We start from the raw sequence: 230,686 nt of genomic DNA, 5'->3' as shown, positions 1-230,686 counted from the left end.
CACGACGTTGATCTTGATAATGGAAATGCGCCTCTTAAATCCGTTATCGACGATGCTGCTGATCTGGTCGCGAAAAACGCAATTTTTACTCAACATCCAGATTGTATTGCTCACCTGCATACTCCACCGTTGATGCCAGCGATTGCGGCAGAGGCAATGATTGCGGCTTTGAACCAGTCGATGGACTCATGGGATCAAGCTTCATCAGCGACTTATGTTGAACAGAAAGTTGTGAACTGGCTATGCGATAAATATGAGTTAGGTGAAAAAGCGGACGGTATCTTCACGAGCGGCGGCACGCAAAGTAACCAAATGGGTTTGATGCTTGCGCGAGATTGGATTGCTGACAAACTCAGTGCACACTCAATTCAAAAGCTTGGCCTTCCTGAATACGCAGACAAGCTACGTATTGTATGTTCGAAAAAATCCCACTTCACGGTTCAAAAATCAGCGTCTTGGATGGGATTGGGTGAAAAAGCGGTCATGACCGTCGATGCTAATGCCGATGGAACGATGGATGTCACTAAGTTAGACGAAGTTCTCAATCAGGCCAAAGCAGAAGGTTTAATCCCATTTGCCATTGTTGGCACAGCGGGTACAACGGATCACGGTGCTATTGATGACTTAGACTTTATCGCCGATATGGCAGCGAAACATGACATGTGGATGCACGTCGACGGTGCATACGGTGGAGCTCTGATTCTAAGTAGCCAAAAAACACGTCTGAAAGGTTGTGAGCGTGCACATTCCATCAGCGTAGACTTCCATAAGCTGTTTTACCAAACCATCAGTTGTGGTGCGCTATTGGTAAACGACAAGTCTAACTTTAAATTCCTGCTTCACCATGCAGACTACTTGAACCGCGAACACGACGAACTACCGAACTTGGTGGATAAGTCTATTGCGACAACTAAGCGTTTTGATGCGCTCAAAGTGTTTATGACGATGCAAAGCGTAGGGCCAAAAGCACTAGGCGATATGTATGATCATTTGCTTGAACAGACGCTTGAAGTGGCGGACATGATTCGAGATAACAAACACTTTGAGTTGTTGGCTGAACCATCACTATCTACGGTTCTGTTCCGAGCGACACATGAATCAGCGGATCTTGATGAACTGAACAAAACGTTGCGCTTAGAAGCGTTAACACGCGGTATCGCGGTATTGGGTGAAACCATTGTCGACGATAAAACTGCATTGAAATTTACGATTTTGAACCCGTGTCTGACGACGGCGGACTTTGAATCTTTGCTCTCAAAAATCAATACGCTAGCGGCAGAGCTAGTTTAACAAAGGTAACGGAAAACTATGGCAATTCTACAGATTGGTGCAGGCGGCGTTGGCTGGGTAGTTGCACATAAAGCAGCACAAAACAACGACGTTCTGGGTGATATCACAATCGCATCACGTACCGTAGGTAAGTGTGAGAAAATCATCGAATCGATTCAGAAGAAAAACAATCTGAAAGATTCAACTAAGAAATTAGAAGCGCGAGCGGTAAACGCGGACGACGTAGATTCTTTAGTTGCTTTAATTAAAGAAGTACAACCTGACTTAGTGATCAACGCAGGTCCTCCTTGGGTGAACATGTCTATTATGGAAGCATGTTACCAAGCTAAAGTGTCATACCTTGATACATCTGTTGCGGTTGACTTGTGCTCTGAAGGCCAACAAGTACCTCAAGCTTACGATTGGCAGTGGGGCTACCGTGAGAAGTTTGAAGAAGCGGGCATTACAGGTATTCTTGGTGCTGGTTTCGATCCGGGCGTAGTATCGGTGTTTGCCGCATACGCAGTGAAGCATCTGTTCGATGAAATCGATACTATCGACGTAATGGATGTAAACGCAGGCGACCACGGTAAGAAGTTCGCAACTAACTTTGATCCAGAAACGAACATGCTTGAGATTCAAGGCGATTCGTTCTACTGGGAAAACGGCGAGTGGAAACAAGTACCTTGTCACTCACGTATGCTTGAGTTCGAATTCCCGAATTGTGGCTCACACAAAGTGTACTCAATGGCGCACGACGAAGTTCGATCTATGCAAGAGTTCATCCCGGCGAAACGCATCGAATTCTGGATGGGCTTTGGTGACCGTTACCTAAACTACTTCAATGTGATGCGCGACATCGGTCTACTCAGCCCAGATCCACTAACGCTTCACGACGGTACGGTTGTTCAACCTTTGCACGTGCTAAAAGCACTACTACCAGATCCAACATCTCTCGCACCAGGCTACACTGGCCTAACGTGTATCGGTACTTGGGTTCAAGGTAAAAAAGATGGTAAAGAGCGCAGTGTATTTATTTACAACAACGCTGATCACGAAGTCGCATACGAAGATGTTGAACACCAAGCTATCTCATACACCACTGGCGTACCTGCGATCACTGCTGCTTTGCAGTTCTTCCGTGGCAAATGGGCAGACAAAGGCGTGTTCAACATGGAGCAGCTAGATCCTGACCCATTCCTAGAAACCATGCCATCTATTGGTCTAGATTGGCATGTTCAAGAACTGGAGCCAGGACAACCTGTTATCCATAAATTGAAGTAAGAATTTAGCGACTCTTATTTGTACGTTTAAGCCGATGCACTTGCGTCGGCTTTGTTCGATTTTATAGTGTCTTTGCTAAGGCGAAGGGACGTAAGGTATCAAAATGCAACAAAACGAACTAAAAACGCCATACTTCATGATCAATGAAGACAAGCTGATTGAGAATCTAGAGAAAGCAAAACAGCTAAAAGACATCTCTGGTGTGAAGCTTGTATTAGCACTGAAGTGCTTCTCAACATGGGGTGTATTCGACATCATCAAGCCTTACCTAGACGGAACAACAAGTTCTGGCCCGTTTGAAGTGAAGCTTGGCTACGAAACGTTCGGTGGTGAGACACACGCATACAGTGTGGGTTACAGCGAAGATGACGTTCGCGATGTGGCGGACATCTGTGACAAGATGATCTTTAACTCTCAGTCACAGCTAGCGGCTTATCGTCATATTGTCGAAGGTAAAGCATCGATTGGCTTGCGCCTAAACCCAGGTGTGAGCTATGCAGGGCAAGACTTAGCAAACCCAGCGCGTCAATTCTCTCGTCTTGGGGTTCAGGCTGATCACATCAAACCGGAAATTTTTGATGGTATTGATGGCGTAATGTTCCACATGAACTGTGAGAACAAAGACGTAGATGCGTTTATCGGCTTACTCGATGCTATTTCAGATCAGTTTGGCGAGTACCTAGATAAGCTGGACTGGGTGAGCATGGGCGGCGGCGTGTTCTTCACATGGCCGGGGTACGATATCGAGAAGTTGGGGTTAGCACTTAAAGCGTTCTCAGAGAAACACGGCGTACAAATGTATTTAGAGCCGGGTGAAGCGATAATTACTAAGACCACTGATCTCGTTGTAACAGTGGTTGATATTGTAGAGAACGTAAAGAAGACGGCGATTGTCGATTCGGCCACAGAAGCTCACCGCTTAGATACGTTGATCTACAATGAGCCAGCGTCAATCCTTGAAGCATCTGAAAATGGTGAACATGAGTATGTGATCGGCTCGTGCTCTTGTTTGGCTGGTGACCAGTTCTGCGTGGCGAACTTCGAACAGCCTCTAGAGATAGGACAGCGTCTGCATATTCTAGATAGTGCCGGTTACACCATGGTGAAACTAAACTGGTTTAACGGTCTACGTATGCCGTCGGTCTACTGTGAACGCTCGAATGGTGACATTCAAAAACTGAATGAATTTGACTACTCTGATTTCAAACGTTCACTGTCTCAGTGGTCAGTGAAATAAAACGTATTGAGTATTAGAACGACAAAGAGCAGCTGAATTGCTGCTCTTTTTATTGGGGAAGCGTTAAAGGTATGCAGTTAGCTTTCTACAATTACACGAGTGTCTTCACTCAGAGATTCTAACTCATTGGCTATGTCTTCAATTTCTAGCTCGCTAGGTAGTTTTATCGCCATTTTAGCGCTGAATAAGCTAGAGCTTACCCCTCCGCCTCCAGCAATGAATACACGCTGACAATCCATATCTAAAATTGAGATACCTTGATTATCGAGAACGTGAGTAATTTCATTCACAATACCCGCTCTATCGTTGGCATCTAAACGAAGTTGGAAGATAGTCTCTTCACGATATGAATGAGGTTCAGAGTCGACGAACCTAACAACAAGAGTCTGACAAGAAGAGAACGCCTGTTTAACGATGTCGGCATTTTCTCTTGGAAGCTCTACTTTGATGACACCTGCAACTTGGTCTTCGATAAAGTTTACTTTGCTGATCAGCCATTTCCCGCCGTTTTCGTGTGTGATTGCAGCGAGCTCTTTAATCGTGGCGGGTGACGCTTGTCCGACAAAATTAACAATAAATACGGTGTTCATAATGTCCCCTCCTGGAATCAAGGTTTGGACGCAGTACGAATAAACGTGCTACTTAAGTTATTGGAATAAATCCTTTTATTTAGTGTAGGTGCTAAGGGCAGGTAATGTTTGATGAAAGTCAATTTTTAACACTAATTCGTGATGGAAATAATTAAAATAATGTTCAGAGCACAAAAAAGCAGCCATCGTAAGGCTGCTTTTTACCGAGTATCAACTTAGGATTAGAACGTTACTTTTAACTCGACACCATAAAATTGACTGTCATAGTTTGCGCCTGCGTCCATGGCGAATTTTGCAACATCTTGGTTTCCAAACCAAGGTGATGAATTGAATTGTAGTTCTGCACTACCGCCCCATGCATCAGTTACCCAATAATGAATATGTCCAACAGGGTTTAAGAAGAAGAGCGAAACATCACCTGCGGTTTCAGAGCCCATAACTTCGCCGCCGTTGGCAATAATGTCTTGCTCAGCCGTTAACATCATTTCACCAACAACAGCACCAAAGAATGGTGTGATAAAAATATCCTGCCAAGATGGTACTTCTGCGAACGCCTCCACGCCATACTCCCAAAAGAACGTCGACATAGTTGCGGAGTACAAAAACGACTGAAATTCATTATAGCCAGCGTGACGTGCTGCCGTGTAGTAAACGCCGCCAAAATATGGGTGCATGATGTAGTTGAGGACATGTTCATCGCGATCCCAAACGGGGCCGTCAGAGACATTATCTTTCCACTTTTGCCCCAACTTACTCATGTCTCGGTCTTCTTCGTCCCATTTGGTGATACTTTCTGGAAGAAAAGTCATCATGCCTACGGTCGCGATACTGAGACCTAGAATGGTGTAGGTTTGACCCATCAGGTAATCCCAGTCTTTATCTTGAGGGATGATGAGATGTTTAGGCTGAAGCCCTGCGTCAAGGTTTAGCGAATCATCATTATTCTGTTCATACATAACACCGCGATTTTGAGCCTCGAAGGTGTACAGAGTCGTCGTTTCGCAGTAACCTGACAAGCAATCAGGTGTGTAAGAAAACTCTGTATGACGGTTTAGGTCATAGCGACTTGCGTGTGCAAGCGCTGACGAAGCCAAGCAAAGGCCTGTTAGAGTCGTCTTGAGCATGGATGATTTTGACACAAAGGTCTCCGAGTTAATGGTGTATGTTCGGGCTCGTAATTATCCCTCAAAACATCAATCATTTAAACACTTGACCCTTATTTAGTCCCAACAAACCTCGGCGAGATTTGTCCAAATAAAAAGAAAAATAAGCGCTATAACGAAAATAGGATTGTGCTTACGTTCAGGAGTCAGTTGTGAAAATAGCAATGCTTAGTACTGGTGAGGAAGTCCTCCACGGTGATATTGTTGATACTAATGCGGCATGGTTGTCTAGCCTGTTTTATCAACATGGATTTGGCTTAACAAAGCGCTCAACGGTTGGTGATAGCCTATCGAGTTTGGTTGAAGAGTTTTTAATGCTCAGCTTTAACAACGATGTGGTTATTGTTAATGGTGGTTTAGGCCCTACAACGGATGACATGAGTGCTGCCGCCGCCGCGAGAGCCGCCGATTGTAAACTGGTGCTATTCAAAGAGTGGTTGCAGCATCTAGAAAGTTTGTATGCTCGACGTGGCATCCCTATGCCGGACAGTAATTTAAAGCAAGCAATGCTGCCAGAAACGGCAGGGATATTGGACAACCCGATAGGCACTGCTTGCGGTTTCAAAATGCTGATTAATGATGCCATTTTTTATTTCACACCGGGTGTACCAAGTGAATTTAAGCTCATGGCAGAGACGCAAATTCTTCCCGATCTGAGAAGAGTGTTTCCCGATGTTCAAGGTTCATGTTGTAGTCGAATCTACACGTTTGGTCTATCTGAATCCGGTATTTCAGATAAGCTAGATCAGCTAAAACTTCCTCAAGGCTATGAGCTAGGGTATCGCTCTTACTTGCCTTTTATTGAAGTGAAACTTTTTGGTCCTTCAGATCAGCTTGAACAGCGTTTGAAACTCGTACAGATAATTAATAAACACCTTGAGAGTAATACCGTTAGTATTGATTTACCTATGGTTGAAAATGTCGGCCAGTTGTTGGTCGATAAAGGACTAACAGTGTCGACCTCCGAAAAAAGTAGCGGAGGATACTTAACGTACTGGCTAAACGGTGATGAAAACGCTGAAAAGCAACTAGGGCATGGTTGGATACTACCGAGCCTGACTCAAGCGATGGCCAACAGCGGAGATCCATTAGCAGAAACGTTTGCTCTGGCTGGTGCTACGCGAGAGAAGTGTGGGACGGATTTATCACTCGTTACTGGCCATATTGAAGAGGGTTTTTTTTCCGTCGCTTTATCGACACCGTCAGGCGAGTGGGGAGCGTTATATAAACTCTCGAAAAAGTATCAGCGCAGTGATCAAGTTAAAGTGATCAGCACGGCAGCTCTAGACTTGTTGCGTCGCTACCTAGAACGTAAACCGATGTTTGCGCATTATGCATTTTTAGAGAAAGTTAAAGAGATGCACCTCCCGAGCAGTGCTTTATAACCAAAGCTCTATACAGTAGTCTGAGAGACAAAACACAGAGACAAAAAAGCCAAGGTGATTGCCTTGGCTTTTGCATTTTATACCGTCGAGTCAACGTTATGCGCGCTGCTTTTCTTTCATCGCGTAGTTAACGCCGCTAAGTGACAAATCTGATTTTGCTTTACAGATACAAGGTAATATTTCATCACTTTGTGTGTAAGCCATGGCAAAACCAACATACTCCACTTCACCAGACTCCAATTTGCAGCGACAGGCGCCGCAGTGCCCATCACGGCAGTTGTATTCTGGTAATAGGCCAGCTTGCTCCATTGTTTCCAAAATCGTATTGGAAGGGTTGGATTCAATGCTGATCAGTTTGTTGATTTTGAGTGTTGCCATTACAGCTCGAATCCTTCGAAGTCATCTGCGCGAACTTCATTGTCAATTTGACCCACAAGGTAAGAAGAGATTTCTGCTTCTTGAGGCGCAACTTGAACGTTATCTGAAGACAACCAAGCGTTAATCCATGGAATTGGGTTGGTTGTTGCTTCTGGATACGCTGCTGGTAGACCTACCGCTTGCATACGAATATTTGTGATGTATTCAACGTATTGGCTTAGGATGTCTTTGTTTAGACCGATCATAGAGCCATCTTTGAATAGATACTCTGCCCACTCTTTTTCTTGCTCAGCCGCTTCTTTGAATAGGTCAAAACAGTCCTGTTTTGCCTCTTCTGCGATTTGCATGAAAGTGAAGTCATCTTGACCGTTACGTAGCAGGTTGATCATGTGCTGCGTGCCGTTTAAGTGAAGTGCTTCGTCACGAGCGATCAGCTTGATGATTTTCGCGTTACCTTCCATTAGTTCGCGTTCTGCGAAAGCGAAAGAACATGCGAAACTTACGTAAAAACGAATGGCTTCTAATGCGTTAACAGACATCAGACAGATGTACAGCTTCTTCTTAAGATCGTACAGACTAACCTTAACCGTTTCACCGTTAAGGACATGCTCACCTTCACCGTAGCGATGGTAATCATTCGTCGCTTGAATCAAATCGTCGTAGTAGTGCGCGATGTCTTTTGCACGCTTCAGAATGTGCTCGTTCTCAACGATATCATCAAACACTACAGCAGGGTCGTTCACGATGTTACGAATAATGTGTGTGTAAGAACGAGAGTGAATCGTTTCAGAGAAAGACCAAGTCTCAATCCAAGTCTCTAGTTCTGGCAGAGACACAAGCGGCAGCAGTGCCACGTTAGGGCTGCGGCCTTGGATAGAGTCAAGAAGCGTTTGGTACTTCAAGTTAGAGATGAAGATGTGCTTCTCGTGATCTGGCAGTTTGTTGTAATCGATACGGTCGCTAGATACGTCTACTTCTTCTGGACGCCAGAAGAAAGAAAGTTGTTTCTCGATAAGTTTTTCGAAAATCTCAAACTTTTGTTGGTCGTAACGTGCAACGTTTACTGATTGACCTAGGAACATTGGTTCCTTCAATTGGTCATTCTTTTTTTGGTTAAAAGTACTGTAAGCCATAATGCCTCAATTCCTTTTAAACCTCCCCGTAAGGGGGAGGTTATCGATAGTCTGTCTTTACGGGTTCGCTAGGTACGGGAAGATTAAATCTTACAACCGCCGCCAGCACAATCGTCATCTTGTGGTTGAACAGCGTCTTTCTGTTCATCTTTCGCGCCATCACGAGTGTTGTGGTAGTAAAGCGTTTTCACACCAAACTTATACGCTGTTAGCAGGTCTTGAAGTAGTTTCTTCATTGGAACCTTGCCAGTCTCGTAACGTGACGGGTCGTAGTTAGTATTAGCAGAGATAGCTTGGTCAACAAACTTCTGCATAATACCCACAAGGTGTAGATAACCGTCGTTCGAACCGATATTCCAAAGCAGTTCATAGCTGTCTTTAAGTTCTGTGAACTCTGGTACAACTTGCTTCAGGATACCGTCTTTCGAAGCTTTTACTGAAACGTAACCACGTGGTGGCTCAATACCGTTAGTTGCGTTTGAAATCTGAGAAGAAGTCTCAGAAGGCATTAGCGCAGTCAGTGTTGAGTTACGTAGGCCGTGCTCCATAATTTCTTTACGTAGGCTGTCCCAGTCGTAGTGCAGCGCTTCGTCACAAATTAGGTCGATATCTTTCTTATACGTATCAATCGGCAGTAAGCCTTTCGCGTAGTTCGTCTCGTCGAATGAAGGGCACTTACCTTGTTCTTTCGCCAGTGCTACAGATGCTTTCAATAGGTAGTACTGCATTGCTTCGAACGTACGGTGAGTTAGGCCGTTCGCGCTACCGTCAGAGTATTTCACGCCATTCTTCGCTAAGTAGTAAGCAAAGTTAATCACACCAACACCTAGCGTACGACGGTTCATAGTCGATTTGTATGCCGCTGGTAGAGGGTAATCTTGGTAATCAAGCAGTGCATCTAACGCACGAACAACAAGATCGGATAGCTCTTCGAAATCATCTAGAGACTTGATAGCACCTAAGTTGAATGCAGAAAGCGTACACAGTGCGATCTCGCCTGAGTCATCTTCAACGTTAGTTAATGGTTTCGTTGGTAGTGCGATTTCTAAACATAGGTTCGACTGACGAACTGGAGCAACTTCAGAATCAAATGGGCTGTGAGTATTACAGTGGTCCACGTTCTGGATGTAGATACGACCCGTTGATGCACGCTCTTGCATTAGCAGAGTGAACATTTCAATCGCTTTAACCGTTTCTTTCTTGATTGAAGGATCGTTCTCGTACTTCACGTATAGACGCTCAAACTCTTCTTGGTTTTCGAAGAATGCGTCGTACAGACCAGGTACATCAGATGGTGAGAATAGCGTAATATTGCCGCCTTCAACTAAACGTTGGTACATCAGTTTGTTTAACTGAACACCGTAGTCCATGTGACGAACACGGTTTTCTTCAACACCACGGTTGTTCTTAAGTACCATTAGTGAGCGTGCTTCACCGTGCCACATTGGGTAGAACACAGTAGCTGCGCCACCACGTACACCACCTTGTGAACAACATTTTACTGCTGTTTGGAAGTACTTGTAGAACGGAATACAACCAGTGTGGAATGCTTCACCACCGCGAATCTCTGAGCCTAATGCACGGATACGACCTGCGTTGATACCAATACCAGCGCGCTGAGATACGTAACGAACAATTGAGCTTGCTGTTGCGTTAATAGAATCAAGACTATCGCCACACTCGATCAGAACACATGAGCTGAACTGGCGAGTAGGGGTACGCACGCCAGACATAATTGGCGTAGGTAGAGAAATCTTAAATGTCGATGTCGCATCGTAGAAACGTTTGATGTAATCAAGACGCGTCGCTTTTGGATATTTCGCAAATAAGCACGCTGCTACAAGGATGTATAAGAACTGAGCACTTTCGTAAATTTGGCCCGTAACACGGTTCTGTACGAAGTACTTACCCTCTAGCTGCTTAACTGCCGCGTATGAGAAGTTTAGGTCGCGTTTATGGTCGAGGTACGCATCAAGTTCGTCGAGTTCTGCTTTTGTGTAGTCTTCTAGAATATGTTGATCGTACTTACCCATATCGACGAGGCGAGACACGTGATCATAAAGCGTTGGTGGCTCGTATTGGCCATACGCTTTTTTACGCAGATGGAATACCGCTAGGCGAGCAGCTAGGTATTGGTAATCCGGAGTCTCTTCAGAGATCAGGTCTGCCGCAGACTTGATGATTGTCTCGTGAATATCTGTCGTTGTGATGCCGTCGTAAAACTGGATGTGAGCGCGAAGTTCTACTTGAGAAACCGAAACATTATCTAGACCTTCTGCAGCCCAAGTGATAACGCGATGGATTTTATCCAGATCGATACTTTCTTTACGGCCATCACGCTTGGTGACGGTAAGTTGTTGGTTCATTCTGCTTTATTTCCCTAAGAAAACTGATAAAAGCCGTATTTTTGTTTGTTTATGTGCAATATGAGTAAAGCTTGCGGCGGCTTTGTGATCAAAGTCTATCTATATATTGTCGCTTAAACACAACATATAGGGGTTCATTTGTTTGCGGGTTACAAGATAGTGCTATTACACTGATTTATCAAGGTACAGATCGGGGATGACTTGTGGATAACTGACAAAATGAAAAAAATCAGTAAGTGAACACTAACCGATGAGAAAAGGGCAGACTTGAATGGTTAAAAGTACGGTTTCGAGATCGGTTTAGAAATAACCGCATGCAAAAATATTTTCCTTGATCTTTGGCCGTTTTTATCTACGAAAAATGGCTTGGTCAAAATGGAATCTAGAGCACGAATTTTAGCCATAAAAAGACAAAAAAAGCGGCAACTTTGTGCTACCGCTTCCGATTCATTTTCTTTAAAAAATGTCAATCACAAAACTCATTTTTTAACTTAATAGCGTTCAGTATTTTTTAGTATGAACGATGTAGTTTACATCTACATTACGACCGAGTTTGTAGCTATCATTTAGAAGGTTGTAATGAAGCCCAGTAATGCCCATTTCCGTCAGGTCAGTTTGGTCTATCATCTTCATCATTTCGGCTGGCTTGATAAACTTATCGTGCTCATGAGTGCCTTCAGGAACAATCTTAAGAAGCTTCTCAGCACCGACAATAGCAAATAAGTACGACTTAATGTTTCGGTTCAAAGTTGAGAAAAACACGTGACCACCGGGTTTGACTAGCGCAGCACAAGAGCGGATAACGGAGAGAGGATCTGGAACGTGTTCAAGCATCTCCATACAAGTCACGACATCGTAAGTTCCTGCGTTTTCTATAGCGTGGTCTTCTATTGTGCTCTGAATGTAGGTCAGTTGAGTACCTGTTTCTAATGCATGTAGTCGCGCGACTTCTAATGGTTCTTTACCCATATCAAGTCCAGTCACAATAGCGCCTTCTTTTGCCATGCTTTCAGCAAGAATGCCACCACCACAGCCGACATCAAGTGCGCGCTTGCCAAACAAGCCATTTGCTTTTTCAAGTACATAGTTCAAACGAAGTGGGTTAATTTGATGAAGCGGCTTAAACTCGCCTTCTAAATCCCACCATCGAGAAGCCATGTCCTCGAATTTCTTAATTTCACTTGGGTCGACGTTTTGTGCTTTAGTCATAATTGGTTTTATTGCATTCAATCTGAGTCCTTTAGAGGGCGCCAGTATACTCCAACGTTTTACACCCAAACAACCTCGATGTGCTTAGTTAAGGGACAATGACAGAGTTCACTGGCGCGGCAATCGAGACAGGTGCCTGTAATTTGTAAAGCGCTAACTATTGTTTTTGGTTCATCCTTGAACTGGTGCCAGTGATAATAACTCTAAAACCTGCATTTTCGCGTTGTGTGGTTAAAGGAATTTACCTCGCTTTTCCGCGTAAAGGGTCCGATTTTGCTCAATGTTGACCGAAATATAACCACTAATCAGAAAGATATGGGATGAGTGTGCAAATTCTCGACATTTGATTCATAACCAAGCTCACAACCTGATAAAAGGAGAGGGAAAGTGATGCCGAAGTGATGAATTGTGTGTTATATTTTTGCACCTTACACGTATCGTAATTACGATCAGATAATAGAGGGATAATGGCTCTATGAGCGATTTAGCTAAAGAGATCACGCCCGTAAACATTGAAGATGAGCTTAGAGGTTCATACCTAGACTATGCGATGTCAGTCATCGTGGGTCGTGCTCTTCCAGATGTGCGTGATGGCCTAAAACCAGTACACCGCCGCGTTTTATTCGCGATGAACGTACTAGGCAACGATTGGAACAAACCATATAAAAAATCAGCCCGTGTTGTCGGCGACGTAATCGGTAAATACCACCCACATGGTGATAGTGCTGTGTACGACACAATCGTACGTATGGCTCAGCCGTTCTCGCTTCGTTACATGCTGGTCGATGGTCAAGGTAACTTTGGCTCGATCGATGGCGACTCTGCTGCGGCAATGCGTTACACCGAAGTTCGAATGGCAAAAATTGCCCATGAACTATTGGCTGACCTAGACAAAGAAACCGTAGACTACGTACCAAACTACGACGGTACTGAGCAGATCCCAGCGGTTCTTCCAACTAAAATTCCAAACCTATTGGTTAACGGTGCTTCTGGTATCGCAGTAGGTATGGCAACCAACATCCCGCCTCATAACCTTGGCGAAGTGATTGATGGCTGTCTTGCATACATCAATAATGAAGAAATCACTATTGATGAACTAATGGATTACATTCCTGGTCCTGATTTCCCAACGGCGGCGCTTATCAGCGGTCGTAAAGGCATTGTAGACGCGTACAAAACAGGTCGTGGCAAAATCTACATGCGTTCGAAAGCGGACATCGAAGTGGAGAAGAATGGTAAAGAGACCATTATCGTCACTGAAATTCCTTACCAGGTGAACAAAGCTCGCTTGATCGAAAAGATCGCTGAGCTAGTTAAAGATAAGAAAGTAGAAGGTATCAGTGCACTGCGCGACGAGTCAGATAAAGACGGTATGCGCATTGTTATTGAGTGTAAGCGCGATGCTGTGGGCGAAGTAGTTCTAAACAACCTTTACGCTCAGACTCAGCTGCAAACCACTTTCGGTATCAACATGGTGGCCCTAAACAATGGCCAGCCACAGCTATTCAACCTAAAAGATATGTTGAAGTGCTTTGTTGATCACCGTCGTGAAGTTGTGACACGTCGTACTATCTTCGAACTGCGTAAAGCGCGTGAACGTGCTCATATCCTTGAAGGTTTAGCTCTAGCGCTTGCTAACATTGATGAAATCATTGAGCTTATCCGTAAGGCACCTACACCGGCTGAAGCAAAAGCGGGTCTTATCGCTCGTGGTTGGGATTTAGGCAACGTTTCAGCAATGCTAGAGCGTGCTGGTACAGATGCTGCGCGCCCTGAATGGCTAGAGCCTGAATATGGTATTCGTGATGGTCAGTACTTCCTGACTGAGCAACAAGCACAAGCTATCCTAGATCTACGTTTACATAAACTAACAGGTCTAGAACACGAGAAGATTCTTGGCGAATACAAAACACTTCTAGAAGAAATCGCTGAACTCATGCATATCCTTGCGAGCACTGAGCGTTTGATGGAAGTGATCCGTGAAGAACTTGAAGCGGTTCGTGACGGCTTTGGTGACGCTCGTCGTACAGAAATCACAGCTGCGAGCCATGATATTGACATGGAAGAGCTGATCGCACGTGAAGACGTTGTGGTTACTCTATCTCACGGTGGTTACGTTAAGTACCAAGTACTGAGCGACTACGAGTCACAGCGCCGTGGTGGTAAAGGTAAGAGTGCGACTAAGATGAAAGATGAAGACCATATCGAGCGTCTTCTAGTGGCGAATACCCACGATAACATCTTGTGTTTCTCTACTCGTGGTAAAACATACCGCCTGAAAGTTTACCAATTGCCTCTAGCGAGCCGTACTGCGCGTGGTAAGCCAATCGTAAACATCCTTCCACTCGAAGAAGGTGAGCGCATTACCGCGATTCTACGTGTTGATGAATTCTCTGAAGACAAATTCATCTTCATGGCAACAGGTGACGGTACGGTTAAGAAAACGCCGTTGAACCAGTTTGCAAACGTACGTTCAAACGGCCTAATCGCTGTGAACCTACGTGAAGACGATTCGTTAATCGGTGTGGATATCACTAACGGCGAAAATGAAATCATGCTGTTCTCTAAAGCGGGTAAAGTGGTTCGCTTTAAAGAAGCAGAAGAGATTCCAGTACTTGATAAAAATGGTAAACCAGTTCTTGATGAGAATGGTCAGCCAGAGATCAAGTTTAAAGGTGTTCGTCCTATGGGTCGTACCGCCTCTGGTGTTCGTGGTATGAAACTGGCTGAAAATGACCAAGTTGTATCACTTATTGTTCCTTCGCACGAAGGCGACATCCTAACGGTTACAGAAAACGGTTATGGTAAACGCACAGCACTTAGCGAGTACCCGACAAAAGGTCGTGGCACTCAAGGTGTAGTTTCTATCAAAGTTTCTGAGCGAAATGGCCCGGTAGTTGGTGCTATCCAGGTTGTTGAAGGTGATGAAATGATGATGATCACCGACGCTGGCACGTTAGTACGTACTCGTGTGGGTGAAGTTAGCCAAGTTGGTCGTAACACACAAGGTGTAACGCTTATCCGTACTGCGGAAGATGAATCAGTTGTTGGTTTGCAACGTATTGAAGAAGTTGATGATGAAGAGCTGCCTGCTGATGAAGATGCAGAAGCGTTAGAGTCAACAGACGAAAATACGCAGCAAGACGCTTCAGAAGCTCCAGCTGCTGATGATGCAGAGGAAGGTAACGAAGAGTAATCTTACACCGTTATCTTGATATGAAAAGCCGAGCCTTAGTTGCTCGGCTTTTTTGTATCTGTATCAACGCATTTAAAGTAAGAAATGCGTACACTGACGTTATCTTTGTTTACAGGACGTGTTATGTCTGTTTGGTTTTTCGCTGCCATCACTCTGATGGGGTTGTTTATCGTACTCTTATCACTGAGTGCATCAAAAGCTAAACCTACTCAATGGTTTGGCTTTTGCCTGTTAGTACTTGTCGTGACGAGTGCCAGTTTCTTATTGCTGCATCAAACTCCGCCTAAACCAATACAAGCGGAAATGTCACGAATGATGACTGCTCGTGACATCATGAAAGAGATTCAAGACCAGTTGCGTGAAGATCCGAACAACGCTGAATTGTGGTTCCAACTCGGGCAGGGCTACCTGCTAGAGGGGGAATTTGATGGCGCGCTGATTTGTTTTGATTACGCGATCCAGCTGACTGAGCCAGTCAGTGCCACGCAACTTGCCGCAAAAGCGACGACCTTGTACTACATTCACCAGCAATCAATGACGCAAGAAGTTAGCTTGCTTTTGGAGCAAGCTTTGCAGATAGAACCGCACAATGAAGCCGCTTTGTCTTTGATCGCAAATGATCATTTTCTGTCATTCCGATTTCAGGAAGCGATTGATGCCTGGGTACTATTATTAGATTCTAATGATCCAAATTTAGATAGGGTGCAAATCATTAACTCTATTAACAAAGCAAAAGAGCTGTTGTAAGCGTACAATTTAATAAGCAGTAGAGGGAAAGGTGGGCAACGAATGAAAAATAAGGCACTAAGCATATTGGTTTTGCTGTGCGGCTCTGTATTAGCGGGTTGTAGCTCTTCCGATCATTCTGGTTCTTCCTCTTCGGTTTATTATTCTTCAGGTTATTACGATCCGTGGTGGTACGATCATGACGACTACTGGATTTATTACTATCCGGGTTGTTGCGACAACGACGACGAATACAAAGAGAAACTGGAAGAGTGGTGGAATGGTTTAGATGAAGACCAACAGCAATCCATCAAAGACAAAGTCGAGGATTGGAAGGACGATGATATGTCCGCCAATATCGATAACATGAAACGCCAACTCGACGATCATTGGCAATCATTGCCTGACGAGCAAAAGCAAGAGATTCAAACCAAATGGGAGAATCGTCCGGAGCGTATTGAGCCAGCGGCTTTACAAGACAAAGCGGTAAAAGAAAAGGTTCAACAAAGAAAAGCATTACCGGAAACGAAGATCCAACGCCCAGTTGCTCGTCCAAATGTGCAGATGCCTAAAGCACGTCCAAATATTCAACCGAGACCTAGGCTTCCTCGTCGCTAGTACATTCGATTTTCACTCTCGATAGAATCGGGGATGAAGAAATAAAGATAACAAAGAAACAAAAAAAGGGGCGTTCAGTACGCCCCTTGTTGTATCTATAGATTAATCTCTGCTTGTTAGATTAATACGTGGCTTCGCGTTCAGCGGCTGCTTTATCCCATTCTGGCGCTACTGTTTCTAGGAAGTGTTTCTTGTCTGCGTTCATCTTATCCATATCCATGCCCAGTGCTTGTTGTGCTTTCGCTTTGGTAGAGATATCTGGAATTTGAACAGGGTCAGTGATGCCTTTGGCTGCTAGTAAACGAACCAACTTGGTACGAGCGTCAGCGGCGCGATCAACTGCAGTACCTAGTACTTCAAGCGCTACCTCAGGAGCATGCATGTGAACACCGTGAGAAGCAATCGCGTAGTCCCAACGCCATTGTGCATGGCGAATATCTTGTAGGATAGGCTCCATTTCTGCTTCTGTTGCACCTGCTTTCCACGCTGCGCCTGCTTCAAAGTGTGCCGCTACGATTTGCTTCTCGGCGGTTAGCTTCATGTTCAGTACTTGCACTTTGCGAGTCGAGACGATGCCTTGTAGCTGCTCTTTAGTTTGGGTATGGCATTGCGCACAGGTGTCTTCAAAACGATCAAATGGGTTACCCACTTTGTGGTCTGTGTACACCGTACCGTCTTCTTTGGTCACTTTAGGCATGTGGCAGTCCACACACACCACTTTGTTTTTACCATGAATACCCGCTCTCCAAGTTTCGAAACCTGGGTGTTGTGCTTTTAGCATCGGCGCTTTAGATACGGCATGCGTCCAATCTTTGAAATTCAACGCGTCGTAGTATTTCTCCATGTCATTAACGGTGGTGCCCATATCCCATGGGAATTTAACCGCTTTAGTTGGGCCGGTGAAGTAGTATTCAACGTGACATTGAGCGCAGACCGATGCTTGCTTATCTAGGCGAGACTGTTCATCAAAGTTTTTACCGATAGTATCAAAAGCACGCTCGACGTATGGGCGAGTCAGTGCCAGCGCGGGTTCGCCTTTCTTGAAGGCTTCAGAGCCCGTGTTGTGGCAATCGGAACAACCGATAGGGTTGACGATTTCTGAGCCTAAGCGTGCCCATTTACCTTCGAAATAACCGTCTTCACCACGTTCACCAATCACGCGAGCAACGTCTGGGCTTTTACAGCTCCAGCACGCCATCGGCATAGGCCCGGATTTTTCATCAGTCGGTGCGCCGGTACGTAAGGTTTGGCGAACATCATCAAGTGCGTAAAAGTGGCCGCGCGCTTTGTTGTAGTCTTTAGCAAAACCATAACCTGCCCACAGGATAACCATGTTTGGGTCTTCACTTAGAGCATCTTCAATGTGCTCACTTTCGGATGTTGCTTTCCAAGAATGGTATTGATCAGGGTGGTTCTGTTCAAAGACATCGTTACGAGGATCGATAAAATCCTTCTCTTCTGCCGCTAACGGAGCGCCAACCAAAAATAATTGGCTGGCGAATAAGGTCGCAACCGCAATAGGTGCGCTCATCCAGTGTTTTATGCTCACAGTGTTATCTCCATATTCGTTTTTATTAGCAGCGTTGTGAGGAGCTATTCCAAATAAGAACTGGAGATCTACGATTAATAATATTGCTTAATTGGACAGATGAAATAGTGAGTGATTCTTGTCTTGTTTTAGATCAATTTACACCAGTGATCTCAGTCATGTTTGAATTTATATACCCCTAAAGTGGTAGTTGTTAAGTCGTTGTTCTACAATGCTTTGGGTTTTTAACCTTTTTTAAAATAGGGTGATTTAGTTCGCTTTTTGAGCAGGTGTTTCTACCCCTTATGAATAATAGAGGTATTATAAATATAGGTTTAGCGTTGTGGCTTTCCGAAATAAGAATTGATGTCATTTGAAGATCTAAAAAATATCTTCAGAGGAAATTAATTGTCGCTCAAATAAATAATTGAGAATAGTTATCAATTATTATCGAGCTAAGGAAAGAACAATATGGGCAATATAAAATTGACCATAGAGACAATGCTGAAACTTCTCTTCGTCTTTGCCATCTATGGTTTCTCCATCGCCGCCCATGCGACTTCTTCAGAGCCGATTGAAGGTGCTCAAGCTGAGCGTCATCAAGTCGAGTTGATCCGTGACCGAGACTACAAGTGTCTGCAATGTCATAAGGATGCAAAAGAGACTCTGAACCTATCGCATGATTCGCAAGCGTTATTGAGTCAAGGGAAGCAACTTAATTGCACCAATTGCCATAGCAACATTGGTCCCGACCATCGTGAAGGTGCGCCTGATGTGATTAAGTTTTCTGCAGCGCAATCGAAAGAAGTACACGACAAAGTGTTCCTTGATCCAAGCATGATTCTTAAAGCTAACAGCCAATGTGTGGATTGCCACGCACCGACACAGCTGAGAGAAAGCCACTGGACGCACGATGTGCACGCCAAAAACCTCACTTGTTCAAATTGCCACGATGTACACGCAGCGAAAACCAAAGCGTTGTCGTACGACAGAAAACAACTGATCAAGCAGTGTGTGGATTGTCACTCTGAATTTGCCGTCGAACCTGAACTTGCCAAAGAAGAGGAGAGATAGCATGAAATGTTCGAGAAGAAACTTTTTAGCCGGCAGCGGCGCGTTGATTTTAACTACAGGCGTTGCAGGCACTTCCGTTGTTAGCTCCTCTCTCTATGCCAGCAACAGTGAACAAGCGAAACGCATGGGTATGGTTCATGATGAAAATGCCTGTATTGGCTGTACCGCTTGTACCGATGCTTGTCGCGAAGTAAATAAAGTCCCTGAAGGCGTAACGCGACTTAAAATTCATCGCAGTGAACCGATTGGCGAATTTCCAGATGTGGAATACCAGTTTACTCGCGAATCCTGTCAGCACTGTGATAACCCACCATGTGTGTACGTTTGTCCAACAGGCGCTGCATACAAAGATGAAGCGACCGGCATCGTGGATGTGCACAAAGAGAAATGTGTCGGATGTGGTTATTGCCTTGCCGCTTGCCCTTACCAAGTGCGCTTCTTTAATCCAGTCGATCACTCTGCGGATAAATGTAACTTCTGCCGTGATACCAACCTAGCGCAAGGTAAACAGCCAGCTTGCGTGGAATCTTGCCCAACAAAAGCACTCATCTTTGGTGATTTGAATGACCCAACTAGCGAGGTGAGCAAAGCTATCGAAAGCCATGTTGTCTATCGCGATAAATCGCATTTAGGTACGCAACCTAAACTGTACAAAATTCCGCATAGCAAAGGGGAGGTGTCATCATGAACGGCTTCGAAAGTGCATTCCACTTTGACTCGTTAGTCTGGGATTGGATCATCGCGATTTACTTATTCCTTGCTGGGATGTCAGCAGGTGCGGTGATGATTTCTATCTATTTAAAACGCAAAGTGATTGAAGGTGATCCCGCAAAAAACGGCATCATGAAAGCGATGGCTTGGCTCGCACCATTTGGCATCATTGCTGGGTTGGTAATTTTGATTTTCCATTTAACCAAGCCTTTAGAGTTTTGGAAGATCATGATCTACTACAACCCAACGTCTGTGATGTCGATGGGCGTGATCTTGTTCCAAGTGTACATGCTAGTGCTGTTTGTTTGGATTGGCGTTATCTTCCGCCATCAAATCATCAGCTTCTGTGAAGGGAAGTTACCAAGCAAACTGCTGGATTTTGCCGATGGCATTTTGATTAAGGCGGGGAAAGCCAACAACGCAATTGAATTGTTCTTGGGCTTCTTAGCCATCGTGCTTGCAGCGTACACTGGCTTTCTATTGTCTGCATTGAAGACTTACCCAATGCTAAACAATCCAGTACTGCCAATCTTGTTCCTGTTCTCTAGTTTGTCCTCGGGTGCAGCGGCATGCTTGATGTTCGGCATCTTGGTGTTTAAAGAGTCGACCAGCAGCCCAAGTGTGTCTTGGGTGCACGGATTTGAACGCCCAGTAGTGTTGTTTGAGTTGTTTGTCTTAGTGACATTCTTTACTGGACTGATCTTCAGCGGTGGTCAGAACGAAGTCGCGGCTTGGAATGCTATTTCGAGTGGATTCTGGGCTCAATGGTTCTGGGTTGGCGTAGTGTTCATCGGCATGATTACGCCTTTGACTCTCAATTGGTTAACGCCTTCAGAAGTGCGCCACAAAGGCAGTTACGTTTTTGTGGTCACGACGTTGAGCTTGGTTGGCGTACTTATGCTGCGTACTTTCATTCTCTATGCCGGTCAAATGACCGTAGTGTAAGGGGGATAAATGGAAGCTGAGCTAGGGTTCTTCTTACTGATATTGGTGGCTGTAACATCGACTTGTGCATCGTTGCTGCATTGGCTACGTCTTGCTATGGGTAAGAAGGCGACATTGCCGCATCAAGTCGCGATGACCCACATCATTAGCTTAGCTTCCATCATTTGTTTAGCACTTCTGATCGTCTGCTTCGTGCAAGACAACTTCGCGTTGGAATATGTTGTTACGCATTCCAACAGTCAACTTCCCGTGGCGTTCAAAATTGCTGCCGCTTGGGGTGGGCACCAAGGCTCCATGTTGTTTTGGGTCGTCACCCTAAGTTTATGGGCGTCATTTATTGCATTTAAGTCACCGCTCAACGCCAAATATACTTGTGACTGTCTAGGAATCATGAACGTTCTGATTGGGACGTTTGCATGGTTCACGTTAAGGACCTCTAACCCGTTCGAATATGCCCAATTATTGGCTTCGGGAGGGCGAGATCTAAATCCAATGTTGCAAGACGTTGGGCTTATCATTCATCCACCATTGCTTTATCTCGGTTATGTTGGTTACGCAGCAATATTAGCTTTTGCATTAGCAGCGCTATTGGGTAAACAACGGATGAGCGATTGGTATGTGGTCGCTCGTAGCGCAGCGTTTTTTGCGTGGGGAACGCTTACGTTGGGTATCTTGGTGGGATCATGGTGGGCGTACAATGAATTAGGGTGGGGCGGCTGGTGGTTTTGGGACCCTGTGGAGAACGCTTCTTTACTGCCTTGGCTTACGGGTACCGCTTTATTGCACAGCGGTGTTGTCGCAACACGTAACAGAGGCGCAATTTGGAGCACCTATGCACTGGCGTTTGCTACGTTCAGCATAAGCATTTTAGGGACATTCGTGGTGCGCTCTGGCGTGCTGACTTCAGTGCACGCTTTTGCGGTGGACCCAACTAAAGGTTTGGTGCTGATTGGTGTATTGAGCTTGCTTGTCATTATCACTTTTGGCGTACTGATTTTGCGAGGAGAACAACTCCCTCGTTTCAAACTTCAATCTCTAGCGAGCCGAGCTTACACTGCTTATATCGCCAAAGGGCTGCTGGTTATTGCGACTGCCATCGTTTTTCTTGGCACTTTTTATCCGATGGTTTATCAACTGCTCGGTTTAGGAAACATTTCAGTTGGCGCACCTTATTTTAATAGTCTGATCTTCCCATTAAGCATACTGGCTCTGATTGCCTTAGCTTTCATGCCGCTGCTGAAATGGACAAAAGGCACAGTGCCGAGTGTAAGCGCTGATATTGCGATCAGTATTGCGTTATCTCTTGTCTCTGGGATCGGGTTTATCTTCTTAGTGCACGCACTGCATTTCGAAGTATTGCTAACCATAATATTGGCTACTTGGGTGATTGTGGCGCATCTCGTTATGCTGTTTCGTTGTTCCAATAAGCGCAAACTCATGCCAATCGTGATGGCACATATCGGTTTTGCGCTGGCGGTGAGTGGAGCTGTATTCAACAGTCACTACTCATATGAACATAATTTACGTGTCGAACCCGGCAGTTCTCAACAAAGGGCGGGGATCACTATCGATTATCATGGTATCGAATGGCTGGTGGGGCCAAACTACACCGCTGAACAAGGACAGATCACCTTGCACTTGGAAGATGGCCGCATGTTCAATTTCAACCCGCAAAAGCGCCATTACCCTGTGCGAGTGATGAATATGACCGAGCCTGCGATTCGTTCACTATGGCATGGCGATTATTACGTGACATTGGGTGACAAAGTCGACACTCATGCTTATGCGATTAAAGTTCAGTACCGAGCAGGTATTTGGTGGATATGGTCTGGTGGGTTATTAGCTGTGTTTGGTGCGCTGTTAACCGGCCTAAAGAAAAAGAGAGAGGCTATCAATGCGATCGAGAAATACGCTTAAACTCGCAGGTCTCGTTTTGGCTGTTGCCGTGTTTACTGTAGTAACTGCGATGGCCTTGTCTGAGCGACCGCATGTTGAATTGTCCCCACAACGAAATTTAGAGACACCTAATTTTCGCTCTACTTCTCTGATCTCTGATGACATGGTTTCTGAGCAGTTGTTCAAAAGCGACGGATATAAATTATTGAATGTTTGGGCATCTTGGTGCGGAGTGTGCAAACGAGAGCATGAAGAATTATTGCAGTTAGCAGAACTCGGTGTGCCTATTATTGGGCTGAATTATAGAGATCAAAAACAAGCCGCTCGTGAATATTTGAGCTCTAAACGAAATCCATATATTGAAGTAATTAGTGACCCTAATGGAAAGCTCGCTGTGGAGCTAGGTGTTATCGGAACGCCGGAAACTTACTTGATTGATCCAAATGGTCGTATATTGATCAAATATCGTGGAGAGCTAACGGCAGATAAATGGAACGATATATTTTCAGGATACTTGAATGTTTCGATTTAATAATCTTCTCCTCACTTTCATCCTATTTATACTATTTTCTCCTTTCACGAGAAGTGCGGATATAGAACAGAATGTTGATCTGTTTGAATTTCATTCCGTTGAAGTGCAACAGCGTGCAACCTCGTTAGCCAAGGCATTACGCTGCCCGCAGTGTCAAAACCAAAACCTTGTCGAGTCTAATGCACAAGCGGCTAAAGACCTGAGGTTGAAAGTGTATACGATGGCCAATGAAGGCAGCTCAGATCAAGAAATAAAGGACTATCTAGTTGCTCGTTATGGGAATATTGTTCTGTACCAACCACCATTAAATTATTCCACGGCGCTGTTGTGGATCTTTCCTGTGCTATTTTTGATCTTTTTTGTCTTATATTCGATCCGAATGGTGAAGCGTAATTAATGTGACCGTTATTCCACTATTAAAAATAAATTGTGCACTTAACAAGCAGAATGTTATCATTTTTCCGAATTTGTGAAGTTTCCAGTATAAAGAAAATAAAAATTTTGAGCTGGATAAGTAATAAAAGAACGAAATAGGTGCACGCAGTGGATTCAGTTATATTACAACTTAAAAAAGACTTCTATTCGCAGATTCGTGCATTGCAATCACCGAACCTGCCTCAAGTTACTTCAACGCTCGCCGTGTTGACCGACGAGGAAATCCAAGAACTCGAAGCAGTTTGGATTGAACTCGCCGTTTGGAAGCGCAGTCAGACCCATTAAAAGATAGACCAAACGACCTTCTTGAAACCCCAGACAAAATTTGTCTGGGGTTTTTTATTGTAGTTTTTTTAAATTGTTATAATATAACAATTGTTCAGTTGGAGAGTGTTTCTCTTTTGCTGTCTTGAGTGGATAACTGCCCTCAATTGTGATCTCTATATTGCAAAATGCGGTATCAGTCCCCATAGTTGAAGAGCAACGAGTAAATCCCATGAATGCAATAACGAAAACGCATCAAGCGCATCAAGCAATAAATCGAGTGAGTATAGATATGGCGGAAGTACGTGCCAGAGTAGATTTTAAAGTCGGGGCAAAAAGTAACATTGATGCCGAAATTCTGTCTTTCCATGGTCTGAAGACAGACAAAGAGCATGTTGCTATTATCTTTAAACAAGCGGACCAAACTCAGGACATGCCTTTAGTTCGTATGCACTCTGAGTGTTTGACAGGCGATGTGTTTCACTCTTCACGCTGTGACTGTGGTGAGCAACTAGAAGAGACGATCAATCGCATGGGCGAGTCCGGTGGTATCATCTTGTATCTCCGTCAGGAAGGTCGTGGTATTGGTTTGTACAATAAGATCGATGCATACCGCTTACAAAGCCAAGGCATGAACACGTACGAAGCTAACAACCATTTGGGCTTTGATGATGACCTGCGTGATTTCACAGAAGCAGCACAAATGCTAGAAGCTTTAGGCGTGAATAAGATCCGCCTCGTGACGAACAACCCTAAGAAAATTCGTGAGTTATCTGAGTACGGAATTGAAATTGGCGAGGTTGTCAATACCTCTGCACATATCAAAGATGGCAACGAAAATTATCTGAAGGCAAAAGTCTCTCACGGAAAACATGACCTAAAGGTTTAATCCTAAAGATAAAACTGACAATAAAGCCTGTGAAAAACCTCATTTTTATGAGGTTTTTTTGTATCTGGAGTTGCAAATAAATTGTAAATTTGTATTATCTCGAGACTAAAGTGCAAATAAGAATAATTAGCACTACCAATACGATAATTGAAAAGCTCAACAAGGATGCTTCAGATGAATGCAAAAAAAGTTTTAGTCCAATCTATTGCTGCATCACTCCTCATTGCCAGTGGTTCTACCGTTGCTGCCACAGTAACTAAACAACAAGTAGTCGAACATTACGCAGACGTTGCCCATGCTGTGTTTGCTGATTCAGTAACAACAGCGAAAGCGCTTGACGTAAAAATCGACGAATTTCTACAATCACCATCAGCGAAAAAGCTTGAAGAAGTAAAACAAGCTTGGCTCGATTCTCGCGTTCCTTACCAACAGTCTGAAGTTTTCCGTTTTGGTAACGCGATTGTTGACGATTGGGAAGGTCAGTTAAACGCATGGCCACTTGATGAAGGTCTGATCGACTACGTAGCGGCTGATTACCAATACGAATTGGGTAACGAAGGCGCGGCTGCAAACATCATCGCAAACACTAGCTTACAGATTGGTGCTTCTAAACTGGACGTTTCAAAGATTACGCCAGAATTACTAGCAGATTTAAACGAAGTAGGTGGTTCTGAGGCAAACGTTGCGTCAGGTTACCACGCGATTGAATTCTTGCTTTGGGGTCAAGACCTAAACGGCACTAACGCAGGCGCAGGTCAACGCGCTTACACTGATTTCGTTGTGGGTTCTGAGTGTACGAATGGCCATTGTGATCGTCGTGGAGAGTACCTAAAAGCAGCCGCTGATCTACTGGTTCAAGACCTTGAGTGGATGGAAAAGCAGTGGTCTGCTGAAGTAAAAGGTAACTACCGTGAAGAGCTACTGAACGACTCAGCGGACAATGGTCTTCGTAAGATGCTATTCGGCATGGGTTCTCTTTCTCTAGGTGAGCTAGCGGGCGAGCGCATGAAGGTGGCACTAGAAGCGAACTCAACTGAAGACGAGCACGATTGTTTCTCAGACAACACGCACAACTCTCACTACTACAATGAGCAAGGCATCTACAACGTTTACACAGGTACATACAAAGGTGTAAACGGCAAAGAGCTATCTGGTCCAAGTATCGCTGACCTTGTTGCTCAAAAAGACAAGAAAGCAGCGACCGAAATTCAAAAGCAGTTTGATACAACACGTAGCCAAGTTGGTGAGCTAGTGACTTCTGCAGAGAAGAACAACCAGCACTTTGACCAACTTATTGCAGCGGGTAACGCACAAGGCAACGCGCTAGTAAACGACACCATCATGTCGTTGGTAGCACAAACCGGTGCGATTGAGCGCGCGGCAAGCATTGTCGGCATCGACAGCCTAAGCCCTGATACTGCTGACCACGAGTTTTAATAAGAAAACCATAATAAATAAGGGCTCTTTGTGAGCCCTTTTGACGTTTGAGCTCGTTGTTATCACCCTTGTTGTCTATGTAGAGCAATGATATGAAGCCATACCTAATTTCTGCGCTAGCCGCGATCCTTTCTTCTTCTGCCATGGCTTATGATGTTAAGTCTGGTGGCAAAACCAGTGTTAAAAAAGACGGCGCGAATGCCTATTCTCTTCCTGCTGCTAACTTGCCAATGAGCAAACGCCTCGATTTTAGCGTCGGTAACAGCTTTTTCCGCAACCCTTGGGTACAAGCGCCAGCGTCAACAGACGCTCGTGATGGCCTAGGTCCGCTTTTTAACACCAATGGTTGTCAGAACTGTCACATCAAAGACGGTCGTGGTCATCCGCCAGAGAAAGATGATTTACATGCCGTGTCTATGTTAGTGCGCTTAAGCATTCCTGCGATGACGCCAGAACAAAAGAAAGCCTACATCAAAGACGGTGGCATACCTGAGCCGACTTATGGTGGTCAGCTTCAAGATTTCGCTCTGCAAGATCAAACGCCAGAAGGCAAAATCGAAATCACTTACACCGATGTCCCAGTGAAATTTAAAGACGGTACGACGGTGACGCTAAGAAAACCTCATTTGAACATTACCGATCTGGGTTACGGCGATATGCACCCTGATACCGAGTTCTCAGCACGCGTGGCACCGCCAATGATCGGCCTTGGTTTGTTAGAGAGTATTCCCGACGAAACGCTACTTGCTTGGGCTGATGAACAAGATGCCGACAAAGACGGTATCTCAGGCAAAGTAAATAAAGTGTGGGATATTGAGAGGGACAATTTCTCGATTGGTCGTTTTGGCTGGAAAGCAGGACAACCGACGCTAATGCAGCAAAATGCAGCAGCATTTAATGGTGATGTGGGTCTTACGAGCCATTTATTCCCAAATGAAAACTGTACCTCGAAACAAAGCATTTGTGACGACATGCCAAATGGCGGCAAACCAGAAGTGAGTGAAAATATTCTCGATTTCGTAGAGTTTTACAGCCAGCACTTAGCTGTACCTATTCGCCGTAATGTCAATGACCCTAACGTGAAACTTGGTCAGCAAATCTTTGCTGCGTCTGGCTGTGAAAGCTGCCACAAGACCAGTGTTAAAACGGCGAAACGACCAGAGTTACCAGCGCTTTCTGAGCAGCTTATCCACCCATACACCGACATGCTTTTGCATGACATGGGTGAAGGCTTAGCCGATAACCGTCCGGAATATCAAGCAAACGGCCGCGAGTGGCGAACAGCACCGCTATGGGGCATTGGTTATACCGAAGAAGTAAACGGACACACTTACTTTCTACATGATGGCCGCGCTCGTAACCTGATGGAAGCGGTGTTGTGGCACGGCGGCGAAGCTGAAACGGCGAAACAAAACGTCTTAGCACTGAACAAAAAAGAACGTGACGCATTGATTGCGTTTCTGAATTCTCTATAAGGAAGCAACCATGAAAAAAACACTATTAGTGAGTGCGATTGCCGCAACGTTAAGTTTGGTTGGTTGCCAATCGACCATCGTTTCGAGCTCTGCCAAGCCTGAGAGTACAAGTCATATTTCTCAAAGCGTGTACGAGGTCGAGTTTCAATCAGCTCAGACGTTTTTAGCGCAAACCACAGAACTTGAACAACGCTTCGCAGATTACTGCGCATCAGAGTCGAAAGATGATGCACAAGTAAAACAGCAGTGGCATCAAACGATGCTTGCGTGGATGGCATTACAAGGTCAAGAACGTGGCCCTGCTACGGCGCTGGAGCAAAGCTGGAATGTTCAGTTTTGGCCAGATAAAAAGAACACTACTGGTCGTAAAATGTCTGTATTGACGAAATCTGACCAAGCTTGGAGTGCAGAAGATATCTCCACCCAAAGTGTCACCGTGCAAGGTTTAGGGGCTCTGGAATGGCTGCTTTACGATAAAGCGTCGACCTTATCTAGCAACAGCAATACCTGTGTGACAGGCGTAGCGATTGCAGAAAACCTCGATAACAAAGCGCAGATCATCGCGGATTCTTGGGCAGAGAACCCTTGGAAATCGCTAGAGATGACGGAGTGGGAGTCTGAGTACATTTCACTGCTCTCGAATCAGCTTGAATACAGCATGAAGAAGTTGAGCCGACCGCTAGCGAAGATTGGTAAGCCTCGCCCGTATTTCTCAGAGTCATGGCGTTCAGAAACTTCGCTTTCAAACCTAAAAGCCAACCTTCAAGGGATGGAAGCGTTGTACTTTGCTAACGGAAATGGTTTAGATGCGCTACTTAGAGAGCAAGGCCATGCAGATCTCGCAGACCGTGTTGTTCATCAGTTTGAAATGGCGTTAGAAACTTGGCCAGAAGATAAGAGCTTGTTTGCTGCACTACAAACAAAAGAAGGCTATCGCATGGTGCTCTCTCAATACAATAAGCTAGAGCAATTGAAGTACCTGATTCACGAAGAAGTGGCGATCGAGCTTGGCGTAGTTATAGGATTTAATGCAACCGATGGTGACTGATCAAACCCGCCGAACCTTGCTGAAAGCCGCTCTATTCGGGGCGGCTATACCTATGATGCCATTTGGTTGTGCTTCAACAAGCTCACGTGAACCTGCGTTGATCGGCTGTTCTATCATTGGTCGAGATAAATTCGCAGCGGTGGTGGCGGATGAGCATGGTATGCCGCTATCTTCATTGCCGATTCCTGAGCGTGGTCACGGTGTAGCAACCAACCAACAAGGCCACGCCGTAGTTTTTGGTCGTCGACCTGGTACTTTCTTCATGGTGTTTGATTATCGCTCAGAGCAGATGATCAAACTGCAACTAGCAACGCCAAATCGTCATTTTTACGGACATGGTGTTTACTCCCATGACGGCACATTACTATTTGCCACAGAAGGGGAGAGGGGGACAAGCCGTGGGATCATTGGTGTTTATGATGTGCAGAAGCAATATCAAAAGATCGATGAGTTAACGGGTTTTGGTCTTGGTCCTCATGAAGTGATCATGATGCCTGATGGCGCATTAGCGATTGGCGTCGGTGGCGTACACACCAACGGTCGTGAACCTCTCAATCTTGATAGCATGAGACCTAGCCTGAGTTACCTTTCACAGGAAGGGGAGCTATTGGATCAAGTGTCTTTACCGGATCATAAGTTGAGTATTCGCCACTTAGCCCATGATGGTGCGGAAACCGTGCTTTGTGGTCAGCAATATCGTGGTGAGCCGGACGAGTATCCAGCCTTGATCGCCATGCACACGCGTGGTGGTGAAATGCAAGATCTTCAAGCTGAGCCTGAAGAGTGGGCGCGTTTCAATCATTACGTTGCGAGTATTGCAGCAACCGATGAATGGATCTTAGCCACTTCGCCTCCGGGCAGTTGTTATGGTATATGGTCTAAATCTACTGGCAAATTGGTAGAGCTAAGTGCGTTACCAGACGCTTCTGGTGTTGTGGTCTATGGCGATGAGTTCCGAGTCAGCTCTGGTGCGGGAAAAGTGGTAGAGCAAAAGCCCGAAGCGTCAAAAAGTACCTTCGCAAGCGGAGTACAATGGGACAACCATTGGTCGAGAATTATCTAGAAAGATCATTGAGTAATTACTTATAGAGGGTTTTGTTGTCGTTTTCGGCATCAGATTCTTAATTTTAAACCTGCAAGTTGTGAGATATTTGCCATACTTTTTATTATGGCAAGTAGCGCAAGGATCATTTCAGTGTTTGCTAGGGTTTTAATCATGACGGCACTTCTGGTGCCGTTTTGCAGCTTTTCCACCGTCGTTTCTCTCGAAGCTTCAGCGCAAGTCGAGCAAGAGGGAGCGGTACAAAAGCTGTCTGTAGAAAAAATGATCCATTATCCAGAGGTGATTGATCAACTGTATCAAAGCACCAATTACCGTTTGAACTGGGAAAATGAAAGTGATATTGAGCAGTTTCTTTTTCAAGTAAACCTGGTTGCTCTTGCGGATGTCACCGACGAATTCGAAAATCAACTTCACCGGATAAACCAAGTAAGGTGGCAGGGAGATAATCTCGACTTCGATTTAGTGATGACAGACTCACTCTTGATGTACCTTAGTTATCTTGAGCAACTCCCCGAAGAAGGGATTAATTGGCTATTTACAGACAAAGCCCATGTTACGTTACCCGCTCCTAGCATCGATACTTTATCGATTTTGAGTAATGAGATTACGGTTGGCAAACTTGGTCAGTTTTTGGCAAGTCTCCGGTCTCCATTACAAACAGATGATGCTTTCTACTCCGCCTATTCTTCGCTATCGGAACATTCTCAGTACCAATATCCTGCCTATCAACAAACTGGGCTAGCACGTGTTGGCGATATATTAGAAAACAGACCCCTATTGATTGAGCGAATGGAGATAGTAGGCGTAGATGTTTCTTACTTGGATTTAGTCACTGAAGAATATGACGAACAATTAGAGCTTGCGATAAAAGAGTTCCAGCGTATTCATGGTTTGAAAGAAGATGGCGTTATCGGCCCGAATACCATTCGATGGATCAACTTTTCTCCTCAAGAGCGATTGCATCTGTTGGCGTTGAATTCTGAGCGTTCAAGAATTTGGTCGAAAGAAAGGGATAATGTTGTCTTTGTTAACGTGCCTGGATACGAAGTCACGTATTGGCATGACGGTCAACCCTTGTTTGAGTCTAAAGTTGTGGTAGGGAGAGCATCAAGAAAAACGCCCATCATGTCGGTAGCACTGGATTCAGTTATTCTCAACCCAACTTGGAACGTGCCTTGGACTATCATGGTTAAAGACATTATTCCTAAAGTAAAACGTAATCCGATGTATTTGATTAACCATAACATTCAAATCATTCGGTCTTGGACTTCGAACGAAATTATTGACCCTACAACCATCAATTGGGCAACGGTGAATCCGAGAACATTTCCTTATCGTATGCGACAGGCGTCGGGCTTACAAAATGCACTGGGATTGTACAAGTTCAATATGCCTAACCCACAAGCTATTTATTTGCATGACACGCCAAGTAAGAACTTGTTTGAACAGGACAGACGCGCATTCAGCTCAGGATGTGTTCGTGTAGAACATGCAGACCAGTTAGCAGAACTTCTGTTCAAAACTCAGGGGTTGGAAGAACGTTTAGCGAAAAAGCGAGAAAGTTCTCGTCGGTCTAACACGTCAGTTCCTTTGGGAGAGCGCATTCAAGTACACATCATTTATCAAACAGCATGGTTGGAAGAGGGAACGCTTTACTACCGTGATGATATCTATAAGTACGATCACCGCAGTTGAAATCTTTAAGGAAAATTTACAAAACGAAGAATTCTCTTTTCGTTCAATAATTAAGCAATAATTACTGCATCTGAAAATCAAGATGGAGCGTTTTATGCATTTGACGTGACAAATGTGTTTGGTTAATGTCCACGACTTGTCTAGTTGTTGAGCACTGTATTTTGAAATGGTAAGTCGTAACTTTTCCCGCCGAGATTTCCTTAAAATGACCGCTGGTGGTGTGGTGTTGGCGTCTGCCCTGCCATCATTTTCTTGGGCTTCACTCCCTGACGAGCCACGTGCGCTGGCGATGAACAATCTTAATACTGGAGAGATCCTCGAAACATGCTATTTCGATGGAAAACGATACATTAATGATGAACTTCAAAGGCTGAATGAGTTTTGTCGAGACCATCGACGAAATGAGGTTCATCCCATGGATAGACGCTTGTTCGATCAAATAAGTCAAATTCAAAAGTTAATTGGTACAGAAGCAGAGGTGATCGTCATTTCAGGTTACCGTTCTCCTGCCACTAACGCCTCGCTGCGCAACGGGTCTTCTCGTGTAGCGAAAAAGAGCATGCACATGGAAGGAAAGGCCATTGATTTCCGTTTAGATGGCGTGAAGCTTTCAACGGTTCGTGATGCTGCATTAAGCCTAAAAGCCGGTGGCGTGGGTTATTATCCAGGTAGTAACTTTGTTCATATCGATACGGGTGCTGTTCGTTCCTGGTAGTGCCAGTTGAGACAAGGTTTCTAGTCTCAGAACGTCGTCGATTACCCACAGTTCAAAGCTTGAAGTCGCTAGGCCTTAGTGTCATAGTTGCGGCAGTTTTCACGCAAATTTATTCGGTATAGGTTATCTATGGCTCTGAAATACCAAGTTGTTCCAGTAACATCTTTCTCTCAAAACTGTTCTATTGTCTGGTGTGACGAAACCATGAAAGGTATTGTGGTTGACCCAGGCGGCGATGAAAAGCAGCTCGCTATGCTTATCAAAGAGCTGGGTGTTGACGTGGTAAACCTAGTGCTAACACACGGTCACTTGGACCACGTAGGTGGCACGGAGCCGCTGTCTGCACTGCTTGGCGGTACAGAGATTGTTGGCCCTCACAAGGCAGATAACTTCTGGTTGCAAGGTTTGGAAGGTCAGAGCCAAATGTTTGGTTTCCCGCTGACAGAAGCGTTTGAACCGCACCAATGGCTAAATGAGGGTGACACTGTCACTTTTGGTAATCAAGTGCTGAATGTATTCCACACACCTGGTCATACACCTGGTCACGTTGTGCTTTACAGTGAAGAAGCGCGTTTAGCGTTTGTGGGTGACGTTTTGTTTAACGGTAGCATTGGTCGAACTGACTTCCCACAAGGTGATTTCAATACGTTGATTAGTTCTATCAAAGAGAAATTGTGGCCTTTAGGCAATGATGTCACGTTTGTCCCTGGTCACGGCCCTCAATCGACTTTCGGTCATGAGCGTAAAACTAACCCGTTCGTTGCTGACGAGATGCCGCTTTACTAAAAGTGCGTGTACTAAGCATTATTCTGGCTCGGCGGCAGCTAAGTATCGCCGAGTCAGTCCCACAAAATCCTCAGCCTCACGATCTAGATCACTTGCTGATATAAATAGATCATAGCCATAAAAGCCTCTCTGATACTTCATCCGGTTGGCGAGCATCGCTAACAAACCTTTGTACTCAATCCCATTTCTGTTTATATACGGTTTAGGGTCAAGCACCATATCCTCAAACTTATCTTCACACTGATTTTGTTTTGCGCCTAAGTAAAGCAGTGCTCGCTGGCTGAGGAGAATTTCTGTCGCTATACGAGGGCAGATTGAATTTAAGTAGGGTGAGTAGTGTTTTAGACGAATACCGATCCAAGGTAGCGGTTGGTGCCACCCTTCCTGTTGGTAGCTACAAATACCGATTGACTCAATATTTCGCCATCTGACGACCCAACCTCCTTTAAAAAGGTGTTGCTGAAAGTGAGAAGCTGTCAGCGTAAAAGTGACTTGGCTTTTCTTAATCATCAAGATGGCGAAACCAACGATTGCAGACATCAAAATGACCGACAACATGGCTTGCTTCCATCCCGGAGAAATGGCAACCAAAAACAAAGTGATGAGTGCAACGAGCAACAAAAGTATTCTGTTGATAGGGGAGTCGGGTTTGAAATGTGAATTTGTTAGGTGCAGCGTTTCCATGCTTATAACCTCATCGAATACTTGTTCAAAAATGAGTGGGCAGTTTTATGTGCATTGATTTGCATTTAAAATAAAACAAACCTCTGTTTTTATACCCAGTATTCAATAAATCCGTTCATAAAATATCTGATTAAATAGTAGACGTTCTATGCTTTGAGCGCATTTTTCATCGCGTTTCGCCGCTAAAACCTACAAATTGCTTGTGAATTTTGGTATAAAACGCGCTTCAAATTTTCATCCCTGCTGAGATGCAGTGAACTGGAGAAATATTCAATGAGACTTGCTCATAAGCGTAAAGTGCAGATGAAACTGCAAAAACGCATTAAAGCGACAGTAGCAAACTTAGCTGCAGCACCTAAAGCAGTGAAGCCTGTTGCGGAAAAAGCAGTAGCACCTTCTGTTGCTGAAAAAGCTGTTGCGGAGAAAGTAGTAGCTGATAAAAAAGTAGCTGCAGTGAAAACAGTTGATGTTGCCCTTACTCCTAAGCAACAACAAGTATTAGACATCGTTATGGCGAATGCTGAAGGTATTAACCCTAAAGGCATCGGTCTAGCTGCAGGTCAAGAAGATACTAAAGCGGCATCATGGGCTACTGGCGCACTAAAGAAGCTTCTTGAAGAAAACCTAGTTCAAAAAGAGCAGTTAGCAGGTAATAAAGTTATCTACAAAGCAGTTTAATTACCGCTACCGTTCTAGATTGAATACCTCGGCCGATGCCGAGGTATTTTTTTATATTGGTATTGGAAATAATGCATTAAGTACTGACTTTAACACTACCAATAAGTGGTTTGTCACATTTTCTTAAATACTATGTAAATTTTTTGGCAGAAAAATACGTAAGTATTGTCTTTTATTTTTATTCATAGATAAAAATATAATTTATTGATTTTGCTATTATTAGTCTTTTGTCATGACGGTTTTCCTACGTACTTGTACGTAATACCTTAGGCTAATGCCTTATTGATGAATTACTCGCTTCCGTGTTCATGCCCATTTCGCATTAGACAACATTGTTACATCTTTTATACCGAATACAGCCAATCCTAATGAAATGGATGACAACAATAACCTTGGTGATAAAGGACGTGAACGATGAGTCTAATCCAAAAATCTTTAAAACGAGTGCTCAAAACAACCGCTGTCGCTGCCGCGATGGCACTCGCAGCGACTTCTGTAAACGCTGCTGAAAAAGTCTATCGTTTAAAGCTTGCTGAAACTTGGGGGCCTAATTTCCCAATTTTTGGTGATACCACAAAAAACATGGCCAAAATGGCGGAAGAGATGTCCAACGGACGTTTGCAAATCCGCATTGATTCCGCAAACAAGCATAAAGCGCCTTTTGGGGTGTTTGATATGGTTAAGTCGGGTCAGTATGACATGGGTCACTCAGCGTCTTATTACTGGAAGGGTAAGGTTCCAAACACACTTTACTTCACTTCTATGCCCTTCGGTATGTTGCCAACTGAGCAGTATGCATGGTTTTACTACGGCGGTGGTATGGAGCTGATGGAAAAAGTGTACTCTCCACATAACTTGATGTCTTTCCCTGGCGGTAATACCGATACTCAGATGGGCGGGTGGTTCCAAAAAGAGATCAAGTCCGTCGAGGACTTACAGGGTTTGAAAATGCGTATCCCAGGGTTTGCTGGTGAGATTTTGGCTGAGTTAGGTGCCAAGCCAACGAATATCGCCCCTGGTGAGCTATATACTTCTCTAGAGCGTCGCACAATTGATGCCTTGGAATGGGTTGGTCCATCGCTGGATCTACGTATGGGCTTCCACAAAATCGCGCCTTACTACTACACAGGTTGGCATGAGCCAGCGACTGAGCTTCAGTTCCTCGTTAACAAGCGTACCTGGAATCGTCTACCTGATGATCTAAAAGCGATTTTGCAAGTAGCCATGAAAACGGCCGCTTACGATATGTACACGCAATCGAAACACGAAAGCGGCAAAAACTGGGCATCTATTAAGTCTGAATACCCAAATGTTGAAGTAAAAGATTTCCCACCTGAAGTCGTAGCTGCGTTGCGAGAAGCAAACGATCGTTTGTTGAAAGAACATGCAGAAAAAGATGCTTTGGCGAAAGAGATTCAAGAGTCGCAAGCGAACTATATGAATCAAGTTCGACCATGGTCAGATATTTCGCACCGAGCGTACTTAAACAGTCAAGCTCAACAATAACGTTATGAAGCAGGCGATGCCAAGAGGTTTAGCCTGCTATCGAAGCCCAAGAAAACTTCATAATGAATGCTCCGCACCATAGCGGAGCGCATCTAAACGTTCCACGGAGTTCGGAATGAGAAGTCTTATTTATATTGAGCGATTATTTAACCGCTTTAGCGATTTTCTCGGATGGTTATCCAGCATCCTGTTTATTTTGTTGTTAGCAAACGTTGTGTACGACGTTGTCATGCGTTACGTGTTTAATGATGTGTCTATCGCATTCCAAGAAATGGAATGGCATCTATTCTCTGCCGTGTTCTTGCTTGGTGTGCCTTACGCAATTAAGTCCGGTGGCCATGTTCGCGTCGACATTTTTTATGAACGCTTATCTTACAAAGCACAATCCATCATCGACATCATAGGCACACTATTTTTCTTATTCCCTTTTTGCCTACTGGTAGCTTGGTTTGGTATTGATTTCGCCAAGGAGAGTTACGCGTTAGGCGAGACGTCTGGTGACCCAGGTGGCTTACCATATCGTTGGATTATCAAAGCGATGATTCCGCTGTCATTTTTCTTTATGGCGGTGAGTGGTATTGGATTGTTACTTCATTCAATCAACAAAATTGTCAACCCTCATCTCATCTATGCCGGTAATAACGGTAAGTCGTAAAAGGAAGTCATTATGATCGGTATAGTGATGTTTTTTGTTGCGCTCTTTGCGCTTCTATTGGGATTTCCCGTTGCCTTTACTTTTGGTGGTATCGCGCTGATTTTTGGTGTTTGGGCTGAAGGCATCGAGATGTTTGCTTTTATGCCATATCGAATTCAGTCCATTATGGAAAATACGGTGCTAATGGCCGTACCGCTGTTCGTTTTTATGGGGCTAGTGCTACAGAAAACGAAGCTTGCTGAACAGCTACTAGAATCAATGGGGCGTTTGTTCGGTGGCGTTCGCGGTGGTATCGCTATTTCTACCGTGTTAGTTGGCGCATTGCTTGCAGCTTCAACGGGTGTGGTAGGCGCATCAGTTGTTGCGATGGGCTTAATATCTCTTCCTGTGATGCTCAAGTACAATTACGACAAAGGTTTAGCGTGTGGGACTATTTGTGCGTCTGGCACGTTGGGCCAAATTATCCCACCTTCTATCGTGTTGATCTTGTTGGGTGATGTACTTGGCGTACCGGTAGGGGACCTATTTCAAGCTGCGATCTGGCCCGGTATTACACTTGTTGGCGCCTATGTGATCTACATTCTCATCTACGCGAAGTTGAACCCTCAAGCCGCACAGGCGATAGAGCGCGATGAGTCGATCAGTCGTAAACAAGAAGTGCTCGCCGCACTGAAAGCTGTATTGCCACCTTTAGCATTGATCATCGTGGTATTGGGCTCCATCTTTGCAGGGATTGCAACACCAACAGAGTCAGCGGCACTGGGTGGTGCAGGTGCGATTATTTTATCGCTATTGTATAAGCAGTTTAGTTGGTCGATGATTTATGATGCATCAAAAGAGACAGTTAAAGTAACCGCAATGGTCTTTGCGATCTTACTTGGTGCGACCGCCTTCTCAATGGCATTTACCTACACTGGTGGTGATTATTTAGTTGAAGAGTGGATGTTAGAACTGCCGGGTGAAAAGTGGGGATTCCTTATTATTACCATGGTGGTGATTCTGATTTTAGGTTTCTTTATCGACTTCGTTGAAATCTGTTTTATCATCGTGCCAATTATTGCGCCAGTCGCTGAATTGATGGGCATTAATATGACGTGGTTTGCGATTCTTATTGCGATGAACTTGCAGACGTCGTTCCTCACACCGCCATTTGGCTTTAGTTTGTTCTATCTAAAAGGTGTCGCTCCAGCAGGGGTTACTACGCGTGATATCTACAAAGGTGTGATGCCGTTCATCGCGATTCAGATTGTTGTGTTGGCGTCTTTGCTGTTTTTCCCAGGTTTTTACGGTATGAGTTAATCACTCGATAATAAAGAGATTTTGTGAACTGAGAGTTTTTACCTTTTGAGACAAGTTGTTAAGCTGTTAATTATGTCTATGCAGACACAATCGATTCGTTTGTACTGCTAAGATAGTAAGCTGTAAAGGCAGCGTTTCATGGAGGGAAGGGATGCCTCTCAAAGCAAAGTTAATTCTGCTGACACTGATACCCGTGGTATTGGTGTCAGCGAGTATCAGCTGGATCTCTATCTATCAAACCAAGACCCTTGGCAAAAGGGAGGTAGAGATCTTTCATCAAAACCTGATCCAATCAAAAGAAGCGGCGCTGAAAGATACGGTCGACGTCGCTTTTGACTCCATTTCTTACATCTACAACGATCCGACTTTAGAAGAGAGTGTTGCCAAAACGCGTGTGAAAGCGATTTTAAATCGTTTGAGTTATGGGTCGGACGGCTATTTTTTTGCTTATGATAAATATGGTACCAACCTTGTACACCCAGTTCTTCCGGAGCTTGTCGGGGAAAACTTACTCTATCTTGAAGACGAAAATGGCGATCGCTTAATCGAAGCTTTATTGTATCAAGCGCAATCCGGTGGTGGATTTCATCAGTACCTGTGGCAAAAGCCATCTACGGGTGAAGTCGTCCCTAAGCTTAGTTACGCTGCATGGCTCGATAAGTGGGAATGGATGATAGGGACTGGGCTGTATATTGAGGATGTCAGCCGAGAAGTCGCCAATATGCGCGCGGCAGTGAACAAAAATATCGAAACGACATTTTTCTCAGTCGTCGTGATCTTAGCGGTGACCGTTGCTGTAATCATTGTTCTCACTTTGGCGATCAATCTGCACGAGCATCGCCTCGCTGATAAGAACCTGAAAGAATTGGCACATAAAACCGTGATGTTCCAAGAAGATGAGAAAAAGCATTTAGCGCGAGAACTGCATGATGGAATCAATCAGTTGTTAGTCTCCAGTAAATGTCATTTAGACTTAATGAGTCATAGACTGGAAGACGAAAAACTCAAATCCCACTTAGATAAATCACAACGATCGCTCGTCACCGCGATAAATGAGGTGCGGCATATTTCTCATCAGCTCCGTCCAAGCGCCCTCGATGATATCGGTTTAGAAGCAGCACTGACGACCTTGCTACAGGACTTTCATTCCCATTCCGGGATTGATATCGAGAGCAATTTCGATACTCAGCAGCATAAACTGACTTCGGAAGTCGCAACGACGCTATATCGCGTCGCTCAGGAGTCTTTGAATAACATTGAAAAACATGCGCGAGCGAAAAAAGTAACGGTTACTTTGCAAAAAATGGGCAATATGCTGCAATTACTCATACGTGATGATGGCGTTGGATTTGTGGTTAACCAAGCAGTGCACCAACAAGGGATTGGGTTAAGGAACATGCAAGAGCGTGTAGAGTTCATCGGTGGTGAATTTGAGCTAATGAGTGAGCTTGGCTTGGGAACAGAGATTACCGTGCTGCTTAATTTGGATGAAATAGTTTATGGATAAACCGATTAGTGTAGTGATTGTCGATGATCATCAAGTGGTATTGGATGGCTTCATGGCTCGTTTGGAGTTAGAGCCTGACATCGAAGTGGTGGGCACAGCAAGTAATGGCTTGGAAGCGATAGAGGTCGCAAAGCACTTGCAACCGGACGTCATATTGATGGATATCAGCATGCCAATAATGAACGGTATTGAAGCGACTGGTGTGATTAAAGAAGCGCGTCCAGAGAGCAAAATACTTATGTTGACCATGCACGATAATCGCGAATACATCATGAAGGTCATGCAAGCTGGTGCCGTAGGATATATGCTCAAGGAAATCTCGGCCGAGAAAATGGTGCAAGCAATAAAAACGGTGAACCAAGGCTCGACGTATTTCTGTGAATCCGTCACACAAACACTCTTTACCCAAGAAGTGGTGCCTGCCACGCAAAAAACGAATCCTCTCAGCCGCAGGGAAGAAGCGGTACTTAAATTAGTTGCTCAAGGAAACAGCAGCAAGAAAATCGCCACTTTACTCAATATTAGTTATCGAACGGTAGAGACGCATCGCCATAACATTAAGCACAAGTTGGACTTACATTCGACGGCAGAGTTAGCAAAATATGCGTTTGAAACTGGGTTGACTGAGTAGGAGAGTAGTGCCCGCAAAAAGCGAGCACGTGGGAGCGAAACTAATCGGCTTTGGTAATGCTACCAAGCTCTAGCATTGGAGCAACATCGATGTCCTCTGCATTCATCATCGTCGAGATGCGTTGAACGGAAGATAGTAGAAGGGATTGCTCCCATTCTTCCAATTTTTGGAATCGATTAATGAAGTGCTCTTGCAGCGGCGTTGGTGCTTGTTTTAAGGCTTCTTGGCCCTTGCTCGTAAGTACAGCATGCACTTTACGCTTGTCTTGAACACTGCGCTGACGCTCAACAAACTGGCCTCGTTCTAGTCTATCTAGAATGGTCGTTGCGGTCGCTTGGCTCATGTTAGTGTGGCTAGACAACTGTTTAATCGTCACGTTATCTAAGTCATTGATAGCGCGCATCAAAATCAACTGTGGAGCAGTCAATCCAGACTCTTTGCTCAGCTTTTTAGAATGTAAATCAATAGCGCGGATGATCTGACGAATCGAGACCAATACTTCTTCGTACTTTTCCAATTTATTCATCCAGTCTGTAGGGAACATTTATCGAGGCGACACTAACTTAAATGCGCCCTTATTTAAAGGGGGGAAATCAAAAATTACCTCTACAATTTTACGCCGTGTCCTCAATACCATTTTGTCGCGCCTTTTCGACAAAATAAGAAGAGCTAAAATTATTATAGCAATAAATGTTTGTGGTCTAACTGTTGTAGTAGTGATTTGTTCTATCAAAGGCCGTAACCACACAGTGAAAAGTAAGTTATTGGATTTTTTAATAGCAAAAAGATAGACAAAAACGTGTCAAATGATAGGATCTTGCGCTTTCACGGAATGCAAAACGTATCGTGTTCGAAAGATTTTTTTGTTTGGTACGTAAAAACACTACAAAAATAGAGAGGAACGATGACAAAGGGTATAGATAAGTACAGTATCGATAGTACCGACTATACGGTAGGTCAGGACAACGTTCAAAAATGGGGTTTTGATGTTCATAACCCAGTTTTTGGTATTAGTGCAGGTTTAATTGCGCTGTTTCTTGTCGCTGCATTAGTTCTAGATGCACATACCGCAAAGACGGCACTTGATGGGCTGAAGTGGAAAATTATTGGTTCATTCGATTGGTTGTTCATTATTGCAGGTAACATTTTCGTTATTTTCTGTTTGGCGCTTATCGTCTCACCAATGGGTAAGATCCGACTAGGTGGTAAAGACGCTGTTGCCGATTACTCGTTTATGTCATGGCTTGCAATGCTATTTGCAGCTGGTATGGGTATCGGTTTAATGTTCTGGAGTGTTGCAGAACCTGTCGCTTACTTCACCGGTTGGTATGAAACGCCACTTGGTGTTGAGGCAAATACACCAGAAGCCGCGAGATTGGCACTGGGTGCAACGATGTTCCACTGGGGCCTTCACCCATGGGCAATTTACGGTGTTGTAGCACTTTCTTTAGCATTCTTTGCCTACAACAAAGGTTTACCGCTATCTATGCGTTCGATCTTCTACCCACTTCTGGGTGATCGTGCATGGGGTTGGGCTGGCCACATTGTGGACATTCTGGCTGTGCTTGCGACTTTATTTGGTCTTGCTACATCCCTAGGTCTAGGTGCGCAGCAAGCAGCAAGTGGTATTCATCACGTATTTGGTGTTGAGCCAGGCCTAGGTCTGCAAATCGTCGTTATTACCGTGGTGACTTTACTTGCTGTTGTTTCAGTCGTACGCGGCATCGATGGTGGTGTTAAAGTCATTAGTAACATCAACATGGTTGTGGCGTTCTTGCTACTTCTCCTTGTTGGTCTTATCGGTTGGGCGGCGAGCCTAGGTTCGATTCCAACCACACTTATGGCATATGTAGAGAATATCATCCCACTAAGTAACCCGTTTGGTCGTACGGACGAAGCTTGGTTCCAAGGCTGGACAGTGTTCTACTGGGCTTGGTGGATTTCATGGTCGCCATTCGTAGGCATGTTCATCGCGCGTGTTTCTCGTGGTCGTACCGTTCGCGAGTTCATCACAGCAGTTCTACTGGTTCCAACTGCGGTTACCGTTGTTTGGATGTCTGTATTTGGTGGTCTGGCGATCGAGCAAGTTGTTGATAAAGTAGGTGAGCTGGGCACAAATGGCTTGACTGACGTATCACTTGCTATGTTCCAAATGTTTGATGTTCTTCCATTTGGTAGCATGCTTTCTATCATCGCTGTTGTTCTGGTACTTGTGTTCTTCATTACGTCTTCTGACTCTGGTTCACTTGTTATCGACAGTATCACGGCAGGTGGTAAAGTCGATGCTCCTGTACTTCAACGTGTCTTCTGGGCATTCATGGAAGGTGCAATTGCGGTTGCTCTGCTATGGATTGGTGGCTCCGAGGCGGTTCAAGCTCTTCAGGCCGGTGCCATTTCTACAGCATTGCCATTTACCTTCATTCTGCTTGCAATGTGTGTGAGCTTATTGATGGGTATGCGAACTGAGCGTCAGTAATTCGGCATTTTATAAAACCGTCTGACTAACAATTAATCAAAAGGCCAGCGATTTGCTGGCTTTTTTTGTGCGGTTTTTATGACGCTCGAGACAAAAAAATGACACATGAAAGTTCATATTTTACAAAGAGTTAATGTGCTATTTTGTTTTTTAAAAATTAGTGAATAGTCGTAAAAAAGTGTGTAATATTCATGCACCTTAACTGTTCTCCCAACTCAAAAAACTATAAATATGAAATTATCATTAAAACAAAAGCTTATAGGCGCAAGCCTTTCTGCTGTTGTTGTGATGGCAACAGCACTTACTTGGTTGTCGGCTGGTCAATTATTTGATCAGACTCGTTCAGGTGTCTATTCACGTGCGCAAAGTCTTAGTACTACTGCGTCAGAGGGAATTTCTGATTGGGTCAATATCCGTAAAGATATTGCCACTGCGTTCAACGACTACTCGACCGAGCAAGACGTTGTTCCTTTCCTACAACAAGCTCGCAAGGCTGGTGGCTTCGATGACATCTTCCTTGGTACACCAAACGGTGATATGTACCGCTCTCATCCGGAGCGTAACCGTGCTGATTATGACCCTCGCACACGTCCTTGGTACAAGGATGCTGATGCCGCGGGTAAGCAAATCATTACAGCCGCATATCAAGACGCAATCACGAATGCACTACTTGTGACCATTGCTGAGCCAGTAATGAAAAATGGTCAGTTTGTTGGTGTTGTTGGTGCGGACGTACTGATCGATCAGCTTATAAGCGATGTAATTAACTTAGATGCAGGTGAAAACGCGCATGCGATGCTAATCGACATGAATGAAGGCACCTTCTTAGCGCATCCAGATAAAAGCTTGACGCTTAAGCCTATCACCAGTGTTCTAAAAGATTTTTCAGAAGAGGCAATTGAGCGTGCCGCCGATGAAGGTCGTATCGAAGATACGGTAATCAAAGGAAAAGAGAAGCTTTACTACTTCAATAAAGTTCCTGGTACGCATTGGATGTTTGCGATTGAAATGGATCGCGCAACAGAAGAAGCAGGTCATGCGGTATTGCTACGAGATCTATTGTTCACTGCTGTGGCGATCACGATTGTGGTTATTCTTGCAGTTTCTTGGCTAGTTGGTTTCTTGTTCCGTGACTTGAACCGCGTATCAAATGCACTGGAAGAAATTGCATCTGGCGAAGGTGACTTAACGCAACGCCTAGAACCACGCAGTGATGATGAAGTAGGTAAACTGGCGGAAAACTTCAACCGTTTTGTTGGCAACATGCACACAATGGTTACTAAGCTTAGCCACGTATCTTCTGCGCTTTCAGAGCAAGCACGCACGACAGCACAGCAAGCTGAGGAGCGTAGTCAGCGTATCTCTTACCAGCAAGATGAAATCAACATGGTGGCGACGGCTGTGAATGAAATGGCAGCAGCGACACAAGAAATTGCAGGTAATGCTGATAGCACGGCAAGTAACTCAGAAGAAGCGGTTCAAGCTTGTTCACATGGTTCTAGCCAAGTAACTCAAACGCAAGGTTCTATTCAGAACTTAGCGCAAGAAGTTCAAGTTGCTACTGATGTGATTCAAGAGCTAGAAGCACACGGAAATAGCATCAATACGATTCTATCAACGATTCAAGGCATTGCAGAGCAAACGAACCTACTTGCACTTAACGCGGCGATCGAAGCGGCACGTGCAGGTGAGCAAGGCCGTGGTTTTGCTGTGGTTGCAGATGAAGTCCGCGTATTGAGCCAACGTACTCATGCTTCAACGCAAGAGATTCAAGAAACTATCGAGATGCTACAAGGCACAACAGCCAAAGCGGTCGGTATTATGGGTGACAGTCGTCGTCTAGCTGATACCAGTGTTGATGATGCCAATGCGGCTGCAGCGAGCTTGACGCAAATCCACACTGCTGTTGAGCGTATCAGTGATATGGCAACGCAGATTGCTTCAGCAGCAGAAGAGCAAGCATCGGTAACCACTGAGATCACTCGTAACACTGAAGGTATTCGTGATGTGTCTAACGAGCTGTCAGTCGAAGCTCATCAAGCAGCAGAACAAGCTGCTCACCTGTCTGAGCTATCACACGAACTTGAACAAGAGATTCAACGCTTTAAGCTGTAATCTTGTCTCAACCTAAGTAAAAAAAGGAGCCATCTGGCTCCTTTTTTGATCGCTATTAAGCGTGAAGTATATTACAGCCAGAACTCACTGATGGGTTGCTCTTCACTGTAATGATGGGCGATTTGCGCTTGCAGTAGCTCTGCGGTAGCAATTGCATCGGTTAATGCATGGTGAGGCGTATAGTCTGGCAGCCCATAACGGCGTCGAGATTGCGCTAGCCGAACCGATTCTGGTTTTTTCCCTTTTAAACGCTCCCAGAGAGAGCCTGAACGTTTCTGTTGAATCGTTTCTTCAAGGTGCAGCGTATCTAAAACAGGAAACTCAATACCTTCCCCTAAACGGCTTTTGAGCGCTTTATCCAGAAACTCTCTCTCGATACGACGGTAATGAACAACAATGATTTTCCCGCTTAAGCATGGTAGCAGCTCGCTTAAGATATCGCCTAAGTCAGGCGCATCGATCAATTCGCTGTGAGTAATACCGTGTATAATGACTGAGTCTTCATCGAGTGCACGCTGTGGACGTACCTTCCAATGACGCGAGTTACGTAGGAAAATTCGCTTCAGGTTAAACGGCACCAAACCAATAGTAATGATGTCATGTTTTTCAGGATTCAAACCCGTCGTTTCGAAATCTAACGCCACGAACTCCACCTCAGATAACGGTGTTTCTGGAGCAGGCGGCTTGTTGCTATAGAACGCAATTAAATTCTCATCCTTCGCCATCTCCAGCTTTTGTTCAAACTTCGTTGGCCACTGAATGGTTGGCTTCTGAAAGAGCTTTTTAATCATGCTAAACCTCACTTAAAGCTCTTGTTCGCTTGGTAGCGGAACTTAAGGAAATTTTGACCATTGCTTAGGATCTGGAATGCATCCTTTAGGTTGCGACGTTCAAACTCAGAGAGGTTTTCCGGTTCGATATTGTTATCAGGCTCAATGCCTAGTTCCACATCCGTCGCTTGGTGACGAATACGTACCATGGAAATAAATTCTAACGCGTCTTTTAAGTCTTGTGCTCGACCTTTTGGCAAAATGCCAGCATCAATAATATCGTCAAGACGCTCAAACGAGTTCTGTGCACGTGAACCAACCGCCAGAGAGTGAACGCGAATCAAGTCGACCAGAGGAGCAGTACCGCGACGTTTGAGGTTGATGGAGTTGTTGTGTCTGCCATCTTTTTCCATCACGAAGTCTTTAAAGAAGCCCAGAGGTGGTGTTCTGTTTAGTGCGTTACGAGCCAAACACGCTAAGAAGCGGTTGTTCTTTCGAGCGCGACGAACAATAAAGCTAGTTAACTGTTCTGCCCATTTTAAGCGGCCATAGACGCCATCCAAGTCGAAAAAGATGGAGGCGTTGAGTAGTGCTTTCGGGTTCGGGTTATCAATCCAGTCAGCAAAACACTCTTCCCACTCTGAACGAGTCATGCGCCATAGTGGGTTGGTTGCCATAATATCGCCTGTGCAATATTTGTAGCCACAGGCATCTAACCCATCGCTGACGTATTTTGCTAGGGCTTCGAAGTATTTACCATGTTTCTCTTCTTGATAAGTCTCATCTAGAATGATGGCGTTATCTTGGTCAGTTACCAACAGTTGCTCATCTCGCCCCATTGAGCCAAGTGCAAGGAAACAATAAGGAATTGGCGGTGGGCCAAGCTCTTCTTCTGCCATTTCTAGCAGACGCTGTTTGAAGCTTCGGCCAATGACCGACATCGCGCTACCCACCATGTGAGAGTTGGCATCTTCATTGACCAGACGCACGAAGCTGCTTTTCACTTCTTCGGCAACAACGGCTAAATCTTCGATAGTCTGTTGTTGGAAAATACTACTCACCAGCAACAACGAATTCTGAGATTCATAACGAACAATGTCGGTTGTTTCGATAATACCGATTGGTAATTGGTTTTTTACCACTGGTAGGTGATGTACGTTGTAACGCAGCATCGTTAACATTGCTTCATAGATGTAAGCGTTGTGGTCAAGAGACATGACCTCCGTGGTCATCACACTGGACACATCGTCCTGTGGGGACAAACCTTCAGCTAACACACGGGTACACAAATCACGGTCAGTAATGATACCAAGTACTGGGGACTGTGGATCGTCTTCGTCACGAACGAAATCTGGGTCGACGATAAGTAAAGCCGATACGTTGTCATTCGCCATTTGCTGCGCGGCTTGCTGGATTGTCTGACCACGATCAATCGTATGAGCATCGCCAGTCAGCAAGGTTTTCACTTTCGACGTCGTCAGGTCATTGGCGTCTTTGTTTTCTGAAATGGCTTGGCGTAAACGAGCGCTATTTTCAACTTCAACAAAATCCGCAAAGGAATCAAAGTTATCGTAAATTTCTTGGAAAATGTCACCAGGAATACAGTAGAGCAGGGTATCCTCAATGGCTTTTACCGGAAAGCGGACTTTGTTATTGGTGAGCATGCCCATCTGGCCAAATAGGTCACCTTCGTCAAGGCGGTTATACAGCTCACCTTTGCGTCGATAAACTTCAACAACACCGCTTCGCACCACGTATAAATCTTGGATATAGTCTCCAAAATGGATGATGGGGGTATCTTCTCGGTAGTACGAGATTTCGACACTCTCTGTCACCTTGTTTAGTGTTTCTTCAGGGAGTTCATTGAACGGGGGATACTTGGCGAGAAAGTTGTAAATCTCGAGAAGTTCTGCATCCATTGAAGGCGCCTTTTAGTTCGCAAATAATAAAGTAATCTTAACTTAGTTTTAAAACAGAGTCTTATCTGAACCGAGATTTTCGTGCTCAGTCATAAGATTCTGACATATCGCACGATAAGGGAGCTTCATTTTTACTACTATATGGTCACCTCAATTGAAAAAGACGTCGTCGATATGTTTTCTTCGTGATGACTGATTAGATCTTTGGCTGTTTCAGATCGTTATCACGTCTTTAGATTAAGCTATTCTTCTTGAGCCAAGTAGCTCAGGCGATGGAATACAGTGTTTAGATAATTCTCATGAAAGGAAGTCGAATGATGAGAAATTTATTGCTTGTTTCTTTAGCTGCTTTGCCGGCGATATCAAGCGCAGCGGTCATGGACCAAGCAGAAAAATTTGGGTACGAACACATTCATTTGGATGTTGGTGCCGGAACGACAAACGAAGAATGGTTAGATAACTCTAATGCGACCACAGTTGGACTCGGTGGTAACTATTTGTTTACTGAGAACTGGTTGTTTAATGTTGATTACTCAGCGCAGTTTTTCCATCCGGATGATTTTACTCTTCGCATTGACCGCCTTTTGTTTGGTGGTGGTTACCGTTATGGAGTTACAGAGCAATTCGATATCTACGGGATATATGGAATAGGCGCAATCAAAGCGAAAGCGACGGACGACAAAACGGATAATACGTTGTCTTCCGATAGCGAATTGATTCAAGCTGTAACTGTTGGGGTGAATTACTTGCTCAGTGAAAAGCTTATTGCGACAGCTGAAGTGGAGTTGAACCGTAGTGATATCGTTGATGAGAACAATTTTAAGATCGGTCTTAACTACCAATGGCATAAAGTCATCGGCACTGGTCTTTTTTATCAGTTTAGAGATACTGATTACAGCGGTGAAAGCTCAGATTACGTCAATGAAGTAGGGCTGAGTTTGAAGTTTGTCTACTAGATCGGACGGGTTCGTTTTTGGCGTTAAGTTAAAACAAAAAAGGTCAGCTTATGCTGACCTTTCCTTTTAATAAAGTATGCGACAGTCGATTATAAAACCGCTGCAATGCCTTTACATAGAGGGCCCATATTTGACTTCGTCATACCAGCAACACTGATTCGGCCAGAACCGACAATGTAAATACCGAACTCTTCTTTAAGGCGGTTAACTTGCTCTTTAGAAAGACCAGAGAAAGAGAACATACCATTTTGACGTTCGATGAAACTAAAGTCTGCGTCCACACCCTCTGCTTTTAGTGTCGCTACAAACAGTTCACGCATTTCTTGAATGCGGTCACGCATTTCTGCTACTTCAGCTTCCCATTCCGCACGCATTTCGGTGTTGCCAAGAATGTGAGTCACGACAGCGCTGCCGTGTGCAGGTGGGTTAGAGTAGATAGAGCGAATAATGGCTTTAACTTGAGAAAAAGCGGTTGTTGCGACTTCTTCTGACTCAGCTACTAACGTGAAGGCACCTACGCGTTCATTGTATAGGCCAAAGTTTTTCGAGAAAGAGCTCGCGACTAGGATTTCTTTGTTGTATTTAGCAAAAGTACGAAGACCTGCAGCATCTTCTTCCACACCTTTAGCAAAGCCTTGGTAGGCGAAGTCGAACAGAGGAAGCAATTTCTTCTCTGCGACAAGTTTCGCCAATGTTTCCCATTCTTCAGCCGTAGGATCGATCCCTGTAGGGTTGTGACAGCAGCCGTGTAGAAGCACGATGTCGCCTTCAGATGCAGATTGCAGATCATTTAGCATCGCATCGAAGTCTTTGTCTTTTGTTTCAGCATTGTAGTAGCTGTATTGTGCCGTTTCGATACCAGCAGCAGTAAATACGCCGTTGTGGTTCGCCCATGTTGGGTTGCTGATCCAGATCTTTACATCGCCTAGTTGACGTTTAATAAACTCGCCGGCAACACGTAGTGCACCAGTACCACCCGGAGCTTGAGCTGTTTTAGCGCGTTTTTCGTTTACAATTTCTGCATCAGAGCCGAAAAGCAGTTTTTGCACTGCAATGCCGTACTCTGCTGTGCCTTCGATGGTTAGGTAAGATTTGGTTTTTTCAGTTTCAACAAGTGCTGCTTCAGCTTTCTTTACTGTCGCAAGAACGGGAGTTTCGCCTTGCTCGTTTTTGTAAATACCTACGCCAAGGTTAATTTTTTCTGCGCGAGCATCTTTTTTAAACTCTTCAGTAAGGCCAAGAATAGGGTCAGCCGGAGCGGCAACTACTTTTTCAAACATAATCTTCATCCATGTTAATCGAAGGGGTGTGCTAACATTTATACCTTTCAGCAATATTGGTTACAACCGTTACTGAAAAGAAAACCTAAAAAAGTTGCGATTTGAAACAGAATTCTAACATAACTAAAGTTTTTGCCATGAAAACGTTTGGTAGGCACAGAGTTTGAAGGGCATTTATGCCATGGTTGGAGAAGTTTTGCACACATCCCAATCGTTTCAATTCAGTGCTTTGCGTTAACGCGTTTATAGTTGTCTAGTGAGGATTTTTTGAGACAAAAAACGCCCCACCAAAGGTGGAGCGTTTACTGTTAGAAGTATGGATATCGGTTGGGGTTATTTCTTCAGATTGATTTCCGACTCAACCGCATTGGTTTCGATGTCAGGGTTAGAAGAAAGTTTTTCAGTCGCCCAGTCGTTCATATGCTTTAAGATCGCTTTTAATGCGTGCTTTTCGGTTGGTACTTCTGTCTTTTCAACTTCAAGTTTTTGCTTCGGATGCGTACCCGTCGCATCTTCTGCAACGTGTAACCAATCTGGATGCCAGTAATAAGGTTGGCCGGAAGGAGAGCTCCAAGAATGTACGCCGTTGGATTCACCTTTGTATTTAATATCTTCTTCGTTGTATTTCGCCATTATTGTTTTCTCTCATAATCCATGAGTTGAGGTGTGCATCACCATTACTATTTAAATGTAACAGATGTAATGAAAATTAATGTGATAACAATCGACTTATTTTGCCCTTTGAACGCTATAGAAGATGCGTACTTCTCATTCAGAAGAATTTACTATTTGGCAGGTTTTAGCTTTATTTGTGTTTAAAGCATACAACGATGGATTCGCCTACCTAATGCTATTCTTGAACGGTGATAGAGCCTAAACTACTCGTCATTCAAGTGTTTGAGAATCGCCGCTTTTGCATGCTCTTCTGTCGCTGTTTCCCCATCAGGGACTTCAAGATCAGCCTTTTTGTGTTCACCCAAAGCATCTTCAGCGATATGCAGCCAATCAGGATGCCAATAATAAGGGGTGGTACTGCCAGGATGGTCCCAACTGTGTACACCTTTATGTTTTCCGCGATACGAGAGATCGTCCATTGTAAAAACTTTCATCGCTTCCTCCTGATTTAAAGACAGTAGCTCGAAGTGAGTTTAACGCACTCAGTCCAACGTAAAACCTTGGCTTTTAGGTATTGCAAAGATGTGAGGCAATATGTGTGTAACGGTCAAAGTATGGGACATAAACGCTCACTTCGTGGCTGAAATATCTATTGATAAACTTGATAAATTACGTTGCTAAATTGAATACTCCCATATCAGAATGCTGGCGCGAAGTATGCTATGGTGCGGCTGTAAGTGAAATGAGGGAAACATGAACCGATACCGTCAACTGGCTGAGCTGTTCAAAACGCAGATTCAGCAAAATACATGGAGAGCAGGGGAAAAGCTGCCATCAGTGCGTGTAACAAGCCGAAACCATTCTGTCAGCGCAGGTACGGTATTACAAGCTTATCAGCTGCTCGAAGCACAAGGTTGGGTCGCAGCGAAACCTCAGTCTGGATACTTTGTGACTGCGGAGTTGGACCGCTTCGAACCGAGTTCTCCAGCCACTTCCGTTTATCGCTCCAGCATCAACGATGAACTTTACGACTACCTCAAAAATCAGGCCTCACCGAATGCGGTGAAGTTTGGCTCCGCGTTTCCAGACCCTGCATTGTTCCCATTAGAAGCGCTAAACCGCAACCTAGCCAGCTCAGGCAGGAAAATGGGGGCAGAGACGTTATTGGATAACTTGCCGCCGGGCTGTGAGTCTCTACGCCGTTTGATTGCTCAACGGTACATCCAACAAGGTATGGTGTTTACCCATGATGATATTGTCGTTACTTCTGGCGCATTAGAAGCGTTGAATTTGAGCCTTCAGGCCGTGACCCAGCCTGGAGATACTGTTGTAGTTGAATCACCGACGTTTTATGGCGCACTTCAAGCGATTGAACGTTTAGGTCTAAAGGCGATAGAAATAACGGTGGATCCGTTAACTGGACATTCAGTGGATCAAATTGAAGCGACTTTTACCGACAATGATGTTCGCGCATGTTGGTTAATGACTAACTTTCACAATCCAACAGGAACCTTATTAAGTGATGGGCAGAAGCAGCGTATCGTCGAACTGGCTGACAAATACGATGTGTACTTGATCGAAGATGATGTGTATTCAGAGCTTTATTTTTCTGAAAAAAAGCCAAGCTCACTTAAAGCTTTTGATACACAAGAGCGCGTATTGCATTGTGGATCATTTTCAAAAAGCCTTTGCCCTGGCTATAGGCTGGGCTGGGTGGTAAACAAACGCTTCAATGCGCAACTTCAAAAGCTGCAACTTATCTCGACGTTGTCAGGCAGTGCACCAATCCAGCAGGGTATCGCGCATTACTTGCAAAACGATAGTTATGATAGCCATCTTAGAAAACTGCGAAAGAATCTTGAGCAGCGGCAATTGGCGTTTATTGAACTGGTTGATAAGTACTTTCCCCAATCGATTCGTTACACGCAACCGGAAGGCGGCTATTTTCTTTGGATAGAACTGCCGAAAACAAAGTGCGGAAAAGCGATTTATCAAAAGTTATTGGAAGCGAACATCACTGTAGCATTTGGTCAGTTGTTTTCTGTCGCTCCAAATTATGAGAACTACCTGAGGCTTAATACATCGTTACCTGTAAATGATGAATTAGAACAAGCCGTGAAGACGGTCGGAGAATTACTTCATTAGCCAACTGTTTACCTGTTTTTTGCTCAAACTGTATCAGTGGACGATACCGAAGCTGTGTTTCAATCATGGGCAGACAACCATTTAGGTTAGGAGCCGGAATGAAAAAGCAGTTGGTAAAGCATGAACTTAGGTTGATGGGTGTTGCTATTTTTAGCGCATTTTTGTTGGTGTTTGCACACTTGATATTGGCGAAATCTTTTTCTCATATGGTTTGGACGGAATACACTGCTGCCGTTATCCCATTTGTGATGTTTGGCTTGTGTGTGGTTGGAGTAAAATACGCAGCGCGAGCAGATGAGGATGACGACGAAGATAACAACTAGAGTGCATACACCGGTTGCTAGAAAATCATTCGTACAAAATAAAAGACCTCCACATGGGAGGTCTTTTTAATTCAATATCACTAAAAAGTGATTAGAAGTTCGCAGAGCGAGGAGTACGTGGGAATGGGATCACGTCACGAACGTTGCCCATACCAGTTACGTAAGATACTAGGCGCTCGAAGCCTAGACCGAAGCCTGCGTGTGGCACTGTACCGTATTTACGTAGGTCGCGGTACCAGCTCATATGTTCAGGATCGATACCCACTTCACGCATACGTGCATCTAGAATGTCTAGGCGCTCTTCACGCTGAGAACCACCGATGATTTCGCCGATGCCCGGTGCTAGAACGTCCATCGCTGCAACTGTTTTACCGTCATCGTTAGCACGCATGTAGAATGCTTTGATGTCTTTCGGGTAGTTCTTAACGATTACAGGTGCTTTGAAGTGTTCTTCAGCAAGGAAACGCTCGTGCTCAGAAGACATATCGATACCCCATTCAACTGGGAATTCGAACTCACGACCTGAATCAAGAAGGATCTGGATTGCGTCAGTGTAGTCAACCTGCGCGAAGTCAGAAGAAACGAACTGCTCTAGACGAGTGATTGCTTCTTTGTCGATGCGTTGAGCGAAGAACTCAAGGTCATCACGACACTCTGCAAGCACCGCTTTAAACACGTACTTGAGCATGTCTTCAGCCAGTTTCGCTACATCATCCAGTTCTGCGAACGCAACTTCAGGCTCAACCATCCAGAATTCTGCTAGGTGGCGGCTTGTGTTTGAGTTTTCAGCACGGAAAGTAGGGCCGAAAGTGTAAACTTTGCTTAGCGCACAAGCGTAAGCTTCTGCGTTTAGCTGACCAGATACGGTTAGGAACGTCTCTTTACCGAAGAAGTCTTCGTTGTAGTCCACTTTACCAGCGTCAGTGCGAGGAAGGTTTTCCATGTCTAGCGTAGATACGCGGAACATTTCACCAGCGCCTTCAGCATCTGAAGCCGTGATCAACGGCGCAGATACCCAGAAGTAACCTTGCTCGTGGTAGAAGCGGTGGATTGCTTGAGATAGGCAGTTACGTACACGTGCTACTGCACCGATTACGTTTGTGCGCGGACGTAGGTGCGCAACTTCACGTAGGTACTCGATTGAGTGACGAGTTTTTGCCATTGGGTAAGTTTCAGCATCTTCAACCCAACCAACCACTTTAACGTCAGTGGCAGCAAGTTCGAAGTCTTGACCCTTTGCAGGAGATTCAACAATCTTACCAGTTACTTCAACAGAGCAGCCAGTCGTTAGCTTTAATACTTCGTCTTCGTAATTATTAAGATTATTTGGGACCACGGCCTGAATCGGGTCGAAACAAGAGCCGTCATATATGGCAAGGAAAGAGATTCCAGCTTTGGAATCACGACGTGAACGGATCCAGCCACGAACAGTCACTTCGCTGTCTACTGCTAGCTGACCTTTCAATACGTCTGATACAGGCGCGTAAGTCATGTTTTCAATATTCTCCATTGAGGTAAAAATTCAACTCAACGCTTACTTAAAGTACTTGTCTAATAACATTTTTGTTCAAAAAACAAGCTAAGCGCTGAGTTGGGTAGCATTTTACAGATTCAACGAGACATATTACCTGTCAATTCGCTCGCATCAACCTTTATATTCGTTTTGATGGGGAGAATCTCTCTATTTATTCACTCTTTTGTGCTCTGAAAGTGTGAATTGGTTTAGTAATTGCTCTAAACGTTCGGATAGATGCTCTAAATCAACACTAATATCACGCGTGTGCGATGCTGATTGCGATGTGTCGTTAGCATGCAGTGTGATCACATCTATTTTAGATTGAATATGCTGACTTACATCAGATGTGGTTTGCGTCTGGTTTTGGATATCTTCTGCATGCCTGAGAACTTGGCGCATCTCGTCAACAACGTTATGCATTGTGGCTGATAGTGCCTCGACATCGACAGAGCGTTGATGAGCAAACTGGCAGACGGTATCAACAGAAGTTAATGACTCTTCACTTCCTTGCTGGAATTGAGAAATGATATGTTCAATATTACCAGTGGCTTCAGCCGTCCTAGAAGCCAGGTTACGCACTTCTTCCGCGACGACCGCAAAACCGCGTCCTTGCTCTCCGGCACGGGCGGCTTCAATAGCAGCATTCAACGCGAGCAGGTTGGTTTGTTCTGCAATACCCTTAATAACCACAAGAATGGACGACACTTCTTCGGTTCTTTGGTTTAGAGAGCTGATTTTTTCCCGTACGGTATCAATGTTACTTACTAGTTGTTTGATGTCTTCACTTACATTGTGTGCTTGGCTTGCACTATGAGTGGCGACATCAACGGTGTGATTGACCAAAACAGTAGCATTATTAGTCGAGTCCTCAACCGCAGTTTGTTGCTGCAACATATCGGTGATATTAATTTGTACTTCGTTGGTCTCTAGCTGTTGGTTATTGGCCGCTTTATCTGTGGACTGCGCGACAGCAGTTAGTTTACTCGCGGAGTCGGCAAGTGAGTGAGAGGTGTCTTGCACACGTTCTAAGCTTTCGGAGACCGTATCCATGAATGAATTGATTGAAGTAGAAAGTTGGCCCACTTCATCCTGTTGGTGATGCATAAGTCGTTGAGATAGATCTTTGCTATGGCTCACATTCGACATGAATTTCGACGTTCTTTGAATTGGTCGTACAATGATTTTCTGAATCAAACTCATCGTTATGATGAAGCCCACAAATGCGATTACGGCCATTATTCCCATCGCAAACATTGCCTGTTTACTGATCATTGAATTGACGTGGTTCATGTTGTATTCCAAGCGAATCGCGCCCAACACTTCTCCTGCTGGTGCAACGTGGCAAGAAACGCAGTTGGTGCCACGGTAATTTTCGCTCGATTTCATTGGTAGTGCGACTACTAACCCTTTGCCCCAATCGGCTGAGATTGGTTCAATCACCAGTTCACCATTCAACGCTCGTTGATCAATATCATCGACAGGCTGCTGGTTTTGTTGCCCAGGTCCGTAAAGTTTGGTCACAGTATCAGCTCGCAACACGCGAACTGCTTCAATGCCTTCTTGGGTCAGGGCCTTTTGACGTAAGGTTTCTTTTTGCGACATGGTGCCCGTAAGCATCATCATATTTAGGCTATCGAAATAATTGCTAGCCTTATCATGGAGTTGTTCACTAAGAACATCATTGATTAAGGTTTTTTGTTGATGGTATTGGTAAGCCGTAGAGGCAGCTAGAACGCAGCTGAAGACAGCAATTAACGCCAGTAAGAGCTTAAAAGTGATAGTTGAGCGCATAAATTTATAAGTGTAATTGGAACGAACTGCACAATATTAATGTGCACAAATGCGCACTGCGAACAACGAAATGAATGATTGTGACCCCACACATGTTGGGGATATGTAATTGTGATGTGAGTGCTGTGTAATCAAATGTTTGGCGCGTGACAGAAATACGGCGCTCTGGTGTGAGTGATAGCAAAGAGGCCAGGAACCAGCGGAAGTTTTTGCTACGCTTGTATGGGGTAACGCTTGTCTCTTGGCAGCGAATTCCTTAGTATTGCCTGTCTTTTTAAAGCCTGAGAATCAAGATGAAAACAGAATTATACAAAGAGTTTATGTTCGAAGCAGCACACCATTTGCCACACGTACCAGAAGGTCACAAGTGTGGTCGTTTGCACGGACACTCTTTCCTTGTTCGTCTTTATGTAGAAGGTGAAGTTGATCCACATACAGGTTGGGTAGTGGATTTTGCAGAGATCAAAGCTGCATTTAAACCAATTTACAATCGCTTAGACCATTACTACCTAAACGACATTGAAGGGTTAGAGAACCCGACTAGCGAAGTATTAGCAAAATGGATTTGGCAGCAGCTTAAGCCAAGCTTACCACTGCTAAGTAAAGTAGAAATCAAAGAAACGTGCACAGCGGGTTGTATTTACAAAGGCGAATAAGTCACTTTCTATTGAGCATTAAACAAAGGCAAGCGAGAAGCTTGCCTTTGTTGTATCTGAATGCCCCAATTTTGATTATGCTTCGCCTGCTAGCTTAATGGGTGTCGTAGAATCCATTCTTTTTCATTATCACCCAATGTTGTTTCCTCTGTATTAATGAATCCGCACGCATCAAAAAAACTGATAGCGTATTGCTGACTTTGTGGGACAGTGGCGCAAAGAGAGGTGCTTTTAGGGTTAATGGTATACGCATAAAGGAACAGTTTACGCAATGCCTCACTCCCAACCCCTTGACGTTGGAAACGTTGATCAATCATCAAGTATTTAAGCTCCAGTTCGTATCGTTTAGCAAACGGCGCATGTTGGGAGAAACCTTTATCGATAACAAGGTAGCCTACTAATAGATCATCAGAATAAATCGTAAAGAACGCCTCTGACTTACTACGTTTTTGATAAGCCATTTCAAACGGTGTAAAAAATCCTTTTTGCTCTTCTTGCACATCCAATTGCATCAAACTTGAAAAATCTTTCAGTTTGGTGGGTTTAATCGCAATCATCGCTCAATCACAAATTGGCGGCATACCTTTATGCCACCACGAGTTTTTATAGAGTATTAGATCTATTTTAAGTAACTAACCGAGTGAAGAAAAGCTAGCAATGAAGAGGGTAATAATAACCTTGGTGAATGTATGCGCCCAATGTTGTGAGTAAGTGAGCACTGTCTGCGGTTTCTACGCCTTCAACAATGACCGTGCAGCGATACGTATTACCCATAGCAATTAACTGACGCAAGGTTTCTATCTTTTTATCATCAGTTTTTAGGCCAATAACAAATTCTCGGTCGATTTTGAGATAGTCCGGATTCAGCTTGCTGATAAGCGCCACATTATTATTGCCGGTGCCAAAGTCATCAATACTGATTTTACAATCCAGAGCTTTTAATTTCGCGACATTGCCATAAATCTCAGAGGTATAGTACATCGATGCATTTTCTGTGATTTCGATTGTCAGCAAACGGCAATCCCGATTAGATAGCTCTCTATATAGGATTGAAAAGTTACGCCCTCGCAGCAAAGAAGGACAAACGTTAATGCTGATAGGGATGGGCAACGCTTTTTGTTTGGTGTAGATGGAATCAATCACCAGTAAGGTATGAGTTAGCAGCAATCCATTGCGGATCAGTGTTTCAATAAACCGTTGCGTATTTTTTACCTTAAACCGGGAGAGGGCTTCGTAGTGCACAATCTTTTGTGCCGAAGTGTTATAAATCGGTTCCAGTTTTATTTTGAATTGTCGAATTGCGCACAAGTAAGCCATAAAGGCTTGTAGGGAGCGGTGACGCAGTATAATGAGAAAAAGTAAGCTCAGTAGAATGATACTTTGAAACGGTCCAGAGATGTAATACACCTCTTTATAGCCACTATTCTTTACGTGATAATTGAAAAAGCGTTCATTGGTGTTACCAATCTCTAACGATGTTCCGGTATTCGTTGATAGCTTCATACCGGAAAGAAAAAAACGTGAAATATGATTTTCAACATTGTCGGATAAGTTAATGTTTTTAACACGAACCAAAACAGTTGCATTATTTAAGTCAAATGATTGGGTAGTGTAATTGCTATTGTTACTCCACTCTTCAAACGCTTTTTTGCTGACAGGGACAACGGTTTCTGGAGTGACTAAGCATCGAATACTGAAACGATCTAGCATCATGCTCGATTCCACCAACTTCACATTATCAAATAGTGACTTCAGTTCGCTTTCATTAGCAAAGCAACTCCTGCGGGAAAGATTCTCTGCAATTTCGAAGGCGTTATCCAGATAATTATGTTTAACGATGCTGTTTATCGCGTAGTAACAGATAGCAAAGAAAATGATCGCAGTGATCAACACAACCCACATCGCTTCTGAATAGATCTTTTTATTACGCAGGCAAATACGAAGTGCTTTGCGAAGACTATTGGTTGTGTATTGATTGATCTTCTGTTGATGTTCGATGCCATTCTGGTGGTTGTTTTGCATAGTAAAAGGGATGAAGTATCCGGTCCGGTGAATGTTTTCGATAATGTTTTTGTTAGTGGTTAAGTGTTCTTCCGTGAGCTTGCGAAATTTCTTTCTTAGAGCGGCCACCGCGTTTTTAAAGCCATTTTCAGGCAGTGTCATTTTGTATTGTTGAGTGATTTTGCTTTCTATTAACCGCTGACTAATCGGCGTATTTAAACTGCCGTATTTGGCGATAGTTGACAGAATGGCGTACTCATTTGGGTTGACAGGAATGGAGTGGTGGAGTGACTGATTGAGCTCTAAAGATATTTCGTTTTCGGACAAGCAAACGCAGATTTGGTTTCCAATTTCAAACCTAATCATGTGTTGATGTGCTCCAAGTTTAATTTTTGGCTACGTTATCAATAAAGCTAGGGAAGAGATGTGATTTTTTACTGAGATATCCATAATATTTGGATATATTCAACGTTTTAGGTTTTTTTTACTTGTCCTGATAACGCATTCTCCTGGGTTTTTGGGGTATAAAAAAACCCGAGCATAAACTCGGGTTTTGATTGGTATTCAGAAAGGCGTGTTAGCAAATCACTTTGATTGCTAGACCACCTTGAGATGTTTCGCGGTATTTCGCGTTCATGTCTTTACCTGTTTCTAGCATGGTTTCGATAACCTTATCTAGAGAAACAGTTGGAGCTGAAGAGCGGCGTAGTGCCATGCGAGTAGAGTTGATTGCTTTTACTGCCGCAATACCGTTACGCTCGATACATGGAACCTGAACCTGACCTGCAACTGGGTCACACGTTAGACCTAAGTTGTGCTCCATTGCGATTTCTGCTGCCATACATACTTGCTCTGGGCTACCACCCATAAGCTCAGCAAGGCCTGCTGCTGCCATAGAACATGCCACGCCAACTTCACCCTGACAGCCAACCTCTGCACCAGAGATAGACGCGTTGCGCTTGTAAAGACCACCGATTGCGCCAGAAGCTGCAAAGTAACGGATGTAATCTTTTTCAGTCACAGTTTGGATGAACTTATCGTAGTAAGCCAGTACCGCAGGGATGATGCCACACGCACCGTTAGTTGGTGCTGTGACAACGCGGCCACCTGCTGCGTTCTCTTCGTTTACTGCGAAAGCAAACATGTTTACCCAATCAACAACAGACATTGGGTCGTTTGTCGTCTTTTCTGAAGTAAGTAGCTGCTGGCGAAGTGCTGCTGCACGGCGAGGCACACGCAGTGGACCAGGCAAAATACCTTCTTCATTCATACCGCGATCCATACACTCGCGCATTGTGCGCCAGATGTTCGCGAAATAAGTACGAGTTTCTTCATCTGAATGAAGCGCATGCTCATTCTTCATGGTTAGTGCGCTGATGGACAATCCACTTTCGTGGCATTGGTTAACCAGTTCCTCTGCCGTTGTAAACGGGTAAGGTACTTTTACTGGGTTTTCAGCTTCTTTACCGAAATTTTCTTCATCAACGATGAAACCACCGCCGATAGAGTAGTAAGTTTTTGAGTACGCCTTTTCGTCATCAATCCAAGCGTGGATCTGCATGCCGTTTTCGTGTAGCTCTAGGTTTGTTTTGTGGAAGTTCATTCCACCTTCACGTGGGAACGATACTGTGTGACAGTGCATGCCAACAGGAAGGCGTTCAGTTTCTTCTACACGAGCGATAAAGCCCGGGATAGAATCGATATCAACTTTCTCAGGAGTGTTGCCTGCAAGACCCATGATGATAGCAATATCTGTGTGGTGACCTTTCCCTGTCAGTGATAGTGATCCATAAACGTCAACGGTGATTTTAGTGATGTCGCGCAGTTTTCCCATTGCACGAAGATCATCAATAAACTCTTTACCCGCTTTCATTGGGCCTACAGTGTGTGAGCTTGAAGGTCCAACACCGATTTTATAGATATCAAAAACACTAATCATATCGATTACCTCAGAAGAAAGCCTCCCAAGGGGAGTTGGGAGGCTTAATTTTATCGTTATATTTTTGGATTAATCATACTGCACTGGGCAGAGATGATTAAAGAGCGCCGTAGATTACAGAACTAATTGCAGCAAGACCACAGATTGCTGTGAAAATTTGCACAGGTGCTGAAGTTTTGTACTTAGCCATCGCAGGAACTTTTTGCATTGCGAAGATTGGCATCAAGAATAGGATTGCGGCAATCATCGGTGCACCCATTGTTTCAATCATACCTAGGATGCTTGGGTTAACGATAGCAACGATCCAAGTTGTGATTACAATGAAGATTAGAGACATCTTCTCGATCTTGCTTACTGGTGATTTTGAACGAGATTTCACTAGACCAACTAGACCTTCGTGCGCACCTAAGAAGTGGCCAAAGTAGCTAGAGGTGATCGCTGCGAAAGCAACCAATGGACCCATGTAAGAGATCAGTGGAGATTCATGCACGTTTGCTAGGTAAGAGAGAACAGAGATGTTTTGCTCTTGCGCCGTTGCTAGTTGCTCTGGAGACAGAGAAAGTACAACAGAGAAAACGAAGAACATAACAAAGCCCATCAGCATCATTGCTGCGCCACCGGTGATAGCGTCAGTTTTCTTAACTGCGTCATCACCGTATACACGACGTTGCTCTTTAGAGAACTGAGAAATGATTGGGCTGTGGTTGAAAGAGAACACAATAACAGGGATTGCTAGCCATACGATAGCAGGCATTGCACCCCAGTCAGGCGACACTTCCATCATTGAAGTGTTCCAACCAGGAATTAGGTATACAGACAGTGCTAGTAGGATGAACACGAGAGGGTAAACCATTGCTGAAGTTGCTTTCAGCATAAGCTCTTTACCGAATACTACGCCTGCTGTCATTGCAGCAATAAGTGCACCAGAAAGTAGCCAGCGAGGAATAGATTCCATGCCCATTTGGTTAACTAGGAAAGAGTCAACTGTGTTTGTGATACCAACACCGTAGATAAGTACGATTGGGTAGATAGCGAAGAAGTAAGCGAACGTAATAAGGTTTGCGCCAGTCTTACCAAAGTGCTCTTCTACTGTGTCGGTGATGTCCGCTTCAGGGTTTTTCGCAGAAAGAACGAAACGAGCTAAAGATTTGTGTGCGAACCAAGTCATTGGTGCTGCGATTAGGGCTAGGATTACTAATGGCCAAAAGCCACCTGCACCTGCTTTAATAGGAAGGAACAGTACACCTGCACCTACTGCCGTACCAAAAAGGGACAGACACCAGGTAAAGTCTTTGTAAGAAAACTTACTAGACGATTGTGCGGTAGAAACCGCAGAAGTAGTTGTATTCATTTTTTAGTTACTCATTTTGGGAACAGGAAATAAGTCGGGAGTAATTTTGCAAGATTTTACACTAGGAAAATTAGATCTAAATCATTTATTGCTTACGCTTATTGAATGATATGTCAAAAACCTGCTTTTTATCACGAAAATGATGTGCTACTCGTGATTTCTGCTAATGAGTAAAATTAGAAAAACTTATCAATAGGGCTGTTTGTATAAATTTATTTCACCGCAAGCGTTTGCGGTGAAAATGGAAAATTAATCTAATGTGAATGAATGTTTATGAAGCAACGTTTTATTAATATTGATGCGCATAATGATCGCGCCTATAAAAGCACCGATATCAACAACTGTTTAATGTGAAATAATATGTTTTTGCATTGATTCGATAATTTGTGCCGTCATGCCCCAGATGAAATGCTGTCTATATGGAATAGCAAATACACGATGACTGCTTCTTTTTAGGTCAAATTTGGTGCTATACAATTTTTTGGGGTTCAGAATATGGTTGGCAGGAACCTCAAAAACTGACTCTACTTCATTTGGGTCAATATGCGTTTTATATTCCGGAGAAACAAAAGCCAAAAAAGGTGTCACATTAAATTGACTAATCGTTGGTAGTGTAGGCAGTTGACCAAACACATGAATATGCTCATCTTCTATCCCAACTTCTTCTTTGGTTTCCCTTAAAGCGGTATTCACGAGCTGAATATCTTCCTGCTCATATTTGCCACCGGGAAAGCTGATTTGACCCGGATGATGGCGTAAGTGGGCTGCACGCTTAGTCAGAATGACTTGTAACCCGTCATCGCGTTCCACAAAACCGATTAAGACTGCCGCATCTCTCAGGGACTTTTCTTTCATCCATTTCAGTCGTGCAAGGGACTCTTTGTGGTAGCCCGTTGGAAGCCGAAATTGAAAGTTCTGTAGTAAATGAGTTTTGTCGATAACCAAACTGAGTCCTTATTTATCGTGCCTAACCATTATTTATTATACTCAAAGACGGCAAAGCGTATGGCGTTATCGTTACTGGTTACCAAATAAAACATTCGCATTAAAACACTCGCCAGCACTTTCCCTCTTTGTGTCGTGTGTCTCACTCTACTTGAACATATTAATTTGAAACTTATAAGGTTATACACCATTCTTTATTTTAGGACGTCACTATAGGGCAAGTATTGGCCAATGAAAGGGATTATTTTCACCGAGTTCATGGAGTTAGTGGAAGAGAAATTCGGTCTTGATGTGTTAGACCAAGTTCTCGATCTTTCTAACGATGAAGGTGTTTACACCGCTGTTGGTAGTTACGATCACAAAGACTTAGTTAAGTTGATCGTGAATCTCAGTAAAGTATCTGGTGTTCCCCCCGAGCAACTGCAAGAGGTGTTTGGAGAGTGCGTCTTTTTGAATTTACTTCGCTCTATTCCTAGTCACGCCAGTTTGCAACAGTGTGAAACGACGTTTCAATTTGTTCGCCATGTTGAAGATTTTATTCATGTCGAAGTTAAGAAGCTCTATCCTGATGCTAACCCTCCGCAATTTGATTTCATTAGTGAAAACCAATCCCAATTGGTATTTGACTACCACAGCGCAAGATGTATGTCTCACGTATGCTTAGGATTGATAAAAGGTTGTGCTGCACATTTTGGTGAGGTAGTTCATATCAAACATCAAAACCAGTCAGAAGATGGTAGCAAAGTACGTTTTTGGTTAGAGGCTCAATAAGAACGATATGACGGGAAGTTCCTCATTAGAAAGGAAACTCAAACGAGAAGTTGCATCAAGAAAAGCAGCTGAGCAGCTGTTGGAACAGAAAAGCTTAGAGTTATATGAATCCAACCAGCAACTCAGTGTTGCATTGAAAAAGCTAGAGCTGAAATCTAAAAAGGATCTTCGTAAGTTTGAGTTTGAAGAGCAAATTGATGCCACGTTGATTAAGTTCGGTCGTACTTTTTTATCGAGCACGTTCGATGAAGCAATGATAGCGAGCTTTATTGAGCAGCTCACTTCTAACTCGATCATTTCTGCGGCTTACTTGTTTCTTGACGCTACAAAGCTGAGCTCATTGCGTCGTCATCACTTTGGTCACTTACAGCTTCGTCATAACAACGAGATTTTAACCTCTCCTAATTGGCAGGGAGAGAATTTGCATTTGCCAGTTATCATTGATGGGGAAACGGTTGGGGAGTTGATTTTCTCTGTGTTGCAAGATCAAATCGATAAGTCTTTTATTTCCAAACAGATGGAGCTCGTGTCTGACTTAGTTCATGGTGTTATTGGTCGACACTTAAGTTTAGAGCGAGAGGTCGAGCTGAGAAAGCGGGCTGAGGAATCAGAAAAAGCGACGAAGGAGTTTGTCGCCATGATTAACCATGAGCTGCGAACTCCTCTCAATGGCGTATTGGGTAGTGCGGAGTTATTGAGTCGAACCCAATTAGAAGAAGAGCAACGTCAATACTTGAGCAATTTGACTCAATCAGGGGACTTATTGAGAGTGATCATTAATGATCTTCTTGATTTCAGTAAGATGAATGCCGGTATGATGGAAATCATACATAAAGTTTTTGCCTGGGAGGAGCTTGAAAAAGCCATCATGGGTGTATTTGCAGCTAAGGCTGCTGAAAAACGCATCCATTTCTCTATCGACAAAAAGCTGGGGATTCCAGAATTTTTAGTCGGTGACTTAGAGCGCATTACACAAATTTTGGTTAACTTGGTGGGAAACGCGATTAAGTTTACTCACTTGGGTGGCGTCGTGTTACGGGTGGAATGGCTTAACGGCACGGCTTATTTTGAGGTTGAAGACACTGGTATTGGCATCCCAATAAAAGCACAGCCGTCACTATTTGATCCATTTGTCCAAGTTGATCGCTCAGCGAAACGCAGCTTTGAAGGCTCAGGTTTAGGTCTCGCGATTTGTAAAAATCTCGTGGATTTGATGCAAGGTCAAATTAGCTTTGAGAGTGAAGAGCGCAAAGGGACAACTTTTAAAGTTGCTATTCCTCTTGAGGAAGGGCAATCACAAGGCACAGCAGAGGGGGAATTGGTCACCATAGAGCGAAGCGATTTAGCAGGACGCTCAATATTAGTGGTTGATGACATCAGAATGAATCAAGTCATTGTTACTCAAATGCTGAAAAAACTCGACATTACACCTGATTTAAAAGCCAACGGCAAAGAAGCATTAGAAGCGGTGAAAAGTAAAGACTACGAACTGATATTCATGGACTGCCGAATGCCTGAAATGGATGGTTATGAGGCGACGATGTATCTGAGAGAGCGTGGCTTTACTCATCCTATTATTGCATTAACCGCTGGCACTACCATCGAAGAGCGTCAAAAGTGTATTGATTCAGGCATGGACGACATCCTCACTAAGCCGTACACCGCAACCGATATTGAACAGATTATGTGTAAGTGGCTTGAGCAGTAGACGCTTCCTTTTAAAAAAGAATTTTTGTTGGCCAACGGCTAAAAGCTAAAGTACATGCAAATAAAATACACAGAAAAACGCACCACACTGGATAATGCCGATCATTTAACGATGTTTTTTGGGTCATTCTAGCGAGCCTTGGCGAGACTAAGAATCTAGTAGCAGCACGATGAGCGGGTAATGAAACAAATTTGACCACAAAGTGCTCGAATAGAAGAACCTGTATCACGCTCTTTCGTCGCTGTGCAGGGTGATGAGATACAGAAATATGCCACTCGCTGTTAAATGAGCGGCATTACCGTTCTGGAGGCGTTTTAGATTGTTTTCGTCAATAGCATTAAAGCGACGTTGTCCACGGTTGAAATCTACGATTGCAGCGCTGGCAAAATCTTTGAAAGCTTATCCAACGTTTCTTGATACTCAGAGGCGCAATCGCTATCTGCCACGACGCCGCCGCCAGCCCAAGCGTAAAGTTTGTTTTTTTCCGCTACAAGAGTTCGGATAGTAATGCTGGTGTCCATACGACCATGGCGTGAAATGTAGCCAATACTGCCGCAATACGCGCTGCGTCGATGCGGCTCCAGTTCTTCAATGATCTGCATTGCGCGAACTTTAGGTGCGCCCGTAATTGAACCGCCTGGAAAACACGCTCGCAGCAAATCCGCAGGAGCGTATTGTTCATCCAAATTTGCACGAATGGTGCTCACCAAATGATGCACGGCAGGGAAGCTTTCAATATCGAACAACTTTGGCACGTGAACGCTACCCGGTGATGCAACTCGACCAATATCATTACGCAGCAAATCGACAATCATCAGGTTTTCTGCCTGATCTTTTTCCGCTGTCTGCAAGTCATGGGCATTAGCGTTATCTTTCTTTGGATCTTCGCTGCGTGGGCGAGTACCTTTGATTGGTTTTGTTTCAATGACGCGATCTTTGAGCTCTAAAAAGCGCTCTGGAGAGATACTCAAAATCGAAGACTCAGGCATACGGATAAACGCTGAGAATGGCGCTTGGTTGGCGGACTCCAATTTCAGATACGCTTGCCACTCGCTGCCTTGATACGGTGCGTTAAAGCGCTGCGCCAAATTGATCTGATAACAGTCACCGCTCAACAAGTATTCTTGCACCTTGTCAAAGCGAGTGGCGTAGCTCTCTTTCGTCATGTTTGACTGCCAATCACCAGACAAAGCGAAGTCAACGGTTTGTTCTGCTTTTTGCTCGTTTAACCATTGCCAAGCTTGCTCGATGTTCTGACCGACTAAGCATGCTTTTTTTAGCTGGTGGTCAACAACAACGGCCCATTCATACAGACCTACCGCCATATCCGGCGTGTTGAGGTCCTTTTCTGCCACTTCTGGCATCGTTTCTACGCGGCGACCTAAATCGTAACTGAAGTAACCGAGCGCACCGCCGACAAAAGGCAGATCCAATTCTTTATTTAACTCTACGTGAGGAAGCCACTGTTCTTGCAACTGATGAAGCAGCGCAAATGGGTCATCTTGAGTTGAATAGGCATTCGATGGCGTTTCAACTTGTGTGTTGTCGGCAGTGGTTTCTAACGTTGCAATTGGGTTGGCGACCAACACATCGAAGCGGCTATCGATATGCGTTTCTGATGCAGAACGCAGCAACATCGCCCAAGGCTGGTGTTGAATGCGAGAAAAAAGGTGAAGAGCAAACTCTGGTGCGTATTCCAGCGCTTTAAAATCAATGAATTGATTGTCCATGTTGTTCATTTGTGTAATTTGTGACAAAGAGATCGTTCACTGCATGGCATGTCATGGGCAGCAAGAGTATCATATTCCTCTGTATAGCCAAACTCCCTCTATTCATAGGGTTTTGAGATGGTTTACAAGTAGGCAACTTCAGCATTTCGTGTGTCGATATCAGCCGTTCGACAATTGTTTATAAAAAACGAAGCTCAAAAGAGCAATAAGCTCAACAAACACGATTGAAGCCAAGCCAATAATGGAAGCATAACTATAACGAGGCATGTAATGACGGTAATACGCAAGCAGGATGTGATCAGCAGTGTCGCTGATGCGCTACAGTATATTTCTTACTACCACCCGCTAGACTTTGTTCAAGCTCTTGAAAAAGCCTATCACCGCGAAGAGAGCCAAGCCGCTAAAGACGCGATAGCTCAGATCTTAATTAACTCCCGAATGTCCGCAGAAGGTCACCGTCCAATTTGTCAGGATACTGGTATTGTGACGTGTTTCGTCAACATCGGTATGGGCGTGCAATGGGATTCGACCGACATGACGGTTCAGCAGATGGTAGATGAAGGTGTTCGACAAGCGTACACGAACCCTGATAACCCGTTGCGTGCGTCAGTACTTATGGACCCTGCTGGTAAACGTATTAATACCAAAGACAACACGCCTGCCGTCGTACATATCAACATGGTTCCGGGCGATAAAGTTGAAATTCAGATCGCTGCGAAGGGCGGCGGTAGCGAAAACAAAACTAAGATGGTGATGCTAAACCCATCTGACGATATTGCTGAGTGGGTAGAAAAAACGCTACCAACAATGGGGGCTGGCTGGTGTCCTCCTGGCATGCTTGGCATTGGTATCGGCGGTACGGCTGAAAAAGCAGCGGTATTGGCAAAAGAATCTCTAATGGAACACATCGATATTCAAGAGCTTATTGACCGTGGCCCACAAAACGCAGAAGAAGAGCTTCGTTTGGATATCTTCAATCGCGTGAACAAACTTGGTATCGGTGCGCAAGGTCTTGGCGGTTTGACGACTGTTGTCGACGTTAAAATCAAAACTGCGCCAACGCACGCGGCTTCTAAGCCTGTTTGTTTGATCCCGAACTGTGCGGCGACTCGTCACGTACACTTCACGCTTGATGGTAGCGGCCCAGCAGAGCTAACACCACCTAAACTAAAAGATTGGCCAGATATCACTTGGGAAGCGGGCGAAAATACGCGTCGCGTAAACTTAGACACAATTACTAAAGAAGAAGTACAAGAGTGGAAGACAGGCGAAACGGTTCTTCTATCAGGTAAAATTCTGACTGGTCGTGATGCTGCGCATAAACGTATTCAAGGCATGCTAGATAACGGTGAAGGTCTACCTGAAGGCGTAGATCTAAACGGTAAGTTCATTTACTACGTAGGCCCTGTCGATGCAGTTGGTGATGAAGTCGTTGGTCCTGCTGGCCCAACAACATCTACGCGTATGGATAAATTCACCGACATGATGCTAGAAAAGGCCGGCATCATGGGCATGATCGGTAAAGCTGAGCGTGGCCCTGCAACGGTTGAATCTATCAAGAATCACAAAGCGGTTTACCTAATGGCTGTAGGTGGCGCTGCATACTTGGTGGCGAAAGCGATCAAGAAAGCTCGCGTTGTCGCATTTGAAGATTTAGGTATGGAAGCGATTTACGAATTTGAAGTTGAAGATATGCCAGTAACAGTGGCTGTCGACTCAAATGGTGTTAACGCGCACCAAATTGGTCCAGACACTTGGAAAGTGAAAATTCAAGAGATGGAAGCATAAGGCAAAGGGCAATCTTGCTGCGTCTCAGTAGAGAGAATGTGACAAGGTGCTGATTTACCTAGCAAACAATTGACAAAAGTGCAGCGAAACCTGCACTTTTTGTCTATATAATTAAGGATATAAACCTTTAGGCATAGCAATCAAACGTTATGCGAACAATAATTAGGAGACGGCATGCCTCGTTTTATTCAGATTCTACAAATTATTCTTGCTGTAGTGATAGGTGGCTTTGTTGGCTATGACTTGATTCTTCACGGTATCAGCATCTTTGATGAAAAGTACGTGACCATCACATGTGTGTTGTGGTTGATTTTAGAAATCGCTCTATTTGTTATCTATAAGTTGATCGAAGACGACTAGGCTTAAAGAAAGCGGGTTCCTGTTTAACATAGTAATCAGCGCATATAGAGTTACTAATGCTGTAGATTAAGTAAGCCTCTGAACCACTCAGGGGCTTTTCTTTTTTAACACAGCATTAAGCCGGATGTTTTGTTCATCTTTTATTAAGGTATATAAAGTTAAACTCATAGAATTCGGGATAGAACAGTATTCATAGCTCGAAATTCGAAGTCGCTGACAACGTTGTTTTAAAGTGGAGTAAGATAAAGAAGCGTAATGAAGAGAATAAAGAAAGAAGTTAATGACTTTATCAACAGAGGTATGGACTCTAATGTTCGAATTGCTGTCACCGGACTTTCTCGTGCCGGTAAGACGGCATTCATCACGTCATTAGTGAATCAGCTTCTTCATACTGCAACCCATGACAATTTGCCTCTTTTGACTGCGGCTAGAGATAAGCGCCTTATTGGGGCGAAGCGTGAGCCTCAATCGAATATGATGGTGCCACGCTTTGCTTACGATGAGGCGATGAGCCAAATTCATGCCACTCCACCTAAGTGGCCAGTACCGACACGTGATGTGAGTGAGATTCGCTTAGCGCTCAAGTACAAACCAAATAAAACTACGAAAAAGCTGTTGAGTAAAACCGCAATTTTAAATGTTGATATTATCGACTATCCAGGAGAGTGGTTGCTCGACCTGCCTTTATTGGACATGGACTTTGCAACGTGGTCGCAAACTCAGTTTGATGCACTTAAAGGCCAGCGTGGCGATTTAGCCAAAGCTTGGCTTTCTGAACTGGAGAAAGTGGATCTCTTTGCAGAAGTGAATGAGAAACTACTTGAGAAAGTTGCACACATATACACAGAGTACCTTCATTCTTGTAAAGACGCTGGCCTTCATTGGGTTCAGCCTGGCCGCTTTGTATTACCTGGTGAGCTAGCAGGCGCGCCGGTGCTACAGTTTTTTCCGTGTCGTGCTGATTCGGAAAGCAAAGCGCCCAAGGGCAGTAACTTAGCGATGCTAGAAGCCCGTTTTCAGGAATACCAACAGAAAGTAGTGAAAGCGTTTTATAAGCATCATTTTGCGACCTTCGATCGCCAGATTGTACTGGTGGATTGTTTGCAGCCTCTCAATGCTGGTGATGAAGCGTTTTACGACATGCGCCAAGCGCTAGAACAGATCATGCATAGCTTCCGTTATGGTCGTAGTAGCTTTTTGCGTCGTTTGTTCTCACCAAAAATCGACAAAGTGTTGTTTGCTGCTACAAAAGCGGATCATATCACGCCCGATCAGCACCCAAATTTGGTGTCTCTGCTCCAACAAATGGTGCATCCAGCATGGCAAACGGCAGCCTACGAGAATATTGAGATGAGCTGCATGAGTATCGCTTCCATCCAAGCAACCACGACGGGGTTTATTTCCTCTGGAGATAAGACCATCCCGGCGTTACAAGGAACAACATTGGGTGGTGAGCCGATGACTATGTTTCCCGGAGAGGTGCCGAAAAAGCTACCAAATGCAGCTTATTGGCAAAATAACGGGTTTGATTTTACGTCGTTTCGTCCGATGCCCTCACCGAATGATGAGCCAGTGAAGCACATACGCTTAGACAAAGCACTGGATTACCTGATTGGAGATAAATTGAAATGAGTGAGTTGAAGCAAAAACAAGTTTTCTCTGAAAAGGTAATGGAAAAAGATCAGCAATCGAATCAACCAGAGTTGACGGCGCAGCAAACATTCGGCGAAAAAGAAACATTTGTACCTGTTGAAGTTAAAGAAGCGCACCAGGAGACCGAACAGGAATTGCAACTCGAGCATGTCATTCGTCCAAAATCGGGCAGAAAATGGCTCGCGACTGGCGCATTTGCAACTTTTGCTGGTTTGGTTGGCTGGCAAGCGGTGGACTCGGTTATAACCGCAATTCAGGCTTCTGATTGGCTGGCCTTAAGCTGGACGGGGTTTATTGCTGCGATCGCTTCGCTTGGTTTAGGAGCTATGGGTAAAGAGCTTTGGAAACTGCGAAAACTACGAAATCATTTTAGTGTTCAAGAAGAAGCAGAAGCACTTGTTAATAGTGAGAGCGTTGGGAAAGGGAAAGACTTTTGCGAAACCGTAGCAGAACAAAGTGGTGTGATGGCAGAGAACCCGGGCTTTGATCGTTGGCAGAACAGTATTAACCCTGCTCATAGTGACGCTGAAATTCTTGATATGTATGACTCTATGGTGGTGAGCCAACAAGACAAGTTGGCAACGAAAATCGTATCACAGCACGCAACCGAGTGTGCGGCCCTAGTCGCCGTGAGCCCTCTGGCTGCCGCTGATATGTTGCTGGTGGCGTGGCGAAATTTCAAAATGATCGACAACCTCTCCAAAGTATATGGGGTAGAGCTAGGTTATGCCTCTCGCATCAAGTTACTAAGAGCGGTATTTGTCAATATGGCGGCGGCTGGAGCCAGTGAGCTCGCTATTGATGCCAGTATGGATTTGATGTCGATGGATCTTGCTGGCAAAGTTTCTGCTCGTGCAGGGCAGGGACTAGGTGTTGGTATTCTAACGGCACGTTTGGGCTTGAAAGCGATGACCTTATTGCGTCCACTACCCTGGTATCCTGACCGTCAGGTTAAGTTGGGCACCATACGCAAGGCAGTGGCGGCGAAAGTTGCATCAATTACGATGAAACCGTAACGAATATCAACTTTGATGGATAGGATTGCTTGACGCCATTCCAAGCATGATAGAAACTACTGTCAACTTTTCCTGACAGTTGTGAATTGGGATATTTTAAGTGCGTCTTGAAGTCTTATGTGAAGATCGACTCGGCTTGACCCGAGAACTGCTCGATATTTTAGCGTCTAAAAGCATCGACTTACGTGGTATCGAAATCGATATTAGCGGTATTATCTATTTGAATTGCCCGGATATTGATTTTGATACGTTTAGTGAGCTGATGGCTGAAATCCGCCGTATTCCGGGGGTGAAAGACGTACGTAAAATCCAGTTTATGCCGATGGAGCGCCACAATACGGAGCTGCTCTCGTTAGTTGATAACTTGCCCGATCCGGTTTTTGCCATTGATCTTAAAGGTGCCGTAGACATGGCGAACATGTCTGCACTTTCATTGCTTGGCCTTCACAAGCAAGAAGTGATTGGTACTCAAATCGGTGCTTTGTTACCAAGTGTTCGTTTCTCTCGTTGGTCTGAAGGTGTTAATGGTCGAACGCGGGAAAACCTTGTGATTGATGGCTTGGACTATGTTCTAGAGTTGATGCCCGTTTATATCCGAGACGAAGCGCAAAACTCGACTCTAGCGAGTACTCTAATGACGATTCGCTCTAGTCAGCAAGTTGCCAGAATTGAAGAAGCACTACCGCTGCATAATCCTCTGGGTTTTGAGCACTTTGTTGGTATATCGAACCGTCATAAAGCACTAATGAACCAAGCTAAGAAGCTGTCTGTGCTTGACCAACCATTGTTGATTGAGGGCGAAACGGGGACTGGTAAAGAAATGCTTGCTAAAGCTTGCCATAGCCGTTCTAGCCGCGCGAGCAAGCCATTCCTAGTTTTGAGTTGTGCTTCGATGCCTGACGATGTAGCAGAAACTGAACTTTTTGGTCATGCGCCGGGTTCATTCAATCATGAACAAGGCCACAAAGGCATCTTTGAGCAAGCAAATGGCGGGACGGTATTTCTTGATGAAATCGGTGAAATGAGCTCGCATCTTCAAATCAAGCTGTTACGTTTTCTACAAGATGGTAATTTCCGTCGTGTCGGTGCAGAAGATGAGATGCATGTCGATGTTCGTATCATCGCTTCAACAAAACATAACCTTGCCGAGCTTTCTGAAGCAGGAATGTTCCGTGAAGATTTGTATTATCGTCTCAACGTACTTACGCTCAGCATTCCTCCGTTACGTAAGCGCTCAAACGACGTTGCACCATTGCTTGAGTTGTTCGTGGCGAAACATGCTCAACAGCTTGGGATTGATAAGCCAGAGTTTGATGATGGTCTAGTTGATGCCCTTGCAAATTATCAGTGGCCAGGAAACATGCGCCAGCTGGATAACATGGTTCTTCGAGCGCTCACGGAAATGGATGGTGGTATACTAAACGCGGATCACTTCAATTTACCTCAGCCTCAGTCAGTCGGCGCTGGTAGTGCAACGCTTAACATCGACGGTTCTTTGGATGAGATCATGCGTGATTATGAATCTCAAGTTCTGGAACGTTTGTATCAGTCATTCCCATCAAGCCGCAAGCTTGCTAAGCGCTTAAATGTATCGCATACCTCAATCGCTAATAAACTGCGTGATTATGGTATCCGTAAGAATTAATCGAATTGAACGAAAAGACGGAATTAATCATTTGTAATGGAAGATAACAGCTCATCTATCGCCGTTCATAAGTTGGACGGTGACTTGCTTCTTCGTACCGCTGAAATCGGTGACGCAGATATGATTGCCGAATATTTTCAAGCGAACCGAGAATACCTGAAACCGTTTGAACCGAAACGTGAAGAGGCTTTTTTCTCAGTGAACGGTTGGTTGCAAAAGCTTATCAAGCTCAATGAGCTGCATCGAATGGGATTGGGGTATTATTGCCTTTTAGTCAGAGCCTCTTCGGGTGAAATGCTAGGTACGATATCCTTTAGTAGTTTGAGTCGTTTTCCTTTTTATTCTTGTAACGTCGGATATTCTCTCGCTGAAAAAGCGCAAGGGCATGGTTATATGCGTCGTGGATTAACCATGGCTTGCGACTACATGTTTAACGTTCAGAAACTGCATCGTATTCAAGCTGGCTACATGCCTCACAATAAACGCAGTGAAGCTGTGCTAGAGCATGTAGGTTTCAACCGAGAAGGGTATGCAAAAGATTACCTTTTGATTAATGGTGAGTGGCAAGACCACGTTCTAACGTCGCTTATTAATCCGAATTGGCAGCCAGAAGGGCGATAGTATGGAACGATTGGAAAAGCAGTTAGCACTTGTAATCGAGCTCGATAAACTCAAAAGCATTTTGCGCCGAACTCGAGTTAAAAGTGCTGAAGGGCGCCTCGAAAATAGTGGTGAGCATAGTTGGCATGTCGCACTGATGGCAATATTGATGGAAGAGCATGCGAATGCACCTGTTGATATTTGCCGAGTGATGAAAATGTTATTGATACATGACGTAGTAGAGATCGACGCGGGCGATACCTTTGTTTATGATACTGCTGCGTCTCAAGAGCAAGCAGAAAAAGAAATTAGAGCTGCAGAGCGCTTGTTTGGTATGTTACCCAGCGATCAGGAGCAAGAGCTATTGGCGCTTTGGCATGAATTTGAAGCCGCGCAGACCGATGATGCTAAGTATGCAAAAGCACTCGATCGGTTAATTCCAATGCTCTTGAACTACCATAATAATGGTCAGAGTTGGAAGGAACATGGTGTCTCACGCGAACAAGCACTTACCATTAATAAACGAATTGAATTTGGCTCTGTTACCTTATGGGACAAAGCGAAAGAGTTGATTGAAGAAGCCACAGAGAAAGGTTGGCTGAAATCGTAATAAAGGAGACTGAATGTCTTATTTGCCTTTGGATGAATACCAAAGAAAATGGATTTTTACGCATCAGTCGATGCCTGTGCCAGAAGAAGATTTGGCTTTTATTAAGCCGATGAGCCAAGCCCGTTCAGCACAATTTTGGAAAGAAAATATCAGTGCTCAAAGCCCTGATATGGATAGACTTAGTTCCCAAGACTGGCCAATGAATGAGGCGAATTGGTCTGAAACTGTGGATTGGATGGCTGCCTGGGAGTCGGATGATCCTGACATGCTAGCGGAAGTTGAGGCACATATCGATTGGCAAGACGATGTGACCGTTTACTTTTGCTACGAGAAGTACAATGTCATCGAAACGAAATGGTCTATTTTTAAAAAGCACTGGAAGAACTTTCTCTTTTATGACGATGGTCCGATACTAATAGGACGTCGCCGTTCACAAGCACTTTGGTTTGATTCAAAAGGCAATGTGAAACTCGGTGTTCGTCAATAACGAGTTATAAAGCAAAGCCACCTTTCGAGGTGGCTTTGTTTTTCTAAAGGCTGGATAATGGACTCAACACACCGCCAGCCCCGCGCTCGATAACGTGAGTATAGATTTGCGTGGTTTTCACATCAGTATGCCCTAATTGTTCCTGAACAGTTCTAATGTCTGCGCCAGATTCCAATAAGTGCGTGGCAAAACTGTGTCTTAGTGTGTGGCAAGTTACAGTTTTCTCAATGCTTGCGTCGCTTGCCGCGCGCTTTACTGCTCTTTGTATTGCGCTTTCATTGATATGATGCCTTCTGAGTTCACCAGTGTCTCGATCTGCGCTTAACTTTGTTGATGGAAACAAAAAGTGCCAGTTAAAATCTAGCTCCGCTTTTGGGTATTTACGTCGTAAACCTTCAGAGATGTATACGCCCGCATAACCAGGCATGTGCCTATCTTTAAAGTAATAGTTTCTTGCTAAATTAACTTGAGCTTTGAGTGGTTCATGCAGTTCTTTGGCTAATGTGACTGTACGATTTTTACCTCCTTTTCCTTGCCAAACGCGAACTGCACCATAATCATAATCGATGTCTTGAACTCTTAAGCGTAAACATTCCATAACTCGAAGCCCTGAGCCGTAAAGCAGCTGAATATGGAGTCTATACCTCGGGTCGATATGCTGAACGAATCTTCGGATCTCCTCCCTGGTTAATACAACGGGAAGTTTCTTTTCGGTCAAGGATTTCTGAAATCTCATATCAAGTGATAGTGGGGTTTTGAAATAATCACGATATAAAAATGATATTGAGTTCAGCGCCAAAGCTTGCGTTTTTACCGCAACTTTTTCTTCTACCGCTAAGTAACTCAGAAATTGAATGACATCATCTTCTGCTAGTGTTGATGGGTGTGCAAGCTGGTGAAAAGTGATAAAGCGTTTTATCCAAAATAGATAACTTTCGATAGTTTTATTCGCATAATGACGCGTAAGCATGTGTTCTTTTACACTAAGTAAAAACTGACTTTTCATGATAAATTAACCTGTTTATTTATACAGTTCTGTTAATGTATCACCACTTTTGAAATTAGCGTGCTGTGCGCCGACTAATTGCGCGCGCTACCACACATATTCATACTGTTTTTCTATTTGTTTCATACATATAAGTGCTACGATTGATAGCGCTTTTGATAAGAAAGAAGGCGGTAGCCTGCCATAAAAACGGCAAATCGCCGTATAGAGAGCGTTAGGTAAATGGAGGAACAATGAGTTCGAGGGTAATTGAAGTTGTAGACTATCGACCTTCATGGGCCAATGAATTTAGCGATGAAAAGGTGTTGCTAGAATCGGCCTTGAATTCAGCTAATGTAGTGGCAATTCATCACATTGGTAGTACTTCAGTCAAAGGTCTTTGTGCGAAACCAATCATCGATATTCTTGTTGAAGTGAAATCACTAGAAGAATTGGATAAGAACAATAATCTGATGGAGTCGCTTGGGTATGAAGTTAAAGGTGAATTTGGTATAGCAGGTAGGCGTTATTTTCAAAAAGGTGGCATACAAAGAAGTCACCAAGTACATGCTTTTTTAGTTGGGTCTCCAGAAGCAAATAGGCATATTGCATTTCGTGACTACTTGATTCAATTTCCAGAAATAGCGTTGCATTATGGTAATTTGAAGCGAGAAGGTGCTTCAATTTGTAACAACGATATTGGTGTATATTGCAATCATAAAGACAGTTTTATAAAGGAGCATGAGGCAAACGCACTACGCTGGAAATTTACCTAACAAGGCGTTTAAGACGGATTCCCAACGCTTAGCATTTTTGGTTTGCTTCAGCTTTATTGTTTACGGCACAATACTTTAGCTGTAGTGGTCTGCGTTGCTCACCACTTAACGCGGCGTTATGGCGCAGGGCAAATTCAGCTAAGGGAACTAGATGAGTGATAAAGTTAAAGTAGCTTTACAGTGGCTCAAAGAGATCTTGGATGCAGAGGTTGTAGAGTATCAAATAGTAGGTGGATTAGCGGCAACTATTCATGGTGGAAGTCGGGAAATCGCAGATATAGATCTTTATATTCGAAACTCAGACGCAGACAAAGTGCTATCGCATGTAGCAAAATACATATCCAAACCGTTAACTCATTATGCCGAATATGGTTGGGATCTAGAGTATTTCCAATTGGTTTACCAAAATCAAAAAATTGAAATCGGTTTGTCTGAACATACTAAGATACAATCACGTCAAGATGGCTCTTGGCACCAGCTTGAAATCTACTTTTCAGAGTCAGTTATTAAAGATTATCAAGGTATCGAGTTGCCAGTTATCCCAGTTCATCGTTTAGTCGAGTACAAGCGGATATTGGGCAGGGAAGTAGACCAAATTGACATACAAGAGCTAACGTTGAGTGTAGCGCCATAACAAACAATTTAAGAGTGATTCAGCACGCGTGGCATTTTTGGTATGCGGTGGTTTCTGTGTTGAAGTACCATGCAGCAGCATAGGTATTGCGTGCTTCACACCTTAATTGGGCGTTAGGCATCAAGGAGTCGTTGTGAAAGTTGGTGATATAAATATTGGTGAGTTAAAGCCAATCCCAGAACCGGAGTTATGTGACGAAAAGGAAGTTTTTGCCTTTTTTGGGTTAGCTTCGTTCAATGCACAGTGCGCTGAAAAAGCCCTAGTAAACTTCGCGATGGGTTATAAAGTCGTCGACAATTCAGCACTGAATCAAGAAGAGTGGTTAGAAATATATAATGGGTTAAATTCCCATACATTTGGTCGTCTATTGGGACAAGTTAAGAAGAAAGTTGATCTACCTTATGAGTTAGTAACACACCTTGAAGCTACTCTGAAAAAGCGTAACTGGCTAGCACACGATTTCTTTTACGATTATGCAATGCATATGTCAGATACTGATGGTCGCAAAGAAATGATCACTGAACTCCAGAACTTGATACACATTTTCCAAGTTGCTGATCACGCGGTAGAAAAACTGAGTTTGAAAGTGTGGGAAACAATGGGGATTACCGAAGATTGGCTACAAAATGAAGTTGCAACTCAACTTAAAGAGTACCATTCGGGAAAAGATGCCTAACAAACTGTTTAAGAGTGATTCGCAACGCGTGGCATTTTCACTATGCGTTGGCTTTAGTGTTTAAGGTGGTATGCGGCGGCATCGGTATTGCGTTGCTCACACCTTAACAGGGCGTTATGTAGCAAGGAGGATAGATATGCTTAAGTTCATGAATAAAAAGGCTTATGTTCAGTCAGTGGCTAAAGATGTAGCTCCTAAGCTGTGTGCTAAATTTGGGAAAAAGAACACCTATTCGTTTCATGAGATTAGTTGGGTATTGAACCAGATTAATCGCAGCAATGACCGATTCTATAAGTCAGTTTCTTATGGCATGTTGCTGCCATACAGTAAAGAGTTGGCTTTGGAACTACATGAAGATCTAGGCGACTTATTGGATTTTCAAAAGTCTGTTGGAAAGATCCTATTTAACGTATCTGAAGTCCCATCATTTGAAAGCTACTTACTATATGCAGAAGTAAATGTAGAACCTAATAGTAAAGTGACGAATACCAGTCTAGATAGTTCTGGTGGTATAAACCTTTTTGATTTGGGTAATGGCGAATAGCTACATAACAATCTGTTTAAGAGTGATTCGCAACGCTTGGCATTTTTACTATGCGTTGCGTTTAGTGTTTAAGGTGGTATGCGGCGGCATCGGTATTGCGTTGCTCACACCTTAACAGGGCGTTATACCGCAAAGGAGAAATCAATGATAAAGCAAATAAGCGGGACAGATCAGTCGCTCTTATCTCTATCAAAAACAAGCTTCTCCGAGCTACGAAAAATCTATCGCCCCACTTCCGAAACTCAAAGAAACCAAGCTAGTTCAACAAATGAGTGGACTTGTTTGGGATATTATTTGGATCACCAGCTAGTGGGTCTTATAAAGGTTAAGTTGTCTGGCAAGACGCTTAATTTAAGTACACTTGCTGTTATGCCTGAATGTCGTAAAAAAGGAGTAGCTCGAAGCTTAATTTTAGAAGCAGAGCGTATGTTCTCAAATGCATGCTTGCTCTCAGTTTGGTGCGTTGAGCAAACTGGTAATGTAGAGATCTTTGAGGCACTAGGTTTCAAGGTTGCGGAGCGTATTGAGTCAGATATTTTTGAATTGGCTGACATTTCAAATGTTAAAGCAATAGAAGTTCGTCTGGAGCGGCAGGCAGCGGTATAACAAAGCGTTTAAGGCGGATTCACAACGCTTGGCGCTCTCAGTTCTAGTTGAGTTTAGTGTTTAAGGTACAATGGTTTAGGTTTGGTGGTCTGCGTTGCTCACCACTTAACGCGGCGTTATATGTAGAGGGAATTATGAGTTTTTTCGAAAGACATTCAAATGTGATTCAATGGATTTCTGGTCTTGGTTTACCCATTGCAATCGTAATATCTAGTTGGTTTGTATCAACATCGGTTGAAAAAACCAAGGTAGACTCTGATTATGTTAGGTTAGCAGTAGGTATTTTAAGTAACGACTTAGCTGATGATGAAAATAAAATATCAGCTTTCAGCGGTATTTCACGCGAAAGAAAAGCAATGAGGCAGTGGGCGATCCGAGTGCTAGATGCTAAGTCACCAGTGAAATTCACGGAAGACGAAAAGAAAGCATTTGTTGCTACCGGAATTGATACCAGCGTATTATTTTCAACGATGTCATCTGATTCACAATTATTAAAAAGATTCAGAGAGAAACTCATGGAAGATAGGAATAAAAATGGTGTTGCTGAAGATAGCAAAGAAAGTGTGAATAACGGAAACAATAAATAGAGCTGAAGTGAAAAACATATAACAAACTGTTTAAGAGTGATTCGCAACGCGTGGCATTTTTACTATGCGTTGCGTTTAGTGTTTAAGGTGGTATGCGGCGGCTTCGGTATTGCGTTGCTCACACCTTAACAGGGCGTTATAAGGTTCTAGATTATGTCGAAAACTGTCATAGAGTTCCTAGAGAATATTGATATTGTCGATTTCTCTAAAAAATACAATGATTGGCTTATCTCAGAGTTGAGCGAGCCTGTTGCTGACTTGGCAAAACAAGGTTGGACGATTCCTGCATTTATAAATTGGTTGGGTATTACTAGCTATGAACCATTAAAAAGCGATCAAAAACTACTAATAGAGTCGTGGGAAAATAGTTATAACCAAAATGCCGAAAGTCTCCTTGAGGACATACTTGATGATTGCCCTGAGCAATGGAAAGACCTAATGCATGAATGCATCAGTTATTCGCAGCGGTCAGTACCCAGTTCTTAAGACGTTGAATAGGATCAAGCATCTCGCTCTGTACCTTCATGACCTCTTCAAGTGGTAGTAGCGTTAGATCTTCAACACTTTGCTCTGGCCTTTGGCTCTTGGCAACATCGTAACTTTTATATTCAAAGCCGTACGCGTTGCTTTGCATGATGGCACGCTGAAAGTGCTCACCTGCGATTGCAGCATCGCCTTTTGATTGCTGTAAAATTCCCACCGACATGGCACCCGCACCTTGCCCCATGAGTGTCACGTTTTGCGGATTGCCGCCGAATGCATCTATGTTTTGTTGAACCCATTCAAGCGCGTGTTTTTGATCGCCTAGGCCAAAGTTACCGCCCTCAGGGTTGTCCAAACCATCGATCCAAACACTGCCTAGCAAGCCCAAACGATAGTTAAAAGTAACTGCAATAAACGGGTTACCATCGTCAGCACCTTGTGCAACCACCATATCACCATGAATCAGCGGTTCTGAGCCCGCGCCGTATTCAAAGTCTCCACCGTGAATAAAGACATAAACTGGCAAATCTGCGTACGCTTCTGTCCCGGCAGGTCGCCAAATGTTTAGGTTCAAACAATTTTCTGATTGCGTTTGTGTCGTGGTTTTTAATTGCGGACACGCATCACCGAACTGAGTCGCATCAACATCGCCTTCAAGTGGGACCGCAATGCTGTGCTGAAAGCGGTCTGCTTGCGCAAACTGGATACCTTTGAACGCCTCTACCGCTGCCAGTTTTTCATCCGCATCAAGAGGCGTGATGACAAGGGACTCTTTGGTCGCTTGAATGGTTGCATCGCCAATTTCCAAAGCGATTTGCTCTGGTGGTAAGGGTTGTAGTGGCTTCGGGCCGTTAGGAACGCTAGGTTTACCAGAGTCATCACTGCAAGCTGCTAAGGCAAGAGTGATGGTAATGGCTAAAGTTGAGCGATTGAGTAAAGTCATTGTTATGTCCAAAAGTCATTTGGTGCGTACACCGAAAATGTTAAACGGCATCTAACAAGCGACGTCCTGACGCTTTGGCATTAATCCGTGAATGGTTGGATGGCTTGTTGTATTGATGGCTCAAATGGTAGGACATCGGCGACAGTTTCAGTAATCGCCTTTGTAGGATGCAGTCCTACCATCGTCTAGGGGCGGGCTCTTTATGAGAGCTAGAAACGGTAACCAAGATTTAAGGTTACTGACTCTCGAGTTTCCCCTTTGTTATAGAGAAAGGTCAGGTTGTAGTTTTTGCCGATTTGCTTATTGAAACCAGTCAAAAACGCCCATTGATTAAGATCTACACCAATGTCGTAATCGAATTCGATATCACCACTTTTTACATGCCCGTCCATTCGAGCGTCCAGTCCTTGATATTCTGCTCCGACAAAAAACTGCGTGCGATAATCGACAAGTTGATAACCCAACATCGGCTGTACAGTAACAATACCATCGCCCCAATCATCTAAGCCCTTTAAGCGAGTTTGCGAATAGGTACCAGTGACAGAAGCAAAGAATTCTTTATAGCCAACCGAAAGGGTTGTACCTATACCACGAAGGTCATATTCCAAATGCAGCGGCACGTCTAGGCGTCCGCGACTACAAAGTGCAGATAAACCATCGCAAAACTTATCACCTAATCCTGGCAGTTTATCGTTCAGCTTATCTTTTATGTACTGGCCACCTTCACCCGTGTAGGCGGCATCAACATTGGCATCGACATTAACTTTTCCGATGTAACCAAATACATTCCAAAATGGCAGGATGTTTACATCGCCACGAAGCGTCATGCTCTCAGCACTCACGATGCCGACACTGTCTTCTGGATCAAACAGTTCATTAAGGCCGATGCCTTCAATCGTGAAATCATTAAATGGAATATTCATATCTTGATTTCGATACGCTAGCGACACACCAAACGGCAGAGGCAAATCGATACCTTGACGACGAACCATATCACCCATTAAAGGAAAAACTCGGTCTAGCTTAACACTGGCTTCTTGCATGCGTGGATCAGAGACCTCATTCAAGCGTTTTTCGTCTAGTACTTGCACGCCAAGCTTATCTTCATAAATCGCTACCGGTTTTACGCTGCTCATCATTTCGAGGGGTTTATTTTTCTTTGAACCAACTATCTTGGTGTTTTTACTGGCAATCGCAATTTTGCCTGACGCTAACTTCTGGAAGAGGATCTCTTGATCGTAAGAATCCACTTGGTAGTTGTGATGTGTGAACGGTTTATCGTTGGTAATGACCATACGTTTCGGTTCACCATTAACCAACTCAATATCAACGCTTAAAAAGCGAAAGTAGGCGATATCTTGAGGAAGACCGTATTTTGAGTAATTAAAACTGATGATCACATTACCATTCTGATCCTCTTTGGCTCTTACTGATGACGGATCAAAACTCTCCGCGTAGTTTCGAAGGCGGTATTCTGTTCGTGTGAAAGCTTCGATCTCATCAAGTACTTTTTCATTTTCATCGAGTTGTTCAGGGTTGTACTTGATACGCAGATCAATGTTGCCTTTGTTATCGGTGTTCTTAACCAAGTAGACGGACGAATCGCGAACGCTATCACCGATTTTAACACTTCGGTGGGCATGCTCTACCAAATGCTCGCCTTGAACTAGAGAGCTGATGGCCAGTTTTGGTAAATCATGACTGATACCGTATTTGTCGAACAGCGCTCGGCCTTGCTCGATTACTTCGTTGTAGGTCGTCGTCTCTTCAGCGGCGAAGCCAAAAGTGGGGGTAGTAAGCATTAGTGCGCTCGCGAGCACAGTAAGAGAAGACGTCTTGCCGGCGCGTAATTCAAAAAAACTCATGACAGTTTCCACTCTGAATAGTCTCAAACCTTCGAGACTCAGACAGTTAATGTGTCACTGAACTTCTTGTTCAGTTAGATAGATATGTTTGCTGTGATTGACGTTGTGAATGCATGGTTTTCGATTACATTTCGTAAATCAATGAGAGGATTTTATGGTGGGTAGAGAAATCCCGTTAATCGCTTTTGATGGATACTATCCTCGCTTTATGGGTTACGAAGGAATAATGGCTAGCTCACAAACAAACAGCCCCGCATAGCAGAAGCAATGCAGGGCTTTAGTTTCAAGAACGGAGGTGACGCTTAGACCGTAACGCGAACACGAAACAGATCAGTAAACAACTTGGCAATCATCAAAATGATCATAATGTTTACCAGCATCAGCAAGGGCGTTTCAATTCGATAAGCTGGGGTTAAATTGAGCGCTCCTGATGTCAAGACAACCAATAAGTTAATACCTAGAATTCTATGTACCATCAGTTTTGGTGTGGAAAAGACTTTCCAAATTACGATGATGTTGATGAAGTAGAATAGCCCAAGCTGCCAAAGCTCGGTCATCATTGGCATTATGAAAATGTATTGCAATAGAATCACCGTGCCAGTACCTATCACCCCAAAAAATGCATCTTTAATAATGCTTGGTGGCATAGTAGGAACGATTGAAGAGAACACGCCTGCTAGCATCGGAAAAATGAAACCTCCGGGTACGGGCAGATAAATCCAGATCAACAAAGAAGTGATGAACATGGAGACACCTTGCAGTACCTTTCTGCCGTCTTCATTCAAATGCTGGATAAACGTTCGATGCTCGTGATGCCAAACTGTGTTTTTCTCTCTTTGCATGACACAAGCAACGTGACCGATGAGAGACGTACTTGGATTTTTAATATCAAAGCTTTGAAGTTGCTGCGTTAGCGTTGGCCAATCGATCTCACGACTTTGCGATTTATCTGCTTGTTCTAGCAATCGGTCTTGGATTTGTGCCATCTCATTTAAACGCGCACGCCATAGCTGACGATGTTCTTTCAAGTGGTAGCTGCCAGTAAGTGGTAAGCCGACCAGTTGGAACAACTTTTCTATGTTGGCGCTGTTGGTCTCAAGAGCTTCAATATCTATATCATTGGGCGATTTCATAGCGTTAAGCATCGCCTCTCTGCTGGCCTCAAAACGTTGAATGAAGTTTTGTTCTGTACTGACTGGCCAAACTAATCGGTACACAACAGAAAACGTGATCACACCAAGAATCGTCTCTTGCATGCGAAGAACAGCGAAGTGGAACGTTGCTTGACTATCAAATCCTCCCATACATGCGATGATGGAGCACACAGCAAAGCCGATAGAGAACACATAACCATACTTTTCGTCGCTCGACATAAAAATGCACGCACCTAAAAACAAGGTGAAGAAGGTGAGAAACAAAAAGCGATCTTGAGAAAATGTCGTGATGAGGAAAAAGGCATAACCGATGCCAAGGAGGGTTCCTAATAAGCGATTATGACCTTTGTTTATTGAGTGAGCGAAGCTTTCATTTAATGCCATTACCGCGACTGCGATCGCTGCCCAATACGGTTTCTCCCATTGAAACCATAAGGCAAGGCAGATCGCGATAACGATAGACAGCGCAGCTTTGATTGCTTCTTTGGTTGAGGCATTAAACATACATTCCACCGCATTATTGTTTGATGATTTTGATAGAGGCCGTCATACCAACACGTAGTTGAAAATCTTTCGGTAAGTGATCTAATTTAACTTTAATTGGAATGCGTTGAGCTAAGCGTATCCACTGAAAGTTAGGGTTCACATTGGGCAAAAGATCGTTACCAGTACTACCATCTTGTTTCGCAATGCCGTAGCCAATGCTTTTGATTTTTCCTTCCAACACAGCTTCATTGTGCATCATTAAGGTCACGTAGGCTTTATCTTGTGGATCAACGCCAACTAAATCCGTTTCTTTGAAATATCCTTCGATCCAAAAGCTGTCTTCATCAATCAAAGCCACGACTGGGGAGTTAGCGACGACTTGAGAGCCGACACGTAAGTTCAAATTAGTGATATAACCATTCGTTGGCGCATAAACTTTTGTGTAATCAAGGTTTAGCTTGGCTTCTTCAACATTGGCTTTCGCGAGTTCTACGTTGGCAACGGCTGTCTCCACCGCATTGTCTAGGTTATTCAATGTCAGTACAGGTACAGCGCCAGGTGTGCGCTTTTCTAACTTAAGTGCTCGCTGCTCTTCATTTTTGGCCTTTGCTAGTAATGCAATGGCTTGCTTTTGAGCTGCTAGCGCTTTGTGGTACGCCGCTTTATAGATGCTTGGGTCAATCTCAAACAGCAAATCGCCTTGTTTCACTTGCGAATTGTCTTCGACGTAGACTTGGATGATTTGTCCTGTTACGCGGGGGGTTATAGAAACGATGTGCGCGCTAACTTGGCCATCTCTAGTCCAAGGGTTGTCAGAGTATGATTGGTAGTAGCTGAAAATCACGGTGCCAGCGGAACACAGTAATAGCAGTGTGATGAGATAACGTTTTATCACGGAATTTGCCTCAAAATATGGTAATGAATCGACCAATAACGCCAGTAAAAATCACAATTAGGCTTAGCTCAGCGAGCGCAGGAAATGCAACGTATTTGTGGAGTCCCAGTTTTGTTGCAACGGTTCCAACCAAAATGGTGAGCATGTAAGCCAATGCAATAACCAGCAACAAGGGAGGGAAGTAAACTTCGCCCCACACAAGTTCATGTGGCATTGAGTTCATGGTGTTTTTCTCTATTAACTTGATGAATGTAAAGATAAGGCAAGTGATGGCATCAGTGATAATCGCTTTTGTAGGATCTAATCCATCAAGAGAAAGGTGTTATGCGCTATATAGAGGGAATAGCGCAACAAAGTAGCTTTTTGGACAGTGAAAATAAAAATAAATTTATTTTCCAATTTATTTGATGTTCATTTCAGACCACTAAGTTATTAAATTTTCGACAATTATTGTTCAATGTTTGCGTTTGAATATGCGAAGTGATGGTTTCATCCTTCAAATGGGATTACGAGTTGTGAGGTTTTGTTTCTAATATTCGCTTCGAAGCAAACGAGATGCTTTTTAAATTAAATAATCCAACAAATATGAGTGACAGATTATTCGTTAGATTATTTGAGTTTTATATTTATTAGTAAGAGTAAAATTGTCATGGAAATTATTTCTAACCTTTTTGACATGGCACCATTTGTTGCTCTCTTTATTACGCTCTCTCTCGGTTATATGGTAGGTAAAATTACCATTGGTCGATTTGTTCTTGGCGGTGTTGCGGGAACATTATTAATGGGTGTAATTATTGGGCAATTTGGTGTTCATATTGATCCCGGCGTAAAAAGCATTTTCTTTGCGCTCTTTATTTACGCAGTAGGGTATCAAGGTGGTGCGCAGTTCTTTAAAGCATTGAACTTTAGAACCATCAACATTCTACTTTCTGCTGTAGTGATGACGGTTTCTGGCCTGCTTTGTGTACTAGCAGCAGCTTGGATGTTTGATCTAGACAGAGGTACGGCAGCAGGCCTTGCAGCTGGTGGTTTGACTCAATCGGCAATCATCGGTACAGCGGGTGATGCGATCGCACGTCTTGGTGGTGTGACAGAAGAAGCGAAGCACCTAATGCAGACCAACGTCGCAGTAGGCTACGCGGTTACGTACATCTTTGGTTCGCTTGGTCCAATTCTGATGGTGACATGGGTATTCCCAACACTGATGAAGTGGGATATCCGAGCAGAAGCGATTGCGCTAGAAGAGAAAAATTCAAATGGTAAGCGTGATTTAGTGCCGGGTGAGTTCAACGCTATCACAGCGCTGGTTACACGAGCATTTAAAGTGAGCAAAGATGGTGGGCTAGCAGGCAAAACCTTAGCTCAGTTAAACCAACACGCTCTAGCTGCTTGTATTGAATTGATTTAACGTGATGGCAAAGTGCTAGAAGTGGACAAATTCACAGCACTGAAAGAAGGGGATGTCATTGTTGTAACTGGTCGTCGTAATGCGGTACATAAGCTGCAAGATGGTTTGGCTGACAACGAGATTGCACTTCCAGAAGGCTATGAAGTTATTGAAGAAAACCGTCAACTGATCGCAGACAACCGCAAACTGATTGGTAAGTCGCTGCAAGAGATTAAAGAGGCTTCGAACCAAGGCTCTATGCGCGGTATTTATGTGACAGACTATATTCGTGAAGGCAACTCAATTGAAATGACGCCGGATCTTGTGGTGAAGAAAAACGACGTCATCCAGCTTACAGGTACCGCAAAAGATATCAATCGCGTTGAGAAAAACATTGGTCAGCGAATGGGCTCAGCAAACGTGACTGACTTAATCGTGCTTGGTATGGGCATGGTGGTGGGCCTATTAATTGGTCTAATCAGTTTTAAGATTGCTGGTATTCCCGTCACTATCGGTTCTGGTGCAGGTTGTTTGATCTCAGGTTTGATCGTCGGTTGGTTGCGTAGCCGCAATCCGCATGTTGCTCAGTTTCCTGTGGGTGCCGCGAACTTTATTCGAGATTTCGGTTTGGCAGCATTTGTAGGCATTGTTGGCCTTGAGGCTGGGCCTCAAGCGGTCGACACCATCAAAGAACACGGTATGTCTCTGTTGTTCCTTGGCATGGGTGTAACGATTATCCCTCAGATTATTTCGTTCTTCTTCTCATATTTTGTATTGAAGATTAAGAACCCGGTTGAAGCACTTGGCTGTGTGACAGGTGGACGAAGTGCGAACCCAGCATTCGCGGCTTTAATGGAAAAAACAGGTAACGCAACGCCAGTATTCTCATTCACTGTGACTTATGCAGTCGCCAATGTCCTGCTTACCCTATGGGGTCCAATTATTGTCGGCATTATTACTTTAAACGCAGGCATGTAATTTAAATAAATTCGAACACGCTTATCGCCTAATTAAATAGGCGGTAGGGGAAGTATTATCCAAATTTTACTAAATAATAGATTCAGGTAAATATTATGACTACGCAAAACACAACAATTGATTTTTCAAAATTTGCAGATTTAAGCCCATTTGAATTAAAAGATAAACTAATTGAAGTGGCACAAACTGTTCCTGACCGCGCGTTATTAGATGCAGGTCGTGGTAACCCTAATTTTCTTGCGACACTACCACGTAAAGCGTTCATTCGTTTGGGTGAGTTCGCAATATTGGAAGCCGAGCGCACTTATTCATACCTAGATGGTGGTTTCGGTGGCATTCCAGATGGTGTGGGCATTGTTGAACGCTTCGATACGTTTGCAAGCAAGAATAAACAAGACCAAGGCGTACAGTTCTTGGAAAAGTCGCTGAGCTACGCAAAAGACCGTTTGGGTCTAGAGAAACAAGCATTCTTGAATGAACTGGTTAACGCATACCTTGCATGTAACTACCCAGTGCCACCACGTATGTTGACGAACATCGAAACCGTTGTGAAGCAATACATTGCAGAAGAGATGTACGGCCCAATGCCAATGACAACAGACTTCGATCTGTTTGCAACGGAAGGCGGTACGGCGTCTATGACGTACACCTTCCAAACTATGTTCAACAACGGTCTATTGAAGAAAGGTGACAAGGTTGCGCTAATCACTCCAATCTTTACGCCTTACCTAGAGATTCCAGAACTGAGTGAATACGAACTGGAAATCGTTGAACTACGTCTGGATGAGACAACATGGCAACTGCCGATGTCTGAAATCGAAAAGCTTGCAGATACAGGCATCAAACTGCTTTGTGTTGTTAACCCGGCAAACCCAGCGTCTGTGAAGTTCTCGGATGAGACTCTGGATAACCTATCAAATTTTGTGAACAACGAACGTAGCGACCTGTTCATTGTGACTGACGATGTATACGGCACATTTGCGGACGACTTTGTCTCACTGTTTGCAAAACTGCCATACAACACGCTTTGTGTGTATTCGTTCTCTAAGTACTTCGGTGCAACAGGCTGGCGTTTAGGCTCGATTGCGATTCAACACAACAACGTGTTTGACGATGCAATGCGTAGCCTTCCTGAAGTGCGTCAACTTGAGTTGGACGATCGTTACAAAACGCTGACTCCGGAACCTCGTGAGATCAAGTTTATTGACCGTATCGTTGCCGACAGCCGTAGCGTAGCGCTTAACCACACAGCAGGTTTGTCGCTTCCTCAACAAGTTCAAATGGCGCTGTTCTCATTGAATTGTCTGATGGACTCAGAGAAAAACTACAAAGAAGCATGTAAACGCATCATTCGCGAGCGTTACAAAACTCTGTACAAAAACATGGGTGTAGAAATTGAAGAAAACAAAGATCGTGTGGACTACTACACACTGCTTGAGCTCGACACTCTGGGCGGCAAATTGTACGGACCAGCATTCGTTGAATGGTTCAAAGCGAGCGAGAAGGGCAAAGACTTCCTGTTCCGCCTTGCACATGAAACCGGCGTTATCCTACTTCCAGGCCAAGGCTTCGATGTAGTGCATGCATCAGTTCGAGTTTCGCTAGCAAACCTTACTCACCACGAATACGAGCTTATCGGTCGTGCAACACGCAAAGTGTTGGATGAGTACTTTGCTGAATTCAAAGGCTAATGAATCCAGCCTGATTAAGAATAAGCCTCGGCGTTGTCGAGGCTATTCCGACCAAATAAGCACAGTGCGCGGCATTGTGTTTATTTAGTCGCCAAGCTAACAAACTTCCCTATTAAGAGTGACTTATGAAAAGCATTATTTCTATTCAATCTCATGTGGTTTATGGCCACGCCGGAAACAGTTCTGCAGTCTTCCCAATGCAGAGAATGGGCCTCGAAGTATGGCCAATTCACACGGTTCAGTTTTCAAATCACACTCAGTACCAGCAAGGTTGGACTGGACAGAAGTTTGGGGCAGATGAAATTCATTCTCTAATGAGAGGCTTAGATAACATTGAGAAGTTAGGCGAATGTGGCGCGATACTGTCCGGTTATCAAGGCAGCGCAGAGCAATGTCGAGCGGTGGCCGAAGCGGTAAGTTTAGTCAAATCGCGTAACCACAGCGCGCTTTATGTGTGTGACCCAGTTATGGGTGATCCAGACAAAGGTTGCATTGTGGCAGACGGTGTCAAAGAAGCGATAAGCCATAGCTTGTTGCCCATCGCTGATGTGATTGTTCCTAACCAGTTTGAACTGAGCGAGTTAACAGGTGTGAAAATTGACTCTCTTTATGATGCGGTCACTGCATGTAAAAAAGCCCTAGAGCTGGGACCGAAAATGGTATTGGTGAAACACCTGCATGCACTAACAGATGACGCCTTCAGTATGATTTTAGCCACGCCGAAAGCAAGCTATTTGGCCCAACGCCCTAGTGTTGAATTTGCTATGCAGCCAGTCGGTGTCGGTGATTTGATTTCTGCGATTTTTACTTCTTGTTTGGTGAAGAAGATGTCTCCTGTCGCAGCCTTTCGTCATACACATAACGCCGTTTACGGTGTATTGGAGATCACCAAAGGCTATGGCACATAGGAGCTACAGACGATCAATGCCCAATACGAATTTGTCGAACCGACGCATGAGTTCAACGTCGTGAAAATTGCTTAGCGCAGTACCTAATTAACGGAGAAGCGTAAAGTTAGCATATAGAAACTTGGCATAATTGCTTTGATGGATAGCATCCTACAATCGCGATTATGGGGTTTAGCCGTGCCTAGCTATAGTAACTCCACACAACGAAACGGACTTCATTTTGACCCAATTAACTTCAAACTGAGTCTCTGGTCATACGCCAGAGAACATTAAATGAGACTGATTATGAATCGTTTAATTTCCTCTGGTGTGACGGTTGCACTTTCGCTGTTGATGGTAGCTTGTAGTTCACCTCATACGCTGGATGTTCGTGTTTCTCAAAGCAACTATAAAGATGTCGAGATCGCGAGTTCGACACCAAATGAGCCACTTCGAATGTGGGCCAATGAAGCGCCGGATTTTCTCTACTCAGCGCACAATCAAACCACACCGATCAAAGTAGAGGGTGACCAGCTCAATATTTTGGCCTTATCGGGTGGTGGCGTAAACGGCGCATACGGGGCCGGCGTTTTGATGGGGCTACAGGAAAAGGGGGAGCTAAAAGATTATGCCATCATTACTGGAGTCAGTGCTGGTGCCCTAATCGCTCCTTTTGTTTTCATTGGCGGTGATGCGATGCCAAAGATGAAAGAAGTCATGCTCAACATCAATGATAAGAATATTTTGGGTAAGAAGAACTTCTTAAATACCCTGTTTAAGGACGCGTTTACCGATGGTGAGAACCTCTATGATTTCATCGCAGACGCTTACCCTGAGCCCATGATCGAGGCGATGGCGCAGCAACACCGCAATGGTAAACGCCTCTTTATTGGCAGTACCCATTTTGATTCAGGCGAACTGGTGATTTGGAATATTGGTGCGATTGCGAACAGTGATTTAGCGGACAAATCTGAACTGATTTACAAGGTGCTTGCTGCGAGCGCATCGATCCCTGGTGTTTTCCCTCCACAATTTATCGATGTTGAACATGATGGAGAAACTCTTGAGGAGTTACACGTAGATGGTGGTCTCGCAGCGCAGGTGTTCTTTAATCCGTCTAACTTCAACTATCAACAAATCTCAGATGCTTTGGGGTTAGAAAAAGCGCCTCAGTTGGATGTGATTCGCAATGGTGCGTTAAAAGCGCCGTATCGTCCACTAAAAGACAAAGGTTTGGACTTGGTATCGAAAAGTGTCTCAAACCTTACGCTAGCGCAAACTCGTGGTGATCTCTATCGAATGAAATACATCAGTGAAATCAACGATATCGAGATGCAGTTTACCTACATTGATCAAGATTTTAGATACGCCAAAGTAACGAAAGATATGTTCGATCACCGCTACTTGCTGACGATTTACGAATATGGATTCAAAAAAGCCACCCAAGGGCAACTTTGGGTAACTGAACTCCCTTAATACAGGAAAACGATACAATGAAAAAAGCCGTTCTTACACTCATGATGCTTACCGCTTCCGCGACTGCATTCGCCCAAAGTGGAGCCCATCTTGACCAGCAAAAAGTGGATAGTGATATGCAGCAACTGTCTGCAATCAAAGAAGAAGGTGCAGCCTTTATCATGATTGACGAGAACTCGAGTTACGTGGCGGTCGAGTTCGTGGGAAAGTGGGAAGAGATCAACAACTATGTGTCACACAAAGAAGCGAAAAAACGTAAATTGGAAAAAGTGAACAAGCAGTTCGTGTACTCTCAGGTCGGTGAAACGTTGGAGTCACTTGAGCAAAAAGTCGTTGACCACATTTACGCTGATCAACCTAAATATTTCAGTGTCGATGTCTACCGTGATTACTATGGTGACTCAGGAGAATTCAACTATTTAGCTCGTGTCGTTGAGTACAACTAAGTGAGAGAAAACCTACTGAAGCTAGTAGGTTTTTTTGTGTCGTCGAGAAGGAATTCAAACGCAGATTGTTTCCGTTACCAAGTAGCAATTCTACGATCTTGTGGTAATTTAATTAGATAACTCTAAAAAGTAAGCACAACCTATGAATTTTAGTTTTGAACAACTTCTCGCGTTCGTAACCGTTTATGAACAGCTTTCGTTTAGTAAGGCGGCGGTCAAACTCAATAAGCACCGAACCACAATAGGGCAGGTGATTACCAATCTTGAAGATCAACTGGCGGTCAACCTGTTTGAGCGAGTGGGGCGCTCGGTAGAACCGACAGAAGATGGTCATCTTCTTTACCACTATGCTAAGCAAACCATCGAACAAGCACGTACTTTCGATAAAGTCGCATTAAGTCTGGCTTACGGTGGGTTAGAGAATGTTAGTATCGCCTATTCAAGCGCTATACCACACCGTTTTCTCGTATTGCTTCGTATTCAATTAGCGGCAGATTTTCCGATGATGCGAGTTAACTTTCTTGTTCGTAATCGCAACGAAATTAAAGAGGGTTTACAGAATGGTGAGTATCAATTCGGTATTGTCAATGTGCATGATAGTCGAGCAATACATAGTCTGGATGCGACGTTTTTAGGTCATTTTGAATTTGTTCCTTTCGTCCAGAAAGGTGGTGAACTCGCTTCTATGGCACCAGATCGAGTATTGACAGCCTTGAGGAATAGTAAACAATTTGTACTGCGGTCTCTTATTGAAGAGGGAATGGGCGAAAAAGTCATCGTAAGTTCGAACCATGAAGAGGTCGACCAATTGGCCCTTGTAGTGAAAATGGTTGAAGCAGGTTTAGGATGGGCGATTCTCCCCAGAACGTTTGCCCATTCGGAGTTTTCTAATAATCATATAGAGCCAGTGGAAGCTTCTGAATTATTGGAAGGTTTTAAGTTTGGTTTTGGCCTATGGTGCCAACCCTCTAAGCAAGTCGGTGATGTAAAAAATTCAATCATGAAGGTCGTTACAGAATACCGAGAGAAAATAATCCGTGATATGACTTAGCGGCGACATGTATCCTGCTCATCCCTATCAACAACAAGACTCAATGTGAGTCTTGTTTTTTTGTGTCTGAAAAACGTTATCGTTCTAGCGAAGAGCTAATGTCTATTGGAAGGATATAACCCTCTATATGAGAGTATGGAGTCCATAGTTTTTGGCTTAATCTAACCTCGCTCAATGGGTAAGCCCAGAGCAAAAAGTGTTTTTACCATATGTCCGCTGCAAGGACGCAGATTTTCAGCCGGGTTTAGTTACCCGGCTTTTTTTATAGTAATAAAAAATGTCAGCTGTCACCCCAAGCTCTCTGTTACAACTGGCTTGTTACTTCGCTTAGCAATCCAGTACGCAACGCTACCCCAAAGCACGGTGAGTGCCCAAAGCGCCGTCCAATGTGGAGCGACTTGTTGCCAGGTTGCCCCCATTTGGTTTAGCGCTAAGAAAGCTTTTATCGCCCAAGTGCTTGGGCTTAAATCAGCAATCCATAATAAGGGAGTAGGTATGGCTTCAATTGGCCAAATAAAACCAGCCAAGAAAATGAGCGGCATAGAGCTCACTAAGACGACTAAGGTGACAAGTTCACGCCGAGGTAATAAGTAACCTAGCCAGAAGCCTAGTCCGCAACAACCTAAAAAGAACGGGAACAACATAGCCAGCAATTCGCCCGCATTGGCGATATGGTTTACGTTTAAACGTTCGAAGCTAAAACCAAAATAATAGGCGCCGAGTAAATAATAAATTGCCACAAATACTAACGTTCTCACAAGCAGCAGCGATCCCGTTGATACTTGTGACCAATAGCCACGACCATGACGCTGTGTTCCCGTTTGTAATCCAACCGCCATGATCAACGTTTGTTGTAAAATCAGAACAAATACTGCCGGCACTACGTATTCGATGTAACCCATGGTTGGGTTGAACGTTGGTTTCATATTAAGCTTAATAGCAGAGTAATTATGGCTAGCCATACTCATGGGCACACCATCTATCACCATTTTACTGACTTTCACTTGGGCCCCTAATGTGCCTCCAGCTTGGGCCAATCCTTCTACCACGGTTCCGTACACGAGAAAATACGAGGCGTCCGCAGCGTAGACCAGAGTCGGGCTTTTACCTAGCATTAGGTCTTTGTAAAAGTGTTCTGGTATGACTAAAAAACCGGCGATCTCTCGTTGTAAAAATGCTTGCTTTGCATCGGCAATCGTATGAAGTCGAGTGACTACGTTGACTTGCGGAGTGGCATCAACCATACGTTCTAGCTTTAAACTCGTCTGACTACCATCTAGATTAACAATCGCGATTGGTTGTTCACGAGGCGTTTGTTGTGCATAAGGCAAAGGGTATAAAAACGAGTAAAATACGACACCACCAAACACGGTCAACGTAACGACTGGATTGGTTAGAACGGCCTTAAGTTCCGCTTTAATCAGTTGCCACAATGTCATACCGCCTCCTTCGCTTGGCGTGTTGATGAAGCTGTTCGATGTTTACCCATCAAGGCTGCGGTAATGAGCAGGGGCACAACGTAACCAATCATAGGCCATAGCGAGCTTAAAGATTGTGCGGCCGATGCTCCATAGCTTGCTTGACTCACTTGTACTTCAATGTAATGGGTAATCGGCAATAATGAACGCCATGCATAAGCGAGCGTGTTCATGTCAGAAACTGGGAATGTAATTCCCATGAACGCGAAGCTTGGAGCCGTAAATGCGCCAGCAAAACTCATCGCACGTGCAGGATCCATCGACAAGAAGAAGAACAACGCTCCCATAATGATACAGGCGATAACCGTCGCCAATTGTGCTAATAGCATAACCACAAAACTGCCTTCCATTGGCCAATCAAGCACGGAATAAAACCAGTACAAGAACAACGCACCTTGCGCCATAAAGACCGGAATGTACTGACTTAATAGGGTAGTGAGCCTGGCGTATGGCTTTTCGCCCAAAAATGCAAAGCTATTCTTTCCACCATAAATGCGAAAGTGCGCGGCAAGAATCAAAATAGTGCTTACTACAATACATATTTGCCAAATGGCTGGCACGATAGCCGTTACCAAAAATTGTGCGTAGTTATTGTTACGGTTAAATAATGCGGTTATTTGTGTCGACACGGGTACAGCCTGTCCAGCCGCTGCTAACGTTGTGGTGTTACCCTTAGCCAAGTTGCCCATTACTTCAACCTGAGCGTCGAAATAGCCTTGTGCTTGCGCAACGGCAGAGTTGATCAGTTTCGCTACCAAAATGTACTGACTGTTGTAAAAGACAGAAAGTTGAGGTTGGCGGTGCTGGAGAATATTTTGGTCGAACTTAGATGGGATGACCGCGTAAGCGTAGATATCGCCTTCAATCATCGCATTTTTTGCTTCGCTTGCACTGGCGTAATGATAGTTAACAGCCAGACTCGACGACGCATCCAAAGATTGAATGAGCTTTCGAGAAAGTTGGGAATGTTGTAGATCAACCACACCGATTGGCAGATCCCGGGCAATGCCCGCAGAGAACACTCCCCAAATCATCAGCGCGAGCAAAATCGGTATCCAAGTAAGGCACGAAAGCAACCACTTGTCTCGTCGTAAGATATGCCGCTGTGAAATCTTAATCGTCATAGCATTAACCTAGTGGTTGTGATTAAAGTTCAACGACAACACTCATTCCCATACGCAGTTCAGGTTCGGGTTGAGCTGGACGAGCTTCTACTTCAAAGGTACGAAGATCAAAACCTTGAGAAGCATCGGTTGCTCTCCACGTTGCAAAGTCACCCATAACGGCAACATGCGTTACTTTGAACTCAACATTTTTGTTTAAGGCAGGCAAATAGGCATCAAAGGTTGCTCCTTTTTTAAAGTGTTGAAGGTAATCTTCACGCACATTAAGTGTCGCCCAGGCATCTTCTGTATCTATCACAGTAACAACCGGGAAGCCCTGAGGTGCTAATTCACCACTTTGAAGTAGAACTTGAGAGACTTCGCCGTCAAACCAGCTGTAGATCTGAGTATCTTTCGCGTACGCTTCTACTTCGGCTACGGCACCTGATGCCATGCGCGCTTTTTCCGCCGCAGCCACTTTGGTTTCACTTCTAGCGCCTTCTTTTGCCATTTCGTACATTTGAAACGCGGCACTTTCTGTGTATTTCGCTGCTTGCCACTGAGTTAAAGCTTCATCGCGTTTTTGTTCTGCAACCACGCCATCGTTATAAAGGTTATTCACACGATTGTAGGTTTTTTCCATTAAATTCGCAGCGGCTTTGGCTTTCATCCACTGATCTTTTGCTGCTTGGATTTGTTGCTCACGTGCGCCTTTCTCAGCTTCTTGAGCTAAGGCGTCCGCCGCTTTTTCACCTGCTTTTGCTTGTTCTAACTTCGCTTCAATTTCAGGACTATGAAGGGTAAAAATAAGCTGACCTTTCTCTACATCGTCGCCTTTACGTACCATGACCTCATCAATACGCCCTGGGACTTTTGAGGAAATGCTGTATTGCTGGGCTTCAATTAATCCCTGTAAGCGGATCGGTTCCGGTTGATAGGCTTGGTAAAATTGATACCCAACCCAAGAGGCAACACCCAAAGCACAAAGTGAGAGTAAAACGGGTTTTAGTGATTTAGCTGCCATGATTTATTTCACCTCTTTGGATGTTGAAGCAGGGATATAAGCGGTATTTTGATATTGTTCGAAGCTGTTCATTTCACTGCTCAATGCGAGTAGCTTGGTTAAAGATATTAAATAGCGGAAACGCGCCGCCGAACGTTGTGTTTCTATACTCGCGACATAAAGTTGTGCATCCACAACATCCAGAGAAGACGACAGACCCTGAGTAAATGCTTTTTCACGCAAGCGCAGGTTTTCGTTAGCGAGTTCAATGCTAGATGCGAGCCCTTGTACTTCATCAATGGCTTGCTGAGCCTCCAAGTATGTCTTTTGAACTAACAGCGATAAGTCTTGTTTGGCTTGGGACTTTAATGAGTCGACCTGCGAGACGACGCTTTGAGCGGCTTTGACTTTTTCGCTTCGCCCTGATGATTCAATCAGTGGAATGCTGACACCAACACCAACTAACCAGTCTGGCTTCATTTGGCTTGCGAGAGAATCGTCTTCATACAAGCTGTAGTCGCCGTAAAGATAAACTTCAGGGTAGTATTTCCCTTTTTCTGCTTTGATTAAGCTAGAGGCTTGTTTGTGTTTAGCGCTCAGAAGTTCTAACCCCGGATAGGTAAGCAACGTTTGATCGACAAAAGCGCTAAGAGGGGGAAGACTGTCGTTGATAAACAAAGATTCAGCGGGCTCTACGGCGTCATCTTGTGCGAGTAATTTACCTAATGCAGCCTGAGCGATACTCAAATCGCTGGCAGCTTTACGTGTTTCTACAGATGCTTTATCTAAAGAAGCCTCGGCTTGCAGGCGCTCAACGTGCGCGATTTGTCCTTGCTCTTCAAGCTTAATGGCAAAATCTCGATGCTTTTTTAGCCCTGCTTCAACCGCTTGCCGCGTTGTGAGTACTTCCTTTGCCAGTACGACAGAAAAGTAGTACTTCGATAAATCTTCAAAACGCGCTTGTTGTTCCATTAGAAGCTGACTTTTCGCCTCATCCGTTTTGCCTTCTGCTGCTGATTGAGCCGCAGAAATTCGACCACCAGTAAAAATTGGCCAAATGGCACGAATAGACGAAGAGAAAATATCGCGCTCGGTTATGGTCGAAGTGGTATTAGCTAAGGCACCAAAAATAGGCTGAAAAGCAGGAGGTACGTTAATGTGTGCTCCTGTGCTGTCTAGGATCTGTTTTCCCGACAGCGTGATATCGGTATCTAAACGCGTGTAATTCGCGCCAATGGTAACTTGAGGTAAGTTGAGATTGCTGGTGGCACTCTCTTGGTATTGGTAGTTCTCGACGTTTGAGCGTTGAGCTTTAAGAGAATAGTTGTTTTCTAGCAATAGCTGCCATGCGGTATCAAAAGTGATCGGTGCCGCATGACAGGCAAGGGAAATCGAGCTGCTGAGTAAGCCCAGTATCCAAAACTTTCCTGTTTTTTTCATAATGGCTGCTTTGTCGTAGAGTATTAGCTCTAATATAAAGGATTCGTAACTGCGTGTTAAGTAGGAGGGAAAATTGGGCAGTAGTTTGCGCCCAGTTATATTTGTGCTGGGCGCGGGAGATGTTACAAATTTATTTCGTATATGGACAGTGAAACTCCGCTCTCCACTCGAGCTGACGAGAACCTCGCATCGTATTCAATAGATCTTTTCCACTCATTTGAGGGAACGATAACAGGACTTTGAGATCAGAAGTACCGCCTCCGTTTTTTTCATAAGCCCTGACGTGTGTAAATGTTGAATACATATTCTCTGACAGCATCGCCTTATTCAGGCATATTCCAAAGGTATCGCGTTCCATGTTTGGTGTTCCTTCTAACTATAAATGCACCTCTGTTTATAGTTTTCCAGTTTTCAGATGGTGTCTAAGTGTTTGTCATGTAGTCAGTATTTGTGTTTTGTTTTATTTTTGTCCAAACCACTGACATCAATGTTGAGCTTTTAATAGACTTCCAGCTTCACTGCTTTCAAACCGAAACTCTCATTGGTTTCGTTGATTAAAAATTATACGTTGTAAAGTCTAAAAACGCCTCAAAAACCGCTAAAATCGATGTGATCGCGATCATGATTTTAAGGGCAATTTATGTATGGAATTGAGTATCAGAGAGGAATGCTAAATTTGGTGAATGGTTGTAATTTTATGTTTCAGCTCGTCGATTAATTAACCGTAAACTCTGCGGTTTGTTTGCCTTCCTCACAGATTTATCACCGCGACAACGTCATGCTGTTAACTGAGTGTTAACGTTACGCTCAAGAGTGAATCACAAGGATGTATCAATGAGTTGGAAAACCATCAGCTTTCGTAAGCGGATGCTCATTATCATGACGCTATCGGGGTTGATAGAGCTGTTATTGCTTGTCGCCGCGGGGTTCACTTATCTCAAAATCAATCAAGAGCAAGAAATGGGAGAAAAAGCACTGGGTGTTGCCCGTTTTTTAGCGAACTCAGCGGTTGTTCGTGAAATGATCGAAACCCAAAACCCCCAGCCATACCAACTTCGCTTTAGAGAATTAACCGAAGCCATAGGTGCTGCATTCATCGTTATTGGCGACCATAAGGGAGTACGCTTAATCCACCCTGTTGATGAGCGGTTGGGCAAGCCAATGAGAGGTGGCGACAATCGTCGAGCGCTAGAACGGGGATTGTCTTATGTTTCGACGGCACAGGGCTCGTTAGGTTATTCAGTTCGTGGTAAAGCTGCGATTTTTGACGAGCAAGGGAGCATCATTGGTGTGGTTTCGGTTGGCTATTTGCTCGACCGACTGCAAGACCGCATCGAACCATTTTTGGCCTTTTTGATTTTAATGGTCATCGTAGTTGTCGTCGCTAATGCCATTGTATCCAATTATGCGTCGAGAAAGTTTCAGCGCGCCATTTTAGGCTTTGAGCCTGAAGAGATAGGGCGGTTGTACGGCGAATTAGAAGTGACGATGAGCACCATCAAAGAGGGCGTGTTAAGCATTGATGCCCAAGGGATACTTCGCTCGATAAATCGTAGTGCCTGCCAGATTCTCGGTATTGATAGAGAATCAGCGCTCAATAAACCTTTGACTGATACGCTGCGTGATAGCGATCTATATACAGTGTTAGAAAGCGGGCAGGAAGATCATGATATTGAAATATTCCTTAATCATAAGCGCCTGATTGCAAATCGCTCTCCAATTTATGTTGATGGAAAAATCGTGGGGGCGGTATCGAGTTTCCGTTTAAGGGATGAAATCAATGATCTAACCGAGCAGCTATCACAAACCAAGGAATATGCAGATTTGTTACGTTCGCAGACCCATGAGCATCGCAATAAGCTCAACACCATTAGTGGGCTAGTACAAATGGGTGAACTTGATGCGGTGCAAAAGTTAATTGGACAAGAAACCGCACACTATCAAGCAATGATTGAGTTTTTAAGAGATACCGTTAAGGACCCGCTAATTGCAGGTATGTTGCTTGGAAAAACTGAACGTGCTCGCGAGTTAGGCTTACAACTGGTGGTTGAGGAAGGCAGTCGTCTGGAGCCCCTGCCTGAGTGGCTAAATTCGGAAGACCTTGTCACAATTTTGGGTAATTTGATTGATAACGCTTTCGATGCCACGTTAACTTCAATTCGCGATGAATCAAATGTTGCGTCAGAACGCAGAAACATTGATGTGTCCGTTAGCGATTACGGAAATGAAGTGATACTTGAGGTGATAGATCATGGTTGTGGCCTCCCAAAAACAATGGATCCACAAACATTATTTACAAAAGGCGTTTCAACGAAATCTCGTCAAAATCGAGGTGTTGGGTTGCACCTTGTCAATCAGCTTGCTACTCGATATCACGGCCATGTTGAGATGATACCCAATACAAATTATGGGACAAGAATAACGGTGTACTTACCCAAGGAAGAACAATTATGAGTATGGCGACTCGCGTAATGATCATTGAAGATGATCTGGCTATTGCTGAGCTGCACCACAAATACTTAAGCCAACTGACAGGTTTGGAAGTGGTCGGAATTGCGACCACGAGAATGGAAGCGGAAATGCAACTCGACATTCTTAAGCCAGATTTACTATTGATGGATGTCTATCTTCCCGATGGCACAGGGCTTGAGATACTAAATACACTGCGTGCAAGTAACCAAACGTGTGATGTCATTTTGATTACAGCCGCAAGGGATGTCGATACGTTACAACAGGCGATGAGGGGTGGCGTTGTCGATTACCTGTTAAAACCAGTGATGTTTCCACGTTTAGATGCCGCACTGAAAAAGTATGTGTCCCAACGCCAACAACTAGACATCGTAGAGAGTTTGGATCAGAACCTCGTTGATAAAATGCTGCAGTCTCACGCCAATCAAGACAACTTGCCGAACCGATTACCAAAAGGGATTGATGGTGTAACCCTAGACAAGATCAGAGAGTTGTTCCCAAATGGCAGTGCGCTGACCGCTGATGAGGCAGGTGAAAAAATCGGAGTGAGCCGAACAACGGCGAGGCGCTATTTGGAGTATCTGATCAGCACTGGTGAACTAGAGGCTGATTTAAACTATGGGTCGGTAGGTAGGCCAGAAAGGTGCTATAAAAAAGTGACGCGGTAGCGTTTATATTGATGCTCTATGCAAAATAAAAAGCGATGGCTTATTGTAGAAACCATCGCTTTACAAATTACTGCTGTTCCGCTCTAAGAGGTTAGAAGTTGTATTCTAACTTCGCTTCGATAGAGCGCTCAGCGCCAAACCAACAGTTATTTTTGTCGTAACAAGAATAGTATTCTTTATCGAATAGATTGCTTGCAGAAAGCGTGACGCTAGCCCCTTTCATTGATTCAGATACCGTTGAGAAATCGTAACTTGCTGCTAAATCAAACAAGGTGTAGTCCGGTACGTTTTGACTATTCTGTGCATCAATTTGTGCTTCTCCGACATAGCGAACGCCAGCACTGGTACGAAGGCCTGAAAGATTTCCTTCAAAGAAGTAATTGGCCCATAGAGAGGCCGTTTGCTCAGGTACCCAAACCGGCGTTTTACCTTCTTGGTTGTAATAACTGTCCTCGGTAATCTCCATATCGGTATATGTATAGCCTAGAGTGAAATCAGCTTGTGCTGTGGCTTGCCATTTTGCCTCAAGTTCAATACCTTGTGATACCACTTCGCCCGCTTGATAGTTCGGTGCATATGGATTATTCGGATCGGTCAAGATCGCGTTTTTCTTCGTAATATGGAAGAGTGCTAAGTTACCTGAGATATCACCAGATAATGGGGCGTATTTAAAGCCTAACTCCCATTGATGACCGGTTGATGGCTCAAATGCTTTACCAGAAGAGTCGGCACCCGCAATTGGCTCAAAACTTTCCGAGTAAGTAAGATATGGCGAGAGACCAAAGTCTAGCTCATACAAACCACCGACTCGGAAAGATACGTTGGTATCGTCTAACTCTTCCTTGCTGTTGGATACTGCTCCTAGATAATCGCTAACGGCGTCTGTATTTGAATCGTATTTATCCCAACGAAGACCTGCAATCATTACAAGTTGGTCGTAACGAACTTGATCTTGGAAATAAACGCCAATCTGCTTCGTTTTGATATCTAAGTTTTGTTTGTATTGGAAATTCAGTGCATTACGATCAATGCTGTTGTGGTCAGGATTAAAAATGTCCTGAGTTAGCGAATACCCAAGCGTGTCTTTGTATTTTACATCTGAATCTAGATACTGATAATCAAGCCCGAACAATAAGTTATGTTCAAAATTTCCTGTTTTAACGTAGCCAGATAGTTGGTTGTCAATCACAAAGGATTTGGATTTTTCATCGGTTAAATAGGCATTTCGACCAACGGTACGGTTATCCGCTTCAAGTGCACCGTTATATGTGTTTTCCTGATAGGCATCGGCGGTCATGTAGCGGGCATTCTGTAGAAATTGCCAATTGTTGTTAAAGTCGTGTTGGACTTTGTAACCCATCATCAGAACTTCGCGTTCGTAAGTGTTCCAGTCCTCATCCCCTAAATAAGTGCTTGGTGACATCGAGCCAAGTGGGTTTTTAATCACTGAGCCAGACGCAGGCACAGTCGTGTAGATACCTGCTGATGGATCATTTTGATAGTAAACATTCACGTTCACTAATGTGCTTTCTGTCGCTTGCCAATTGAAAGATGGGGCGAGTACGTAACGTTCATCTTCAGACGTATCGGCTTGACCATCTCGCTGTTTTGCCAGGCCGACGATACGGTAATCAACATTAGAATCACCAACTTGTCCTGTGGTGTCGAACGTCAGTTCTTTTAGGCTGTTAGTCCCTGTACTAATCGAGACAGAGTGCGAGGGTGTTGACTGAGGCGCCTTGGCGATAATGTTGACCATACCTCCTGGTGGAATATTGCCGTAAAGAACAGACGTTGGCCCTTTAAAAACCTCGATTTGCTCAAGAGCAACGGAATCGACCTGCGGTTGAAGGTTCCAACCGTTGTACAGCAAAGGAAGACCATCATAAAAGTTGGTGTAGTTAATAAAACCACGAATATTGAATAGGTCAAGTCGGGAAACGGCACCGCCACGCAATTCTGTATTTACGCCAGGTGCATAACGCAATGCTTCGCTCACCGAGTTTACGCCGCGCAGGTCCATGTCATCTTTAGTGATTACCGTGATCGCTTGCGGTGTTTCCTCCGGTTCTAAAACGGTTTTAGTTGCGGTGTTTCGGTATGTTTCTCCTAGCACCGTAATCGTTTCGTGTTGGGATGTGCTCTCAGTTGCATTGGCGTGGCCAGCGAGCAATGCGGATACAACAATAGCAACCGCTGAACGATGAAATCGAATCGGACTTTCCATATTTATAAATTCCACTACTTTTTCTATTTATTGATAATGATTGTTATTTGTATTCTATATTCAAAGAAATAGGAAAAGTTAACAATTTGGTGCAAAACACTAATCTTTGGAACTTATTCTTCTGTTCTTAGGTTTTAAAGATAGCGCGTCGTTTGGCTCTACAGGAATCCAATACTGCATTTGTGCTTGTTCGCTATCAACATCATAACCTTCTGGATAAAGCTCTAACTCATAACCATCGATAGCATGATAATTAGAGTAGGGTAGCCAATGTAAAATAAACCATTCCAGCGTTGAGGCGAGCTCTGATGCTTTGCCTATGTGTGTAATGACGGCGTAGGTTTGCTCAGGAACAGCCAAGAGGTCTAACCCCGAGTTGGAAGAGTTCGTTGATCTTGGTGCGTTTGCTGTTGGACTGCACTCATAACCTGCCCAATACTCAAGTTGTTGGTTGTTTGAATACGCTTGCGTCACATCAATCACGCCAAAGTAACTACTTTCCGAATTATTAAGGTTTTCAGATGAATAAAGACGTGACCAAAGTGACGGTACTTTGGATTGGAAATCGGGCGTAGCGGAAAACAATCCGTGAATAGGTTCATGATAACCAGCAAGTTCAAAAGCCGGTTTTGTTTCTATTCGAACTTCAATAAAGCGCTGATGTTTTTTCTCTTCTTCTGGTGTCTTACGCAGCGTCAAAGGTTGTCTCAACCCGGAGAGTTGTTGCGTTTTTCGATATTCGCGGGGGCTTTTTGAAAACATATTCCTGAACGCACGGCTAAATGCGTGTTCAGATGTAAATCCCATTTCTATCGCTATATCTAACGAGCGGTCAGAAGTATGGATTAAGCGCTCAGCCGCAAGGCTAAGTTTAAGCTCTCTGATGTAGTGAGCGACGGATACGCCAGTGTGTTGTTGAAATACGCGTTGCAGTTGCCAGCGCGACCAACAACTTGCTTTCGATATTTCATCTACGCTCAGAGTGCTGTCTAAGTTGGTGTGAATGTAGTCAAGCACCGATTGTATTCGGTTTATGGGATGTGGGTTAATGGCGCTTGATTTCATGGCGTTCTACTTTCACATTAATAGTGATTTCATTATCTTTAATTGAGTATCATTATCAATAGGGTGATGAAATAAAAAGTAAGTAACACAGATCACGATAAAACTGTAATGGATTGCAAGGATGAGTAATTATTGCCCATATTAGAGTTTTTGCTTAAATTTTGGAGCGTTCAGATGAAACTTTTTTTATCAATAAAATACAATCGCTTATGACGTTTTGTGCAACTTATTTAAACGTTTGCACTGGCAAGTGTTGATGTAAATCAAATAGTCGTAGACAATATTGCCCCGTGTCGGACTCTCCTCCAGCGAGTACAGTGTGTACTTTTGAGACATAAGTGACTTAAATGACCTCAATACGTCGTGTTTCCAAGAATCGGAAATGCAACTTCTTGAGGTTCTTTGGGCCCATAGACTTTACCTATCAACGTAATAGGTAAGACCAATTTTCTATTTTGAGGTGCCATTGATAGGGTTGGCTCATTCTCTAGCCGTATCCGGGCACACAATAAGTACCTCGTTTTTAAGGGAAAGATGATGGTAATACCAGAAAACAGCAGCATCGTTATTTTTGGTGCTTCAGGTGACCTTACGTACCGTAAGCTCATTCCTGCTTTATACCACCTCTACGCGAACAAGCAGCTTCCAGAGAATTTTGCCATTCTGGGTGTAAGTCGCACTGAATACAGTGATGAGTCTTACCGCGCGAAGCTGAAAAAATCGCTTCAGGAAATGGAAAAGACTGAGCCAGAAACGCTTGATGCATTTATTAACCATCTGCACTACCAAGCAATTAATACTTCTGACACACAAGATTACGGTAAGCTATCTTCTCGCTTAGACCAACTTGCGGACGAATATCAATTCGAGCAACGCAATACGCTTTTTTACTTAGCAACCCCACCAAGTTTATACAGTGTGATCCCTGCAAGTCTTGCAGCACATGGTCTTAACAGTGAAGAGGATGGCTGGAAACGCCTGATCATTGAGAAACCATTCGGCTATGATCTTGAATCGGCGCGTATTCTGGACAAAGAAATTCACGAGCACTTCCAAGAGCATCAAATCTACCGAATTGACCATTACTTAGGTAAAGAAACGGTACAAAACCTACTTGTGCTTCGTTTCTCTAATGCGATGTTTGAGCCGCTTTGGAACCGTAACTTCATTGATTACGTTGAAATCACAGGCGCAGAATTCCTTGGCGTAGAGGAGCGTGGTGGTTACTACGACAACTCTGGCGCTGTGCGCGACATGTTCCAAAACCACTTGCTACAAGTATTAGCAATGGTAGGTATGGAACCACCAGCGCAAATCAATGCAGACTCGATGCGTGATGAAGTGGTAAAAGTGCTTCAATGCTTAAAGCCATTAGACGAAAACGCTCTGCGCAACGACCTAGTATTAGGCCAATACACGGCGTCTGAAGTTCGTGGGCAAAGCCTACGCGGCTACCGTGAAGAGCCGGGAGTTGCAGACGATTCTCGTACAGAGACTTACATCGGTTTGAAAGCGTACATCAACAACTGGCGTTGGAATGGCGTGCCATTTTACGTGCGTACTGGTAAGCGTCTTCCAACACGCGTTACTGAGGTGGTTATCCACTTTAAACAAACACCGCATCCTGTGTTTGGTCAAAACGCACCAGAAAACAAGCTGATCATTCGTATTCAACCAGACGAAGGCATTCAAATGAGCTTTGGCTTGAAAGAGCCAGGCGCAGGCTTTGAAGCGAAGGAAGTGAAAATGAACTTCCATTACGCTGACTTGCAAGAAACGCAAATGCTAACGGCATACGAGCGCCTTCTACTTGATGCTTTGAATGGTGATGCTACGCTATTTGCACGTAGTGATGCGGTGGAAGCGTGCTGGCAATACGTACAGCCAATCTTAGATTTTAAGCAAGATCCACAATCCCTCTTCGGGTACGCATGCGGCACTTGGGGACCTAAAGAGTCAGATGACTTGTTACAGCGTGATGGCCGCGCTTGGCGTTTCCCATGTAAAAACTTAACAGATACGGATTACTGTGAACTATGATCAACCATAAGATCTACCAAACAGCAGAACAGGTAGTTGAAAGCCTAGCTAACGATATGAAAGCGTTTAGCGAAATGGGCAGACCTGTTCACATCTCTCTTTCTGGCGGCAGCACTCCTAAAATGCTGTTTAAACTACTGGCTTCAGAGGCTTACGCAACCTCCATTCAATGGGAAAACCTCCACTTTTGGTGGGGTGACGAACGTTGTGTTGCCCCTGACGATGCAGAAAGCAACTACGGTGAAGCGAACACGTTGTTGTTTAGCCAAGTAAATATTCCTGCAGAAAACATTCACCGCATCCGTGGCGAAGATGAGCCTAAAGCAGAAGCCGAGCGCTTTGCAAAAGAGATGGCAGAGGTAATCCCGAATGAAAACGGCACACCTGTGTTTGACTGGATCTTATTAGGCGTTGGTGCAGATGGTCATACAGCTTCTCTGTTCCCTGGCCAAACGAATTATGATGATGCGAACCTATCTCTTGTGGCGTCGCATCCTGAATCGGGCCAACTTCGTGTGTCGAAAACCGCACGCGTATTAGAAGCAGCGAAACGCATTAGTTACTTAGTGCTTGGTGCAGGAAAAGCGGACATTGTTGAAGAAATTAACAGTTCACCAGCACACGCACTGCCATACCCAGCGGCTAAGATTCAAGCGAAATCGGGCCTAACGGAATGGTATTTAGATTTAGACGCGGCAGCAAAAATTGCTTAAGACGCTGCTCGTCGATGAAATAAAATTGGAGAGAAACAATGAAAGGTGATATCGGTGTAATTGGCCTAGCAGTAATGGGTCAAAACCTTATCCTAAACATGAACGATCACGGCTTTAAAGTGGTTGCTCACAACCGTACTGCTGCTAAAGTAGACGAGTTCCTGGAAGGTCCAGCAAAAGGCACGAACATCATCGGTGCATACTCTCTAGAAGAACTAGTAGAGAAGCTAGAAACGCCGCGTAAAGTAATGTTGATGGTTCGCGCTGGTGACGTTGTAGACAAGTTCATCGAAGCGCTAGTACCTCTGCTAGACAAAGGCGACATCATTATTGACGGTGGTAACACTAACTACCCAGATACAAACCGTCGTGTTGCTGCACTACGTGAAAAAGGTATCCACTTCATCGGTACTGGTGTATCTGGTGGTGAAGAAGGTGCGCGCTTCGGTCCATCTATCATGCCTGGCGGTGCTGCTGAAGCATGGGAAGCGGTTAAGCCTATCTTCCAAGGTATCGCTGCGAAAACTGACGCTGGTGAGCCATGTTGTGACTGGGTTGGTAACGATGGTGCTGGTCACTTCGTTAAGATGGTACACAACGGCATCGAATACGGTGACATGCAGCTTATCACTGAAGCTTACCAGTTCATGAAAGACGGTCTTGGTATGTCTGCTGACGAGATGCAAGCAGTATTCGCTGATTGGAACAAGACTGAACTAGACAGCTACCTTGTTGAAATCACGGCTGACATCCTTGGCTACAAAGATGAAGACGGTGAGCCTCTAGTTGAGAAGATCCTAGACACAGCAGGCCAAAAAGGTACTGGTAAATGGACTGGTATCAACGCACTAGACCTAGGTATTCCACTAACACTTATCTCTGAGTCTGTATTCTCTCGTTGTCTATCTGCACTGAAAGACCAACGTGTTGAAGCTGAATCTCTATTCGGTAAGACAATCACTCCTGTTGAAGGCGACAAGCAAGAGTGGGTTGATGCACTACGTCAAGCGCTACTAGCTTCTAAGATCATCTCTTACGCTCAAGGCTTCATGCTAATGCGCGAAGCATCGAACGAGAACGGTTGGGACCTAAACTACGGTAACGTAGCCCTAATGTGGCGTGGTGGTTGTATCATCCGCTCTGCGTTCCTAGGCAACATCCGTGATGCGTACGAAGCGAACCCAGACATCGCATTCCTAGGTTCTGATGAGTACTTCAAAAACATCCTACAAGGCAGCCTAGCAGCATGGCGTAAAGTAGCAGCGAAGTCTCTAGAGTCTGGTATCCCAATGCCATGTACGATTTCTGCGCTATCTTTCCTAGACGGTTACACAACAGCTCGTCTACCAGCGAACCTGCTTCAAGCTCAACGTGACTACTTCGGTGCTCACACTTATGAGCGTATTGACCGTCCACGTGGTGAATTCTTCCACACTAACTGGACTGGTACAGGCGGCGACACAGCGTCTACAACTTACGACGTGTAATCGTTTTAAGTAAACCGACTAAATATAAAGATATAAAGGGATGCCCAAGTGGCATCCTTTTTTGTGTCTGTAAGATATTGGTAGATTTAAAAGTTACATTAAACGTTGATTCGTCACGCACTTCTCAGAAATGGGAGAGCATGCATTTGCTAGCAGTTTAATATTTCTCTTCGAAGAGTGAAGCTAAGCCGCTCTCTGCCGTCTCCTCAACTATAAGGTAATAGAAATGACACAACAGAAGCATCCATTTCACACAGCTTTCGTGTTGCTTATGTTCATATTACTGATTACTTACTCCATCTATCGCCTTTATCATCATTTCGTTTTCGAATCTCTACCGCTTCAGCTCAGTAGTGGTTTTCAAGTGGTCTACATTGATGCGTCATATGTTTTAAGTATCGCAAGCTTACTCTTGTGCCCTACATTATTGGTCTATATTTTATTTGATCGAATGACTCAGTTAGTCAAAGTGCCGATTAAAGTGATAACTATAACAATTGTCTTGTCCCTTATCGTTGCTATTCCAGGTCAAATTTTTGAATTTGGGCGATTGAAGTATATTGCAGAAAATAATGGTTACTCAGCGTGTCCACCTTTCACAATTGCATCAAGCGGAATGTTTGTAGAAGCTATGGTAAAAGAAGAAAAATACTGTATAGAACCAGAAATTAATCGTATTGGTATGTATGGTTATTTTCACGAACTCGAACGGATTGATAACTATATCAAGTCACACAGAAATGACATTCAATAGAAAAGAGCGCCTAGGCGCTCTTTTCAGTGGTCGTTTTCTTGTTTTGATAAAACCTGTCTTTTAGGTAGAGAATTGCACTGACCACAAGAGCCACTAAAGAAACAGTGAATAGGGCGTACATGCTGAGAATCCATGCGAATGTGGCCGTCAAGAATGCAATGAAGGAAAACATTCTGCTGAAAGACATCACATGGCCAAGTTTGTTACTTTTCATAAACGCCTCCCGAAGCTAAGTGGGGATAGACAATTGTGGTCATATACCACACTTTTAATTGTCTGCTCTTTTGGGACGTTTCACACAAAAAAGTGGCTAAAGATTTCTCAAAAAAGGTGAAATATTGAACTGGTAGACAAATCGTTAAACTGAGTTGCACAGATATGACTTCGGTTGTCTATCACTTCAAAGTTTTTAACTACACAGATTAAGGGCATGTAGCGCTATTATTATCGTATTCGAACTCTACGATACACAATTGCAAGTGAACCTACACTCGTAAGCTCATCCCTGTCGTCAGTTACAGTAAAAGCTTTTTTCTCTGTTTAACAATACCTTAGTAACGACGGGCAATTAAACCCGTTTTTCGATCGAAACTCAGATTGCACAAAAGGTGAAAAAGAGTGCTAGGTAAGCCTTTAAACTACGCCTATAATTAGCGCCCACATGGAGGATGTTTATTATATGAACATCCTTTATTTTTTGAAACTAGCAACAAGGATCCAGTAAAACATGTTTTTCTGGTTTTGTTTACGTCGACCAAGAAGGTAATTAACACAGCAAATTGAGGTTCTAAGATGACTCTTAACAAGTACTTTGTTTTCATTCCAGCAGAATTGGAACAGGAAATGCACAAGGACAATCAAGTGATCTCTGAGAAGGAAACTCAACGTCAGGCATTAGTAAAACAGGCACAACAACAAGGCGGCCTGTAAGCTAGGTTTCAAAGAGAAAGAGCACCGCAACGGTGCTCTTTTTGTATCTGAGGTCGTAGAATTAACTTAATATGCCAAGGCTTTTCAACTTTCTGTAAATGGTATTTCGGCTCACACCAAGCATACGAGACGTTTTGCTAATGTTCCCCTGGTTGGCTTGATATGTTTTGAGCAACTTATCTTCGACGGTTGCACGCAGTTCTGAAGTTGGTTCAGCGGATGCTGCCCCTTCTTGAGCTTGGCTGAGTTTCTTACTTAGGTGGGCTGGGACGTGTGTGAGTTCCAATATTTCTTCACCTTGCGCCATTAAGGCGGATACTTTGATTAAACTATCGAGTTCACGCAAATTTCCTGGCCATGAGTAAGACAGCATCAGAGAAAGTAGGTGAGGGCAAAGCTGTTGTTCAGATTCGGCGTGACGCCGATGAATGTTCTCAATCAGTTGTCGTTTATCTTCACGCTCCTCAAAGCGAGGTAGCTCAATGATCAAGCCATTAAGGCGATAATACAAATCTTGGCGGAACAATCCTTCGCTGACCAAATGTTCCAGATCTTTATGCGTAGCTGCAATGATTTGCGTATCGACTTGAATGCTTTGGTTGGAACCCACGGGAAGCACGGTTTTATCTTGCAATACATGGAGCAATCGGCTTTGAGCTTCCAAGGGTAAATCTGCGATTTCATCTAGAAACAAAATCCCTTTGTGTGCTTGGCGAATTTTTCCCTGATAGCCTTTGCTGTTTGCGCCAGTAAAGGCACCGGCTACGTAGCCAAATAATTCAGATTCAACCAGATCTTTTGGTAGCGCTCCGCAGTTGACGGAAACTAACGGTCCCGTTTTTCTCTGGCTGTTTTTATGGAGTGCTTTCACAAACTCGTTTTTGCCAACACCAGTCTCTCCGAGAATCAACAAACTGATGTCTTTATCGATGACGCGATTGGCTTGCTGCCAACAGTGCTCAACAGCGGAGTCGCCATAATGAAGATCATTGGACGCCGCTACAGCACGAGACTTGACCTTGCTATCTTTATCGGTAAGCGGTTTTGTTTTGAAAACGAAAGGGTGCTCATTTCCCCGAGTGGATAGAATGTCGTCTAAGGATTGCCCAATGATACTTTTTTGCGCAAAAAGTTGAGAGGCTACTTGATTGTGAGCCAAAACTTGTCCGTCTTCATTTGCAATGATAATTCCTTGCCAACCACTATTCAGTAAACCTTTTTCGCACGCTAAATCCACACGAATATGCCCTTGTGGAATCAAGTTAAGTAGTTGATTCTCCACTTGCTGGACCATGTTTTGTACTAGTACTTGCGTTGAGAAGTCATGTCTCTTTTGCTCGCTCGTAATATCTAATACGCCAATGAGGTTACCAAGATGATCGAAAATAGGATTAGCCGAACAGCTAATAAAACGATGGTGTTGGATAAAGTGCTGATCACCAATAACAGAAACGGGCTTTGCTTCAACCAAGGCTGTACCAATAGCGTTGGTGCCTTTGACCTTTTCTTGCCAGCATGCTCCTGAGCTTAGCGAGATTTCCGTCAACTTTTCACGAAATCTAGGCTGTCCCCAACTGCCGATGATGACACCATCTGAGTCCGTCAAAATTAAGCGACTGTCGCTATGAGCAAATAGCTGATTAAACAAAGGGAGCGCAAATTGAGTGACTGCCTCTAGCAAAAAGTTGAGTTGGTGACGCCTATCTTGGAGCGTTGCTGGCGTTACTCGAATATCTTCAGGGCGTCGACGCTGTTTTAAACCCGCTTGTTCACTTCTGACCCATGAAGTTGAAAGCCAATTGTTATCGCTAATGTGTTGAAGTTCCATGACTGTACCATTTTGTCACAGTGAGGGTGTGCCATTTTGGAACACTTGAACATTGGTGTTTACACCATACATCCGCTCAAACATCGCTCACTTGGTTTGTTATCGCTTGGTAATCATAGTTTTACATTTAATTAACAACAAGTGTGGCGTAGTTGGCGTGTGACTTGCGTAATGCTCTTTGTGAACAGTGCGATACGACACTGCAATAACACATTGAACGAGAAACAAAAGGAAGAGTTATGATCTATGCACAGCCAGGTAGTGAAAATGCCATTGTTAACTTTAAATCGCATTACGATAACTTTATCGGTGGGGAATGGGTAAAACCAACGGGTGGTGAGTACTTTGACAATATCTCACCAATCAACGGACAAGCGTATTGTAAAGTTGCTCGCTCTGGCGAGGAAGATATTAATTTAGCACTGGATGCCGCGCACAACATCAGAGCAAAATGGGCCAAAACCAGCGTGACAGAACGTTCGAACATCTTGCTGAAAATTGCTGACCGTATTGAGCAGCATCTAGAAGAGCTTGCTGTTGCAGAAACTTGGGAAAACGGCAAACCAGTTCGCGAAACCTTGGCGGCAGATTTACCTTTAGTAGTGGATCACTTCCGTTACTTCGCTGGCTGTATTCGCGCACAAGAAGGCAGTGCGGCAGAACTGGATGAGCACACCGCAAGCTACCACTTCCCAGAACCGATTGGTGTGGTTGGTCAAATTATTCCGTGGAACTTCCCAATGTTGATGGCGGCTTGGAAACTAGCACCGGCACTAGCGGCGGGTTGCTGTGTGGTATTGAAGCCAGCAGAGCAAACCCCAACATCCATTCTGGTTCTGATGGAAAAAATCGGTGACCTTCTTCCTCCTGGTGTCATCAACGTTGTAAACGGATATGGTTCTGAAGCGGGTCAAGCATTAGCAACCAGCAACCGCATTGCGAAACTCGCGTTTACCGGGTCTACGCAAGTTGGCAACCACATTCTGAAATGTGCAGCAGACAACTTGATCCCATCGACAGTTGAGTTAGGTGGTAAATCTCCAAACATCTACTTCTCAGATATCTTCGATTACGAAGATGAGTATCTTGATAAGTGTATCGAAGGTACGTTACTTGGTTTCTTCAACCAAGGTGAAGTTTGTACTTGTCCATCTCGCGTACTGGTTCATGAAGCGATTTATGACAAGTTTGTAGAGAAACTGACGGAACGTGCACAGCTGATTAAACAAGGTAATCCGCTCGATACCGATACTCAAGTTGGTGCTCAGGCTTCTCAAGAACAGTTTGATAAGATTTTAAGTTACCTGGAAATCGGCCGTGAAGAAGGCGCAAAAGTGGTCTTTGGTGGTGGAGTGTCAGAACAGCCAGAGTCTATCAACCAGGGGTACTACATTCAGCCAACCATGTTGGAAGGCCACAACAAGATGCGAATCTTCCAAGAAGAAATCTTTGGCCCAGTGATCGCTATCACCAAATTCAAAGATGAGGCTGAAGCGTTGGAAATCGCAAACGACACTGAATATGGCTTAGGCGCAGGTGTTTGGACACGTGATGCGAACGTTGCATATCGTATGGGCCGTAATATTGAAGCTGGCCGGATCTGGATTAACTGTTACCACGCTTACCCTGCACACGCAGCGTTCGGTGGTTACAAAAAATCGGGTATCGGGCGCGAAACGCACAAGATGATGCTGGATCACTACCAGAACACGAAGAACTTGCTGATTAGCTACAGCATCGACCCGTTAGGCTTCTTCTAGTGAAACTAAGTAATTAATAAAGAAAAAGCAGTATGAATCAAAACCCCGAATCTTCGGGGTTTTTTATTAGCGTGAGCTTGTCGGCTGAAGGGTAACTTAGGTGTTTAACCTGCTTATATTGTGATATCAGGAACGTTGAATTATCGCCACTTTTCGTTCCATAAGCTTTTCTACGGCGGCGTTTTGCTTGTCAATATTGAGTTGCGGATCAAAATCCAAAACGCGATTGCAAGATTCGAGACTGGCAAATTGATTTAAACATTCACCAAGCTCTCTTTTAGAGCTTGTTCGCGTCATGCTGCTGTCTGATGAGGAGAGTAGGGTGACTTTACGGCCATGAAACGTTCCTTGCGGCACTGCATCACTTTGCTGCGCTTGTTGAACGTCATGAACCGATGAATTGGTGTATGTGGATTGGATGTCATTGGACATAAAGACACCTAAACTCTCAAGTCTAAAGTTTGTGGCATCGGTGGTGCCTCATCAATGGTTACATGAGAAGACAATAACGCTTCCCACGACTCGCTGTGCGTCAGCAATTCTGCTAAAGCTGTTTCAAAATATTCGTAATCCAGTCGCCTAATGTTAATGAGTCGGTTTAAACATAGGACATGTCGGTGGTTATCTAAACTAAAAAATAACTGGTGCTCAGGCCAGTGATAATTAAAGGCCAAGAAAGAGCGATAGAGATCGGAATTTACAATTTGAAGGCCAACAATCTCAGCTTCGAGCTGCAAAGTGGTCGATTCAGGATGAAAGATGATATGCACCCTTAGATTATCATCAAAGGCTAAGCTTACTTCATTTTCCGTTAGATGCAGTGCAGGCAAGCCTATTTGATGAGCAAACTTTAGCAAAATCTCATCGATAGTTTGGCGTGCTGACATAGGAATAGTCCCTTTTGAAATTTTATCAAGGAAAATATTAGATGTATCTCTTCATGTTTATCAATATTAGTCGGTTGTTATTATATTTTGGCTTTTAAATGTGTTGAGAGAAATAGAAAGATAAAAGTAAGTGTGTTCAGATGCATATCTCGATGGCAATGATATATATGAATATCACTTTTCTCTAATGAACTTCAATTAAGGAAGGAATGAAAGAGAGCAGAAACTGTTTTTGAAATTACAGTCCATGTTAACTACGTGTTGTTGAAAAATGCGATTTATTGTCCGCTTGTAGTATAAATATAAGTTGATCTTTTATATTTTTACATAAAGAATTGTGTGAATTTCAAATGAGCTAGATTATATAAAATAAGTTTATGGGGTCATAATGAACAATTCTATATGGGCTGGTTTTATTGGGTTATTCATACTGAGTGGGTGCAGTCAGACTGTGTCCGTTAATGGGGTGGATGGCTTTGATACACAGAGTCAGGCATCAGTCTATGGTTGGGTTTCTGTCGACGGCTACTTTCCACCTTCGATTACTTCTCTTGAAGTGGAAATATGTAAAGTTATTGATAATCAATGTCTTAAGTCGGCATCTCAGAGCTACCAAGGCGTTCAGTTGCCTGTGCAGTATTCGTTTTTAATTGCACCAATTCAAGCTGGTGAAGGAAAAATGAAGATTATTGGAAAGCTTTATTCAAACGGTGAGCTCGTTGCTGAAAAAGAAAAGAACTATTTATTTTTAGAGGGAAATAAACAAGAAAACTTGATTCTTGTTCCAAAAATAAACAGATAAAATTTTAAGTACTACATTTTTATTAGAATTTTCTAATTTATAAAAATAAAGACCATATCTTTCCTTTTGTGAAAGATTTGTTGTCTTTTATAAACATTAATTACATGACTTTGAAGTCATCGGGTCAGTTGTTTTTTAGACTCATACTTGTTGCAAAAACAGTATTTTTTATGATTATATCTCGCTCCTTGAACACGTTGGCTTGGCGTTTTAGGCTATAAAACATACATTTTTATGATTTTGGAAATTTAATTTTGTTCTCGAAACGATGCCAAAATCTATTTAATTGTATTCTAATGTATAACAAAACAACCAAGCTTAAATAACGAAATGATATTTAAGTTTTGGCTAATGATAAACGCTATCTGATAAAAATAATAAAGACGGACAGCAGAAATTTACTAAGTCAAACTTTTACCTTTAGGTAAAGGTAATGCTTGGGTTATTCGCTAATTATTCGGGGGGTATGGTAAGTGATAGAACTTCTATGCTCTTTTCTTTGCTTCTTTAATTCATACAGCAGTACTTAGAAATAACAACAATCAAAGTAGTGCTTTGAAAGTTTCTCAACATTTGCACTGAGAAACTCAAAATAATGAAGGGTAGAAAATGGATGTGTCAGGCCAACTAAACTCAGAAAGGGTCGACTCGAGTTCACGAAAAATTCGTAGTTTTTCCTGCTATGAAAAATCTGACGAAGTATTTCACTCAGACCAGTCTCACATTGTTGTCGTTCACAATGGTCAGCTTCGAGTTCAAACAGGTGATTGCACAATCGATGTTGCTGCAGAAAATGGGGTATTTCTATCCCAAGGAGATTACTTGTTAGAGTACTCTCCGCTAGATGGGGCATACAAAGCGTCGATTATTGCCTACGACAATGAACTCGTTAGTCAGTTGCTGCAAAAACACAGTGATCTCTTGATGATGCTGCCTAAGGTAGACAAAGTTTGTTCTGGTTTGTTTACTTTTGGTTTGAACATACTCGTTGAACAAGTGCTTTCTAGCATGCAGACGCTTGAGCAACAAGCGTACCCTGATGCCATTATGTGCCTAAAATACGAAGAACTACTCATTCTCTTGCTACACAGCAAAGGAGGAGAATCACTGTATGCGTTGCTGTCACAACAAACAAACCGTACGTCGGAACGGTTACGTCGGTTTATGGAACAGCATTACTTAAAAGAATGGAAGTTGACAGACTACGCGCAGGAGTTTGGTGCCAGCTTAACCACTTTTAAAGAGCTTTTTAATGAGCACTATGGCATTTCTCCAAGAGCCTGGATCAGTGAGCGTCGACTACTGCATGCTCATAAACTGCTGTTGACGAGTAAGATGAGCATCGTAGATGTGGCGATGGAGGCAGGGTTTTCCAGCCAGTCTTACTTTACGCAGAGTTACCGTCGTCGTTTTGGAACGACCCCAAGCCGCGTACGTTCGGGAGACGATCAAGTGGCTATCGCGAAATGAAATGACTTGGGACTAAAATTTTCTGACTAATTTTGAAAGTCACTCACCAGTGTAAATTCTATTATGTATCGTGTAACAACGAACGATTAAAAATTATTACATCTCTTTCTTTCTGGATTGTTCGAAAGGGGTGCGGAGACGAACATAAATGAAAAAGCAGCATTGGCGACGCCGTTCGCTTTTTCCAGACAGCATAGTGACACAGCGGAAAGTGACTGTTTTACAAAGAGGAGCTCGTTATGAAAGCGCCTCGAAACCAACGCAGGATCTCAATGTTGTGCACGTCAATCACCGACAATTGTTGAGTGAAGGCGTCATAAATTATGAGCAGTTATCTTTACTTCAACGCTTGTTGGATAGAAATGTCGTCGATAGCTTGTGCGCTAGCCAGTTAGTAAAAACGTATCAAAAACTTGGTGCTTCGATAGACCGGTTTGCCATGCGTTTATTTTTGGAAATTGGATCGCAGCTCAGTGATAGCAGCACAATCACAACGTTCGAACAAAGGCTGGACTACATCAACTCTCGTCTGGGCTTTCGCTTTAATTTGGCTGTCCCAAAAACGTTGATGCTTTGTTTCCATTTATCACTCAACGAGTGGATTAACCGACAAGTCGATCAAAGTGCTCTTCATGCTTCGATTAAAGTTGAACAACTTATCAATCAACTCGATATTCAGAAGGAATATTGGTCGAAGCTATCAGGGGAAGACACCAGTGCCGTCTTTGTTCAACAGCAACTCGATCTCATTAAGAGCCAGCAGCATCAACTTAAAAAGCAACTTGGGACGTTAAGCGAACAACAGTTGCAAGTGATTGAATGTCATCGTTCGTTAATTGAGAAGTGGCAACCGTCTTTAGACGAGCTGAAAGGGTTCGCGGAGTACACCTCTACAACCGAACAATTTATTTCTGAGTGGAAAAATTGGTGTTCGGAAGTGCGACTTGAGGCCCCCGAGCTGAACGAAGTTTGGGATGCATGCGATGTGGTTTACAACGACCAAAATGCGGTTGCGAAAGTATGGCAATGGTTCAAGAACATGCAAACTGTTGGTGATATCGATCACTACTATTTTGATACTCAAAGTGGTCAGTGCGGCCAGGCTTGCAATCACCTCAGCCAGATCTAAATAGGGCGTTAAATGTTAGATAAGATGATGAAATCTTTAGCGGAAGCGCTAAAGGTAGGGGATTTTATTGCCTCAGAAAATGGTTCTTACAACATCGAGGTTGACCAGTTATCACTGACCATCAAGCAACATGCGTCATGGATTTTATGGGAAGCGACGTTACCCTTCCAGTTTAAAGAGCATCTAGATTATCAACAAGAACAAGCGTTACAACGTTGCATGCAGCTCTCATTAAAAACCATTCGTGAGGATGGCGGCGTACTGACAACCAATGATGATCAGCAATTGATTTTGCAAAGTAAAGTAAGGGTTGAGGACTGTTCGGTGGAACGGTTCTCTGCTTTGCTTTCTAAGCACGTCAATCTATGCGAACGTTACATTGCATTACTGGAACAAGCACGCGTGAACCACACAATCAACCATACAGTGTGGTTACCATGATGCTAAAAATCTTTCCCAACATTAGGCGTGCTGCAACAAAGGCATTGTTATGCGCAGTGAGTGTTGTTCCTTTGGGATACGCGCAAGCAACAGACTTACACTGGCCCGAACAACCGTTCCGCTACTATGCAGATAACGACTCATTAAAAGAGTTGTTGAATAACTTCGGTGCAAATTATCGTGTCTCGGTTTCTGTTAGTGACAAAGTCAACGATCGAGTGAATGGGCGTTTTACCCCTGAAGATCCCGCGGAATTCCTCGATTACTTATCGCAAGTGTACAACTTGATGTGGTATTTCGATGGTGCCGTCTTACATGTCTATAAGGCGACAGAAACTCGCTCACGTTTACTTCAATTGGAATTACTTACGGCTAGAGAGCTACGCAGTACGTTAATTTCCACCGGCGTTTGGGATTCTCGTTATGGTTGGAGAGCCGCTGAGAGCAAAGGGTTAGTCTATCTTGCGGGTCCTCCACGTTATGTCGACTTAGTGGTACAAACGGCGGAGGCATTGGAAACGCGCTTGCTGCAGAAATCGAATTCAACCGACGAATTATTCGTTGAGATAATTCCTTTGAAGTACGCTTCTGCAACGGATAGAGAAATTGCATATCGAGATCAGACAATTACGGTCCCGGGCATCGCATCGGTGTTAAAACGGGTCGTGTCTGGTGTTCAAACGCAAGTGGCGAGTGCGTCTAGCAAAGAAGTTACCAGTCCAGATAAGCCTGTAAAAAGTAATAAAACCGCCTCAGTTCATGGTGGCGCAACAGTTGAAGCAGAGCCGGGCCTTAATGCGATTATCGTTCGTGATACTCAAGCACGATTACCGCTCTATCGTAAACTGGTCGCGCAATTAGACCAGCCGCAATCAAGAATTGAAGTCGCGCTATCGATTGTCGATATCAGTGCCAACGATTTAAGTCAGTTAGGCGTGGATTGGCGAGCAGGAGTGTCTGTCGGAAACAACCGCATTGTCGATATCAAAACAACAGGTGATGTGAATTCGGGGGATGTGACGCTCGGCAGTGGACAGAACTTTAAGTCCTTGCTTGATTCAACCAACCTAAATTACTTGCTGGCTCAAATTCGTTTATTGGAATCCAAAGGCAGTGCTCAAGTGGTTTCAAGACCAACATTGTTAACTCAGGAAAATGTCGAAGCGGTACTGAACAACAGCAGCACGTTTTACGTCAAGCTGGTTGGTAAAGAAACCGCAGCGCTGGAAGAGGTCACGTATGGCACGTTACTGAGAATTGTCCCACGTATCGTTGGTGATAGATTTGCTGCACGACCTGAAATTAACCTGAGCCTTCATCTCGAAGACGGTGCAAAGATCGCTGATGGTGGCGTCGATGATCTTCCTTCCGTTCGTAAAACTGAAATCAGCACCTTAGCGACGGTTAAACAAGGGCAAAGCTTACTTATCGGTGGTGTGTACCGAGATGAAGTGAGCCATCAGTTACGTAAAGTGCCATTGCTAGGAGACATCCCATATTTAGGCGCGCTGTTTAGAAGTAATACCAATACTAAGCGCCGCACAGTACGAATGTTTATTTTAGAACCTCGAATTGTTGTGGATGGTATTGGCGATAGTGTGTTGATTGGCAACGAATATGACTTGCGACCAAGTATAGGCAGGCTTAACAACATCTCCAACAATAGCGCTGAATTTAAATCGGTAGTGGAAGTATATAGCTGCACATCGAGGGTTCAGGCCGAGCGCTATCAACAAGACTTATTGTCACAGAAAAAGTCGTCTCAATTAACGCAGTGCCAATTACCAACAGGGCAAAAGGGTTGGCGGGTGAAAGTATTGGAATGTGATGACTCACAAAGTGAGTGTGTGCGCCCTTCAGAGGAGTCTTAACCGCGATGCAGCAATGGAAAATTCGTATTTTATCAGGCGTGCATACCGGAGTAGAAGTCACCTTACCTGAAGGTGCTCTCGTGCTTGGCAGTGACGACTTTATTGCTGATCTTGTACTGTCTGATGCTGGGGTCGAAGCGAACCATTTCACCCTCGTTTGCCAGCAAGACTCGGTCATTTTACGAGGCTGCGAAGAGGCAAATATTAACAGTGAAGACATCGCTGTTGCAGGTGATGGTATCGAGTTGTCACGCCATGCTGTTGTCTCGGTCGGCGTTGTGAAGTTCGCTCTGGGATACGCGGAAGATGCGTTAATTGTGAGTAACGTCAGCGACGAATCTAGCCAACAGAATACACCTGTGGTTGCTGTGCAACGCTCTAGCTGGAAAAAAACAACGCTCATCGCTTTGCTTTGTAGTTTTGTCCCGAGTGTCATTTTTGCCGGTATGTGGTACAGCCAAGCTAACGGAAACAACAATGAAATTGTTACAGAAGCAGAACCCATTGTTTTGGTACGTAACATCTTAGGCGAGCTCAAACTTAGCGACGTTCGTGTGGAATGGAATGCCGCCGCACGCCAAGCAGTCCTAGAGGGTTATGTTGAAGACCGAACACAGAAACTCGATCTGCTTGGTCGAATTGATGTCTTGGGCATCAATTACAAAAGTGACTTAAGAACGATGGAAGAAATCCGTCGCGGGGTTCGATTTATTTTGCGCAACCTCGGCTATCACCAAGTGAAAGTCGAAAATGGCGATGAGACCGGCACACTGCTGCTGACGGGCTATATCGATGATGCAAGCCGCTGGAACCAAGTTGAACAAATCTTGGAGCGAGACGTGCCTGGTCTTGTTGCGTGGAAGGTTGAACTGCAGCGAGCGGGTGCCTACATGGATACGCTAAAAGCGTTATTAACGGATGCGGAGCTACTGAAGAAAGTCCAGTTGGTCACCAGCGGTGATCGCATCGAAGTTCGTGGTGAGCTTGATGATATCGAAACGACTCGATTTTACGGTGTGACCCGAGACTTCCGGGAACAATATGGTGAGAAACCGTACTTAGTTTTGAAATCCATACCTAAGGTGAGTAAAGGCACTAACATCGATTTCCCGTTTCGTAGCGTTAACTTTGGCCAGGTTCCATATGTGATTCTGACCGATAACGTTCGCTATATGGTCGGTGCAAGAACGCCTCAGGGCTACCGAATATCCAGTGTTACACCTGCTGGTATTGAGTTGGTTAAAGGCGGGCGGGTGATAACAATAGAACTTGGATATGAAGGCGAGACGAACAATGACAAATCTTGAACAAATTTTAAATAACGACACAAACGGTGCGGAAGTGCACAAGATTAAGAGCAAGCTCTTAGAAGCACAAGCGGTGGTGAAACGTCAGTTGGATTTAGGGTGCTCACCACAGCAGTACCAATTGCTACTCAAACAGTATGAAGCTTACACAGCCGCCCATGCGGTCGTTGAATCATACGAAGCTAACTAAAAAATACGAGGAAGTCTTATGTCATTTTACGATGCTAGTAACAGTGTAAACCTTGATGATGTTAAAGCTAAGTTAGAACAACAAGCGAAAGATGCCAACACAGAAGTGACGGCAGCCATCAAGAACCTAGAAACCAATGCCGATGATCCATCAAAGCTTGCCGAGCTTCAGCACGCGATCAACAAATGGTCTGTTGTTTACAATATCAATGCGACCACCACTCGTGCGATTAAAGATGTGATGCAGTCGATTCTCCAGAAGGTGTAAAGCATGGAACGAGAAACGCGCCAACTGCTGGCTGAAATCGCGCTGATGGCAACAGGTATGCATCGTCATCAAGAAGCCAACACGATTGCAGATGGCCTTGAAGCAAGCTCAGGTTCTGAAGAGACCGTTGCGATGATTCGTGCAATGAGCCTCATGAATAAAGGCTTGTATGAAGAGGCTCATCAATTACTCGAACCGCTTTGTAACGCCTATCCAGATCTGATCAGCTTAGCGGCTCTTGCTTCTGCCAAAGCCGGTTTACTGAGCAAAGCGGAAAGCTGGGTAGAACTTGCGTCACAAGGAAGCGAAGAAAGCCAAGCATTTGCTGCGAGCTTTTCTCAGGACATTAGGAATCTTGGATGATCATTGATTCAAGTAACCTAAGTCTTCAACACCAATCTTTGCGTCAGTCGGAGTCGCGCCATTATGAGCGGAGCGATGAAGACAAGATGAAAGCACTCATGGAGCGAAGTGACAAGCAAGAGCAAGTTTCACATGTTTCTCCAAAAGAGACGCTAGAGAAAACAGAAGCCAAACTGGCGGATATTAAAGCGTGGTACGAATCATTAAAAGACGCAGAGGTTGTCAGTAAACAAAGTGTCTTATCATCGTTAAGTGAAGCGTTCTCCGACCCTCAAGTTAAACGAGAGGCAATGTGGTACGCCTTTCATGAGGCGAAGAGTGCAAAAGGCAACGAGCAGCCACAATCTGATTTGTTAAAGGTGTTGAAGCAGGAGTTACTAGGGAATTTTTCGGGACAGCTTATTGCCGAACCACCTGCTGATAAAACAGCACTAAAAGCAATGCTAGCGCAGCATTTTCTACTGGGTGCCCAGAAAGAACAAGCCTTATGGCATTGCTGGGCAGAGTTGAAGTCGTTACCTAATATGGCATCAACACTGGACATGGTTCGTGATGAACTTAGCTTCATGATCCAAAAAAATGCGATGGTGAAAAACATCATGACTCACAGTCACAAGTTAGATTTATCTTAGGAGTACATATGATAAACACGCAGTACACCGAGGTGATGCAAACCAACATTGATAAGTTGCAGGATGCGCAAGTCGAAGACGGTTTAAGCGAACGTTTTGAGCAAGCCATGTCGGTTCCCGAGGCAAGTAATGGCCTGGAGGGCGGTTTGCTAGAAAACATCAGCGAGTTGAAAAACACTATCGATAACGCGAAAAGTAACCTGCAAGACAACATGAAGATGGTGGGTGATGATCCGGCGCAATTACTGCAAATGCAGTGGGCGCTGACACGCATTACTTTTCAAGAAGAGCTGATCGCGAAAACCGTGGGTAAAACCACACAAAACGTAGAAACCTTATTGAAGGCACAATAGTGATGATGAATAAAATGAGAGCAGTTTTCATCATGCTCACGTTGTTTCTGGTAGGTTGTCAGACCGAGTTATACACCAACGTTACTCAGAAAGAGGGTAATGAGATGTTGTCGATCTTACTATCCGAAGGTGTCGTTGCAACAAAAGAACCTGACAAAGACAACACCGTCAAGTTAATGGTAGACAGTTCTCAAATCGCCTTCGCGGTAGATGCGCTAAAGCGAAAAGGTTATCCAAGAGAGCAGTTTTCCACACTGAAAGAAGTGTTTCCCAAAGACGATTTGATCTCGTCACCATTAGCAGAACGAGCACGTTTGGTATACGCGAAATCTCAAGAGCTCTCCTCAACCTTATCTCAGATTGATGGCGTGCTAGTGGCACGTGTTCATGTTGTTTTGGAAGATCAAGATCTGCGTCCAGGAGAGCGTCCAACTCCAGCTTCTGCCTCCGTATTTATTAAACACGCGGCAGATATTGCGCTTGATTCATATGTTCCGCAGATCAAATTATTAGTGAACAACAGTATTGAGGGGTTGAACTACGATCGAATCAGCGTAGTGATGGTACCCTCATCAGAGGTTCGAGTTGCTACTCAAAACAATCAATTTAAAAGCATTTTGTCGGTTCAGGTCACCAAAGAGACGGCGAATAATCTTATCGCCATTTTGGTGTTCTTGGTAGCGGCACTCATCGGCTCGAATATCGCTACTTTTACATGGTGTCGTAGGAACACGAAGCGTGGTTAAACCAGAAACACCACTCGCGCAGGTACAACACCAGTTTAACTATGCGCCTTGCCAGTACATCCATAGAAGTTGGATAGAGCAAAAGCAGCCTTGGTTACTAAATATCGAAGGCTGGAGAGATAACCCCATGTTCAACCAATGGTGTATCAATGAGTGGGCGTTATCTCCCGTTCCTGAGACGGCTTTTAACAGACCTTGTCATAGTTTGGCATTGCTCCCGACAGACGCGTTGAATCAACTCGTATTGATGGTGGGTGGAGCTTTGCATTGTGTTGCGATGCGAAGCGTTGTCTTAAAACACCCGAAACAGGTTCTGAACAACGTTTTTGGTTTGGAAGGCGCTCGGTTCTTAATTCAAAACGGGCCGATGCTGTTATCCAGCTGGCCGCAAGGCTGGCAGCGTTCGTTACCAGAACTACTGGATGAAAGGTCTGTTGAAGCAAGCATGAGGGCGCTGGGATATTTTTGGATGAGGTTTATTTTGATTAACTCACCGGAAGATGTTGTTCTTCGTTGGCAATTCAAATTAGAAAAGCAACTTAGCGAAAACGCAGAAACAGCTAACTGGTTGGAAGCGGATCAACGAGATCTGGCGTATCGACTCACAAAAAAAATCGCAAAACAGGTTATTCCTCAATGGTTTCATTTGTTGAAATAAAAACAGACAATTTGCAGCTGGCACCTGGCTTAAAGGTGCTGAAAGCGAAAGATTATGCCAGTTATCTGGATTCGCAACACTTAGTTGAAGCCGCGAACTCCAAAGCTGAAAGCATCATTGCTAATGCCCAACAAGCCTACGAAACCGAAAAACAACGTGGTTATCAAGATGGCCTTGCACAAGCCAAGATTGAAAATGCGCAAACGATGGTTGAAACCTTAGCACGTTGTAATGACTACTATCAGCAAGTCGAAGAAAAAATGACAGGTGTGGTGTTAGAAGCAGTACGTAAGATCATCGATACCTTCAATGATGTCGATACCACGGTGAGTGTAGTTCGAGAAGCGTTGCAACTGGTGAGTAACCAAAAGCAGGTCATTTTACATGTCCACCCAGAGCAGGTTGTTGAGGTGAGAGAAAAGGTGGCTGGTGTATTAAGTGATTTCCCTGAAGTCGGTTACGTTGACGTGGTAGCAGATGCGCGCTTGAAAAATGGAGGCTGCATTTTGGAAACAGAAGTTGGGATCATCGACGCCAGTATTGATGGACAGCTGCATGCATTAAAGCAAGCCATGGTGAAGCAGCTCAGCGAGCGTAAAATTACGATTCATGAATAAACCTCAAAAACTCAGCACTTGCTGAGTTTTTTCATTTTAATGCCTTTAAACAAAAAAAATCCGACCATTTCTAAAATATTCACTGCCATAAATCCTTAAGAATACACCTAAGAAAGCTGCTTAGTTGATAAGTGTTGCAACCAAGCAGCGCCTCTAAAACAACAAAAATAGGATTATTTAGTTGAATGGCTAATGGATTTATAACTTCTTTACTGACAGATTTTGCCAGCCGCTGCCAATTGGAGCCGTTGGTTTTTGATGAGGATGATTGTTGCCATCTACTCGTTGAGCAAAACACAGCAATCACAATTCGTGCACAAGAAGATCGTGTGACGCTTATCGGGCTAATTTCAGGTGATAAACCGAGTGCTGATATTTTGCATCAACATATGAAAGGTGCCTTAACGCAAGGCTCTCCAGCGGTATGCTGGGAGGAAGAGACCGGATATATCGGTTTCATACACCTGCCTCAGCAACTGCTAACTGCATCTTTTTTCGATGAGTCATTTGCGAATTTCATCGAGTGGTTAAAAAGTGCGAATACACAAGAAGTAACCAATAAAACAATCGAAGTACCGGAAACGAATACCACTCATTTTTCCACATTAAGGGTTTAAAGCATGATCAGTTTTGGAAGTGTTAGCGCGTTGCAGGTCGCCATGCCGCAAGCTCGTAACGAGATACTTAACGAAGGTAAGCTGAGTATTGGTGGCAAAGAATACCAAATCAACGCAGCGACCCAAGAATTTACTCGCGCCAATCCTACGAATGGTGCGGTAGCGCGATTTTTTGAAGCGACAGGAAAACTGTTTCGCGAAGGTAGCCCACAATCGGTAGCGAAAGCCCTTACAAAAGCCGTATTTGATAATGAGCAAGGACAAGCTCAGCGTTTACAAGCTGCTTCTTCTGTTGAGCATGGACAAATGTTCTTCAAAGATGGAAGCATAAAAACCGCATCAGATGTCTTAAATGCCTTTGCGAAGTTAGACAGTAAATCAGTTCAGTCGAACTCTGCTGAGCTAAACCAGTTAGCTGAGCGAGCGATGACAGAGGCAATGTTAGAAACCGATTCTGGTAAAAACCTCACATCACTGATTGGCGAAAGTGCAGCGAAGTTGCTTGCTGGACGTGTAGTAAAAGACTACGGCGGTGGTGTATCTGCAGCGCAGAAAAACCCGGCAGGTAGCATTAATCAAATGCAAGCGGTGTTTGATATGGAGGTGATGCATCTTAAATCGGCGCAACGTCATATCGAAGGTCTAGCAAGCACCGATCTAAGCCAAGGTGTATACGCTGAAGGACTGGCAGAGGACGCGTTTAACAAAAGTGGCGTAACCAATAATGTTGAAAGAGCTGCGGCGTGGATCATTAATGCTTCTAACTCTAAAGGAAACGATGCCGAAAATATTACGTCTTTACTGAAAGAATACGCGTCTAATGGTAAAGATTTATTGAATATGGAAAACCTAAAAGAGCTACACGCTCGATTGGTGCCTAATGTTGAGCGTGATTACCGAGGGCCAAATATTTCGGGTGGCACTTTGCCTTCAAGTATTGGCGGTGAGGGCATGTTAAAGCAGCACATTGAAGGCTTTTTGAAAGAGAACCCTGTAGAAGATAAAGACTTAGGTAAGCATTTGTTCGCCGGAGTTATCGGGTACCATGGCTTTACCGATGGAAATGGTCGCATGGGTCGCATGCTATACGCGATAGCAGAACTTCGTAACGACTCGTTCAATCCTTTAGCTATGGATGCAGAAAATAGCCTTCACGGTATTAAGTGATTTTTTACTTCTATTTAATTTTTGGAGCGGCGATTGCCGCTCTTTTATTTTCCAGCTTAACCTTAATTTTTCTTCTCAATAAAACGGCTAATAGCAATAAAAATGAGACGTTGAAATAAAGTGTCGGTTTCTATCTCGCCATAAAATCTCTTTTATCCTTATACGCTTATTTAAATGAGCCGTTATACCCAAGTGGCTTCGCTGCAATAAATATATCGATGTCACTTAGTTATAATAAATTAGACAGGACACAACATGGATACAGGAAAGATTAATATACTTCTCTCTGAGCTAGGAGAAGTGCTGAACCTTGAGCGCGTGACAGCGTATGACAATCAAATGTGGTCACTGCATTTTGCTGAAAACAACAGTGTCGATGTTCTGCTCGTAGAGGAAAAAGGCGAGTTATTGATTTCCAAAAACCTGCTTATAGAACAAGATGATATTACGCTAGATAAACTTCAAGTTTTACTTGAATACAACTTCTTGTATCGAGAAACAGGTGGTGTGCAGTTTTGTGTGAATCCAACACGCAAAGACGTTGTTCTTCAAGTTGCTATCGCGGCTGGAAGTGAACTCACCAACATTGCTAACTTAATCATTCAGTTGAACGAATTAGTTGATACTTGGGGACAGTTATTTCAAAACAACACGGTTGTAGATTTTAGCCAAACAGACGTACACGCATTTATTCAAGTTTAAGGCATCACACATGGTCAATATTAATACATCGCAAATGCACTCGTTGAGTCAGTTAACGTCACATTTGTCGACACAAAATCAAGCTGACGACAAAGAGGTTCGAGCACACAACGGTAAAGATATTTTTGTTAAAGAGGGCGCACCAAAAAATAAAAGTATCAGCGCGCGTATTAGCCACCAGAATAAAGCGAAAGATATTGTAGTGAACCTGCTTACTAAGCAGGGTATTCCTAAAGATGTTGCGAAGCTGATGCTGAAAAATGTGTTGAACGGTGAAAACAAGTTAACGCTTGGGAGCCTGAAAAATCTTGAGAGATTGTCGTCTGGTCCTAGCTCAAATTGGCCCACTTCACAAACGGCAGCCTCTTCTTCCAAAACCAATAAAGCCTCATCGAGTGTCGCGCTTATCAACGAACATAAAGCCAACCTTCAAAAGCTTGGTGATTTTGCCTGTACGGACTTAAATACGTTCGGTGTTAAGGGGTCACAGTTTTATGAAACAAAAGGAAAGCCACGACTAAAAGAGCTTCACGCGGATCAAGCGCGAATCATGCAAGATCACAGAGCGACGATGTCCGCAAACGGAGTTCAAGCTGCAGCACAAAGAGGAACCGCACCGCAATTAAGCACTCTACAGAACATTGCTAAGGCAGTACAAACCGCGAAAGCTGGCTGCTGTACTACATTTGCCTTTGCTGCCGCCGCTGAGATGATTCAAGGCATGTCAGGAACACCTGAAAGTGAACCCAAAGTAGAAGTGGTTGCGTTTAAAAAGGGTCATTCAGGTACACACCTTTATGTACTGGTTGGTCGACAAGAGGGGAGCGACATAAAAGATCCATCAACGTGGAGTAAGGATGTGAAAATTGTTGACCCGTGGGCGACATCTGCATTCGGTGCACCAATGTTTGGAGATGCACAACGACCACCTGTTTCGAATATGTTCCCGCCAACAGAAGTCATTTTTGATAGCCATAAACTGGGTTAGTCACTCTGCAAAAGAAGTGAGCAAATACACCATGCTAAGCATCTAACCTTTATTGAAAGAGCAGCTCTGAGCTGCTCTTTTTTATTACTCTGGCAACTCGATTTTAGAGCGAGATTTCTGCGGAAAACCTCACAATGAAGGCGAAAAAGTGACAAAAATAAAGCCATTACCGACATCGTTCAATCTGCAATCGTTGTTCAATAGAGTTATTGAAACAAAAGGAAAAAGTTATGAACACGATTCAACAACTGCTCTTGGAGTTTTGCCAACTCAATGAGTTGCCCGAACTGAATTTTGAAGAAAATGAACGTTGTCAGCTACTGGTCGATGATCGCTACATGTTGTATTTCATCGCGACAGATACGGATGATTTGATGTTGTCTGTAACGTTCGGAGGGTTAGAAAAATCCGGTGAACAACGACTAAAAGGTTTAGAGCTTCTTGCTCATGCTAACTATCAAGGAATTGGTAGTGGCAACCTCGCACTTGCTTTGGCTCCAAACGGTCGACAGCTTGTCTTAGCAGGACGTAAACCCGTTGAGCATCTAAATACGACGAACCTTACCGCTTGGTTTCACGAAGTTATTGAACAGGCCGAGCTGTGGCAAGCGCGTTTCGCAATGTTGGATCAAGCGATTCCAACCACCTCTAATCATGAACAAGCTCATGTTCAATCACTTCGTGTGTAGGAGAGAAAAATGGTTAATACAACACAAAAAATCAGCCAAAGCCCAGTACCTGATCTAGAACAGTTTCGTGCAGTTGCTGCGCAAAAAGATGATCGAGTGATCAGTAAAAGAGGTGAAGTAAAAGAACCTTCCACATTCCACAAAGGTCATAAGTTTGCTTCTATTCACGAAGGCGTATTGAGAAGCAAATACACTAAGTTTTTCCAAGAAAACATCAAAACTCACCTTGATTTAAAGCAGGCGCTACTTAAGCAAGAAAAACCTGAGGTTGCGCTGTTGGCTTACTCCCTAGTGAGTCCTTCAGGCTATCGCGGTGAGCCACTTACTGAGCGTAAAATCTTAGAAGTTGTCAGCCTATTGGATGAAATAAAAGTGAGCAGCGATACGTACCAGCAGCTTAAAAATACGTTTGATGCGATCAGCAAAGATCCGCGTATGCAGGTGAGTTTAGAAGCCCAGTATCCAGGAAAAATGGATGGCTTCGCTGCTGAACTGTTACAGATGGGCAAAGAAAAGCTAAAAGGTTCTGGTGTGAACGCCGTTATTAACTTGGCATTACCTGGCGTTGGCTTATTGATTTCTACAGGTCGAGAGTTGCACAAAGCGGCCGTAAATGGTGATGCTGAGGCTTACCATCATCAGTTAGAACAAATTTCACAGCTGCCAGGGCGAGATCAACGTCTTTCTATGCCGATGCAGCAAACCTTGGCTCAAGGTCATGCGATACTGTCGGCTGAAGGTGGCATTGGAGCTACGTTAGGTATGGCGACGGGGAGCCTGGGCACGTTCGGTGTTAGCTCTGTAGCAACGGTGGGCGTCACACCGATAGCAAAAGAGGCAATCGGTTCTGCGGCAACGACTGCTATCATGAGCGGCGGTGGTTTGGTGGCGAACCAAGCTGGGGCATACGGGTTAAATACGGAAGTAAAAGAGCAACTTATGCAAGGCGAAATGTCTGGTGTTTTACCTAGACTTGAAGTTTCCAATGCAAAAGGAGACTTTACCTTCAGTATGCAAGATCCGGCTTCTGTCCGCGCATTAATGGCGTACCTTGGCCCTAAGGAGGATACTGCAATGACTTCTCCTCAAGCGCCTAAAGAAGCACGAGAGATGGAAGCCGCTCGATTAACACTGAAAAAGATGTTGGGTTCAGAGCCAAGTGAGCACTTGGTTCCTGACGTAGATTCTATCTTGAAGCTAAGCCCAGAGGATGCCCCAAGTCAAACCGAGTCTATTGCTAACGGGGCGTTTAAAAAACTGTTAGGAGAAGATTGGGATTGGCTCATGCCAGCTGTTCGAGCGATTGATAAAGGGGAAGCAAGTAAAATAAACGAAAAGCTAACCTACAAGCTCCCCCTAGATGCAGCAAACGGACGGGTTTATCTTGATAAATGCCCAAACCTGAGTGACGTCCAATTAGATGCGCTAGAAAAACTAGGCTCACCAAGTCAATTGCGATTGATGTATTTGGCAGAAGGCTGGGTGTAATTGCAAATGGTAAAGTAGGGGGTAGGTGCTGCTCCTTACTTTATCTACCGTCAGCGTTCCTTTTTGGGGCTGGCTCATATCCATTGAATTTAACTTTTCGACTGAAGAAACAAACACACAAGTGTCAACGTTATACCAACCCAACCAATGAAAGAAATTTCTTCCCCAACAATCGCAACTGCTAGTGCGGCTGCGATAACAGGTTCAAATAGCGTGAGTATGCTAGCTCCACTGGCTGTAACAAACCGTAGCCCAAACCCAAAAGCGACGTAACCTAACCCCATTGGAATCAAGGCCATGTAGAGCATGACCGTCGTATTAGTTGACGATGCAAATAGATTATCACCCGTGATGAAAAGTGTTGGTAGAAGCAAAACTCCACCAATACCAAAAACACTTCCCATGGCCGTTTGCGATTCAATGCCGTGGTCAATCATAGCCTTTACTCCCCATGAGTAAATGGCGTACGTCAAACCTGCCAATAGGCCAAGTAATACACCCCAATGCTTCATATCATGATCAAATAGACTATTTGCGGATGACTCAGAAGCCAGCAACAAGGTAATTCCAATGACCCCGATTGCGAAACTCATCATCCAGCGTTTGGTTATGGTCTGATTTCGGCTAAAGAGACACTCTAACAAAGCAGAAAAGAAAGGTGCAGTGGAGATAGAAACAACCGTACCAATAGTCACACCGGCGAATCGCATTGATGAATAAAAAGCCAGTGGGTAGGTGGCTAAGGCGATAATACTAACCAGTAACGTTTTCTTCTTATGTACGACTTTTCGAAAATCTCTCTTCAGTGACTTCGCAGACAGACATGCTTGCATAAATCCACCAATACCCATAGAAAATGCGCCAATGGCGAGAGCACTGACATCCGGTGCCAAGCTGGCAGCGGTGCCCGTCGTTCCCCACAGGGTTGAAGCAAAAAGTATGGATAAAGTTCCTAATTGATAGTCGGTGAAATGTTTTTTTAACACTGTAATTTCTACCTAGTGAATGGCTGTTTTAGGGTAGAAAGAATAAAAGAAAGCGATAGAGATTTTTGTGCTGAAAAGACGGAATACTTGTTCCAGAAGACTATTTTAGTGACTATCGGGAAAACTCTCTAGGAGACATACCAAAATGCATTGAAAACCGTCGACTAAACGCGGAAAGGTCACTATAGCCAACTCGTTCAGCTATCAACTGAACTGGAAGGTCTGTATGAGTCAGTAGTGCTTTGGCTTTTTCCATACGTTGTAGTGTAATGTACTTATGGACGCTCACTTTTAGCTGCTCTTTAAAAAGCTTTTTAAACTGCGTCGGACTCAAGCAAGCGGCATTCGCTAATGAGGCAATGGTGAGTGGCTGATCAAGCTGCTCGGCGATCACAACCTGTACATCTCGAATACGCGAATCCACGGAGCGAGACCGCTTTTGCTGCTCCAGCAACAGATAGAAGGTTGCAACCATTGAGTTTTCAATTTCATCATTAACCTGATACTCAAGTTGCTTTTCGACAAACTGGATAAAGCTCAGTAGAGGCGGGCTAATCGAAAACACAGCCACACTACTATCCATCAAATGAGTGGGCAAAGTGGTCATATCCGCAACAATAAAGCGTGATGACTCTTCGGCATTAAAACCGTGAGCACAACTTTTGGGGATGACTATGCAGTCGCCAACCGCCACCTTTCCGACATAACTATCCATATCAATCTGTATGTTGCCCTGGAGAGGAAGCACGAGTTGATGATAATCACTATGAGTATGTCGGCTCATACGTTTCGTGTAGGAGCGAATGCTTAAGCTAGATTTCATAAAAACAACATACAGTTAAAGGATACCGCATTATAGCGTTGAAAGTATCGAGGTTGAAAGCTGGGCAGTTGTAAGCCCAGATCTTGAATGGGATGTGGTTTGTTAGTCCGCCTCGGACTCTAACGAAGCCAACCAACGAAGCACTTCCGCAGTTGCCTCAATAAGATCGCTTGGGATGTACTGGTCGACGTTACCGTCGGCGTATAGTGCACGAGCAAGAGGGACTTTTTGCATCACAGGCACGCCTTCCTCTTTAGCGATTGCGACCATACGTTTGGCTACCGCATCGGTTTCCATCAAAGTGATGACGGGCAGGGGCGTTTCGCCTTTCTTGTAATAAAGGCCAACCGCGATATGTGTTGGGTTTGTAACTAATACATTAGAACGTTTAACGTTTTCGCGTTGATTGGAGGCTTGTAGCTCTTGGTGCAACTGACGACGTTTGCTTTTTATTTCTGGACTGCCTTCCATCTCTTTGTATTCGCGTTTCACTTCGTCCTTGCTCATTTTGAGCTTTTTCGTGTGATCAAATTTCTGGTACGCAAAATCTGCGGCAGCGATGACGATGAAGCCTACCGAAGAGATAATCATTAATTGTTTAATCATGACGCCAGTAATGGTCGGGACACATTCTAGCCCACAAGTTGGAATTTGCATTAAAGCGTTGATGTTACCGCGTAATGTCACCCAGATAATGCAGGAAAGAAGAGAGACTTTAAGGATCGACTTGATAAACTCAATCACACTCTTAAGGGAAAAAATGCGTTTGGCCCCTTCGACGGGATTGATCTTTTTGATGTCGGGTTTAACGGATTCACCACTAAATAGGAATCCGAACTGCCCCATATTGGAAAAGATGGCGACGAGTGCAGCAACCAGAATAATCGGAGCGAGTAGATAGGCAATTTCTTTTGCGATGGCGATAGCGACATCGACTAGCGCATCTTGGAAACCCTGATAAGCAAGCTTACTTGGTAGGAGAATAAGCGCTGAGATGTGCGACATGTAATAATCGGCGAACGCAAACAGTACAATTATGAGCGCCAAAATTAATGCAGACGATACGATTTCTTGGCTTTTGGCAACCTGACCTTTCTGCCGAGCATCGCGTAACTTTTTTGCGGTGGGTTGCTCTGTTTTTTCTGCACTCATAAAGAATCCTAAGCGTTATTGCCAAATGGTATTGAGTTGTTCTGCGAATCGGGTAATGCCGTAAAACTGTACTTCAAAGTGATCCATCATTATTCCGAGATACACGATCAGTAAAACACTCGCGATGGCACTTTTTATTGGCATGGCAAGGAAAAAAACATTCAATTGCGGTGCAAAACGACTGATAAGCGCTAGACCAAACTCAGCAAGAAACATTGCCAACACTAATGGAGCGGACATCAACACACCAAGCCACATAAGCTGTTCAAATTGCGCGTAGAAGAAGCTCACCCATGCGTCGCTAACGGTTGGGAAAAAGTCCACGATCGGCCAAGATGTATAGCTTTTGAATAACGCATAGATAAAAGTGACAAAGCCCCCGCCAGAGAAGAACAGGGTAATCAACGTTTGGGTCAGTAATACCGCTGTTGGTGTGGATTGTGAGCCTAGCGTTGGGTTAAACATACTTGCCATGGCAGCCCCACGTTGGTTGTCGACCAGAAAACCGGCCGCTTCTATCGCCCAAAAGGGGATAGCAGCAACAAACCCTATCAATAGCCCAATTAATACCTCCTTACCCAAAATCATTATCAGCCAAATGCCGTCGGTTTCTGCGGGCAAGCTTTGCTGATTAATCATCGGAAATATAAACAGTGCGAGTGAGCAAAGCACACCATTTCTCACCATGGTGCCGCCTAACATTTGCTTGCTCAAAATAGGCAAAAAGATGAAGCATGCCATTAACCGAGGTAACGTCAGGCTGTACAAAAATAAAGCCTGGTGTAAGTCGTGATAACTCATCGTATTTGAGGAATTTTATCCATAGCAAGCGAGGCGAAGGCGTGGAGCTCTGCCCCTAGCCATTGCGTTGTGACGAACAGCGTAATAATGACCGCGATAAGCTTGACCACAAAGCCTAACGTTTGTTCTTGGACCTGAGTTAACGCCTGAATAAGCGACACCAATGTACCAACCAATGCTGCGACTAAAATCGGCGGTAATGACAAGTACAACACTAGGGTTAATGCTTGAGTCGTGAAATGAATGATTTCAGCAGAATGCATACTTTCTCCGTGATTAACCGTAACTCAACACTAAGCCGTGGGTGAGCTTTGTCCAGCCGTCAAGCAAGACAAAAAGCAGCAATTTGAAGGGGAGGGAAATCGTCATTGGCGATACCATCATCATCCCCATCGCTAGTAGGATATTCGACACAATTAGGTCAATAGCGATAAACGGTAAGTACAACAGAAAGCCAATTTCAAAAGCGCGAGTAAGCTCGCTGACGGTAAATGCGGGCAGTAAGAGCAATAAACTGTCCGACTCTAAACGGTCTACGTACTTCTGTGGCCACAATGTGCGTGCAGCATCAGTGAAGAATATGGCTTCGGTTTCCCGAATATGCTTTTTCAAAAATTCTCGATAAGGCTGTAAACCGCTTTCAATGAGGCCTTCTACACTTGCAGAATCTTCAAGGGAGATATCATGCTGCTTTACGTAGTCGTAGGTTTCAAACCCGACGGGAGCCATGATGAAAATTGACAGAATGATAGCCAATCCGTAAAGCGCCATATTCGGCGGAATTTGCTGTACACCGAGAGCGTTACGCAGCAGTGAGAATACAACGGCGAGTTTCACAAACGACGTCGCCATCATAGCGATAAATGGGATCAGTGCCAGCAGTGCTAAGCTGACAATGAGATTGAGCTCGTCGGGTAACTGGATCATGCTGGCTCCTGCGTGCCACCGAACAGCTCCAGTACGCGCACACCTAAATGTTCGTTAACATTAACAAGTTCACACTCACCAATGATTTTGCCGTTGGCACGCAATGTTACCGGCTTAGATACAGGCTGGTTTAGCTCGAATACGTACCCTGGCTGAAGCTGGTTAAGCTGCTCTAGCGTGATGGTTTGATGGCCGATATCAAACGTGAGTTCCACAGGCAGTTGCTGGTGGTCGGTTAACATTTCTGAAGTGTTTACGTCATTCATATTGGTTTCTTTTTCCATAATGTGAAGAGTTTGGTCATCCAGTTGGCAGCGCCAGAGATTCTGGTTAGATACTTGAAAAATGGCTTGTTTCTTGGCGATGTAACCATCGTCAAAAAAGATGACATCTCCCAGCTCGAGCGAATTAAATTCGCTTAACGTCAAATGGGTCCTTCCAAGACTTAACCACACAGGTAAAGCGAGGTGTCGAGCTTGTAGAGCAGCGCTGTTTGGTAGCGCATCCAACAACACGTCTGATCCTTCGCTAACCCACAAACAAAGAGAGCCGTTAGGCTTATTGAGGGTTAACATTAAAGTATGCTCTTGGGCCTGGCTCGCCTCTAACGGCTGTAGTTGACTAAGAATGGGTAACTGACCAAATAGCGCTTTGATTGCCTCACTATGCGGTTCTATCTGTGAGCTCAAAAGTGCTAACTGGAGGGAGTTAGGCAGGGACTCAAACGCAGTAGCATTTAAGGTCGATTTCAGCCAATGTTGGAGCTGCGCACGAGAAAAGTCTACTTGTAGGGTTTGCCCTCCAATCAACGTGGTTAAACGGAACCCTTCAAATGAAGGGATTTGCGCAACAGTAATCGATACGCTCTGACCATCAGTCCCTTGGAAGTGGCACTGTTTTGCACAAAGTTGATTGCTGAGCGCGATACTTTCTGCATCCACTTTGGGGATTATTAACGGCGTCATAGGTCATTCTCCGCTTGCCATTCTTCATACACGCTGCGTTGTTGGCGTGAGTGTTGTTGTTCATGTTGTTGTTGATCGAGCTGTTGAGTTTGTTCGCTGATCGCTAAGCGAAGTGGCTGCTCACCGCCGAATCGGTTTAGCCGTTCAGCAAGATCTTGTCTAGCTTGCTGGCTAATAATGGAAAGGGCATGCTCTTGTCGAATCGTCACGCTATACCCTTGAGCGTCCAACTTTATGTGGATCTCACCACCTTTTAATTGCCCTTCACTTAGAAACAGCCGAACCTCTTTGTTGTCCGATGCGGTTGGCAGAGCAACATAGATTTTGTCCACCAATTGCTGGAGTAATTGGTTTACGTCTCGCGTTGGGCTCGGTTGAGCCTGCGAAGCAACACTTTTTAGGATGACATCGCCTTGTGTTACCGCACTTGTAAAGGGTTGAGAAGGCACTTTTTCTTCATCCGTTTTAACGGCGACTAGTGCGCTTTTCGTCACGATTTTTTCAAGAGGCTTGGTTTCAGGCAGGCCACCAGTTTGGTCTGGTCGTTTGCCTGTATTCTGTAGCGACGGAGTTGCACGCTTATTGTGCGTTTTTTCAGTTTGCTTTTTCGTTAAGCCAACAATGTTAATCCCATATTGAGCGAGCTCTGTCTCTGTCGCACTTTGGGGAAGCAAGCCAGATTCAAGCGTAGAGAGACAATCCGGCGAGGTATGTTTATCCATCGGCGTCGGTTTATCATCTTTCAAATGAGCTTGAGCTTGAAAGTGAGGATCAACACGCTCGGTAGAAGGGGAGCTTAGAACTGTGTCGCCATCGCTTTTTCCATCATGTTTAAGCAATTTATTGTTTTTGCTAATTATTTCTTCGCTATTTGCTGCGTCGTCTTGCGATTTCTCTATATCTCTCTTACTGACGACGTCACTTTGACCTTTTAAAGTGGAGATGTTTTTGTCAGCGTTGGCTTCTTGGTTCGATAGGTTAAGTTTCTTATCTAGACCTTGAGATGTCTTATGCCTTAGCGGTATGTCTTCTTCGCCAGTATGATTTTTTTGGGGATTCCCAACGATAGACTCCTTTCCCTTGCTAGGCTTCTTCGTCATTGCATGCTCGAATTGTGATTGAAGCTCGGCCTCCTTCTCGAGAGGCGCTTGTTCCGGCGTTGATTTGTGCAGCGTATTCGATGTTTCAGTTGTTGGGGTAATGCGCATAGTGAACCTTTAGATAATGTCGACAGTGCGAAACTCTTCCTGTTCGAGTTCTTCTTGGTATTGCCTTTCTCGCGATTTTTCCGCGACTTCTTGTTGCTGCAACTGAACGAATTTTTCTTTGGTTTTATGGGCTTGTCGCGCCTCTTTTTGCTTTTCTTTAAGTGCCGAGCGTTCGATTTCAAGCGCTTGTTTTGACTCGGCCACACGTTGTTTAAGTTCGGCTTCTCTCTCTCTTAACAACGCGACTTCTTGTCTTAATGTTTCTAGCTCTTTGAGAACGAGCGTTTGTTGTTTTGCTTTAGCAAAACGTCGCTCTTCTTCTTCCTGGCGCCAAACGTGATAGTCTGCGACAGAACGTTCGGCCTTTTGAACCTGTGCTGCGGCGTTTGACACTCGGTATTCTTGACGCTTGACGGCTTTATCCGCACGTTCAGCGCGAATTTTTTTGATTTCTAATAAGCGTTCTATCATTGTTTCGCCATCCCTTTAAGTTGAGCGATAGCGCCATCAAGATCGCTTGGTTCATGAGTGCCTTGGCGTAAAAAGGCGCGTATATCATCACTTTGTGCAATGGCCAAATCCGCTCGACTATCTGCGCCATGTTGGTATTCGCCAATTTTGATTAGCAGTTCAACTTCTTCATACTTAGCTAACATTTCGCGAATATGAGCAGCAGACGCCTGATGATCGGATTCAACGATTTGATTCATCACTCGGCTTGCTGACCGAAGTACATCAATCGCAGGGTAATGGTTCATTGCGGCAAGTTTACGCGAGAGAATGATGTGCCCATCTAAAATGGAGCGAGTTTCATCCGCGACAGGCTCTGTCATGTCGTCACCTTCCACCAACACGGTGTACAGTGCTGTAATTGATCCTTTGTCTGATTGTCCAGCTCGTTCCATCAGCTTTGGCAAAGCGGCGAAAACGGAAGGCGGATAGCCACGTCGTGTTGGTGGCTCGCCTGCGGCTAGTCCAATCTCCCTCTGTGCGCGGGCGAAACGCGTTACAGAATCCATCAGCAGTAGCACGCGTTTACCTTGGTCACGAAAATATTCTGCGATAGAAGTGGCAACAAAAGCGGCTTTGGCGCGCTCCATTGCTGGACGATCAGAGGTAGCGACCACTAAAACCGATTTGGCCATTCCTTCTTCGCCTAGGTCATGCTCAATAAACTCGCGCACTTCGCGTCCGCGTTCACCAATTAAGGCGAGAACGGTCACGTCAACTTCTGCGGAGCGAATCAGTTTTGCCAGTAGGGTACTTTTACCCCCGCCGGCCGCTGCAAAAATACCCATGCGCTGACCTTCACCACAGGTCAGTAGCCCATCAATGGATCGAACGCCAAGAGAGATTGGCTTTTCAATTAGTTTACGTTGCATTGGTGGTGGCGCATCGCGATAAACAGGATACCAAGCACTTGGTTCTTGACTTTGCGTACCGTCGAAAGGACGTCCAAGCCCGTCAAGCGTTGTACCTAACAGGTGGTCGCCAACACCCACTTCGTGCATTTTACCCATTGGGCTTACTTCTGTATTTGAGGAAATCCCAAACATATTTCCTAACGGAGTGAGCAGAGCGTGATGCTGCTGGAAGCCAACCACTTCCGCTAACAAAGACAGAGTTTGATCGGGATTACGCAACTCACACAGTTCACCTACACGAACGCCAGGGACGACAGCTTTGATAATGGTGCCGGTGACTTGTGTCACGCGCCCGCGAATTTGGATCAAACGCGTTTGTTTAATCGCAGATTGTTGGATATCAGTGATGTATGAGAAATCGTTCAAGGTAAAAATATGCGCAATGATTGATGCTGAGAGGATAGAAAGTATAAGAATCAATTTATAGTGAATATCAGTCGGGAGTTTTTAGAAAACTGAAAGCGCACTAAAAAAACACGTCTGATTTTGACAGCTTCAACAAAGCGCACTTCCTATAATTCGCCTGTATTGTGCGGAAGGAGTGCAAGTGAATGAGTATTATCAACAATCATATCGCAACAAATCCAAAGTTTGATGCGTCTATCCAAAACGGGTTGGAATCGTCTCGTCCCGACGTTTCACAAAAAGGCAATTATCGCGGTGAAACCGTCCGTGTTCACAATGCTACACAATCACTTTTTGATGCGATGGAAGAACTCACTTCACTCGGTTCCGAAAAAGCAGAGAAAGATCTGACCAAGCGCAAAGTGAAAGACAGTGGTGTTCGAGTTAATGAAGCACATGAACTCGTTTCGGACTATTTAAGAAAAGTCCCTGATCTTGAAAAGAATCAAAAGATCAAAGATTTGGCTACAAAAATGGCGGGAGGAAATATCTCGACCATCGCGCAATTACAAGCCTACTTGAATGGGTTTTCCGAGGAGAAAAGCCATCAATACCTCGCGCTAAAAGCCGTTAAAAAGTTTTTGAGTGCGAGTCCAGAAAGTAAACACCTACTAGCGCTGATTGACCAAGCACTTCTAAGAATCGAGCAAAACCCAGATACATGGTCTCAAATCGATACGGAAATCCGCGTCTCAAATTTTGCTGATGAATACAGCCAAGAGCAAGAGTTTAGCTCTTTGCATCAGCTGCGCGGCTTCTACCGCGATACCGTTCATAGTTATCAAGGGCTCGGCGCGGCTTATCAAGATGTAGTGGCGCGCTTTGGTGAGCAGGAGGTATCGACTGCTGTTGACTTTATGCTGCAAGGCATGAGTGCAGATCTTAGTGTTCAAGGTAGCAGTATCGATTCGGTTAAGTTGCAGTGGTTGATGTCCGATATGCAAAAACTCAAAACTCTAAATACGTTGCAAGATCGTGTGAATCAGCTGTTCCAAATGTTTAAACCGGAAAGGACGAATTATGGCTTATCAAGTTTCTAATTTGATGGCTGATGTGATTGCGTTGGTAGAGCAGCGATGGGTAAGCAGTGATGAGATATGGAAAGTCGCCAACGCAATGGAATTGACGGCGGTAGAACAAAAAATCGATTTTTTTCGAGAGTTCCATAAGTTAGTTCGCGCAATCCCAATTGACGTATTCGCCGATGAAGAACAACGACAGAATTTAATCCAAGCGGTACAAAAGGCGCTAGACGAAGCCATTGATATAGAAGAAGAGGAAGCGTGGGAAGATGAGTTGGATTGATGCATCCGTCGATGAATTTTGCCGAGGAATGGGGCTCGATGCCGTCGATTTCTCATCAGCTGGACGGGTGCAGCTGGATTTTGAGCAAAGTGGTACGCTGCATATTGAGCGACAGGGTGAGCAGTTATTCTTGATGTTGTCTCGAGCGTTATCTTGGCATCAAACCAGTGACATGATTCAAAGTGCACTGTGTTTGTGTCATGCCGATCAAGGCTGGCCTTTCGAAATTAAAACCGGCTTGTTAGATGAGCAAACTCTGGTTTTTTCAGCAAGGCTAAAAGGAGAAGAAGTAACACTTCCGACCTTAGAGCAAGCGTTTACGCTTTTGGCTCGTCTACATAACGATGTGGCAGGCTCATGACTCGAGTTAGCACTTTAAACGTAGGCATAGAAGCCTTCACGCATGTTACTCATAGTGAGGTTAAGGCCGATTTCCCTGAACGGTTTCAATTACTTCCGGATGGACAGGCGGTCGCTACGCATTTAGAGAAGCTCTATGACCTCCGGCCTTCAGACCAATATCTCATCGCGTTAACTAAGCCCAAGCTGCTGCACTCAGAGTTGTTGCGTCCAGAAAAATACCGTCAACAATTTGATGAAACGTTAGCTCAGCTGCAAGTTCTTGCACAGGATTCAGGCTCCGCTTCTTTTATCAAAGCATCTGAAACGCTACAAAGTACACAACTTGATCAGCGTTACCTCACTATGGCGCTCAATCTCCTTATCCAGGTCTAACCAACATGTTGAGATCCAAAGACATTGAACTCTTACTTGTTCACGCTGCGCTACAAGTTCAATACCAAAAGCCAGAGCATGCCATTTCTATTCTCGATGCGGTTCTAGAAATAGAACCGCAGCACAAAGAGGCGATGCAAACACTTGCTGTGGCGTGTTTACAAAGTGGTCGATATACCCGGGCGATTGAGGTGTGTGAGCACCTATTAAAATCCGACTTTCATCCTGACTCGGCAGGACTCTGGTTTTGTTTAAGCCAAGCGCGTTGGAAACAAAATGACGTCGATGGAGCACGCCAAGCGCACCGACGCTATCTGCAATCTTTAAATAGTGAATCACATGAATAGGTTGATCGATATTCTAAACAAAGTAGGGCAACGCAAAGACATCATGCTTGCGGTGATGTTACTCGCGATCGTCTTTATGATGATATTGCCACTTCCTACCGCACTGGTGGATGTACTGATTGGCACCAACATGAGCATTGCAGTGGTGCTGCTTATGTTAGCGATTTACATCACCACGCCACTTGAGTTCTCTGCATTTCCTGCGGTGCTATTGATCACGACATTGTTTCGTCTGTCTTTATCTATCACGACAACCCGTTTGATCTTGCTACAAGGCGATGCTGGTCAAATCGTTTATACATTCGGTAACTTCGTTGTGGGCGGTAACTTAGTGGTCGGTATCGTTGTGTTCCTGATCATTACCATTGTTCAGTTTATGGTGATCACCAAAGGCTCAGAAAGGGTAGCAGAAGTTAGTGCGCGCTTCTCACTCGATGCGATGCCTGGTAAGCAGATGAGTATTGACGGTGACATGCGTGCCGGAGTAATTGACGTACACGAAGCTAGGCACCGACGATCACTGATTGAAAAAGAAAGCCAAATGTATGGCTCGATGGATGGCGCGATGAAGTTCGTTAAAGGCGACTCCATTGCGGGTCTGGTCATCATTGTGGTCAACATCTTAGGTGGCGTCACGATCGGGGTAACGCAAAAAGGCATGAGTGCTTCTGAAGCACTTGAGTTGTTTGCGATTTTGACCGTTGGCGATGGTTTGGTATCGCAGATCCCGGCACTCTTTATCGCGATTACCGCCGGTATTATCGTGACGCGTGTTTCTCATGAAGACTCTTCTGATCTTGGATCGGATATTGGTGGGCAGGTGATTGCTCAGCCACGTGCGCTTCTTATTGGTGGTGTGCTTTTGGTGCTGTTCGCACTCATCCCTGGGTTTCCAAAAATCACTTTTCTGGTCTTGGCCGCCGTGGTTGGTGGTGGTGGTTTCTTCCTTTTCTATCAACAGAAAAAACAAGCGGAATCAGATAGCACCGACTTATCAAGCTTTGTTTCGCAAGGGGCCGGTTCGCCAGCAGCGAAGCCAAGCAAACCCACGCCTTCTAGAAACAGCAAAGGTAAGTTAGGTGAGCAAGAAGAGTTCGCCATGACGGTCCCGCTGTTGATTGATCTTGACGCGAGCCTTCAGGAAAGCTTGGAAGCAGTCGCATTAAATGAAGAGCTAGCAAGGGTGAGGCGCGCACTATATCTCGACCTAGGCGTGCCTTTCCCAGGCATCCACCTGCGCTTTAACGAGGGGATGCAAAATGGCGAGTACTTAATTCAGTTACAAGAAGTCCCGGTTGCACGAGGACGAATTGTTAAAGATCAACTCTTGGTGACAGAAGGGAATGAACAGATCGATTTATTAGGCGTGCCTTATGAGCAAGATGAAGATTTTCTACCTGGTATTTCTAGCATTTGGGTGGCACAGAGTTATGAGCAAAAACTCGTAGCCAGTCATGTCGGTTTTCTCACACCCGACAGAATTTTAACGTACCACTTGTCTCATGTTCTCAAGGAGTACGCACAAGACTTTATTGGTATTCAGGAGACGCGTTATCTGTTGGAGCAGATGGAAGGCAGTTATTCGGAGCTAGTCAAAGAGGCCCAGCGTATTGTTCCGTTGCAAAAAATGACGGAAATCTTGCAACGCTTGGTTTCTGAAGACATTTCTATCCGAAACCTTCGCGTGATCTTGGAAGCGATGGTTGAGTGGGGCCAAAAAGAGAAAGATGTTGTACAGCTGACGGAGTACATTCGTTCCAGCTTAAAACGTTACATTTGCTACAAATACGCGAGCGGACAAAACATGTTGCCCGCTTACTTATTGGATCAAAATCTCGAAGACACAATACGCAGCGGTATTCGTCAAACCTCAGCAGGGAGTTACTTGGCGTTAGACCCGTCAGTAACGCAACAATTTGTCAGTGATGTGAAACAGACCATTGGTGACTTAAGCCGCATGCCGAATAAACCTGTGCTAGTTGTGTCTATGGATGTACGCCGATATGTGCGAAAGCTTATTGAATCGGAATACTACGATCTGCCCGTTTTGTCATTTCAAGAACTAACCCAGCAAATCAATATTCAGCCACTTGGAAGGGTGGGGATGTAATGAAAACAAAACTAATACTCTCGCTGGCGCAAGCGGGGCTCGAAGTGACGCCATACTTTTGGCAACAAAGTGAAATTCAACTTGGTTATCGAATTGAAGTTGAGGGCTTAGAGCTCGTTTTTCGGGTGGAGGACGGTGAAATCATCATCGTTCTTCTGAAACGCGTTCGTCCAAAATTGGGGTTGAGTAACCCCTTTGCCGGATTATTTCTCTTGGCTGAACATGCCATTCAACTTTATCCCTCCGATTGGGTCATTCGCGGCAACGTCGATGTGTTACGTGGTAGCAACATGAGCAGCCAGCGATTGGCACAGTTCTATCTAAAAGCATGCGGTGCAAGCCATGATGAGCTAGACGACTGGTACTGTTTACGCCTAGCAGATTATAGACCTTTGAAAAAGTTGAAAAAGTTGAAAAAGTAAAAACTCACGACTGTTACTGACAGCACCGATGAGATGACCCGCTTTAAGATAGGAATCAAGATGAAGCAACCGTTTACCGATGCGATTGAGAACGCTGAGCTTGCCATTAGAAAAGCTGAAGACAGAACCGATATTTTTAACGAGCTATTGGAAGGCTTAGGTGTTGGTCCTGTTGCGGGTGATGTTTTACTTGGCGGTATAAAAGCGCCAGTAAATACCATGAAACGTGCAGAGCAAGAGCTAATAGACGAAGTCCAGCGCCGCCGGCAACAACAAAATCAGCTACAAGGTACGTCAGGTAAACGCAGAAAGCGTCCCACAGTGATGCGCGGCATGATGATTTAGAGGTTTGGAAATGACGAATATGAAAACGACTGGCTCTACGACAGGAGCAACAGACACAGCTGCGAGTAGTGCACCATTACCCACTTTCCAACAAAACTTGATAGAGGCATTTACCCCTGTACTGGGTGAAGCAGAGACTCAGCAACTTGCCTCTCTAATCTCTTCATTGCCAACTATCTCGGGACAAACGGAATCACAAAGCATCGCGCTTTATGTTGATACACTTGAAAACCTAAAAGCGAAAAATAACGCGTTTGCTGATATATCATTGACCGACACCGCATCTGTTTGGATAAAGTCGCTACAAAGTGCTAACTCAGATGGCGAATTAACCGCAGCCGAGTTTAATGCTCAAACAAACCAAACGCTATCAAATCAGTTTCAGGCTTGGTTTAGTAAGTTACTGACGGAAAACGTAGATAGCTCGTTATCTACTGAGTTTGTTAGTCAATTTAATCTGGGCACTCAGGGTAACCAAGCGGAGCAGATCGCCAACCTCTCCGAGACAGGTCTGGCTAATGCCACCAAAGAAATTTCTCTTTTTGTTGCAGAGCTTGCTAATCAAATGGGCTCCCGTGAAGTGAGAGATGCTTCTATTTCTTTTCTTCGCAATGCCTTTAGTAGCTTAGGTTCCGTTAATCTCGCGCAACTGAAGAGCTCGGACTTTCTGTTGACTAAAGAGAGTTTCGCCCTTCAAGTCTCAGCTCAATTAAAAAGTAGTTTTCAAGGCATTGGTATTACTTTAAGCACCGATGACGCAAGTGCGCTAGCTAGCAGAATTACCTGGACTCCTGGTATTTCTAAACAGCAGCTTAAAGAAGCGTTAGATGAAATGGCCGCTCAAGTGAAAGGCCAATATAGCGCAGCTTATGGTGAGGCGAGTGGAACGAACAATCTAAAAGCAGCACTTAACACTGTTATTGGTGGAACTGAGCCTTTGACCCTTTCTAGCTTGTTCGCCAACTTCGCGGTGAGTTTAACAAATATAGAAATCGACGACTTTTACCAGGACAGCGCGATAGCCGATGTCCAAAAGACACAGATAACGGCAGCTCAAGTTAATTTGATCAAAGAAAACACCGAACGAGATATCCGATTACAGTTTGAAAAAATAGTAAAAGGTGAATCTACCGGGGCTTCATTTACTGAGCGATACGAGGCATTGCGCAAGAACTTAGGGGCATTGAAAGAGCGTCTACTCAATATCACCGATAAAGAGAAAGCGGATCGCGAGGTGAGAGCAGAGCACTCTCTAACGGCTCGTGATTTGTTGGCCGTTGTTGAGTCCAGCATTGGAGACCGTTTTGATGAGCAAGTGCTGCTTGCACTAAATGAGCGTCGTGTTAACCGTTTAGAGAAACGTAATGACCAGAAAGAGGCATTAGAGGATCTCACAATACAGCTTAAAGTTTTTGGTGTTGTGCAATCAAAAATTCACTCTACGCAAAGTGTTGATGGGGTTTATAAACCGGGATATCCAGAAAGTAACTTCAAAGCGAGTGACTTTAACTACAGCAATCAAACGGATTTTGAAGCTTCACCTGAGTACAAGTATTTGACGGATAATAAGATAACAAACCATCGAGACTTCCTTCAAACACAAGGTATTACTATCGGTGATGGTGCGTCGTACCAAGACGAAGAGAAGTCGAAAAAACTGTCTAATTTTTCTAGTTCTGTCAGTGCTAAATCCAAGTTGCTTAACGATGAAGTGCAAATCAAAACCACTGAGCTGAACGACACCAGTTCTCAATACAACTCGACCGTTGAAGCGATGAACAAGTTTGTTCAGAAGTACCACAGTATTTTACAAGAAATCCTACGAGCCATTTAAGGATAACCAACCATGACTAAAACAAACGCGACCGATCCATCCCAAATGCAAGCAGAAGAGCTGCTGTCTTTTCTGGAAGAGGGAGGCACGCTAAAAATGTTGCACGATGTGTCTCAGGACACCATCGAACACATTTATGCCGTAGGTTACAACTTTTTCCAATCGGGAAAGATTGAGCAAGCAGCGAAAGTATTTCAATTACTCAGCATGCTTGATCATTATCAGGCGCGATTTTTCATTGGCCTTGGCGCGGCTCGTCAGGAGTTGGGTGAGTATCTGCAGGCAATAGACGCCTACAGCTACGCAGCGCTAGTGGACGTAAATGATCCACGCCCACCTTTTCACTCTGCTGAATGTCACCTGAAACTGGAACAACTGACAGAAGCAGAGAGTGGGTTTTACAGCGCGAAGGAGATGTCTGCCGGAAAATCACAATATGCAGATTTGCATGAGCGTGCAGGCATCATGTTAGAAGCGGTGAGAAATAAAAAGGAGTAATTAGACTATGAGTTCTATTGCACTTGACCGCATCCAGACACAGGTTTATAGCCCTGAATCTGGCCAAGCCACGTTAGATAACGTGCAGAAAACGGCGTCTACAGCGACGCCTTCTGTGACGGTAGAAAACGTGAAGAGTAAAGATGCAGATGTACTGAACACCGGAAAAGTAAAAGTTCAGTTAGATGCACCTAACGCAGCTGTTAGTGACAAAGTGAATGATTTGACGCTAAAAGCCATGGCACAGCTGCAAAAGATCGTCGATACCATTGCAAAATCTCTCCATGCAGTTGCAGACCAAACAGGTTCGATTGCCGTCAAAATCATCGCAGGATCTGCTGATGATTTTGAAGTAGAGCTTGCTGCTATCACGGATAAACTGAAAAGTGCTCAAAACGAGCTGAAAATTCAGGAAGTGAAGGTCGCAAAAGCTAAGCACGAAAAAGAGATGGTGGAAAACCAAGACAAAATCAAAGAATCGGAAGCCGCTGCAAAAGAAGCCCAAAAATCAGGCTTAGCAGCGAAGATCTTTGGTTGGATCAGTGCGGTGGTTTCTATTGTTGTTGGTGCCGTAATGGTGGCAACGGGTGTTGGTGCAGCAGCCGGTGCACTTATGATCGCTGGTGGCGTCATGGGAGCAGTGAGCATGGCGTTGCAAGAGCCAGCCGTTCAAGATGCGCTAAAAGAAGCGGGCGTAAATGTCGATGTGCTAAACAAAGTCGTAATGGCATTAGAAATCGCCGTCGCGGTTATTGGAGCTGTTGTGACGTTTGGTGGTGCAGCAGCTGGCGGTATCGCGAAACTTGCAGCAAAAGGTGCTGGTAAGGTAGCTCAAAAGGTCACGGAAATCGCTACGAAAGCCGCTGCAAACATGGCGAAAGTGGCGGATATGGGCACAAAAGCTGCGACAACAACAGCGAAAGCGATTCGTTATGGCGCAGAAACCGTCGATCTTGCCGTCAATGTGGGTAAAGGCGCAACGGACAGTGTCCATGCTGCTAACAATGCTCACGTGACAGAGATTCAGGCTGATATCACAGACCTTCGAGCCAAAATGACGTTAAGCCAGGCTGTCATTGATAAGCTCAAAGAAGAGATTGGTAAGTTGATGGAAGACTTCCAAGAGCTGATGAGCCTCATCATGCAAATGATTCAAGCGAAAAGTGAAACTATGCAAACGGTGTTAAGCCGTCCTGCAACGGTATAAGGAGTTTATTATGCTAGATAAAGTAGGCGGAACGGGTCGTGGTGAACTATACGGTTTAGGCGATACCATAAAAACCAACAAAGCAGAAAAAGCGCCGGAAACAAAGCTTGAAGCGGGCGCCGTTAAAAGCCAAAGTGAGTCAGGTGTTTCTGGTGCAGCACGCTACCAGTTAGAGACACCTAAAGCTCCTACAGTGAGTAACCAAGCTCAAGTTGTTGCAAACCTAATGAGCGCTCTTGCACCGACGGTGAGCTCATTAATGAGCACAACGATGAAAGCGCTTAACGGTGAGGAGGTGATCAAGTCACCATCAGATGCGGTATCACAATCGTTGACGCTATTAACATTGTTGTATCAAGTATCAAAGCTGAGCCGTGAGCAGCAAGTGCTACAACGTGAAATTGCTGTTGAAGCAAACGTCGCGAGTTTAGAAAGCCAAGCGGCAGAACTCAACAACTCGGCAAGCGCAATGATCGCGATGGCAGTCGTTTCGGGTGTATTAGCGGGTGCTACCGCAATTATTGGTGCCCTTGGTTCTTTCAAAGCAGGGAAAGAAATCAAGAATGAAATGGCGAGCAATAATGTACTGAAAACGCAAAAAGCTGGCTTCGATCAAGCAGAAGAGTTATTAAATAACAATAGCTTGTCTAAAACGCAGCAAGATCAGGTTAAGCGTGCGCACTCACTAGCGAAAGACAATATCGCAGACACGACAGCGCAGCTGACAAGTGGTGGCCGTAAGTTCGATAAGTTGATGAGCTCAAACCAAGCGAAGAATGCGATTCTTCAAGCTTTGGGCCAGATGGCAAACTCAGCATCGAATGTAGAGCAAACCAAAGCGCAAGCGCGCAGCAAAGATGATGAAGTACAAGCGACTCGCGCACAAGCAGCCAAACAGAAAGCCGATGAAAACATTGGTTTCCAAGAAGGTTTATTGAAAGAGCTACGTGACTTGTTCCGATCTATCTCAGATAGCCAGAACCAAGCGTGGCGAGCGTCAGTCCCAACGGTGTAACCATCCGTTTCACTAACTACAAAGCGTTGTTTATACAACGCTTTTTTTATGGGATAAAAGTATAAACGCTATTTATCAGCAGGTTAAGTTGATAAAAAAGTATATATCTATAAATCAACCTCCAAGGATGAGAACTCAAACGTTATCAAATTGTTAACGGTTGCTATACTTAAACGGTCATCAACACAGGTAAAAGGGATGTTCAATGTTTAAGTTTAAGCAAATCGCACTTGCGGCTTCTTTGGCTGCACTCACAACAGGCTTTTCTGCGTCTGCGGAGGAAACGTTTGTCACGATTGGTACCGGTGGCGTAACAGGGGTTTATTATCCGACTGGTGGCGCTATTTGTCGCTTGGTTAACAAATCGCGAGAAGATCACGGTATCCGTTGTTCGGTAGAAAGTACTGGGGGATCGATTTATAACATCAACACTATTCGTGCTGGTGAATTGGACCTCGGTATCGCGCAATCAGACTGGCAGTATCATGCTTACAAAGGAACCAGTAAGTTTGAAGAAAGCGGGCCTTTTAAAGAGCTACGCGCCGTATTCTCCGTTCATCCAGAACCGTTTACTGTCGTTGCACGTAAAGACGCGAACATCAAAACTTTTGATGATTTGAAAGGTAAGCGCGTTAACATTGGTAATCCTGGTTCTGGTCAGCGAGGTACTATGGAAGTGCTAATGAACCAGTATGGTTGGAGTAACGACGACTTTAAGCTTGTCTCTGAGTTAAAAGCAGCAGAGCAATCAAAAGCACTTTGTGATAACAAAATTGATGCGATGATTTATACCGTTGGTCACCCAAGTGGAGCGATTAAAGAAGCCACTACGTCGTGTGATAGTAATATCGTAACGGTAGCTGGACCTAATGTAGAAAAGCTGGTTGCAGACAACAGCTTCTATCGTGTCGCAAATGTCCCGGGTGGTATGTATCGTGGCACAGATAGTGATGTTCAAACCTTTGGTGTGGGCGCGACGTTTGTTTCTTCTACTGCGGTACCAGAAGATGTGGTTTATAACGTGGTTAAAGCGGTATTTGAAAACTTCGATGATTTCCGCCGTCTCCACCCAGCGTTTGCAAACTTGAAGAAAGAGGAAATGGTAAAAGACGGTTTATCTGCGCCTCTTCACCTAGGTGCGCTCAAATACTACAAAGAAGTAGGGCTGATTAAGTAAGCGTTACCTTCTCTTATTATTGATGTAAAACGCCATCTTTCTCGATCAATGCCACTCGTTTAACTGCGAGTGGCATATTTCTATCTCTCGTCATCCTGTACAGCGACGAAGGAGCGTGATACAGGATCTTCCATCCGAGCACTTTGTGATCAAAATGGTTTCATTAGCCGCTCAGTGTAGTGCTATTAGATTCCTAACCTCGCTGGAGTGACACAAAAAATCGTTAAGCTATCTGCATTAATCTTTCGCGCTGGTGTTTTTGTAGGAGTGTTATCCACTTGTACAAGTTTTGCTTAAACATAAACATCAATGAAAAAGTAGATAGTGATGAGAATAGAAGAAAGAGCAACAAACCCTTTAACATGATTAGGATTCAGTTGACGAGAGACACGAGCTGCAAGATACCCACCTACCAACGTACCGACCAAAACAACACTACCTGTGTGCCAGTCAATGGAGCCATTGGCAACAAAAATCACGATAGCAATGAGTGAAACACACGTAGATACGAGCAATTTCAAACCGTTCATTAAATTAATGTCTTGGTGGCCAGCTACTACCAGATAGCTCAGAACAATAACCCCTAAACCTGCGTTGAAAAAACCACCGTAAGCAGAGACACCAACAAGTAGTAAACCCAACGCGATTGCTCCGAGTATGCCAGCATGTTTGTGCTCTTTCGCGACAGTTTTGATTAGCATTGTTAAACGAGAACCGGTGAGAAAAAGCACGGTGGCAAATAAGAGTAACCAAGGGATAGCTTCCATAAATAGCGATTCTGGCGTGTTGAGCAACAGATATGCTCCGACAGCGCCGCCGACTAAACTGAATGAGACTGTGAACAGCAGTTCATGCTTGTTCTTCATGATCTCTTCTCTGAACCCGACGGCTCCACTAATGTAACCCGCACATGAAGCATATGTGTTTGTTGCGTTAGCCATAATAGGAGGAACACCAACTGCCAATAGAGCCGGAAAAGTAATAAAGCTTCCGCCTCCCGCTATGGAGTTAATGATCCCACCAATTACGCCAGCAATGAATAAAAGTGAGAGTTCTAAAAGCATAAACAATCCTTGTTATGTTCTTTTTTATTGTTAGAGCTTCAGATGATCTAACCTACATGCTCTAATGTTCTGATATGAGGTTTACTTTACCCGCTCTAAAACAAAATTGTTCAGTTCTGTAACGTTTTTGATGACATGAACGGCTTTACTTTGAGAGTACCCTTCGAGACGATACATAAAGTCATCATTCCAGAATGCGGGGCATTGCTGAAGAACTTTGTAGCTTTGTAACGTTCCTTTCAGTACCGAACTACCATCAGGCCAACCTTCAGGTTTTATGAATAGTCCTTTAAGGAGACGTTTCGTCACAAACCAATAGCTTACGGAGTATGGTAGATCAATATAAATGAGAGTATCGGCTGCATCTAAACGAGCGTTGAAAGAGCTGATCGGTCCAAGGCCATCTATAATCCAACGATCTGAGCTTAGTATATTGCTATGGGCTTCATCAAAAACGTTACGCTCAACGGGATCACCGTTTGGTTTATAGACTATTGAATCTAATTGATGAAGAGGAAGACCGGTAGCCGACGCGATTACTTTACTTACCGTCGATTTTCCACTGCCGGGTTTACCAAAAACTGCTATTTTTTGCATTGTGACCGCCTCCAAGAGAGCTTTTCCCATACGGTAGAGACAGAAAACCCACCGCTATGGGTGGGTTCGATAAATACTGAGCGCATCAAAAAATCCCACCATTCCTATGGAATGATGATAATTCGTTGGTTAAGTTGCGCTAAGTGTGTGTTCATACAATCACCTTCATATAACGACAGTGATTTGTCAATACCATCTGCACAACAAGCGAACGATTTGGAAGGGGGAAGATAAAGCCATCACGATGGATGGCTTTATCTAGGTTGAAAGAGACAGCGATTACTGCTCAACGCTGACTGGCTGTGCTTTAAACTTTTGAATCAGCTTTACGATTAGTGGACTTGCCAATACCAATACAGCTAAAACAGTAAAGGTAAGGGTAATAGGACGCTCCCATAGGAAACTCAGTTCTCCATCTGAAATCATTAATGCGCGGCGTAAGTTCTCTTCCATTAATCCTCCAAGGATGAAGCCCAGCAATAAAGGTGCGAGCGGGAAGTTAGCGAGCCGAAGTGCAATGGCAGCCATAGCAACAATCAGCATCACGAACACATCCATAGTGTTAAAGGAGACCAAATAAACCCCGGTGATTGAGAAGAATAAAATCATCGGTAGAAGCACCGTTCTTGGAACCGCCAAAAGCTTTGAAATGTACGGAATCAACGGTAAGTTCAGGATCACAAGTACGATGTTGCCGAAGTACATGGAAATGATCACTGACCAGAACACATCTGGGTGTTCAACAAACAGGCGAGGGCCAGGTTGAATACCATAAGCGATCAGAGCGCCGAGCATTATTGCTGTTGTACCAGAACCCGGAATACCAAGCGTTAATAGCGGTACAAATGAACCACTAGATGCTGCATTGTTCGCAGACTCTGGCGCAACCAAGCCACGGATACTGCCTTTACCGAACTCATCCTTTTTCTCTTTAGGTGCGAGGTTGCGCTCCATACCATAGCTTAAAAAAGCAGCAATGGTTGCCCCTGCGCCAGGAAGAACGCCAGTGAAGAAACCTAATATTGAAGAGCGAATTGAAACAGGCGCAACATCTTTGATTTCTTCCTTGGTCACTTTCATTGAGCCAATGTTGCTCAGCTTTTCTTGTTCTTCATCGCTGGTGTCTTTTGATGGTTTAAGGATGCCCATCAGTGTCTCACCCAGTGCGAATGTCGCCATTGCAAGCAACAAGAAGCTAAAGCCATCCATTAAATCCGTTAAACCGAAGGTAAAGCGTTCAACGCCTACGCCTTTATCGATTCCAACTGTAGATAGCATCAAACCAAGAATGGTCATCATCCACGCTTTGATTACCTGACCTTTCCCCGCAAAAGCCGCGACTGCTGATAACCCAAGTAGCATCAACGCAAAATAGTCCGACGATTGGAAGCTAAGGGAGACGCTAGCCAATGCTGGTGCGGCAACAAGCAACATAATGGCAGATAGCGTACCGCCAGTGAAAGACGAATAAGCTGCCAAAGCTAATGCTTTACCTGCCTGGCCTTTTTGAGCCATTGGGTAGCCGTCGAATGCTGTGACCACGGTTGAAGAACAACCCGGCGCGTTAATTAAAATCGACGATGTAGAACCACCAAATACCGCACCGTAATAAACACCCGCCATTAAAATAAGGCCAGAGGAGGGCTCTAGGCCATAAGTAATTGGGATCATCAAAGCAATGGCTGAGATCGGCCCAAGTCCAGGTAACATGCCGATAAATGTACCGACGAAGCAACCAACGATCACCATCATAATGTTCATTGGCATTACTGCGGTGGATAAACCTTGTAGAATTCCATCTAACATAATTCAGTCCTTTCTTTGACTACCAGATGGTGAAAATCAAACCCGGTTCGAGATAGATGTCCAAACCTTGAGTGAGTAATAAGTAGAACGCGATCACGAATGGAAACGACGCGCCAAACAGAACGGGTTTACGTCTTTCCCCGAGCAGATAAAAGCCAGCCAATAAAAAGAAGCCAGTAGCTATCACAAAACCTAGATAAGTCAGGCCCACGCCGTAGAGCGCCATTAAAATTAAAAAGGCAATCAGTAACTTCCAATTGAAGGTCAGCACTGCGCCACTTTGTTTATCTGGTTGTCCTGTCACCAGCAATAGCAAAGAAAGGCCGACACCAACGTAAGTCAGGATGGTTGGCAGAGTACGTGCGGTGAATGGTTCATACTCATCACCTGGAAACAATGGAATTTGTGAGGTTTGATAACCGTAGCAAAGACAGAAAAGTAGAAAGATCATTGCGCCGACGCGGTCACGACAGAGCAAATACTCTTTGGTGAAAAAGTTGGTTGAACGAGGCATATTCAACTCCTAACAAAAGTAAAAAAGACCGCATATGGACGTCAATGAATAAACTAAACCATTAACAATTAAGCATTTCGCTGCTAGTCGAGCCGCTTTGGGTATATAAACAAAGGAGTGTGCATGTCGATTGTCGACAATGTCCATATGCGGTGAAACTTAGAGTACAAATACAATGGGGAAATACCAACCTACGTTATTCATTGAGGTTGGTATCTGAGGGACCCCAATTCGATTGTTACTTCAGGAAGCCTAACTCGCGCATTAAGTCACCCATCTGTTGCTCTTGATCTTCAAGAAACGCGAAGAATGCTTTATCCGCTTTATAGTTGTCGATCCAACCATTGCGGTCTCGAACGACTTGCCATTCGTCGGTGTTATACATTTTAGTAAATGCGGCATTCCATTCATCTAGCTTTTCTTGGCTTGTGCCTGGTGCTGCAAAGAATCCACGCCAGTTAGCAAAGACAGTTTCATTACCATATTCGGTGAGAGTTGGAATGTTAGGCGCAGCTTCTAAACGTTTTGGTGCTGTAATCGCTAACACTTTCACTTGCCCAGACTTAGACATTTCGAGTACTTCACCTAACCCTGTAGAGAGCAGTTGTGTTTCGCCTGAAAGTAGGGCAGCCATGGCTTTTCCACCTGCATCATAGGCAATGTAACGAACTTTACGCGCATCAAAACCTTCACCTTTGAAAGCTGCTGCTATAACCAAATGATCCATAGAACCACGAGCAGAGCCACCAGCAACCTTCACCTTACGTGGGTTTTCTTTAAAAGCTTTAACGACATCTTCCCAAGAGCTATAAGGAGAATCGGCTGATGTAACAATGGCGCCATAATCGGCAACCGTTGCGGCAACAGGAGTCAAGTCGCGGAAAGATTGTGGGAAGATCCCACTGAGCGAGCGAACGACGATCGGTGTTGAGTTCACCATGAGTGTATCTTCTTGACGATCAGCCGTTTCAATCAAATGTGCGATTGCTTTGCCACCGCCACCACCAGATAGGTTTTGAAATGATACGGTTTCAACGATGTCCGACTTTATTAATACATCACCAGTACCTCGGGCGGTCATGTCCCAACCGCCACCGGCACCTCCAGGGATAAGAAAGTGCATTTTTTCAATATCTGCAGCAAGAGCGTTGAATGAAAATGAAGCTGCGATGATTGAAGCGGCGAGCGTTGGTTTGAGTACCTTTAACATGTTCACGTTCCTTATGTTAGCGACTCTATTTAGTTGAGCCTTATTGTTTTTGCTCAGTTGTCATGCCTTGTAAGCGTTAAAGCTGAACTTGGTGTAAAGGTTAATTAAGTGTTAAATATCTGTCTGTAAAAGAGATATAAAGAGAATATTGAGCATTTCGGTTATTTTGTTCATAAAGTTCACGGCGAGAAGTTGGTGTTAGGTCACGCGGCTTTACGCTTTGGTAGGCCATAATAAAATGACGGAAATGAACGAGGAAAAGAGAATGAAAGGGACGTGTTTGTGCGGCGCAATTGAAGTCATCGCTGAGGTTAAAAATGAGGTTAGCCTGTGCCATTGCTCTATGTGTCGAAAATGGTCGAGTGGCGCACTTCATGCGGTGCATTGTGGGCCTAACGTGACGTTTAAAGGTGGCGAACCTAAACGTTATCAGTCGTCAGACTGGGGAGTGAGGGGGTTTTGCGGTGAGTGTGGCACAAACCTTTTCTACCATTTGTTGCCGACAGGTGAGTACATTCTTTCCGCTGGTTTGTTCGATAACCCAGATTTCAAACTCACTTTAGAGATTTTTACCGATGAAAAGCCAGCTTATTATGACCTCAATTCCGCTTCACAAAAGATGACTTCGCAACAAGTCTTTGATCAATTTGTACCTAAAGAATAGTTTTTTATCCGATTATTGTTCGACAGCTGAGCTTTTAGTTTTTAGATCATAAGCTTAAAGGTTTATAAGTTGTCGACAATATGAACTCACCATTCTTTATTTCTGCTAAAAAAGGCACTTAATGGGCATTTTAGGCCCATTTAAATTACGACCTTAGTCTAAATTGTCGACAATTTACTTGATTGTCGACACTTTGATCGACTACTTTATATTCAGGTTAAGAAATTGTAGACATTTCGATGTCGGTAACAAGAGTATCTGAATATGAACTCTGAGTTGAAAGCTCGTTGTAAAGTGCTGGGTTCTGAGAAAGAACACACCAAATCCGAAACGCTGACCGAAACACTGATTGAAGTCATTGTTAATGGCGATGTGAAGCCTGGCCATAAGATATCAGAGCCTGAGCTAGCAAAGAAATATCAAGTCAGTCGTGGGCCTTTGCGTGAAGCATTGATGCGCTTAGAGGGGCTAGGGCTCATCGAGCGAATTCCTCATGTTGGGGCCAGAGTGACCACTTTTTCTCCGGAAAAGCTGATAGAACTTTATGCCGTTCGAGAAGCATTGGAAGGCATGGCAGCAAGGTTAGCTGCGCGACACATTACGCAAGAAGAGCTCTTAAGCTTGGAAATGCTATTGTCGACACATTCCAAGCATATAGACCAAATGGAAGGCGCGTCTTACTTCCATCAACATGGTGACTTTGATTTTCACTATCGCATCATCCAAGCGAGCAGAAACAGTAAGTTAATATCTCTGCTGTGTGATGAACTCTATCACTTATTACGGATGTATCGTTACCAGTCGCCACGTGCGCAATCTCGCCCGAATGAGGCGCTCACCGAACACAAATTCATTTTGGAAGCCATTCGCAATCGCGATGAAGAGCTTGCAGAAATGTTGATGAGAAGACACATATCAGGAAGTCGAAAGCTCATCCAATCTCAAATTATACATACAGAAAGTTTAGACAAAGACTAGAAGGAATTCGTCATGAGCTTAACACCGGGAGCGAAATTCAGACTCGCCATTGAACAAAATAATCCACTACAAATTGTCGGCACTATAAACCCGTATTGCGCCATGATGGCAAAAAACTTGGGTCACCAAGCGATTTACTTGTCTGGTGGCGGTATCGCAAATGCGTCATACGGATTGCCGGATCTCGGTATCACAACATTAAACGACGTTTTGGTTGATGTTGACCGCATCACTAACGCATGTGATTTGCCTCTTTTGGTTGATATCGACACGGGTTTTGGCGGTGCATTTAACATTGCTCGCACGATCAAAGCGATGGAAAAAGCAGGCGCGGCAGCGGTGCACATGGAAGACCAAGTCGCACAGAAACGTTGTGGTCATCGTCCGAACAAAGCAATAGTCAGCCAGCAAGAGATGGTTGATCGTGTAAAAGCCGCGGTTGATGCACGCAATGATGAAAGTTTCGTGATTATGGCTCGTACTGACGCGTTAGCTGTTGAAGGCATGGACAGCGCAATCGAGCGCGCGATTGCGTGTGTGGAAGCTGGCGCAGACATGATCTTCCCCGAAGCGATGAACAAGCTGGACCAGTACCTTCAGTTCTCAAATGCGCTTGAGCAAGCGACCGGAAAGCACGTTCCTATTCTGGCCAACATTACCGAGTTCGGCGCAACGCCACTGTACGGCTGCGATGAGCTTGCAAAAGCGAAAGTCGATATGGTGCTTTACCCATTAAGTGCGTTCCGTGCCATGAACAAAGCTGCTGAAACGGTCTACAAACATTTGCTAGAAGTGGGTAATCAGGAAGCACTGGTTGATTCGATGCAAACACGTAAAGAGTTGTATCAGCACCTGAATTACCACGACTACGAAGACAAACTTGACCAGTTATTCTCTGAAGGGAAATAGCGGGGGAAAAGCAAAAATAGACGGAAGCCCAAGAAAAAGATAATCGGAATTTATCTCATCTAATAACGTGAAATTCGTTTGGCTAAAAACACCCCAGAGAGGGAAAAGTCAGACAGAAAAGGAGTTCAAACAATGTCTCAAACTGCAGAAAAGAAAGCAGAATTAGGTGGCGCAGGCCTTCGTGGTCAAAGCGCAGGAAGCACAGCTTTATGTACTGTCGGAAAAACGGGAACTGGTTTAACTTATCGTGGATACGATATTACTGATCTTGCGAACAACGCACAGTTTGAAGAAGTGGCTCACCTTCTGTTACGCGGTCACTTGCCGAATCAACAAGAACTTGATGCGTACAAGACACATCTACTCAGCCTTAGAGGTTTGCCAGCCGAGCTAAAACAAGCTTTAGAGTTGATTCCTGCAAGCGCACACCCAATGGACGTAATGCGCACGGGTTGTTCTGTATTGGGTAACCTAGAGCAGGAAATGAGCTTCGAGGAGCAACTGAAAGCAACCGAACGTATGCTTGCCTTGTTCCCTGCCATCATCTGTTACTGGTACCGCTTTAGTCATGATGGCGTGCGTATCAACACCGAGGATCAGACTGAAGATTGCATCGGTGGTTACTTCTTACGATTACTTACAGACAAAGCGCCATCTGCGCTGCACAAACAAGTGATGCATTGCTCGCTCATTCTTTATGCTGAACATGAGTTTAATGCTTCTACATTCGCAGCACGCGTTTGTGCATCAACGTTGTCAGACATTCATTCTTGTATCACGGCAGCAATCGGTACGCTTCGTGGACCACTTCACGGCGGTGCGAACGAAGCGGCGATGGAAATGATTGAAGATTGGCAAACGCCCGACGAGGCGGAAGCGAACATCATGAAAATGCTAGCCAATAAAGACAAGATCATGGGCTTCGGTCATGCGATTTATCGTGAAAGTGACCCTCGCAACGCCTTAATAAAACGATGGTCCAAAGAGCTATCGAAACAAGTTGGTGATACTCATCTATATGCGGTTTCTGAGCGTGTTGAATCAGTGATGAAGCGAGAGAAAGGTCTGTTCTGTAATGCGGACTTCTTCCATGCATCGGCTTACCACTTCATGGATATTCCAACCAAACTATTTACCCCAATCTTTGTGATGAGCCGTTTAACGGGCTGGGCTGCACACGTTTATGAACAGCGTGCCAATAACCGTATTATTCGCCCAAGTGCCGATTATACGGGCCCAGATCATCAAGAATGGGTGCCTATCGAGAATCGCTAGCGCGAAGGTCAACGAGGGCATTATATGCTTTGGTTGACCACCTCCTTCCTTTGTCATTCTCTCTAACAGAGGAAGGAGAACCTCTCATCACTGTGTTTCTGGAGCAATGGAAAACCTTGATGAAGGCAAGATGTAAAGACTGAATGGAAGCAAACCATGAACACAAATATTAATACCCAATATCGTAAGCCGCTTCCGGGAACTCAACTGGATTATTTTGATGCACGCGAAGCCGTCAATGCCATTTCTCCTGGAGCCTATGAAACACTCCCTTATACCTCTCGCGTGCTAGCTGAGCAGCTGGTCCGCCGCTGTGACCCGAACACATTGACAGATAGCCTGAAACAGTTAATAGAACGCAAACGCGATCTTGATTTTCCTTGGTATCCAGCACGCGTTGTTTGTCATGACATTCTTGGTCAGACCGCTCTAGTCGATTTAGCGGGTCTGCGCGATGCCATTTCAGATCAGGGCGGCGATCCTGCAAAAGTGAACCCAGTGGTTGAGACACAATTGATCGTTGACCACTCTTTAGCGGTTGAACATGCGGGCTTTGATCCTGATGCCTTCGACAAAAACCGCGCGATTGAAGAGCGCCGTAATGAAGACCGATTCCACTTTATCGAGTGGTGCAAAACAGCGTTTGAAAACGTCAGCGTGATTCCAGCTGGGAATGGCATCATGCACCAAATCAACTTGGAAAAAATGTCTCCTGTGGTACAAGCAAAGCAGGGCATTGCCTACCCAGACACCTGTGTGGGTACGGACAGTCACACACCTCACGTAGACGCTCTTGGTGTTATTGCGATAGGTGTCGGTGGTCTGGAAGCAGAAACCGTCATGCTTGGCCGACCATCAATGATGCGTCTACCAGATATTGTCGGTGTCAAACTGACGGGTAAACGTCAACCGGGCATTACCGCAACGGATATTGTCCTCGCGATTACTGAGTTTCTGCGTAATGAGCGTGTGGTATCTTCATATCTTGAATTCTTTGGAGAAGGCGCACGTGATCTAACGATCGGAGACCGCGCAACGATTTCAAACATGACACCAGAATACGGCGCAACAGCTGGCATGTTTTATATTGATGAGCAGACCATCAATTACTTGAAACTAACTGGTCGAGATGAAGAACAAGTTGCTCTAGTAGAAAATTACGCAAAACAAACCGGTCTTTGGGCAGACGATCTTGATAGCGCCGTTTACGAGCGCGTACTTGAGTTCGATTTATCATCAGTTAGCCGTAACTTGGCTGGTCCGTCAAACCCTCATCGTCGTTTACCAACTTCTGAGTTGGCACAGCGCGGTATTTCTGGAGCGTGGGAAGAGAAAGAAGGCGAGTTGCCAGATGGTGCAGTGATCATCGCTGCTATTACCTCATGTACGAATACCAGTAACCCAAGAAACGTGGTTGCTGCTGGCCTTGTGGCGAAGAAAGCCAACGAACTTGGTCTTGTACGTAAACCGTGGGTGAAATCGTCTTTTGCTCCGGGTTCTAAAGTTGCACGCTTGTATCTGGAAGAAGCGGGCTTATTACCAGAGCTAGAGAAGCTTGGCTTTGGCATTGTTGGTTACGCATGTACAACTTGTAACGGTATGAGTGGTGCGCTGGATCCAAAAATCCAACAAGAGATCATCGACCGTGATTTATATGCGACAGCGGTGCTTTCTGGTAACCGTAACTTTGATGGTCGAATCCATCCGTACGCCAAACAAGCTTTTTTGGCTTCACCACCATTGGTTGTCGCTTATGCGCTAGCGGGTACGATTCGTTTTGATATCGAGCGCGATGCATTGGGCACGGACCAAAACGGCAAACCAATTTATCTCAATGATTTGTGGCCAAGCGATGAAGAGATCGATGCAGTTGTCGGTACTCATGTTAAACCTGAGCAGTTTAAGCAAGTTTACATTCAGATGTTTAAGCTGAATGATCAAGAGCAAAACCCCAACCCGCTGTACGACTGGCGTCCGATGAGTACCTATATCCGCCGACCACCGTACTGGGAAGGTGCGCTAGCGGGAGAAAGAACATTGTCTGGTATGCGTCCATTGGCGATTCTGGGCGACAACATCACCACTGATCACTTATCACCATCCAACGCGATTCTTGGAAACAGCGCAGCAGGTGAATACTTAGCGAAAATGGGTGTGCCAGAAGAAGATTTCAACTCTTACGCGACTCACCGTGGTGACCACTTAACGGCGCAACGCGCGACCTTCGCTAACCCAAAGTTGTTCAATGAAATGGTGAAGGAAAACGGCGAAGTCGTGCAGGGATCTCTGGCGCGTGTAGAGCCAGAAGGGCAGGTGGTTCGTATGTGGGAAGCGATTGAAACCTACATGAATCGTAAACAACCATTGATCGTGGTGGCTGGCGCGGATTACGGTCAGGGGTCATCCCGTGACTGGGCAGCAAAAGGCGTTCGACTGGCAGGCGTAGAAGCCATTGTTGCTGAAGGCTTTGAGCGTATTCACCGTACTAACTTGGTTGGCATGGGCGTACTACCACTGCAATTTAAGTCAGGCGTTAACCGCAATACGCTAGAGCTGGATGGTACGGAACTTTACGACGTGGTTGGAGAAATCAAGCCGGGCGCTGATTTAGCGCTGGTTATCACACGCAGCAACGGCGATAAAGTCGATGTTCCGGTTACTTGTCGCTTAGATACCGCTGACGAAGTTCACGTGTACAACGCGGGCGGTGTTCTGCAGCGTTTCGCGCAAGATTTCTTGGCACAATAAGGAGTGCGTATGTCAAATAATACTCCGAATCAAACAAGCCAAATAAAAGTGCCCGCGACGTACATGCGTGGCGGCACGAGTAAAGGTGTCTTTTTCAACCTAGAGGATTTACCTCAAGAAGCGCAATTGGCTGGAGCCGCACGTGACAAACTGTTGCTACGCGTTACTGGCAGCCCTGATCCGTACGCGAAGCAAATTGATGGCATGGGGGGCGCGACGTCAAGCACCAGTAAAACAGTGATTGTTTCGCGCAGCAGCAGAGCCGATCACGATGTTGACTACTTATTTGGCCAAGTGTCGATCGACAAACCATTCGTCGATTGGAGCGGTAACTGCGGCAACTTGTCTGCCGCTGTCGGTCCTTTCGCCATTCATGCTGGGCTGATTCCACAAGATCGCATTCCAGAAAATGGCATTGTGACGGTGCGTGTTTGGCAGGTGAACATCAGCAAAACCATCTTGATTCACGTGCCAATCGTCAATGGTTTTGTCCAGGAAACTGGAGAGTTTGAACTCGATGGTGTCACGTTTCCAGCGGCAGAGATTCAAGTGGATTTTGTTGATCCTTCCGATGGCGAAGGAAGTATGTTCCCAACGGGCAACTTAGTTGATGATTTGGTGGTGCCGGATGTGGGTACGTTCAACGCGACCTTTATTAACGCGGGCATACCAACCATTTTTATTGATGCTGAATCGATAGGATATCAGGGCACCGAGCTGCAAGACGATATCAACAACGATGACACAGCATTAGCGATGTTCGAATCCATCCGCGCATATGGCGCGTTAAAAATGGGCCTGATTTCTGATTTAGAAGAAGCTCAAACACGCCAACATACGCCGAAAATAGCGTTTGTTTCTAAACCGAAAAGTTACCTGTCTTCAAGTGGTAAAGCCGTTAATGAGTCGGATATTGATGTGCTCGTTCGCGCGCTGTCGATGGGCAAACTACATCATGCAATGATGGGAACAGCAGCCGTTGCTATTGCTTCTGCTGCGTGTGTGCCCGGAACGTTAGTGAATTTAGCCGCTGGTGGCGGTGAAAAAGAGTCCGTGACTTTTGGTCACCCGTCAGGAACGTTAAAAGTTGGGGCACAAGCGAAGCAAACTGAGCAGGGCTGGGTGGTGCAAAAAGCCATTATGAGCCGAAGTGCGAGAATACTGATGGAGGGATTTGTGCGTGTACCCTTCTATGTCTTCGATTAAAAGAGACGATCTTTGGATTAAAAGAGCGATCTTTGAGTAGAACGAGAGCAATGTCAGGACATACTGGAGGAAGCAATATGTCTTCATACGAAAAAGAATACTTATGGGCGAAGAATGAACCGGAGAGTTTTTGGCGCGCTCAAGCGGAGAATCTCGATTGGTTTGAATCTCCTAAAACTATCTTGAAATCTGATGAAAACGGCATAGAACGTTGGTTTCCAGATGGTGTAATGAATACATGCTGGTTAGCATTAGATTACCATTGCGAGCAAGGACGCGGTGATAATACTGCACTCATTTATGACTCGCCAGTGACAGGTCGTAAAGCCACGTACACCTATAGCGATCTACGTGACCAAGTAGCAAAAATTGCTGGCATGCTGTCTGCTCAAGGTGTTGAAAAAGGCGACCGAGTCGTTATTTATATGCCGATGATCCCAGAAGCCGCAATGGCGATGCTTGCCTGCGCGCGTTTGGGGGCGATTCATTCCGTAGTATTCGGTGGTTTTGCACCTAATGAGCTTGCTGTACGAATTGAAGATGCAGAGCCGAAAGTGATCATGACGGCGTCGTGCGGGATTGAGATCAACAAAGTCATTCCATACAAACCAATGGTAGACAAAGCCATTATGGACAGCCGTTGGAAGCCTGAGAAAGTGTTTGTTTTCCAACGTCCAGAGTGCGACGCTGAGCTAAACCAAGAAAGAGACTTAGATTGGCAGCGAGAGTACAAACAAGCGCTGCCACATGGTTGTGTTCCGGTGTTAGCAACCGATCCGCTCTACATACTTTATACATCGGGTACGACAGGTAAGCCGAAAGGCGTTGTGCGTGATAACGGTGGCCATGCTGTCGCGATGAAGTACTCCATGAGCGCAATCTATAACATTCCTCAAGATGGCGTCTTTTGGGCGGCATCTGATGTGGGCTGGGTAGTAGGGCACTCTTACATTGTTTATGCTCCACTGATTCACGGTTGCACTACTATCCTATTCGAAGGCAAGCCTGTTCGAACACCGGATCCTGGCGCATTTTGGCGAGTGTGTGATGAATATAAAGTAGATGCGTTGTTCTCTGCACCAACGGCGTTTCGTGCGATTAAGAAAGAGGACCCGGAAGGTGAGCACTTAAAACAGTACGACTTGTCGAATCTGAAAACCATCTTTATGGCGGGAGAACGCCTTGACCCTCCGACACTGGAGTGGGTTCAGAGCAAAGCGGACAAGCCCGTTATTGACCACTGGTGGCAAACCGAGACGGGCTGGGCCATCGCGGGCAACCCGACAGGTGTCGAAATGATGCCAGTTAAAGCTGGTTCTTCGACGAAGCCCATTCCGGGTTATCAGGTCGAGATTCTGAATGAACTTGGAGAGGCTGTCGGGCCTAACCAACAAGGCTTTGTCGCATTAAAACGTCCGCTACCACCAAGCTGTCTGCCAACGGTTTGGCGTAATCATGACCGTTTTGAAACTGGTTATCTTAGCCAGTTCCCAGGCTACTACGTGTCTGGTGATGGTGGCTATCTGGATGAAGACGGTTACCTGTTTATTATGGGACGTATTGATGACGTGATTAATGTCGCGGGACACCGATTGTCGACAGGTGAAATGGAAGAAATAGTAGGAGGCCACCCAGCGATTGCAGAATGTGCGGTGGTCGGTATCCACGATGATCTAAAAGGTCAGCTTCCACTTGGTTTTGTTGTACTGAAAGACGGCGTCAAAGTGGATGAGCTAGACCTTGAAGGTGAGCTTGTTGGCAAAGTGCGTAGTGAGATAGGTGCAGTTGCTTGCTTCAAGCATGCGTTGGTTGTAGACCGTTTACCGAAAACACGTTCAGGTAAAATTTTGCGTCGAACTATACGTCAAATAGCTGATGGTGAAAAATACACCGTTCCGTCAACGATTGATGACCCAAGTAGCTTGAACGAAATTGAGCGAGTGCTACGACGCTGAGAAAAACTCAATTCTAACTAACCCCTGATCCTCGAACTCTGTAGGTTGGTTCTGCCTCTGTACGTTTATTAAGTACAGGGGCTTTTTTGTTGCTCAAACAGTACAAACGTATCGTGAAAGCATTTGTGACTTGCCAATACGACGTTTTCCTCACAAACTACAGCCATTCCATTTTTAGTGACCCTTTGTATGACCACGTTTGCGATTAAACCTGCGTGTTTTAGCGACCTAGAGTTGCTCAACGATCTTATGTTCGAGCTTCATGATGAGCATCATCTTCAATCTCCTGAGCTTTTCAAAACGGCAGAGGAGATAGAACAAGAAAAAAGCATTGCTCGATATATTGATGACCCTGAGTGCCTTGTTTACGTAGCAAAACAAGGAGATGAAATTATTGGCTTTATTTCTGGTCACTTCTGTGAACTTATTTCTACCGTCAGCCAGCCAGTTATGATGGGAAGCGTGGATGAGCTCTATGTGCTGCCTGAATATCGAAAACAAGGTACGGCGCAGGCTTTGATTAATAAAATTGAGTCAACGTTCTCTGATTACGGTGCAAAACAGATGTTTGTTGAAGTATGGCATTTTAACCAGGGCGCAATATCTTTGTATGAAAAACAAGGATTTGCACACCATATCCACTATTTAAGAAAACCGCTGAACGAATAATCGTATTTAACTTTAATATTGTGATTTAGGTTCATTCGAATTGAAATCATTCAGTTCGTCAATAGACTTTTCTCTATAAGTTGCTCGCAATGTTAATAAATTGATATGCGCCCACATTGGTATCGGCGTTTTTGTCTGCTTGTTTATTAGTAGCACGAGGATCGTGCTTACAAAAACAAGAGGACAATATTTTGAAACTAACAAAATCGTTACTTGCTTTAGCCGTTTTGCCAATGTTCGCAAGTGCTGATGATTTGTCACAGACGCAAAATCACACTATCCAACCCCAGATCGTAGGCGGAGTAACTGCCGACCCACGTGACTGGAAATTCTACACCCAAATTGTTAGTCGTTATGGTAACCGATCGTATTGTGGGGCCAGTTATATCGGGAATGGTTACGTCCTGACTGCTGCACATTGTGTTGAGGGTGATTCTCCGAGTCAGATTGCGGTTAAAATCGGTGGCGTTGTTTATAACGGTAGTGATGGTGTTCGTGCAAACGTCAGTGAGATCCATATGCACCCGGCATATCGCCGCGCGACGCTTTCTCATGACCTCGCGGTATTGAAGCTCGACTCTGTGCCTCAAGGTGTTTCTTCAGTTGAGATTGCGAATGGTAGTCTAACGCAATACGCGAGCATCGGAGATTGGCTTAGTGTTGCTGGCTTAGGGCGAACTTCTGAAGGAGGAAGCTCTCCGTCTCGATTGCAAGAGGTTGACGTCCCACTTGTGTCGGATATGACTTGCCGTCAAGCCGGTGGCAACTACACAACGGTTGGAGAAGTGTCATTTTGTGCGGGTATTCCTCAAGGTGGGATAGATTCTTGTCAGGGAGATAGTGGTGGTCCAATCGTTATTAATCGCAGTGGTGTAATTACTCAACTTGGTGTGGTTAGTTGGGGAATAGGTTGTGCTCGTCCTGGTATGTATGGGGTTTATAGCGATATCGCTGCTATGCGCAATTTCGTCGATGGTGTTATCGGAACAGCAACACCACCAAAAGAGAATGTTTCTGTTGGATACACCACCGAACAGACACTGGCATCATTTAATGTTGGGGAGTTACAGCAACATAGCTTTGTTATCCAGAATTCAGGGAGCACCACGTTCACTGTGGAAAATGTTCGCGCGTTTGCTTCGGGTGTTACTGATGCAGCTGTTATTGCCAATGATCAGTGCTCTCAGGCGACGTTAGCAATGAATGCAAGTTGTCGTGTTGATGTTGAATTTGGTGCTACTCAGAGCGGAGAAGCAAGAGTGGCTTTGAACTTCAACGTTGATAAGACCAGCACACAATACCAAGCGTTAGTATCCGCTCAAGCGAAAACGGTGACAACGCCTCCCACAGATAGCTGTACAACTGTATGGCAAGCCAGCTTAGTGTATCTCAAAGGAGATACGGTTACTTGGAATGGTAAAGTTTGGCAAGCGCAGTGGTGGACTCAAGGTGATAATCCAGCAGACTCAGGGCCTTGGGGTGTTTGGCAAAAAGTAGGCGATGCGAATTGCAAGTCTAACTAACGATCGGGCCAGTGAATTTGATTCGTTGACCATGAGATAAGATTCATTCTTGGTTTCAACGATCAGTACATAGTTATTATAACTGGGGTTTATTGTTTGCGAATAATAAGCCCTTTTTTATTGTGTCAACTATGAGAACCCACAAAATGTGTATGACTTTGTCCTGACGTTATCTTTATATAACTGGCAGAATTGCGATCAACATTTTATGTTTTGTCTGATCTTTGTCAGGTTTGCATTAAATTATTCTCCAGTGAGCGTTGAGATCGGGTTTTACGCGATCAACTCAGTTTGGCATAACTCGTTACTTAATTTTTGTCGAAAAAGATAAGATTAACTGCCATGATTCATTGGTTATCATTATGTTTATTTAAGGTCATATTTTGTGTTGAGACAGCTGTTATTACTCATCCTTTGTTTTATTTTGTTACCTGTTTCACCGATCTCTACGGCTAAAGCCACTGCGAGCGAAGTTAAAGGAGCGCTCTGTATTGTTCGCGCTGATGACAAGTTAGTGCTAGTTCATGAAGTATTAACGGATAAGATTTCTCTACCTGGCGGAACCATCATTGATGGTGAGTCTCCACAAGTTGCTGCTCAACGAGAAACGTGGGAAGAAACCGGTATAGTGGTTACGGTTGGAGAGGAGCTTGGCAGAACGGACACTGCGGTTTTTTACGACTGTATATCAGACTCTGACATTATCGCTTTTTCTATGAATAATTCTTTAGGTGGAAATGAACTGCCTATTTGGTTTGCCCCTCATTATGGAGTAGAAGTTGCGTCAGCGATGTTGCTTAGCCCATCTGAATTACCATCATCTTTATATCGTTATCCTGAGCAATGGCCACAAGCCACTCAGTTTTTTGATCAAGCTACCAAGCAATCAGTATCTTATGTGACTCAGTTGATCGAATCCGCGCCTTCATTTCGTCAGGTTGAATTGGCGTGGCTGATAGATTTACAGAGTTGGGTAGGGGCGTTGTCAGAAACGAGTTACGAGGTAGCTAGTCAGATCTCGAAACTGGTTATAGACCTGACAGAACCGACGGTACTACTCTTTCTATTTCCTTTTGCCATGATGCGCTTTGGTAGCCGGTTTGTGTACCGACTCTTTTTTGCAATTAGTGCAACGTCGCTTATGGTGCTTGTCGCTCAACAAGGCTTTTCGCTACCGCGCCCACATGTCTATATACCAATGATGGAGTTAACGCACAGCTTTGGCTTTAGTTTTCCTAGCTTGCCTATCGCTGTGTGGTTTTGTGTGCTGACGTTCTTGTTTCATAGAACCCAGTATTTTGGTTTGAATGGAACAACGGCAGTCTTCGTGTTCATCACTCTTACTGTGGTGTTAGGTAAGTTTTTCCTCGGCAGTGCCTTTATTTTAGATATGTTATTTGGCGCGCTGTTAGGTAGCTTGGTGGCTTGGCATGTTCTTCGACTGGAGACAAATCAAGATGTGAACGTTGATCAAATTCTAAGCTCAAAAGGCGTCTGGTTCATTATGACTGCGGCAACAGCGGTCATCTCCGTCATCTGGCCATTACCTGTGTTTGGTCGCTGGCTAGCAATTTTAATCACTGCATCAGCGTTGGTCATGACATTTAAAGAGTCGAAAGCACATTTAGATACTCGGCAGATGATCTTTGTAACGCTGGCATTGTTGCTTGTTGATCAACTCTATTTGTACTCGGCTAATATCGTATCGTTTAGCGGTTTGTGGTCATTAGTCTTGTCGACGTTACATTATCCATTATTAATGTTGTTATTTATGCTGCTTGCAAGGAAGCTGACTTGTGAAAACCAACCGAGCAAAACGTTGCTAGATTGATGGCTGTATTTGTTATCTATTAGTATTTAAGTAAAAACAAAGCCTTGCATTACAGCAAGGCTTTTACACGTTTAGTCCACGAACAACGCCGCTTGCCTATCTTGGACGGCTAGGGATGTTAAACGTAAGAAGCTTAACGCAACAGACATGGCGGAAAGGGCTATGCATTGAGCACGAACTTTTCTATAGCTTTAGCGACACCGTGCTCATCATTACTTGCCGTAATGTAGTCAGCGATTTGCTTGGTTTCTTCCATTGCATTTGCCATCGCGATACCAAGGCCAGCGTATTTCAGCATGTGGTGGTCATTTTCTGCGTCACCCATACAGATAACTTCTTCCGGTTTAATTCCCAGATACTCGGCAATTGCGGCAACACCAATACCTTTGTTGCTCGCAGGGTTAAGAAACTCAAGGAAAAACGGAGCGCTTTGAACAACCGTAAACGCTTCGCGCATTTCAGCTGGAAGTGCTGCTATAACTTCTGTTAGTTTGCTTGGCTCTGCAACCATCATAGCTTTGATGATTGGATGATCGTCTTCTAGTGATTCGAAGTTCATCTCGGTGACATTTAAGCCATTTATCTTTGTTTCAATATCGGTGTAAGGGTTGTGCTCGTTGGTGATTAAACCATGAACTTGACTAAAAGCATGGACGTACGCACCTAGCTCTTCGGCTTTTCGCGCCACCAATTTTGCAGCTTTACCATCTATGATTTGCTGGTGGATGATGTCGTTTGTGCCTACGTTCTTGACCATCGAACCGTTGTAGTAAAGAACAAAATCTCGATCGGAATGGATATTCAGTTCGTCGAGCTTGTCTTGCATTCCTTCTAATGGGCGACCAGAAGCGAGAACGACAGTAACGCCTGCTTCTCGAGCTTTTGCGATCGCTTGTTTGTTTTCTTCAGAAATGGCTTTATCACTATTGAGTAGCGTGCCATCCATATCTAGTGCGATCAGTTTATACATCATTTCTTACCTTAAAGTTTTTTGGGAGCTGTCAGTGAATAAGGCTTGGTTTAACGTTAACCAGAAACCTATATTCATTACGCTATGAAACTACAAAATGGTCTATTTTAACAATTAATTTTTGGTTTAAATTGACCTAGACACGCGTGTCCATTATGGTCTTCGCCTCGAAATGTTATGAGTTGAGTGAGTTCTGCGTTGTATAAGCTAAATGAGATGTTTGAAACCATCCAAGGGGAAGGGGTTTTTACTGGAGTCCCTGCTGTTTTTGTTCGGCTTCAAGAGTGTCCGGTTGGTTGCTCATGGTGCGATACCAAACAAACGTGGTATGCAGATGAGAATGATCAACGTCAAATAGGCGATATTCTGGTGAAAACGGAAGATTCTCCGACGTGGTGTGTTGCATCTGCCGAGAACATCGTAGAGCAATATCAACAGCAAGGCTTTAATGCTAAGCATATCGTGATTACTGGTGGAGAGCCTTGTATTTATGATCTGCGCCCTTTAACAAAGGCGTTTGAAGATATGGGGTGCCAATGCCAAATTGAAACCAGTGGCACATCAGAAGTGATTACTTCAGAAAATACGTGGGTGACAGTGTCACCAAAAGTAGCAATGAAAGGTAAATTACCAGTGCTTAATAGCGCATTAGAGCGGGCAAATGAGATTAAGCATCCAGTCGGCACCCAGAAAGACATCGACCACCTTGATGATCTTTTAGCAAATGCGAACGTAGCGGCTGAGACTATCATTGCACTACAACCAATTAGCCAGAAGCCTCGTGCTACGCAATTGTGTATTGATACGTGCATTGCCCGCAATTGGCGTTTGTCTGTTCAAACTCATAAATATTTGAGTATTGCTTAGACGAGAGACTCGTCATCATTCGAGGTAGCTTTTCTATCTAATTCCGGTTTCGCGAGTAATGCCGTTGGTAGCTTTGCTATCGAAACATTGTCGATATATCTAAACAATTTATAGCGTTGTAAAAGCTAAGCAGTGTTGGCTGTTGTGGTGTGGTGCTATCTTTGGTTCGACAATCGTTTCGCATTTAATTGATGCCACCAATCTGGCGGCATCAAAATGAAGCTCTGTTGGCTGGAGTTTCACGCTGAGATAAAACGTTTAGAAGCTAACGCAAAAGGTTTTATCCCAGCGCTATTACCGCTAACAAAGACTATTTGCTCGCTAAGTATTCTTCTAAGCCGCTTTGTCGCAGTAGGCACGCTGGGCATTCACCACAGCCTTTACCAACGATTCCGTTGTAACATGTTAAAGTATTGTTTTGAACAAATTCCAACATATTATGCTTATCAGCTAGAGCCCAGGTCTCGGCTTTAGTAAGCCACATTAAAGGAGTCTTAATATTGAAGGCTTTATCCATACCTAAATTGCAAGAGAGATTTAGAGAGCGAATAAAGTTGTCTCGGCAGTCAGGGTAACCACTAAAGTCTGTTTCGCAAACTCCCGTAATGATGTCTTGAATGCCAAGCTGGTAAGCATGGATACATGCGTAAGTAAGAAAGAGAATGTTTCTCCCTGGAACGAATGTATTGGGTACGTTAGCGTCGCTTAAGTCATTAGATACCGGAATGTTGTCTCTTGTCAGCGAGCTTATCGCTAACTCATTAATTGATTTTACATCCAGGACTTTGTGGCTTTTGATGTTAAGTTGCTTACCTAATTCGATAGCGATATCTATTTCATCTGAATGACGCTGGCCATAATCAAACGTTATAGCATGAACTTCATCATATGTATTTAATGCATCGATTAAGCAGGTCGTAGAGTCCTGCCCACCGGAAAAAACCACAAGTGCTTTTGTTGTAGCCATGTTGAACCCTTAGTTATGCTCTTTGATTCTTTGGTATTGATACGTATTCTTAGGCGTTTAATCCCAATTACGTACTCGACTTGTTCGTGACGATTGCGTCCGCAATCAACTGGGCTGTGCTCTCAAGCACTCTTTGCTTGTCATCATTTGACAGCTTGTGGAGATTCGCAGCAAGTTCAGCGGTGATTTCATCTTCACAAAAAAAATAGTTTAGAGGTACGTTTAGCTCATCTGCGATAAGTTTGAGCGTTTTTACGTCGGGAGTATGGCGCTCCCTTTCGTATTGATTCATCCTTGCACTTGCAGAACTATCATCCATGCCGATACGGATGCCCAGTGCTTTTTGGGATAGATTCGCTTGTTTACGCGCATGCTTAAGGCGGGCTGGGAGTGGATTATTAAACAACACTTAAAGTTCATACGAAGGACTTGGATGACTAAGATTATCTTAGTTTTTCTGATTTGTGTATACTAAGTAATACTTAGTTGTTACCAAGGTCGCCAAGGCCGTGTCTGTATAACTAAAAAAGATTTCGTCTCTTTAGGTTGATTAAGTGACGTTGAATCTACTTCTTCAAAAACTGCCGTATGAAGGAGCGGGAGGAGCGAGTAAGGGCACGAGAAACCGCAGCGATTTGTAGAGCAGAATTTGCTCTTCACATAAACGTAGTCGTCTAAGTTGAAGAGCAATATTGTTCTTGATGATCAACTATATACTTAAGTAAATAACTGTGTCGCACAATAGATCAGAGCTGCTGCTAAGCTCATATTGATGACTTTGCCATATCTCTGGAATTGCGATTGAAGTAGCTTTCCTGCAACGGCCCAGACTACGTTGCTAAGAAGTGCGATCAAAGCAAGAATGAGGCTAGTCGCTAAGATCCAGTAGATATTCTGAGTGTGGGGCAGTACGAACGTAGAAATAGAGGTAATTCCATAAAGAATGATTTTCACATTAACGAACTGCAAACCGAAACCTGTTAAGAAACTGATACCTTTAGAATTATCCGATGAAGTTTTGATCTCACTCGTAGCAAGCCCCCAAGCCAACCAAACAATATAAGCTGCTCCAATCCATGTTAGCCAAGGTGTAATCACGGGCAAGAGGCTGATCATGTTATACGTGAAAGCGCCACAAAGTAGCATCAAAACAACATAGCCACAAAACATCCCCGAAATCACTTTTGTTGAGCGTTTTAGTCCATATTGCGTCGCGATGCTGAGCGATAAAATGTTGTTTGGCCCTGGTGTAATTGAAGTAATGATTACGTAAGTAAAAAATGCGGTGTAGATGGCGGTCATCTCTATCTCTCCTGTTTTTACTGCACTATACTTCGCTACAATTGATTAAAAAATTGAATAAATTAAAACTTAGACTTTTAATTTATTGAACTGTTGGTTGTGGAGTCTAGTCATGAATCTAAAACGCTTTCTTACTTTTAAAGCTATTGTTGAAGAAGGATCGTTTCTAAAAGCGTCACAGAAGCTTTATTGCACGCAATCAACCGTCACCTTTCAAATCAAGCAGTTGGAACAAGATCTGTCTCTGCAGCTGTTCGAAAAAATAGGGCGTAAGATGGTTTTGACTCAAGCAGGAGAAAAGATACTGCCTTACGTCTATGAACTGTCGCGAGTGATGGAAAATATTGAGGGAACAGCACAGCAAGAAAACTCGGAGCCGACCGGTGAATTGAAAGTGCTGGTTGCTGAGACTCAACTTGCTTATAAGATGGCTAATGTTTTAAAAGAGTTCAGGATCAGAGCGCCCAATGTCAGACTCTCTCTGCAATCACAAAATTGCTATCAGATTCGAGATGAGTTGATAGCGGATAAAGCTGATTTAGGTGTGTTTTATCGAGTAGGTAATGACGATACGCTCAAGGTCCACGAGTTTGAGCAGGAGCCACTGGTATTGGTTGCTTCACCGCTTTTAAAAGGGCTAGATTTAAAGAAGAGAGAGCAACATATTGATTTAGGGTTTATAAGCAATGGCCCTAAGTGCCTTTTTCGACAGATGTTTGAGAGCATTATTCAGGAGCGTGATATTAGCATCGACAACATGATCGAACTTAGCAGTATTAATACGATCAAAAACTGCGTTGAGAGTAATATTGGTATCTCTTATTTACCTCGTTTTACGGTTGAAAAAGAGTTGCAAGAGGGCAGTTTACAAGAGCTTGAGTTCACCGAATTTTCACAGATGATCAAGCCACTCTGCGCTTATCATGCTGGGAAGTGTGTGACGCCGGCGATGGAAGTCTTTATTGATTGTATGCGTAAGGAGTATGAACGGTTTTCTACTCAGAGTCGGTGATCTTTAATATGTTCTATCTGACATAGTTTCGTTTTTACTCCTTTTTATTTTTTAAGTGGTTGATTCTAATTAATTGATTTTTGGTGTTTTATTTTACAGTCGACTAATTTTGGACGATAGATAAGATCTGATGTGAAGAGCTATTTATTGACAGAAAGAGATAAGATATAAAAACGACGGCGTGTGATAACTAGATTAGATAAGGTTACATAATTAACAGTGTAATAAATGCCATTCTTTATGGATTATTTTCAACGAGACTTAATTGTTACGGTTCGTTATTATTAACTCGTTAACGCATCCATTGCTAGGAAGTTAACTTACGCATATTGTTTTTTTCATCATTTGCAGCAAATTATATTTGCTGCTTTTTTTTAACCAAAAAAAAGTTCAAATCTTGAACTACAAGCTCTGAACTTTTGTTTATACTTAGTGGTTTTCTACTTTAATAAGTAAAACACCGTTTAAAAGTATCGCGTAACCTAGTAACTCTAAGCTTTCTTCGACCAAGTTTTTCACGTCTCTATTGTATGAGTTCCCCATGAACTCGACCCAAAAATCACCATACCCTGCAAAGCGTGAGAATAAGAAAACAATAAAAAAGCCAATCGTTAATGTCGTGAAGCTAGAATGAGAAATGAAAAGTTTTACCTCATTTTTTATGTTAACTATATTATTAAAACAAAAATAACAGACCGAGACTATTATAATCCAAGCAGGATACTTCCATGAACCGTGAGGGAAATACTGCTCTATGTGGTAGTCCATTTCTCTAACGAATATAACCATAAAAAATGAAGACATTATTACTAATATGTGTTTGAGTTCAAGATATTCCTTAGATTTATACAAACACATTAACGATGAAAAAAGCACAAATGCTATTTGATTCATTTCTATAAGAGAGTTCTCCGATGTGCTTTTGTCCATTTGTACGCTAAAATAAATCGTTGCTAACGTGTAAATAACCAAAAAAATAAGATAAGATATTTTATATACTAACAAACTAGTGACCGAGGTGTGTTTTTCTTTAATATACATCGTAACTTGTATAGGTGATGGATTTGTTAGTATTATAAATCAAGAATGTTTTATATTTAGTGAATTAAGCGCCATTTAGAATGGAACTTAATTCACCTAACATTAAACTTCTATGAATCTTAAATTTTCCTGTTTTAACTTATTGATTTTATTTGATGTTTTATTATCTGTTAATTTTGGTTAAATAGAATCACCTAGCTTTTATTGAAATGCTTTTCCCATATTGGTGGTATGCCAATTTCTTCTTGAACGATATCAATGAATGCCCTAACCAATGGTGATTGCTGACGGTGTGAGTACATGGCATAAATATCACCAAAATCTTGAGTTTCATATTCTGGTAAAAGTTGAACTAAATTAGAAGACTCTAGGTTGTTAGGGAGCATAAATTGACCTATAAGTGCTGCGCCCAGACCTGACTTTACGCTTTCAATTATTAGCTCAGCTTCATTTACCATGTATGACCCTGATATTGGGTATGTATCTAAACCATCTGAGTTTGCTTTGTCGTAGAATTTAAGCTTATCGACAATAAAATTACCATTTGAATAAATAATAAAAGGTAGCTTAACTAACTCATCAGGCGTTTCTGGGTTACCATGTTTTTCAATTAAATTTCGAGAAGCAATGATTGCAGTCGTATTTTTTGCTAATTTTCTTGCTACCATTGATGAATCCCTCATAGGTCCGATTCGAAAAGCAATATCAAAATTACTTCTAATCACGTCTACATGAAGATCATCTAGCATTAGTTCAACACTTGCTTTTGGGTACTTATGTAAAAACTTCTCTATCGAAGGTTGTAGATAGAGTTTTCCAAATAATGTTGAGCTTGAAATTCGTACTTTCCCTGAAGGCTCAGTCTGAAAGTTCTCCGCTATTTGTTGAGTATCATCAAGGAGTTGAGATATTTGGTCTGCTTTTTCAACTATTTGCTTGCCGACTTGTGTTAATGAAAGAGAGCGAGTTGTTCTGTTTAATAGCCTAACGCCTAAGTGCTCTTCTAACTGCTTGATGTGTTTAGATAAAACAGAGCGGTCGATATTCATCCCATCTGCTGCTTTTGCAAAAGATCCAGCTTTAGAGACTTCTAAAAGCAGGTGTAGTTTATTTGCTAAATCCACAATGTTTATCCAGGTTAGATATTAGCGTATTAGTTTCATGTATAACTGCTGCTCTGTCTAGAAATTATTAATATACTTAATAACCAAAAGAAAAGGGAGCAATAGCTCCCTTTAGTATGAATATAAATGAGTATTTATATTATGGTTATAGTGTTTGACGTTTTTTGTTTCGACTCACTAACATGTAAAAAACAGGTGTGAGTAGTAATCCAAATACCGTTACGCCTACCATACCCGAGAATACGGCAATACCCATTGCTTGTCGCATTTCCGCTCCGGCCCCTGTACCAATCATTAATGGAATAACACCAGCGGTAAATGCAATTGATGTCATTAGAATCGGTCGAAGACGTAAACGACATGCTTCCAAAATCGCTGATAAGGTATCTTGGCCATTGTCTTTAAGTTCTTTAGCGAACTCCACCATCAAGATGGCATTTTTACACGCTAGAGCCACAAGGACAATCAAAGCAATTTGCGTGAATATATTGTTGTCACCACCAATGAACCAAACACCTGCTAGTGCAGAAAAAATGGTCATAGGAACGATCAAAATGATAGCGAATGGCAGTTTTAAACTCTCGTACTGCGAAGCTAGCACCATGAAAACTAACAAAACAACAAGTGGGAATATATACACCATCGTGTTACCAGCCAAAATCTGCTGGTAGGTTACATCAGTCCATTCATAAACCATTCCCTCTGCTAGGTTTTGATCCAGTACTTCCTCAATAGCCGTTTGGGCTTGGTCAGAGCTGTAACCAAAAGCAGGACTGCCGTTTAGTTCTGCACTAGGGTAGCCGTTATAGTGCATCACGCGGTCAGGCCCAATCGTGGGTATGATCTCCAGTACAGCGCCGAGAGGAACCATTTTTCCGGCAGCATTTCTTACTTTGTAATTAAGTATTTGGTCAGGTTCGAGACGATAGTTCATGTCTGCCTGGGCATTCACTTTGTATGTTCTACCAAACATATTGAAGTCATTGACGTATAATGATCCTAAATAAACTTGAAGCGCATCAAAAACCTGCTCTAGAGGAACACCTTGCAGCATCGCTTGTTCACGATCTATTTGGATGTCCATCTGCGGCACTTGTATGCGAAATGTAGAATATAATCCCATCAGCTCGGGTCTTGTTGATGCCTCACTTATTATCAAGTTCAATTGCTTGAAGAGCTCATCAAACCCTTTGTTCGCACGGTCTTCGATTTGAAGTTTAAAGCCGCCAGTAGAGCCAAGTCCTTGGATTGGTGGTGGTGGAAAAATCGCAACGAAGGCTTCATCAATGATTGAAAAGCTCTTATTCAAAGATGCAACAATCGCATTTGCTCCGAGAGTTGGATCATTTCGTTTATCGAAGTCCTCAAGCGTAACAAAAACGATGCCACTATTCGGACTGTTAGTAAAACCATTGACCGATAAGCCTGGGAAAGAAATGGTTTGTGCTACGCCAGGTGTTGCCAGCGCGAGGTTTTCCATTTCTTTAATAACGGACTCTGTTCGATCTAAACTTGCTGCATCTGGAAGTTGGGCGATCGCAACTAAATACTGCTTATCTTGTTGAGGAATGAATCCTCCAGGAACCGCTTTGAATAGAGAAACCGTTCCCCCGAGTAACGCAATGTATACCACCACCACAACAAGGCTAAAACGAATCAGCTTCTTGACCAGAACTTGATATTGGTTCGAGCTATACTCAAAAATTCTATTGAATGGCGCAAAAACATACTTACCAAAAACCGCATCCAAGAGCTTGGTTAGCCGATCGGGTTTTGCGTTCTTATCTTGTAATAGCAGTGCTGATAAAGCAGGCGATAACGTCAACGAGTTAATTGCTGAAATAATCGTCGAGATCGTAATTGTTAGTGCGAACTGCTTATAAAACTGACCGGATAACCCTGTAATAAAGGTCGTCGGGATGAACACCGCACATAACACTAAAGCAATTGCAATAATTGGCCCGGTAACTTCGGTCATTGCTTGTTTCGTTGCTTCTAGCGGTGCAAGACCATTATGGATGTTCCGTTCCACGTTTTCGACGACGACAATGGCGTCATCGACGACGATGCCTATGGCGAGAACAAGTCCAAACAACGAAAGCGTGTTAATCGATACTCCGAGCATTTGCATTACGGCGAACGTACCGATTAATGAAACAGGCACCGCAATGATAGGGATGATAGACGCGCGCCATGTTTGCAAAAACAAAATGACTACAACAACAACTAGTACAATTGCCTCTAGCAGAGTATGAACCACTGCGTCTATCGATCCACGAACAAAGACGGTCGGGTCGTAGGCTATTTCATATGAAACTCCAGCTGGAAAGGCTGCTTGTAAACGGTCCATGGTTGAGCGAACCTGATTAGATAGCTCAATAGCATTAGCACCAGGGCGCTGGAATACGGGCATCGCCACCGCTGGTTTACCATTTAACAAGGCGCGCAGTGCATAAGAGTTTTGACCTAGCTCTACGCGTGCAACGTCTTTAAGACGTGTCAAAGCCCCTGTTTCGTCAACTTTTACTACAATGTCGTTGAATTCATCAATATTCTCCAAACGGCCCTTTACGTTCAACAAAACTTGGAATTGGTTTTCATTAGCGGCTGGTTGCGCACCTAATGAGCCTGCTGCCACCTGTTGGTTTTGAGATCGGACGGCGGAGACAACGTCCATTACGGTTAGATTTCTAGAAGCGAGCTCATCTGGATTTAACCACAAGCGCATTGAGTACTCGTCACCACCGAAAAGGCGCACATCACCAACGCCTCCGAGCCGAGCTATCTCATCTTTCAAGTTTAAATTAGCGTAGTTAGCTAAATAACTGACTTCACGGCTAGAATCTGGAGAATATATATGCACAACCATAGTGAGATCAGGAGAGGCTTTTTCGGCAACAACTCCTAACCGTTGGACGGCTTCTGGTAATCGGGGCAAAGCTGTAGTGACGCGGTTTTGAATTTGAACCTGAGCTTTGTCCAAGTCCGTACCTAAAGCAAAGGTTACGGTCAATGTCATTCTGCCGTCACTGGTTGCCTGCGAAAACATATATAACATGTTTTCTGTACCATTAATTTCTTGCTCCAGAGGCGTAGCAACTGTTTCTGCGATTACTTTTGGGTTCGCACCAGGATAGTTTGCTGTAACTACTACTGTAGGAGGGACAACCTCTGGATATTCACTCACAGGCAACTGTAAAAGTGAAATTGCGCCTACTATTAATATCAATAGCGATAACATAGAGGCAAATATGGGTCTTTGAATAAAAAAGTGTGCAAATTTCATTCGGTTGTCTTCTTAGTCTTGAGCTAAACGTTTATTTGGCAACGATGTTGAGTTTGAAGCCATAATCAATGAGGTGTTGCTAATATCTAGCGTGACATTTTTTGGTGTGATTTTGCTATTTGGGCCAACTTTTGCTGGGCCATTTACCGCAATAATTGAGTCGGCGTTCAAGCCATTCTCGATGGCACGAAATGTTCCGTAACGTTCGCCTAAGGTTACGATGCTGTATTGCAACGTATTCTCTTCATTGAGTGTTAATACAAAGCGGTTTTCTAGATCTGTGCCAATAGAACGCTCTGGAACGAGAACTCGTTCAACTGGTTTGGTTGTTGATATCTGAACTCGGCCAAACGATCCCACTTTTAAGTTTGATTTTGTTGCATCGAATACCGCTCGAACCTGCAAAGTACCGGTGTTTTCGTTGATGGAGTTGTCGACAAAGTCAACGCGTCCAAAAAATTCCTGCCCATTTTGTCCAGATAGTTCAAGACGAGTAGGTAAGTTAGAGTCGGCATTGATTGTCGAGAAGTAACGGTTCCAAGTTCGCTCATCGACATCAAAGTATGCATATACCTGATCGTTAGAGACAATGTTTGATATAACGCTTTGATTTGCGTTTACATTGTTTCCTTTAGTAATGAATGCTCTTGAAATAGTGCCGCTAATAGGGGCATATATCTTCGTAAACTCAAGATCTAACTTTGCGGATTCTAACTGAGCACGCAAAGCCATTAGTTCTGCAGAGCGTTGTTTTACTGCGGTATCTCGGGCCTCTGCTTGTTCCGCTGAGATGGCTTTTCGCTTAACCAGTTGAGCGGCTCTCTTTTGTTCGTTTGCTGCTTGCTCTAGCGCAGCTCGAGCACTCTTAACTTGTGCTTCAAGTCGTGAGACCTGAGCTTTGAAGGTTCGATCATCAAGAGTGACGAGTAAGTCGCCTTTGTTGACACTCTGTCCGTCTTTGAACTCTACTGTTTCAATAACTCCGGAAACGCGTGGCATTAAAGAAACTTTCTCTGGGGCTTGAAGCCTTGTTGTAAAGGTGAACCACGATTGAACGGGCTCATAGATGACTTTGGAGACGTCTATCGTAGGTAAGGGAGTATTAGGTTGCTTGGTTATCTCTTCGTCTGCACAAGCAGCTAAAACGGATAAAAGGCCAATGCCGAAAACTTTCTTTAACATTTGTCTCGCCCTAAATGATTCTGTTCATACTAAAAGGAACGGCATTGTATTCATTGTACCTATGGGTAAATAGGCCCTCAGCGAACATAGAGTAGTGATAAAAATGCACGATTAAATATTGGTCAAAATGCTCATTTTTTGGTTTGAAAAAGGTCAGTTTAGGGTTTTAAAGACGTGGAGTATTGTTAAATGTAATAAGCCATAATACATAGGAATAACTAAACAGAAGCTAAAGATAGCGACGAAAATTAAAGCGTTTTTAATTCGTGCATTATTTGCAATTCACTGATGCAATTTGAACCATAAAAAATTGAAATTAATTTTGTAAAATCCATTTCCCATCACATAAAGAATAAAAACTAAATAAGGAATTGTGCAGTGGATCTCGCAAGCCAACTTGAATTACTACTGGATGTCTCTGAATACGGAACTTTTGCTAAAGCTGCTGACAGAAATCATATAGATCGTTCAGCTTTGTCAAAACAGATCAAAAAGCTAGAGGATGAATTAGGCTTACGGCTGTTAAACCGTTCCACACGTTCGCTATCCCTGACCAATGCAGGTGTTGAGATGGTGGCGCAAGCTAAGAAAGTAAGAGAGGTTCTAACTGAAACTCGTAGTATTGCTGCTACATTTCAGGATGAACCGAAAGGTAATCTGAAAATATCAAGCTCCACTTTCTTTGGCAGAGCATACTTAAATCAGGCAGTTAAAGAGTTTATAAAACAGTACCCAAACATTACTGTAGAGCTGCTGCTCGATGATAATCGAGTCGATGTTATCCACGAAGGTTTTGATGTTGTGTTTCGTATCGGACCAATCCGAGAGTCCAACATGATAGTACGTAAGTTGGCAAGTAATAATATGGCACTGGTTGCATCGAAGAGTTTTATTGACAAGTATGGAACCCCGAGCTCTCCAGAAGAGCTTATAAAAATGCCAGCAGTAATATACTCGAATGCTAACTTTAAGGCGGATAAGCTACGTATAGCGCCAAGCCAGTCATCAAGCGACGTTAGAACGTATAATATCAATGGGCAGTACTTCGTGAATGAAACTGAGTTAATGCTCGATGCCGTAAAATCTGATCTAGGGTATGCTTTAATTGGGCAGTTCTTTCTTCAGGAGAGTTTGAGTAAACAAGATCTTGTACAGTTGCTTCCTGATTATAATCTTCCCGCAATAGGGGAAATATATGCAATGTATACTCACCGAAATCAACAACCATTAGCCAAACTGTTCATTGATACTGTTCAAAAAATAATAGGAACGCCTCCTGTTTGGATGGATTATCTCGACTAATATGAGTACTAGGACATAATGTTTTAGATTGAGAGCTTGTTTATATTTATCCATAGAATATGGTTGAATTTGCACTTTAAAAATAATTGCCACTGTTCATAATTTCACTCGATTCAAACAACACAAGTAGTGGTAATTAAATGAAAATGACAAGAACGTCGATCGCAATCGCAGCACTTTTCTCTGCAAGTGCTGCAAATTCAGCCGTAGTTTATGAAGATCAAGAATCAGTATTAAATATTCATGGCCGAGCGCAAGGGATGTATTATTTCTCTGATGATAAAAATGCTGACGGAGATAATAGCTACATTCGTGTAGGACTTTCAGGTGAGTCTAAAATAAATGAAGATCTTTATGCATTCGGCTTATATGAGTTGGAATTTAAGTCTAATCGCAGAGATGCTGATGGGATTGAAGATGATGAATTTGATATCCGAAAAGGCTATGTAGGCGTTGGTGCAGATTACGGAACAGTAAGTTATGGACGTCAATACGGTGCGGTCACTTTAGTATCTGACTACACGGATATTTTCCCGGAGTTTGGTAATGAAGCTGCTGGCGTAAGTGCGGATCTATATGGTACCGGTCGCTCCGATTCAGTATTTAAGCTAACGACAAGCTATGAAGGTTTGAATATTCATGTTAGCTATCAGGCTGAAAACGATGAAGTGTCAACAGATGCAGCCTCTTATGGTGCGGCGGCGGACTACAAGTTGCCATATGGCTTCAAAGTTGCGCTTGGTTACAACGAAGGTGAAGGGCAATCGGGTGCAGAAGATGCAGAGCTGCTAACGGGTGCTATTGCATTTGAATACGACAAGTTTTATGCCTCTGTTTTATACAGTGATGGTGAAAACTGGGCTAAAGATGGTTCTGAAAGTAATATTGATTACACCGGTATTGAAGCAGTTGCCACTTATGAAGTAACAGATAAGCTTTGGGCACTAGTTGGCTATAACAATCTAGAGCGTGATGATGAAGATGTCGTCGATTACTACTCACTAGGTGCAGAGTACGATTTGACTTCTAATTTTAAAGCACTAGCAGAATACAGAATTACAGATGTAGACAATGAAGACGATATTCTTGCAATAGCTGCGAGATATTCATTCTAAAAAATTAATAAATATAAAAAGCCTGAAACTATTTTCAGGCTTTTTATTTATCGGTGTAATTTTATAAGTGCTGATTTTCATCCATATATAATGGATTATATTGATCGTTACTTGTTAAAGTGTTTTGGATATAATTGTTTTGTTAGCTAGTCCACTGCTAGTTTTCATTTTCATATTTTTTGAATGATGATTTTTTTCTTTGGCAACAAGAAGTATCTTGTTGCCTTTTTTTACGTCTTATGGTTAATTAAAACAAAAAGAGTTTTTTTATATATTGCTATAAACGAGAAAAATATAACGAAAATTGTCAATCTTAGGTTGAGTTAATCTTCATAAAAAAGTGAACTCAATTTCAAGGGTCTTTTTCATTTAAGTGATGTGGAATCCATATGGCGAACCAAGTGAATGATAAAGCGCCAAACGACGAAATGTATCTCAATGAAGATTGGAAAAATTATTTTTATGTAAACGATAGAGGTAGGGATTGATACTGTTTATGTAAGGAGAGAGCGATTTATGAAAAGCCGTCGTTTCAATATGATTAGACACCTTTACTTTCTTAAAATAGGAAGGGCTCTAAGAAAGTAAAGGTGCAGATGATTTTTAGTTTTTACCGCCGTCACTTGTTCTGAAGTGATAATCGAAGTTTATGATTGCACGATATTTAACTTCATCACGGTTAAGTGCGTATTCTTCAACTCTCACCTTACTATCATCGATTGCAATATCACGAGGGAAACCGCTTCCAATGATGTTTAGACGATTTCTAAGTTCATGTTTTGATAGCGTTTGGTATTCATCGACAAGATCAAACGCAGAGCTATAAGCGGCATCTTTTGTCGTAAAGTCATTGAGAACAACTTTGTTTGTAGAGTGTTCGACATGAATACCAGCAGTAGCAGATAAACTGAATAATAATAGTGATGAGAGCGTCATTAGTTTTTTCATATAGTCACCTTTTTATTTGTATTACAAAGTCAAGATGTCCAACGAATCCTTGTTAATATCTCTCGACAAAGGTGATAGTGCCACTATAGAAATGTGCTGTACATCACATTTGTGACCATTGACTATGGAAGAATTGTCAACAATAAAACTCAAGCACTTTTGACATTACGGTCAATGTGAAAAAGCGAATATCTGTATGGTTTCGTTAATAATTAAACCACTCTCGGAAACGCTGACTATTCAGTCAAAGCGTATGTTTCTTGTCGTTATAGTGACCTGCCTACAACTTAATCACTTAATGCATGCAATTCAATTGCAATGGCTTGGTATAGATTTTCATTCAGATCTTCCAGCTTAGTAACGATCCTACAAATTCTAGTGATTAAAAAGTCATTTTTTGTGGTTTTTTATTCTATTGTCGTGTATAAAAAAACTTTACAACAAATGATAAAGGAATATCCATGAAAAAGTTATTGTGTTTTGCTGCACTGGGGTTAGCTGTTTCGACGACGGTTAATGCAGACCCAATTTTAGACGACATCAAAAGTACAGGGGAGCTAAAAGTCTGCTTTGATTCTGGGTATATGCCTTTTGAAATGACAGCAAAAAATGGGCAGTACATTGGGTTTGATATCGATTTGGGTAAGCAAATGGCGCGTGCCATGGATGTTAAGTTTGTGCCGGTAAACACTTCATGGGATGGCATTATCCCAACACTGTTGACTGGTAAGTGTCACATGATTATGGGCGGGATGACTATCACACCTATGCGAAATACTCAGGTGAATTTCGCTGATCCCTATGTGGTTATTGGTCAATCCATTCTCGTAGATCTCAAACATGAAGGTAAAGTGTCTAGTTACCGTGATCTCAATAGTCCAGAATATGTTGTTGCAACTAAGCTTGGGACAACGGGTGAGCAAGCGGTAAAACGATACCTTCCGAAAGCTAAGATAAATCTATACGAAACTCAGTCTGAAGCGGTACTTGAGGTTGCCAACGGAAAGGTAGATGCGTTTGTTTATGACTTTCCTTACAACTCTATTTATGTGGCGGAAAACAAAGGGCAGTTAATGCACTTGGCTAAACCGTTTACTTACGAGCCTTTGGGTTGGGCTGTGCCGCAAGGAAATCCAGATACGCTTAACTTCTTAAACAACTATTTACGTCAAATTAAGGGCGATGGAACTTACGATCGCATTTACGATAAGTGGTTTAACGACGATAAATGGTTAAAGCAAGTTAAGTAATCATTTTGTTATTGTAGAGGAGCGGCTAGCTTCTGGCTCGGTTCATCGCCAACCAAACGGTTCGCGCTGTGAAGCTAACGCTTTTCTTTATTCAAATACCCAACCAACTTTAATCAAAGTCATTCTCGGAATCACATGCAAAATAACTTTAAATCCCTATTGTGGAACGCTGTTTTTGTTCTTGTTTTGCTATCAATTTGCGGTCTTGTCTATCTGTCAGGTAAGCGAATCGATTACAGCTGGAATTGGGAGCGTGTCCTTCCTTATATTGCCACTAACGCTGCTTCATCCATTACCGCGCCTGTCGATGGGAACATCATTCTCGACGAGAATAACCAACTGGCTCTGGAGAATATTCATGGTGATATTGTTCTTGAACTAAGCCAATATAAGTCTGTCGACGTCTATGAAGGCGATCTTATTTTTGAAGGAGATACCTTAGCAACTATAAAAGAGTGGCGCTCTGGCCCAATTTTAGATGGTGTTGTGACGACCATTAAAATCTCGCTCTGGTCACTTATCATTGCTCTAGCGTTGGGCTTAGTTGTTGGACTAATGCGCATATCCAGCAATCCGGCATTAAAAAAGCTGGCGCTTGTGTATGTCGAGGTCATTCGTGGAACGCCTCTTTTAGTACAGATTTTTATCGTTTACTTCTTTATTGGTACTGTGCTTGACCTTGAGCGTTTTACTGCGGGAGTGATAGCGCTCTCCGTGTTTACCGCCGCTTATGTCGCAGAAATTGTGCGGTCAGGAATCCAGTCAATCCCAAGAGGACAAATGGAAGCGGCGCGTTCACTAGGAATGAATTATCCCAAAGCGATGATTTATGTCATTTTACCTCAAGCGTTTAAGCAGACATTACCTCCCTTAGCCGGGCAGTTTATCAACCTGATAAAAGATTCCTCACTCGTCTCCGTGATCTCGATTACTGATCTGACAAAAGCGGGCAGGGAAGTCGTAAGTGGTAGTTTTGCCCCATTTGAAGTTTGGTTTACCGTTGCGGCCCTTTATTTGCTTCTGACTAGTACCTTATCTTGGGCAATACAAACGTTAGAAAAGAAATTGGCAGCAAGTGATTAATGGTGGAGTCATTAATGGAATACATTATTTCAGCAAAAACAATTAATAAAATTTACCCTAATGGCTGCCATGCGCTCAAGGACGTATCGGTAAATGTAGAAAAAGGGGAAGTGATTGTCATCGTAGGACCGTCAGGTTCTGGTAAGTCAACATTCTTACGGACGATCAATCAATTAGAGACAATAAATAGTGGGTCTATAATCGTAGATGGTATCGATATGTACCACAAATCTACGGATATCAATAAACTACGCGCTGATGTGGGCATGGTATTTCAAGGCTTCAACCTTTTTCCACATAAAACGGCGATAGAGAACGTCATGTTGGCACCTTTAAAGGTTTCTAAACGTGACCCTGAATCGGTGAAGAAAGAAGCAAAAGATTTGCTTTATAAAGTTGGTCTGTCGGAGAGAATGGATAATTATCCTAATCATTTATCAGGCGGACAGCAGCAGCGCGTCGCAATCGCTCGTGCGTTAGCAATGAAGCCCAACATTATGTTGTTTGATGAACCCACATCAGCACTAGACCCTGAAATGGTTGGAGAAGTTCTTGATGTGATGAAAGATTTGGCCAAGGACGGAATGACCATGGTCGTGGTTACTCATGAAATGGGTTTCGCAAAAGAGGTCGCTGATAGGGTGTTGTTTATGGAAGATGGTGAGCTTTTGGTTTCTGACTCTCCTGAGCGATTTTTTGATAACCCCTCCAATCCTAGATTACAGAAGTTTTTATCTAAGGTCTTATAATAAAAAGAAAATTTGATTGAGGGTTAGTCCCTCAATCACTTCATGCACTATTGTGGCTCGTAACGCCCGCATTCGCCGAGAGACATAGATAATGGGCTTTTTACTCGAAGTTAATGGGGATAACATTATCTTGGTCCGAATGAAAGGTCTGGTAAATACTAGAGTGTTTAATCAGCCATTAAGTTTTTGTTCACTTTAAACATAACAATTTCATTTTGAATTGATAAAAATTGTGTTTGAATAGAGCTTATGGATGTTTGGCGGTATGGATGTCTAAATGAAGAAAGTAACAATTTTAGATGGTGGCATGGGGCGAGAGTTAAAACGTATCGGCGCCCCTTTTTCTCAGCCGCTTTGGAGTGCACAAGCGCTAATTGAATCACCACAATATGTAAAAATGGCACATGAGAATTTCATAGACGCTGGCGCAGAGATTATCACTGTCAACAGTTATGCATGTGTTCCATTTCACTTAGGCGAGGAACTCTATGCAAAACGGGGGACTGAGTTAGCAAAATCTGCAGCCAAAATTGCAAGAGATGTAGTCACCAGCTCTAACGATAGAGTGCTCGTTGCGGGTTCTCTTCCTCCTGTAATGGGGTCTTACAGGCCTGAATTATTCGAGCCGAAAAGGGCACTGGAAGTGGCTTCTGAGTTATTTGAAGCTCAAGATCAATATGTTGATATTTGGTTAGCTGAGACCGTGTCTAGCCTCGCTGAAGTTGAAGTTCTATCAATAATTTTAGCCAAAACAGATAAGCCCAATTATCTTGCTTTCACCTTAATGGATGAGCCTAACTCTTTGGCTCGCCTTCGTTCAGGGGAATCTCTTAAAGTCGCGGTTAATACGCTGTTGAAAACAAATGTTTCAGGTATCTTTTTCAATTGCTCTATTCCTGAAGTTGTCGAGCAAGCGATCATAGATACACAAGCAGTATTGAGTGAGTCAGGTAGAGAATTGACGATAGGTGTTTTCGCAAATAGCTTTGCTCCGATAAAGCAAGCGCACCAAGCCAACGAGACCATTCAGGAAGTTCGTCATTTCTCTCCGACTGAATATCTTGAGTATGCTAAAAAGTGGCATGCGCAGGGAGCAAGCATTATTGGTGGTTGCTGTGGGATTGAACCACGTCATATTAAATTGCTAGCGACTTGGAGAGACACTCTCGAAAACGCCTAATTTTGGTGAAGCGCAGGGAAGTATGACAAGAGATTTTGTTTTTTATTCATCGTTATAGATAAAATAAAGGCCTTTCATATCTGGCAAAGTAACAAGATGCTTTAACTTGCTCATTCATTACCTTGCCAGTTTGCCTCGAGATTTTTATTAATTATTTTTGGTTCAGATTAACGACAATCTTTCCAACTGTTCTCTGATTTCGCATGTCCAAGAGTGCGTTACCTACATCTTCTAAGCCGATGATCTTCAGTTTCGGTACTTCCAATTCTCCATTTTCTAATAGCTCAGACACTTCCTTTCCGGCATTAACGATACTTGCAAACCCTCTCTCGCCAAAGACATGACCAGAGCCCAAACTTATTTGGTGGAAGCCCAAGCCTTTTAAGAAGGCATCTGGATATTGAGAAGGGTCGACAGTCTTGACGAGCTCCACCATTTCGCCCTCAAAGGTTAACACCGAGGCTGCAATTCGGTCGTTATCACCGCCTACACAATCGAGTGCAACCTCAACGCCATGATTTCCGGTAATGTCCATTACTCGCTGAACTACATCTTCATGATGATAATCAATCATATGGGTTGCTCCTAACGAGGACAAATATGCGTGATTAGCTTCTGAACTAGTAGCAATGATCTGTTCAACACCAAATGTCTTTGCTAACTGAATAGCAAAGCTTCCAACGCCGCCAGCACCTCCGGCGATAAAAATGCTGCTTCGATTTGAAATATCGAGCTTGTCTACCAAAGCGCGATATGCGGTCCAGGCTGCGCAAGGTGTAGATGCTGCCACTTCAACCGGAACCTGAGGGTGCTTTATGAGCGTTCTTGAATCATGGATAGCAAATTCAGCGAATCCTCCGTGATGGCGTCTCATGTTTCCGTGATACAACACTTTATCGCCAACCTTCCAATCAACGACCGCATCGCCTACAGATACTATTTCTCCTGATACGTCTAACCCGCCAACAAAATTGTTATCCATGTTAGTGACCATGTCTGACCAATAATGAATTTTTGCATCGACAGGGTTCAAACCAACAGCGTTAACTTTAACCAATACATCAAATTGGGTTTCTAGTTTTGGTGTAGGTAATTCGGATAAAGAGAAAGTATCGTTATCTCGTTGGTAAGTTATCGCTCTCATAGGTTTTCCTTATTATTAAGAATGGTCGAAAGTCATACTAACTCAGAGGGTGCTGCTGAAATAATTATGGTTTTTTCTTATTTTGATAATTCTAGGTTATGTTTGATAAAAAGGATTCGAGATGCTCTGAAATTATCATCGACAACCAGTCTGCATAGCTAACGACATGTAACTTTATGATAAGTATTGACTAGTTTTATTATTCCATTTTTATGGAAATATTTTGTTGATCTTTTGTTTTGTGATTCTATAATTCCAGAAATATCGAAATAAAGACTTGTCTATCAGGTAAGCTTGTTAGCGAAAAAATGACGAGGAGAGTAAATGTGAATACAGAAATTATAACTATGGCTAAAGAAGCGCTGGATATGTTTGCGTTTCTAGCAACCGAACTTATCATCTTATTTCTGGCAATTAGCTACATTGTCGGTGTGTTGCAAGATTTTCTAACACCAGAAAAAATTCAATCTATTCTTAGCTCGAAAAAGGGTAAAGGTTATTTCATTGCTGCGTTGCTAGGTTCGATTACGCCTTTCTGTTCGTGTTCGACCATTCCTTTCTTAAAAGGCTTGTTGCGTGCAAGAGCAGGTTTTGGACCTATGATGGTGTTCCTATTTGCAAGCCCGTTGCTTAACCCAGTGATTATTGGCTTGTTTGTGGTGACTTTTGGTTGGAAAGTTGCGGTATTTTACTTTGCTATTGCGATGTCAGTATCAGTGGTAGCAGGCTATGTACTTGAAAAACTAGGGTTTGAACGTTACGTCAAACCAGAAGCATATCAAGCGGTAGGTTCTTCTTCGTGCGGTACTTCTTGTGGCGATTCAAGCAAGAAAAAAGAAGAAGCGAGGCCAGTATCAAGCTGTAGTACCAGCGCCTGCAATGAACCTACGCCAGTTGCGGCGAAAACATCTTGTTGTGGTGATGCACCAAAACCTGAACCTAAAGTGGAAGTGTCTTGCTGTTCATCTGGCGGTAGTGCAACAGCGACAGTCGTGGAAGAGAAAGAGCCTAGCCGCTGGGTACGTATTTGGCAATCAACTTGGAAAGACTTTAAGCAAGTGTTCCCTTATCTCATGATGGGGATTGCGATTGGTTCATTTATCTATGGCTTCATCCCGACGGAGTTCATTGCGGAGTTCGCTGGTGAAGCGAAGTGGTACGCGATTCCGGTCGCAGCAATCATTGGTATTCCATTGTACATCCGTGCAGAGGCGGTCATTCCACTTAGCGCGGCACTAGTACAAAAAGGTATGGCTCTTGGGTCTGTTATGGCGCTTATTATTGGTAGTGCTGGCGCAAGTCTTACAGAAGTGATTTTGTTGAAATCAATTTTTAAGAACCAGATGATTGCTGCCTTCCTAATCGTTATCTTAACGATGGCCATGGGAGCGGGTTACTTATATAGCTGGGCTTTTTTATAAAAATAACCCTCGGGCGATTGCTCGAGGGCTTTGTTTTTGTTGCCATATAGGGAAAGGGAAGTTTCCTATACCGCGCAGGCTATAAAAAGATAAAGAGGTTACTCGTAAATACTATAGGAGAAATACTTGCTGGCGATGGTTTTATGCTTACCGCTCTGGATCAATTTTTGTATTCCGCTATCGAGTAATGCTTTTAATTCTTTGTCTTGTTTTCTCACTGCTACGCCAATGCCACGGCCGAACCACTTTTCCTCTGTAAACGCTGGTCCAGTAAAGTGATAGCCTTCACCTTGTGCAGTTTCAAGAAAACCAGCACTTAAACCGATTGAGCCGCCAAATACAGCATCTAACCGTCCATTGAGTAGATCAGTAAATGCCTCATCGAACGTACCATAACGACGAATATCAATATCTGGATACAAGGCAGAAAGGTACTTATCACCAATTGTGGCTCTTTGAACTCCAATAGATAAACGATTTAGGCTGCCGTCATCCATGTTGATTTCTCTATCATTTTTCATTACAAAACGAGTCGGTACTTTTGCATAAGGGACGGTGAAATCGACTTTCTTTTCTCGTTCTTCTGTGATTGTCATTGCAGCAATAATCGCATCGTTCTTGCGACTAAGGAGAGAAGGGATGATGCCATCCCAATCCATTTTTGAGATAACGCACTTTACTTCTAACTCTTTGCATAACGCGTTAGCGAGGTCGACTTCAAACCCTTCTAGCTTTCCCTCTTTTGTCGTCCAGCTAAATGGAGGGTAAGCCCCTTCAACAGTGAAGCGAATTTGTTTCCACTCTTTCGCATGGCTGAAAACTGAAAATAAGCTAATAAACAATACGACTATCCATTTCATAAACGTTTCCTTGTAACTATTTGGAAACCAATGTTTAACACAAAGTAAGCAAATATCAATGAAAGTGCATATATGTGTGACCTTTCGCCCGCATTGTGTGAGCGAAAGGTTTTGCGTGTATTACAGCTTATCTTCAATAGTTACGAGGGGAACTCTCGTTGAGACAGCGTGAAGTGCAATGTTGTGAATCATTTCATCGACCGTGGTACAGCTATCCATTAAGATCGAAACATCATACTTGTCCGCAGATTTTGAGATAGCAGTATGTGTCACGCAGTTTTGTGTCATCATTCCGCATACAAGTAACTCCGTTACATTTTTGCTTGCCAATACTTCTTCTAAACGTGTTCCTTCAAAGCTATCTGCGAAGTGCTTTACCACGATTTCGGAATTCGGCGCTAAAGCAAGAACTTCTGGGTGAATATTGGCACCGTCGCTGCCTTCATTGAAGAATGGGGCAATACCCATGGCAGGGTCGGCAATATGCTGAATATGAATCACAGGAATGTTTTGCTCATTGGCTTTAGTTATTGCTCTCTTAACATTGTCTAAAGTCGATTCTGTATTCCATAAAGGAAACTTTCCTTCCGGGAAATAGTCGTTTTGCAAATCAATTACAAGTAGGGCTTTTTGAGTCATTTTATTTTCCTTTTATTGAGGATCATTGCGGTACGAATAATATAAAGACTTTTAGCCACCTTCTTTAGAGTCTAAAATGACACAAAAGAGTCAAAAAGCGACACTTGAAGATAATTGAAAATGAAAATAGCACTCGTTAATTACCCAGATAGCTCGCAAGCCTCCGTATATGGTTTAAGCGAACTCTTCGAGATGGCAAACCGTGCTGCGGCTAAATTGGGCGTTGATGTGCACTTTGAAGTAGAGATATTGGATCACTGGCCAAACACGCACTTCGATGTGAAAACAGCGGTAATGATTCCGCCCAGCGGCAGTGGTCAATATTACTTAGAACCAGAGCCAGAGCTACTCGACTGGTTAAATGTCCAATATAGTAAAGGTGCGATTTTAGCCTCCGCCTGCGCCGGTACTTTTATTCTTGCTCAAACCCAGTTGTTGACCAATAAGTCTTGTACGACACACTGGGGCTTGGCTCCTTCATTAGCGAGTCAGTTTCCCGATATCCACGTAAGACAAGAAGCCATCCTTATTAACGAAGGAACGATCATTACGGCTGGGGGTATGATGTCATGGGTGGATTTAGGTTTGGAGCTGGTTTCCTTATTTGCGTCACCGGCAGTAATGCGCCTGTTAGGAAAAATGTTGGTTATTGATACTGGTCCGAGAGAGCAACGCTTTTATCAACAGTTTACTCCAAACTTCCAACATGGTGATGAGGTAATTGTTCAACTACAGCACTATATAAACGATCATTATCAAGGAAAACTGAGCAATAAAGAGCTTGCAGAGTTGAGTTGTTTAACAGAAAGGACATTGCAGCGACGCTTTAAAAAGGCGACAGGTTTCAATGTTAACCAATACATACAAAGCTTAAGAGTACAAAAAGCTTGTGATTTACTTGAGTCGACAACCCTAACATTTGACGCAATATCATTTAGAGTGGGTTACCAAGATGTGAGCGCGTTCAGGAAAATATTTAATAGAATCGTAGGTTTAACACCGAAGTCGTTCAGATCTCGGTTCTGTTCATGAACGCCAGAAGTAAGATAATGTTGGTATTAAACATTTATAACTCAGAAGCAAACACCGCATATTTTTACAAGCTGGCTTAGCGTGATGAAAAGGGATAACAAGCTAAGCCAACCGTAGCGATCTTCTAAGTATTGAGAACTTTTTAGGATGCTTAAAGTGTTCTCAAATTACAACGACTGGTATAGGCCGCTGTTAATCGAAAAGCTATGTGATTTCCAAAACCAGTTTCCCAGTATGTTGCTTGCGTGAAAATACTTCTTGCGCTTGATCTATCTGGTTCAAGGGAAATGACTCCGCGACTAAGGGACGAATTGCGTTCTGTTCGATATAGCGAACCAAGTTACCGAATACTTCTGGTGCCAAAACGGTACAACCAAATAACGCTAGGTCTTTAAGGTAAAGAGTTCTTACATCCAGCTCGACAATTGGGCCGCCTATGGCGCCGGAAACAGCGTATCTTGATCCTGGTTTTAGTACCTGAAGAAATTGTGGCCACTGCTCTCCTGCGACCAGATCAATCACTACGTCAACGCTGTTTTCTCCGAGAGTCGCCGTCAAATTTGCATCGCGAGGGATAACTTGGTTTGCTCCTAATGCCGTGATCTGTTCTTTCTTTTCTGGGCTGGCGATAGCAATGACGTATGCTCCACGCGCCTTCGCCAGTTGGATTGCGGCAGAGCCAACACCACCGGATGCTCCTGAAATCAGTACGGTATCGCTCGCTGTGACATTAGAGCGGACAAGCATGTTCTCGGCAGTTGAATAAGAACAAGGGAAGGAGGCCAAATCGATATCCGATAAACTACTATTCACAGCATATGCATGTTTACTGTCAACAACAGTGAACTGAGCAAAGCCACCATCACATTCTGAACCGAAGTACCAAGGCGAGCTAAGTGCTTGACTGTGGAAGCGCGTAATACATGGTTCGATAAGCACACGCTGACCGATTCGTGATGGGCAGATATTCTCACCAACAGCGACGATGGTACCGCATACATCGGCACCTTGGATTCGAGGGAGAGATAGCGCGTCTCCTGACCAACTTGCATCCATGCTATTGGCGTCATTTTTAGAATACCATGCTGTTCGGGTATTGATGTCGGTGTTATTGACTCCGGCAGCGGCAACTTGGATCAATACATCATCAGGCGAGGGGACTGGCACAGGTAGATCATCGCGGTAACGAAGCATATCTGGCCCACCATGACCGATAAGTTGGACGCCTTTCATGACTTTCGGGATTGTGGTCATTGATTGTTCTCCTTCATTAGTTCTAGCAGAGTGCGTTCAGCGGATGCAAAGGCAGCGTGACCGAGAACCGGCCATGCGTTGGATAGACCTTCATGTAACAAGAAGAGTGTGGTTGCGAGGTCTTCTCGCTGACTTAGTTGGCCCATAAGCTGACGGACCGCCAATTTGTGTTGTTTTACTGCTTGATTAATTGATAGATTTTCTGGATAGGCTGCTAATGCATTGATGGACATGCAGCCATTCGGTGCAAACTCCTTCATCCAATCCTCGAGGCGAGTGAATAGGTGTAATACAGCCGGTGTTCCATTGGCAGGGGCGTCTTCGAGCAAAAAACTCAAATACCTTTGATGGCGATGCTCGAGAGCTGCAACAATCATCGCTTCCTTGGAGGGGTAGTATTTGTACAGGGTTCTCAGGCTGACTTCGCAGGCGTTTTTGAGTTGGGGTACGCTAGGCTCGGCGAAGCCATACTGACTGAATGCTTTTTCTAGGCTTGCTGCGATTTTTTCTTTCACTATTTGATACACCAGGTAGAACGTTTGTTTTACCTAAGGGTAGAATAAACTTTCTACCTCAGTCAATGGTGTATTTGAACTCTGTATTGAAAGCCCGACGTAATGCCGGGCTAATTTAATTGATTTTTATCGATTTGGAACGTGAATCAGTGTGCCGTTGCGTGCTGCTCTCCACGCTTGTCTAGCATTCCGCTGAAACGGGTTAGTAGTAGAGCACCTAATACTACGATCGCGCCAATCCAAGGTGTGTGCATCAGCCCAGCATTGGCCACGATAAGGCCACCGCCCCAAGAACCCAGTGCAATACCTACGTTAAATGCAGCAATGTTGAGACCAGAAGCGACGTCGACTGCATCAGGTGAATATTTCTCTGCTAGTTTGACAACATAAACTTGAAGTCCTGGAACGTTACCAAAGGCAAAGGCACCCCAGACAAGAATAGTCACTACTGCAGAAATTGGATTAAATGCTGTGACACTAAACACGAGCAATACCACAATTAGGCCCGAGAAAATCGCTGTCAGAGCTTTGATTGGCCCCATAGAGTCGGCCATCTTTCCGCCCCAGATGTTGCCGAATGCGACTGATACACCATAAACCAACATAATTAGGCTGATAGCGCTAGAGCCAAACCCCGAAACTTCTTCCAAAATAGGAGCCAAGTAAGTGAAGGCTGTGAACGTACCACCGTAACCGAGCGCGGTGATTGCGTACACCAAAAGTAGACGAGGCTGAGTCAAGACTTTTACTTGCGATGACAGCTTGGTTGCTGGTGGTTGTTTCAGATTACTCGGCACTAGCAGAGCGCTTCCTATCAGTGCGATGATTCCAAGGATCGCGACGATTAGGAAGGTTGCCTGCCAACCAAATGTCTGGCCAATCCAGGTGCCAAGTGGCACGCCCGTCACTAGAGCTACGGTCAGACCGGTAAACATAATAGCAATTGCGCTAGCGGCTTTTTCTTTTGACACTAGGCCAGTGGCGATAGTCGAGCCGATCGAAAAGAACACACCGTGTGCAAGCCCGGTCAGTATCCTTGCTGTAACTAGTGTGTTGTATCCAGGTGCTTGCCAGGCTAACAGATTGCCAAGAACAAACAGTGCCATAACAGAAAGCAGAACGTACTTTCTTTTCCAGTTACCAGTCAGCGCTGTTAAAACGGGAGCACCAACCGCAACACCAAGTGCGTACAGGCTAACTAAAAGACCCGCTGAAGGTAATGATACGTTGAGGTCGGAGGCCATAGTCGGTATCAGACCGACAATTACAAACTCCGTGGTTCCAATAGCAAAGGCGCTCAGCGTCAATGCAAGTAAAGCTAAAGGCATAACAACTCTCTCTTATAATCATTGAATATGAATGGATAAACGAATAGCCCGTTTCCATGTCGTGTATTATTAAAGAGTTATTCGTTGCGAAAAATGGTGTTTATTACAAAATACTTTTGTTATAAATGATGAAAGTGCGCAGTTAAGAAAGGGGATGAAATGTTAACCCGATCAGATGAATTAGAGATTCTTATGGCAGTTGTGGATAGTGGTGGATTTTCTTCCGCTGCTGATGCACTAGGTATTCAAGTCGCTAGGGTATCTCGTGCGGTTAGTAAAGTTGAATCACAGCTGGGGGTAACCTTGCTGAATCGCACGACACGCAGAGTGGAAGTTACTGAGGAAGGGCATCAGTTTGTTGAAGCGGTTCGCTTAGGTTTACTACAAATACAGCAAGCTGAAGAAGAGATCATCACACGAGGTGAATTACCCAAGGGGCGCTTAAGAGTTGATGCCGCTAGCCCATTTGTTTTACATCAACTCGTGCCGTTAATTCAGCCATTTAAAGAGGCTTATCCTGATATTCAACTCGATCTTACCTCTAATGAGGGTTTTGTGGATCTATTGGAAAAAAGAACCGATGTGGCGATACGTATTGGACGATTATCGGATTCAACACTGCATGCTAAACCTTTAGGAACAAGCCCACTATTTATCGTTGCCACGCCTGGTTATTTATCTAAACGAGGTTTCCCTGAAGCGGTGAGCGATTTGCGCAGTCATAACTTGATCGGTTTTTCTGGCGCTAAAGTGTTAAATCAGTGGCCATTACGAGGGTTTGAGATGATAGAGCCTGATATCCTATCCAGCAGTGGTGAAACGGTTAGACAGTTAGTGCTGGCAGGGAACGGCATTGCATGTTTATCTGGCTTTATGGTGAAAGATGATCTTGATTCTGGACGGTTAGTGGCATTGTTTGAATCGGAAAAAATCACAAATACTGGACGAGAACAGGTCAATGCTGTCTTCTACAAATCTTCTTCAGTCTCTAAACGTATTTCCGCGTTCATCGACTTTATTCAACCAAGACTTACTTTAAAATAACTCTATTATTGTTGTTTTAACAAAAGAGTTTTGTCGTTATTGCAGCTTTTGTTTTTCCAAGTGCCAAGCCTAGCGTGCCACCCCTTAGTAAGGTGGCACATATTTTTATTTGATCTTAGTTAAAGCGTGGCAACACGTACTGAGCGATCTGTTCCATTGATTTCTCAATTGGTTGGCTATTACGACGGAAATGCAACCCGATGTGATTGACTCCTGCTTCTTGCATTTTTTCTAGCTCATCGCTCAAGCCATTGACTCCGGCCCGGATACCAAAATGATGCCGAACGACTGGTGCATTTGGGTTATCGACTAAATCAAGATGAATAAAGCTGGCGTAGGGTTTGTTTCCCGCTACGGAGCGCCAAAGTGCAACGCGGTGTTCATGATCATCAGGTGTGCCTGGGTAGGCGAGCCAGCCGTCTAGGTTTTCTCCTATCCATTGTGGACTTTGCTGCGCTAACCCTGCGACATAGATAGGAATATCAGCAAACTCGGGTAATAACTGTAGATCGTTACCCAGCTTATCATTTTGCGTATCTTTCAAAATCTCTACACTTTCTCGAAAAGCTGAGCCACGGCTGTCAAAGTTGGCGTTAAAAACGGGATATTCACTAGGACGGTCTCCACTAGCCACACCGAGTATCAGGCGGTCACCACTTAACTCGTTGATGGTCGCAGCGGCTTTTTTCACTAGCCAAGGTTGTCTTAACGGTAATACTATCGCTGCTGTCCCTAGTAGAATGTTGTCGGTGCACGCAGAGAGATAGCCAAGATAACTGAACGGTTCATAAATTTGTGCCGCGTCTCCAAAGTTAGGGTCGTACAACGGGACATCTCTCACCCACGCTACGTTAAAGCCTAACTTATCGGCTAACATAATACGCTGTTTATGTGCACTCATGTCTGGTACGCCGAACGGTTTTCGTTGGAGCAGCCGTTTTTTCTGGCCTTCTTGGGTCCAGTCATTATCTAGGGGGAGCTCAACACCGATGGTGAATCTGTTACTTAAATCTTTATGCATTATGAAGCCTGACTATTACTTTGAGTACTAGGAGGCAAGGTGCCTCCCTGATATTCAGGACACTATGAGATTTTTGTTGTGAGAAAAAGCGGCTAAAAGACAAAAGTGTTTTGCCACAAACAGCGGTGGTCTTTAAAGGAACTGGTGGTTCTCTACCTTGATTTCTTGCTTGATGAAGTCAATAAAAGAGCTGATCCGGCGTGAGGTACTGGCATTTTTGTAATACACCGCATGAACTGGCTGTTCGACATTATGCGTGTGTTCACTAAGCACGCCCACTAAGCGACCAGCTTGTCGGTCAGAGTAGGTCATAAAGTCAGACAGGCAAGCTATCCCCGCACCATGTAAGGCTAAACATCTTAGCGTCTCGCCATTATCAGATCTTAGGCTACTCATAATACGCAGAAGTTTGTTCTTATCATCCATGATCGGCCATTCCTTAAGATACTCCGGCTTGTTGAATCCAAGTAGCTTATGATTGAGTAACTGATCTATTGAGGTTGGAGTACCATGTTGTCTTAAATACTCTGGACTCGCGACGATTCGAATCCGACTTTTACCAAGAAATATCGCGCGCATGGTTGAGTTTTGTAGCTCACCGATACGAAAAGCAATATCGGTTTTTGTTCCCAAAAGGCTAATATTTTCCTCATTGGAATTGAGATCGATTTCGACTTCTGGATACAAGCTCTGATATTTAGCAATGTGCGGCGTTAGTACGTGCAGTAAGAAGGGGGTAGCTGCGTTTATTCGTAGGAGGCCAGAAGGCTTATATTTCTGGCTTTTCAGTTGTGCTTCGGCATTCTCTACTGCTTCTACAATATGTCTGACTTTATCGAGGTATATCGTTCCTTCATTAGTAACATCTAACTTACGGGTTGTGCGATTTAACAAGGTCGTTTCGAGTTTGGCTTCTAGCCGAGATACCGATCGACTCACCGCCGAGACGGTCATCGATAACAGTTCAGCCGCAGAGCTGATTGAACCCGTATCGACCACGGCCATAAAGGTGCGCATTTCATCTAGAGTAGCTTTCATTGTTGAATATATTTCAAATTAGATTTGAGTATTGTTAACTTTACGGAAAGTTTCTTGCGGCGTAAAGTTTTGCTTCGAATCAACTATAAAATCGATAATTCAGGAGATTTAGATGAAAGTACCATCATTTGGCGTCGGCACGTTTCGTTTAGAGGGTGAAGTAGTTAAGGATTCAGTCCGTAATGCGTTAGAAGTGGGTTACCGCGTAATTGATACTGCACAGATTTACGGTAATGAGGCAGAAATCGGTGAAGTATTGACACAGTCCGGTATTGCACGTGATGAGCTATTCATTACGACCAAGATCTGGGTTGATAACATGAACACGGAACAACTCATTCCAAGTCTAAAAGAGAGCTTAGAAAAGCTAAATACAGATTATGTGGATTTGACCTTGATCCACTGGCCTGGCAATAACAATAACTTGAGCGAATACATGGCTTCATTACTTGAAGCTAAATCGCAAGGGTTAACCCGTAATATTGGCGTCTCCAACTTTAATATTGACTTGTTGCAACAAGCGATAGAAGTGGTCGGTAAAGAGAATATTGTTACTAACCAAATCGAGCTTAGCCCTTATTTGCAAAATCGTAAGTTGGTCAGCTTCATGCAGGAAAACGATATTCAGGTAACGTCTTACATGACCTTGGCATATGGGAAAGTACTTGGGGACCCAACTATTGCAGGTATTGCTGAGGACTATCAGGCCACGCCAGCTCAAGTCGCGCTTGCTTGGGCTTTGTCAAAAGGTTACGCGGTGATCCCGTCTTCAACTAAACGAGAGAATTTAGCAAGTAACCTGAAAGCACTTGAACTTAATCTCAGTGAAGAGGCGATTGCAAAGATAGATGCGTTGGAAAGAAATGGCCGCGAAGTAAACCCTGAAGGGCTAGCGCCTGAGTGGGATGATTGAGTGAGTTTCACGGGAAATCATTGTCTAAATGGCACCTCTGCAATCGCTGACTTCCTCAGCGTTTGACGGTAGTACAACACCATAGACGATAACGGCTCGCTTGTCTGACGATAGTGCGAGCTTTTATCTTTTTGGCCTATTAGTTTACTGTATTCTCCCGGCCTTCAATTTGGCCGGGAGACGTCATTTAGAGATCAATTACCATTCGATTGTAGAGCCATCAAATACGCGGAAGCTTCCGGATTGCTCAAGTGTTAGCTGTTCTGCGACCGAAACAATGCCTGCAACACTTTCCTCGGCAGAAAAGGTTGCGTCCTCACCGCCCATATCGGTTTTTACCCAGCCGGGATGAACTGCGACAGTTTTTACTCCTCGCGATTCGAGATTGCGTGCTGCTGATACTAGAACCTGATTAAGCGCTGCTTTAGATGCTCGATAACTGTACATGTTACCTGAACTGTTATCGCTTAAACTCGGCAACTCGGGTTGAGATTCCCACGATGGTTTTGTGCTGACTTTTCGCAACGTTGTCTTGTAGGGCTTGAATTAGCAGGGCAGGTGCGACGGTATTTATGTTTAGTACTTCTAGCCATTTTTTCTGGGTCATTTCGCCAAGCGTTGCACACTCTTCGCCTAATACACCTGCATTCAGAATTAAATGATCGAGCGGACGATCCGCTAATCGAGTGGCTAACTGATCGATATCTTGTTGGTTAGTGACGTCTAGAGCCATCAGTTGAAGTTGATTAGATTGGGTTACTAGTTCATTGAGCTGCTTAGCATTTTCTGGTGAACGACAAGTTGCGATAACTTGCCAACCTTTTCCAAGGTAGTGGCGGACAAATTGCAAGCCTAAGCCACGGTTAGCGCCAGTGATTAATACAGTAGACATCGCTTCTCCTACGTTGTTGAGTTGAACAACGACCATATTAGAGGCGACGTATAAGCATGTAATCAAAACAGTATAAAAATGGCCTAGAATTCGACATTGTCAAATCTTAAAGTTTGAGAAAGATGCTGGCAAAGTGTTTTAGCCTAGTGACCGTCAGTTCGGAGGCAGCACCGCTGACACCTGCAACAGCAACGACCTTACCATCCAAGTAAAGGGGGATCGCTAAGCAATTGAGGTTTGGCTCTGCCTCTTCTAAATCGAGTGCGTAACCTGATAATACAACCTGATTAAGTTCAGTTTCTAACGTGGGGGATATTTGGCTTTCAAGGCGCAATGTTCGGCGAAGCTCATCATCAAAACTAAGAAAAACCTTGCCGATCGCAGATGTTGTGAGTCCTTCTCGTTTCCCTCTCGGGCTACGGATAGTAAGAGGGTTATCCTGCTCTATAGCATCGATATACAAGTACTCTTTAGCGCCACTTTGTACAGCGAGGTAAGCAGTGTTGTTAGTCATTTGGGCCATTTTTTTCAGCAATGGAACAAAATGTTGTCGGATAGCTTCGTTTTTTTGTTCAATCGGCTTAGACAGTTCATAGCATCTAAACCCTAGGCTGTAGCTATGGTTGTGTTTGGATACATATCCAAGAGAGTGTAGAGTCGCAAGTAACCCGTGAACAGTCGTCTTATTTAACTGGATCGCATTACTGATCGTCTGTAATGATAGGGGAGACTCACTCATCGAGAGCAACTCGAGGATTAGAAAACCTCGCTCTAGAGACTGAATGTTTTTTCTTGCCTTGGGCACAAAGACTCCTTGATGATGGTGTTGCATATGAATGGCTTACTGATGCTTCCACCTATAACAAACCACTACGCTGGTGGTTTGGTTTTATTAGAGAATATACTCAGCACTTAAACTGATCGGCTCGTTGTATGCGTCCACAAGGGAGTTTTTTCCTTGCTTCTTAGCATTGTATAACGCTTGGTCTAATATCGAATAGAGCTCATCAAAGTTGGTGAGTGGCATTGAGGTTGATAGATAGGCCAGACTCGCAGATATATTCAATTGATGGTTATTAAGCGAATGTACACTCTTTTCTGAAATTGTTTTATGCAGACTTTGTATTCTAAAGGGAACGTCAATCTCATCGACGTTTTTCAATAGCAAGATAAACTCTTCTCCACCTAAACGACCCAAGTAATCTCCCTTATTAAGTTTAGCTTTAAGCGCTTTGCATACCTGTTGTAGTACTAAGTCGCCAGTCGGATGACCATACTGATCATTAATCGCCTTAAAGTCATCTAGATCGATTAATGCTAGAACGTAGCGGAAGTCTCCTTCAGCTTTGGAGGTTTGGCTTTTAATCGTCTCTATAATTGCCGCTCTGTTTAATGCACACGTTAAGCTGTCTATTTTGGCTTTTAAGCGTGTTTGTCGCTGAACCATCAATGCCAGAGCGAGGAGAACCAATAAACAGAAAACAACAAAATTATAAGTGCGTTGTTGGTCTGTGAGTTTTTCAAACTGGTACTGACTTAGAAGAGTTTCGTTGTTCAACTGCGCGACTTGTAGATCATATTCATACTCTTTTTTAGTGAGATCTAGTGCCTCTAACGCCTTGATATTACTCGCGTCTCGGTTCGTTAGTTCAATCGTCGAGTAGGCCTTGTGATGCTCCAGCGCCTTTTTGTAATCATTTTGAGCTTGGTATGCTTTTGAGAGGAGTAATTGGGCTTGCGCTTGCAATAAGGGCCTAGCGTTTTTTACCGCTAATCTTAACGCTATTGTAGTGTGTTCAATCGATTTTTCGGGTGTATGGTTCTTTAAATATGCCAATCCAGCAGCCAAATGACCCTCTGTTTCAAGGTGCGTATTCTCATAAGTTTGGGCAATGTTTAATGCTCTTCCAATGTAATCTACCGCGGTATCCAATTGCCCAGAATCGGCCAAAGCAGCAGATAACCCTAAATAGGTCAACCCTTGCCCGTATGGGTAATGAAGTTGTTCGAGAATCGTTAATGCATTTTTGTAGTGGCTGATGGACTTATCGAGTTCTTTGGATTTTCTGTACATCGCTCCTAGACTATGTTCGACTTGCGCAACTTCAAGAGGTGTCCCTTCATCTTGGCGAACCAGTAAGGCTTGAATGAGATATTGCTCTGATTGTTCAAATTGCCCCAGCTCTGCAAGTAAATTGCCGACGTCATTGTAAATCCCTGAAGGATCGCTTTGCGTCGACATGTTGGCCATCAACTGTCGATACAAACTTAAGGCTTTTTCATAGTCACCGCGGTAATTGTAGTTATTTGCTACCACGCGCAAAGCAAGATCAACAGGGAAGTTTTCTTGATGCTTATGATTTAAGTGGCTCTCTAAGGATGAGCAATAAAAGTTTGCTTTGTGATAACGACCTTGTTGATTCAGCGTATAACAAAGTTGATAGTTCATCAGAGCCTTGCCTTCGGAATCGGATATTTTCTTCATTGTCTGTCGCAAAGAAGAAAAGCTATCTACTGAGGCCTCGTAACTACCATGCTTACGTTCATTTAAGGCAAGAATATATTCTGATTCTAATTGAGAAAAAGGGTTGTCTAAGACTTGACTGCTGCCGTAGTAAGGCTGATTTATGTTTGACATATATTCATAAATCAATCCACTTACGTAGAGCTTTTCGCTGTCCGATTTCGCTGTATGGTAGCGATCTTGAAGCATGCTCAATGCCGACTCAGGGTTGCTTCGTAGTGTGGTTTGGTAGACAGAGTGCCACTGTGTGATATTTTGGTTTGGTTCAATATCTTGAGTGTCGCTTGCATATACTGGAGTGAGCAAAAGTGACGCAAGCAAGGGATAGAGCACGCGCATGTTTAAACGAGCCTTTAATTTAAGGTGCCTTTAAAGTTGAGTTATCATAGCGCTTTTAACGCATCAGCGTTGTGATTAAGTTGGGTGTACTAAGAAAAAGAGTAGTGAAACTATGCACTTGGTCGAGATATTGAAAGAAGAGGCATAAAAAGAAAGACCTCAACATAAAGTTGAGGTCAGAAATCTTTAATCAATGTAAAGCTTTGCTAGATCTTGAGGCTCCATTTCTTTGCCTTCTAACTGATCGTTCCAGTTAGTTCCAACAAGAACACCATCTTCAGCAAGAGTCAAAAGCCAATCTTCAACAAAGATATCTAATGGGATTTCTAGTACAGTAAAATCTGCCCATTCTTCAACATTATGTGCTTCTGCATCTTCTTTAGAAGACCAGAAAGGCATGACTTCGCTGTTTTCGAATTCAGTTGAATCGCAAGATAGCCAACCTTCTTCATTGCGTAAACCCCAAACCAATTGGTTTTCTTTCGTTTCTGCAACAAAAAGGTCAAGGTTCGCTTGGATATCTGATGTAAGTTTGCTCATTTCAAAACTCTCGTTGTTATGACGTGGCTAGAGTAACACTAAAGTGCCGGTTCCTAAAGCATAATACGGTTGTCGAAATGAGTAAAAATAAAGGAGCCGAAGCTCCTTTTCTGAGGTTAAGTATTCACTCGTTTTTGTTTGCTTTGTGCTTGCAGAGCAAACAAAAACAGGTACTTTACCTTTCTGGAAGAGTTGTGAATATTGTCCACTCTCTCTTTATCTCGCCTTTGTAACCAACGACTGATGCGGTTACTCGACGATTTAAAGCATGGCTGACTTCATCGGTCCCTTGCTGTGCTAAGTGAGTGTCACCAAAACCAACAATGCGGACTCTACTCGGTTCGATGTCGTAGCTTAGTAGGGCTTCACGGACATTGCGTGCTCGTCTTTCAGAAAGATCTTGGTTATGCTTTGAACCACCAACTTTACTAGCATAGCCGTGCAGCTCTATCGAAGTAGTAGGGTACTCTTTTAAAAAGTCGGAAAGCTCTCGGACTTGTCTTCTGAAGACTGGATTGATCTCATCAGAGTCGTTAGCAAAAAGTATCCGCACTTGCATGTTATCTGATGCTTTAATGTATTCTCCACAGCCGTCGTTGTCGACCTCTGAGCCTTCAGGTGTACCTGGGCACATATCTCGAGCATTGATGACACCATCGTTATCGTCATCTTGCAAATCTGCTATTTGTTCTGCATTTGGTACAGGACGATACTCATATTCGTCTTCAGCAACAACGTGTTGAGTGATGGCGAGCATACCCAATGCAAATAGAATCTTCACTGGTTTCATGATCAGTACTCCACCTTTTCATTCCATTCTGTAGGTACATCGACACGCAAGGCATTTAACAATTGGCCAGTCGCGTTCATAACGCGGTACTTGGCGTACTGCTCTGAGTATCGAGCATCTAAGTAGTTCTTTCTCGCTTCAAAAAGTTCGTTTTCAGTATTTAACAAGTCCAGCAGAGTGCGTTTTCCAATGCGATACTGCTTTTCGTAGGCGATGACAGTTTCAGAGGCCGAATCTACGTGATCCGCTAGGAACTCTTTTTGTTGAAGTGTTAAATCTAACGCACTCCAAGATAGACGAAGGCCTTCTTCTACTTGGCGGTATGCACGTTCTCTTAGGTCTTTTGCTTTATTTAGTTGGTAGGCAAAACTTTCAGCGTTGGCTACGTCACTACCACCGTTAAAGAGGTTATAACGCATACGTAACATTGCCGTTGTCTCTTCGCTGCTTCCTTCGATACCGCTTGCATCATCACGCCATGTTTGAGCCGCTTCTACCGATATCGTTGGGTAGTAAGTTCCCTTAGATTGCTTGTATTGGAACTTTGCAGAGTCCACATCAGCTACCGAAATTTTGATTACTGGATGTGACTCGAATGCCAAGTCAATCGCTTCATCGATGGTGTAGGGAATAAAGTTTTGGTCCGCTCTTGGGAAAATCAATCCTTGTGGTGACTGTCCGACAAGGCGTGTAAAGGTGGTGTGGCTGTCATATAAGTTGTTCTGAGCTGCCACCAAGTTACCGTGAGCCTTTGCTAAACGAGCCTCTACCTGGGTTAGGTCTGCTGTAGAACCGATACCTGAGTTAACTCGCTTTTTAATGTCTTCATAGATCTTCTTATGCACTTTCAAGTTATTCTCGGAAAGTGTCAGAATTTCATAAGCTTTTACTGAGTCTAAATAAACTTTCGCGACCTCTAGAGCGGTGTCTTGGGCATCAGCTAGAAGTTGATAACGGACCGATTCAGCATCAGCTGCTGTTCGATCCATATCATTAAGTGTCGCTGAGCCATCCCATATTAGCTGGGTTAGTGTCACGGTGGCTTCTTTTCTTGTTAGATCGGTTGAATCTCGCCCTGACTCTGCAGGTTTGATTCCTTCGTAACCGATACCGGCATCTAAGTCTACGGATGGGAGGTAAGCACCACCAGATGCTTCATTCACATACTGCTTGCTAACGAATTCATTGAACGCACTTTTGATGTCAGGATTGGTTTTTAATGTGTTTTCAACCGCTTGCTCTAGCGTTTGCCCAAACGCATGACTAGCGGTGAACATACCAATACAAAAGGCGTTGGCACGAGTCCACTTCACTGTGATTCTCCTAGATAATGGTAAAAATTCTCGAGGTGATAGGGCTTATAAGTGGAATACTTATAAGGGCGTCAATAATTTAGCGCACAATAACATTAATATGCGATGAAGTAACCTGTTGATTCGCTGTTCATTTGTTTCAATTTTGATAAATCAACCTACTAAATCTGCCTAAAACTTGAATTAAGATCTCAAATTAAAGATGGAGGTAATAGCTAGGAACGTGTGTCCAGATTTTAATAAAATAAAACACTTATGCATCTGGATTCTTATTGATGTATGACACATAATTACTTTATTGAGCATCAAATTGCTGTTATTGCACTATATATTCGGGCAATATATAGCAAATTAGTATTGTTAGTCAAAAACTTGACAGTTATTTAGGGTTAAGGTTTATATGGATCGTACAGCATTAGTGCCACTCGGTAATCAAGTCGTCGTAATAGGTTTGGATGGGCAGCTGAGAGTCCTTGCAGAAGGACAGCAGCCTCTACCAGGTGAAGTGATAGTGGCAATGACAGATGCTGCGCCTCAAGACCTGAAAATTCAGCTTGCTCAAGAGCAAGGTTTAAAAGATATTTCAGACGATGTAGCACAGATTATTAGTGCTATTGAGCAAGGTCAAGACCCTTCTGCTATTGATGAAGAACTCGCACCTGCAGCGGGTGAAAATAGTGGCTCCAGTTTGCAAAATAGTGCCACGATTGTACGAGATGGTACTGAAGTGCTAGCCTCAACAAACTTTGAAACTATTGGCTTAGAATCCCTCGGCTTATCTGAAACTCAAGCGTTGACCTTAAATGACTTCTTCACAACAGGTATCGAGACAAGTGGGGATGGCTCAAGTAAGCCACTTACTAATTCTCCAGTGACATTAAGCGCTGTTGAGGAAGATAGCGATCCAATCACGATAACTACTGATGAATTACTATCGAACGTCAATATTGATGATGCCGATACTCTTGTCATTACAAACGTCACTATTGAGAGTGGGAATGGCACCTTAATTGATAACAGCGATGGATCTTGGACTTACATTCCAGAGGCTGACGATGACACTGAAGTGTCATTCTCCTATGACATTATTGATAACGATGGCGGTGTTATTAATGGCACTGCTAACTTAGATATTACGCCTGTTAATGACGCGCCAATAGCAACTAATGATGCGATTCAAACTGACGAGGATTCCCAGGTTGTAATTGATGTGCTCGCTAACGACAGTGATATTGAAGGTGATGATTTAATCATTACCTCTGCTTCTGTACCAGAAGAGCAAGGTATCGTTGAGATTATCGATGGTAAGCTTGTTTTCACTCCGGCTGAAAATTTCAACGGTAATGCAACGATTAGCTACACCATCTCAGATGGTGAGTTAGAGGATGAAGCTCAAGTTTCGGTAACAGTAAACTCAGTTAACGATGCGCCTATTGCCTCTAATGATACAACAATTACAGAGGAAGATAGCTCAGTAACGATTGATGTCCTACCAAACGATACTGACATTGATGGCGATACGCTGTCTATCCAATCAGCGTCCGTACCTGAAGCGCAAGGCACAGTCGAGATTGTTGATGGTAAATTGGTCTTCATACCGGCCGAGAACTTCCATGGTGATGCTGAAATCACTTACACCGTTACCGATGGCTCGCTGACTGACCAAGCGACGGTCAACGTCACCGTGAATGCGGTGAACGACACGCCTGTGGTTGAAAGTAGCATTGCAGACCAAACCTTGGCGGAAGATTTCACGCCATACAGCATCGATCTAAATACCGCTTTCAGCGATGTGGATAATGTGGATGGTGAGTTAACGTTTAGCGTCTCTGGTAATAGCAACATTCAAGTGGCGATCGTCAACGGTATTGCTACGTTCACTCCAACCGCAGACTGGAACGGCTCAGAAGCGTTAACCTTTACGGCCACCGATCTAAGCGGCGAAAGCGTTAGCCAAACGGTGAACTTTACGGTTGCGCCAGTGGCGGATATCGTGGCAGATAAAGCGACGGTTGTGGAAGACACGCCAACCATCATCAAGGTCTTAGGTAACGACACGTTCGAAGGCGACGACAAAGTGGTGTCGCTGGATACCAATAACGGTCCAGCCAACGGCACGGTCTCGGTCAACCCGGATGGTAGCGTAACCTACACGCCAAACGACAACTACCACGGTGCAGACAGCTTTACCTACATCGTTACCTCCGGTGGGGTATCGGAGTCCACCATGGTGAACATCGATGTGACGCCAGTGAATGACGCGCCAGTGGCGACCAATGACAATGCCGTTACTGACGAAGACACGCCAGTGACGATTGATGTCCTGCCAAACGATACCGATATTGATGGCGATACGCTGTCGATTGAATCGGCGTCCGTACCTGAAACACAAGGTACAGTTGAGATCGTTGATGGCAAATTGGTGTTCACGCCAGCTGAGAACTTCCATGGTGACGCCGAAATCACTTACACCGTTACCGATGGCTCGCTGACTGACCAAGCAACGGTCAACGTCACCGTGAATGCGGTGAACGACACGCCTGTGGTTGAAAGTAGCATTGCAGACCAAACCTTGGCGGAAGATTTCACGCCATACAGCATCGATCTAAATACCGCTTTCAGCGATGTGGATAATGTGGATGGTGAGTTAACGTTTAGCGTCTCTGGTAATAGCAACATTCAAGTGGCGATCGTCAACGGTATTGCTACGTTCACTCCAACCGCAGACTGGAACGGCTCAGAAGCGTTAACCTTTACGGCCACCGATCCAAGCGGCGAGAGCGTTAGCCAAACGGTGAACTTCATAGTAGCGCCAGTGGCGGATATCGTGGCAGATAAAGCGACGGTTGTGGAAGACACGCCAACCATCATTAAGGTCTTAGGTAACGACACGTTCGAAGGCGACGACAAAGTGGTGTCGCTGGATACCAATAACGGTCCAGCGAACGGCACGGTCTCGGTCAACCCGGACGGCAGCGTAACCTACACGCCAAACGACAACTACCACGGTACAGACAGCTTTACCTACATCGTCACCTCCGGTGGGGTATCGGAGTCCACCACGGTGAACGTCGATGTCACGCCAGTGAACGATGCGCCAGTGGCAAACGATGATACCGCTGTCACTGACGAAGACACGCCAGTGACGATTGATGTCCTGCCAAACGACACCGATATTGATGGCGATACGCTGTCGATTGACTCGGCATCTGTGCCGAGTGACCAAGGGACAGTCGAGATTGTTGACGGCAAACTGGTATTCACACCGGCCGAGAACTTCCATGGTGATGCCGAAATCTCTTACACCGTGACCGATGGTGCACTGACTGACCAAGCGACGGTCAATGTCACCGTAAATGCGGTGAACGACACGCCTGTGGTTGAAAGCAGCATCGCAGACCAAACCTTGGCGGAAGATTTCACGCCATACAGCATCGATCTAAATACCGCTTTCAGCGATGTGGATAACGTGGATGGCGATCTGACCTTCAGCGTTTCTGGCAACAGCAACGTGTTGGTGTCGATTGAAAATGGCATTGCTACGTTCACTCCAACCGCAGACTGGAACGGCTCAGAAGCATTGACCTTTACGGCTACCGATCCAAGCGGTGAAAGCGTCAGACAAACGGTGAACTTAACAGTTGCGCCTGTGGCGGACATCGTGGCAGATAAAGCGACGGTTGTGGAAGATACGCCAACCATCATTAAGGTCTTAGATAACGACACGTTCGAAGGCGACGACAAAGTGGTGTCGCTGGATACCAATAACGGTCCAGCTAACGGCACGGTCTCGGTCAACCCGGATGGCAGCGTCACTTACACGCCAAACGACAACTTCCACGGCACAGACAGCTTCACCTACATCGTTACGTCAGGTGGGGTGTCAGAGTCCACCACGGTGAACGTCGATGTGACGCCAGTGAACGATGCGCCAGTGGCGACCAATGACAATGCCGTTACTGACGAAGACACGCCAGTGACGATTGATGTCCTGCCAAACGACACTGATATTGATGGTGATACGCTGTCTATCCAATCGGCGTCCGTACCTGAAGCGCAAGGCACAGTTGAGATTGTTGATGGTAAATTGGTGTTCACGCCAGCTGAGAACTTCCATGGTGACGCTGAAATTACTTACACGATTACTGATGGTGCACTGACTGACCAAGCAACGGTCAACGTCACCGTGAATGCGGTGAACGACACGCCTGTGGTTGAAAGTAGCATTGCAGACCAAACCTTGGCGGAAGATTTTACGCCATACAGCATCAATCTGAATACCGCTTTCAGCGATGTGGATAACGTGGATGGCGAGTTAACGTTTAGCATCTCTGGCAACAGCAACATTCAAGTGGCGATCGTCAATGGGATTGCTACGTTCACTCCAACGGCAGACTGGAACGGCTCAGAAGCGCTGACCTTTACTGCTACCGATCCAAGCGGCGAAAGCGTTAGCCAAACGGTGAACTTTACGGTTGCGCCTGTGGCAGATATTGAATCTGACCGCGCGACGGTTGTGGAAGACACACCAACCATCATTAAGGTTTTAGGTAACGACACGTTCGAAGGCGACGACAAAGTGGTGTCGCTGGATACCAATAACGGCCCAGCCAATGGCACGGTCTCGGTCAACCCGGACGGCAGCGTGACCTACACGCCAAACGACAACTACCACGGGGCAGACAGCTTCACCTACATCGTTACATCGGGTGGGGTATCGGAGTCCACCACGGTGAACGTCGATGTGACGCCAGTGAACGATGCGCCAGTGGCGACCAATGACACGGCGATTACTGACGAAGACACGCCAGTCACGATTGATGTCCTACCAAACGATACTGACATCGATGGCGATACGCTGTCTATCCAATCAGCGTCTGTACCTGAAGCACAAGGTAAGGTTGAAATTGTTGACGGCAAGTTGGTGTTCACACCGGCCGAGAACTTCAATGGTGATGCCGAAATCACTTACACCATCACCGATGGCTCGCTGACTGACCAAGCGAAAGTAGCCGTTACCGTTAATCCAGTGAACGATGCGCCAACGATCAAGGTCGATGCTGTAGAAAGTATCACTGAAGACGCAGTGAGTACCGATACGGTAGTGGCAACGTTGGAAGTCGCTGATACCGATACGCCAGAAGAGCAATTAACCGTTTCTTTAGAAAACAACTCAAACGGCTACTTTGCGTTAGTTGGCGATGAAGTCAAACTGACTCAAGCGGGTGTTGACGCGGTTAACAACGACGAACTCAACCTTAAAGACCTAACGATCAGCGCATCAGTATCGGATGGTGTTAATCCAACGGTTAGCGACAGTGATAGTTTGATTGTGAATCGCGTTAACGATGCACCAACAGTCGATAATGTCATTTCAGATCAAGTGTTAGCAGAAGATTTTACGATCTACACGATTGATTTAAACGACGCATTTAAAGACAGCGACTCCGCACTGAACTTCTCAGTGTCCGGCAACAACAACGTGTTGGTGTCGATTGAAAATGGCATTGCGACCATTAGCCCAACTGCGGACTGGAACGGCTCAGAAGCGCTGACGTTTACTGCCACCGATCCAAGCGGCGAGAGCGTTAGCCAAACGGTGAACTTCACAGTAGCGCCTGTGGCGGACATCGTGGCAGATAAAGCGACGGTTGTGGAAGACACGCCGACCATCATTAAGGTCTTAGAGAACGACACGTTCGAAGGCGACGACAAAGTGGTGTCGCTGGATACCAACAACGGTCCAGCTAACGGCACGGTCTCGGTCAACCCGGATGGCAGCGTCACTTACACGCCAAACGACAACTTCCACGGGGTAGACAGCTTTACCTACATCGTTACGTCCGGTGGGGTATCAGAGTCCACCACGGTGAACGTCGATGTCACACCAGTGAACGATGCGCCAGTGGCAAAAGATGATACCGCTGTTACTGACGAAGACACGCCAGTGACGATTGATGTCCTACCAAACGATACTGACATCGATGGTGATACGTTAAGCATTGATTCGGCGTCTGTGCCGAGTGAGCAAGGGACAGTCGAGATTGTTGATGGCAAATTGGTGTTCACACCGACCGAGAACTTCCATGGCGACGCTGAAATCACTTACACCATCACCGATGGTGCGCTGACTGACCAAGCGACGGTCAATGTCACCGTGAATGCGGTGAACGACACGCCTGTGGTTGAAAGCAACATTGCAGACCAAACCTTGGCAGAAGACTTTACGCCATACAGCATCGATCTAAATACCGCGTTCAGCGATGTGGATAACGTGGATGGCGAGCTGAGCTTCAGCGTTTCTGGCAACAGCAACATTCAAGTGGCGATCGTCAACGGCATTGCTACGTTCACTCCAACCGCAAACTGGAACGGCTCAGAAATCCTAACCTTTACGGCTACCGATCCAAGCGGCGAAAGCGTTAGCCAAACGGTGAACTTCACAGTTGCCCCTGTGGCGGACATCGTGGCAGACAACGCGACGGTTGTGGAAGACACGTCGACCATCATCAAGGTCTTAGGTAACGACACGTTCGAAGGCAGCGACAAAGTGGTGTCGTTGGATACCAATAACGGTCCAGCTAACGGCACGGTCTCGGTCAACCCGGACGGCAGCGTGACTTACACGCCAAACGACAACTTCCACGGCACAGACAGCTTCACCTACATCGTCACCTCAGGTGGGGTATCAGAGTCCACCACGGTGAACGTCGATGTGACGCCAGTGAACGATGCGCCAGTGGCAAAAGATGACGCGGCAACAACACAAGAAGATACCGCTGTCACGATTGATGCTCTGCCAAACGACACTGACATCGATGGCGATAAGCTGTCGATTGAATCGGCTTCCGTACCTGAAACACAAGGTACAGTTGAGATCGTTGATGGCAAACTGGTCTTCACACCGGCTGAGAACTTCCATGGTGACGCTGAAATCACTTACACCGTGACTGATGGTGCACTGACTGACCAAGCAACGGTCAACGTCACCGTGAATGCGGTGAACGACACGCCTGTGGTTGAAAGCAACATTGCAGACCAAACCTTGGCGGAAGATTTTACGCCATACAGCATCGATCTGAATACCGCTTTCAGCGATGTGGATAACGCCGATGGTGAGTTAACGTTTAGCGTTTCTGGTAATAGCAACATTCAAGTGGCGATCGTCAATGGGATTGCTACGTTCACTCCAACCGCAGACTGGAACGGCTCAGAAACCCTAACCTTTACCGCCACCGATCCAAGCGGTGAAAGCGTTAGCCAAACGGTGAACTTCACAGTGGCGCCTGTGGCAGATATTGAATCTGACCGCGCGACGGTTGTGGAAGACACACCAACCATCATCAAGGTTTTAGGTAACGACACGTTCGAAGGCGACGACAAAGTGGTGTCGCTCGATAGCAATAACGGTCCAGCCAACGGCACGGTCTCGGTCAACCCGGACGGCAGCGTCACTTACACGCCAAACGACAACTTCCACGGTACAGACAGCTTCACGTACATCGTTACCTCAGGTGGGGTATCGGAATTCACCACGGTGAACGTCGATGTGACGCCAGTGAATGACGCGCCAGTGGCAAAAGATGATACCGCTGTCACTGACGAAGACACGCCAGTGACGATTGATGTCCTACCAAACGATACTGACATCGATGGTGATACGTTAAGCATTGATTCGGCGTCTGTGCCGAGTGACCAAGGTACAGTTGAAATTGTTGACGGCAAGTTGGTGTTCACACCGGCTGAGAACTTCCATGGTGACGCTGAAATTACTTACACGATTACTGATGGTGCACTGACTGACCAAGCAACGGTCAACGTCACCGTGAATGCGGTGAACGACACGCCTGTGGTTGAAAGTAGCATTGCAGACCAAACCTTGGCGGAAGATTTTACGCCATACAGCATCAATCTGAATACCGCTTTCAGCGATGTGGATAACGTGGATGGCGAGTTAACGTTTAGCATCTCCGGCAACAGCAACATTCAAGTGGCGATCGTCAATGGCATTGCTACGTTCACTCCAACCGCGGACTGGAACGGCTCAGAAGCATTGACCTTTACGGCTACCGATCCAAGCGGCGAGAGCGTCAGCCAAACGGTGAACTTCACAGTAGCGCCTGTGGCGGACATCGTGGCAGATAAAGCAACGGTCGTGGAAGACACGCCAACCATCATCAAGGTCTTAGGTAACGACACGTTCGAAAGCAACGATAAAGTGGTGTCGCTGGATACCAATAACGGCCCAGCTAACGGCACGGTCTCGGTCAACCCGGACGGCAGTGTCACTTACACGCCAAACGACAACTATCACGGGGCAGACAGTTTTACCTACATCGTTACCTCGGGTGGGGTATCGGAGTCCACCACAGTGAACGTCGATGTGACGCCAGTGAATGACGCGCCAGTGGCAAGCGATGACGCGGCAACAACACAAGAAGATACCGCTGTTACGATTGATGTCTTGCCAAACGATACTGACATCGATGGTGATACATTACGTATTGATTCGGCGTCTGTGCCGAGTGACCAAGGTACAGTTGAAATTGTTGACGGCAAGTTGGTGTTCACACCGGCTGAGAACTTCCATGGTGACGCTGAAATTACTTACACGATTACTGATGGTGCACTGACTGACCAAGCAACGGTCAACGTCACCGTGAATGCGGTGAACGACACGCCTGTGGTTGAAAGTAGCATTGCAGACCAAACCTTGGCGGAAGATTTTACGCCATACAGCATCAATCTGAATACCGCTTTCAGCGATGTGGATAACGTGGATGGCGAGTTAACGTTTAGCATCTCTGGCAACAGCAACATTCAAGTGGCGATCGTCAATGGGATTGCTACGTTCACTCCAACCGCAGACTGGAATGGCTCAGAAACCCTAACCTTTACCGCCACCGATCCAAGCGGTGAAAGCGTTAGCCAAACGGTGAACTTCACAGTGGCGCCTGTGGCAGATATTGAATCTGACCGCGCGACGGTTGTGGAAGACACACCAACCATCATTAAGGTCTTGGATAACGACACGTTCGAAGGCGACGACAAAGTGGTGTCGCTCGATACCAATAACGGTCCAGCTAACGGCACGGTCTCGGTCAACCCGGATGGCAGCGTCACTTACACGCCAAACGACAACTATCACGGGGCAGACAGTTTTACCTACATCGTTACCTCGGGTGGGGTATCGGAGTCCACCACAGTGAACGTCGATGTGACGCCAGTGAATGACGCGCCAGTGGCAAGCGATGACGCGGCAACAACACAAGAAGATACCGCTGTTACGATTGATGTCTTGCCAAACGATACTGACATCGATGGTGATACATTACGTATTGATTCGGCGTCTGTGCCGAGTGACCAAGGGACAGTTGAAATTGTTGACGGCAAGTTGGTGTTCACACCGGCTGAGAACTTCCATGGTGACGCTGAAATCACTTACACCGTTACCGATGGTGCACTGACTGACCAAGCGACGGTCAACGTCACCGTGAATGCGGTGAACGACACGCCTGTGGTTGAAAGTAGCATTGCAGACCAAACCTTGGCGGAAGATTTTACGCCATACAGCATCAATCTGAATACCGCTTTCAGCGATGTGGATAACGTGGATGGCGAGTTAACGTTTAGCATCTCTGGCAACAGCAACATTCAAGTGGCGATCGTCAATGGGATTGCTACGTTCACTCCAACGGCAGACTGGAACGGCTCAGAAGCGCTGACGTTTACGGCTACCGATCCAAGCGGCGAGAGCGTTAGCCAAACGGTGAACTTCACAGTAGCGCCAGTGGCGGATATCGTGGCAGATAAAGCGACGGTTGTGGAAGATACGCCAACCATCATTAAGGTCTTAGAGAACGACACGTTCGAAGGCGACGACAAAGTGGTGTCGCTGGATACCAATAACGGTCCAGCTAACGGCACGGTCTCGGTCAACCCGGATGGCAGCGTCACTTACACGCCAAACGACAACTTCCACGGCACAGACAGCTTCACCTACATCGTTACGTCAGGTGGGGTGTCAGAGTCCACCACGGTGAACGTCGATGTGACGCCAGTGAACGATGCGCCAGTGGCGACCAATGACAATGCCGTTACTGACGAAGACACGCCAGTGACGATTGATGTCCTGCCAAACGACACCGATATTGATGGTGATAAGCTGTCGATTGAATCGGCTTCCGTACCTGAAACACAAGGCACAGTTGAGATCGTTGATGGCAAACTGGTCTTCACACCGGCTGAGAACTTCCATGGTGACGCCGAAATCACTTACACCATCACTGATGGTTCGCTGACTGACCAAGCGAAAGTAGCTGTTACCGTTAACCCAGTAAACGATGCGCCAACGATCAAGGTCGATGCTGTAGAAAGTATCACTGAAGATGCAGTGAATACCGATACGGTAGTGGCAACGTTGGAAGTCGCTGATATCGACACGCCAGAAGAGCAATTAACCGTTTCTTTAGAAAACAACTCAAACGGCTACTTTGCGCTAGTTGGCGATGAAGTCAAACTGACTCAAGCGGGTGTTGACGCGGTTAACAACGACGAACTCAACCTTAAAGACCTAACGATCAGCGCATCAGTATCGGATGGTGTTAATCCAACGGTTAGCGACAGTGATAGTTTGATTGTGAATCGCGTTAACGATGCACCAACAGTCGATAATGTCATTTCAGATCAAGTGTTAGCAGAAGATTTTACGATCTACACGATTGATTTAAACGACGCATTTAAAGACAGCGACTCCGCACTGAACTTCTCAGTGTCCGGCAACAGCAACGTGTTGGTGTCGATTGAAAATGGCATCGCGACCATTAGCCCAACTGCGGACTGGAACGGCTCAGAAACCCTAACCTTTACCGCCACCGATCCAAGCGGTGAAAGCGTTAGTCAAACGGTGAACTTCACAGTAGCGCCTGTGGCAGACATCGTGGCAGACAACGCGACGGTTGTGGAAGATACGCCAACCATCATTAAGGTCTTAGATAACGACACGTTCGAAGGCGACGACAAAGTGGTGTCGCTGGATACCAATAACGGACCAGCTAACGGCACGGTCTCGGTCAACCCGGATGGCAGTGTAACCTACACGCCAAACGACAACTACCACGGGACAGACAGCTTTATCTACATCGTTACGTCCGGTGGCGTCAGTGAGTCCACCACGGTGAACGTCGATGTGACGCCAGTCAATGACAAGCCTGACAGTGAGGACTTTACGCATGTGGCCGATGATCAGCTTACGCACGTTGTGTTTGATACCGATACGAAGCCTCTGGGTCGCGGTGACTCTCAAGATCATATCGCGGATGTTGAAGACGACTTAAAAGGCAACGATCTACATGTCCGAATTACTGAACTGCCAACCTCAGGTACGTTGTTCTTTAAAGATAGTGATGGTGAGTTGCACGAAATTAAAGAAGTAAGCGATACGCTTTATGACAAAGACAGCCTTTACTATGAAGCTGATAATGTTGGCTTCTTATTAGGTATCAAAGATCGTCCAAATACGCCTAATGGCTCGGAATCTACAACAGATTTCAATAACTGGGGATTAAGTGAGGATGGTGGTTCATCACATTCCCGTACTGAGCATTTAGCAAATGGAGCTTCTATCACCATTTCTTCTGATAGCGGTGAGCTTGCGCAGTACAACCGCCAGGTGTCACACATCGGCAATGGTATCGCTGACAATGATGGGCAGGGTATTGAGAAAGGTGAAACGATTACGATCGATTTGTCTAATAATCCTGTGGGCAGCGTAAACCTTGGCTTAGATGGATTAGGTGGATTGTTTGATTACGGTGATGACAACGCAGCACTTATTACGGTTACATACTTAGATTCAAATAATGTCCAACAGACTCAAACGTTCGAGTTTTTGAAGCCTGAAGGCAACTTCATGCTATTCCAAGAAACAAGCGTTGGTTATGGGAAAGATCTAGCTCTTCCTGAAGGTTCGGTCATTACTCAGTTAGATTTTTCTACGAAAAATGAAGGGAACTGGGAGTTACGTTATGTAGAAGGTGTACCTGCCGAAGACAGCTTTGGATATGTGGCAGTCGACTCTGAAAATGGCGTTAGCGATCCATCTACAGTCAATATCGTTAATGAAATGCTAGATGGTAATATTGCTGAAAATGGGCCAAGCCTGTCTGTGGTCGGTGATAGCGTGACTGAGGGTGACAATGTCACGTTCTCGGTTGTTCTAAATGAAACCACCAGCACTGCCGTTAAGTACCAAGTTGATATGCTTGCTCAAGGTTCTTCAGTTGATAAGAATGACGTAAATCTATCAAATGCAACCTATACAAATGGTGTTGTTTTCTTAGGTGGTTACTTGATTGTTCCTGCAGGTATAAGTAGCTTCGAAATATCGATTCCGACTATTGATGACTTGGTTGTGGAAAGCAGCGAAACGATCGTTCTTGAGATCGGCGGTGAAACGGGGACGGCAACAGTTCTTGATAATGACAGTACAAAACTTAGCGTAGTAGATGCCGGCGATGTCATTGAAGGAACTGACGCAATATTTACCGTTTTACTCTCTAACCCTGTTCAAGAGGCCGTTGTCGTCAATCTGAAGTCAACAACAAATGATAGCTATACTGCGGAAGATGTTGATTTAGGCACTATGGTAGTGACCTATGTGGATACTCATGGTCAAACTCAAACATTAGATATGGCGCCTAATGGAGACGTTACCATACCTCCAGGTGTCGCTGAAATTAAAGTCGCAGTCCCGACCAAACTAGATAATGTCCATGAAGGTGATGAGAGCTTTGGTCTGACGGTTACGGAAATCGGTAGTGTCACCAGTAATGGTATTGCAACTGGTAACGCAAATATTGTGGATTCTGATCCTGCACCTTTAGTTAGTATTAGTGCCGATCAAAACAGCGTAAATGAAGGTGAAACGGCAGGCTTTACGCTGACACTTGATAAAGTTGCAGATGAGAGTGTTACGGTTCATGTCGAATATAGTGGTGTGGCCCAAGATGGAAAAGATTTTGTTGGCGTTCTGAGTGTTGAAGTTCCTGCGGGTCAATCTTCAGCTGCTCTTGACTTACTGACGGTCACCGATGGTATTTATGAGGGCGCAGAATCTTTCACAGTAACCATTAAAGAGGTTGATGGCGCTGATGCGAGCATTGCTTCAAATAACAGCGCAAGTGTTGTGATCGTTGATGCCCAAAGTGCACCGAAAGTGACTATTAGCTCAGATCAATCCTCAGTTGATGAAGGTAGTGATGCAAAATTTATCGTCAACATTGACCAAAAAGCAGATGAAGATGTACTGGTAACATTCACAATCGGAGGGAATGTTGATGACAAAGATTATATTGCTCCAAGTACGTACACAGTCACGATTCCAGCGGGTAAAACGTCGGCGCCGATTGATATAAAAACTCTCGATGATGGTATTTACGAAGATCTTGAAAACCTAACCGTGACTCTAATTGATACGGTTGGTGCAGATTCGACGCTTGCAAGTGACTCGAATGAAGCAACAGTCTCTATTATAGATGCTCAGCACGCTCCAGAGTTTATTTCTGGCGGCGATAGTGCTGGTGACAAACCAAATGATGATGTTTACGACTTCGGGTCAGTTAACGAAAACACGGTGAGTGGGGCCGTTATCGGCACGGTCGTTGCTGAAGATCACGATAATGACGTGCTTGTATACCGCTTTGCAGATGGCTCGAGCACTAATGGTATTTTTGATATCGACCCGACAAGTGGAGAGATTTCATTGAACAAGACAATCGATGATGTTGACTTGGGCGATTATACGCTTCAGGTTGAGGTTATCGATGGAACTGGCGGGATTGATACTGCCGAGGTAAATGTTTCTCTGGTAAATGTGAATGATGCTCCTGAATCTTCGCCTTCAGTGGTTGAGATGAATGAAGATACTCAAGTGATGCTTGATTGGTCATCATTCGGTATTAGCGATGTGGACTCTGATGTATCAGATCTATCCGTCCAAATTACAACGCTTCCTAGCGATGGCTCATTAGAGTACAGAGATTCGCAAGGCGATTGGCAGTCTGTACAAATCGATCAAGTCCTCGATAAATCGCTTTTTGAGGAAAACGGTGTTCGTTTTGTACCTGAATTAAATGAATCAGGCAGTGACAGCTTCGGCGGAAATCAAGTCGGAGATCAGGAATCTAGTTACGCTCAAATTGGTTTTAAACCGACAGATGGGCAGAGCTCTGGTCAAGAGTCGACACTGACAATAGACGTGAACCCTGTAGCTGACAAACCGAACTTAATTGCAGTGACGCCATTAAACTCATTGCCTCAACAAGAGTTTAACGTTACGACATGGAGTAATGTTCAAGTTGGTTCTAGTGATGGTATGGGGGTCAATGGAGAGACTCTAATCTCAGCGATCAACGCTCTTAATGAAGCCGATGGTACTCGATTGAGTTGGGCAAATGTGGAAGATTTAGGGACTCATGCAACCTTGGCAAATGAGGCCGTTCTAGTCACATCTCTTGTTTATCTCGAAGCTGGCTCGAGTTACGACTTTGTCGGTCAAGCCGATGATAGCCTTGCAATTAAGTTGGGTGGTACGTTACTTGATCAAGCTCGTTGGGGGAGCGACAGTGGTGATATTAAGGGAGCTAGCTTTACCCCTTCGGTATCTGGCTTTTATCCAATTGAAATTTATCACCATAACCAAAGTGGTCCGGGTAACTTTAATGTGGATGTATCCATTAATGGACAAGCGCCTGTCAACCTGAGCAATAGTAGTCTTTACGTAGTTAGTGATGAAAGTGCACTAGAAGCAACTGATATCAGAACGTCTGAACTACAAGAAGTTAATGGTGTTGCGTTTTACGAAACATACCAGCTGAACGAAGGGTTACAAGATACAGCGATACCGCTCTCTGAAATTAAAGCAAGCTTAAATGATACAGATGGCTCTGAATCACTTAAAGTCACGCTAACTGGCTTACCTGTAGGTGCGATCCTTTCAGATGGAAATAGTTCTATTACTGTCGCAACTATTGATGAAGAACTGGACGTGACAAGTTGGGCATTAGATGCACTTACTGTGACTCCACCTGCGGGCTCCCATGATGACTTCACTATCAATTTGACTGCAACGAGTACAGAAAGCTCGAATGGTGATTCAGCAGAATCTAACTTGGCGATCAATGTTGTAGTACATGAGAACTTACCGACGGAAACGGAAAGTGATTTGGGCGAAACCATAGAAGACAATACTCTACAAGGGAATGTATTGCTTAATGACTCTGACGGCGACAATATTCTGATGGTAGATCATCTTACTATCGATGGTGCTGATTACGAGGTAGGCGAAAGTGTTTCTTTGACTAGTGGTACGTTACTAGTAAACCGAGATGGTAGTTACATATTTGAACCTGCTGAGCATTGGTCAGGTGACGTTCCATTAATTAGCTATACCACAAATACTGGCGTAACAAATACACTTGATATCAATGTTGTTGCTATCGCAGATGCACCTACGATCACGATCAATGTTGGCGACTTAGTTAAACGAGATGCTATTGATCCAAACCATCACTTAGCTACATCGGCAATAAATAATACCAATACCGAAAATGAGGCTGTCGCAGCCAACCTTGGGTTGGATAATGCAGTACCTAAAATTAATACACACGCTGGTGTTGTGTTGGGAGTCAATACTGACTTAAGTGACACCGACAGCTTGTTTGTTGGGACAGATTTCAACGATGTATTCTATGGTGGCGGTGGCGATGACGTATTTGTTGGCGGTGGTAACAATGATACGTTTTATGGTGATGACGCGACCAGTCTTACTCTGCATGATGGTAAAGATACAGTTTACTTAACAGGGAACTTTGATGACTACAAAATGACCTTCAAAGACGATCATGGCGGTAAAGTTCCATATTGGATTTTATTAGATAGTCGTTCTATCGATTCGGTAAACGATCATACAGGTAGTGATGACCGAGGTGATCATTTATATGAAATTGAACGCGTTGTTTTTGCAGACAAAATTGTTGATTTGAAACCTGATGGCACTTATGAAGTGCTTCAAGATCGCTGGATTTCGGTCGATGTGGATGTTGATCTAGTTGATGTCGATGGAAGTGAGGATTTAGCGCAGACTGCTCTTGTACAAGATCTACCAGACGGTGTTGACGTGTATGTTGATGGGCTCGCAATTAAGCAAGATTCAAATGGAGATTACCCTGTCACTCTTGGTACAGATGGTAAGCTTTCCCTGGATATCAGAGTGCCATTCGATTATGAAGGCAGCTTAGAGTTCCCGCTAAGCGTTACTGCTACGTCTGTTGAAGGATCAAATAATGACGCAGCTTCAACAACTGAATCCGTTGAGCTTACAGCTCGTGACTATGTGTTGGAGTCGGGATCACATGGGAATGATCAGATAACGGGTAGTGACGATCACGATATTATTGTTGGTGATGTTCAAGGATTGGAGATCATTGCAGGTCAGGACTACAACATCGCATTTGTTCTGGATACTTCAGGGAGCATGGGTAACTGGGTAGGAACTGCGAAGCAGGAAGTGCTAGACGTGTTTGATGAGCTGTTAAGTGCGGTAAATCAAGGAGAGAAGCCAGGGACAGTGAATATTCACCTTAGTGAATTTGCTTCAAGTGCATCAGCGGTGATTTCTGTTGACTTGAGTTCTCTTACAGCAAGAAAAGAGTTTGTAGAAGAGTTGAATCGTGTAATTGATGATGAGGGTTCTGGCGGCACAAACTATGAGGCGGGCTTACAGTCGGCCGTTGAATGGTTCAGCAGTCAACCTAACCCTAATGGCCAAAATATCACGTACTTTGTTACGGATGGTCAACCAAATAGAGCAACATACCTCTATGGTGTAGCACCGAGTGAATTCTCGAAAGTGATTTTGGACGTCGATAATTCTGGCAAGCTTGTTACCCTGCAAGATATTGCGAGTAAAAACAATTACTCATACGGACAAACAGTTACCTACAAAGGTGATGTCGTTATAGATAGTTACGGTAAGGTTTATTCACCGCTAACAGGAAGAATCCTTGGCGATATCGACAGATATTATGGCTCTATCCGTTATTACGATGAAGGGAATAGCTCGACACAAGCTCAACACATGTATCAAGTACTAGCGGCATTGTCCTCTATAGAAGCGATAGGTCTTGGGAGTGGCGTTGATGAACATACACTCAAGCAGTATGACACTGATGGTGTGGTAGAGTCAGATATTGATGTTACTAAGCTTGCTGAAACGATATTGGGTCAAGATGTACCTCTCAAACAAGGTTCAGACACTATTCAAGGAGGTGAAGGTAACGATATCTTGTTAGGTGACTTAATTGAGTTTGGTGGTAATGAACAAGGCTTAAGTGCGATTCAATCACATGTGGCGCAGCAAACGGGTCAGGATGTGTCTACCGTTGACGGCGAAGATATACATGAGTACGTTAGAAATAACTTGGAAGAATTCAACCAAACTCACCAAGGAGATAAATCGGATAATTTATATGGCGGCGCTGGTGATGACTTACTATTTGGTCATGGTGGCAACGACATACTCGTTGGCGGTGAAGGGGATGATATTCTGATTGGTGGTTTAGGTAGTGATACTTTAACAGGGTCAGAAGGGGCCGACATCTTTAAGTGGAGTGAAGTCACTAACGATGTTGATACTGTCACTGACTTCAATAAAAATGAAGACGCTCTAGACTTCTCAGATCTGTTTGACGACTTATCTAAAGATGAAATTGGAGAGCTTCTTAATGATCTTCAATCAGGTGATCATACTGGTGATGTCGGAGAGTATCATGTAGAAGTGGCACCAGACGGGGGATCTGAGGCAAACCTGAGTATTACAAAAGGGAGCTCGACATTGGACATCCATTTTGACGGTGCAAGTGTTGATGATGTGACTCAAAGCTTAATTGCGAGTTTAGAAGCTCAGTACAAAGACATGTAGTAGCGCTAAACTGTAGTCAAATTTAAAATCAAAAAAGGTCTAGCAATTTGCTAGACCTTTTATTTTTACGGTCTGTTTATTGTTGTGCTAGCTTTTTGGAAGTGTTGTGAAAACGGTCCATTCTTTCTTCACTTCACCCTTGTGGCCAATCACTGTTGCGGTTACTCGACGGTTCAATGCGTGACTAACTTGGTCTGTACCTTGTGTCGCAAGTACTGTGTCTCCATAGCCGACAATGGTAACTCTATCTCCACTAATGCCGTTCTTCATGAGCTCTTTTCTAACGTTTTCAGCGCGGCGCTTAGATAAGTCAAGATTATGTTCTGCAGTACCAGTGCGACTAGCATAACCTTGAATCTCTATAGACGTGTTCGGGTACTCTTTCAAAAAGTCGGATAGTTCAAGAATTTGTTGCGTAAAGATAGGGTTGATCACATCGGAATCGTTCGCAAATAGTACTCGAATTTGCATTTCTTGTGAGGAGTCAACGTACGAACCACAACCGTCGTTGTCTATTTCGGCACCCAAAGGTGTACCCGGGCACAAATCTCGCTCGTTAATGACTCCGTCAGAGTCATCATCTATATGATCAGCCCACTGATCGGCAATTGGGGTATCTATGTAATCATATTCATCACCACGATCTGATGAACTGCATGCGGAGAGCATTAATGAGAGTGTAATAAAAGCTATGTGTTTCATAATTAATACTCCACTTCTTCTAGCCATTCTTTAGGCATTTCAACCCTTAATGCACTCAACAGTTGCCCAGTTGCGTTCATCACTCGATATTTGGCGTACTGCTCTGCGTATTTAGAATCTAAGTAGTCTTTACGCGCCTCAAAGAGCTCGTTTTCAGTGTTCAATAGATCAAGCAGTGTTCGTTTACCGATGCGATATTGCTTCTCGTAAGCAATTACGGTCTCAGACGCAGAGTCTACATGATCTGATAGAAACTCTTTTTGTTGTAATGTTAAATCAAGCGCACTCCAAGAAAGCCTTAATCCTTCTTCAACATTGCGATAGGCACCTTCACGCAAGTCTTTTGCTTTATTTAGCTGGTAGGCAAAGTTTTCTGAGTTCGCTGCATCACTGCCACCATTGAATAGGTTGTAGCGTAGACGCAGCATGGCAAGTGTCTCATCACTTCGACCTTTTAAACCATCAGCGTCGTCACGCCATGTTTGCGAAGCTTCAATTGAAATGGTTGGGTAATTAACACCTTTAGACTGTTTGTATTGAAACTTAGCCGAGTCTACGTCTGCGAGCGCCACTTGAATAACGGGATGAAGTTCAAATGCCAAGCCTACCGCTTCATCAACCGTGTACGGGATAAAGTTTTGGTCCGCTCTCGGAAAGATTAACCCTTGTGGTGTTTGACCGACTAAACGAGTGAACATCGTGTGAGAGTCATACAGGTTATTTTGAGCAGCAGCTAAGTTTCCGTGTGCTTTTGCCAAACGTGCTTCTACCTGCGTCAAGTCAGCAGTAGAGCCGATACCCGAGTTGACTCGTTTTTTAATGTCATCGTAAATATCTTTATGAACAGCAAGGTTGTTTTCTGAAAGCTTTAGGACTTCATACGCTTTAACAGCGTCCAAGTACACTTTAGTCACTTCAAGTGCCTTATCTGAAGCATCTGCTAAGAGTTGAAATCTAACAGATTCAGCATCAGCTGCGGTTCGATCAATATCATTTAATGTAGCGCTACCATCCCATATTAGTTGGCTCAGTGTCACTGAAGCTTCCTTTCGAGTGTAATCCGTGTCTCCTCGACCAACTTCATCTGACGGGTCTAATCCTTCATATCCAATTCCAGCATCTAGATCAACAGAGGGGAGGTAAGCACCTGATGAAGCTTCATTTATGTACTTCTGGCTCATAAACTCGTTAAATGCACTCTTAATATCGGGGTTATTTTGTAGCGTCTGTGCAACCGCTTGCTCTAGAGTTTGACCGAAAACTGGTGAAGACACTATTAAGCAACAGCAGGCTATATGTACTCGATTCCATCTCACGTTAGTTCTCCTAAAATCATGTCGCTCTTATTCTGTTTCATATTTGAGACGAGAAGTTACAAACAATGAATTTTCTTAGTGCGTATTATCAACTTGTTGATGTTTAAATGTTTAATTCAATAAAAAACAACAATCTTACTCTCTAAACTCTAGCATACGAGGCAAAGCTTGCTTGGTAAGTGGTCGATTTTTTCGTAGAAAACCTTTTTATCTTAAGAGCATAGCGGAAACTGGTTTAAATGAAGGCAAATTCTTCGGTTATTTTCCTTATTACTCTCAAAAAACTAAATCCTCTTGGAATAAAACGAAAAATTCATATTTTGTCTAAACTATAGACGTGTTTAGTGCAGTAACAAGCCTTTAATTAAACTAATACAAGGATGAAGAGCATGGATCGAGTAGCGTTAAGTTCATTGATGAGCAATGTCGTGGTTATAGGGCTTGATGGGAACCTGAGAAGTCTTGAAAGTGGTCAGCTACCTCAGCCTGGTGAATTAATTATTGAGGAAGTTTCTGATACATCAGAATTAATTGTACAACAGGTAACACCGCAAGGTAGTTCAATTAACGTTACTGATGATGTCACTGCGCTAATCGAGGCTATCGCTAGTGGAGAAGACCCTACTGCTCTTGGTGAGGATTTTGAGCCAGCTGCAGGTGAGGAAAGTGGTTCTAGCCCCCAAAATACTGGTGCAATAGATCGTACTGGCGCTGAATTGTTGGCTAGTACGAATTTTGAGACCGTCGGTATTGATGGAATCGGACTATCTACAACTCAAGCACTATCTTTGTTGGATCTTTTCAGAGTAATTAATGGCCCTGTACCACCGACTATCTTAGTTCAAGAAATATCTAGTCCGACTATCAACGAAGGTGACCAAGTTGTATTCGATATTACTCTAAGTCAAACAACTGAAGACAACACTGATGTCATTCTTTCTCTCCTTGATGGAACCGCAACAGGCGGCTCAGCTGACGAGAACGGGAGTGACTACGTCAATGAGCGTGTCCTCATAACATTTTCTGATGGTACAACAGAAGAAGTTTCAGTCGGTGAAAGCGGAACCTTTACCATTTCGATCCCACCGGGTGAAAGTGACTTTACGGTCTCTATAGACTCTATTGACGACTCTGTATTTGAAGGCCCAGAAACGTTTACGCTCTCTGGCACGACAGAAGAACAAAGCACACCTGTTACTGGGACTGCCACTATTTTAGATGATGGTAGTGGACCTGGCTCAAATCCTGATGATGATCGCCCAGCGGTAACGATGAGTGATGCAGGTACGGTTAATGAGGGTGAGACAGCGAACTTCAAAGTGACGCTGTCGAATGCCTCCGAGTCCACTGTTCAAGTCGAGCTAGGCCTGAACTTAGGCGATACCGAAGTTGGAGATTTGGGCACCCTAGAATACAACACGGGAAGCGGTTGGGTTGCAGTGCCAAACGATGGCGTAGTAACGGTGCCAGCGGGGCAAACCGAGTTTGATGTGCGTATCGCTTCCATTGATGACGCTGTTTATGAAGGCCCAGAAGATTTCAGCGTGACGGTGACTGGCATTGGGGCGGTGCAAGGCAGCGATACCGGTACGGCAACGATAGTGGATGATGGCAGTGGTCCGGGCCCTGATCCGGATGATGACCGTCCAAGCGTGACTATTTCAGACGCTGGTACTATTAATGAGGGAGAGGCAGCGAACTTCAAAGTCAACTTATCGAACGCCTCTGAAGCGGAAACGCAAGTGGAGTTGGGTCTTAATCTCGGCGATACCGAAGTTGGAGATTTAGGCACCCTAGAATACAACACAGGCTCCGGTTGGGTTGCAGTGCCAAACGATGGTGTAGTAACGGTGCCAGCGGGGCAAACTGAGTTTGATGTGCGTATCGCTGCCATTGATGACGCTGTTTATGAAGGCCCTGAAGATTTCAGTGTGACGGTGACTGGCATTGGTGCGGTGCAAGGCAGTGATACGGGGACAGCAACGATCGTGGACGA

The 230,686-nt window shown here is 44.2% G+C and carries 196 protein-coding genes and 4 pseudogenes (1 of these 200 running past the window's edge); 122 read left to right on the top strand and 78 right to left on the bottom strand.

The genetic code is table 11. The features are described from left to right. The 3 genes from R8N47_RS09040 to nspC form a co-directional block, all read left to right on the top strand. Positions 1-1,290, top strand: partial view of a pyridoxal phosphate-dependent class III aminotransferase gene (locus tag R8N47_RS09040; protein WP_064354134.1) — the 3' end only. 1,587 nt of this gene lie to the left of the window's left edge; 1,290 of the gene's 2,877 nt are visible here — the last part of the coding sequence; its start codon lies off the left edge, out of view; it ends in the stop codon at positions 1,288-1,290. A gap of 18 nt (positions 1,291-1,308) precedes the next feature. Next, a complete protein-coding gene (locus R8N47_RS09035; RefSeq protein WP_012841628.1) occupies positions 1,309-2,553 on the top strand; it encodes a carboxynorspermidine synthase in 1,245 nt (414 codons plus the stop codon). A 103-nt stretch (positions 2,554-2,656) separates the two neighbouring features. Then, positions 2,657-3,790 carry a carboxynorspermidine decarboxylase gene (nspC, locus tag R8N47_RS09030; RefSeq protein ID WP_025767273.1) on the top strand — a complete coding sequence of 378 codons (1,134 nt, stop codon included), beginning with the start codon at positions 2,657-2,659 and terminating at the stop codon, positions 3,788-3,790. A 77-nt stretch (positions 3,791-3,867) separates the two neighbouring features. Here nspC and R8N47_RS09025 read toward each other — a convergent pair whose 3' ends face one another. Next, positions 3,868-4,380 carry a glycine cleavage system protein R gene (locus tag R8N47_RS09025; protein ID WP_064354133.1) on the bottom strand — a complete coding sequence of 171 codons (513 nt, stop codon included), beginning with the start codon at positions 4,378-4,380 and terminating at the stop codon, positions 3,868-3,870. Positions 4,381-4,601: 221 nt separating this feature from the next. After that, complete coding sequence (locus R8N47_RS09020) at positions 4,602-5,504, bottom strand: DUF3943 domain-containing protein (protein WP_064354132.1); 903 nt, start codon at positions 5,502-5,504, stop codon at positions 4,602-4,604. A gap of 191 nt (positions 5,505-5,695) precedes the next feature. Between R8N47_RS09020 and R8N47_RS09015 the strand changes: the two genes are divergently transcribed. Further along, the gene (locus R8N47_RS09015; protein WP_213913655.1) at positions 5,696-6,928 is read left to right on the top strand and encodes a CinA family nicotinamide mononucleotide deamidase-related protein; all 1,233 of its coding nucleotides are present in this window, start codon (positions 5,696-5,698) and stop codon (positions 6,926-6,928) included. A gap of 96 nt (positions 6,929-7,024) precedes the next feature. Here R8N47_RS09015 and yfaE read toward each other — a convergent pair whose 3' ends face one another. The 4 genes from yfaE to ubiG all read right to left on the bottom strand — a co-directional run bounded on the left by yfaE (position 7,025) and on the right by ubiG (position 12,014). Further along, a complete protein-coding gene (yfaE, locus tag R8N47_RS09010) occupies positions 7,025-7,306 on the bottom strand; it encodes a class I ribonucleotide reductase maintenance protein YfaE (RefSeq protein WP_005376817.1) in 282 nt (93 codons plus the stop codon). Continuing rightward, positions 7,306-8,439, bottom strand: coding sequence for a class Ia ribonucleoside-diphosphate reductase subunit beta (gene nrdB / locus R8N47_RS09005; RefSeq protein ID WP_005376818.1), 1,134 nt, complete (start codon positions 8,437-8,439; stop codon positions 7,306-7,308). Before nrdB ends, yfaE begins: the two co-directional genes overlap by 1 nt. Positions 8,440-8,522: 83 nt before the next feature. After that, positions 8,523-10,805 (bottom strand): class 1a ribonucleoside-diphosphate reductase subunit alpha, encoded by a 2,283-nt coding sequence (gene nrdA, locus R8N47_RS09000; RefSeq protein ID WP_005376819.1) that lies wholly within the window; start codon positions 10,803-10,805, stop codon positions 8,523-8,525. Positions 10,806-11,306: 501 nt separating this feature from the next. Continuing rightward, positions 11,307-12,014, bottom strand: a complete 708-nt coding sequence (gene ubiG / locus R8N47_RS08995; protein WP_054577035.1) for a bifunctional 2-polyprenyl-6-hydroxyphenol methylase/3-demethylubiquinol 3-O-methyltransferase UbiG — start codon at positions 12,012-12,014, stop codon at positions 11,307-11,309. Between the two features lie 475 nt (positions 12,015-12,489). On the opposite strand from ubiG, the gene gyrA reads away from it, so the two are divergent. The 3 genes from gyrA to R8N47_RS08980 all read left to right on the top strand — a co-directional run bounded on the left by gyrA (position 12,490) and on the right by R8N47_RS08980 (position 16,554). Next, a complete protein-coding gene (gyrA, locus tag R8N47_RS08990) occupies positions 12,490-15,210 on the top strand; it encodes a DNA topoisomerase (ATP-hydrolyzing) subunit A (protein WP_053306578.1) in 2,721 nt (906 codons plus the stop codon). Positions 15,211-15,333: 123 nt separating this feature from the next. After that, on the top strand, positions 15,334-15,957 hold the full coding sequence (locus R8N47_RS08985) for a tetratricopeptide repeat protein (protein ID WP_053306577.1): 624 nt from the start codon (positions 15,334-15,336) through the stop codon (positions 15,955-15,957). Between the two features lie 42 nt (positions 15,958-15,999). After that, complete coding sequence (locus R8N47_RS08980) at positions 16,000-16,554, top strand: hypothetical protein (protein ID WP_009706900.1); 555 nt, start codon at positions 16,000-16,002, stop codon at positions 16,552-16,554. A 121-nt stretch (positions 16,555-16,675) separates the two neighbouring features. On the opposite strand, the gene nrfA is transcribed toward R8N47_RS08980, so the two are convergent. Next, entirely contained in the window at positions 16,676-18,103 is a 1,428-nt protein-coding gene (gene nrfA / locus R8N47_RS08975; RefSeq protein ID WP_064354130.1) for an ammonia-forming nitrite reductase cytochrome c552 subunit, read from the bottom strand. Positions 18,104-18,553: 450 nt separating this feature from the next. Between nrfA and nrfB the strand changes: the two genes are divergently transcribed. The 15 genes from nrfB (at position 18,554) to R8N47_RS08900 (ending at position 33,047) form a co-directional block, all read left to right on the top strand. Further along, entirely contained in the window at positions 18,554-19,156 is a 603-nt protein-coding gene (nrfB, locus tag R8N47_RS08970) for a cytochrome c nitrite reductase pentaheme subunit (protein WP_064354129.1), read from the top strand. A 1-nt stretch (position 19,157) separates the two neighbouring features. Beyond that, entirely contained in the window at positions 19,158-19,844 is a 687-nt protein-coding gene (gene nrfC, locus R8N47_RS08965; protein WP_017636123.1) for a cytochrome c nitrite reductase Fe-S protein, read from the top strand. Continuing rightward, on the top strand, positions 19,841-20,812 hold the full coding sequence (nrfD, locus tag R8N47_RS08960) for a cytochrome c nitrite reductase subunit NrfD (RefSeq protein WP_042522790.1): 972 nt from the start codon (positions 19,841-19,843) through the stop codon (positions 20,810-20,812). The genes nrfC and nrfD overlap by 4 nt, the downstream gene beginning before the upstream one ends. Positions 20,813-20,821: 9 nt before the next feature. Further along, positions 20,822-22,729: a heme lyase CcmF/NrfE family subunit gene (locus R8N47_RS08955; RefSeq protein ID WP_064354128.1), complete on the top strand. Its 1,908-nt coding sequence runs from the start codon at positions 20,822-20,824 to the stop codon at positions 22,727-22,729. Beyond that, positions 22,707-23,240 (top strand): DsbE family thiol:disulfide interchange protein, encoded by a 534-nt coding sequence (locus R8N47_RS08950; RefSeq protein WP_064354127.1) that lies wholly within the window; start codon positions 22,707-22,709, stop codon positions 23,238-23,240. Before R8N47_RS08955 ends, R8N47_RS08950 begins: the two co-directional genes overlap by 23 nt. After that, positions 23,227-23,637 (top strand): heme lyase NrfEFG subunit NrfF, encoded by a 411-nt coding sequence (gene nrfF / locus R8N47_RS08945; protein WP_005376841.1) that lies wholly within the window; start codon positions 23,227-23,229, stop codon positions 23,635-23,637. Before R8N47_RS08950 ends, nrfF begins: the two co-directional genes overlap by 14 nt. Positions 23,638-23,783: 146 nt before the next feature. After that, positions 23,784-23,960, top strand: coding sequence for a hypothetical protein (locus R8N47_RS08940; protein ID WP_020480909.1), 177 nt, complete (start codon positions 23,784-23,786; stop codon positions 23,958-23,960). Positions 23,961-24,231: 271 nt separating this feature from the next. Next, positions 24,232-24,828 carry a GTP cyclohydrolase II gene (locus R8N47_RS08935; protein WP_025767283.1) on the top strand — a complete coding sequence of 199 codons (597 nt, stop codon included), beginning with the start codon at positions 24,232-24,234 and terminating at the stop codon, positions 24,826-24,828. A gap of 174 nt (positions 24,829-25,002) precedes the next feature. Then, complete coding sequence (locus tag R8N47_RS08930) at positions 25,003-26,265, top strand: imelysin family protein (protein ID WP_005376847.1); 1,263 nt, start codon at positions 25,003-25,005, stop codon at positions 26,263-26,265. A gap of 92 nt (positions 26,266-26,357) precedes the next feature. Further along, positions 26,358-27,740, top strand: coding sequence for a di-heme oxidoredictase family protein (locus R8N47_RS08925; protein WP_017636117.1), 1,383 nt, complete (start codon positions 26,358-26,360; stop codon positions 27,738-27,740). A gap of 10 nt (positions 27,741-27,750) precedes the next feature. Continuing rightward, on the top strand, positions 27,751-28,788 hold the full coding sequence (locus tag R8N47_RS08920; protein ID WP_064354126.1) for an imelysin family protein: 1,038 nt from the start codon (positions 27,751-27,753) through the stop codon (positions 28,786-28,788). After that, positions 28,769-29,851, top strand: coding sequence for a DUF1513 domain-containing protein (locus tag R8N47_RS08915; protein ID WP_158156647.1), 1,083 nt, complete (start codon positions 28,769-28,771; stop codon positions 29,849-29,851). Before R8N47_RS08920 ends, R8N47_RS08915 begins: the two co-directional genes overlap by 20 nt. A 153-nt stretch (positions 29,852-30,004) precedes the next feature. After that, complete coding sequence (locus tag R8N47_RS08910) at positions 30,005-31,546, top strand: L,D-transpeptidase family protein (RefSeq protein WP_064354124.1); 1,542 nt, start codon at positions 30,005-30,007, stop codon at positions 31,544-31,546. Between the two features lie 166 nt (positions 31,547-31,712). Continuing rightward, the gene (locus R8N47_RS08905) at positions 31,713-32,261 is read left to right on the top strand and encodes a DUF882 domain-containing protein (RefSeq protein ID WP_031778936.1); all 549 of its coding nucleotides are present in this window, start codon (positions 31,713-31,715) and stop codon (positions 32,259-32,261) included. 129 nt (positions 32,262-32,390) lie between these two features. After that, positions 32,391-33,047, top strand: coding sequence for an MBL fold metallo-hydrolase (locus R8N47_RS08900; protein WP_005376855.1), 657 nt, complete (start codon positions 32,391-32,393; stop codon positions 33,045-33,047). A gap of 18 nt (positions 33,048-33,065) precedes the next feature. On the opposite strand, the gene R8N47_RS08895 is transcribed toward R8N47_RS08900, so the two are convergent. Beyond that, positions 33,066-33,731 (bottom strand): DUF2982 domain-containing protein, encoded by a 666-nt coding sequence (locus R8N47_RS08895; RefSeq protein ID WP_054577696.1) that lies wholly within the window; start codon positions 33,729-33,731, stop codon positions 33,066-33,068. A gap of 273 nt (positions 33,732-34,004) precedes the next feature. Here R8N47_RS08895 and R8N47_RS08890 point away from each other — a divergent pair, with 273 nt between their 5' ends. The 6 genes from R8N47_RS08890 to R8N47_RS08865 all read left to right on the top strand — a co-directional run bounded on the left by R8N47_RS08890 (position 34,005) and on the right by R8N47_RS08865 (position 40,007). Then, the gene (locus R8N47_RS08890) at positions 34,005-34,409 is read left to right on the top strand and encodes a hypothetical protein (RefSeq protein ID WP_005376863.1); all 405 of its coding nucleotides are present in this window, start codon (positions 34,005-34,007) and stop codon (positions 34,407-34,409) included. A gap of 414 nt (positions 34,410-34,823) precedes the next feature. Beyond that, positions 34,824-35,915 (top strand): TRAP transporter substrate-binding protein, encoded by a 1,092-nt coding sequence (locus R8N47_RS08885; protein WP_017636112.1) that lies wholly within the window; start codon positions 34,824-34,826, stop codon positions 35,913-35,915. Between the two features lie 115 nt (positions 35,916-36,030). After that, the gene (locus tag R8N47_RS08880) at positions 36,031-36,570 is read left to right on the top strand and encodes a TRAP transporter small permease subunit (protein WP_005376869.1); all 540 of its coding nucleotides are present in this window, start codon (positions 36,031-36,033) and stop codon (positions 36,568-36,570) included. Positions 36,571-36,582: 12 nt separating this feature from the next. Further along, positions 36,583-37,869 (top strand): TRAP transporter large permease, encoded by a 1,287-nt coding sequence (locus tag R8N47_RS08875; RefSeq protein WP_064354123.1) that lies wholly within the window; start codon positions 36,583-36,585, stop codon positions 37,867-37,869. A 151-nt stretch (positions 37,870-38,020) separates the two neighbouring features. After that, on the top strand, positions 38,021-39,376 hold the full coding sequence (locus R8N47_RS08870; protein WP_005386831.1) for a cache domain-containing protein: 1,356 nt from the start codon (positions 38,021-38,023) through the stop codon (positions 39,374-39,376). After that, entirely contained in the window at positions 39,369-40,007 is a 639-nt protein-coding gene (locus tag R8N47_RS08865) for a response regulator (RefSeq protein WP_005376875.1), read from the top strand. Before R8N47_RS08870 ends, R8N47_RS08865 begins: the two co-directional genes overlap by 8 nt. A 40-nt stretch (positions 40,008-40,047) precedes the next feature. Here R8N47_RS08865 and R8N47_RS08860 read toward each other — a convergent pair whose 3' ends face one another. Further along, positions 40,048-40,524 carry a MarR family winged helix-turn-helix transcriptional regulator gene (locus tag R8N47_RS08860; RefSeq protein WP_005376877.1) on the bottom strand — a complete coding sequence of 159 codons (477 nt, stop codon included), beginning with the start codon at positions 40,522-40,524 and terminating at the stop codon, positions 40,048-40,050. A gap of 387 nt (positions 40,525-40,911) precedes the next feature. Here R8N47_RS08860 and R8N47_RS08855 point away from each other — a divergent pair, with 387 nt between their 5' ends. Both R8N47_RS08855 and R8N47_RS08850 read left to right on the top strand, forming a co-directional pair. Beyond that, the gene (locus R8N47_RS08855; RefSeq protein WP_005376879.1) at positions 40,912-42,483 is read left to right on the top strand and encodes a BCCT family transporter; all 1,572 of its coding nucleotides are present in this window, start codon (positions 40,912-40,914) and stop codon (positions 42,481-42,483) included. 231 nt (positions 42,484-42,714) lie between these two features. Continuing rightward, a complete protein-coding gene (locus tag R8N47_RS08850) occupies positions 42,715-44,598 on the top strand; it encodes a methyl-accepting chemotaxis protein (protein WP_005376880.1) in 1,884 nt (627 codons plus the stop codon). A gap of 71 nt (positions 44,599-44,669) precedes the next feature. On the opposite strand, the gene R8N47_RS08845 is transcribed toward R8N47_RS08850, so the two are convergent. Both R8N47_RS08845 and R8N47_RS08840 read right to left on the bottom strand, forming a co-directional pair. After that, the gene (locus tag R8N47_RS08845) at positions 44,670-45,389 is read right to left on the bottom strand and encodes a 3'-5' exonuclease (protein ID WP_005376881.1); all 720 of its coding nucleotides are present in this window, start codon (positions 45,387-45,389) and stop codon (positions 44,670-44,672) included. Positions 45,390-45,397: 8 nt separating this feature from the next. Beyond that, on the bottom strand, positions 45,398-47,287 hold the full coding sequence (locus R8N47_RS08840) for a DUF294 nucleotidyltransferase-like domain-containing protein (protein ID WP_033905640.1): 1,890 nt from the start codon (positions 47,285-47,287) through the stop codon (positions 45,398-45,400). A gap of 314 nt (positions 47,288-47,601) precedes the next feature. Here R8N47_RS08840 and R8N47_RS08835 point away from each other — a divergent pair, with 314 nt between their 5' ends. Beyond that, positions 47,602-48,243, top strand: coding sequence for an outer membrane beta-barrel protein (locus R8N47_RS08835; protein ID WP_064354122.1), 642 nt, complete (start codon positions 47,602-47,604; stop codon positions 48,241-48,243). Between the two features lie 89 nt (positions 48,244-48,332). On the opposite strand, the gene R8N47_RS08830 is transcribed toward R8N47_RS08835, so the two are convergent. The 3 genes from R8N47_RS08830 to R8N47_RS08820 form a co-directional block, all read right to left on the bottom strand. Beyond that, positions 48,333-49,523 carry an amino acid aminotransferase gene (locus tag R8N47_RS08830; protein ID WP_064354121.1) on the bottom strand — a complete coding sequence of 397 codons (1,191 nt, stop codon included), beginning with the start codon at positions 49,521-49,523 and terminating at the stop codon, positions 48,333-48,335. A 333-nt stretch (positions 49,524-49,856) separates the two neighbouring features. Further along, a complete protein-coding gene (locus R8N47_RS08825; RefSeq protein WP_005376885.1) occupies positions 49,857-50,156 on the bottom strand; it encodes a hypothetical protein in 300 nt (99 codons plus the stop codon). A 245-nt stretch (positions 50,157-50,401) separates the two neighbouring features. Further along, complete coding sequence (locus R8N47_RS08820) at positions 50,402-50,632, bottom strand: hypothetical protein (protein ID WP_017636104.1); 231 nt, start codon at positions 50,630-50,632, stop codon at positions 50,402-50,404. A gap of 259 nt (positions 50,633-50,891) precedes the next feature. On the opposite strand from R8N47_RS08820, the gene R8N47_RS08815 reads away from it, so the two are divergent. Continuing rightward, a complete protein-coding gene (locus R8N47_RS08815) occupies positions 50,892-52,283 on the top strand; it encodes a PLP-dependent aminotransferase family protein (protein WP_053304299.1) in 1,392 nt (463 codons plus the stop codon). 98 nt (positions 52,284-52,381) lie between these two features. Then, on the top strand, positions 52,382-52,606 hold the full coding sequence (locus tag R8N47_RS08810; protein WP_033905633.1) for a hypothetical protein: 225 nt from the start codon (positions 52,382-52,384) through the stop codon (positions 52,604-52,606). 91 nt (positions 52,607-52,697) lie between these two features. Here R8N47_RS08810 and asnS read toward each other — a convergent pair whose 3' ends face one another. After that, positions 52,698-54,098, bottom strand: a complete 1,401-nt coding sequence (asnS, locus tag R8N47_RS08805) for an asparagine--tRNA ligase (protein ID WP_017636101.1) — start codon at positions 54,096-54,098, stop codon at positions 52,698-52,700. Positions 54,099-54,287: 189 nt separating this feature from the next. Continuing rightward, positions 54,288-55,913: a methyl-accepting chemotaxis protein gene (locus R8N47_RS08800; protein ID WP_053304300.1), complete on the bottom strand. Its 1,626-nt coding sequence runs from the start codon at positions 55,911-55,913 to the stop codon at positions 54,288-54,290. Between the two features lie 293 nt (positions 55,914-56,206). Here R8N47_RS08800 and queD point away from each other — a divergent pair, with 293 nt between their 5' ends. Beyond that, positions 56,207-56,569 carry a 6-carboxytetrahydropterin synthase QueD gene (gene queD, locus R8N47_RS08795; protein ID WP_005376896.1) on the top strand — a complete coding sequence of 121 codons (363 nt, stop codon included), beginning with the start codon at positions 56,207-56,209 and terminating at the stop codon, positions 56,567-56,569. Between the two features lie 89 nt (positions 56,570-56,658). Here queD and R8N47_RS08790 read toward each other — a convergent pair whose 3' ends face one another. The 5 genes from R8N47_RS08790 to R8N47_RS08770 form a co-directional block, all read right to left on the bottom strand. Next, entirely contained in the window at positions 56,659-57,126 is a 468-nt protein-coding gene (locus R8N47_RS08790) for a GNAT family N-acetyltransferase (protein WP_017636099.1), read from the bottom strand. 94 nt (positions 57,127-57,220) lie between these two features. Next, positions 57,221-58,936, bottom strand: a complete 1,716-nt coding sequence (locus tag R8N47_RS08785) for an EAL domain-containing protein (protein ID WP_064354120.1) — start codon at positions 58,934-58,936, stop codon at positions 57,221-57,223. A gap of 211 nt (positions 58,937-59,147) precedes the next feature. Continuing rightward, complete coding sequence (locus R8N47_RS08780) at positions 59,148-60,509, bottom strand: L-serine ammonia-lyase (protein WP_005376899.1); 1,362 nt, start codon at positions 60,507-60,509, stop codon at positions 59,148-59,150. A gap of 97 nt (positions 60,510-60,606) precedes the next feature. Then, positions 60,607-61,860, bottom strand: a complete 1,254-nt coding sequence (locus tag R8N47_RS08775; RefSeq protein WP_005388284.1) for an aromatic amino acid transport family protein — start codon at positions 61,858-61,860, stop codon at positions 60,607-60,609. A 345-nt stretch (positions 61,861-62,205) separates the two neighbouring features. Continuing rightward, positions 62,206-62,805 (bottom strand): CoA pyrophosphatase, encoded by a 600-nt coding sequence (locus tag R8N47_RS08770; protein ID WP_005376901.1) that lies wholly within the window; start codon positions 62,803-62,805, stop codon positions 62,206-62,208. Between the two features lie 231 nt (positions 62,806-63,036). Between R8N47_RS08770 and R8N47_RS08765 the strand changes: the two genes are divergently transcribed. Both R8N47_RS08765 and R8N47_RS08760 read left to right on the top strand, forming a co-directional pair. After that, positions 63,037-63,576 carry a heme NO-binding domain-containing protein gene (locus R8N47_RS08765; RefSeq protein ID WP_005388282.1) on the top strand — a complete coding sequence of 180 codons (540 nt, stop codon included), beginning with the start codon at positions 63,037-63,039 and terminating at the stop codon, positions 63,574-63,576. 7 nt (positions 63,577-63,583) lie between these two features. Next, entirely contained in the window at positions 63,584-65,284 is a 1,701-nt protein-coding gene (locus R8N47_RS08760) for an ATP-binding protein (RefSeq protein ID WP_154204466.1), read from the top strand. 365 nt (positions 65,285-65,649) lie between these two features. Here the strand turns inward: R8N47_RS08760 and pabB are convergent, their stop codons facing one another. Then, positions 65,650-67,014 carry an aminodeoxychorismate synthase component 1 gene (pabB, locus tag R8N47_RS08755; RefSeq protein ID WP_064354119.1) on the bottom strand — a complete coding sequence of 455 codons (1,365 nt, stop codon included), beginning with the start codon at positions 67,012-67,014 and terminating at the stop codon, positions 65,650-65,652. Between the two features lie 270 nt (positions 67,015-67,284). Here pabB and R8N47_RS08750 point away from each other — a divergent pair, with 270 nt between their 5' ends. From R8N47_RS08750 to R8N47_RS08715, 8 genes are all read left to right on the top strand, one after another. Then, positions 67,285-68,802, top strand: coding sequence for a fumarate hydratase (locus R8N47_RS08750; RefSeq protein ID WP_064354118.1), 1,518 nt, complete (start codon positions 67,285-67,287; stop codon positions 68,800-68,802). Positions 68,803-68,976: 174 nt separating this feature from the next. Then, complete coding sequence (locus R8N47_RS08745; RefSeq protein WP_005376906.1) at positions 68,977-69,162, top strand: hypothetical protein; 186 nt, start codon at positions 68,977-68,979, stop codon at positions 69,160-69,162. A 255-nt stretch (positions 69,163-69,417) separates the two neighbouring features. Beyond that, on the top strand, positions 69,418-70,794 hold the full coding sequence (locus tag R8N47_RS08740) for a YcjX family protein (protein WP_064354117.1): 1,377 nt from the start codon (positions 69,418-69,420) through the stop codon (positions 70,792-70,794). Next, positions 70,791-71,831, top strand: coding sequence for a YcjF family protein (locus R8N47_RS08735; RefSeq protein ID WP_064354116.1), 1,041 nt, complete (start codon positions 70,791-70,793; stop codon positions 71,829-71,831). Before R8N47_RS08740 ends, R8N47_RS08735 begins: the two co-directional genes overlap by 4 nt. 100 nt (positions 71,832-71,931) lie before the next feature. Next, positions 71,932-73,476, top strand: coding sequence for a transcriptional regulator TyrR (gene tyrR / locus R8N47_RS08730; protein WP_005376914.1), 1,545 nt, complete (start codon positions 71,932-71,934; stop codon positions 73,474-73,476). A gap of 36 nt (positions 73,477-73,512) precedes the next feature. Continuing rightward, positions 73,513-74,097 carry a ribosomal protein S5-alanine N-acetyltransferase gene (rimJ, locus tag R8N47_RS08725; RefSeq protein ID WP_005376916.1) on the top strand — a complete coding sequence of 195 codons (585 nt, stop codon included), beginning with the start codon at positions 73,513-73,515 and terminating at the stop codon, positions 74,095-74,097. 1 nt (position 74,098) lies between these two features. Beyond that, positions 74,099-74,686 (top strand): HD domain-containing protein, encoded by a 588-nt coding sequence (locus R8N47_RS08720; protein ID WP_005376917.1) that lies wholly within the window; start codon positions 74,099-74,101, stop codon positions 74,684-74,686. Positions 74,687-74,699: 13 nt separating this feature from the next. Then, positions 74,700-75,173 carry a DUF2947 domain-containing protein gene (locus R8N47_RS08715; protein ID WP_064354115.1) on the top strand — a complete coding sequence of 158 codons (474 nt, stop codon included), beginning with the start codon at positions 74,700-74,702 and terminating at the stop codon, positions 75,171-75,173. A 43-nt stretch (positions 75,174-75,216) separates the two neighbouring features. On the opposite strand, the gene R8N47_RS08710 is transcribed toward R8N47_RS08715, so the two are convergent. Continuing rightward, positions 75,217-76,179 (bottom strand): integron integrase, encoded by a 963-nt coding sequence (locus R8N47_RS08710; protein ID WP_017636093.1) that lies wholly within the window; start codon positions 76,177-76,179, stop codon positions 75,217-75,219. A gap of 233 nt (positions 76,180-76,412) precedes the next feature. On the opposite strand from R8N47_RS08710, the gene R8N47_RS08705 reads away from it, so the two are divergent. The 7 genes from R8N47_RS08705 (at position 76,413) to R8N47_RS08670 (ending at position 80,467) form a co-directional block, all read left to right on the top strand. After that, positions 76,413-76,934 carry a GrpB family protein gene (locus R8N47_RS08705; protein WP_029824562.1) on the top strand — a complete coding sequence of 174 codons (522 nt, stop codon included), beginning with the start codon at positions 76,413-76,415 and terminating at the stop codon, positions 76,932-76,934. 151 nt (positions 76,935-77,085) lie between these two features. Then, positions 77,086-77,568 (top strand): hypothetical protein, encoded by a 483-nt coding sequence (locus R8N47_RS08700; RefSeq protein ID WP_064354113.1) that lies wholly within the window; start codon positions 77,086-77,088, stop codon positions 77,566-77,568. A 133-nt stretch (positions 77,569-77,701) separates the two neighbouring features. Beyond that, positions 77,702-78,244 (top strand): hypothetical protein, encoded by a 543-nt coding sequence (locus R8N47_RS08690; RefSeq protein ID WP_031813962.1) that lies wholly within the window; start codon positions 77,702-77,704, stop codon positions 78,242-78,244. A gap of 136 nt (positions 78,245-78,380) precedes the next feature. After that, the gene (locus tag R8N47_RS08685) at positions 78,381-78,788 is read left to right on the top strand and encodes a hypothetical protein (RefSeq protein WP_176225793.1); all 408 of its coding nucleotides are present in this window, start codon (positions 78,381-78,383) and stop codon (positions 78,786-78,788) included. A gap of 144 nt (positions 78,789-78,932) precedes the next feature. Beyond that, the gene (locus R8N47_RS08680; protein ID WP_064354111.1) at positions 78,933-79,394 is read left to right on the top strand and encodes a GNAT family N-acetyltransferase; all 462 of its coding nucleotides are present in this window, start codon (positions 78,933-78,935) and stop codon (positions 79,392-79,394) included. Positions 79,395-79,528: 134 nt separating this feature from the next. Beyond that, on the top strand, positions 79,529-79,981 hold the full coding sequence (locus R8N47_RS08675) for a hypothetical protein (protein WP_064354110.1): 453 nt from the start codon (positions 79,529-79,531) through the stop codon (positions 79,979-79,981). Between the two features lie 153 nt (positions 79,982-80,134). Next, positions 80,135-80,467, top strand: coding sequence for a hypothetical protein (locus R8N47_RS08670; RefSeq protein WP_213913903.1), 333 nt, complete (start codon positions 80,135-80,137; stop codon positions 80,465-80,467). Here R8N47_RS08670 and R8N47_RS08665 read toward each other — a convergent pair. From R8N47_RS08665 to R8N47_RS08645, 5 genes and pseudogenes are all read right to left on the bottom strand, one after another. Continuing rightward, positions 80,439-81,407 (bottom strand): annotated as a pseudogene (locus R8N47_RS08665) (carboxylesterase family protein); the annotation flags it as partial. The gene R8N47_RS08670 and the pseudogene R8N47_RS08665 sit on opposite strands and share 29 nt — an antisense overlap. A 209-nt stretch (positions 81,408-81,616) precedes the next feature. Then, positions 81,617-83,272 carry a hypothetical protein gene (locus R8N47_RS08660; protein ID WP_064354002.1) on the bottom strand — a complete coding sequence of 552 codons (1,656 nt, stop codon included), beginning with the start codon at positions 83,270-83,272 and terminating at the stop codon, positions 81,617-81,619. 302 nt (positions 83,273-83,574) lie between these two features. After that, positions 83,575-84,930 carry an FUSC family protein gene (locus tag R8N47_RS08655; protein ID WP_064354001.1) on the bottom strand — a complete coding sequence of 452 codons (1,356 nt, stop codon included), beginning with the start codon at positions 84,928-84,930 and terminating at the stop codon, positions 83,575-83,577. 13 nt (positions 84,931-84,943) lie between these two features. Then, complete coding sequence (locus R8N47_RS08650) at positions 84,944-85,807, bottom strand: HlyD family secretion protein (RefSeq protein WP_005377105.1); 864 nt, start codon at positions 85,805-85,807, stop codon at positions 84,944-84,946. A 10-nt stretch (positions 85,808-85,817) separates the two neighbouring features. Further along, positions 85,818-86,030, bottom strand: a complete 213-nt coding sequence (locus R8N47_RS08645; RefSeq protein ID WP_005377106.1) for a DUF1656 domain-containing protein — start codon at positions 86,028-86,030, stop codon at positions 85,818-85,820. Between the two features lie 426 nt (positions 86,031-86,456). Here R8N47_RS08645 and aspT point away from each other — a divergent pair. From aspT to R8N47_RS08615, 6 genes and pseudogenes are all read left to right on the top strand, one after another. Next, positions 86,457-88,172: pseudogene (aspT, locus tag R8N47_RS08640) on the top strand (aspartate-alanine antiporter). 95 nt (positions 88,173-88,267) lie between these two features. Further along, positions 88,268-89,863, top strand: coding sequence for a bifunctional aspartate transaminase/aspartate 4-decarboxylase (locus R8N47_RS08635; RefSeq protein WP_053350320.1), 1,596 nt, complete (start codon positions 88,268-88,270; stop codon positions 89,861-89,863). A gap of 125 nt (positions 89,864-89,988) precedes the next feature. Further along, positions 89,989-90,846 (top strand): annotated as a pseudogene (gene pdxY / locus R8N47_RS08630) (pyridoxal kinase PdxY). Positions 90,847-91,056: 210 nt separating this feature from the next. Next, complete coding sequence (locus R8N47_RS08625; protein ID WP_005377110.1) at positions 91,057-92,226, top strand: patatin-like phospholipase family protein; 1,170 nt, start codon at positions 91,057-91,059, stop codon at positions 92,224-92,226. A 17-nt stretch (positions 92,227-92,243) separates the two neighbouring features. Continuing rightward, positions 92,244-92,672: a hypothetical protein gene (locus R8N47_RS08620; RefSeq protein ID WP_005377111.1), complete on the top strand. Its 429-nt coding sequence runs from the start codon at positions 92,244-92,246 to the stop codon at positions 92,670-92,672. Between the two features lie 142 nt (positions 92,673-92,814). Further along, positions 92,815-93,723 carry a LysR family transcriptional regulator gene (locus R8N47_RS08615; protein WP_005377119.1) on the top strand — a complete coding sequence of 303 codons (909 nt, stop codon included), beginning with the start codon at positions 92,815-92,817 and terminating at the stop codon, positions 93,721-93,723. A 287-nt stretch (positions 93,724-94,010) separates the two neighbouring features. Here the strand turns inward: R8N47_RS08615 and R8N47_RS08610 are convergent, their stop codons facing one another. The 5 genes from R8N47_RS08610 to R8N47_RS08590 all read right to left on the bottom strand — a co-directional run bounded on the left by R8N47_RS08610 (position 94,011) and on the right by R8N47_RS08590 (position 99,105). Further along, positions 94,011-95,162 (bottom strand): ABC transporter permease, encoded by a 1,152-nt coding sequence (locus tag R8N47_RS08610; RefSeq protein WP_064353999.1) that lies wholly within the window; start codon positions 95,160-95,162, stop codon positions 94,011-94,013. Next, entirely contained in the window at positions 95,159-96,325 is a 1,167-nt protein-coding gene (locus R8N47_RS08605; protein ID WP_064353997.1) for an ABC transporter permease, read from the bottom strand. The genes R8N47_RS08610 and R8N47_RS08605 overlap by 4 nt, the downstream gene beginning before the upstream one ends. Positions 96,326-96,347: 22 nt before the next feature. Continuing rightward, a complete protein-coding gene (locus R8N47_RS08600) occupies positions 96,348-97,328 on the bottom strand; it encodes an HlyD family secretion protein (RefSeq protein WP_005377122.1) in 981 nt (326 codons plus the stop codon). Positions 97,329-97,331: 3 nt separating this feature from the next. After that, the gene (locus R8N47_RS08595) at positions 97,332-98,747 is read right to left on the bottom strand and encodes a TolC family protein (RefSeq protein ID WP_064353995.1); all 1,416 of its coding nucleotides are present in this window, start codon (positions 98,745-98,747) and stop codon (positions 97,332-97,334) included. A 130-nt stretch (positions 98,748-98,877) separates the two neighbouring features. Continuing rightward, entirely contained in the window at positions 98,878-99,105 is a 228-nt protein-coding gene (locus tag R8N47_RS08590; protein WP_005377125.1) for a hypothetical protein, read from the bottom strand. A 476-nt stretch (positions 99,106-99,581) separates the two neighbouring features. Between R8N47_RS08590 and R8N47_RS08585 the strand changes: the two genes are divergently transcribed. Both R8N47_RS08585 and R8N47_RS08580 read left to right on the top strand, forming a co-directional pair. Then, positions 99,582-101,201, top strand: coding sequence for a sensor histidine kinase (locus R8N47_RS08585; protein WP_213896117.1), 1,620 nt, complete (start codon positions 99,582-99,584; stop codon positions 101,199-101,201). Continuing rightward, on the top strand, positions 101,198-101,884 hold the full coding sequence (locus R8N47_RS08580) for a response regulator (RefSeq protein WP_054576965.1): 687 nt from the start codon (positions 101,198-101,200) through the stop codon (positions 101,882-101,884). Before R8N47_RS08585 ends, R8N47_RS08580 begins: the two co-directional genes overlap by 4 nt. A 91-nt stretch (positions 101,885-101,975) precedes the next feature. On the opposite strand, the gene R8N47_RS08575 is transcribed toward R8N47_RS08580, so the two are convergent. Beyond that, positions 101,976-104,111: a TonB-dependent siderophore receptor gene (locus tag R8N47_RS08575; protein ID WP_064353992.1), complete on the bottom strand. Its 2,136-nt coding sequence runs from the start codon at positions 104,109-104,111 to the stop codon at positions 101,976-101,978. Between the two features lie 99 nt (positions 104,112-104,210). Then, complete coding sequence (locus tag R8N47_RS08570) at positions 104,211-105,176, bottom strand: helix-turn-helix domain-containing protein (RefSeq protein ID WP_033906176.1); 966 nt, start codon at positions 105,174-105,176, stop codon at positions 104,211-104,213. Between the two features lie 537 nt (positions 105,177-105,713). Between R8N47_RS08570 and zwf the strand changes: the two genes are divergently transcribed. The 4 genes from zwf (at position 105,714) to R8N47_RS08550 (ending at position 110,170) form a co-directional block, all read left to right on the top strand. After that, entirely contained in the window at positions 105,714-107,216 is a 1,503-nt protein-coding gene (gene zwf / locus R8N47_RS08565; protein ID WP_017634563.1) for a glucose-6-phosphate dehydrogenase, read from the top strand. Then, positions 107,213-107,929, top strand: a complete 717-nt coding sequence (gene pgl / locus R8N47_RS08560; RefSeq protein WP_005387158.1) for a 6-phosphogluconolactonase — start codon at positions 107,213-107,215, stop codon at positions 107,927-107,929. Before zwf ends, pgl begins: the two co-directional genes overlap by 4 nt. A gap of 38 nt (positions 107,930-107,967) precedes the next feature. Next, on the top strand, positions 107,968-109,416 hold the full coding sequence (gene gnd, locus R8N47_RS08555) for a decarboxylating NADP(+)-dependent phosphogluconate dehydrogenase (protein WP_005377160.1): 1,449 nt from the start codon (positions 107,968-107,970) through the stop codon (positions 109,414-109,416). Between the two features lie 226 nt (positions 109,417-109,642). Continuing rightward, positions 109,643-110,170, top strand: a complete 528-nt coding sequence (locus R8N47_RS08550; RefSeq protein ID WP_005377161.1) for a hypothetical protein — start codon at positions 109,643-109,645, stop codon at positions 110,168-110,170. Between the two features lie 10 nt (positions 110,171-110,180). Here the strand turns inward: R8N47_RS08550 and R8N47_RS08545 are convergent, their stop codons facing one another. Then, entirely contained in the window at positions 110,181-110,384 is a 204-nt protein-coding gene (locus R8N47_RS08545; protein ID WP_005377162.1) for a hypothetical protein, read from the bottom strand. Between the two features lie 578 nt (positions 110,385-110,962). Here R8N47_RS08545 and R8N47_RS08540 point away from each other — a divergent pair. Continuing rightward, positions 110,963-111,100: a hypothetical protein gene (locus tag R8N47_RS08540; RefSeq protein WP_005377165.1), complete on the top strand. Its 138-nt coding sequence runs from the start codon at positions 110,963-110,965 to the stop codon at positions 111,098-111,100. 61 nt (positions 111,101-111,161) lie between these two features. Here R8N47_RS08540 and R8N47_RS08535 read toward each other — a convergent pair whose 3' ends face one another. After that, positions 111,162-112,928: a sigma-54-dependent Fis family transcriptional regulator gene (locus R8N47_RS08535; RefSeq protein WP_017821352.1), complete on the bottom strand. Its 1,767-nt coding sequence runs from the start codon at positions 112,926-112,928 to the stop codon at positions 111,162-111,164. A gap of 239 nt (positions 112,929-113,167) precedes the next feature. Here R8N47_RS08535 and R8N47_RS08530 point away from each other — a divergent pair, with 239 nt between their 5' ends. Further along, the gene (locus R8N47_RS08530) at positions 113,168-114,688 is read left to right on the top strand and encodes an aldehyde dehydrogenase family protein (RefSeq protein WP_005377169.1); all 1,521 of its coding nucleotides are present in this window, start codon (positions 113,168-113,170) and stop codon (positions 114,686-114,688) included. Positions 114,689-114,814: 126 nt separating this feature from the next. On the opposite strand, the gene exsE2 is transcribed toward R8N47_RS08530, so the two are convergent. Further along, entirely contained in the window at positions 114,815-115,120 is a 306-nt protein-coding gene (gene exsE2, locus R8N47_RS08525) for a T3SS regulon translocated regulator ExsE2 (protein ID WP_054728556.1), read from the bottom strand. Between the two features lie 8 nt (positions 115,121-115,128). Then, positions 115,129-115,575 (bottom strand): type III secretion system regulatory chaperone ExsC, encoded by a 447-nt coding sequence (gene exsC / locus R8N47_RS08520; RefSeq protein WP_005377174.1) that lies wholly within the window; start codon positions 115,573-115,575, stop codon positions 115,129-115,131. Between the two features lie 388 nt (positions 115,576-115,963). On the opposite strand from exsC, the gene R8N47_RS08515 reads away from it, so the two are divergent. From R8N47_RS08515 to R8N47_RS08420, 20 genes are all read left to right on the top strand, one after another. Then, the gene (locus R8N47_RS08515) at positions 115,964-116,377 is read left to right on the top strand and encodes a YscW family type III secretion system pilotin (protein WP_054579559.1); all 414 of its coding nucleotides are present in this window, start codon (positions 115,964-115,966) and stop codon (positions 116,375-116,377) included. 609 nt (positions 116,378-116,986) lie between these two features. After that, positions 116,987-117,847 (top strand): AraC family transcriptional regulator, encoded by an 861-nt coding sequence (locus R8N47_RS08510; protein ID WP_005377191.1) that lies wholly within the window; start codon positions 116,987-116,989, stop codon positions 117,845-117,847. A gap of 148 nt (positions 117,848-117,995) precedes the next feature. Next, positions 117,996-118,976, top strand: coding sequence for a T3SS regulon anti-activator ExsD domain-containing protein (locus R8N47_RS08505; protein ID WP_025768113.1), 981 nt, complete (start codon positions 117,996-117,998; stop codon positions 118,974-118,976). Positions 118,977-118,988: 12 nt separating this feature from the next. Further along, positions 118,989-119,417 carry a YscB family type III secretion system chaperone gene (locus R8N47_RS08500; protein ID WP_017821346.1) on the top strand — a complete coding sequence of 143 codons (429 nt, stop codon included), beginning with the start codon at positions 118,989-118,991 and terminating at the stop codon, positions 119,415-119,417. After that, positions 119,414-121,288 carry a type III secretion system outer membrane ring subunit SctC gene (sctC, locus tag R8N47_RS08495; RefSeq protein WP_064353990.1) on the top strand — a complete coding sequence of 625 codons (1,875 nt, stop codon included), beginning with the start codon at positions 119,414-119,416 and terminating at the stop codon, positions 121,286-121,288. The genes R8N47_RS08500 and sctC overlap by 4 nt, the downstream gene beginning before the upstream one ends. Positions 121,289-121,293: 5 nt before the next feature. Further along, positions 121,294-122,595 carry a type III secretion system inner membrane ring subunit SctD gene (gene sctD / locus R8N47_RS08490; protein ID WP_017821344.1) on the top strand — a complete coding sequence of 434 codons (1,302 nt, stop codon included), beginning with the start codon at positions 121,294-121,296 and terminating at the stop codon, positions 122,593-122,595. After that, positions 122,582-122,785, top strand: coding sequence for an EscE/YscE/SsaE family type III secretion system needle protein co-chaperone (locus R8N47_RS08485; RefSeq protein ID WP_005377198.1), 204 nt, complete (start codon positions 122,582-122,584; stop codon positions 122,783-122,785). Before sctD ends, R8N47_RS08485 begins: the two co-directional genes overlap by 14 nt. Before the next feature lie 18 nt (positions 122,786-122,803). Beyond that, complete coding sequence (sctF, locus tag R8N47_RS08480) at positions 122,804-123,052, top strand: type III secretion system needle filament subunit SctF (RefSeq protein ID WP_005377199.1); 249 nt, start codon at positions 122,804-122,806, stop codon at positions 123,050-123,052. A gap of 3 nt (positions 123,053-123,055) precedes the next feature. Beyond that, complete coding sequence (locus R8N47_RS08475) at positions 123,056-123,415, top strand: YscG family type III secretion system chaperone (protein WP_005377200.1); 360 nt, start codon at positions 123,056-123,058, stop codon at positions 123,413-123,415. Further along, a complete protein-coding gene (locus R8N47_RS08470) occupies positions 123,412-124,047 on the top strand; it encodes a YopR family T3SS polymerization control protein (RefSeq protein ID WP_064353988.1) in 636 nt (211 codons plus the stop codon). The genes R8N47_RS08475 and R8N47_RS08470 overlap by 4 nt, the downstream gene beginning before the upstream one ends. 8 nt (positions 124,048-124,055) lie before the next feature. Continuing rightward, positions 124,056-124,400 (top strand): type III secretion system inner rod subunit SctI, encoded by a 345-nt coding sequence (sctI, locus tag R8N47_RS08465; RefSeq protein WP_005387149.1) that lies wholly within the window; start codon positions 124,056-124,058, stop codon positions 124,398-124,400. Beyond that, positions 124,400-125,146, top strand: a complete 747-nt coding sequence (gene sctJ / locus R8N47_RS08460) for a type III secretion system inner membrane ring lipoprotein SctJ (RefSeq protein WP_086012989.1) — start codon at positions 124,400-124,402, stop codon at positions 125,144-125,146. Before sctI ends, sctJ begins: the two co-directional genes overlap by 1 nt. After that, on the top strand, positions 125,139-125,804 hold the full coding sequence (gene vscK, locus R8N47_RS08455; RefSeq protein WP_054728547.1) for a SctK family type III secretion system sorting platform protein VscK: 666 nt from the start codon (positions 125,139-125,141) through the stop codon (positions 125,802-125,804). Before sctJ ends, vscK begins: the two co-directional genes overlap by 8 nt. Continuing rightward, positions 125,783-126,421, top strand: coding sequence for an HrpE/YscL family type III secretion apparatus protein (locus tag R8N47_RS08450; RefSeq protein WP_064353986.1), 639 nt, complete (start codon positions 125,783-125,785; stop codon positions 126,419-126,421). The genes vscK and R8N47_RS08450 overlap by 22 nt, the downstream gene beginning before the upstream one ends. Positions 126,422-126,606: 185 nt before the next feature. Beyond that, positions 126,607-127,038: a type III secretion system chaperone gene (locus R8N47_RS08445; RefSeq protein ID WP_054575038.1), complete on the top strand. Its 432-nt coding sequence runs from the start codon at positions 126,607-126,609 to the stop codon at positions 127,036-127,038. A gap of 3 nt (positions 127,039-127,041) precedes the next feature. Further along, a complete protein-coding gene (locus R8N47_RS08440; RefSeq protein ID WP_017821339.1) occupies positions 127,042-128,205 on the top strand; it encodes a VopS family T3SS effector adenosine monophosphate-protein transferase in 1,164 nt (387 codons plus the stop codon). A 255-nt stretch (positions 128,206-128,460) separates the two neighbouring features. Next, positions 128,461-128,907: a type III secretion system chaperone gene (locus tag R8N47_RS08435; protein ID WP_054575037.1), complete on the top strand. Its 447-nt coding sequence runs from the start codon at positions 128,461-128,463 to the stop codon at positions 128,905-128,907. Positions 128,908-128,917: 10 nt separating this feature from the next. Beyond that, positions 128,918-129,895 (top strand): type III secretion system effector VopR, encoded by a 978-nt coding sequence (gene vopR, locus R8N47_RS08430; protein WP_054575036.1) that lies wholly within the window; start codon positions 128,918-128,920, stop codon positions 129,893-129,895. A gap of 230 nt (positions 129,896-130,125) precedes the next feature. Beyond that, positions 130,126-130,584, top strand: coding sequence for a CesT family type III secretion system chaperone (locus tag R8N47_RS08425; protein ID WP_005377211.1), 459 nt, complete (start codon positions 130,126-130,128; stop codon positions 130,582-130,584). A gap of 9 nt (positions 130,585-130,593) precedes the next feature. After that, positions 130,594-132,072 (top strand): hypothetical protein, encoded by a 1,479-nt coding sequence (locus tag R8N47_RS08420; protein WP_054575035.1) that lies wholly within the window; start codon positions 130,594-130,596, stop codon positions 132,070-132,072. 89 nt (positions 132,073-132,161) lie between these two features. Here the strand turns inward: R8N47_RS08420 and R8N47_RS08415 are convergent, their stop codons facing one another. From R8N47_RS08415 to vscN, 10 genes are all read right to left on the bottom strand, one after another. After that, positions 132,162-133,064 (bottom strand): DMT family transporter, encoded by a 903-nt coding sequence (locus R8N47_RS08415; RefSeq protein ID WP_374040949.1) that lies wholly within the window; start codon positions 133,062-133,064, stop codon positions 132,162-132,164. Positions 133,065-133,170: 106 nt separating this feature from the next. Beyond that, the gene (locus R8N47_RS08410) at positions 133,171-133,881 is read right to left on the bottom strand and encodes a helix-turn-helix domain-containing protein (protein WP_054575033.1); all 711 of its coding nucleotides are present in this window, start codon (positions 133,879-133,881) and stop codon (positions 133,171-133,173) included. A 102-nt stretch (positions 133,882-133,983) separates the two neighbouring features. Then, positions 133,984-135,033, bottom strand: coding sequence for a SctU family type III secretion system export apparatus subunit VscU (gene vscU / locus R8N47_RS08405; RefSeq protein WP_005387129.1), 1,050 nt, complete (start codon positions 135,031-135,033; stop codon positions 133,984-133,986). A 15-nt stretch (positions 135,034-135,048) separates the two neighbouring features. Further along, complete coding sequence (gene sctT, locus R8N47_RS08400; RefSeq protein WP_031778955.1) at positions 135,049-135,834, bottom strand: type III secretion system export apparatus subunit SctT; 786 nt, start codon at positions 135,832-135,834, stop codon at positions 135,049-135,051. Beyond that, positions 135,831-136,097 carry a SctS family type III secretion system export apparatus subunit VscS gene (gene vscS, locus R8N47_RS08395; RefSeq protein WP_005377227.1) on the bottom strand — a complete coding sequence of 89 codons (267 nt, stop codon included), beginning with the start codon at positions 136,095-136,097 and terminating at the stop codon, positions 135,831-135,833. The genes sctT and vscS overlap by 4 nt, the downstream gene beginning before the upstream one ends. Before the next feature lie 13 nt (positions 136,098-136,110). Then, positions 136,111-136,761 (bottom strand): SctR family type III secretion system export apparatus subunit VscR, encoded by a 651-nt coding sequence (gene vscR / locus R8N47_RS08390; protein ID WP_005377232.1) that lies wholly within the window; start codon positions 136,759-136,761, stop codon positions 136,111-136,113. Next, positions 136,758-137,726, bottom strand: a complete 969-nt coding sequence (gene vscQ, locus R8N47_RS08385; RefSeq protein ID WP_064353983.1) for a SctQ family type III secretion system cytoplasmic ring protein VscQ — start codon at positions 137,724-137,726, stop codon at positions 136,758-136,760. Before vscQ ends, vscR begins: the two co-directional genes overlap by 4 nt. After that, entirely contained in the window at positions 137,723-138,934 is a 1,212-nt protein-coding gene (locus R8N47_RS08380; protein ID WP_064353982.1) for a type III secretion system needle length determinant, read from the bottom strand. The genes vscQ and R8N47_RS08380 overlap by 4 nt, the downstream gene beginning before the upstream one ends. Before the next feature lie 9 nt (positions 138,935-138,943). Next, entirely contained in the window at positions 138,944-139,405 is a 462-nt protein-coding gene (locus R8N47_RS08375) for a type III secretion protein (protein WP_064353980.1), read from the bottom strand. Then, positions 139,402-140,724, bottom strand: a complete 1,323-nt coding sequence (gene vscN / locus R8N47_RS08370) for a SctN family type III secretion system ATPase VscN (protein ID WP_064353978.1) — start codon at positions 140,722-140,724, stop codon at positions 139,402-139,404. The genes R8N47_RS08375 and vscN overlap by 4 nt, the downstream gene beginning before the upstream one ends. 185 nt (positions 140,725-140,909) lie before the next feature. Between vscN and sctW the strand changes: the two genes are divergently transcribed. From sctW to R8N47_RS08305, 13 genes are all read left to right on the top strand, one after another. Next, positions 140,910-141,803: a type III secretion system gatekeeper subunit SctW gene (gene sctW, locus R8N47_RS08365; protein WP_005388156.1), complete on the top strand. Its 894-nt coding sequence runs from the start codon at positions 140,910-140,912 to the stop codon at positions 141,801-141,803. Then, positions 141,784-142,068 carry a TyeA family type III secretion system gatekeeper subunit gene (locus tag R8N47_RS08360; RefSeq protein WP_005377239.1) on the top strand — a complete coding sequence of 95 codons (285 nt, stop codon included), beginning with the start codon at positions 141,784-141,786 and terminating at the stop codon, positions 142,066-142,068. Before sctW ends, R8N47_RS08360 begins: the two co-directional genes overlap by 20 nt. Beyond that, entirely contained in the window at positions 142,055-142,429 is a 375-nt protein-coding gene (gene sycN / locus R8N47_RS08355; RefSeq protein WP_005388159.1) for a type III secretion chaperone SycN, read from the top strand. Before R8N47_RS08360 ends, sycN begins: the two co-directional genes overlap by 14 nt. After that, positions 142,426-142,803: a type III secretion system protein VscX gene (vscX, locus tag R8N47_RS08350; protein WP_005377246.1), complete on the top strand. Its 378-nt coding sequence runs from the start codon at positions 142,426-142,428 to the stop codon at positions 142,801-142,803. The genes sycN and vscX overlap by 4 nt, the downstream gene beginning before the upstream one ends. 5 nt (positions 142,804-142,808) lie before the next feature. After that, entirely contained in the window at positions 142,809-143,150 is a 342-nt protein-coding gene (gene vscY / locus R8N47_RS08345; protein WP_064353977.1) for a type III secretion system chaperone VscY, read from the top strand. Continuing rightward, on the top strand, positions 143,134-145,260 hold the full coding sequence (gene vcrD, locus R8N47_RS08340) for a SctV family type III secretion system export apparatus subunit VcrD (protein ID WP_141135629.1): 2,127 nt from the start codon (positions 143,134-143,136) through the stop codon (positions 145,258-145,260). Before vscY ends, vcrD begins: the two co-directional genes overlap by 17 nt. After that, on the top strand, positions 145,260-145,682 hold the full coding sequence (locus R8N47_RS08335) for an LcrR family type III secretion system chaperone (protein ID WP_213913896.1): 423 nt from the start codon (positions 145,260-145,262) through the stop codon (positions 145,680-145,682). Before vcrD ends, R8N47_RS08335 begins: the two co-directional genes overlap by 1 nt. A gap of 60 nt (positions 145,683-145,742) precedes the next feature. Continuing rightward, positions 145,743-146,027, top strand: coding sequence for an LcrG family type III secretion system chaperone (locus tag R8N47_RS08330; protein ID WP_054867031.1), 285 nt, complete (start codon positions 145,743-145,745; stop codon positions 146,025-146,027). 10 nt (positions 146,028-146,037) lie between these two features. Next, positions 146,038-147,861: a virulence-associated V antigen gene (locus R8N47_RS08325; protein WP_064353972.1), complete on the top strand. Its 1,824-nt coding sequence runs from the start codon at positions 146,038-146,040 to the stop codon at positions 147,859-147,861. Positions 147,862-147,873: 12 nt separating this feature from the next. Then, positions 147,874-148,359 carry a SycD/LcrH family type III secretion system chaperone VcrH gene (gene vcrH, locus R8N47_RS08320; protein WP_005377258.1) on the top strand — a complete coding sequence of 162 codons (486 nt, stop codon included), beginning with the start codon at positions 147,874-147,876 and terminating at the stop codon, positions 148,357-148,359. 7 nt (positions 148,360-148,366) lie between these two features. Further along, a complete protein-coding gene (gene vopB, locus R8N47_RS08315; protein ID WP_005377260.1) occupies positions 148,367-149,566 on the top strand; it encodes a type III secretion system translocon subunit VopB in 1,200 nt (399 codons plus the stop codon). Between the two features lie 10 nt (positions 149,567-149,576). Continuing rightward, positions 149,577-150,581: a type III secretion system translocon subunit VopD gene (gene vopD, locus R8N47_RS08310; protein WP_005377262.1), complete on the top strand. Its 1,005-nt coding sequence runs from the start codon at positions 149,577-149,579 to the stop codon at positions 150,579-150,581. 205 nt (positions 150,582-150,786) lie between these two features. Further along, positions 150,787-151,758, top strand: a complete 972-nt coding sequence (locus tag R8N47_RS08305) for a TAXI family TRAP transporter solute-binding subunit (protein ID WP_064353970.1) — start codon at positions 150,787-150,789, stop codon at positions 151,756-151,758. Positions 151,759-152,051: 293 nt separating this feature from the next. Here the strand turns inward: R8N47_RS08305 and R8N47_RS08300 are convergent, their stop codons facing one another. The 5 genes from R8N47_RS08300 to R8N47_RS08280 all read right to left on the bottom strand — a co-directional run bounded on the left by R8N47_RS08300 (position 152,052) and on the right by R8N47_RS08280 (position 156,949). Continuing rightward, complete coding sequence (locus tag R8N47_RS08300) at positions 152,052-152,822, bottom strand: sulfite exporter TauE/SafE family protein (RefSeq protein ID WP_047102688.1); 771 nt, start codon at positions 152,820-152,822, stop codon at positions 152,052-152,054. A gap of 81 nt (positions 152,823-152,903) precedes the next feature. Beyond that, positions 152,904-153,419: a hypothetical protein gene (locus tag R8N47_RS08295; RefSeq protein WP_064353969.1), complete on the bottom strand. Its 516-nt coding sequence runs from the start codon at positions 153,417-153,419 to the stop codon at positions 152,904-152,906. A 279-nt stretch (positions 153,420-153,698) separates the two neighbouring features. Beyond that, the gene (locus R8N47_RS08290) at positions 153,699-155,225 is read right to left on the bottom strand and encodes a tripartite tricarboxylate transporter permease (protein ID WP_005388177.1); all 1,527 of its coding nucleotides are present in this window, start codon (positions 155,223-155,225) and stop codon (positions 153,699-153,701) included. Positions 155,226-155,244: 19 nt separating this feature from the next. Beyond that, positions 155,245-155,739: a tripartite tricarboxylate transporter TctB family protein gene (locus R8N47_RS08285; protein WP_005388179.1), complete on the bottom strand. Its 495-nt coding sequence runs from the start codon at positions 155,737-155,739 to the stop codon at positions 155,245-155,247. Between the two features lie 238 nt (positions 155,740-155,977). Then, complete coding sequence (locus tag R8N47_RS08280) at positions 155,978-156,949, bottom strand: tripartite tricarboxylate transporter substrate binding protein (protein ID WP_005388181.1); 972 nt, start codon at positions 156,947-156,949, stop codon at positions 155,978-155,980. A gap of 265 nt (positions 156,950-157,214) precedes the next feature. On the opposite strand from R8N47_RS08280, the gene R8N47_RS08275 reads away from it, so the two are divergent. The 10 genes from R8N47_RS08275 to R8N47_RS08230 all read left to right on the top strand — a co-directional run bounded on the left by R8N47_RS08275 (position 157,215) and on the right by R8N47_RS08230 (position 170,707). After that, positions 157,215-157,613 (top strand): GFA family protein, encoded by a 399-nt coding sequence (locus R8N47_RS08275; RefSeq protein ID WP_017633774.1) that lies wholly within the window; start codon positions 157,215-157,217, stop codon positions 157,611-157,613. A gap of 264 nt (positions 157,614-157,877) precedes the next feature. Beyond that, positions 157,878-158,591, top strand: coding sequence for a GntR family transcriptional regulator (locus tag R8N47_RS08270; RefSeq protein WP_042523755.1), 714 nt, complete (start codon positions 157,878-157,880; stop codon positions 158,589-158,591). A gap of 12 nt (positions 158,592-158,603) precedes the next feature. Then, positions 158,604-159,500, top strand: coding sequence for a methylisocitrate lyase (prpB, locus tag R8N47_RS08265; protein WP_005388185.1), 897 nt, complete (start codon positions 158,604-158,606; stop codon positions 159,498-159,500). 132 nt (positions 159,501-159,632) lie between these two features. Further along, a complete protein-coding gene (gene prpC, locus R8N47_RS08260; RefSeq protein ID WP_005377283.1) occupies positions 159,633-160,775 on the top strand; it encodes a 2-methylcitrate synthase in 1,143 nt (380 codons plus the stop codon). Between the two features lie 156 nt (positions 160,776-160,931). Beyond that, the gene (gene acnD, locus R8N47_RS08255; protein ID WP_064353968.1) at positions 160,932-163,523 is read left to right on the top strand and encodes a Fe/S-dependent 2-methylisocitrate dehydratase AcnD; all 2,592 of its coding nucleotides are present in this window, start codon (positions 160,932-160,934) and stop codon (positions 163,521-163,523) included. Positions 163,524-163,532: 9 nt separating this feature from the next. Beyond that, positions 163,533-164,729, top strand: a complete 1,197-nt coding sequence (gene prpF / locus R8N47_RS08250) for a 2-methylaconitate cis-trans isomerase PrpF (protein ID WP_213913894.1) — start codon at positions 163,533-163,535, stop codon at positions 164,727-164,729. Positions 164,730-164,806: 77 nt separating this feature from the next. Then, entirely contained in the window at positions 164,807-166,684 is a 1,878-nt protein-coding gene (locus R8N47_RS08245) for a propionyl-CoA synthetase (protein ID WP_054866169.1), read from the top strand. A 189-nt stretch (positions 166,685-166,873) separates the two neighbouring features. Further along, entirely contained in the window at positions 166,874-167,353 is a 480-nt protein-coding gene (locus tag R8N47_RS08240) for a GNAT family N-acetyltransferase (RefSeq protein WP_005377290.1), read from the top strand. A gap of 191 nt (positions 167,354-167,544) precedes the next feature. Then, positions 167,545-168,876, top strand: coding sequence for a trypsin-like serine protease (locus R8N47_RS08235; protein WP_017633778.1), 1,332 nt, complete (start codon positions 167,545-167,547; stop codon positions 168,874-168,876). 385 nt (positions 168,877-169,261) lie between these two features. Beyond that, a complete protein-coding gene (locus R8N47_RS08230) occupies positions 169,262-170,707 on the top strand; it encodes a bifunctional NUDIX hydrolase/phosphatase PAP2 family protein (protein ID WP_213913891.1) in 1,446 nt (481 codons plus the stop codon). Positions 170,708-170,867: 160 nt separating this feature from the next. On the opposite strand, the gene R8N47_RS08225 is transcribed toward R8N47_RS08230, so the two are convergent. Next, the gene (locus R8N47_RS08225) at positions 170,868-171,677 is read right to left on the bottom strand and encodes a Cof-type HAD-IIB family hydrolase (protein WP_064353965.1); all 810 of its coding nucleotides are present in this window, start codon (positions 171,675-171,677) and stop codon (positions 170,868-170,870) included. A 216-nt stretch (positions 171,678-171,893) separates the two neighbouring features. Here R8N47_RS08225 and queE point away from each other — a divergent pair, with 216 nt between their 5' ends. Beyond that, positions 171,894-172,544 carry a 7-carboxy-7-deazaguanine synthase QueE gene (queE, locus tag R8N47_RS08220; RefSeq protein WP_005377296.1) on the top strand — a complete coding sequence of 217 codons (651 nt, stop codon included), beginning with the start codon at positions 171,894-171,896 and terminating at the stop codon, positions 172,542-172,544. A 310-nt stretch (positions 172,545-172,854) separates the two neighbouring features. Here queE and queC read toward each other — a convergent pair whose 3' ends face one another. From queC to eamB, 3 genes are all read right to left on the bottom strand, one after another. After that, positions 172,855-173,511: a 7-cyano-7-deazaguanine synthase QueC gene (queC, locus tag R8N47_RS08215; protein WP_005377298.1), complete on the bottom strand. Its 657-nt coding sequence runs from the start codon at positions 173,509-173,511 to the stop codon at positions 172,855-172,857. Between the two features lie 67 nt (positions 173,512-173,578). Continuing rightward, complete coding sequence (locus R8N47_RS08210) at positions 173,579-173,920, bottom strand: helix-turn-helix domain-containing protein (RefSeq protein ID WP_005377299.1); 342 nt, start codon at positions 173,918-173,920, stop codon at positions 173,579-173,581. Positions 173,921-174,228: 308 nt separating this feature from the next. Then, positions 174,229-174,813, bottom strand: coding sequence for a cysteine/O-acetylserine transporter (gene eamB, locus R8N47_RS08205; protein ID WP_005388201.1), 585 nt, complete (start codon positions 174,811-174,813; stop codon positions 174,229-174,231). Positions 174,814-174,925: 112 nt separating this feature from the next. Here eamB and R8N47_RS08200 point away from each other — a divergent pair, with 112 nt between their 5' ends. Beyond that, positions 174,926-175,825, top strand: a complete 900-nt coding sequence (locus R8N47_RS08200) for a LysR family transcriptional regulator (RefSeq protein WP_064353964.1) — start codon at positions 174,926-174,928, stop codon at positions 175,823-175,825. Between the two features lie 1,235 nt (positions 175,826-177,060). Here the strand turns inward: R8N47_RS08200 and R8N47_RS08195 are convergent. From R8N47_RS08195 to R8N47_RS08185, 3 genes are all read right to left on the bottom strand, one after another. Then, complete coding sequence (locus R8N47_RS08195) at positions 177,061-177,990, bottom strand: LysR family transcriptional regulator (protein ID WP_064353962.1); 930 nt, start codon at positions 177,988-177,990, stop codon at positions 177,061-177,063. A 145-nt stretch (positions 177,991-178,135) separates the two neighbouring features. Further along, on the bottom strand, positions 178,136-181,276 hold the full coding sequence (locus tag R8N47_RS08190; protein ID WP_064353961.1) for an efflux RND transporter permease subunit: 3,141 nt from the start codon (positions 181,274-181,276) through the stop codon (positions 178,136-178,138). Between the two features lie 12 nt (positions 181,277-181,288). Continuing rightward, complete coding sequence (locus R8N47_RS08185; protein WP_064353960.1) at positions 181,289-182,458, bottom strand: efflux RND transporter periplasmic adaptor subunit; 1,170 nt, start codon at positions 182,456-182,458, stop codon at positions 181,289-181,291. A 378-nt stretch (positions 182,459-182,836) separates the two neighbouring features. Here R8N47_RS08185 and R8N47_RS08180 point away from each other — a divergent pair, with 378 nt between their 5' ends. Next, positions 182,837-183,760 carry a LysR family transcriptional regulator gene (locus tag R8N47_RS08180; protein ID WP_017821684.1) on the top strand — a complete coding sequence of 308 codons (924 nt, stop codon included), beginning with the start codon at positions 182,837-182,839 and terminating at the stop codon, positions 183,758-183,760. A gap of 140 nt (positions 183,761-183,900) precedes the next feature. Next, positions 183,901-184,875, top strand: coding sequence for a porin (locus R8N47_RS08175; protein WP_005377322.1), 975 nt, complete (start codon positions 183,901-183,903; stop codon positions 184,873-184,875). A 603-nt stretch (positions 184,876-185,478) separates the two neighbouring features. Here R8N47_RS08175 and R8N47_RS08170 read toward each other — a convergent pair. After that, a complete protein-coding gene (locus tag R8N47_RS08170; protein ID WP_005377323.1) occupies positions 185,479-185,823 on the bottom strand; it encodes a DUF3316 domain-containing protein in 345 nt (114 codons plus the stop codon). Positions 185,824-186,284: 461 nt separating this feature from the next. On the opposite strand from R8N47_RS08170, the gene R8N47_RS08165 reads away from it, so the two are divergent. The 4 genes from R8N47_RS08165 (at position 186,285) to R8N47_RS08150 (ending at position 190,085) form a co-directional block, all read left to right on the top strand. After that, a complete protein-coding gene (locus tag R8N47_RS08165) occupies positions 186,285-187,073 on the top strand; it encodes a transporter substrate-binding domain-containing protein (RefSeq protein WP_005377324.1) in 789 nt (262 codons plus the stop codon). Between the two features lie 135 nt (positions 187,074-187,208). Continuing rightward, on the top strand, positions 187,209-188,156 hold the full coding sequence (locus R8N47_RS08160; RefSeq protein ID WP_064353959.1) for an amino acid ABC transporter permease: 948 nt from the start codon (positions 187,209-187,211) through the stop codon (positions 188,154-188,156). 14 nt (positions 188,157-188,170) lie between these two features. Continuing rightward, a complete protein-coding gene (locus R8N47_RS08155; protein ID WP_005377326.1) occupies positions 188,171-188,905 on the top strand; it encodes an amino acid ABC transporter ATP-binding protein in 735 nt (244 codons plus the stop codon). 277 nt (positions 188,906-189,182) lie between these two features. After that, positions 189,183-190,085, top strand: coding sequence for a homocysteine S-methyltransferase family protein (locus R8N47_RS08150; protein ID WP_064353958.1), 903 nt, complete (start codon positions 189,183-189,185; stop codon positions 190,083-190,085). A 151-nt stretch (positions 190,086-190,236) separates the two neighbouring features. Here the strand turns inward: R8N47_RS08150 and R8N47_RS08145 are convergent, their stop codons facing one another. Next, positions 190,237-191,229 (bottom strand): zinc-binding dehydrogenase, encoded by a 993-nt coding sequence (locus tag R8N47_RS08145; protein WP_017635220.1) that lies wholly within the window; start codon positions 191,227-191,229, stop codon positions 190,237-190,239. 347 nt (positions 191,230-191,576) lie between these two features. On the opposite strand from R8N47_RS08145, the gene R8N47_RS08140 reads away from it, so the two are divergent. Beyond that, positions 191,577-192,650: a permease gene (locus R8N47_RS08140; RefSeq protein ID WP_250154852.1), complete on the top strand. Its 1,074-nt coding sequence runs from the start codon at positions 191,577-191,579 to the stop codon at positions 192,648-192,650. A 98-nt stretch (positions 192,651-192,748) separates the two neighbouring features. On the opposite strand, the gene R8N47_RS08135 is transcribed toward R8N47_RS08140, so the two are convergent. Then, positions 192,749-193,510 (bottom strand): transporter substrate-binding domain-containing protein, encoded by a 762-nt coding sequence (locus R8N47_RS08135; protein WP_005388903.1) that lies wholly within the window; start codon positions 193,508-193,510, stop codon positions 192,749-192,751. 120 nt (positions 193,511-193,630) lie between these two features. After that, complete coding sequence (locus tag R8N47_RS08130) at positions 193,631-194,149, bottom strand: cysteine hydrolase family protein (protein WP_005377333.1); 519 nt, start codon at positions 194,147-194,149, stop codon at positions 193,631-193,633. 120 nt (positions 194,150-194,269) lie between these two features. Here R8N47_RS08130 and R8N47_RS08125 point away from each other — a divergent pair, with 120 nt between their 5' ends. Then, on the top strand, positions 194,270-195,181 hold the full coding sequence (locus R8N47_RS08125; RefSeq protein ID WP_064353956.1) for a GlxA family transcriptional regulator: 912 nt from the start codon (positions 194,270-194,272) through the stop codon (positions 195,179-195,181). 204 nt (positions 195,182-195,385) lie between these two features. Here the strand turns inward: R8N47_RS08125 and R8N47_RS08120 are convergent, their stop codons facing one another. The 3 genes from R8N47_RS08120 to R8N47_RS08110 all read right to left on the bottom strand — a co-directional run bounded on the left by R8N47_RS08120 (position 195,386) and on the right by R8N47_RS08110 (position 198,278). Further along, complete coding sequence (locus R8N47_RS08120) at positions 195,386-196,435, bottom strand: alcohol dehydrogenase family protein (protein ID WP_064353955.1); 1,050 nt, start codon at positions 196,433-196,435, stop codon at positions 195,386-195,388. Further along, positions 196,432-196,953 carry a TetR/AcrR family transcriptional regulator gene (locus R8N47_RS08115; RefSeq protein WP_053307056.1) on the bottom strand — a complete coding sequence of 174 codons (522 nt, stop codon included), beginning with the start codon at positions 196,951-196,953 and terminating at the stop codon, positions 196,432-196,434. The genes R8N47_RS08120 and R8N47_RS08115 overlap by 4 nt, the downstream gene beginning before the upstream one ends. Positions 196,954-197,096: 143 nt before the next feature. Continuing rightward, complete coding sequence (locus R8N47_RS08110; RefSeq protein ID WP_017635963.1) at positions 197,097-198,278, bottom strand: MFS transporter; 1,182 nt, start codon at positions 198,276-198,278, stop codon at positions 197,097-197,099. Between the two features lie 159 nt (positions 198,279-198,437). Between R8N47_RS08110 and R8N47_RS08105 the strand changes: the two genes are divergently transcribed. Next, the gene (locus R8N47_RS08105) at positions 198,438-199,322 is read left to right on the top strand and encodes a LysR family transcriptional regulator (protein ID WP_005377338.1); all 885 of its coding nucleotides are present in this window, start codon (positions 198,438-198,440) and stop codon (positions 199,320-199,322) included. Positions 199,323-199,437: 115 nt separating this feature from the next. Here the strand turns inward: R8N47_RS08105 and R8N47_RS08100 are convergent, their stop codons facing one another. Together R8N47_RS08100 and R8N47_RS08095 are read right to left on the bottom strand one after the other, a co-directional pair. Continuing rightward, positions 199,438-200,343, bottom strand: coding sequence for a TIGR03571 family LLM class oxidoreductase (locus tag R8N47_RS08100; protein ID WP_064353954.1), 906 nt, complete (start codon positions 200,341-200,343; stop codon positions 199,438-199,440). Between the two features lie 132 nt (positions 200,344-200,475). Continuing rightward, on the bottom strand, positions 200,476-201,381 hold the full coding sequence (locus tag R8N47_RS08095) for a LysR family transcriptional regulator (RefSeq protein ID WP_005377343.1): 906 nt from the start codon (positions 201,379-201,381) through the stop codon (positions 200,476-200,478). A 112-nt stretch (positions 201,382-201,493) separates the two neighbouring features. On the opposite strand from R8N47_RS08095, the gene dkgB reads away from it, so the two are divergent. Continuing rightward, the gene (gene dkgB, locus R8N47_RS08090; protein ID WP_047102673.1) at positions 201,494-202,294 is read left to right on the top strand and encodes a 2,5-didehydrogluconate reductase DkgB; all 801 of its coding nucleotides are present in this window, start codon (positions 201,494-201,496) and stop codon (positions 202,292-202,294) included. A gap of 198 nt (positions 202,295-202,492) precedes the next feature. Here the strand turns inward: dkgB and R8N47_RS08085 are convergent. The 6 genes and pseudogenes from R8N47_RS08085 to R8N47_RS08060 form a co-directional block, all read right to left on the bottom strand. After that, positions 202,493-203,186: pseudogene (locus tag R8N47_RS08085) on the bottom strand (SDR family oxidoreductase). A 106-nt stretch (positions 203,187-203,292) separates the two neighbouring features. Continuing rightward, entirely contained in the window at positions 203,293-203,991 is a 699-nt protein-coding gene (locus R8N47_RS08080) for an IclR family transcriptional regulator (protein WP_017635969.1), read from the bottom strand. An 87-nt stretch (positions 203,992-204,078) separates the two neighbouring features. Then, on the bottom strand, positions 204,079-206,049 hold the full coding sequence (locus tag R8N47_RS08075) for a diguanylate cyclase domain-containing protein (protein WP_064353953.1): 1,971 nt from the start codon (positions 206,047-206,049) through the stop codon (positions 204,079-204,081). 186 nt (positions 206,050-206,235) lie between these two features. Then, positions 206,236-206,589, bottom strand: coding sequence for a DUF2750 domain-containing protein (locus R8N47_RS08070; RefSeq protein ID WP_005377352.1), 354 nt, complete (start codon positions 206,587-206,589; stop codon positions 206,236-206,238). 175 nt (positions 206,590-206,764) lie between these two features. After that, positions 206,765-207,379: an OmpA family protein gene (locus tag R8N47_RS08065; protein ID WP_005377354.1), complete on the bottom strand. Its 615-nt coding sequence runs from the start codon at positions 207,377-207,379 to the stop codon at positions 206,765-206,767. Between the two features lie 2 nt (positions 207,380-207,381). Then, positions 207,382-208,692, bottom strand: a complete 1,311-nt coding sequence (locus R8N47_RS08060) for a TolC family outer membrane protein (RefSeq protein ID WP_017635971.1) — start codon at positions 208,690-208,692, stop codon at positions 207,382-207,384. 400 nt (positions 208,693-209,092) lie between these two features. On the opposite strand from R8N47_RS08060, the gene R8N47_RS08055 reads away from it, so the two are divergent. Beyond that, positions 209,093-226,672, top strand: a complete 17,580-nt coding sequence (locus R8N47_RS08055; protein WP_318185850.1) for a tandem-95 repeat protein — start codon at positions 209,093-209,095, stop codon at positions 226,670-226,672. An 87-nt stretch (positions 226,673-226,759) separates the two neighbouring features. On the opposite strand, the gene R8N47_RS08050 is transcribed toward R8N47_RS08055, so the two are convergent. Together R8N47_RS08050 and R8N47_RS08045 are read right to left on the bottom strand one after the other, a co-directional pair. Next, the gene (locus tag R8N47_RS08050) at positions 226,760-227,374 is read right to left on the bottom strand and encodes an OmpA family protein (protein ID WP_005377363.1); all 615 of its coding nucleotides are present in this window, start codon (positions 227,372-227,374) and stop codon (positions 226,760-226,762) included. A gap of 2 nt (positions 227,375-227,376) precedes the next feature. Beyond that, complete coding sequence (locus R8N47_RS08045; RefSeq protein WP_064353951.1) at positions 227,377-228,690, bottom strand: TolC family outer membrane protein; 1,314 nt, start codon at positions 228,688-228,690, stop codon at positions 227,377-227,379. Positions 228,691-229,079: 389 nt separating this feature from the next. Between R8N47_RS08045 and R8N47_RS08040 the strand changes: the two genes are divergently transcribed. Further along, the coding region (locus R8N47_RS08040) for a Calx-beta domain-containing protein (protein ID WP_318185849.1) at positions 229,080-230,686 on the top strand (1,607 nt) is incomplete at its 3' end.

Source organism: Vibrio sp. 2132-1, from assembly GCF_033344315.1.
Note: the sequence above shows the minus strand (reverse complement) of the source record. Positions and strands in the feature narration are given on the sequence as shown.

What these genes read in the sequence shown, in the direction of transcription:
- R8N47_RS09035 (WP_012841628.1), top strand. Translation starts at nt 1,309, where the DNA reads ATGGCAATTCTACAGATTGGTGCAGGCGGCGTTGGCTGGGTAGTTGCA.
- nspC (WP_025767273.1), top strand. Translation starts at nt 2,657, where the DNA reads ATGCAACAAAACGAACTAAAAACGCCATACTTCATGATCAATGAAGAC.
- R8N47_RS09025 (WP_064354133.1), bottom strand. Translation starts at nt 4,380, where the DNA reads ATGAACACCGTATTTATTGTTAATTTTGTCGGACAAGCGTCACCCGCC.
- R8N47_RS09020 (WP_064354132.1), bottom strand. Translation starts at nt 5,504, where the DNA reads ATGCTCAAGACGACTCTAACAGGCCTTTGCTTGGCTTCGTCAGCGCTT.
- yfaE (WP_005376817.1), bottom strand. Translation starts at nt 7,306, where the DNA reads ATGGCAACACTCAAAATCAACAAACTGATCAGCATTGAATCCAACCCT.
- nrdB (WP_005376818.1), bottom strand. Translation starts at nt 8,439, where the DNA reads ATGGCTTACAGTACTTTTAACCAAAAAAAGAATGACCAATTGAAGGAA.
- nrdA (WP_005376819.1), bottom strand. Translation starts at nt 10,805, where the DNA reads ATGAACCAACAACTTACCGTCACCAAGCGTGATGGCCGTAAAGAAAGT.
- ubiG (WP_054577035.1), bottom strand. Translation starts at nt 12,014, where the DNA reads ATGACTAAAGCACAAAACGTCGACCCAAGTGAAATTAAGAAATTCGAG.
- gyrA (WP_053306578.1), top strand. Translation starts at nt 12,490, where the DNA reads ATGAGCGATTTAGCTAAAGAGATCACGCCCGTAAACATTGAAGATGAG.
- R8N47_RS08985 (WP_053306577.1), top strand. Translation starts at nt 15,334, where the DNA reads ATGTCTGTTTGGTTTTTCGCTGCCATCACTCTGATGGGGTTGTTTATC.
- R8N47_RS08980 (WP_009706900.1), top strand. Translation starts at nt 16,000, where the DNA reads ATGAAAAATAAGGCACTAAGCATATTGGTTTTGCTGTGCGGCTCTGTA.
- nrfB (WP_064354129.1), top strand. Translation starts at nt 18,554, where the DNA reads ATGGGCAATATAAAATTGACCATAGAGACAATGCTGAAACTTCTCTTC.
- nrfC (WP_017636123.1), top strand. Translation starts at nt 19,158, where the DNA reads ATGAAATGTTCGAGAAGAAACTTTTTAGCCGGCAGCGGCGCGTTGATT.
- nrfD (WP_042522790.1), top strand. Translation starts at nt 19,841, where the DNA reads ATGAACGGCTTCGAAAGTGCATTCCACTTTGACTCGTTAGTCTGGGAT.
- R8N47_RS08955 (WP_064354128.1), top strand. Translation starts at nt 20,822, where the DNA reads ATGGAAGCTGAGCTAGGGTTCTTCTTACTGATATTGGTGGCTGTAACA.
- R8N47_RS08950 (WP_064354127.1), top strand. Translation starts at nt 22,707, where the DNA reads ATGCGATCGAGAAATACGCTTAAACTCGCAGGTCTCGTTTTGGCTGTT.
- nrfF (WP_005376841.1), top strand. Translation starts at nt 23,227, where the DNA reads ATGTTTCGATTTAATAATCTTCTCCTCACTTTCATCCTATTTATACTA.
- R8N47_RS08935 (WP_025767283.1), top strand. Translation starts at nt 24,232, where the DNA reads ATGGCGGAAGTACGTGCCAGAGTAGATTTTAAAGTCGGGGCAAAAAGT.
- R8N47_RS08930 (WP_005376847.1), top strand. Translation starts at nt 25,003, where the DNA reads ATGAATGCAAAAAAAGTTTTAGTCCAATCTATTGCTGCATCACTCCTC.
- R8N47_RS08925 (WP_017636117.1), top strand. Translation starts at nt 26,358, where the DNA reads ATGAAGCCATACCTAATTTCTGCGCTAGCCGCGATCCTTTCTTCTTCT.
- R8N47_RS08920 (WP_064354126.1), top strand. Translation starts at nt 27,751, where the DNA reads ATGAAAAAAACACTATTAGTGAGTGCGATTGCCGCAACGTTAAGTTTG.
- R8N47_RS08915 (WP_158156647.1), top strand. Translation starts at nt 28,769, where the DNA reads ATGCAACCGATGGTGACTGATCAAACCCGCCGAACCTTGCTGAAAGCC.
- R8N47_RS08910 (WP_064354124.1), top strand. Translation starts at nt 30,005, where the DNA reads ATGACGGCACTTCTGGTGCCGTTTTGCAGCTTTTCCACCGTCGTTTCT.
- R8N47_RS08905 (WP_031778936.1), top strand. Translation starts at nt 31,713, where the DNA reads ATGGTAAGTCGTAACTTTTCCCGCCGAGATTTCCTTAAAATGACCGCT.
- R8N47_RS08900 (WP_005376855.1), top strand. Translation starts at nt 32,391, where the DNA reads ATGGCTCTGAAATACCAAGTTGTTCCAGTAACATCTTTCTCTCAAAAC.
- R8N47_RS08895 (WP_054577696.1), bottom strand. Translation starts at nt 33,731, where the DNA reads ATGGAAACGCTGCACCTAACAAATTCACATTTCAAACCCGACTCCCCT.
- R8N47_RS08890 (WP_005376863.1), top strand. Translation starts at nt 34,005, where the DNA reads ATGAGACTTGCTCATAAGCGTAAAGTGCAGATGAAACTGCAAAAACGC.
- R8N47_RS08885 (WP_017636112.1), top strand. Translation starts at nt 34,824, where the DNA reads ATGAGTCTAATCCAAAAATCTTTAAAACGAGTGCTCAAAACAACCGCT.
- R8N47_RS08880 (WP_005376869.1), top strand. Translation starts at nt 36,031, where the DNA reads ATGAGAAGTCTTATTTATATTGAGCGATTATTTAACCGCTTTAGCGAT.
- R8N47_RS08875 (WP_064354123.1), top strand. Translation starts at nt 36,583, where the DNA reads ATGATCGGTATAGTGATGTTTTTTGTTGCGCTCTTTGCGCTTCTATTG.
- R8N47_RS08870 (WP_005386831.1), top strand. Translation starts at nt 38,021, where the DNA reads ATGCCTCTCAAAGCAAAGTTAATTCTGCTGACACTGATACCCGTGGTA.
- R8N47_RS08865 (WP_005376875.1), top strand. Translation starts at nt 39,369, where the DNA reads ATGGATAAACCGATTAGTGTAGTGATTGTCGATGATCATCAAGTGGTA.
- R8N47_RS08855 (WP_005376879.1), top strand. Translation starts at nt 40,912, where the DNA reads ATGACAAAGGGTATAGATAAGTACAGTATCGATAGTACCGACTATACG.
- R8N47_RS08850 (WP_005376880.1), top strand. Translation starts at nt 42,715, where the DNA reads ATGAAATTATCATTAAAACAAAAGCTTATAGGCGCAAGCCTTTCTGCT.
- R8N47_RS08845 (WP_005376881.1), bottom strand. Translation starts at nt 45,389, where the DNA reads ATGATTAAAAAGCTCTTTCAGAAGCCAACCATTCAGTGGCCAACGAAG.
- R8N47_RS08840 (WP_033905640.1), bottom strand. Translation starts at nt 47,287, where the DNA reads ATGGATGCAGAACTTCTCGAGATTTACAACTTTCTCGCCAAGTATCCC.
- R8N47_RS08835 (WP_064354122.1), top strand. Translation starts at nt 47,602, where the DNA reads ATGATGAGAAATTTATTGCTTGTTTCTTTAGCTGCTTTGCCGGCGATA.
- R8N47_RS08830 (WP_064354121.1), bottom strand. Translation starts at nt 49,523, where the DNA reads ATGTTTGAAAAAGTAGTTGCCGCTCCGGCTGACCCTATTCTTGGCCTT.
- R8N47_RS08825 (WP_005376885.1), bottom strand. Translation starts at nt 50,156, where the DNA reads ATGGCGAAATACAACGAAGAAGATATTAAATACAAAGGTGAATCCAAC.
- R8N47_RS08820 (WP_017636104.1), bottom strand. Translation starts at nt 50,632, where the DNA reads ATGAAAGTTTTTACAATGGACGATCTCTCGTATCGCGGAAAACATAAA.
- R8N47_RS08815 (WP_053304299.1), top strand. Translation starts at nt 50,892, where the DNA reads ATGAACCGATACCGTCAACTGGCTGAGCTGTTCAAAACGCAGATTCAG.
- R8N47_RS08810 (WP_033905633.1), top strand. Translation starts at nt 52,382, where the DNA reads ATGAAAAAGCAGTTGGTAAAGCATGAACTTAGGTTGATGGGTGTTGCT.
- asnS (WP_017636101.1), bottom strand. Translation starts at nt 54,098, where the DNA reads ATGACTTACGCGCCTGTATCAGACGTATTGAAAGGTCAGCTAGCAGTA.
- R8N47_RS08800 (WP_053304300.1), bottom strand. Translation starts at nt 55,913, where the DNA reads ATGCGCTCAACTATCACTTTTAAGCTCTTACTGGCGTTAATTGCTGTC.
- queD (WP_005376896.1), top strand. Translation starts at nt 56,207, where the DNA reads ATGAAAACAGAATTATACAAAGAGTTTATGTTCGAAGCAGCACACCAT.
- R8N47_RS08790 (WP_017636099.1), bottom strand. Translation starts at nt 57,126, where the DNA reads ATGATTGCGATTAAACCCACCAAACTGAAAGATTTTTCAAGTTTGATG.
- R8N47_RS08785 (WP_064354120.1), bottom strand. Translation starts at nt 58,936, where the DNA reads ATGATTAGGTTTGAAATTGGAAACCAAATCTGCGTTTGCTTGTCCGAA.
- R8N47_RS08780 (WP_005376899.1), bottom strand. Translation starts at nt 60,509, where the DNA reads ATGATTAGTGTTTTTGATATCTATAAAATCGGTGTTGGACCTTCAAGC.
- R8N47_RS08775 (WP_005388284.1), bottom strand. Translation starts at nt 61,860, where the DNA reads ATGAATACAACTACTTCTGCGGTTTCTACCGCACAATCGTCTAGTAAG.
- R8N47_RS08765 (WP_005388282.1), top strand. Translation starts at nt 63,037, where the DNA reads ATGAAAGGGATTATTTTCACCGAGTTCATGGAGTTAGTGGAAGAGAAA.
- R8N47_RS08760 (WP_154204466.1), top strand. Translation starts at nt 63,584, where the DNA reads ATGACGGGAAGTTCCTCATTAGAAAGGAAACTCAAACGAGAAGTTGCA.
- pabB (WP_064354119.1), bottom strand. Translation starts at nt 67,014, where the DNA reads ATGGACAATCAATTCATTGATTTTAAAGCGCTGGAATACGCACCAGAG.
- R8N47_RS08750 (WP_064354118.1), top strand. Translation starts at nt 67,285, where the DNA reads ATGACGGTAATACGCAAGCAGGATGTGATCAGCAGTGTCGCTGATGCG.
- R8N47_RS08745 (WP_005376906.1), top strand. Translation starts at nt 68,977, where the DNA reads ATGCCTCGTTTTATTCAGATTCTACAAATTATTCTTGCTGTAGTGATA.
- R8N47_RS08740 (WP_064354117.1), top strand. Translation starts at nt 69,418, where the DNA reads ATGAAGAGAATAAAGAAAGAAGTTAATGACTTTATCAACAGAGGTATG.
- R8N47_RS08735 (WP_064354116.1), top strand. Translation starts at nt 70,791, where the DNA reads ATGAGTGAGTTGAAGCAAAAACAAGTTTTCTCTGAAAAGGTAATGGAA.
- rimJ (WP_005376916.1), top strand. Translation starts at nt 73,513, where the DNA reads ATGGAAGATAACAGCTCATCTATCGCCGTTCATAAGTTGGACGGTGAC.
- R8N47_RS08720 (WP_005376917.1), top strand. Translation starts at nt 74,099, where the DNA reads ATGGAACGATTGGAAAAGCAGTTAGCACTTGTAATCGAGCTCGATAAA.
- R8N47_RS08715 (WP_064354115.1), top strand. Translation starts at nt 74,700, where the DNA reads ATGTCTTATTTGCCTTTGGATGAATACCAAAGAAAATGGATTTTTACG.
- R8N47_RS08710 (WP_017636093.1), bottom strand. Translation starts at nt 76,179, where the DNA reads ATGAAAAGTCAGTTTTTACTTAGTGTAAAAGAACACATGCTTACGCGT.
- R8N47_RS08705 (WP_029824562.1), top strand. Translation starts at nt 76,413, where the DNA reads ATGAGTTCGAGGGTAATTGAAGTTGTAGACTATCGACCTTCATGGGCC.
- R8N47_RS08700 (WP_064354113.1), top strand. Translation starts at nt 77,086, where the DNA reads ATGAGTGATAAAGTTAAAGTAGCTTTACAGTGGCTCAAAGAGATCTTG.
- R8N47_RS08685 (WP_176225793.1), top strand. Translation starts at nt 78,381, where the DNA reads ATGCTTAAGTTCATGAATAAAAAGGCTTATGTTCAGTCAGTGGCTAAA.
- R8N47_RS08680 (WP_064354111.1), top strand. Translation starts at nt 78,933, where the DNA reads ATGATAAAGCAAATAAGCGGGACAGATCAGTCGCTCTTATCTCTATCA.
- R8N47_RS08675 (WP_064354110.1), top strand. Translation starts at nt 79,529, where the DNA reads ATGAGTTTTTTCGAAAGACATTCAAATGTGATTCAATGGATTTCTGGT.
- R8N47_RS08670 (WP_213913903.1), top strand. Translation starts at nt 80,135, where the DNA reads ATGTCGAAAACTGTCATAGAGTTCCTAGAGAATATTGATATTGTCGAT.
- R8N47_RS08660 (WP_064354002.1), bottom strand. Translation starts at nt 83,272, where the DNA reads ATGAGTTTTTTTGAATTACGCGCCGGCAAGACGTCTTCTCTTACTGTG.
- R8N47_RS08655 (WP_064354001.1), bottom strand. Translation starts at nt 84,930, where the DNA reads ATGTTTAATGCCTCAACCAAAGAAGCAATCAAAGCTGCGCTGTCTATC.
- R8N47_RS08645 (WP_005377106.1), bottom strand. Translation starts at nt 86,030, where the DNA reads ATGAACTCAATGCCACATGAACTTGTGTGGGGCGAAGTTTACTTCCCT.
- R8N47_RS08635 (WP_053350320.1), top strand. Translation starts at nt 88,268, where the DNA reads ATGACTACGCAAAACACAACAATTGATTTTTCAAAATTTGCAGATTTA.
- R8N47_RS08625 (WP_005377110.1), top strand. Translation starts at nt 91,057, where the DNA reads ATGAATCGTTTAATTTCCTCTGGTGTGACGGTTGCACTTTCGCTGTTG.
- R8N47_RS08620 (WP_005377111.1), top strand. Translation starts at nt 92,244, where the DNA reads ATGAAAAAAGCCGTTCTTACACTCATGATGCTTACCGCTTCCGCGACT.
- R8N47_RS08615 (WP_005377119.1), top strand. Translation starts at nt 92,815, where the DNA reads ATGAATTTTAGTTTTGAACAACTTCTCGCGTTCGTAACCGTTTATGAA.
- R8N47_RS08610 (WP_064353999.1), bottom strand. Translation starts at nt 95,162, where the DNA reads ATGACATTGTGGCAACTGATTAAAGCGGAACTTAAGGCCGTTCTAACC.
- R8N47_RS08605 (WP_064353997.1), bottom strand. Translation starts at nt 96,325, where the DNA reads ATGACGATTAAGATTTCACAGCGGCATATCTTACGACGAGACAAGTGG.
- R8N47_RS08600 (WP_005377122.1), bottom strand. Translation starts at nt 97,328, where the DNA reads ATGGCAGCTAAATCACTAAAACCCGTTTTACTCTCACTTTGTGCTTTG.
- R8N47_RS08595 (WP_064353995.1), bottom strand. Translation starts at nt 98,747, where the DNA reads ATGAAAAAAACAGGAAAGTTTTGGATACTGGGCTTACTCAGCAGCTCG.
- R8N47_RS08590 (WP_005377125.1), bottom strand. Translation starts at nt 99,105, where the DNA reads ATGGAACGCGATACCTTTGGAATATGCCTGAATAAGGCGATGCTGTCA.
- R8N47_RS08585 (WP_213896117.1), top strand. Translation starts at nt 99,582, where the DNA reads ATGAGTTGGAAAACCATCAGCTTTCGTAAGCGGATGCTCATTATCATG.
- R8N47_RS08580 (WP_054576965.1), top strand. Translation starts at nt 101,198, where the DNA reads ATGAGTATGGCGACTCGCGTAATGATCATTGAAGATGATCTGGCTATT.
- R8N47_RS08575 (WP_064353992.1), bottom strand. Translation starts at nt 104,111, where the DNA reads ATGGAAAGTCCGATTCGATTTCATCGTTCAGCGGTTGCTATTGTTGTA.
- R8N47_RS08570 (WP_033906176.1), bottom strand. Translation starts at nt 105,176, where the DNA reads ATGAAATCAAGCGCCATTAACCCACATCCCATAAACCGAATACAATCG.
- zwf (WP_017634563.1), top strand. Translation starts at nt 105,714, where the DNA reads ATGGTAATACCAGAAAACAGCAGCATCGTTATTTTTGGTGCTTCAGGT.
- pgl (WP_005387158.1), top strand. Translation starts at nt 107,213, where the DNA reads ATGATCAACCATAAGATCTACCAAACAGCAGAACAGGTAGTTGAAAGC.
- gnd (WP_005377160.1), top strand. Translation starts at nt 107,968, where the DNA reads ATGAAAGGTGATATCGGTGTAATTGGCCTAGCAGTAATGGGTCAAAAC.
- R8N47_RS08550 (WP_005377161.1), top strand. Translation starts at nt 109,643, where the DNA reads ATGACACAACAGAAGCATCCATTTCACACAGCTTTCGTGTTGCTTATG.
- R8N47_RS08545 (WP_005377162.1), bottom strand. Translation starts at nt 110,384, where the DNA reads ATGAAAAGTAACAAACTTGGCCATGTGATGTCTTTCAGCAGAATGTTT.
- R8N47_RS08540 (WP_005377165.1), top strand. Translation starts at nt 110,963, where the DNA reads ATGACTCTTAACAAGTACTTTGTTTTCATTCCAGCAGAATTGGAACAG.
- R8N47_RS08535 (WP_017821352.1), bottom strand. Translation starts at nt 112,928, where the DNA reads ATGGAACTTCAACACATTAGCGATAACAATTGGCTTTCAACTTCATGG.
- R8N47_RS08530 (WP_005377169.1), top strand. Translation starts at nt 113,168, where the DNA reads ATGATCTATGCACAGCCAGGTAGTGAAAATGCCATTGTTAACTTTAAA.
- exsE2 (WP_054728556.1), bottom strand. Translation starts at nt 115,120, where the DNA reads ATGTCCAATGACATCCAATCCACATACACCAATTCATCGGTTCATGAC.
- exsC (WP_005377174.1), bottom strand. Translation starts at nt 115,575, where the DNA reads ATGTCAGCACGCCAAACTATCGATGAGATTTTGCTAAAGTTTGCTCAT.
- R8N47_RS08515 (WP_054579559.1), top strand. Translation starts at nt 115,964, where the DNA reads ATGAACAATTCTATATGGGCTGGTTTTATTGGGTTATTCATACTGAGT.
- R8N47_RS08510 (WP_005377191.1), top strand. Translation starts at nt 116,987, where the DNA reads ATGGATGTGTCAGGCCAACTAAACTCAGAAAGGGTCGACTCGAGTTCA.
- R8N47_RS08505 (WP_025768113.1), top strand. Translation starts at nt 117,996, where the DNA reads ATGAAAAAGCAGCATTGGCGACGCCGTTCGCTTTTTCCAGACAGCATA.
- R8N47_RS08500 (WP_017821346.1), top strand. Translation starts at nt 118,989, where the DNA reads ATGTTAGATAAGATGATGAAATCTTTAGCGGAAGCGCTAAAGGTAGGG.
- sctC (WP_064353990.1), top strand. Translation starts at nt 119,414, where the DNA reads ATGATGCTAAAAATCTTTCCCAACATTAGGCGTGCTGCAACAAAGGCA.
- sctD (WP_017821344.1), top strand. Translation starts at nt 121,294, where the DNA reads ATGCAGCAATGGAAAATTCGTATTTTATCAGGCGTGCATACCGGAGTA.
- R8N47_RS08485 (WP_005377198.1), top strand. Translation starts at nt 122,582, where the DNA reads ATGACAAATCTTGAACAAATTTTAAATAACGACACAAACGGTGCGGAA.
- sctF (WP_005377199.1), top strand. Translation starts at nt 122,804, where the DNA reads ATGTCATTTTACGATGCTAGTAACAGTGTAAACCTTGATGATGTTAAA.
- R8N47_RS08475 (WP_005377200.1), top strand. Translation starts at nt 123,056, where the DNA reads ATGGAACGAGAAACGCGCCAACTGCTGGCTGAAATCGCGCTGATGGCA.
- R8N47_RS08470 (WP_064353988.1), top strand. Translation starts at nt 123,412, where the DNA reads ATGATCATTGATTCAAGTAACCTAAGTCTTCAACACCAATCTTTGCGT.
- sctI (WP_005387149.1), top strand. Translation starts at nt 124,056, where the DNA reads ATGATAAACACGCAGTACACCGAGGTGATGCAAACCAACATTGATAAG.
- R8N47_RS08450 (WP_064353986.1), top strand. Translation starts at nt 125,783, where the DNA reads ATGGTTTCATTTGTTGAAATAAAAACAGACAATTTGCAGCTGGCACCT.
- R8N47_RS08445 (WP_054575038.1), top strand. Translation starts at nt 126,607, where the DNA reads ATGGCTAATGGATTTATAACTTCTTTACTGACAGATTTTGCCAGCCGC.
- R8N47_RS08440 (WP_017821339.1), top strand. Translation starts at nt 127,042, where the DNA reads ATGATCAGTTTTGGAAGTGTTAGCGCGTTGCAGGTCGCCATGCCGCAA.
- R8N47_RS08435 (WP_054575037.1), top strand. Translation starts at nt 128,461, where the DNA reads ATGGATACAGGAAAGATTAATATACTTCTCTCTGAGCTAGGAGAAGTG.
- vopR (WP_054575036.1), top strand. Translation starts at nt 128,918, where the DNA reads ATGGTCAATATTAATACATCGCAAATGCACTCGTTGAGTCAGTTAACG.
- R8N47_RS08425 (WP_005377211.1), top strand. Translation starts at nt 130,126, where the DNA reads ATGAACACGATTCAACAACTGCTCTTGGAGTTTTGCCAACTCAATGAG.
- R8N47_RS08420 (WP_054575035.1), top strand. Translation starts at nt 130,594, where the DNA reads ATGGTTAATACAACACAAAAAATCAGCCAAAGCCCAGTACCTGATCTA.
- R8N47_RS08410 (WP_054575033.1), bottom strand. Translation starts at nt 133,881, where the DNA reads ATGAAATCTAGCTTAAGCATTCGCTCCTACACGAAACGTATGAGCCGA.
- vscU (WP_005387129.1), bottom strand. Translation starts at nt 135,033, where the DNA reads ATGAGTGCAGAAAAAACAGAGCAACCCACCGCAAAAAAGTTACGCGAT.
- sctT (WP_031778955.1), bottom strand. Translation starts at nt 135,834, where the DNA reads ATGAGTTATCACGACTTACACCAGGCTTTATTTTTGTACAGCCTGACG.
- vscS (WP_005377227.1), bottom strand. Translation starts at nt 136,097, where the DNA reads ATGCATTCTGCTGAAATCATTCATTTCACGACTCAAGCATTAACCCTA.
- vscR (WP_005377232.1), bottom strand. Translation starts at nt 136,761, where the DNA reads ATGATCCAGTTACCCGACGAGCTCAATCTCATTGTCAGCTTAGCACTG.
- vscQ (WP_064353983.1), bottom strand. Translation starts at nt 137,726, where the DNA reads ATGACGCCGTTAATAATCCCCAAAGTGGATGCAGAAAGTATCGCGCTC.
- R8N47_RS08380 (WP_064353982.1), bottom strand. Translation starts at nt 138,934, where the DNA reads ATGCGCATTACCCCAACAACTGAAACATCGAATACGCTGCACAAATCA.
- R8N47_RS08375 (WP_064353980.1), bottom strand. Translation starts at nt 139,405, where the DNA reads ATGATAGAACGCTTATTAGAAATCAAAAAAATTCGCGCTGAACGTGCG.
- sctW (WP_005388156.1), top strand. Translation starts at nt 140,910, where the DNA reads ATGAGTATTATCAACAATCATATCGCAACAAATCCAAAGTTTGATGCG.
- R8N47_RS08360 (WP_005377239.1), top strand. Translation starts at nt 141,784, where the DNA reads ATGGCTTATCAAGTTTCTAATTTGATGGCTGATGTGATTGCGTTGGTA.
- sycN (WP_005388159.1), top strand. Translation starts at nt 142,055, where the DNA reads ATGAGTTGGATTGATGCATCCGTCGATGAATTTTGCCGAGGAATGGGG.
- vscX (WP_005377246.1), top strand. Translation starts at nt 142,426, where the DNA reads ATGACTCGAGTTAGCACTTTAAACGTAGGCATAGAAGCCTTCACGCAT.
- vscY (WP_064353977.1), top strand. Translation starts at nt 142,809, where the DNA reads ATGTTGAGATCCAAAGACATTGAACTCTTACTTGTTCACGCTGCGCTA.
- R8N47_RS08335 (WP_213913896.1), top strand. Translation starts at nt 145,260, where the DNA reads ATGAAAACAAAACTAATACTCTCGCTGGCGCAAGCGGGGCTCGAAGTG.
- R8N47_RS08330 (WP_054867031.1), top strand. Translation starts at nt 145,743, where the DNA reads ATGAAGCAACCGTTTACCGATGCGATTGAGAACGCTGAGCTTGCCATT.
- R8N47_RS08325 (WP_064353972.1), top strand. Translation starts at nt 146,038, where the DNA reads ATGACGAATATGAAAACGACTGGCTCTACGACAGGAGCAACAGACACA.
- vcrH (WP_005377258.1), top strand. Translation starts at nt 147,874, where the DNA reads ATGACTAAAACAAACGCGACCGATCCATCCCAAATGCAAGCAGAAGAG.
- vopB (WP_005377260.1), top strand. Translation starts at nt 148,367, where the DNA reads ATGAGTTCTATTGCACTTGACCGCATCCAGACACAGGTTTATAGCCCT.
- vopD (WP_005377262.1), top strand. Translation starts at nt 149,577, where the DNA reads ATGCTAGATAAAGTAGGCGGAACGGGTCGTGGTGAACTATACGGTTTA.
- R8N47_RS08305 (WP_064353970.1), top strand. Translation starts at nt 150,787, where the DNA reads ATGTTTAAGTTTAAGCAAATCGCACTTGCGGCTTCTTTGGCTGCACTC.
- R8N47_RS08300 (WP_047102688.1), bottom strand. Translation starts at nt 152,822, where the DNA reads ATGCTTTTAGAACTCTCACTTTTATTCATTGCTGGCGTAATTGGTGGG.
- R8N47_RS08295 (WP_064353969.1), bottom strand. Translation starts at nt 153,419, where the DNA reads ATGCAAAAAATAGCAGTTTTTGGTAAACCCGGCAGTGGAAAATCGACG.
- R8N47_RS08290 (WP_005388177.1), bottom strand. Translation starts at nt 155,225, where the DNA reads ATGTTAGATGGAATTCTACAAGGTTTATCCACCGCAGTAATGCCAATG.
- R8N47_RS08285 (WP_005388179.1), bottom strand. Translation starts at nt 155,739, where the DNA reads ATGCCTCGTTCAACCAACTTTTTCACCAAAGAGTATTTGCTCTGTCGT.
- R8N47_RS08280 (WP_005388181.1), bottom strand. Translation starts at nt 156,949, where the DNA reads ATGTTAAAGGTACTCAAACCAACGCTCGCCGCTTCAATCATCGCAGCT.
- R8N47_RS08275 (WP_017633774.1), top strand. Translation starts at nt 157,215, where the DNA reads ATGAAAGGGACGTGTTTGTGCGGCGCAATTGAAGTCATCGCTGAGGTT.
- R8N47_RS08270 (WP_042523755.1), top strand. Translation starts at nt 157,878, where the DNA reads ATGAACTCTGAGTTGAAAGCTCGTTGTAAAGTGCTGGGTTCTGAGAAA.
- prpB (WP_005388185.1), top strand. Translation starts at nt 158,604, where the DNA reads ATGAGCTTAACACCGGGAGCGAAATTCAGACTCGCCATTGAACAAAAT.
- prpC (WP_005377283.1), top strand. Translation starts at nt 159,633, where the DNA reads ATGTCTCAAACTGCAGAAAAGAAAGCAGAATTAGGTGGCGCAGGCCTT.
- acnD (WP_064353968.1), top strand. Translation starts at nt 160,932, where the DNA reads ATGAACACAAATATTAATACCCAATATCGTAAGCCGCTTCCGGGAACT.
- prpF (WP_213913894.1), top strand. Translation starts at nt 163,533, where the DNA reads ATGTCAAATAATACTCCGAATCAAACAAGCCAAATAAAAGTGCCCGCG.
- R8N47_RS08245 (WP_054866169.1), top strand. Translation starts at nt 164,807, where the DNA reads ATGTCTTCATACGAAAAAGAATACTTATGGGCGAAGAATGAACCGGAG.
- R8N47_RS08240 (WP_005377290.1), top strand. Translation starts at nt 166,874, where the DNA reads ATGACCACGTTTGCGATTAAACCTGCGTGTTTTAGCGACCTAGAGTTG.
- R8N47_RS08225 (WP_064353965.1), bottom strand. Translation starts at nt 171,677, where the DNA reads ATGTATAAACTGATCGCACTAGATATGGATGGCACGCTACTCAATAGT.
- queE (WP_005377296.1), top strand. Translation starts at nt 171,894, where the DNA reads ATGTTTGAAACCATCCAAGGGGAAGGGGTTTTTACTGGAGTCCCTGCT.
- queC (WP_005377298.1), bottom strand. Translation starts at nt 173,511, where the DNA reads ATGGCTACAACAAAAGCACTTGTGGTTTTTTCCGGTGGGCAGGACTCT.
- eamB (WP_005388201.1), bottom strand. Translation starts at nt 174,813, where the DNA reads ATGACCGCCATCTACACCGCATTTTTTACTTACGTAATCATTACTTCA.
- R8N47_RS08200 (WP_064353964.1), top strand. Translation starts at nt 174,926, where the DNA reads ATGAATCTAAAACGCTTTCTTACTTTTAAAGCTATTGTTGAAGAAGGA.
- R8N47_RS08190 (WP_064353961.1), bottom strand. Translation starts at nt 181,276, where the DNA reads ATGAAATTTGCACACTTTTTTATTCAAAGACCCATATTTGCCTCTATG.
- R8N47_RS08185 (WP_064353960.1), bottom strand. Translation starts at nt 182,458, where the DNA reads ATGTTAAAGAAAGTTTTCGGCATTGGCCTTTTATCCGTTTTAGCTGCT.
- R8N47_RS08175 (WP_005377322.1), top strand. Translation starts at nt 183,901, where the DNA reads ATGAAAATGACAAGAACGTCGATCGCAATCGCAGCACTTTTCTCTGCA.
- R8N47_RS08170 (WP_005377323.1), bottom strand. Translation starts at nt 185,823, where the DNA reads ATGAAAAAACTAATGACGCTCTCATCACTATTATTATTCAGTTTATCT.
- R8N47_RS08165 (WP_005377324.1), top strand. Translation starts at nt 186,285, where the DNA reads ATGAAAAAGTTATTGTGTTTTGCTGCACTGGGGTTAGCTGTTTCGACG.
- R8N47_RS08160 (WP_064353959.1), top strand. Translation starts at nt 187,209, where the DNA reads ATGCAAAATAACTTTAAATCCCTATTGTGGAACGCTGTTTTTGTTCTT.
- R8N47_RS08155 (WP_005377326.1), top strand. Translation starts at nt 188,171, where the DNA reads ATGGAATACATTATTTCAGCAAAAACAATTAATAAAATTTACCCTAAT.
- R8N47_RS08150 (WP_064353958.1), top strand. Translation starts at nt 189,183, where the DNA reads ATGAAGAAAGTAACAATTTTAGATGGTGGCATGGGGCGAGAGTTAAAA.
- R8N47_RS08145 (WP_017635220.1), bottom strand. Translation starts at nt 191,229, where the DNA reads ATGAGAGCGATAACTTACCAACGAGATAACGATACTTTCTCTTTATCC.
- R8N47_RS08140 (WP_250154852.1), top strand. Translation starts at nt 191,577, where the DNA reads ATGGCTAAAGAAGCGCTGGATATGTTTGCGTTTCTAGCAACCGAACTT.
- R8N47_RS08135 (WP_005388903.1), bottom strand. Translation starts at nt 193,510, where the DNA reads ATGAAATGGATAGTCGTATTGTTTATTAGCTTATTTTCAGTTTTCAGC.
- R8N47_RS08130 (WP_005377333.1), bottom strand. Translation starts at nt 194,149, where the DNA reads ATGACTCAAAAAGCCCTACTTGTAATTGATTTGCAAAACGACTATTTC.
- R8N47_RS08125 (WP_064353956.1), top strand. Translation starts at nt 194,270, where the DNA reads ATGAAAATAGCACTCGTTAATTACCCAGATAGCTCGCAAGCCTCCGTA.
- R8N47_RS08120 (WP_064353955.1), bottom strand. Translation starts at nt 196,435, where the DNA reads ATGACCACAATCCCGAAAGTCATGAAAGGCGTCCAACTTATCGGTCAT.
- R8N47_RS08110 (WP_017635963.1), bottom strand. Translation starts at nt 198,278, where the DNA reads ATGCCTTTAGCTTTACTTGCATTGACGCTGAGCGCCTTTGCTATTGGA.
- R8N47_RS08105 (WP_005377338.1), top strand. Translation starts at nt 198,438, where the DNA reads ATGTTAACCCGATCAGATGAATTAGAGATTCTTATGGCAGTTGTGGAT.
- R8N47_RS08100 (WP_064353954.1), bottom strand. Translation starts at nt 200,343, where the DNA reads ATGCATAAAGATTTAAGTAACAGATTCACCATCGGTGTTGAGCTCCCC.
- R8N47_RS08095 (WP_005377343.1), bottom strand. Translation starts at nt 201,381, where the DNA reads ATGAAAGCTACTCTAGATGAAATGCGCACCTTTATGGCCGTGGTCGAT.
- dkgB (WP_047102673.1), top strand. Translation starts at nt 201,494, where the DNA reads ATGAAAGTACCATCATTTGGCGTCGGCACGTTTCGTTTAGAGGGTGAA.
- R8N47_RS08075 (WP_064353953.1), bottom strand. Translation starts at nt 206,049, where the DNA reads ATGCGCGTGCTCTATCCCTTGCTTGCGTCACTTTTGCTCACTCCAGTA.
- R8N47_RS08070 (WP_005377352.1), bottom strand. Translation starts at nt 206,589, where the DNA reads ATGAGCAAACTTACATCAGATATCCAAGCGAACCTTGACCTTTTTGTT.
- R8N47_RS08065 (WP_005377354.1), bottom strand. Translation starts at nt 207,379, where the DNA reads ATGAAACCAGTGAAGATTCTATTTGCATTGGGTATGCTCGCCATCACT.
- R8N47_RS08055 (WP_318185850.1), top strand. Translation starts at nt 209,093, where the DNA reads ATGGATCGTACAGCATTAGTGCCACTCGGTAATCAAGTCGTCGTAATA.
- R8N47_RS08050 (WP_005377363.1), bottom strand. Translation starts at nt 227,374, where the DNA reads ATGAAACACATAGCTTTTATTACACTCTCATTAATGCTCTCCGCATGC.